Genomic DNA, 230,686 nt, shown 5'->3' on the forward strand with positions numbered 1-230,686 from the left:
CTGCTTTCAAGAGGACTAGGCGCTCCAATTCCATTCCAAACGTTTAGTCCGATGTGATGATGATAGCGCCCAGTTGAAATAAACAGTGCTTGATTATGGTAATTGCTAACAACCTCAAAACCTAATCCATTTCGATAAAAGTTTTCCGTTTGCTCTAATTCAGAAACGTGAAGGTGAATATGTCCCATTAAGGTAGCTGAAGGTAATCCTGTCCATGGTTTACCGTTTCCTTCAGATAATATCGCTTCTGCATCTAAAGGCTTTGTAGCCATTACTACTTCACTGTCATTCCATTCCCATGTACTTGACGGACGATCTCGATAAATCTCTATGCCGTTTCCATCTGGATCTGCCAAGTACAGCGCTTCGCTCACTAGATGATCAGACGCCCCTTGAAGCGGATAACCGCTATTTAACAAATGCTGAAGAACATTTCCTAAATCAGAACGAGTCGGCAACAATAGAGCAAAATGATATAAGCCTGTTGTACGAGGCTGTTTTGCTGTAACATTTTCCGGCTGTTCAATCGATAAAAGCGCCGTGCGTCCATCAGCTGTTAGCAAGGCTTTGTTCTCTTTTCTCCCTAAAAGTTTAAACCCGATTATTTGCTGATAAAAAGCAAGTGAACGCTCTACATTTTCTACTTTTAAATTTACTTTCCCAACAAATACATGGGGTGCACGGTGAAAGTTCATGATTATTTCTCCTTTTGAATATATCATTTTTTAATTAACTTACTTTATGTAACTTATTATATTTTTATAACTTAGTTTCGTAAAGTTATTTATTTTACTATCATAACTTAAAGCTTATATCACAGCACAACCAATTGAATAAGCCCGCCTGCTCATAATATAGTATGAACAGGCGGGCTTATTTACCATTATGCATAAACTATCAAAACAGTTCTCTGCTTTTGCGTTTGACATTTCCATTAACAAAATACTGTATTCTCTCTTTTTGCTCATTTGTTGGCTTCTTATACGTTTCACATTCAAACTGAAAACATGCTTTTTCTAAATCGACTTCATTTCCTACAATTTCTCCAATCGCACTCAATTGGTTTAAATCTCGCCAAAGTTCCTCAGAAGTTTCAGGGTCAAAATGAGATGAGAGATAATACTGCGTATCATATTTTTTAAGTTCTCTTTGAATCCGCTCAAAGTCTTCTTTATCATAGCTCCAGTCACCGCTATAAAGATCTGGGCATAGACAATCACCTAAAAACAGGACTTTTTCTTGGGGTATGTAGACAATGGACGAGTCCTGCGCGTGTACTCCTCCAATATGCTGAATGCAACAAGTTATTCCACCTAGGTCAACTTCCATATGATGATGAAACGTTACGTCCGGCTCCTGTAAAATTAACGTCTCTCGACTCGGCATTTCTTTCTTTATCATGTCCCGGCAAAATTCGATTTCTTCACCTTCCCGAACACGTTTATCCAAGGCATCATCGTCCCAGCGCAGTGTCTTTAAATAAGCCAGCTTTTTCTTTGTTAGATGATGGCTGATTGTATACTTGTTCATGGCATGAATGCCAAATGTATGATCCCAGTGCCAATGCGTAATCGCTACTCCTTTGATTGGAGGGACGCCCATTTTTCCAACTTCTTCTAAAAATAATGATGCATGCGCAGGAGAATTCCCGGCATCTACGATGAAACTATACTTCTCCCCGCATATAAGCCCGAGCACCGGCCGATCCGTTTCTTCAGAATGAGGAAAGTAATAAACATGGTCCGTTAGTTTTTTCAGCATATTTACACCCGCTTTATGTAGTTTAATAAAAGCCTCTTTATCAAATGGTAAATAATGATAAATAAACTGTATCATACTCGGTGCTGCTTGCCTATCCAATTAGCTGATATTGGACTTTTCTTGAAGAGCCATGACTTTTTCTGGCTCTTCTGCTTTGTACTTTAAGAAGATCATCACACTAATCATCACAATCATCCCTCCCACTAGCTGAGAAACAGTTGTCATTTCTCCAAGCAAGAAATAAGCTAGAATGATGGCACCAATTGGCTCTCCTAAAATAGCCATTGAGATCGTTGTAGCACCTACGTAATTTAAAAGCCAGTTGAATAAGGCATGACCAAAAATATTAGGAATAAGCGCTAAAAGTAAAAAGATCCACCAATCTTTTGGGTCATACTGAGTCAACGATACGTTTGTACAAATATTGTAGACAAATAGAACCAGGCCACCGATTAAAAAAACGGCGAAGCTATAGATGATTGAAGGCATTTTTCTGCATAATTCTTGCCCTGCCAGCATATGAACAGAAACAGCTACTGTACCTAAAATAGAAAGTAAGTCTCCGTAAAGAGCCGTTTTAGATACTCCGATATCTCCCGATGCAATAATTACCGAGCCGCTAACAGCAATTAAAATGCTGATGATTCCTACTTTGCTTGTTTTTTCTTTAAATAAAAAATAAGCTCCTATCACTACGAAGACCGGCTCAAGCGCAGTCAAAATCATAGCACTAGCAACTGTTGTATGTGAAAAAGACTCCATCCAAAACAGAAAGTGAAGCCCTAAAAACACGCCTGATACAGCTAGCATTAGCCATTCTTTTACCGTGCTGTTTTTAAAAAGAATTTTCATTTGCCTCCATGGTAAAAACGGTAAAAATAAAAGGACCGTAAACAGCAGTCTATACATTCCTAAAATAGAAGCAGGCGCGTCCGACCATTTAATTAAAACAGAAGAAAAAGAAACGGCTAATACACCGATTAAAAGAAAGACAGAAGGCGGTAAAGGAAGAGTTGATTTATTCATGCCATTACTCCTTTTAGAATCTCTTTTTTCATATTTACTACGGGAATATTCACTCCGTCTCTATGTACGATTTCTTTTTCCTCTATGTAAAAGCCGATTGATTCATACAAAGCTATATTACGAGAAACGCTCATTCTCACCTTGCATGATAAACTTTCCTTACCACACTCTTTGGCGTACGCTTCTAACCATTGAATAAGCTGCTTAGCCATTCCTTTTCCTTGAAAGGAGGGAATAACAGATAGACGGTAAAAATATAAACTCGCTTCTTCTAGCATAAAACGCGCCATCGCTACCGGCTTATTTTCGACGGATAAAATGACAGCTTCTTTTCCATGCTTTAACGATTGCATAATAGATTCTGTTGTTTCATCAAGAGCACTGGACGGTGGGACAGAATCACGATAGACGGAGAAGGCTTGTTGCATAAGATCGTGAACTGTAGCAGCGTCCTCCGGCTGTGCTAAACAGTACTTCATAAATTTTTACCCTCTTTCTATAAAAATTAAGTATATCGAATTATTATACAATACCACCTATTTTTTTCCTACACCTTTTATTGATTTTTTTTAAGGAGAATAACCTCTTTTTACGCTTTTACACCTCCTTAACTTTACTCCATTAATCTATTAATTCATTAGCACACACTCTTGAGAACTTTTTGTCGAAATGGTTAAAATTCTGTTGGGAGGGAATCATCATGACATTTTCTTGGCTTATACCTTACATAGCTGTGTCACTTATCATTGTCTTAATACCAGGACAAGACATGATTTTCGTAATGACACAAAGTATTGCTTCAGGCGTCAAAGCAGGCATCAAAACCGTATTGGGATCTATCACGGGAACATTTGTACATACTCTTTTAGCCGCAGTGGGGCTATCAATTATCTTTCAAAAATCAATTATTGCCTTTACGATTCTAAAGGTTGTAGGTGTTCTGTACCTGCTGTTTTTAGCCTACCAATCGTTTCGCGAGAAAAGCGGTCCGTTGGAATTAACAGAAAACGTTCAGCAGCACCATCACTTTAGAAAAGGATTTGTTAGCAACTTAACCAATCCAAAAGTAGCTATTTTCTTCATTACGTTCTTACCGCAGTTTGTTAATTCGTCTCTTGGACATGTAAGTTTGCAGATGATTTTATTTGGTATCATCTTTATCGCCGAAACGCTCATCATCTTTTCACTTATTGCGCTATTTGCTTCTGGCCTTGGGAAAAAAGTCAAAAAAAGCCGTATCTTTCAGCACACATTAAAATATGTAAAAGGAACGGTTTTTGGGGTACTCGGCCTAAAACTTTTATTTTCTAGCAACAATTAAGTAAAACAAAATGAAATTTCTTTCATCCCTGCTGTTATCGCCTTTTCATACCCGCTTCATTTGTCATATCACCCTATTTTTCCATGTGAGGTTAGTTGACAAAAGACCAAAATTATTATTTTATATATATATAAGGTTCAGATTTAGCAACAAGATTCGACAAGGATAATGAAGAAAAACAGCGGGGAAATAGGGAGATCTATCTAAATAGAGGGAAAATTCTATAAATTCACGTTTTTTATTATTATTCTACTATAATTCATGAAGAGGTGAAACTATGCAAGAAGTAGTTCAAGGTTTTGTTAGTTCAATCAACGAATTTCTTTGGTCCTACTTACTGATTGCGATGCTGATTGCATTTGGTTTGTTTTTTACATTCAGGTCAAAGTTTTTACAAATTCGGCTGTTAAAAGAAATGATTCGTGTATTAAAAGAAGGTGCAGATAGCTCTTCTAAAGACGGAATTTCGCCATTCCAAGCGTTTTGTATCAGTATGGCAGCCCGCGTTGGTACGGGGAACATTACAGGTATTGCGATTGCGATCGCTTTAGGGGGACCTGGTGCTGTATTTTGGATGTGGGTGCTTGCCGTTATTGGTTCAGCTTCAGCATTTATCGAGAGTACGTTAGCACAAATATACAAAGTAAAAGACAAAGACGGCGGCTTCCGAGGCGGACCGGCTTACTATATGGAAAAAGGGTTAAAAAAGCGCTGGATGGGCGGACTTTTTGCCATCTTAATCACTTTATCATTCGGCTTAATTTTTAATGCTGTACAATCAAACACGATTACCCTTGCGTTTGAAAATGCGTTCGGAACGAATCGTCTAGTGTTAGGAATTATTATGACAGTGGCTTTCGCTGCGATTATTTTTGGCGGAGTTAAGCGTATTGCAAAAATGTCAGAATACATTGTTGTGGTACTCGCTGTTGCTTATATTGGTGTAGCATTCTTCATTATTATCATGAACATTCAAGAAATGCCTTCTCTTATCGCTCAAATCGTTAAGAATGCATTTGGTTTTGAGCAAGTTGCCGGAGGTTCTCTTGGAGCAGCTCTTATGCAAGGAATTAAACGCGGATTATTCTCAAATGAAGCGGGTATGGGTAGCGCGCCAAACGCCGCAGCCGCTGCAACAACAAGCCACCCGGTAAAACAAGGGTTGATTCAAGCCTTTGGTGTATTAACGGATACGCTTATTATTTGTAGTAGTACTGCCTTTATCATTTTACTTTCAGGTGCTTACACAAATAAAAACTTAAGCGGTATTGAGTTAACACAGGCTGCTTTAAGCACTCATATTGGTTCTTGGGCAGCAGGCGCTCTTGCGATTATGATTTTCCTATTTGCTTTTAGTACGTTAATTGGTAACTACTACTACGGAGAAACAAATATTGAGTTCTTGAACACAAATAAAGCTTGGCTGATGACTTATCGTGTTGCTGTACTTGCAATGATTGTGTTCGGTTCTATTTCTCAAATTCAGCTTGTATGGGACTTAGCAGACCTGTTTATGGGCTTTATGGTAGTAGTCAACTTAATTGCCATTCTCTTGCTTTCGAAAGTGGCCTTTTCTGCACTTAAAGATTATCTTTCCCAAAAGAAAGCTGGAAAAGACCCTGTCTTCTATCAAGACAGTATTTCTGGACTTGATAATATTGATGCATGGGATCATTCAGAAGATAAATCTAGCTCAAAAAAAGCAATTTAACAAAAAAGCCGTGAATATTCACGGCTTTTTTTAATGCGCATATTTACTTCTTTTTCTTCCTTCTAATGAAGCAGTCTAAGATTCACCAAATACCTATAGTACAAATAAATCACGCTGTACGGAATCCAGTAGGAAAAAAATGTCCAGCCGAGATTCCATCCGTTTCCATATATCACTCTGTCCGTATACATATACGTTCCTTCTAAAAATGTTGTAAGCAGCGCAATAAGAAAAATAAAAAAATGAGGCTTTCCGATTCGCTGGATTAAAAAAATCATATAGCTGGCCAATACAGGATAGACACCTAAATTAAAAGGCAGCGCTTCTAATGCTTCATTTTCTAAAGAAGTCCGGAGTTTCCAAAAGCCATAATAGCTCCCTAATTCATTGATAACGATTGCTAAAATGCAAAAAGCAGTTCCTACTAAAGGCAGTAAACGACGATTTTTAGGATGTAAATAGAGGGTGCCGAAAACCCAAGGTAAAACAAACGCCAGCGCTATATTAATAAGCAAGAATATCCGACCTTTTTCTTTCTAGTATGTCACACCGTACCTTTTTCTAATCATCTCATTATATTGAACTGAGCAAGTGTAAAAGTACCTTATCTCTGATCGTTAAAGCAGAGTGCTTAATTTATGATTACTGTAGTTCGTCCCTTGCTTTTTCCATTTATTTTAACGAAACAAATTCAGCGTCTTTTTTCTCGTAATAGTTTTGAACTAAACGCCCTGATAAAGCAGCTAATACCTGCTGAAATAACATCCCTAGCACAACCGGTACAGCAACGGGAGCTGGAAAATAAGATACGGCTAACACGGCTCCGGCGCTAATATTTCTCATGCCTCCGCAAAACGTAAGCGTCACAACTTTTGCTCGGTCCCATCTTAGCCATTTGCCAATCATCCAGCTGAAGAAATAACCAGCTGAACTCATTAAAAAGACAATCACGATAATAAACAGCAGTTTTTTATCAATATGTTTTAAATAAGGTGCAATCACTCCCCCATTTATCATAACCATCACACTTAGCCCTATTTTCGAAACAGGTGCCAGCTTTGGTCCTAATGTCTGCTTAATTGTTCCTTTTGTATATTGATTTAAGCACATGCCTAACAAAGATGGAAGGACAATCATAAAACATAAATCTTTGACTAACTTCAGCGCTTCCAAATGCACGGTGTCTCCAACCACCAATAAAAGCGTATAAGGAACGATAAGCGGCGCCAAAAGAGTATCAATTAAAATAATGGATAGCGCAAGAGGAATGCTTCCTTTGTAAATCGAGACCCATATAAAACTAGTCACTCCTGTTGGAATAATCGCTGCTAGCAAAAGACCCGTGCTTGTAAATACATCATGTGGAAAAATCACTTGGCCAACGCTCCAAGCCCACGCTGGCATAAAAATATGTAAAACAAACAGGGCCATAATGATTGGAAATGGGCGGTGTATCGTGGCATTTAACTGGTGAAAGTTTGAATTCAAACTTCCGGCAAACGTCATTAATGCAAAAAGCCAGGGAATTAAGAAGGTATACTGACTTAAGGACGAACCGATAAGAACTCCTATGAGCAAGCTGACAGGCGTAATAAACGGCATCAATTTTTCTAGCATTCTATTTAATTGACTTAACAAAGCTTCTCCCTCCAACGCATGTTTTAAATAAATAATAAGATAAATTAACGTTTATAATATCACCTATTTATTATACAACTTATTTTCAGACTATTGCCTGTCTCTTTTGCTAAAAAGAGATATATTCATAATTATCACTTAAATAGATTTACAGGTATTTTTGTGCTATTTTAATAGGGAAGAAGCTTTTAAAAAGCATGAATTTAGGGTAAAGAACACTCTACATAGGAATGCTTTCAATCGACGGATATAAATGGACTGTAGCACAGTTTTGGTAACTAGGAGGATTGTATGGATTTTTTGAAGTCTCTGTCATCGTTAGATGATTGGAAAAAAATCGTGATTGCGATTGGGATCTTTTTGATCTTTTTAATTCTTCGCAAGCTTTTCACGACTTATTTGTTTAAGTTTATTATTGGTTTTGTCAAAAATAAAAAAATCAATTTAATTACGAGCGTTTTAGAAGCTTTTGAAAAGCCGCTGCGCTGGATCTTTGTGATTATGGGTTTTAAGCTTGCTCTTCCCTATCTTCCCTTTGATGTTTTAACAGCTGACACGGAAAGGCATTTAGTTCGTTCAGCTTCTGTTGGCCTTGCAGGATGGGGCTTGTATAATTTAGCTGCTTCTACCAATTTATTTTTTGCAACGTTTGCCAAAAATTTTGATATCCAAGTGGATCGAATCATTATTCCTTTTATTGAAAAGTTCATCCGCATCGTTGTTGTTATGCTTTCTATCTCCATCATCGCAGAAGAATGGGGTTTTAACGTAAACGGCTTTGTAGCTGGTCTTGGCTTAGGTGGTCTTGCTTTTGCCCTAGCCGCAAAAGACACCGTTAGTAATTTATTCGGCGGAATTGTAATTATTACCGAAAAGCCTTTTACCATTGGAGATTGGATTAAAACACCTAGTGTTGAAGGCGTTGTAGAAGATATTACGTTTCGAAGCACCAAAGTCCGAACGTTCGCTCAAGCAGTCGTAACGGTTCCAAATGCTACTCTTTCTAATGAACCTATTATTAACTGGGCTAAAATGGGGAAACGCCAAATTGCCTTTCATTTAAACTTGAATTATAATACACCAAAAGAAAAGTTAGAAACCGTGGTGGCAAGAATTAAAAAAATGCTGACTGAGCACGAAGAAATTCACAATGAAACGATTCTTGTAAATTTTGACGGCTTCTATGAATCTAGTCTAAATATCTATCTGTATTTCTTTACAAATACAACCGTTTTTGCTGATTATCTAGATGTAAAAGAAAATATAAACTTCGAAATTATGGACATTCTTGAAGAAGAAGGCGTAGAATTTGCCTTCCCGACGCGCACACTCATCGTTGAGCAGGACGGAAAGCTTTCTGGCAATCCAAAAGAATTTCTAGAAAGTGCTCGAAGCTAAAAAAAAGCTGACTTAGTAGTCAGCTTTTTTTCCTTTCTTTTTTAGTTTGAAATGAACATTTGAGTCCAGTAATGGCCGTAGCTTCCGCCTTTAGCGTAACCTACTCCGATTTCGGTAAATTGACTCGATAGTATGTTTTTACGGTGACCTTCGCTATTCATCCATGCGTTAACCACTTCTTTTGGAGTTGCTTGTCCAGCAGCAATATTTTCACCTGCTGTACTGTATGTAATGCCAAAGTTTTTCATCATGTCGAACGGACTTCCATATGTAGGTGATGTATGACTGAAATAATTTTTATCAATCATATCCTGCGATTTATAGCGAGCAACGCGAGCTACTTCCCAATTAGACTTTAAAGGCTTAAGTCCTGCTTTAGCACGTTCTTGATTCACTAGCTGAACCACTTGCTCTTCGTATGAACTTCCTGCTTTATCGGTTGGAATAGTAATTTTCTGTCCCGGATAGATCGAATTAGGATTTTTAATAGCAGAATTCGCTTCAATCAGCTCGGAAACGCCAACCTGATATTTTACTGCTATTTTCCACATCGTATCTCCCGATTGAACGGTATGTACGGTTGCTGCTTGCGCAGTGTTATTAAGACCAAAAGCTAGAGTGACAGACAACAATGTTACTAATAAAAGTTTTGATAGAGTTTTCATACTTTTATTAAAGCAAATTGATTTTAAGATTCATAGCGGTAATATTATCCCTTAGTTCCATCATATGACTTTGTCTCACTTTGTCATCTTCCCCGCACACTTTTCTATAACAAAAAGACGCACTGCTCTTTCGCAATGCGCCTTCTTATTATGAAGATAAAGCTTGTGACTGGTTCATGTCCGACACATTAACCGCTTCATCTGTGATTTGATGCACCTGACGTTTTTTGATCACATCAATATATTGAATGTGATGGCCTTCCATTTTCGTAACGGTAAAGTCATACTGTTCAAAGCTAAGGCTTTCTCCTTGCTTGACGTCATATTTCTCCGTCAAGACCCAGCCTCCAATTGTATCAACATCCGTATCATCAATTGTTGTGCCAAGCAGCTCATTAAGCTCACTTACCAATAATTTTCCATCTACAATATAATGATCAGGTTTGACTTTCTGAATTAATGGAAGTTCATCTGCATCAAATTCATCACGAATTTCACCGACAATTTCCTCTAAAATATCCTCTACTGTTACAATCCCTGCTGTTCCACCGTATTCATCAATTAAAATAGCCATATGGATGCGTTCACGCTGCATCTTAAGCAATAAATCATGAATAGGAATCGATTCAATTACTTCAATAACAGGACGGATATACTGTTTTAAATCTATTTTTTCCTTGCTGTTATTCATGACAATCTCGGTTAAAATCTCTTTCATATTGACCATTCCAATAATATGGTCTTTATCTCCATCAATGACCGGATAGCGGGTAAACCGCTCTTCTTGGACCATCTCAAGGATGTATTCGACCGTATCTTCTTGGTCAATCGAAACGACTTCCGTACGCGGCACCATAATCTCCTTGGCAACGCGATCATCAAAGTCAAAAATTTTACTTACATATTTAAACTCCGATTGATTGATTTCACCGCTTTTATAGCTTTCTGATAACAAGATGCGAAGCTCTTCTTCACTGTGTGCAAGCTCATTTTCTGAAGCAGGCTTTAGACCAAATAACCCTGTTATTAAACGAGAAGAACTGTTTAATAGCCAAATGAAAGGATAGGTTACTTTATAAAAGAGTATAAGCGGACGAACAAATAATAAAGTGACTTTCTCTGCTTTTTGAATTGCAAATGTTTTCGGAGCAAGCTCTCCGACCACAACATTTATAAATGTAACAATCGCAAAAGAAATCGCAACAGATAGTACTTTTGTTAAAGCTCCGCTTATCCCTAGTTGATCAAGTAATGGGGAGAGGAGATGCGAAAGTGTAGGCTCTCCTAACCAACCAATTCCCAGCGCAGTAATCGTAATACCAAGCTGACACGCAGATAAGTATTCATCTAAATTTGAAATAACTTGCTTCGCAGCTTTTGCATTGCTGCTCCCTTCTGCTATAAGCTGATCCACTTTGGAACTCCTCACGCGAATAATCGCAAACTCGGTAGCAACGAAAAAAGCAGTTAATGCAATCAGTACCGCTAGTAAAATCAAGTTAAATATGTCCAATCAAGTTCCTTAGCTCGTTTAAAAACGAGTAAGGACTCACCTCCTAAAAAATAAAAAATTTGGATAAAGAACTCTATCCCTGTACTGATCACTTGGAAAAGTGCCTATAAGGAGGAATCACATGATAAATGTATAAACATTTTTATATGGAGCAAAACTGCCAGTCTTTCTTCCTTATCTCACGTTTCACTCGTTAATGTAGCAGGTCATTCTTTATTCAGCTGTTCTAGATGTGAAGCAATGGCTCACATCGCTTCATTTCATGATGTTGCTTCAGCGCTGGTTCTCTCTTTCATTCATTTATAAAAAATTTAGTAGTTTCCAATCTTTATAAAGTTAAAGTCTGTTAACGTCTTAAAAGAGCGATTATGTGATAAAGAGCGATATGCGTGAAGCAAATGTTGGTTTGTATAATACTGTATTGTACGCTTTGACACTGGTGCATATAATGCTACTTCGCCAACGTGGTACACTGCCCCATCCAATCACCTCTATTTCCGTATATCTAAAAAGATTAAGGAATAATTATCCTATTTCTTTTTAAACTTATTGACTTTATTTTAAATGTTAAAAACTTTGCAGTCAAACGTTTTAGTTAGTCTCCTGCCCTTGCTATTTACTAGTGCGGCGATTTTTAGCAGGTAAATAAAAGCTTGCTGCTACACAAAAAAAACCAAAGACAAAACAGATAAGGGGGAGTTTCATACCTATTGCTTCAGCATAATATGCGAGACTCCTTCCGTGAATAGGGACGAGATTCATTTCAAAAATCAAAGTCAAAACAGATGTCACTTTGAGTGCAATACCAACAATGAAGAGACAAACTCTCAAGCCTCCACTCATATACGCAAACATCCCTTCTATCCATTAGCGAATGGATGATGTACTACACCATATGATACATCCCTACACTTTATCACTAAATGCTAAAAAAGCGCTATGTCCATGCATAGACGCTTATAAATTTGCGACCACTTGTCCAATGGAATCATAGATAACCAAATCAAACAAATAATCGTAATGCGTAGGTTCTTTATTAATCATCACCATGTTTGTACGATTGTACCGGCTCACAAGCAGCGGAATCTGATTAATCGGTGCTACTTCAAGTGATGAACCAAGCACGATGAATAAATCAGATGACAGCGCTGCTGTAACTGCTTCATCGAACTGATGAATGGCATCTCCAAAAAGAACAACATTTGGCTTTAAAAGGCGCTCACACGCTGTACATTGTGGGAGCGCTGACTGATTTAAATACGCTAAGTCATACTCTTGTTTACAGCTCGGACAATGAGCTCTCTTAATGGACCCATGAATTTCAAAAACGTTCGTGCTTCCTGCATCTTGATGCAAGCCATCAATATTTTGCGTAATTACATGCACGGTTTTGGCTTCTTCTAATTCAGCAATAAAGCGATGGCCCGTATTTGCTTTATACTGATGCAGCATTTTAATATGAAAAATTTCTTTAAACAGCGGCCAAAATTCATGAGGATACTGTTCATAGAAGTCAGCAGCTACTACGTCCACAAAGCTTTTGTTTTGGCGATATAAGCCATTTTGGGAGCGAAAGTCAGGTATACCCGACTCTGTGCTCATTCCTGCTCCCGTAAAAAAACAAATGTGTTTAGCATCATCAATAAGCTGTTTTAATTCTTTGTACTGTTTTACCATTGCATTTCTCTCCTATTTAACAATTAGCACAGGAATCGTTACTTGCTGTGCAATCTTAGAACTAACGCTTCCAAGCAGCATGCCTTTTACAGGGTTTAACCCTCTGCTTCCTATTACTACAAGGTCAAATGAATTTTGATTAGCAAATTGAATTACTGTTTTAGCCGCGTCTCCGTGCATAAACGTAATCTCATACTCCACGTTTCCTTGCTTTAAAATTTCATCTGTTGTATGTATCCGACTTTCCCGTTCCTCATCGCGGCTAAGTGATTTTAATCTTGAATCACCCTCTACTGCATAAATAACTTGAATAAAACTGTTTTCCGTCAGCTGAGCCAGCTGAACGGCTTTTTCTGTTGCTTTAGCTGCATGCTCTGAGCCATCTGAGGCAAGTAAAATTCGTTTAAACATCACGCTTCCTCTCCTCTTTTGTAAAATGGTCTTCTCTCTTTACTATATCACTCGCTGTTCAAATGTAATCATTTTTTTGATTATTTCTATAATTTTTAAAATTATTTGTCTACTTTTATGATAAACTGAAAGAAAACTTGTACAGAGGGGATGGAACGATGTTTGGTTTTGAATTAATTTGCACTTTTTGCAAAGGACTCGGAAAGCTAGCCGTTATTCCTGGTATCGGTTACATGAAAACATGCAAACACTGCGAAGGGACAGGGATGCAATCAAAAAAAGACGAAACTCCTTCCATATAAGAAGTTTCGCCTCAGCAACACTGTGATTAGATTGAAAGTTCTTTAGATAAACGGTACATATCAGCATTGATATGGTGAGGTTCACCTAAAATTTCCATAATATCATAATCTACAATTTCATTTTTACGGATACCGATTGCACGGCCGCCTTTACCTTCTAGCAAAAGCTCCACTGCACGACCGCCGAAACGGCTTCCTAGCACGCGATCTTGAGCAGTTGGGGAACCACCGCGCTGAATGTGTCCTAATACTGTTACACGCGTTTCAATACCTGCAGCTTCATGAAGCTGCTTCGCTACTTCATTACCATTGGCTACACCTTCAGCTACTACGATAATGCTGTGCTTTTTACCGCGCTCTTGTCCTTTTCTCAAACGATCAACCATTTCTTGGAACTCATCTTTTGCTTCTGGGATAAGGATTGTTTCCGCACCTCCAGCAAGACCTGACCAAAGAGCAATGTCTCCTGCATTACGACCCATAACTTCAATAATAAACGTACGTTCATGAGAAGTCGCCGTGTCACGGATTTTATCAATGGCATCGATAACCGTATGAAGAGCCGTATCAAATCCTAATGTAAAATCTGTTCCTGGAATGTCGTTATCAATTGTTCCTGGGATACCAATACAAGGGAAACCAAGCTCTGTTAGTTTTACAGCTCCCATGTATGATCCGTCTCCACCAATAACTACTAAGCCTTCAATACCATGCTTCTTAAGGTTTTCAATACCTTTTAAACGCCCTTCTTCTGTTTTGAATTCTGGACATCTTGCAGAATAAAGCATAGTTCCACCGCGTTGAATGATGTCACCAACATCTCCAACTTCTAGCTTTTTAATATTTCCTTCTATTAACCCTTGATATCCTTGGTAGATACCGTAAACTTCCATACCTTCATGAATTGCTTTACGCACAACAGCACGAACCGCAGGATTCATACCTGGAGAATCTCCGCCGCTTGTTAATACACCTATTCTTTTCATTACTTTCACCTCATCAAAGTCACATACATGACTACTATATTATAGTTCTACATTTTACCCGAGTTCGAACTTTTTGTGTAGTAATTCACAACATATTTCTTTGTTAAATTTTAAATGTACATACTTTTTCATATCTTTTAGTTATTTACCGTCAAATATTCAAAGTTTTTCTAGCGATATTGCACATCTAAAGAACCCTTTTAGTTACAGCTTTTATAAGACTATATTCACCTTTATATTTCATTTTTTTCATATATGTAATGAAATTGTAACATAGAACACTGTCGAAAGATGATATGATGAATTTACTCAAATCAGGAAAAATTTTCAGGGGGTACTAGTTTTATGAAAAAAGTAATAGCAGCTCTTACGCTTGCTGGCGTTATTGTTTCTACTAGCCCGATTGTCAGCCAAGCGGCTCTAGGCGACCAAACGCTTCGCAAAGGCATGAATCACCAAGATGTTAAACAACTACAACAAACGTTGAAAAATAAAGGTTATTTTAAAGGGAATACGACTACATACTTTGGGACTGTTACAACTTCTGCTGTAAAATCATTTCAGCGCAAAAATGGACTAGCAGCAGATGGTATTGTCGGAAAAGGAACGTATGCTAAACTAGGCGTTTCAGCAAAGGGCAAATCGCCTTCTAGCTCAGCGCGCTATAACCCTAACGCAGTGATTAACAAAGGAAAACAGTATATGGGCGTTCGATATCGCTGGGGCGGAACCACGCCAAGCGGCTTTGACTGCAGCGGTTTTATTGGCTATGCGTTCAAACATGGCGGCGGGGTTCAGCTTCCTCGAACAGTAGCTCAAATTTATCAAAAAGGAACGCGCGTCTCAAGTCCAAAAGCTGGAGATATTGTGTTCTTCCAAACTTATACAAAAGGGCCTTCTCATGCAGGAATTTATTTAGGAAATAACCAATTCCTTCACTGCTCTTCATCTAAAGGTGTGAGCATCTCTTCTCTAAAAGAGAGCTATTGGAGCAAACGCTATTTAGGTGCTAAAAGAATGTAGTTTCTATAAAAAGGGCAAGCTGTGCGATTTTGATGCGGCTTGCCCTTTTTCTGCATGTAAAAGATTTGGTATAGTAGAAGCAGCACATTACATTGCAAAACCAAGCGTGTAGATGAATACTGTAAAGGAAGTTGAATAAATGCACACCCTTTTAATTGACATGGATTCTGTCATTTGTGATCTTATGACGGATTGGCATAACCAATATAACAAAGATTATTGCGACAGCTTATCGGTTGAAAAGTTAAAATGCTGGGAATCAGAAAAGTATGTAAAGCCGGAATGTGGCACGAAAATTTATGACTACCTTGATCAGCCGGGGCTTTTTTTACATTTACAACCTCTCCCTCATGCTGTTGAGGTTCTTAAACGACTTTATGAAAGGTTTTCTATTTTAATTGTCACAAGCAGCCGTACCTATGCTTATACAGAAAAAGAGCAGTGGGTTGAGAAACACCTTCCGTTTATCGGAAAATACAATATCGTGTTTACACACCAAAAAGATAAAATATATGGAGACTTGCTATTTGATGATGCACCACATAATTTGAAGGCTTTTCAAGCTACAGGTCGCCATGCTGTTGCCATGAGCTACCCGTATAACGAAGAAGTAAATGTCCCTCGCGTGGACGATTGGCTTCAGTTTGAACAGTACGTAAATACTTATTTTAACGAATGTTGAGCTAAAAAACACGTGGACTTTGTCACCAGAGAATGAATGCAGTGCGTTTGTTAGCACAGCTACAAGCATAAAAAAACCGCCTTTTGGGCGGTTTTTGACGGATAGCCCCTAAGGGTTATCCGCTTTTTATTTAAAAAAGATATCGTTTTTCAGTACTTATCAGCTGATGAGAAAAAGTCCATAATGGCATGGATAATTTCAACAGACTGAAAAGAAAACAATGATATGGCTGTTAATGAAAAGAAACCAATCATGGCCATACGTACAAGTAACATAGACTAATCGCCTCCCTGTTTTGAACTAAATGAACGCACCCAAAACAATTCGCTATCTGTCTTTGTTTGTACGACGTTTTCGCCAAGCAAAGGCAGCTCATTCACTGCGTGTAATAATGACAATGAATCTTCATCTTTCTCTTAAAGACTAAGCGTATAGTTAGTATATCAAATGAAACTTTTTCTTCAAGGCTATACTAGCGGTAAAAAAGGAAATAGTATGAAACGATGCGTTTTATCTTTATTTCATACTATTTAGTACCCTAATATTTATTATATTAAACCTTTTAGGAAAATTGCTACTATTATATCTTTTTTTATAAAAAAAGATATTGAGACATAACTAAATCAATCCAACCTAACGATGAACAAGTGAGATAAATGATCTCGACTGCTTGTTGCATCGCTGTTGATTTCCGTGTAAGACTTCGTTTTCCGTCAGCGGCCGATGAGCCTCCTCGTCTACCTACACGAAACCTACGTCCACCCTACCAATGAAAAAATCCGAACGCGTTAAATTCTCAAGCAAGAATCAAACTCATTCGGATCTTCTTTCAATTAAAATAATTTTGTCTCTTCACTTTATTTATCGACACGTACTGTAATACTCATTGACAATGTCTAAAATAGTTGGGTATTCTTCCACCCATGTAAAATTTGTTTTTTCGTTTTCTTTTTTCACTGTTTCTTGTTCTGCACCGATCTTTTCCATTGTTCAATCTCTCCCTTTAACTGTTATATAACATTTATATTAACTAAAATTTGTTTTATAACAACTTTAAAAAGAAAGTTGGACAATGAGTATGAAAAAAAGTTATTGTAGGGATAAAATTTTCACATAATACGTACGAGTCCTTGGTCCATCAAACTCGCAAAAATAAATTCCTTGCCACGTTCCTAGCAGCAGCTGCCCATCGTGAATGATTATATGCTGAGAGGAGCCGACCGTGCTCGCTTTGAGATGCGCAGCTGTATTTCCTTCCATATGAAGATCTAACCTATGTTCCCAAGGATATACTTCATCGAAACGTCGGATCATATCGGTTTTTACATCCGGATCCGCATTTTCATTAATTGTTATACCAGCGGTTGTATGAGGACAGTAAACAACTACAGCCCCCTCTTTTAATCCTTCTGTTCTTATTAATGCTTGTACCTGACTCGTCACGTCAATCATTTCGTCACGCTTATTCGTTTTTAACGTAAATGAATGTAGCATACCATCACCTCTTTTCTTTACCATAACATATCTTTTCTATTCTTCCACATTTTTCGCATAACTCGTTTTTACATCGTAAACACTAAGCTCATTAACACAACAGGCGGTGAGTTTATTTATGCTCGATTCAAAATTTCAGCCCAATGCAGACTATACCGTTCAAACGTTTCTAGATTTGGTGGGTCAAAATACAGATGTTGGTTCCAAAAAATTATGGCTGTCTCCCACAAAATATATATGTATTATTTATCTCCAAGGATTAGTAGACGGAGAAAAACTTGATAATCTTACTCAGCATGTTGTTGAGACAAAAGCAAAAAGTGAAACGCAAACACTCGATGACATCGATTCGTTTATTTCTGTCATTAAAGACAAAGAAGTTTATACATACAAGCAAGCGATCTCGTGTTTTTTTAAAGGTCAGCCCTTGCTGTTCATTAGCGAAAGCACCACGGCATACTCGCTGAATATGTCTATGACCAAACAGCGCTCTTTAAGTGAACCTACAACAGAAAAAGTAGTACGAGGCCCTAAAATTGCTCTTATCGAAAACTTAGATGAAAACCTAGGTCTTTTAAGGCAGCGTTCTACCGAAGAAGAAATGGTTATTGAAGACATTTATATTGGAAATGCAAAGGAACATCGAACAAGCATCATTTTTCATAATAAACACTGTCAAACTCACATTGTGAATCAAGTCCGAGAGAAATTGTTAGACATTCCTTTAGATAACATTCAAGATTCAGGAATGATTGAAGAATTTTTAGAAGAAGCACCTTACTCACCGTTCCCTCAAGTACAAAATACAGAAAGACCAGATCGTGTTCTCGCTGCGGTGAATGAAGGGCGAGTAGCCATTTTAGTAGATGGTTCTCCTTTTGCTCTTTTAGTGCCTACAACTTTCGATATGATTATGAAATCACCCGATGATTATTACGAAAGATGGATAGCGGGTTCATTGCTAAGATTACTAAGGTACTTGTCTATTTTTATTACCCTATTCTTTTCGGCTATTTATATTTCACTCGTTTCATTTAACCAAGGTCTGCTTCCAACGGAGCTAGCTATTACTATTGCGGCCACACGAGAAAACGTTCCTTTTTCTCCTTTTATCGAAGCAGTGGTTATGGAAGTGACGCTTGAATTATTGCGTGAAGCCGGACTGCGTCTCCCTACTCCAGTTGGACAAACAGTTGGACTTGTAGGCGGAGTTGTTATTGGTCAAGCTGCGGTGGAAGCCCATATCGTTAGCTCCGTTATGATTATTGTTGTATCCGTATCGGCAATTGCGTCCTTCACCGTTCCACAGTACGGAATTGGCCTTTCGTTTCGAATTTTGCGTTTCGTATCTATGATGATTGCAGCAATCTTTGGATTATACGGAGTTACCATGTTTTTTCTTGTACTCGTCATTCATCTAACCAAACTCGAAAGTTTTGGTATGGCTTACTTCAAACCGTTTTTTGCGTTAAATAAAAAAGCGTGGAAAGACTCTTATGTTCGTCTTCCAAACAAAAGTCTAAAACAGTCTAAAAATAAATCTCAACAAAACTGACAAAAGGAGGACCATATGGAACAATCACAGTCGCAATCAAGCAAGCTTCTTTCAGACTTTTATGCCATTTCAATTATCTCTTCAACCATGCTGGGCGTCGGTTTATTAACACTGCCGAGCAGCATTACAAACCAGACAAACAATGCAGATGGATGGATTGTACTTATTATGGACGGCCTTTTGTTTATTGGAATTGTTCTTTTTTTAGTCTGGATGGTTAAGTATTTTAAGATTAGCTGTATGTTTGATTTCACGCAAGAAGTAACCGGCAAGCTGATTGGAAATATATTCAACTTTGCTATAGTCGTTTATTTCACATCTGTAGCAAGTTTCGAAGTAAGAGCTATGGCAGAAATGATTCATTTTTATTTACTGGAAACGATGCCCATTGAATTAATTATCCTTTCGTTTATTTTGACAGGCGTCTATTTAATCACTGGCGGTATCAATTCTATCGGAAAAGTAATGGCGCTATGTTTTCCTGTAACGGTCCTCATTCTTCTTATCTTATATCTTCTTAGTATCGGAATGGTGGATTTAAAAAACTTACAGCCTGTTTTAGCCGATGGATTCAGCCCGCTTCTTTCTGCTTTTACAACCGTCTCTGTTTCCTTTTTAGGGATTGAAACCATTGTATTTCTTCCAAAGCATATGAAAAACAAAAATCATTTACGAAAAGTTTCTATCATCGGATTTTCCATTCCTTTACTTTTGTATATTATCACTTACGTATTAGTTGTCGGCGCGTTATCCGTTCCGGAGGTAAAAACAACCGTTTGGCCTACAATTGAATTTGTTCAGACACATGAAGTAAAAGGAATTTTCTTTGAGAGGCTTGAATTATTTCTGCTTATTGTGTGGCTTCTTCAGTTTTTTTTAACCTTTGTAATGTATTTCTTTTTAGCTGTTTCAGGATTTAAAAAGATTTTCAAAAACAGATCAACTACTAATATTATCTTCCTTGTGCCCGTTTTATTTATGAGCTCTTTAGCGCCCAAAACAGCTAGCGACGTGTCGAATTATTCAACTGTTCTAGGATGGGCATTTTTAGTGACATTTTTAGTTATCCCTCTTTTCTTCAGCATGTTAATGAAAATAAAAAAGGTTGTGTTCAAATGACGAAAAAATGTCTTCCTGTCATAATGACCATTTTTTTATTGTGCGGCTGTACAAATCATCGAAACATTGAACAACTTGCTCTTGTTATAGGAGTGGCAATGGACATTACATCAAAAATCGAACCGAGAACAGGAAAAAATCAGCTGGTGCTGACTCATCAAACGTTAACCGAAACGGAATCCGGAAATATGTCTTCTTCCATTCCATACAAAAACATTACAACTGCTGGTCCTACCATTCATGAAATCACGCGAAATATTTCGCTGAAATCTGATCCTATATACAGCCAGCATCAGCGAGCGCTTTTAATAGGAGAAAAAGCGAGCAAAACGATCCCTCTTGATGCGCTTATTAATCAATTCGTTCGTGATAACGAGATACGGCGCAGCAGCCTTGCGTTTGTTACAAAAGGCGATGCTAAAAACGTTTTAACAATTCAAGGAATGTCTGTGCCGCCAGTCAACTTAATTTACGAGCTTGTTTACAATAAATTCAAAACGAATAAAATTCTAAACCCCCTAACAATGGGAGAGCTATCGGCTAAGTTAAAAACAGATCAAAGCTTTTTAATACAGCGGCTTTCTAAAATTAAAAATAGCGTTGAAATAGACGGTGCGGCAATCATAAAAAATAAAAAAGCAAAATTCATCTTAACTCAGCACCAAGTAGAGGATTTAACATGGTTAACGGGGAATATTAAAGGCGGAATTATTTACGGCAAACACGGGCCATATCCCTTTTCCTATGAAATTGGAGATGTTCAGCAAGATGTGAAGGCCCGTATTGATTCAAATCACTCCGTTCATTTTGACATCAACGTTCAAACAAGCGGCAGGCTATCAGAAGATTGGGAGACTTCAAAACAGGCTCTTGCCGCCTCTAATGTAAAGAACACCGAGAAAAAAATAGAAAAAATTATTCGAAAAGACGCAGAAAAAACACTTCGCTTATTACAAAATAATTACAAAGCGGATGTGATTGACCTGCATAATTACGTACGAATTCATCATCCTCATTTTTGGAAAAAACATCAGCATGAATGGGATGAAATATTTAGCCAGTCGACCATCGACTATCATGTCCATGTTCAAATTAAAGATTTTGGGACACAGGGCAGAGATTAGCTCTTATTACTCAACGCCAGCTTCAGTCAGCTCTTTTTTCTTTAATTCCATAATCGTGAACTTATCGGTATAGTTTTTGCTGACGAACAGCTGGCGTTCATTGTCGTTATTAAAATAAAACTTTTTATCATCTTGATATTGAAAATTCACTTTTTTCTTTTTCATTTGTTTAATAAACGTTAAGTAGTCATTTGAATGAATGAGATACCTCTTGGGCTTATCGGATATTTGAACAACATCTTCACCTGAAGACTTTAATTTCACAATACTCCATGCAATGGGAAGCGGATTACCTTCTTGAAAGATCGTTTTGTGAAAAATAAGCACAAAGAAAGCAGCTGTAACAATTGAAATAAGCACAAGCTGTTTTTTCACCGTATATCACCCTTTCTTCACGTCGTTACTACGTTAAGTAATACGACAGGCGTATGAAAAAACCTGTTCATCCGCAAAGGTTGTGTAAAGAAATAATGCAAAATCAACAAAATATAACAGTTTGGTTACCTTTTGATTAAATAACATTACTTCTTTACAAATTTAGCTAATCACATGATAGACTAAATTCAACATATTAAGTCAGGACTAAACTAAGTGAGGTGTTGCGTATGACCACAATGCGGCTTCAATCATACTTAACAACAATGTTTCCAAATGTTCAAATGAAAAGACCTCTTTTTTATAACGCGCCCGCAGGTATCCGTTTTACGCTTACCAATCAAAAAGGCGTGTGGGAACGAGAATACATGAAAAATGTGTACGCACGCGCTTACGAAATTTTTGAGACACTCCATGAAAAAAATGATGAGCTGTTACTTGTTTTCAAAGCGAATGCTGCACAGGATGATTTACTGTTAAAAAAGAAAAAAGAAACAGCTATTAAAAAATTCATTCGCTCTCGCCTGAAGAAACAAGAAGTTCAATCCGTAGCATTATTAAATAACGCTGAATATATTATTGCCTGTAAAACAAATGATGTGAAAGAAAAGCTTCTTTTGCAATCGATTGCTAACCGAGATCTTCATATTCATCCGGCTATTGAAGAAGAGTGTTACATTGTGAATTTGAATAAAGAAACCATCTTCCACTTATACGACGAGCGCGGACTGGACATTGTATCAAACAATCAGTCTTCTCTTCAACTTCTTCAGCAAAAGTTTCACGACTGGATTCTAGATATTGATGCAGCTTGTTCAAAAAAAGTACAATAAAAAAGCAATCATTCAGTAAAGGAATGATTGCTTTTTTATTAGGCTTGATGGACAGGAGACGCTTTTTTTAAAAACAGCCAGTTGATAAGAAAGAATAAGAAGCTTGTGATAACCATTGTTCCGAATGTAAGTAACAACGACCCGTTCGAAAAGCTTTTTATAAAATGAATAACCGGTTCTTTTGTCACTGGAATGGTAAATAGTAAAATTAAAACAGCACCGGTGATCATCCCTCCTGTTTGCCCGAATTTGTAAACGATGCTGCCGAGCAAACATGCTGCTGCTGTAATAAAAAAGATAAATACAGCGTCCGTTAAAAAGTGAATAGCGACAGTAGGGTCATGAAAGATAAAGTCACTCGCATAATAAAGCTGAACATTCATTAAATTCAAACTATTAATCACTTTTATTGAAATGCTCATGATGACAACATTGATAAGGGACATTACAGTTGCAAATAAAGCAAAAACACAGGTCATCGTTAAAAGATATGCTTTACGGGTAGCTCCTAACTTTAAGCAAAAGGAGAAACTTTTTCGAATGATAATAAAACTTACAATACCTGAAAAGATGTACTGCGGCATACTTGTTACTAATAGAAGATGCTCATTCACCTGACTGAACACTAAAATATCTACTACAACAAAAGCTAAGAGAATCGTCCAAAAGCGAATCATTAAATACTTTAGTTCAACGTAGAGCGAATAACTAATGGCGGCAAACTGTCCTTTCATTACGCTACACCTCCACGGTTTGCTGTAAGATAAATCATAATATCCTGTATGTGAACAGCTTCTACATGAAATGAACTGTCTATAAGCTCCTCAGCATAAATATCTTCGTTAAAGAGCACTATTTTTTTCTCTCCTCCGAATACTTGTTCATGGATTACTTGCTTTCCTTTTTCATATTCTTCAATTTGACTTTTAGGTCCTTTCACACTTACACAGCGCTGCTGCAAATTTTCTGCCGTATCCTGAAGAATCAGCTTTCCTTTTTGCATAATAAGTACTTCTTCAAATAAATTACTTACCTCATCAATTAAATGCGTTGAGATAATGAACGTACGTGGATATTCTTCATATTCATCCAATAAAAGCTCATAAAAACGCGCTCGCATCGCAGCATCAAGTCCAATATAAGGTTCATCAAAGATTGTGATGCTCGTTCGAGAAGATAGCCCAACAATAATTCCTAATGCTGATTCCATACCTTTAGATAATGCTTTCACTTTCATATTACCATCTAAATCGAACTCTTCCATCAGCCTCTCAGCAGCTTCTTGGCTCCAATAAGGATAAAAAAGTGACGCAATTTTTAGCACGTCTTTGACTTTTAATGTTTTTTTGAAATTTCCGCTTTCGTTAATTAAGCAGATATTTTGCAAAACAGAGCGGTTTTCAAATGGAGATTGATTTCCTACTTTTACCTCTCCTGTCGTAACTGGAATATGCCCGGCTACAATTTGCATCAGAGTCGTTTTGCCCGCTCCGTTTCTACCTAGCAACCCGTATATTTTATTTTGTGCTAGCGTAAGTGAAATGTCTTTTAACACTTGTTTAGATCCATAGCATTTATTTAATAGCTGCGCTTCTATATTCATTTTATTTCCCCCTTGTCTAACAGCTCTTTTAACTCGTTTACCGTAATTCCCAAATGCTGTGCTTCTTTTTTCATGGGAATGATAAAACGGTTATAAAATTCTTCTTTTCTTTGTGTAAGCAATACTTCTTTGGCGCCCGCACATACAAACATCCCTATCCCTCTCTTTTTATACAATATTCCGTGGTCAACTAGCTGATTAATTCCTTTAGCTGCTGTTGCAGGGTTAATGCGATACATTTTGGCAAATTCATTCGTAGACGGTACTCTTTCTTCTTCTGGAAAAGCATCATTCAAAATATTTTCTTCGATGGTTTCTTTGATTTGTTGAAAAATTGGTCGCTGATGATCTAATGATTGTTTCATTTTGACTACCTCACTTAAGTGGTTCATTACTCATGTAACTAACTATATAACTAACTGGTTATTTTTTCAAGTGTTATTTCCAAAAAAAAAGAAAAAAGTCCGTCAGTTAGTTACTGGCGGACTTTTTCATTTGACTGTTTAACCACTTGACCGTTCTTTTTACTAGCTCATCCTGCTGTTCTTTAGGGGAAATACTGGCTTTGTTGTCGCCTTTTTGTTTCCCGTACATTCCAAACTGTGCGTGATTAGCTCCTTTTACTTGAACCAGCTCCGTATTTTTTGAAAGTAAATGCTTGGTTTCTTTAATTTTTTCAGGCGTCGACAAACCATCTTTTCCACCGGTTAAAGACAAAATAGGATAAGTGGAAGTTGAAAAATTATTTTTATTCATCGGATACGATGCTAAAAGAACTAAGCCTTTTATTGAGTTTTGATGATCATACGCATAAGAGGCTGCACTCACTCCTCCAAGGGAATGCCCTCCGATAAACCATGCGGAAATCTTCGGATAGCTCTTCACAATATCCGTCGCTTTGTTTTGACTAAAAAAACTCATATTAAACGGAGAATCTACAACAGCAACAAGATATCCTTCATTTGCAATTTGCTGAGCATAATAGCCATATGCTAACGGTTCTACTTTAGCACCTTGATAAATAATATAGCCGGCTTTTATCTCTTTGTTCGTTTGAGGCTTGAATACGTAATAATTGTCTTTCTTCACTACTTTTTTCTCATCTACTAGTGAGTGAAGCTGCTTTGAAGGTTCATAATCAAAACCTGACCATATAACAAAAAAAGCCACGGTTACCGCCACAAGAACGGCAAGACCGACTCCTACTATTTTTAACGTTTTTTTCATGTCACTCCCTCTTTCTGTTTTTTACTATGTACTCTTTTTATATCTTTTAGACATTTTACAAGTTTGTTTTAAAGATATACAAGAAAAAAGAGAGGTTCGATATGCCCAAAGCAGGATGCAGCAGAAGTGACATAAACCATTCCATATACTCGAAACAAAAAGAGAAAATTAAAAAGGCTGCTGCATGTAATAACGGGACAGCCTCATTAGCAGACAACCTTCACTAATGAATATCTCGTTTCTTAAACCTCCCTCCTCTAACTTCAGCAATAGCTGCTACAGCAAAAAAAGCAGATGGATCTATCTCATCGATAATCGCTTTTAGCTTTGCTTCTTCAAGCCTGGTAATCACACAAAAAATGACTTTTTTATCATCTCCCGTATATGCCCCTTCCCCATTTAAATACGTGACGCCTCTCCCTAAACGAGCAAGAATTGCTTCGCCAATTTGTTCATATTGTTCGCTGATAATCCAAGCTGACTTAGACTCATCTAACCCTTGAATCACAATATCAATCGTTTTAAAAGCAATGAAGTAAGCCATTAAAGAATACATAGCGCGATCCCAGCCAAATACAAAACCGGCACTTCCCAAAATAAATAAATTAAAAAACATAATCGTCTCACCTACGGAGAAAGGCGTACGCTTATTAAATAAAATAGCTAATATCTCGGTGCCATCTAGCGAACCTCCGTACCGAATAACAATTCCTACTCCCACACCGAGAACAATTCCGCCAAACACAGTGGCTAAAAGAGGGTCACCTGTTAAGACCGGCAAGTCGTGAAAAATAGAGGTAGCAATGGATAGAATGATAACACCTAAAAGCGTAGATAGCGCAAATGTTTTTCCAATTTGCTTGTATCCAATAAAGAAGAATGGAAGATTTAATACGAAGATATAAAAGCCGATTTGAACATCCGTTAAATGGGATAAAATAATAGATATACCTACAATTCCACCGTCAATAACCTCATTAGGGACAAGAAAAAATTCTAGCCCGACGGCCATTAAAAGGGCTCCCACTAAAATAAACAGCATGCGCTTTACAATCATTTTAGCTGATAGCGAACGATGAACAACCTTTTTTATTTCATGATTCGTTTGCAGCACATAACTTCCCCTCCTTTTGTAATAGAGACATCAACTACTAACCAAACCCTTATTTTAATATTATCACAAAATTCAAACTATTTACCTGGCCTTTTACAAAAATTTCATCTAATGAAATAAATTGTGCATATATTGGATAAAATTGTAGATGATAACAAGTGAATAAATGCCCGAGTACGTTCAAAAGTGAATGAATGCCCACCACTTTTCATACGGGACTAACAGGACAAACTTAGATTAAAAGGAGAGTAAAACGTTATGAACCGTGTAAAGATTATTGCTGCTTCTTTACTCGCAGTTTTATTGCTAGCTTTTTCAGATAATTTCACTTCTGCAGCTGTGCAGGAGGCGATGATACGAGTTGTGCATGCATCACCTGATGCACCTGAAGTAGATATATATGTGGACAATCAAAGCATCGTAGTCGGCGCATCGTTTAAAGATGTGACAGATTACCTTAAAGTACCTGCGGGGTCTCATAAAATAGAGGTATATGCCATAGGTACAAAAGGAAAAGAAAAACCTGTCATTTCCACTAATGTAACCGTCGAAGCAAACAAGGCCTATACTCTTGCTGCTATTAACCAAGTTGCACACTTGGAATTAAAAGTAGCTCAAGATGATATGAACGTAGCTAAAGGAAAGAGTAAAATTCGAATTGCTCACTTTTCTCCAGATGCTCCCGCTGTTAATGTAGGTATTAATCACGGCCCTACTTTGTTTAAAGACACTGCTTTTAAACAAATAACAAATTATTCTGAAGTAGATGCCGGAACCTATGATCTAACCATTGCAACTAGTCAAGACAATAAAAAAGTACTGGACATTCCAAACCTTAATTTAGAAGCTAACACGGTCTACACGGTGCTCGCTATTAACAAAGCCGACAGTCTTGAAACGCTTTTATTAAAAGATAATACGGCTATGCCTTCCGAAATGCCAAAAACAGGTATGGGCGGTGCTTCACAGGATAATTATAATTCAATTGTGCCAGTTCTTACTTTATTAGGAATTGGAGCAGTCGCTATATTTGTTGTTCGTCGTCACAGAGGATACGAAAGCGAATGAAATGGATAGGAGGGGTTTTCACCTTTTCTTTGATACTATTCATGAGCACCTGGTTTGCCCAATCAGCAATTGCAAACGGCTCGACGGATTTTGTTGTGAAGATGGCTGAAACAAAATCAGCTCAATCCTTGCAATCTTCAGGAACTGCTTCTACGCCTCTTCCATCTCAGCTTATTATTCCGAAGCTTCATATTAAGGCTTTTATAAAAGGAATGGGCCTTACTAACCAAGGTGAAATGAGCGTTCCTGATAATGGTCATGATGTAGCTTGGTTTAAGCTTGGAGCAAGACCTGGAGAGGAAGGAAATGCGGTCATTGCAGGACATGTTGATGATCAAAAAGGACCCGCTATCTTCTATCATCTCGACAAGCTCACAAAAGGAGACGAAATTTTTGTAACCGATCAGCAAGGGGATCAGCTGACCTTCGTTGTTACGAATAAAGCTTCTTATCCCCGAGATTCTGCTCCTATCAGAGAGATTTTTGGTCCAACTTTTCAACACCAGCTTAATTTAATCACCTGTACAGGAACGTTTGATCATAAACAGAAAACTCATGAGCGCAGGCTCGTTATTTATACAAGCCTCCGTCCGGAAAAAACAGCCGATGTTTCTCACTAAACATCGGCGTTTATTACTTTTAATTACATACTGGTTCGTTTTATTTAAATATTTACACAGCCTTAATATGAACACAACATCTCACTAGTAAACTAATGCACGACCCCTCAATAAAAAGGAGTTTTGATATGAGACGAAAATGGTGGTTTGTAAGCTCACTCACTCTTTGTTTATGCGGCATTTTTATGTTTATACATACGCAGGCAGCTTCTACTCAAGCAGAAAACGTAGCCATTATTGCTCATCGAGGCGCATCAGGATACGAGCCAGAGCATACGATGCAATCTTATCTCGCGGCCGTCCAGCAAAAAGCGGATTACATTGAACTTGATCTTCACATGTCTAAAGATCAGCAGCTTGTAGCAATTCATGACTACAAAGTTGATCGAACGACAAATGAAACAGGATATGTAAAACAGTATACAGTGAAGCAGCTTCAGCGTTTGAACGCAGGAAAAGGTAATAAAAAAGCCGTCATTCCAACTTTAGAAGAAATATTCCGTACGTTTGGCAATCGAACAAACTATTATATTGAAACAAAATCTCCTCATGAATATCTAGGTATGGAAAAGGAATTGTTGACGTTGATGGCTAAGTACAACATTCATACCAATCACGTCATTGTACAATCATTTAGTCCTGAAAGCTTAAAAACCGTCCATCGATACCGACCTACGATGAAACTAATTCAACTGATTCGTTCTAAGCAAACCAATATGTTAACAGATCAGCAGTTCAGACAAATCAAAAAGTACGCGAACGGGATTGGTCCTAATGCAAACACGCTGACAAAGTCATATGTACAAAAAGCTCGCTCATATGATTTAGACGTTCATCCTTATACAGTAAATGATGAAAAGCAAATGAGAATGCTTATCGAGTGGGGCGTAACCGGCATGTTTACTAATTACCCGGATCGTCTTTATAACGTACTTCATAATAAATAAACACTTGCCGCGGCAAGTGTTTATTCTTTATACATCTCTTCTATTCGCTCTCCACAAATACAGGCTAATTAATACTATGGCATAAAGCAAAGCCCAGCCAAACACCAAAAATTTGTTTAATCCTTCGTTAATAAATTGAATGATTGCAGATACGGGCGGCAATACATACAGCAGCAGTCCCCCTCCTTGATACGGAAATGAAACGCCTGCCGCTGCAAGCGTAACGATTAAAATAAATAGAGGTCCAAACCACGATAAGCTGCCTTCTCTTACAACATCTCTTGTGAAAACAAGGCCTATGCTCATACCAAGCAAACTAAACGTCCAGTGAATAATAAACCCAAACACCATTTGCTTAGTGGATATATCCACTTCAAACATATCAAGCAGCACGGGATAAGCAATGGAAACCGCTGATAAAAACGTAAACAGCAGCATACAGCTAATAAGCTTGCTTATAAAGTACTTGTTCTTTTTCCCTACATGAAGTTTTGTAATAACTTCTTGACTGGAATCTTCCGCGTGAAACAGCGACATTGTAAACCAAGTGGTTAGAAAAAAGAGGAAAAGCGCCGTATTAAAAAAGCTATCAAGCACCGGGTTCGGTCTATATGTATAGTTCATACACAGCGAAATAATATAAAGTGCAAGCGGCGGAATATATCGATACGATTTAATATATGTAATAAAATGATAGCGAATCAATGCACCCATCTTAAATTTCTTCCCTTTCCATATGATATAACTTTACAACTTCACCTTGAACAGCAAGTAATTCTGCAAGAAACTCGTTTACATATTTTTTATCTATATAAAAAATCCAGTAGTTTCCGTGCTGTTCAATTTTCGTGCACTTTTCTTTTAATAAACGAAGTGGCTTATTAAGAATGACATTTGCTTCAATAACCGTTAAATGCTCAATGAGTTGAACGCGCTCATTTTTTAAAATGCGCTGTGAGCCAATGGTGATAACACGATCCGCTACAGCATGAATGAGCCTTTCTTCATGACACGTAAATACAATGGTCATCCCTCGTTCTTTGAGCTTTGTAAAAATTCGTTCTACTTCTAGCTGAGCACGAGCATCTAATCCTGATAGAGGTTCATCAAGCAATAGCAGCTTAGAAGAACTCAGCAGCGCTTGCATCATGTTGACTTTTTGCTTCATTCCTTTTGAAAAAGAAATGATCTCTTCATGTCTAAACTCTACCATTTCGAAAGTTTCGAGCAGCTCTTCAATTCGAGAGGTGCGCTTTTTCTTAGACAATCCTTGAATTCGTCCCATGTGCTGTAAATAACCTGCTAGCGTAAAACGCAGCTCCTGAGGAAATTGTTCCACCACAAATCCAGGCGTACCGGTTTCTTTATGAAGGTTAATTGTCCCTTTAGTCGGTTTCGATAATCCGCCAATTAGCTTTAAAAACGTACTTTTTCCCGCACCGTTTTTTCCAACAATCGCGACAGTCTCTCCTTTATAAAGGGTCGTATGAATGTTTTCTAATACGGTATGTTTTTTGTATACTTTTGCAACATTTTTTAATTCAATCAGTTTTTCCATCTGCTGCCTCGCCTCTCCATAATCCTATATGTTAAATCATAGCATATTTATGGGGAATGTGCTTCCATCTCTATACGTTTCAGCTAAATTTTCCCGTATAAAAAAGCCTTTAATCTGGTCAAAGGCTTCTTATAGACAATACCATATGCTCTTCATCGATAAATTCACCATCTACTTGAAGAGCTCTTTTTTCATACGCATAAGAAGTAAAACCGAGGCTTTTGTATAGGGCTTTTGCTCCTTCATTTTTAGCAGCAACGGCCAGGTAGATTTGCAATACCTCGGTTTGGGAAAAAGCTTGTTCAACAGCGGTTTTTAACAGCTTCTTTCCAAGACCTTTCCCCCTTGCTTCAGGGGCTACGTACATCCCCCAAATATCTCCTTTATGCTGAACTTTTAAAGGCTTTTGCTGCTGAAACCCCACGATCCCCACAAGCTGTTTTTCCATAAAAGCTCCTACTACAAATTCTGATTGGCTGCTTGGAAAATAATTTCGGATATCAGCAATTTCTTTTTCATATTCTTCTTCATAACTTAAAATAAAACTTTCGGGATGATCTTTTAAAGCACGAAGACGGAGTTCAAAGTACACGTCAGCGTCTTCTTTTACCAACAATCGTATATTCATTTTTTCACCTTAGTTTCTTATGTTTTAATTAGCTATTAAGGGCTGTACACGCTAAATACTTCATTCCACCGATACAGCTCATAATAATTTCCCGGTAGGTCTAAGCCTGAAATAAGTACCTTATCATTTTTCGTATCTTTTACGCGTGTTAAAAGATTTGCTTGTTTTCGATTTGTACGAATCCACATCGTTTGATTCGTTGCTTTATGATAAACAGGCGCATAATCTCCTAATCCTTTTTGTGGAAATGTGAACTGACTTTGCTTATTGGTCTTTACGTTCATGCTATACAAAAAAGGCAGTGGCCTCTTTTTTTCATCATTCGACCACCCTGCTTCGGGCACACGTGAAATGATGATGTTATCTTTTTCTGCCCAAGTAAAATCCCAATCTGCGAAGCCTTTTGGAGTAAACACATGTTCTTTAAAAACCGGCATCTCTTTTAAAGTAAACTTTTTATTTTCAGTGGCAAACCTTCCTTCTCCATTAATGAATGCCAGTACTTGCTCTTCATTGCTCCACTTAAACCAATTAGGCACATTAAGCATATCTCCCACTACTTGAAAAGCTTTTCCTTCTTTTGTAATGATGCACAGCTTATTTGCATCTGCAGACATTGAAGCCGTTGGAATAGCGATAAAACTAATCCATTGCCCGTTAGGAGACCATTTAAAGCTGCTTGTTGTATACGCAAAAAACGAATCATTTTCTGCTGGGAGCGTCGTAAAAGCCTCCACTTTTTTTACGTCTAACCCTGCATATTTGCTCACTGTATATAGCTTTACCGGTCCCCATCCCGTGGGCGCCAGCGCAGCAGCTGACGTAATTAAAAATCGATCTCCTTCTGGAAACCATGAAAATTGATCAACTCCTACGGCTACACGCTTCTTTTCGTGCGTTTTAACGTTGTAATATACTAAGATTCCATTCGAAATATACGCAAGTTCCTCAGCAACCGGTGACCATTGATAATGAGTCACATCATGTTCAACCAGTAGCGGTTTTCCTTTTAACGGTGCAATCATTAAAGAATCATTTTCTGCATAAGCAACTATATCTCCATGTGATGACCATTGAGGCATAGAGGCATGATGGGCATAGGATAACTGCCTTTCGGTACCGTTATCATATACCCATAGGTTTCCTTGCCGTATAAAACTGACCTTCACTGTATTGGCAGCATTTATTTGCATAGGGAACAACATAAGAAAAAGCAGACATAACGCTATTTTTTTCACCATGTTCACTCCTGTCTTTTTTTATAGCGTTACACAAATCTCCTCATCTCATCACATTTTTGAAAAAATAAAAAAGCGCAGCGAATAGCTGCGCTTTTTGTATATTATGATTTTGACTTAGATTTTGGTGATGGCTTTGTTTTAGCTTGTGCTGCATTATTAGCCGCATCTTTTTCTTTTAATAAATTCATACGTTTTTTCAAGTAGTAACCTTGTCCAATTCCGAATAAGTTACCGATTACCCAGTACAATGCAAGAGCAGATGGAAGTGAAATTCCCGCTACTAAGATGAAGATTGGCATAATGTTCATCATCATTTTCATTGGAGGTTGAATTTCATCCGTCATACTTACACGAATTTGTAAGAATGTCGTAATCGCTGCAACTACCGGTAAAATAAAGAAAGGATCTGGTTTTCCTAAACTAAACCATAAGAATGAATGCTGCGCAATTTCATGCGTTCTTGCAATGGCATTATAAAATGCGATAATAATAGGCATTTGAATAAAGATTGGCAAACATCCGCCAACCGGATTAATTTTATGCGTTTGGTAAAGCTGCATCATTTCTTTTTGCTGCTTTTGCTGTGTTTCTGGATCTTTTTTACCAGCATATTTCTTTTGAATCTTTTCCATTTCTGGACGAAGTGCTTGCATAGCCATGGTGCTCTTTTGCTGTTTTAAAATAAGCGGCAATAGAACTAAACGAATGATAACCGTCGCAATGATAATAGAAAGACCATAGCTTCCGCCTGCCCATTCAGCAATTTTCGTTAATGCCATAGATAAAGGGTAAACAAAATAATGATCCCAGAACCCGCCGCTTGTTGCGGTTACGGGTGTTTTTGTGCTGCTACAGCCGGCTAGAGCTAAAAGAAGCGCTCCCATTAAACCAAGCAATAATAATTTTTTATTTCTTTTCATATTCTTTCCTCCTAATAATGACTAAATGTATGAAGTGTTTTTCAGAAGGAAAGGATCTTCTTCATCATTATTCTTCTCTTTAACTGGTGTTTTTCTATACACATGTATAAATACATTTCGTCTTTTCCATATTGTTAATACTGAAGGATCAATCCCTGCATTCACATGGTCGGTGACAGGTTCCGCATGAAAAGCCGTAAACCTAGCTTCACGAAGCATATAATAACAAAGGATATATAAAACGAAAGCAGATAAATACGGCGCATATAGAAAAAGATCGTGATAAAATTCCATGTGCCAGCTCTCTTTCTGACTATAATAGTACAATCCAATATATGTAGTGTAGCATTTACGTTCCTGTTACACAACATCAACTTATCTCTTTAACTGTCCTACGTATTACTTTTTAAAAAGTTTCATATTTAAGACACAAAATTTGCTCACCATAAAATATGATGAGCAAATCTAATACCATTCTCTATTCTCGTATGCTTACCGCTGGTTCTCAGTCTTCTTTTAGTTTCATGAACCACGTAACACCAAATGCAACACCTACAGAAATAATCATGCCAATAATATAGTGAATTAAATTGCTCATACCAAGCGGTGCAGCAATGGCCATCATTGGAATGCCTGTGAGTCCGTAGGCGTTGGCTACTACGTGCATAAGTACCACGTAGCCTCCCCCGGCTGCTCCGCCTATAGCCGCAGCAATAAATGGCTTGCGAAGTCGTAAGTTGACGCCGAAAATAATCGGTTCTGTAATTCCTAAGAAGGAAGAAATAGCCGCTGGAATCGCAATTTTTTTCGTTTTGGCATTTTTCGTTTTAAAATAAACAGCCAGCCCTGCTCCTCCTTGCGCCACATTCGCACATGCCCAAATAGGAAGTAAGAAGTTAACGCCAATCTTCGGATTAGCAAGCAGTCCTGCTTCAATAGCATGAAAACTATGCTGCAAGCCTGTTAATACAATGGTTGAATATAAGCCACCAAACAAAATTCCTGCAAACACTCCGGCTACATCGTATAGAGACTGAAGGCTAATCGAAATTAAATCTCCAATATAGCGGCCGAAAGGACCAATAAACACAAGTGACACAAAGCCCGTGATAATAACAGTTAAAAAAGGCGTAACAAGTAAATCAACCGAATTCGGCACAATTTTCCGCAGTCCCTTTTCAATTTTACTCATCACATAAATAGCTAATAAAATTGGAACGACCGTACCTTGATAGCCAATCAGCGGAATACTTAAGCCAAACAAATCCATATATTCTGGCTTAGCATCTGCTAATGTCCATGGATTTAATAACATCGGATGCGTCAAAATCCCTCCGATAACCGCTCCAAGATAAGGGTTTGAACCAAATTCTTTTGCAGCTGAAAACCCGATTAAAATCGGTAAAATGATAAATGCTGCGCCTGAGAACATGTCCAATAAGACAAATAACGCACTATCTTCTGAGACCCAGTGGAACGCTTTCATCATCCCGAGCAATCCCATTAATAAACCGCTTGCTACAATGGCTGGAATAATCGGAACAAAAATATTTGAAAGCATGCGAGCAAAGCGAGCAAATGGGTTCATCTTCTTCTTCATTTCTTCTTGGTGATCTACTGGGGCAGCAGCCTCTTCAGCGCCTAATTCTTTAACAAAAGCAGCGTGAATTTTATTAACGAGACCGGTTCCAAAAATGATTTGAAACTGTCCTGAATTTGAAAAAGCCCCTTTTACATCTTCTATTTCATCCAAACCTTTTTGATCGATTTTGCTTTCATCTCGAATAACGAGGCGCAAACGCGTAGCACAGTGCTGCGCACTAGCAATATTTTCTTTTCCTCCTAAAAGCGGAACAAGTTTTTTAGCAATTTCTTTTACATCCATCTTACTTCCTCCTTTTTGTATGTCATAAAAAAAGCAAGACCTAAAATACACTTATAAAAGACATAGTTGTCCTTCATGCGCATTCTAGGTCTTGCCTGCTTTACCAGTCACAATCCCGATTATTCAATTAATACGCTTTCATTGTACTCAAAGCAGCAATATCCGTCAATGCTTTTTTCTACATTCTTTGCTCTATTCGGCAAATGTGAAGCGTGATGTAGCCTAACTCCGCTTCTGGAAAATTAATTTCGTACTCATCTTTGACAAATTGTTTTATCGTTTCAGCACATTGATACGATTTTTTATATTTGACTTTTAATACGTCGAGCATCTCTTCATCCATCTCATGAAAAGGTTCATTTTGCGCTAAACGATTTAACGCAAAGCGCAAGTGAGTCAGCAGACGCTGATAGGACATACTGTTTTCATCAATCTCCATATTCAGCTCTTTTTTTATAATCGTAACCATTTCATTAATAATCGTTGTATGCATCATGAGCTGCTGCATTCCCGGTGAATTCAGTTTCGCCGTATGAATATGAAGCGCAATATATCCCGCTTCATCAATCGGCATCGTGATGTCTAGCCTCTTTTTGATATGCTGAAGAGCCCACACTCCTATTGCATACTCAGGCTGATAGAGAGATTTAATTTCATTAAGCAATTTATTTTGGATGGAAATTCCACGGGCTATCCTTTCGACAGCAAAGGATAAATGATCGCTCAAAGCAATATGCACATGATGGCTTAGCGTAGCAGAAAGCTGCTGCTCCGCATACGAAATGATTTCTTCCGCCACTTGAATATGCTCTTCAGGAAGGTTTGTTAATAGTTCTTGAAACTTTTCCTGTTCTTCTTTCATGACAAAGACTTTCTCCACTTTCGCAGCATTAATAAGATCATTTTTACCTTTTTGAAAAGCGATGCCGGGACCCATCGCAATCTTTTCAACTCCGCCTTCCTTAAAGACAACGGCGTTGTTATTTAACACTTTTAAAATCTTCAAATGCGCTCTCCTTTCTTAAAGGAAAAGGCCTTGCTTATTACTTCATCGTTACTTTTGCACAAGCCGTTTCGCCTTTTTGAACCGTCCCTTGAGCCAAAATCTCGAAACTTTCACTTGCATCACTATTTGTAATAACAATTGGTGTGATAATGCTTTTCGCTTTTTCTTGAATAAGCGCTAAATCAAATGTGATAAGAGGTGTTCCTACACTTACTTTGTCACCTTGTGCCACGTGAGCTTCGAATCCTTCGCCTTCCATTGCAACTGTTTCAAGGCCGATATGTATTAATACTTCTGTACCGGCTTCTGTTTTTAAGCCTACCGCGTGTTTTGTATGGAAAAGCTGAACGACTTCCCCAGCAACAGGTGAAACAACTTGTCCTTCTGAAGGTTCGATTGCAAAACCGTCTCCCATCATCTTCTGTGCGAACACTGGATCTGGCACTTCGCTGATTGGCAGGATATTACCTGAAAGCGGAGCTAGAACGGTTGTTTCTTTTGATTTTGTCTTATTACCAAATAATTTTTTAAACATCTCAATCACCCTTTTTTAGATTGTACTTGTAGCATACCCCAATGATTCTGCAGAAAAACTTCCCCTGTCCCGTGTTACGTTAACATGGTCATTATTTAACCATGCTTTTTTTGTCTTGTAAATAAAAATATATGAGCGTTTTCATAAGAAGTGCGTTCTCTATGTCGCACTTCATGTAAACCTTTATACATCTTCTGAAGGGTGGATATTGAATTTTAAACCTAAAAAAGAGGTTGAGACATAAACAAATGAATCCAATCTAAAGATGAACAACTAGTATACATGAGCCGAACCGCTTTTGACACCGCAGTTGATTTCCGTGCAAGACTTCGCTTTCCGCGGGCGGATGCTGAGCCTCCTCGTCGCATACGCTCCTGTGGGGTCTCACCTATTCCGCTTTTCCCGCAGGAGTCTTCGGCTTGCCCTCCAATCAACTGCTAGAAAGACTTACAAACATGAAATCTACGTTCACCGTAACAAAAAAAACGAACCACTAATCAAATATCTTGATCAGTAGTTCGTTTTTCACTTCATCAAATCCTTTTGTCCCAGCCTTTTGAGATTAGAACGTTGACGCAACTTCTTTTGCTTTTTCAGATGCTTTTGCTAGAATATTGTCTGCTTCTGCTGGTGTGTAAGCCATGCCTTCTGCAACAACCAGTTGGAAATCTTGGACCCCAATGAAGCCCATCACTGTACGTAAATAGCTTTGAGTAAATTCTAGCTCTGCTGCAGGGCCTTCTGAATAAACGCCTCCACGAGCTTCTAGTAACACTACTTTTTTATCTGAAGCTAATCCTACTGGACCATTTTCAGTATATTTAAACGTTTTTCCTGCAATTAAAATGTTATCAATATATGCTTTCATTAGTGGAGGGAAGCTTAAGTTCCACATTGGAGCTGAGAAAATAACTTTGTCAGCTTGTAAAAACTGCTCTACTAATTCACCCATACGCGTTACTTTTTCTAATTCAACAGCTGATAATTCTTCACCAGCTCCAGCTTTTCCCCATGCTGCTAAAACATCTCCATCAATGAACGGAACTGTTTCTTTATACAGATCAAGCGTTGTCACTGTATCAGTAGGATTTGCTGTTTTATACTCATCTAAGAAAACCTGTGCTAAACGAGTTGAAAATGATGCTTCATCAACCTGCGGATTTACTTTTACATATAATACATTTGCCATAAATGTCATCTCCTAAAAAGTGTCTATTATTATTAATTCGAGATATTACTAAATAAATTATCTTTAATTCGAGATTTATTATATAACGTCATTTTTTATGCGTCAACCTTTTCCCACAAAAAAAACTCCGCAAGCGGAGTTTTATATACATTGAAATTCTCGAATTTGATTTACATCTACCCCAGCATACACCCAGAAAAATCCTGTCCAGCGATATCCTGCAACTGAGCGTCTGCCTACAAAGGTTGGGTAAAACCAGTAAGGTCGACCATTTCTCGGCCATATATAGGTATATCGGTATAAGCATCCTGAAATAGCGCCTGGGTCAACAGCATAAAGTGATGGACCTCCTGAACCTAGCTTTGGTGCAGGTGTAAAAGCTGGCGGTGGACTTGAAGGCGGCTGCGCTCCTCCCTGCGGCGGAAACCCTTGGCCCCCTCCTCCAGGTGGCGGCGGTGGAAATCCTTGACCTCCTCCTCCAGGTGGAAACGATGGAAACCCTTGGCCTCCTCCAGGTGGAAACAAATTTTGAAAACGTGGATCGTATTGATATGGATACATACGCACTCCCCCTTTATAATGCTTGCTACGTTACAATATGCATCATAATGAAGATAGGTGAATGTCTACTTTTACCTTCTATAGACTAATTGAACGATGTTAAACTTGGTAAACTTAAAGGGGAGTCTTATCGGAGGAAATAATAAATCCAACACGGAAACTACTTGCGTGTTGGATCTGCTTGCGGAAAATATTTTTCAATAAAATTATACAGCCAAAATACGGTAATCAAAATAGGAGCTATCACAAAAGGATGTTGAATCCACATTTTTACCAGTACCTTTTCAAATGACGGAATCGATTTTAACACTTGAAATAACGAGCTTCCGCTAAAAATAACGCTCGTTCCTATTAATAAAAAAGATAGCCAGTTAAATTGATCCATCCACATGCTCATAGAGATATAAAAACTAACACCCGTTCCTATGCCCCCCATTATTCCACTTAAAATACTTTTTACCGAAAAAGGAATCCCCACAAACCATCCGGCTCCTAGTCCTGCACATCCTGCTAAAATGCTAGAAAAAAGCAGCGGCTGCTCAAGCCAGAGACATGCATTCACTCCAACCACTAAGGTGACATGTATCCCTACGTGAAGGGAAATTCTTTTGCCAACAGGCTCTGAAACATAATGATAGTAGCGCCCGCTATAAAAAATTGTCCACCATAATAATAAAAATGCTGTCACACTTGCCCCTATAATCATAAACACACCTCTCTACGTTATGATTCTATTAATCTCTATCTATTATTTTCTTAATATCCTGTGTCTCTTATTCGGTAATTCATCCATATACCTTCCATACGTTCGTTCATCAGCAAGAAAGTAGAATATAACTATATTCTTGTCTCAACTGTTTACTTAGGATAGTGAAGTTGAATGTCTGCATGTAGAAAAAGATAGTGTAGAACACTTTCTCTTATCTTTACTATTATTCATATGTATAGCTTGCTAGATTTAGTCCTCGCAGTTTAGAATTTTTCAGTCGTTCATATGAAACTATTTGCCTTTTCTTTCGTTATATATATACACGTTTCTTTATCTTTTCACGTGCAAAAAAAGATAAATTCCTATAATATGTTTTCATATTAACCTTTAAGGAGATAAAGAAGATGAATTGAATAAGTCCCTCCAAATAGAGTTTTTAGAAAAAAGAAATTGTTATCATTTCTCCTATTTATGTTATAGAATAATTCATGTATAATAAAAGGCTGTATGGTAACGCAGCTTGCGACATATCTTTTCTTACTTTTAGCAAGTCTATATTCAAAGCAAAAACTGCAAAGTGGGGTTAGTGCGACTCTTCATTAATCGACTTTGCATTAAAAACCAGCATTTTTCTTTTATCATAAAGAAAGAATGAGATTTAATAGTGACAGGTGAATAATATGGGTGAAAATCAAAGAAATGTTAGTAGATTTGACTGGAACTTGGCTTTCCTAATCTTCCTATTGTTTTGCGTAAGCGTTGTGGCAATCCATAGTGCTGAAAAAATTGGGCAGTATGATAAGAACTTCGTAGCGCAACAAGTTGTTTTTTATATAATCGGAATGGTGATTATAGGGTTTGTCATGCGTTTTGACTCCGATCAGCTTCAAAAGCTAACGTGGGTTTTTTATGGATTTGGGAACTTTTTATTACTTCTTTTACTAGTGGCTCCGTCAAGCATTGCCAGAGAAATTAACGGGGCAAAAAGTTGGTTCACACTTCCCGGCTTTTCGTTACAGCCATCAGAGTTTATGAAAGTGTTTTTGATTATCACACTGAGTACGGTCATTGTGAAACACAATGAAAAATATCGTATCCGGACAGTAAGAGAAGACTTTTTACTGCTTGGTAAACTGGGTGCTGTACTTGCTTTACCTTTATTATTAATCATGCAGCAGCCTGACTTAGGTACCGCTCTTGTGTTCTTAGCAATCACGGTTGGACTTGTATTTGTTTCAGGCGTAAGCTGGAAAATCATCGCGCCTGCATTTTTAGGTATTACTGCGGTTGGTTCTGTCATTTTGGGACTTGTTGTTTATGCACCTAGCCTATTAGAAAAGTATCTAGGGGTTAAGCAATACCAATTTGGACGTATTTATTCTTGGCTTGATCCTGAGTCGTATAGTTCTGGAGAGGGTTATCATTTAAAGAAATCGTTAGATGCAATTGGATCAGGAATGGTAAACGGTAAAGGAATCGGTAATGGAGTTGTCTATTTGCCAGAGGGACAGACCGACTTTATTTTTGCCGTTATCGGAGAAGAGTTTGGCTTTATCGGCGCCAGCATTGTTATTAGTCTTTTCTTCGTACTAGTTTATTACTTGATCAAGCTAGGCCTTGAAACAAAAAATGAATTCAATTCTTACTTATGTGTAGGCGTTATTTCAATGCTTACGTTCCACGTATTTCAAAATATCGGTATGACCATTCAAGTCTTGCCTATCACCGGAATTCCACTTCCTTTTATTTCATATGGAGGTAGTTCACTGATGGGGAACATGTTTGCAATGGGTCTGATGTTTGGAATCTCATGGCACCACAAACGCTATATGTTTGGAAATGATTAAAGAGAGACGATGGTCTCTCTTTTTTCTTTTATCTCCCTATTAAGCATGCTACAATAAAGAAAACGCTTCCAAATCCTGTTTTAAAAGGAGTAGATATGCATGCTTGATTACCAATATCGGCGCAAAGCCTATGCTATTTTGTTAAAACAGACATCCGTATCTTCATCTACAACTTCTTTTTCCACCTGGCTCATACAGCTACTAAAACGAAACAAGTAAAAAAGGTGTGCTACTGCACACCTTTTATTTGTTCGACAGCGACGTTATGCCAATTTGCCTTACGATTTTTTTACTGTCTTCATTTAATCCTTTTACAATAACCTTTTTATTCAATCGCTCATACTTATCGATAATTTTTGAGATGCCGATTACGGCCGATTGATCCCATATATGAGAAGAACTAAAATCAATAATGATGGTATCCGGGTCTGTTTCATACTGAAATTCATCCATGAAGAAGCTGATGGTGGCAAAAAATAATTGCCCTGAAACCCTATATTGCTTCATATTCCCTTCTATTTGTGAAGTTGTTTTGATTTTAGCCATCTTCCAGCCAAATACAATCGTACTTAAAACAACACCTACCATTACGCCTAATGCTAAGTTATGTGTAAACAATACGATAACCACCGTAACAACCATTACAATGGCATCCGATAGTGGATATTTCGTTAAGTCTTTAAGGGACTGCCAATCAAATGTACCGGCGGCTACCATAAACATAACGCCTACAAGAGCAGCCATTGGAATTTGTTTAACAACATCGCCAAGCACCATAATTAAGAACAATAAAAAGACTCCGGCGACTAAGGTAGATAACCTTCCACGTCCCCCTGATTTTACATTAATCATAGATTGTCCAATCATGGCACAGCCAGCCATTCCTCCAAAGAAACCTGTTACAATATTAGCGATGCCTTGACCGCGCGCTTCTTTATTTTTATTCGAGGGCGTATCTGTAATTTCGTCCAGCACCGTTGCCGTTAGCATAGATTCAAGTAGGCCTACAATCGCTAAAGGAAGCGAATAAGGTAAAATGATAAGCAGTGTCTCCACTGATAAATCAACCTTTGGAAAGTGAAGAACCGGCAGTGAACGCGTAATATTCCCCATATCTCCTACCGTTTTTAAATCTAAATGAAAGACAATCGCTACAATCGTCATCAAGACAATGGCAACAAGCGGAGATGGTATTGCTTTGGTCATGAGCGGAAACAAATAGACGATGAGCAGCGTTCCGGCTACCATTGCGTACATCATCCAATTTGCTCCTTGAAAATGGGGAAGCTGTGCTGTGAAAATTAAAATACCTAGCGCATTTACAAAGCCAATCATAACTGTTTGAGGAAGAAATGATAAAAACCTTCCTACTTTCAAAACACCCAGTAAAATTTGAATCATTCCGGTTAAAACAGTAGCTGCAAATAAATACTCAATGCCGTGATCTTTGACTAAGTTAATCATCAATAAAGACATTGCTCCTGTTGCAGCTGAAATCATAGCTGGTCTTCCGCCTGTAAAAGCAATCACAATTGCCATACAAAAAGATGCATACAGGCCAACCATGGGATCGACACCGGCGATAATGGAAAAAGCAAGGGCTTCTGGAATAAGCGCAAGAGCAACTGTCATCCCAGACAAAATATCTGCTCGAACGTTTGAAAACCACTGCTGTTTAATACTTGCCATCATGATGGTTTATCACCTCTTATGAATTTTTTATACGATTTTCGACTTTCACGAAAATCAAAGCCGTTTTTAACGTATCAAATCGTACCATACAATTTCCCGTTTGGAAACAATTAATTTTCACAAATAAAAAGACGAGAAGCCTGATTGCTTCTCGTCTTTTTATTTGTTACGCCGCAGCATTTCGCTGCCATTCAGCAAATAAACGAAATGAAATTATATTCATTCATTAATTGCTGCTTCAAGCGCAACAACAATCATATCGTTAAACGTCGTTTGACGCTCTTCTGACGTTGTTTCTTCACCAGTGAAAATGTGATCACTTACTGTTAAAACAGATAAAGCATTACGTCCGTATTTAGCAGCTAGCGTATACAAAGCCGTTGTTTCCATTTCAACTGCCAATACGCCGTGAGCTGCCAATTTTTCTAGCTGGCCGTCTTCATTGTAGAATTGATCAGATGTAAATACACTTCCTACTTTTAACTGAAGGCCTTTTTCAACACCTGCATCGTAAGCGCGCTTTAATAAATCAAAGTTAGCTGTCGGTGCATAGTCAATAGGACCAAATTTAACGCGGTTCATTTGTGAATCACTTGACGAAGACATGGCTAAAATAACGTCGCGTACTTTTACATCTTTTTGAATTGCTCCGCATGTACCAACGCGAATTAGGTTTTGAACACCATATTCATTCATTAGTTCATTTACATAAATAGCAATTGATGGTACACCCATTCCTGTTCCTTGAACAGAAACGCGCTTTCCTTTATATGTTCCCGTAAATCCAAGCATACCGCGCACTTCGTTATAGCAAGTTACATCTTCTAAAAACGTTTCTGCAATGTATTTTGCACGAAGTGGATCACCTGGAAGTAAAATCGTTTCTGCAATATCACCTTGTTTTGCCCCAATATGTACGCTCATTTCGTACCTCCTATATGTAAAAAATCTTACGCTTTCACTATACCATATTGTATCCCTTGCTTGTCTATTTACTTCTAACATTATGCGACAAAAATAAAAAGACATACGGCCCAAAAAATGGCGTAGTATGTCTTTTTATATAAGGGTACGCTAATAGCGCAAGGGATTTACTAACGTTAGCTGAGGTGATATGTATGGGGAAAAAACATCGCAATCGAATAAATTCGCCTAAAAAGAATAATCATATTCCAAAGGAAGCAATTATAGCAGAACATGAAGCCCATGGAGATGAATATTCAGCAACAAACCGAAAAAATGGCCCTGGCCATCATACTCGTGATTACTAAGGGTCAACATATAAATAAAAAGCGGCCAGATAGGTCGCTTTTACCTTATGTTTAACGTACGTGCAGGCGATTCACTTTTTGCCAGCCGTCTGTCCATAGCTTGTAGTAATACTTCCCTCGAGTACCTTCATCAATTAATAAAATATCGCCTGTGCTGATAAACCTCGCATCACAATCTTTTGGCAAATTATCAGCAATATTAAACATCTGAAATACTTGTGTTGCTGCGTCTTGATGATCGAATGCTGTAATCGTTAGACGATGGACAGGCTTATATCCGCGCTTTTCGCCTTTTTCTTCTGTTTGCATAATGGTTACATCATATTCTGTGCTAATATTAAATTGTTTTTTTATTGTGGTCCACACACTCAACATTCTTCCCTCCACCCAAAAGCAAGTATTTACTCTTTTACGTCATGTATTCTTATATAATTAGTGATAAAATCCGAAAACCCTTTATCGAATCAAAACGTTTTTTGTCGAAATTACTAGTTTTTTCTTATTAAACATGTACATAAAATATTTGTTTCCCATTTTATCATTAGTTGTTTTTGAATGGATGAATCAATAGGCCTACTTAAACAAAATGAAATATTAACGAAAAAAATGTAACCATTGCTCCTATTTTTGGTTATATAGGCGCTTAGAAAGGAGGTAGACCCCTAAGGACCAAGCAAGTCCTAAACAATATCCTGCTAGTATATCCGTTAAAAAGTGTACACCTAAATACAAACGGCTAAATCCAATTAATAAAATAACAATAGCAATTACGCATGCAGCTGCCGTTTTGATAGACCTGCTTCTTGTATACATCCATATTAACAAAAGTACTCCGCTGTAAAACGCCATTGAGTTCATGGCATGTCCGCTCGGAAAACTATAGTGAGAGGCGGGAACGACTTGACTCCAATCAGGTCTTGGTCTTGCAAAAATCTCCTTCAATCCCCAATTTAAAGCGCGAACTCCCCAAAAAACAAGCGTGATATATAAAGCGAGCAACCCTTTTCGTTTATAAAGAAGAACTACTATAATCGCAAACCATATTGGCGCAGTAACATACCAAGATCCTACGGTTGTTATAAATATGATGATGGGTGTTAACGTGTCCGTCCTCCATCCTTCAATGGTATGAAGTACATTAAAGTCAAGCTGTTTCACCCAAGGTGTATTAAACGTAAATAAAATGAGTAAAAAGAAAGCTAAAAGCGATACAATAAATAGAGAATATTTTGTAGTGCGGTTTCCCATTTTTTATTTCCTCCAACCTATTAAAAGAAAAAGCATGTAACGTTCTACATGCTTTACTTATTCACACGTTTTGGCTGAATATAGTCTTCCGGCTTAGGAGCTTGATGAACGACAAATTCAGCCGAAAATTCCTCTTTTGCATTTATTTTTTTCGTTTGCTTTGATTGCGGCATATACCTCTCTCCTTTCTTTTTACTGTCTTTAATATACGAAAAAGAAAGGAGAGCTATGCACGTTAGCTATAGCGTGAAATAATACTGGTTAATATATTTTTTAACTGAGGAATTTCTTTTTCAGAAACATGAACATGAATGAGCGACTCATCTGCATCCAGCATTTCAGATAGAAAGCCGCCAAACCCTCTGGCACGTCGATCTACTTCTATAAATAAATCGTAATCATGTAAGCCGCTCGGCTGCACGATAATTTCAATTTCATCTACTTTCCCAGCGTAAACTCCACCGCTTGGAACAAATTCAAATTCTTGAACAAAAGGAAGTCTTTTTCTCATCCGGCGAGGGGCTTCTTCGCACTCAACTTGGCGCAAGCGAAAGCCAAGCTGTTCCATAGCTTCAATTGCGCTTGTTGCCATAAGGTTAGGAAGCACTTTTACATGATCAATATCTGACGGATCAACGGCATCTTTAATATCAAGACTGGTCGCCACCCAAACCCGGGTTCTACCTAATGTAACAGGCGTATCATCAGGCAGCTGAAAGGTAAAAGGAATAGACTTCGTTTCAGATGGTTGAATCGTGAACGGGTCGTTAATCTTAAACGTATTAAGCTCAATATCCTGCTTGTATTTTTTATCGTCTCTTTCTTTTACATAAGTTGTGAATAGACGCAGATAGATGCTGTCAATTTTCTGCTCAACATTGCCTCCGTATACTTCAACAATCCCTTCAATCTTTTCACCAGCACGAAATTCATCATTGACAAGCTTAGCATCCACTCGCGCTGCACCAATTCCAATGCGGGCTAACGCTTTATTAAATAGCGCCATACTTTCCCCTCCCTGAGCTCTTACTATTTATATAGTCATAAATATCTTTTTGTAAACTTTTAATGCTTTCATAAGATTCATCTGCTCTCAGCATTTTTTGAATGATGGCCTTAATAGGCGCCGACAAATGTAGCTCTTGTTCCCAGCTTCTTTCTTGTTTTTCCGTCGGCTCATAACCAGAGTATAATAAAAATAAAAGAAAATGACCAAGTGCATAGATATCGCTTGCAGCAGATGTTTGTCTCATAAACTGCTGTTCTTCTATAAGGGTGCTTGTTTCTTCATGGTCTCCTAAAAATCTAGCAAGACCAAAGTCAATAACATAGATGGTTCCGTTAACATCAATAATATTTGGAATACGAAGATCACGGTGAACCATTCCTTGCTCATGAATAGCAGAAACTACGTCTAGAATATTAAGTAAAATGTCAAGCGCTTGTTCTTCCGTATACACGCACTTCTCTTCAAAAATTAAATCTTCAAACGTTTTCCCTTGAATCAACTCCATCACTACGAAACAACCTTCATCTGTTTCGATAGCTTCATACAGTGAAGGAATTTGAGGATGATTTAATTGAGACAGCAATTTCGCTTCATAATGATAAGACTTCAGCCCCTGAGACGTGCGCTGCTTTGTTTTACGGAGTTGCTTTACGACTACCTTTTTTTGTTGCACAATGTCGTTAGCAACATATGTTATACCATAGCTTCCCATTCCCAGTATATCTATGATTTCATAGCGCCCGGAAATGACTTTTCCTTTTTTAAAAGGGCGGTCAACTAGCCAGCGATGAAGGTGTTTGAACATTCGATTTTTCATCATAAATCAACTTGAGAAAAAGCTTGAGAAGAAGCTTCCACTTTTACGTTTGCGCTTGTAATGGTGGTGGCCATATTTTGAATGACTGTGGCTGTCATAATATTTGCTTCGTTTATAATCGCTACTGCTGCTATGGTGATGAGGACGTCTGTAGTGATGATCACTGCTGCTGTAGTGACGAGGACGTCGATAGTGTCGATCGCTGCTGCTGTAGCGTCGACGTTTAGATCCAGTTAATGATTCAAAAATTTTTCTGAACATAAAGAAAACCTCTTTTCTTAACATTTGTTACCCTTTATACGTACGAAATGTTATAAAGGTTTCAAAAAGTCCCTTACCCTTTTTTTATATAGTTAAACGTTTCAAAGGAGGCTTAACATGACTTCTACTGACACAAATCCCCTGATTAGATTGGAGGATGTTCTTCGCCTGCAGCAGATGATGCAGCTCAAACCTCCTGCTACCCTCCCGCTGTCTTTTATCGGAGAAGACGTAAAATTGATTAAAGAGATTCGAAAAAAAGTAAAAAAAGCTAATCAAAACAATGTTACACGTACCCAAGCATATTTAGACTATTACCAAAAACACCCCGAAATTCACTGGGCTTTTTTAGCACACTTGGTTTCGCGAAACGGCGGCTATTACATGACAGATCTTTCGACTACCTTAATAAAATCCCTGCTTTCTCCAGAAAAACAGCACGCGTACTTCTTGTTTTTAGAACATTCCAATTCCGCCATTTTTCATGATGCTTACGCTCAGCTCTTACTCTATGAAAAAAGCAAAGAGCAAAACAGCAATCTGTTTCATTTACTTCCCGCTTTTCACATATCTTCTTTTATGAAAGCTGTTTGGAATGACTTTTGGCAGCATAGAAACAAAACGCTCTTATCAATAGCCCTGATTGTGAACGAACAGTATCATATCGAAAAAAATGTTCTCTTTAAAAAAGAGTTTCAGCGGGATGTTCTTCACTCTTGGCAGTTTCACACTCAAAACTTTCTCGGTATGACTCAAATCGTCTTTCCCTATTATTCAGGTAATAACATTGATTTAAGTGGAACAAAAGTGTATCATTTCGAGTCTGTCTTAAAGCGGATTGAAGTGGGAAAAACTTTATACGTTCTTCTTTTTTATTCAAACTTGCATGATTCTATCTATACATTTAGCCTCAAACACCCCCACACAGGGTCTCGAAGCGATTATAATTCGGATATATTTACAAAGAATCGAAATCATTCCAAAAAGCTGTATAGCCCGACGTTAAATATGAGCTGGGGAGACCGCGTACACCTTTTTTTAAGAAAAGATGAGTGGTTTGAAGACGAAAGCATATTTTCTCTCCTTGAGTCTATTCCCGCTTCTTCAGTAAAAAAAATTCCTCTTCAGCATCATATAAAAGTGCAATCTGCTATTAAAGCTGCTAACCCTTTTTCATAGCCACTGTCTCATAAACAAAACGACGAGTTCCCCCGTCGTTACAGATGTATCTATCTTTTTATTCTTCATCTTGCTCATCAATAATACATTTATCAATGAGATAATCAAAAGTTATATCCGCTAATTCGCCTAGCTCTTCTTCAGCGGGAACATAGCCTCGCTTGACTAGTTCATTGTAAAAGAACTCCGCAATTTCTTCCGTATCAATGACCACTTCGATTTCTTTCACAATATCACTCCTTATCCCGTTTGAACGGATTAGCGTACCTTATTTTTCTTAAAAATAGGTTCACTCCATCTTCTGCTTGAAGTTTTACCTTATACACATTTATGAACAATTTGGCAATAGTATGTCTAAAATTTCAGCAGTTTAAACAGAAAGGTAATTATACCCATTTTTTTCACTACCATCGCCGTATACACAATAAAAGATAGCTAAGAGAGATGTAATAATCTATCTCGGCTATCTTTTATTTATTAGGCATCTACCTGCTATTTTCCTTGTTCGGATTTTGCTATCTTTTTTAAATGTTTCAGCACTAAGTTCATGACTTCAGCGTATTCTTCATCTTCAAAAAGCTCATACAAAAATTTATAATCATTGTACACATCTAAAAGACCGTTTATAATCTCATGCTTTTCTTTAGTTAACCTCACTTCTTCTTTTTCAGAACCGTTTTGTTTTTTCATCTTTGGTAGCAACTCCGTCTTTTTAATTTCTTTACCTAAATACAACATATCAACACTTTGAGCGTAATTTTCTGTTTCCTCATGAGGAGTTACGAGAATGAGTTCTTCTTCACTAGCCTCAAGCCATTCTCCATCTGTTACACGTGACAATTCATAGACAATGTCTTCCCATGAATCCTCTTTATAACGCCATATTTCTGTTCGAATACCAATGATTTTAAATAACTCTTTTCCATAATTAAAAACCTGGACGATATCGCCGAAGAAAAATTTATATTCAAGCTCTACTCTTTCCTGTACTAATATTTGACCTTCATATTCTTCTAGAAGCTCAATTGTATCTTCTAAAAAAAGACCTTCACTATGGTTGATTTCGTATACAAAAATCCCATCCATCACTTTTATATCGGTAATAGTGCCAACGGTCCCGTATATTGTTACAACGACTGTTTCACCAATTCCGTATTTAGGTTTTTTCTTCCCTGCCATCGTCGCACCTCCTTAGTAAACATACACCTACTGAAAAGTTACAATATTATATGCAGTAACTAAAAAAGGGGAAGTATAACATCTTTAGAACCAAGCCTTTATTATCTATTGCTCTCTATCATTTTTACCTCTGCTTAGTACATGAGCTTAAGAAAATAAAAAAAGCAGGCTGATGGATATCCATCAGCCTGCTTTTTTATTTCTCACGCATTATTTTGATAAAGCTCCCATGCTTCATCAAATACGGTCATGCTTGATAAATAATGTCCGTTGAGCTCTAAATAAGAACTCAGTTCGTCATAATCTGTTGAAGATTTCGGGAAGCTGTGATCATCGTAAGCACTTCGCGCAAACTCTCCCATTCGATCATGTTTTTTATTTGATCGGAATTTCATTATATAGTGATAAAAGGATTTCATCGTACTCCCCCTCCAGCGGTATGTGTATCTTTTCTATCATTTTTTCAAGAAATCTACAACTTTCTTCTGCGATATGTAGATGTCGAACACTGCAATATAAGTGGTTTACCCGACAAAAAATATTAAATTCATGTTACAGTTACAAAACAAATTTCACTATTAGCGTAACGAATAAATATTGTTATATCAATATTTTTCTTTTTCCCAAAAGACATTTGTAACAAAAACACATCGTTTTTATAACAAAAGCATTGATTCGACAGGTTTCTCAAGCCTTTATGTAATTGCAAAAAAGAAGAATTCATGTTTTAATTCCGTAGTGAAAGGTTATTCTAACAATAATCGCCATTTAAATAAATCTTGTTGGTGGGAGGTTTACATCAGCATATGTTGAGGAAAAATAATACTATGAATACTCGAAATGCTTACTTTGATAACGCTAAATTCGTATTAATTTTTTTAGTTGTATTCGGACACATGATTTCTCCGTACCGAACAGATAGCAGCGGAATGCTGTCCATTTATCACTTTATCTTTATTTTCCATATGCCTGTCTTTATTTTACTAGCAGGTTATTTCTCGAAAAATTTTCATAAGAAAGGCTATTACAAAAAAATATTTACAAAGGTGGCTCTTCCTTATTTAGCTTTCCAAACTATCTATACCCTTTATTATAGTGTGCTTTATACAGATGAAACGTACACGCTTCAATATTTGGTTCCTAGATGGGCAATGTGGTTTCTACTGAGCTTAATTTTTTGGAAATTAATGCTTCCTTTCTTTGCGAAATTCCCGATGTGGATTAGCTTAACTGTCTCTATTTCGCTTGGACTTGCAATGGGATTCATTGATATTGACGGATTTGATAAAATTCTAAGCATTAGCCGAATGTTTGTCTTTTTCCCGTTTTTCCTTTTAGGCTACTATTTATCACAGCGACAAGAGCCTTTTACAAATCTTTTGACAGCGCGAAATCGAATCATTGCATCTATCGTATTATTAGTTACATTAATCGGAAGCTATTCTTTCTTAGACGACACGGCTTACACAGATATGCTGTATGGAACGAACACGTACGACAATGTGGCCGAATTTTTAATGCGCGTTTCTCACTATGGAATTGCCTTTCTTGTATCTTTTGCCTTTATGGCTTTAATTCCAACGCGCGGTTTTGCTTTAACAAGCATTGGACAGCGATCGCTATACGTGTATTTATTGCACGGCTTCATTTTAAAATGGTTCTTTACAACTGACTTCTCAAAAAGTCTAGAGCCAACGTCATGGGGTATTATCGTCTTAATCGCCCTGTCCATTTTAGTAACGATGCTTCTCGGCAGCCGTATTGTCGATTGGTTCATCACCGGTACCAAGCTCATCGTTCAGTTTGTTACACCTAAAAAAGCCCTTCAGAAATTTTCATTAGCATTCAAACGTACGTTTTCATAAAAGTCATACCCCTAAAGGAGTATGACTTTTTTCATTTTCTTCGAAGAAACCAAGTAAATAATTTCATTTTGCTGAATTTTATGTTAACGTTTTAATATCTAAAGGAAGGGAGTTTTTCAAGATGGAATTAGCATATTATGCTGGAGAGTTTAGAGATATTAAAGAGGCTGTTATTCCAATTGATGAACGCGGTCACCAGTTCGGAGACGGTGTTTATGAATTTATTCGCGTATACAAAGGGATTCCGTTTTCAATTGAACGTCACTTAGACCGCTTAGAAAGAAGTGCAAAAGCAATCTTTATCGAACTGCCGGTTTCAAGACAAGAGCTAAAGGACATCATTCACCAAGCAATGGAAAAATCAACGTTAAAAGACGCTGATATTTATATTCAAGTTACGCGCGGGATTGCTCCTCGAAATCATTTATTTCCCGATGTACCTGCACAATTAGCACTCACAATACGCCATCCTCGCCAAACACCTGAAGAAGCCTATGAAAAAGGCATTTCCACGCTTCTTTTGGAGGACGAACGATGGGCTAATTGCTATATCAAATCATTGAACCTACTTCCTAACCTTCTTGCCAAACAAGCTGCGGCTTCTAAAGGATGTAAAGAAGCTATTTTAGTAAAAGACGGATACATAACCGAAGGGTCGAGCAGCAATGTCTTTGCGATAAAAGACAACGTCTTGTTCACCACTCCTGCCACAAGAAAAATTCTATCGGGTATTACGCGCGCTAACGTACTGGAATGTGCTCAGGAACAAGCCATTCAAATTCGAGAACAAAATATGACTCCTTCCTTTTTAAAAGACGCTGATGAAGTTTTTATTACGAGCACATCTGTTGGTCTCTTGCCCGTTTCGAAAATAGACGAAGTCGAACTTCCAACTTTCCGTCCTGTTACAGTAGCTTTAAAACACGCCTACAGCCTGCGCACTGCTGGAACAAAGGCTTATCAATAAGCAAAGCCGCCCCTTACAAAATAAGGGGCGGCTTTTTAGAATTTAAAGTAGTTGCGCTTTAATAATCTTGGCACTTTTAATAGCTCATCATACCGAATTGATTCATCAAGTTTTTTTGTATCGACAAGAAGCAGCTGTGTTTCCACTTCTTCTATGATCTCTTCTTCTTGATATGACATCCCGCAACCTGAACAGCTGATACATGGCATATGAGTAATTTCAATACTTCTCGTTCCGTCTGGCAATTCCCAGTATGCGGTATTGGTTGTTTCTACTGCTTTTTCTTCTTCGCACCATGCGCATTGAACAGTCATATTACAGGACCTCCTTAAGATGATGGAGCATCGTCGCTTTTACCGTCTTTTTTCAATTGAGCTTTAAACTTTTTATCTTTTAATTCATCTCTTTTTTCACGTTTGTCTTTTAGGCTTTCGTGAGCACTGTCACTTTCATATGTTTTACGTCTTTTTACTCTCCCTAACCCTTCCGGTACAAGGTTGAATTGAGTATCATTCATAAGACCCGAGATGCCAATGGAAGAATCTTTAGCATCCGATGCTGGATAAACAGCTCGAAAATAATCATCTGCACGCCCAGGCACATAGCTTTCTGGCTCCGGATACGTCGTAATCACTCCTTCAAAGTTTCGCAGAACAACTTTACTTGCGCTTTGACTAATAATATAGTTTGGCTGAACCGCAATCTTTCCTCCTCCTCCTGGCGCATCAATAACAAACGTTGGAACAGCATAGCCAGACGTATGACCTCGCAGCCCTTCCATAATTTCAAGCCCTTTGGAAACAGGTGCGCGGAAATGCCCAATTCCTTCTGATAAATCACATTGATAAATATAGTAAGGACGAACGCGTATTTTCACTAAATCGTGCATAAGCTTTTTCATGATAGCTACGCTGTCATTAATCCCAGCTAAAATAACCGCTTGATTGCCAACTGGAACTCCTGCATCGACAAGCATTTCACATGCTTTTTTTGTCTCTTCCGTAATTTCAATGGATGTATTAAAGTGAGTATTTAACCATACTGGATGATATTTTCTTAAAATGGCACATAAATTTTCCGTTATTCGCTGCGGAAACACAACGGGGGCTCTTGTGCCAATTCGAATAATTTCCACATGGGGAATAGCTCGTAAATTCTTCAAAATATATTCTAAAATATTGTCATTAATCAGCAAGCCATCACCGCCTGAAATGAGTACATCTCGTACTTCAGGTGTTTTGGCAATATAAGCAATCGCAGCATCTAACTGCTTTTTTGGAACGCCCATTCCGATTTGTCCTGAAAACCTTCTTCGAGTACAGTACCTGCAGTACATGGAGCATTGATTGGTAACTAAGAACAAAACACGATCAGGATAGCGATGAGTCAACCCTGGCACTGGAGAATCTTCGTCTTCATCTAGGGGATCTTCTAGATCATATTTTGTTTTATGAAGTTCTTTGCCAACCGGAACAGACTGCATACGGATGGGGCAGCGGGGATCATCTGGATTCATTAAAGATGCATAGTAAGGCGTAATATTGAGCGGAATCGTTTTGGTTGAAATGCGTACTCCTTCTTCTTCTTCAGGAGTTAAGTTAATGACCTTTTTTAAATCATCTAACGTTCGAATTGTGTTTGTTAATTGCCAAATCCAGTCATTCCATTTTTCTTCAGGAACATCTTTCCATAACTCAATGTCTTTCCAATGTCGGGACGGCTTATATAAATCATATAACATACAATCGCTCCTTTATGAAGATTTACTATTGTTATATGTTACAGCCCATAAATTGGTTAATTATTTCTCACCCTTTACTTTTTGACAGATCCTTCACCCATACGTTCATATCTTCTAACGATTTATAAATGTAACAATTATTCGTTAACCGTCCCGTATAGGTATAGCCAAGCTGCTGAAAGGCGGCGTTCATCCCGAATGAAAGCGCTCTCGCTATTGTGTATACACAAAAAATATGCCGCTGTTTGAGCTCCGCCTCTAGTGCGCTTAATAAATGCTTCATGAATCCATACTTTCGGTAAGCAGGGAGAGTCGCACAATCCGTTAGTTCAGCATTGTGATAGACATAGTCAATTTCAGCAGAAGCAGCGCTAACGATATCGTTCTTGTCAACTATGATATAAAACAAGCTATCTTCTTGAAGCAAACTAGAGAGATACTCTTCTTCGTAGAGGGGAGTAGGATACACTGTGAAGATTTGACGGTAGAGCTGAGAAAGTTGTTTAGCGTCAGATGAAATCGCTCGGCGCATGATCAGTTGATTCGATAAAGGAGAATAATGAGATGTCGGCAAATTCAAAACATCTTGAAGCAGCTCTGTTTCTTTTAACGTCTCCCCGCTGTTTCGGCGGGATTGAGACGTATAGTAGCATAAAAGATACGCGTCGCTTCCGTTAAAATAGTAGGGAACAGTTGCTTCTAAAGAAAATCCCAAGCTCATCCAGTCCAACAGATATTCAGCACGTGCTTTTATAATCCACTTTTCGTACGTTGCCTTATCAATTTCTTTATATATATAGCTGTAAATATCATTCACATTTCCCCGGTAATCATCTATTCTCAGACGCTTGTTATATTCATCTAAAAAAAGAGTCATAGCAAAGGTTGGTTGACAAATATTTTCTTGTTTCGCCATTTGTTTGTATCCTCTCCCTTTTTAGCTTAGTCCGCAATACTGCACCAGTCTGCTACCGTGAGAGCAATAATTTCTGCTGCGTCAAGCATCGTTTGAATACAAATATACTCATTCGGAAAGTGGGCCACTTCTGTTACTCCCGGTCCAAACACCACTGTTGGAATATCCCCTACTTGTGACAGTATCCCTCCATCGGTTCCCCAAGGAGATGCTTCAATGATCGGCTGATTCTGTTTCACTTGATAAAAAGAGGACGAAAGAGAAGTCATAAGCGGATGCTCTAATTCAATTTCACCGGGAAGCCAGTGGGCCCCAAACCATTCCAAGTCGGCAGGATGCTCAGCAAACCACTCATCACACTGAGGCAGAAGTTCAAGCCAGGATTTCATTTCTGCTCTGACATTTTTCATTTTTTCATGCGGAGCAACTCCTATCCTGCCTTCTAATATTACTTGATCAGCGACTGAAGAAGGCCACGTTCCTCCTTGTATATTTCCGATATTAATCGGCACGGGAATGGGAATTTTATTATAGAGCGGATCGGTAATTCGACTGTTTCTCTCTTTTTCAAGATCCTCAATATGTTTAAGCACCACAGCTGCTTTTTCAATCGCACTCACGCCTTCATACCGAGTCCCTCCATGTGCTGCTACTCCATGCACGGTGACTCGAAACCACATGGAGCCTTGCTGCTTAGGGAAGATCTTCATGTTGGTTGGTTCTGGAATAATGGCACCATCTGCTTTGTACCCTCTAAGTACACAGGAAAGTGTTCCTGCACCTCCGCTTTCCTCTTCTACTACGCTTTGAAAAATAACATCTCCTTTTAGTGAAATATCTAGCTCTTTCAACGCTTGAATAGCTAAAAGTAATGACACATTTCCTCCTTTCATATCCGTTGCTCCGCGTCCATATAAGTTTCCATCTTTTACAACAGCCGTATAAGGGTCTTCCGTCCACTGTGAAAGATCTCCGGGTGGCACTACATCAATGTGCCCATTCAAAATGATGGATTTGCCTCCGCCTTTCCCTTTTAACACGCCTACCACATTCGGGCTGTCTCGAAAAGTAGAACGGTTGGAGGCAAAAGCTTCATGGCTGCGAAGTATTTTTTCGTCGGGTTCCCATATATCAATATCTAACTGCAGCTGTCGAAGGCGTTCAATGACAATTGCCTGCGCATGCTTTTCAGAACCCTGCACGCTTGCTTCTTCTACGAAACGCTTGAGTAAACGCACTGCACTTTGACGATGCTCTGTCATCCAGTTATGAATAGATTGCTGTATGTTCATGTAATGGTCCTCCTTATGGTATCGTAATCAATTGATCACTCAGGCGAACTGTCGCTTCTGTTGAACTCAAAATATCCTCTACGGTATAAGGAGACATTAACTCTGTTAGAAGAAGCGCATCTTTTTCTACTTTAAAAACCGCCCGATCTGTAATAACTAATCCCACGCAGCCCGAAGCAGTCAAAGGTAAAGAACACGTCTTAACCAGCTTCGGTTCTCCTGTCTTGCTCGTATGATTCATCAGCACAATGACTTTTTTCGCTTTTTGAGCTAATTCCATCGCTCCTCCCATCCCAGGAACTCGCTTACCTGGCACAATCCAATTAGCTAAATCCCCTTTTTCACTCACTTCTAACGCACCAAGAATGGTCATATCGACGTATCCTTTTCGAATCATCGCGAAGGCTGTAGCACTATCACAGTATGAAGCTCCTTGAACGGTAGTTGTTGGATAGCCTGCTGCATTGCAAACATTCTCATCTTCTTCACCTAAAGGAGGGGAAGATCCTAACCCTAAAATCCCGTTTTCAGCATGAAACATCACATGAACAGCGCTTGGTACATAATTAGGAATAAGAGAAGGAATGCCAATACCTAAATTAACAATCATGCCGTTTTTGATTTCAGCCGCAGCACGTTTTGCAATACGATGACGAATATCTATTCCCAAACCCATTTCCAATTCACTCCTTTAGAAGGGACAATATAATCCACAAATACACCTGACGTCATCACGTTCTCTGGGTCAATGTCGCCAAGAGGAACAATTTCATCCACTTCAGCAATAGTGATACGACCTGCCATAGCCATTAATGGATTAGTGTTTCGAGCGCTTTTATCATAAAGCAAGTTGCCGAATGGATCTGCTTTTTTTGCATATACAAAAGCCACATCGGCTGTCAGTGGTTTTTCAACTAAAAATGTCTTGCCGTCCACTTCCACTTTTTCTTTTCCAAATTGAATAATGTCATTTTCAATTCCTACATCAATCAGTACTCCTCCGATTCCAACTCCTCCCGCTCGAATCCGTTCAGCAAGCGTTCCTTGAGGAGAAAACTCAACTTTTAGCTTTTCTTCCGTCATCAGCGTTCCAGCCACTGGGTTCGATCCAATATGAGAAGCGATCAGCTTTTGAATTCTTCCTTGGCTTACCAATTTTCCCGCACCAATATGAGGAAAGCCTGAATCATTACATATCAATGTAAAATTTGATTTTCCGCTTTCAATCAGACCATCAATGAGAGAAGGTGGGCTGCCTACTCCTCCAAATCCTCCTATCATCAGCGTAGCCGCATGATCTACGTATTCAATCGCTTGTTCCACAGTTGTCATCTTTTGAAATGAGTTTTCGACCTTTGTCACTCATTTCACCTCATTTCTCTGTTTTTCATTTTGCACTTCATGCAATGTTTTCGAAAGCAGATCGACCGCTTCATCAAGCTGACGATGAGTAATCGTAAATGGTGGCGCAATAATAACACCGTCTCCTTCGACTCCGTCTGTTCCTGCTTGTGAAGGATAAAGGAGAAGACCATTTTTTTGGGCTTTACTTATTACGCGCGCCGTCATATTTTCCGAAGATGAAAAAGGCTCCTTCGTCTTTGGATTTTGCACAAGCTCAAGACCAACTAGTAAGCCTTTGCCACGTATATCACCAATGATAGGGTAAAGAAGTTGAAGCTTCTTCAATTCCCCTACTAAATAGTCTCCTTTCAGCGCTACTTCTTGAACAAGATCATGCTTTTCAATATAGGTTAAAACAGCTATTCCTACAGCGGATGACAGCGGATTAGCGCTTAGCGTATGTCCGCTCATAATTAATTTGGATCCGTTCATGATAGGTTCAATCGTTTTGCTGCTAGCCAACGTAACGGCTATTGGTGTATATCCTGCTCCCACTCCTTTTCCAAGCGTCATGATGTCTGGTTTAACTCCCCAGTGCTCATACGCAAACATCACGCCTGTACGCCCAACTCCAGTCATGACTTCATCCGCAATCCATAACACATCATATTTATCGCAAATTTCTCTTATCACTTCATAATAACCGGGAGGAGGTGTAAGCGCTGCTCCGGCTGCTCCTACAATGGGCTCTGTAATAAAAGCAGCAATATGTTCAGGGCCGGTTCGTTTGATAACTGTTTCCAATTCGTGTGCACAAGCAAGATTACAGGATGGATAGGTTTGATGAAACGGACATCGATAGCAATAAGGAGGTGAAACCGAAGGATAATCTTCAAGCAACGACGAGAAGCGTTTTCGTCTTCCAACGTGCCCTGACATAGACAGAGCTCCTATTGTAATACCGTGATAGCTCATCCAGCGTGACAAAACCTTTGTTTTGGTTGGCTTTCCTTGCTCTTGAAAATGCTGAATTGCCGTTTTCATAGCCGTTTCAGTCGCTTCTGTCCCGCTGTTAACAAAAAAGCTCCACTGGAAATGATTGCTGCTTAATTCACATAGTTTCTTAGCTAAGGCTTCTGTTGGATCACTTGTAAACTGCGACCGATATACAAACGCAACTTTCTGTGCCTGATCGGTCATCGCATCAATGATTTCTTTTACGCCGTGTCCGATACTTGCTGTAACTGCCCCCGACGAAGCATCTATGTACCTTTTTCCATCTTGGTCGTACAAATAAATTCCTTTTCCATATGAAATAACTGGGTAGTCGTCGTCGAGCAGCGGCTTTATTACATGAGTTTTATTCATTTCCGCACTCTCCTTTCAAACATACACTCTTATTAAACTGTATGCTGAAACGAAGAGTTTCTTGCCAATAAAAAAAGCCCTAGCATATAGCTAGAGCTTTTACGCTTATTAAGCTGATTGCGTTACAGATTTATCGATACGCTTTGCTTCTGACTCAGCCACAATAACGGCACACGCAGCGTCTCCCGTAATATTTACAGATGTACGAAGCATGTCAAGCAAGCGATCAATTCCAATAATCAATCCGATACCTGCTACAGGCAAGCCAACCGAACTCAATACCATTGCTAGCATAATGAGACCAACTCCCGGCACACCTGCTGTACCAATACTAGCAAGCACCGCTGTCAATACAACCGTCACAAGAGCACCCAGCGACAGGTCAACGCCGTATACTTGTGCAATAAAAATAGTCGCTACACCTTGCATAATTGCCGTCCCATCCATGTTAATGGTAGCACCTAACGGCTGAACAAAACTGCTGATGGACTCTGGGACACGAAGGTTTTTTTGAGCCACATTCATTGAAATCGGAAGCGTTGCATTACTGCTTGATGTACTGAATCCAACTGTCATCGCAGGAGCAAAACCTTTAAAAAATTCAATAGGGTTACGTCTGGCCATAAGAGCGACTGATCCCCCATATGTTACGATCGAATGGATAAACAGTGCGAGCACGACTACAATCATGTACAGCCCCATCGCTTTAATTGCCTCCCAGCCTTGACTTCCAACCGCGGTTGCAAGAAGCCCAAACGTTCCGTAAGGAGCAAACTTCATCACTAGATTTACAAGATACATCATCAATTCATTGCCTTGCTCGAGTAAATTGTAAAGCCCTTTTGTTTTACTTCCAAGCATCGTAATACCAAAACCGATAAAGATAGAGAAAACGATAAGTTGAAGCATATTCCCTTCAGCCATCGCTTGAATTGGGTTGACTGGAATCATATTTAAGAATGTCTCTCCAACAGGCGGTGCTTTTTCGGCTTCAAAAGAAGCGTTTTTTGTATCAAAAGATCCAAACGTACCCGGTTTAATTGCATACGCTAAAATTAAACCAATAATAATAGCAACGGTTGTTGTAACTAGGAAGTAGGAAACTGTTTTAGCCCCGATTCTTCCTAGTTTTTTAGGATCTCCTAAACCTGCTACACCTAACGTGATAGAGAAAAACACAATTGGTACAACAAGCATTTTAATTAAGCTTAAGAAAATTTGGCCAAGCGGTGTAAACAAGTACTTGTCCAGCGGAGCAAAAGCACTTGGAGCAAAAGCATTGATCAACACTCCTACAACAGCACCAGCAATTAGCGCGATAATAATCTTTGTCGATAGCTTCATAGATTTACCTCCCGTAAATAAATTATATTAGAATGATTCTAACTACCATACTTATTTTACCATGCATTGAGAACGATAACACTCAAAATATACAATATATTAAAAATTTTCAGATTAATAGTTTAGGAATATTTTTATCTATACAAAAAACCATGAGAATATCATGGTTTCATAGACCTGTTATTCCCTCACTGAATGCTGACGGAGTTAGCTGTCGGATTCGGGTACGTGAGTTACCCTACTTGATTCATTCAAGATTCACCCCAAGTACACTACGCACAAATATGGGTCCCCCGTTCTCTTATAAAACAAAAGAGATTAAGCAAATAATTTTCTTTAATATTTTTGCATGATAATAATTCTTACTTTAATTAAAATTCATTTTATATGTTTCTGTCAAGTTTTTATTCAAAAATAATGCATGATTTTATCATAAAAAGTTGAGAATTGTTATATTTTAAAATATTTACATCATATTTTAATAAACCACAAATAGTTATTTAACAAGACTTAAAATCTAATGGATAAAAAATTAATTCAAAAAATAGTTTGTAAAGTGAACTTTCTTCTCATTAAATTATATTCATAAACTTGCATAATTATTCTAACATCCACGTACTTTACTGCTTTCATAAATATTTTACTCATCAAAAAATAACTCTTTCCAACTGTTGATTTTATTCTTGTATTGCTTGATATAAATTCTCTAAAATTTCACTGAATTTGTTGATAGAAATAAATGGACATTGTCAATTCGCCTTATTCTATTTAATTCTGCTCACGATAGAAATATGGATCCCGTAATACCTTTTAAAAAAGGAGCGGGTAATTATCATATAAAACTATCGGATTTGGAGCGGTACAAGTTCTTTACTTTTTACTTATTCCCTCTCGTTATTTAACACATATAAAAAAAGAGGCCGTGACGGCCTCTTTTTCTTATACAGTAACAGGTTCAGAACTTGCTTTGCAATTCTTTAATTTTTCAACAATGTCACGCGCTACCCACACACCGCACGCACTTGCCTGCGCGAGTCCTCGCGTAATACCAGCTCCGTCTCCTCCCACGTATAAACCGGAAATTTCAGTTTCAAACTTATCATTTAACTTCGGGCGGGCTGAGTAAAATTTCGCTTCCACACCGTAAAACAGCGTATGTTCAGATGCTAACCCAGGCGTTACATGATCCAGTGCTTCTGTCATTTCAATTAAGCTTTTCATCGTATTGTAAGGAAGCACTAAGCCTAAGTCACCCGGTACAGCTTCTTTTAACGTTGGTTCTAAAAAGCCCTCTTTAATTCGAGTCGCTGTTGAACGACGGCCCTTTAAAATATCTCCATACTTTTGAACAACTAAGCCCCCGTTTGACAGCATATTAGCTAATCTTGATACTTCGTGCGCATATTCGTTCGGCTGATCAAATGGATCCGAAAATTTATGAGAAACAAGCAGCGCAAAGTTCGTATTTTGACTTCCAAGCTTCGGATCTTTGTATGCGTGTCCATTTGCTAACATAATACCTGAATGATTCTCTACTACCACATGTCCTGAAGGATTGCTGCAAAACGTTCTGACTCTTGTACCTACGGACGTATTGTAAATGAATTTCCCTTCGTACAAGTGCTTGTTGATTTCTTCCATAACAACGTTGGATGTTTCTACTCGAACGCCGATGTCCACTTGATTGTTAATCATTTTCAAACGACGTTTTTTTAGTAAGTCGCTCATCCACTTCGAGCCGTCTCGACCTGGTGAAACCACCACTTTATCAGCCGTAATTCTTTCACCATTTTTCAATTCAATACCGCGCACGATATGCTGACCATCTTCTTTTTCTGTTATTAAATCGGCTACTTCCGTTTTATACTGCATATCAATTTTTTCTTTTAAGTATTCATAAATGCTTTTTAAAATTTCTAAATTTTGCTCTGTTCCTAAATGACGCACCTGGGCACGCAATAGCTTTAATCCTGCTGCGTATCCGCGTTTTTCAATTTCACGAACTTTATCAGTTAACGGATCCGTAATCGTATCGGTTGCTCCGTGTTTTAAATTAATTTCATCCACATATTTAATTAAATCTACCACCTGTGATTCAGACAGATAATCCGTCATCCAGCCTCCAAATTCACTTGTGATATTAAATTTCCCGTCTGAATATGCGCCGGCTCCACCGAAACCATTTGTGATAGAACAAGCAGGCAAACAGCCAGCAAACTCTTTTTTGCCAACCGCAGGCGGACATTTTTCAATTTTTTTCTGAAGAATCGGACAATTACGTCGATAGATATCGTGTCCTTTATCGATTAATAAAATAGTTGCTTCCGGTAATTTTAACGTTAACTCATAGCAAGTAAAAATCCCAGCGGGTCCTGCCCCTACCACAATAACATCATAATTTGAGTTCATTGTACATTCTCCCATCATCTTTTTTCTTTGGGTAAAAGATAAAAGTTATTGACCGAATTTTCTTTTTTATTATCATTCGGTTATTTTCTAGCCATTTGATAATATATCAAAAACAAACCCTTTAGTCAACAATATACACGAACATTAAAATAAAAAAATACAAAAATATTCGTTTTTATTCCAATCAAATAAAAACCAGTGAACGAATAGCAAGCGCTATGAAATGTTCACTGGTTCTTTAATATACGGAAGAGCAATTTCTACTTTTGTTCCTACTCCTACTTTGCTCGCAAATGAAATATGCCCTTGATGCTGTTCGATTATCCGGTAGCTAATCATTAACCCTAGCCCCGTTCCTGTTTGTTTCGTAGAATAAAACGGTTCACCTAGCCGCGCTAAAGATTGCTCATCAATTCCGCAGCCTTCATCCTCGATAATGACCACGCCGTATTCATTTCTTTTCTCAGCGGTGACTTTAACTGTACCTTTGCTCATTGACTCAAGCGCATTTTGAATCAAATTAATAAAAACTTGTTTAAGCGCATTTTCCTCACAAAAGATTGTAATCTCATCACTAATTTCATTAATAATACGACAGTTTTTATAATTGGCGTGTGTATCTAATAGTAATGTCACGTGACGGATGATTTGATTGAGACTTTTTGGGTGGTATGAATTTTCAATTTTAGGCTTGGCAAGCGTTAAAAATTCTTGAATAATGGATTCGACGCGATTCAATTCTTCAAGCATAATATCATTGTATTCTTCATTATACTGTTTTGATGCTTTTAACAGCTGAATAAACCCTTTAATCGCCGTCATTGGATTACGAATTTCATGTGCTACTCCTGCCGCTAACTTGCTCACCATTGTAAGCTTTTCAGATTTGCTTGCCATTTCATCATATTTTTTTCGATCGGTTACGTCGCGAATAATATACTGAATGGCATCCTGTCCTTCAAACTTAATTTTGGTTGCCGAAGATTCAATAATGACGACTCCTTTTTTAGTCAATAGTTTCACATCAACACGCGGCCTCACTGACATTCCGTTCATTAGCTGAACCATTCGTTCTTTTACGATTTCTAAATGTTCGGGATGAATAAAATGAAGCCAAGGATGCCCGATATACTCTTCTTTTTTCTCGCCGCCAAGAAGTTTAACACCAGCGGGATTCAAATATTGAATTCTGCCTTCTCTTGTTACAATAAATGCATCTTGGCTTTGCTGGACAAACTGCTTATATTGCTTCATTTTCCGAATGACTTCCTCTTGCTTTTCAATACTTGAGGAAAACTCTTTCCACTGAACAACTAAGAGTGGAATATCCCCTTCCGTGCGCTGAATATGGATGTGCATCGGAAACTGCTGATCTACTTTTTTCTTAAGTAAAACAACTTCTTCCTCTTGCTTTCTTAACGGTCCCACTTCATGCTTTTCAATAAAAAAGCGATTTGGCTCTTCAAATACATTACAGGAAAGAAGTCGTTCCTCCGTCGTTTTAAAAAGGTGGCAGCACGCTTCATTTAAAATTTGGATATCTCCATCCATATTCATTACGAGCATTGGTGTAAATGACATTGAAAATAGCTGTTGAAATACTTTTTCCTTTTCCATATATTCACCTTCGCTTATTGAGTTACTAGCTATAGTATAATATGGTAAATGTTGATTTGGCAAAATTTTTTTATTATTTAAACAATTTATATGTAAGTTTGTCCTTTTCCATCTGTTATAAAAAGCTCGCACCTGCGAGCAAATGAGGCCTAATCAGCAAAAACAAGTACAGCCAATGATGATTAATAAAATAAATAGCACAACAATTAATGCAAATGACTGGCCCGATCCACAATGATGATAACCGCCAATTGGATAATGGCAAGTATCATATAAGTGGTGATAGCCTCCGTGATGGCATGGGTCGTAACAATCGTAGTTATACATAGCAATCTCTCCTCTTGTTTTTTTTCATTTCGTACACTGTACTTTATATGCGTTAGTTGATTGTCCTGTATGTGTATTCGCCCATTTTTCACTTTCTCTTACGCCATATTCGCCTTTTAGGCTGCAGCGTATACGAAAACAACAAAAGTAAAATACTTCCCATCACCAGTAACGTAGTAAAACTTTTCATAAACTCAATAATGACCCCTATATACGGGAGATGGTATGCGTAGCTTCCAATCACTTTAAAAGAAGCAGGCAAAGAATCTCTTTGAGCTGTAACCAGTACATCAAGCTCTTGATTATGGGCCAGTACAAGTTCATTTTTTGAAGAAGATGATTCGTCTCTAAAGACAACTATATCTCCGCGATGCAGGTGGTGATAATCCGTTTCTTGAACGGTCACGGTGAAACCAAATAGGCTTGGAACTGTACTAACAAATACAAATGTAAAGCAAATTGCATAAAGAACAAGTACATATCGAAACGCGGAAAACATACATTTATTGATCATAGGTAATCAGCTCAATTCGCTCGGTTACTTTATTTAGCACGGGGGTAATGTGATTAAATGAAGTAGAGCGCTCTGTAAATTGAATTAAAAGTAGCAGCAGTAAAAAACTTAACATAATTAACCGTAGCACCCGAGCATAAAAATCGCGCATGCTCTCACTCCTTTTTCCTATACTAAATTCGGTCGTACAATAAGCCTTCAGTCAATAATTTGATTCAGTATATGCACATAGAGGGCATTTGGCTCATTGTTTCTTCTTGGAGGTCTCGGGAGTGATCAGTGATCGGCATAAATTATGAGTTTTAGCATATGTTTGGTTACGTATGGAAATATTTTTATACTCCGACAATAAGGGAGCTGAACATATGGCTAATTATTCCTTTGATCAATATATTAAAAAAGCAATGAAATACGATTTTCTAGCTAACTACTATAAGTATAGTGATCCATCTAAGCATATTCATTATTATCAAAAGCATTTGTACTATATCCAGCAGGCCATCTTAACTTCTTCTGAAAATACGAATCTGCGCGTAAACCCGCCGCAAATTCGTATACTTCACGCTTCTCCAGATTCTCCATCTGTAGATATTTATATTAACAACAAACGAGTGATTCGCAATTTAACTTATAAACAAGAAACAGATTATATTGAATTACAAGAACCTGGAAGATATACAATTTCTATTTATCCCGCTGGAGAAACGGGAAGACCTGTTTTAACGGAATCATTTACATTTGAAAGAAACCGAAATTACACGGTAGCGGCGGTAGATGAGCTAAACAAGCTTGATTTATTATTTATCTATGACAATACGGATGTGCCAAGTGGAGAAACAAAGCTTCGATTTGTGCATCTTTCTCCTGATGCTCCTGCTGTGGATATTGCGGCTAGAGGCGGAGACGTCATTTTTTCTGGCGTGCAGTTTAAAGAAGTCACAAAATATTTGCCTTTGTCCCCCATGCATGTTCAACTTAGTGTGCGCATAGCAGGAACCAAAAATGTAGTACTCGAAATCCCGGCACTGAACCTTCGTCCGAATCGAACATATACGGTATATGCCGTCGGATTTACTAAGAACCGTCCTGCATTAGAAGCGCTAATTTCCCAAGATCGTTAACGAAAAAAACCTTCCAAATTGGAAGGTTTTTTTATTCACTGCGCGAAATTAAACGTACGCGAATATCATCATTTTTTAAATCAAATTTTTGTACTTTTACAGCAAAATCACTCTCTAACTTCATCTGCTGTAACGCTACGTATACTGATTCATTCTTTGGATCGATCGTTACCCATTCTGGTAGCGCAAAGTTATTATTTACGTATCGAAGCACTGTGCGGACAGGAAGCTGCAGCTTTCCAACAGAAAGCGACTGCTGTTCAAGCACAATATCTCCATTTTTTTGTACGATTGGATCAAATGTCATTCGAATATTAATATCATCGCCGAATACTTGAATCGTACCGTCTACTCTTACTACATCCGTAAGAGTAATTTTGTAGTTAAGCGGCTGATTCTTAAATTCTTTTTTTAAATATTTATCAATCAGTACATTTAAGTCCGCTTTTTTAGCCAAAATTGTTAGTTCTGCGTCTCCTTCTACTTTTTCAGAGGGAGTTGGATTGGCCTTATCAACCGGTTGAAAAATAAACGCAATAATAAGGATAGCCCCTAGAACATTAATCCCTAATAACGCGATAAATAGGGTTTTCCACTTCTTCATATAACAATCTCCTTACTCGTTCCCACTCTCTTTCGTGTTTTTCTCTTTTTCATCAGATGTAACTTCTTCTGCTGTTTCCTTTTTCTGGTCTCCAACGAGAGGATCTTCTTCCTCCATTGATTTACTAATGCGTTCAGCCATTAGTTTGTACCCTTTTTTATTAGGGTGAAACTCGTCTTTCCCTAATAAATTTACGTCAGAATCATAAAAAATATCATCAATTTTTACATAACTTACATTATCATATTGAGAAGCAATTTTCTCGCTTGCCGCATTCCATTCATTAATAACAACATTAATTTCTTTCACATCACTTAACGATTTAAAGAATGGATTATAAAAACCAATTAAATAAATATGAGCATTAGGGTTCAGCTTACGTATACGTGAAAACACGTCATTTAGACGTTTTTCATATTTTGACTGCTGTGATTCAAACGTCTTAATTGAGATATTGTAAAAGTAATCTCTTACCACTTTCATCACGTCATTGCCGCCAATCGTCAAGAAAACAATGTCTGCTCTTGATACTTCAGCTGCTACTCCCGGCTGATTTAACCTCGCTAATAGCTGATCCGTCCGATTTCCTCTTTTGCCTAGATTCTCTGTTCGTACATTTTGCACTTCATTTTGTTTAGAAAGGTATTTAGTTAAGTATGGTACATAACCGCCTTTTTTAGACTCATCTCCTACTCCTTCTGTTAATGAGTCACCAATGGCTACGATATCTAAATCTACAGGAAAAAACCCTTTCGGAATATGCTTTTTAGGTGTTAAATCCACTTCTTTCTGAACGGCTTCTTCTTTATTGTCCGTTGGCAAAAAAGTCGTCGTCGAACAGCTTGCTAACACCACCGCACTCATACTGCTTATTACTATACTTTTCCATTTTCTCATCATAACACCTACTAACTATGCTGTATTCTCGCTGTCACAAGCAATACTGCTTACCGCTCTGAATAACTATATCTTTATATCTTATCATACTATGTCAAGTTGATATTTTACTACGTTTCTTATATATAGTATATGTAAAAAAAAGGATAAGCATGTTTCTTTCATAAAAATATCCGCTAACACATCACTATAAAGATAGCTGTGTTTGACGGATAGTTTTGACGGATTTATAGCTCTTACTGAAGGGTTTTGATATCTTTTAACATATCTTCATAAGGAGGGTCAGTCACTCCCTGATAAGATTTTTGAACGACTCCATCTTTGTCAATTAGAAAAAAATCTGTACCGTGAATAACCTGCGGATTTTCTTGCGGCTTTTTCACAATCGTTTTAAATTGGTCCAGCGCAAACTTCTCAATTTCCGCTTGTTTATACCCCGTTAAGAAATCCCAATTCGAAAAATCAGCGCCAAATTTAGTCGCATAGTCCTTCATTTTTGGTGGAGTATCCACTTCAGGGTCTACGCTAAATGAAACAAAGCGAACGTCCAGCCCTTCATCCTTGGCCATTTTTTGTAATTTAGCCATATGAGCCGTCATTGGGGGACATACGGTTTCGCAGCTTGTGAAGATAAAGTTAGCTATCCAAACGTTCCCTTTCAGCTGACTTAGCCCTACTTTCTTTTGATCTTGGTTAACATAAGAAAAAGAGTTCATCTTCCAATTAAGCGGATTTTCTATTTTGGAACCACAGGCTGCTAACATCATACAACTAATGAGCAGTAAAAAAAACAATTTATAAGACCAGCTTTTCATATGTTCCTCCTGCACGGTTAAAGTTTAGTCATAGCTAGGGAAAATCAAGGTAAACGTTGAACCTTTTCCTGGTATGCTTTCCACTTCAATTCTTCCATTCATTTGTTCGACCAGCTGATAAGAAACCATTAGACCAATCCCTGTTCCTTTTTCTTTTAAAGAATAAAACGCTGTTCCCAGCCGGTTCACTTGTTCACTGGTCATGCCTATACCAGTATCTTCAATTTGAATATGTACATGCCCTTGTCGCTTGTAAAGTCCTACTCGAAGCGTTCCTCCAGCTCTCATAGCTTCAATTCCATTTTTCATAATATTAAGCAGAACTTGATTCAATTCGTTTCGGCTGCCGCGAACATACATCTCTTCTTTTGCGTCTAATTCTATGAGTATATTGTTTGTTAACAAAGCATAAGAAGATAATAAGTCTACTAAGCTTGTAACACACTCTAAGCAGTTAATAAAACGATGCTGATGAACATCCGGCTTGGCTAAAGATAAATAGTCATGAATAATCGCTTCTGCTCTGTCCATTTCGTTAATCATAAGATGAAGGTAACTTAATTCAGTGTTTGAAAGCTTTGTGTTATCTTGAAACAGCTGCAAAAACCCTTTTACCACCGTCATAGGATTTCGAATTTCATGCGCTACAGAAGCAGCTAATTGACCAATTGCATTCATTTTCTCTGCTCGCTGCAATTCCTTTTGCATCCTCGTTTTTTCCATAATAACTTCTAATTCATCAATCGCTTTAGCAATTCCATCTTTTGAATGACTGAAATTCGTTTCTACGTTCAGCTGTTCTTTTGTTGCTGACACTTGTTGAAAAAGCTGCTGAAGCCGCTCGGTCATTTCATTAAATCTTGTGTGTACATTCCCTAACTCAGAATCATTTTCATGTGTCAGCTTCACATCAAACTTCCCTTGACTTACTGCTTGAATTCCTTCTATTAATTCCCCTAGGGGGGACATTAATCGCCTTAGTCCCCAGTCTTGAATAACAATAATGAAGGTAAACAAAATCGTAAACGCAACGATCAAAGCCACAATTAAACGTTTTTGGTAGATATAGATAGCGCTTGCATCTATATCTACACCAAGAATAGCGACAACTTTTCCAGAGCTGTTTGTAATAGGCGATAAAACGGTTATCCACGTCCCGAATTCGTCTTTGTATGTAGATGTTACGATATTCTTCTTTTCTTGTTCTGCTTGCTTAAATGATTTGTAAAATTCTTCTCCACCATAGTAAATCATGGACGGCTCTAGTGATTGCTTAATTTTCTTATTCGCTGTTACGATAATCTTATTTCCATGCGACTTGAATCTTTCGGTCGTCATAATATATCCCTGCAAGTACGACGGATGCAATTCATAAATCTTTCTAAACTGCTTTTCTAGCTCGTCTGTTTCAGGAGTCGTCCCGTTCCTTGAATCCACTGCTGCTATTACGTCTTGTTTAGATAAAGACTCCCTCCATAAATCAGCCATAATTAACGCGTGCTGCGTTAGTGTCTCTTTTGCCATCTTTTTTTGAACTTGATAGCTAATAGCTAAAGAAATGACTCCAAGGGCAACTACAATTAAAGTAGAAAATAAAACCGTTTTGTTAAACACACTCAAATTTCGAATATATTTTTTCATCGGTATACTCCGGATTCAAAAGAATAGTAACCAGCACAGCATTCGCTGGTAGAAAGTTGATTCTATTATATCATACGTTCGTCCACTTCTCTTTCCCCTTTTTCCAAAAAAGAGAAAGCCAAAAAAGTGACTTGCAAAAAGCAACCCACTTTATTCAGCAAAATACATAAAACCAATTGCACCAATACCTGTATGCGTCGAGATAATAGGCGTCGTATCTTCAATTGAAAATTGCGTATAGCCCCTTGCCTTCACAATTGATTCTTTTAATTTAGAGGCGAGTCCAAATCCATCTGCATGTACAAGCCCTACTCCTTTAATACTTTTTCCTTCTGTATGCTCTTCGAACTGTTTCGTTAAAAACTTAACAACTTGAGAATGGCTGCGCACTTTAGCAACAGGAGTATATACTCCGTCAGCTAGAGAAGCAATCGGCTTAATATTTAAAAGAGAACCGATCAATCCTTTTCCTCGTCCAATACGTCCACCTTTAACCAAATTTTCAAGCGTATCAACTACGACAAAAAGATTCGTATTTTGACGCACCTCTTCCAAGCGCGTGATAATTTCTTCTACTGTATGCCCATCTTCAATCATTTTCACCGCTTCAAAGACTTGAAACGAAAGAGCTTTTGTAATGTACATAGAATCAACAACGGTGATGTTTCCTTCTACCATTTGAGCCGCGCTTTCAGCTGCTCGAACAGTTCCGCTCATTCCCCCAGTCATATGAATCGAAATGACGTCATACCCTTCACTAACTAATCGTTCATATACTTCAACAAAAGAACCAATAGCTGGCTGAGAGCTTTTTGGTAATTCTTTTGAATTTTTCATTTTTTCAATAAAATCTGTCGGCGTTAATTCCACGCGATCTAAATACGTTTTATTATCAATGTTAATACATAAAGGTATCATCTCAATACCGTACTTTTCAGCTTCTTCCAACGTTAAATCAATTGTTGAATCCGTTACCACTTTAATTTTCGCCATGTGTTCACCCCTATAAGATGCATTGCAGACTAGTATAACATGAACGCTTTCAACAATATAGTTATAATAGAATGCAAGTTTTGCTAATTCGTAAAACGCAAGTTCAACCTTTTATATCAACAAAAAAAAGTTGACTCTGCTGAAATATTCAGAAAAGTCAACTTTTACGTTTATGCATTATGTTTTAATACATGAGACTTAAAGAGCTGTTCGTAATCTTTCCATTTCAACACGCGTTTTAAATATTCTTGAAACGAGTAGGTTTGCTTCGGCACTGATTCGTTCGTGATTTGTCTAATAAATAAATCAAGTTTTGCAGATAACATGAACCGAAACGTGCTATTTTCCTCTAAAACTGGAATTTCAGTAATTTTTACTCTTTGACCACTGACATGTTTAAATTCAAGGCTTTTTAATAGCAAGGCGATCAACCCTCTTTTTACCCGTTTATTTTATTATAATGCTTGAGGCACTTTCTGTCTTGATAAAATAAAAAGAAAATACAACTATTTTTTAAAATAAAAATGCTTCATCAACTTATTCGACAGTTGATGAAGCATTCCTTTTTAAAATGACCTTCTATTTAAATAAATAAGTGAAATAAGTTGCTTTCTTTATTAATTTCCGTATAAGGGAATCCTTTTTTATCCATACGATTAATCAATGGATAATAATCTTCTTTATGCTTAAGCTCGATTCCTACAAGTGCTGGTCCGCTGTCTTTGTTATTCTTTTTCGTATACTCAAAGCGCGAAATATCGTCTGTCGGTCCAAGCACTTCGTCAAGAAATTCACGAAGAGCTCCTGCGCGCTGAGGAAAATTAACGATAAAATAATGCTGTAATCCTTCATAAATCATCGAACGTTCTTTGATTTCTTGCATACGTCCAATGTCATTGTTTCCTCCGCTGATGACGCAAACAACCGTTTTCCCTTTAATTTGCTCACGGTATGAGTCAAGAGCAGCAATCGAAAGAGCGCCTGCTGGTTCTGCTACAATCGCATTTTCATTGTATAGAGATAAAATGGTTGTACAAACCTTGCCTTCAGGAACAACTACAATATCGTCCACAAGTTCTTTACTGATGTCATACGGAAGCGTTCCAACTGTTTTAACAGCTGCTCCGTCTACAAATGGATCGATTGCCGGTAGCGTCACTACATTTCCATTTGCTAAAGATGTCTGCATGCCAGGCGCGCCTGCTGGTTCTACCCCAATCACAGCTGTTTGAGGCGAGATGCTTTTTACGTATGTGCCGACACCGGAAATTAATCCGCCCCCGCCGATACCCGCAAATACGTAGTCAATTTCATCTTCACAGTCATTGAACATTTCAACGGCTACTGTACCCTGCCCTGCAATAACGTCTACATCATTAAATGGGTGAATAAATGTTCGATGTTCCTCTTCACTGCATGCAATAGCTTGTTCATAAGAATCATCAAACGTATCTCCGATTAGTACGACCTTTACGTTATCTTTGCCTAAAAATTTCACTTGATTAATTTTTTGGCGCGGTGTTGTGCTCGGCATGAAGATTTTACCATCGATATTTAAATGACGGCACGCATATGCTACACCTTGTGCGTGGTTTCCTGCACTTGCACAGGCAATTCCATTTTCTAATTCTTCTGGGGATAACTTTTTGATTCGATTGTAGGCACCGCGAATTTTAAATGAGCGCACCACCTGTAAATCCTCACGTTTTAAATAGATATTACATTCATATCGTTCAGACAAAACGTCATTACGCTGTAGTGGTGTATGCACAACAACATCTTTAATCAATTGATTTGCAATCATGATGTCCTCTAAATGTACGTGTTTTGTTCGATTATCTACTTGTTGTTTCATAACCAACTTCCTTCCTCTTCTACCATTATTAATTTGTACATTATATCACAAAAAATTTAGAAAAATCATTATTTTTTATTAATAATAACTAAAAAAACTTTTCCAACTATTTTACTGTCCACATACTTTACATATGTTTGGCAAACGCTAAATAGACTTGCAAAATTGCCCATACTTTCTACATGCAGCTGCGGCGATAACAGGTATAAATTAAGAAAGGTTGTGGAATAAATGGAGTTTTCTCTTCAAAGTCATGAAAGTGCCGTTCCGTGCGAAATAGTTGCAGATGAAGAAAACGGTAGATACATGCTTCGCAAAGCAGATACGAGCGGAGAAGTTTTTAATACACCAAGCGAACTGATTGAATGGATTGAAGCTAACTGGAGACCTGAACAGTTTGTGAGCCCAACGGCTTTTCACGAAATGATGAAGCAATTAAAATCAATATAAAAAGAGATTGAAACATAACGAAATCAACCTAAAGGCGAATAAATGGCATATAAGAGCTAGCTAGTAGGGGGCGCTTGTTACACCGCAGTTGATTTCCATACGAGACTTCGCTTCCCGCGGGCGGCCCGTGAGCCTCCAGTCACCTGCTAAGAGCACCTGCATACATAAAATCTACCTTCACCCTCATAATGAAAAGATCCGAACGATTCAACGTTCGGATTTTTCTTCAACTAACATACTTTTGTACCAGACTCGCGTTTTTTACAAACAAAAGAGATCAGCTTCGCTCGTATACGGTAAAATAATACGTGTAGGGATTTTTTTCATCTTTAATTCCTTGCTGCTTCGAAATAACTTTCCATTCGCTTAAATCAATCGCAGGAAAATGTGTATCTCCTTCAAAGGATTCTTCAATATGCGTAATATAAAGTCGGTTTGCAACGTCTAATGTTTGCTCATACAGAGTAGCTCCGCCAATCACGAAGAGCTCGTCTTCTTTTTCAGCATCTAATGCTTCTAGTTCCTCAACTGAATGAATAACGGTTGTTCCTTCTTGTTGATAATCTTTTTGACGCGTAAGAACCACATTTTCGCGATTAGGAAGCGGGCGTCCAATTGATTCAAATGTTTTTCTTCCCATTACAATCGTATGACTCGTTGTGATGCGCTTGAAATACTTTAAATCTTCCGGAAGACGCCATGGCAAATCATTTTCTTTACCGATCAGCCTGTTTTGATCCATTGCGACAATGAGGGAAATCATACGCTCACAGCTCCTTTGATGTGAGGATGCGCATTATAGTCTACTAACTCAAAGTCTTCAAATTTAAAGTCAAAAATTGACTTTACGTCTGGATTGATTTTCATTTTTGGCAAAGCATGAGGCTCACGCGTTAACTGCAGGTTTACTTGTTCAATGTGATTGCTGTAAATATGCGCATCGCCAAACGTATGAACAAAATCACCTGGCTCTAAATCACACACTTGTGCCACCATCATTGTAAGCAGCGCATATGAAGCAATATTAAACGGTACGCCTAGGAAAATATCAGCTGAGCGCTGATACAATTGACAAGACAATTTGCCGTCCGCTACGTAAAACTGAAATAAGCAGTGACACGGCGGTAAAGCCATATTGTCTACATCAGACACATTCCAGGCGCTTACCATTAAGCGGCGAGAATCAGGGTTGTTTTTAATCTGATTGATAACATTTGTAATTTGATCAATTTTTTCTCCGTCCGGAGTTGGCCATGAACGCCACTGATGACCATACACAGGGCCAAGTTCCCCGTTTTCATCCGCCCATTCATTCCAAATGCGCACGCCGTTATCCTGTAAATACTTAACGTTTGTATCTCCTTGTAAAAACCAAAGCAGTTCATGAATAATTGATTTCAAATGAAGTTTTTTTGTCGTTAATACCGGGAAACCTTCTTGTAAATTAAAACGCATTTGATAGCCAAATGTGCTAATTGTACCTGTTCCTGTCCGATCTTCTTTTTTTGTTCCATTTGCTAACACATGCTCGCAAAGTTCAAGATATTGTTTCACTTCCGACACTTCCTTTATTAAAAAGTCCTTTTCTATTGTATAAGTGTTCACGAGCTAAGTAAACAACTAAATCTCAGCTCATGCAGAAAAGTTTTTTATCATTTAGATACGCGATTTCCCCGGAAAAAACGAGAATGAGACCTAACAAAATCAATTAAATAATCGCGTATGAATCGCTTATGACACCGCGGTTGATCTCCGTGCAAGGCTGGCGGCCGATGAGCCTCCTCTTCGCTTACACTTGGGGGCACTTGGGGGGTCTCTCATCTGTTCCGCTTTTCTCGCAGGAGTCCCTCCAATCAAACGCTAGAAGCAACTAAACAGATGAAATCTACGTTTACCATGACCATAAAAAAATCCGAACGAATTTCATTCTCTCTCAAGAATCTCGATTCATCGTTCGGATCTTCCTTCGGCTAAACTACTTTTTAATAGCTTAGTCTTTGTTAATTAAATACAATTGTGCGGTTTTCATGCACTAAAATGCGGTCTTCTAAATGCCATTTCACAGCACGTGCGAGCACCGTACGTTCAATTAAGCGGCCTTTTTTCTTTAAGTCATCCGCATCATCACGGTGGTTCACGCGTTCAATATCTTGTTCAATAATTGGACCTTCATCCAAGTCGTCCGTTACATAGTGAGACGTAGCACCAATTAATTTTACACCTCGTTGATATGCGCGTTCATATGGACGTGCTCCAATGAATGCCGGTAAGAATGAATGGTGAATATTAATGATACGATACGGATTTTCCGCCACAAAAGTTGGCGTTAAAATTTGCATATAACGCGCCAAAATAATCACGTCAATATTATAATCTTTTAATACCTGCAGCTGTTTGGCTTCTGCTTCTTGGCGAATGTCTTTTGTCGCCGGTATATGTTTAAACGGTATACCGAATGATTCAACCACTTCGCGCGCATCTTCGTGATTGCTCACAACGACAGCGATGTCTGTCATCAAATCTCCGCTTTCCCATGCCCACAGCAGTTCTAGTAGACAATGAGGCTCTTTTGACACAAAAATAGCTGTTTTTTTCAAATTATGAGCATATGTAAACTGCCAGTTCATTGAAAATGTATCGGCAATTTTTTTGAAGCTTTCTTCTAGTTTTGTTCCTTTAGCTAATAAATCCTCACATTCAAATTCGAAACGGATAAAAAACATACCCCCTTCATGGTTCGTTGAATGTTGACTTGATTCTACAATATTTGCACCGTGCTCATGTAAAAACGTAGACACAGCGGCTACAATACCCGGTTTGTCCGGACAGCTAATTAGCAGCCGACCTCGATTTTTATATTTCTCTTTATATGAAGTTAAATGTTTTTGAATATGCGATTTCATGTAATTCCCTCTCTTTTTTTAAATATACAGACAATTGTACCATTATCCTTGTAGCGATGCGACATTGAAATAGTGCTTTGACAAAAGAAAGCCGAAACGTTTGCATCGGCTTGTGTATTTGTTGTTCTAACATCTACTACATCAAATCGTTCATTTACTCACCTTTACATTCTACACATACATAAAATGAGTGTTTCCTAAAGTGCTGCAGCTCATCCCCTTCGCTTCCTGCTTTTGAATTAACCATAAAAAAGCCGCCAGCACAACACCAGCGACTTTTCCTTATTATTGCACAGCTTTTTCACTCACTTCATGCAGAGCATTTTGTACCTTGCCATATTCGCTTGCGTGAGGACGATCTCCGTCATCTTCGTATCCGTAATCAAACATTCGATTTCGATTTAACGTTAATTTCGTAATGGTTGGACGTAATAAATTAAATAGTTCAAATCGTTTTTTTAAATGTGGAAATGATGCTTGATAATGTAAAATTTCTGCTCGTACACTTTTCCAAAAGTCCGCTTCTTCTACGCCTTCATGCTCTTCTAAAATAGTTGCTAAATAGCGGAAGTGACAAACAAATAACCCTGTTAAAATAAACTGCGTCAGTCCTTCCGGCTCTTCGCTGCGCAGCACTTCTTTCAATTCAAAAGATAGCTGCTGCAGTTCTTCAAACGGCTGATCGCTAATATTCACGTCATCTACAAAATCTTTCATAATAATTCGAACGGGCTTGTTATGTTTAAGCACCAATACCGTATTTTGACCGTGCGGGGAAAATACAGTACCGTATTGGTACAAGTAATGAAGAAGCGGGGGCAACACAGCGCTGGTTAACGCATCGATCCACCCGGCAGGAGTTAAGCCCGACTTTTCTATATACGACGAAACTAAAGCTTTCCCTTTACTGTCAACATGTAAAAGCGCAGCTAGCGTAATCGCATGCTCTCCTTCTTCTAACTCTTGATAGATGCTTTCACGCCAAACGACTCCCAGCATTTCTAAATACTGATAAGGCGCGTCTTTAATAGAAGCAAACGTCGGCTGAGTTACGTTTAACGTAGCCACTTCACCTAAAAGTCCTACTTTGCACGTATCTTTTAAAAACGCATCGCGATCTCGTATGCCTTTTATGTGCTGAGTTACTTGAGGAGCAATTACCGTCCGCTCACTTGGAAGACCTCTGTACACAAGCGTATTTAATATACTCATAGGAAGCTTTACATGATATTTATCTCGATTTGTTGTATTCACAAATGTACGAATCGACTGCTGAGGCAAGTATTGATCTTCACCTTCTCCTAACGGAACAATTAAATCATTTGCAATGTATTCAGCGAATAAAGGAACAATCACGTTCATCCACTGCCATTCATGAACGGGAATATAGTAATAGTCCGCCGCTAAAAGGTCTTGGCTTGTTAATTCTTTTTCAAATTCAGCTAGCCTCTCACTGCTTAGCTCCTGTTTCATAACATCGTCAAAGCCGAGGGTATCTAATGAATGAAAAGAAGCAATTTGCTTCGCTACAGCAATCCATGAAAGCTGAATTTTTTGTTTTTGCTCAGGTGCAAACCGCAGATAATCATCATAGCCAAATCCGATGCGGCCTTTGTTGTATGTAATCCAAGGATGTCCCGCCATTTCACCTTCTAGCTCCGCATAATCCATATCTGCTAATTCATCAGCTGATTTTCGATTTTGCAAATGCACGTCTGCTATTAACGTATGAAAATATTCTTTTGCTAAGTGACCTGCGGTTGAGCTAGACATTCCTTTGTCTTCAGATAGGCTAATTAACAGCTGCAATGCCTCAGAAAATGTAGGGATTGACGTTTTAGATGTCAGCTTAATACTTTCTGGCAGTACAGAAAAACTGTCAAACAATCGCTGTTTCGCTTGATATGTATACGTAACGCCCCGGTCGTCTTCCCACTGGTAGGTGGAAATCTCACCCTGCTTTTGCAGTTCCTTCGGTGCAATAATATGTTCATACATAAATTCCTGCAGCATTTTAGCTAAAAGCTGTCGATTTGCTTTTTCCCATGATTGCTTATTAAATACGGAAAGATTCGTTTCTTTGATTTTCATCCTTCATTCTCCTTTACTTGTCTTAGAATAGGGATCGTTTTATTACGCAGCGGCATTACAGCGCTAGCAGCTAGCAAAGCAGCGGCACCAGCTGCTAAAGGAAGCGCTAAATTTACTTTGCTGATTTCTAGTGCTAAAAGCGGTGCAATCAGCAGGGCAATGTTTTGAACAGCAATAAGCCAGCTGTAATAGTAAGCAGCTCCTTCTTTGCTTTTTTGAAATAAATAGATATCAAGTATAACCATGCTGAGATAAAACCCGGCTCCATATAAAATTCGACTTATAATAAACATGCTGAGATGATCGGCATATGCTTGCAAACATAGCAGTAAAGCACTAGTACCAGTTACGCCATAAAAAAGCGGTATAACTTTGCCATTAAATAGCTTTGTAGGTACCGTAAGCTTTAAGATGATCGCCATAATGCTCGGCATCACATATAACAAAGCGCTGCCTTGACTGCTCATGCCATATGTGTCACTTGTAAACAATGTAAAATAAGGGCGAATGACATTGTGTCCAAGGTGAAAAAAGAAAATAGCCAGCAAATAGAAAAAAATAGGCTCGTTTATACTTTGAATGTATGCTGATGTTTTTTCTTTTTTTAAAGATGAAGCTTTTCTTGTTATGAGCCATACGGCTAGTACCATATCAGCTAAAGCAAAGTACTGATATACTTTAAGCGGCATTTCCCATGCAATAATCGTACTTCCAAACAAGCTAGCGACAATAATAGCCGTATGAACAATAAATACATAGGTTGTTGCGGCACTTGCCTTTTTCTGTCCATTTTTTATGCCGCCTACTAAATATGGGTACAAAAGATATAAACTGCTTTGAAACACAAGTAATACTAACGAAGTGGCTAAAAATCCATAAAAAGTAGAAACTTCGCTCAGAATGACTTTAATTAAGGCTGTCATTAGAAGTGACGCTACGATTATATGTTTTATTTTCCACTTTTTAAGCAGCATTCCCCATAAAGGAGTCATAACAATGACCACAATCCGGCAGCAAATAATAAAAAAAGACGTCATTGCGACTCCATCTACATGGAAAGCATTTGTAAAATACTGTGGATAAAATGGTGATAATAATACCTCTGACGTCATGGTCATAAACAAACAGATAAAAACAAAGCGCGGAGAAATCATTTCTTAAAATCCAAACTTTTGGAAGACAGTATTTCCATATATTTTGTACACGTTTTTACCTGCAATTTGATTAATCAAAACAGCATTTCGATAAGCGCCTAAACCTAAGTCTGGTGCTCCAACCCCGTGTGTATGAAGCTCTCCGTTTTGAACAAATAGCGGAGCGCCTTTTTTCTTCATCTCAACTTGATAGAATTCGCTAATTTTCAGCTGTCCTTTTTCATCAAACAGCAAATGTTCTTTTAAACCTTCCATAAAAGCAGGCTCTTTTGCATGATAGCCAGTAGCCATAATGACAATTTCACTTTCTTCTTTTTCAAACGAGTCCTGCTCGTATTGGTGAAGAGTAAGAAGATGTGTATCGTTTGTCTTTTCAACGCCTGCAAGTTCCGTAAGCGCGCGCATTGTTAGCGGCACTTCTTTCCCGCCAATCGTTCGTTCGTAAATCAACTCATAAATATCACCGATCGTTTCAAAGCTTATTCCTTTGTATAAAAGAGCTTGATTTCGTAAAACGCTCTCTTTTTTCTCTTCGGGCAATCTGTAAAAATAGCGGGTATAATCCGGTGAAAAATGTTCAAGGCCAAGCTTTGAATACTCCATCGGATAAAACCCTTTTGAGCGCGTATACCAATTCAGCTTATAGTCAAATTCAGGCTGCTGTTGAAGTAAATCGCAGACAATTTCAGCTGCGCTTTGTCCAGAGCCAATTACGGTTATACTTTTAGCCTTCAGCGTTTGTTCACGATTCATTTTGTACTGAGCGGAGTGATAGAACGTATCGCTGGCTACTGATTGAAAGTCTCTTGGCACTACGGGCTGAGTACCTACTCCGGTTACAAGATGATAGCTGTAAAAGGTATGAAGCCTCCCTTCTTTTTCAACTATTACTTCGTAGTAAGGTTTAGCATCTTCATGCATTTTTACTTCTTTTACTGTGCTGTTAAATTCAAGCCCGCTCAGCTGGCTTGCTACCCAGCGGCAATAATGATTGTATTCATTTCTCGGAATGTGAAACTTCTCAAAGAAATAAAACTGATACAAACGCTCATGCTCATGCAAATAATTTAAGAACGTGTACGGACTCTTCGGATCCACCATCGTGACCACGTCTGCCATAAACGGGACTTGAAGAGTGGTCCCTTCTAAAAGCATTCCTGGATGCCAATTAAACTCATTTTTTTGTTCAAAACATTTATATGTACAATCTGCTTTATCAATTAAAGCTGCTAATCCTAAATTAAATGGACCAACTCCTACTCCAATTACGTCTAAAATGTCCCGTTGTTCCATTCGCTCCACCTTCTTTCAAATACTTTTCTTTCACATTTCAGCAGTACACCTGTTTTATCAGGCAGCGACACTTCTTTCATAAATTGAAAGCCGCATTTTTTAAATACTGCAATCATCTTTTCATTTCGTATATCTGGTTCCGCTATTACTTTAGCAGTATCTGCTACCTCGAACTTGTGCTTTAGTAAACCAAGAAGGAGCGGATAAATATAGCCTTTTCCTAAAAAAGCAGGTTCTCCAATTAATAAATGAATCCCTTGATCTCCTTTTTCGTAAGGGTAATAGTTACTGATAATATCGCCGTCAACCGTATAAGATTCCCAATAGCTCATAGGTACACCGTCAATTTCTCCAATTAACAGTTTTTGATGGGAATCAGCTAGAAATGTTTTTAAATGCTGCTCATACGCCTGTCTTGAAATATTTAAATTCCAATACGGAATAACATGCGGTTCATGCATCCACTTGTACAGCCGTTCGAAATCTTTTGCAAAAGAAACAGAGCGAAAGGTGATGCTCTGCTCCTTTTGCTGAATCATAAATGGATACTGCGTTTGTAATCCCGATTTCATACCCGTACACCTGCAGATTCGTACAGAGGATTTTCAACATTTACATAAACAGACTGCGTTTCAAGAGAGCCTACCAGCTCATCCATATCATGAACGCGCGTTAAGAAATTGGCTTTGCAAGGAAGCACTTGCTCTTCTAACATCGATGAAACAAGCCTCGTATGATCTTTTTCTTTGTACATCTCTATTTCTTGTCGCAGAATCAATAGCAGATCTGACTCTTGAACGAGGCCAGCTGCACCAAAAGCATTAACTAATCCTAAAATATGATTAAAAAATACGTAATAACGAAATCTTTCTTCTGCTACAGCGTCATCACATACCGTATCGCTTTCCCCGTTTAAGGAAGGAAGCAGCTTGCGAAGCTCTTGTTCCTTTGATTTCATAAAGTAATAGCCTTGGTTGTCACGGTAGTAAAACACCGATGGATATCCGTTCTCATCAAGTTTAATAACGGAATTTTGCTGATGAGCTTCCAGGGCAATTCCTTTTTGAGTGTAAAGCCACATCATAGGATGAAAAGAGACATTTAAATAGCGTTTAAACCAGCGCTTGCTTATGTCTTCATTCGTGCTATTTTCACTTGAAACAATATGATTAATAATATTTTCAATTTGAGATGCTTCTCCAAACACATGATCTTGACACAAACTTGCTAGGAGTGTTGTACGGTTCCCTTGCTCACCTTGAAAAGGGTTGCTTCGAATCATGACTTCAAACCCAAGCTCCTTTTTTCCGAGCGTGATGTAAGCAGGATCTTCAATCACTTGAAAAGCCGGATGATTTTCTTGAAGCTCGGCCTGCAATCCTTCTTGCAATAAACGACTCACTTCTACACCTCTGCTTAATTCTTTGCGTTTATTCACTCTCAGTGAATTCGTAATCTTCACCGGAATAGAAAATTTGTACATCACATCTGCATCTTCACTGTATACAGTTCGAACAGACGAAGTCGGATAAAACGGCTGACCGTGTGGCCCTAGATAAGCAAGCCGGCCTTTTTGAATCCATTCACACACTTCTTCTTTTCCTAAAAGATAACGAGCTTGCAGCGGATGCATAGGTATAAGTGAATAATCGTCCGCTTGGCAATGCAACTGTACGAATTCTTCAGAAACCTTCTTATCTTTTTTCAACTGCTCTTTAATAAGCTGTGAAGCGGTTTGACTCTCGGCGGACTGTTCTGCAACAAGCGATTTATGTGCTCTAAAATAATGAAGCTGAAATTTGCCGTTCACTTCAGGAGCAAACACCTCTTCTTCTTCAGGTAATATCCCTTGACGGCTTTTAGGTGTCGGATGCAGCTGGTGACCAATAAGCAAGGACTGCTCAGATTCTAAGAACGTTTTGTCCCATTTATAGCACGTTTCTAATTCTTTCTGTCTTTTTTCAATGAACAATTTCATATTTTCGTAGCTTAATAGCACACGTACAATTAGCTCATTTACCTGTAGTAAATGATCTGTTACTTCTTTTAAAAGAAAGACTAAAAGAGTGACGACATCTAACTCCTTGAGCTCCTCTTTCTGAATGCGATAATAAAAGACCGGAAAGAACAAGTGACGTCCGGTAGCTGAACGGTACTTTACTGGAAAGTAAAGAGTTACCGGCTGTTTTTCTAGCCTAAGAACGAGCGTTTCTTCGCTTTTCATTTCTGAAATGGACTGCCATACTCCCTTACCTGTTTCTCGAATATAGCAATTAATAATATTTTGCATCGTAATAAAATTAGCCGATAACTGAGCGTTCACGTAATCGCTCCTCCTTTTTCTCCAACTCTTTTCCTAAAGCCACGACTTCCTCTAACTGAGTGGCAACAGAATCAACTGTAATCATAGGATTTAACATCGTTAGCTTTAAATAAGCTTGCTCTTTATGCTTTGTTTTTGCCATGATAAAATTGCCTTTTTCATATAAATGCTGCTGAATACGCTGATTTAACTTATTTTCATAATGCTGCTGTTTTTGACAATCACTATATAAAGTATCTGGCATATAGCGAAATACAACCGCGTTCATATAAGGATCATTTAACACCGTAATATTCCTTTGCTTTCGTAAATGTTCAGCTGTCTGCTTAGCCGTTTCAATCGTATGATCAACCATTTTCCCATACTCATTTGTACCTACTGCACGGAAAGTCAGCCATAGCTTCAAGGCGTCAAATCGTTTGGTCGTTTGAATACTGCGATCTACCAAATGTACATGCTCATCTTCTTCAGGATTTAAATAATCTGCATGAAGCTGAATGTGTTTGAACATAGCTGAATTCTTCAATAGAAATGCCCCGCAGCTTACCGGCTGATAAAACCACTTATGAAAATCCATCGTAATAGAATCTGCCCGTTTAAGGGCTTTTAAGCGTTCACGATATTTATGTGAAAATAGCAGCGCTCCTCCATAAGCGGCGTCAGCATGAAGCCAAAGTCCTTCTTTTTTAGCTAGCTCACTTATTTCAAAAAGAGGATCTACGCTTCCAAAATCCGTCGTGCCTGCCGTTGCTACAATAGCAAAAGGAAGGTTTCCCTGTGCTTTGACTTCCCGTATGGCTTCTTCTAAATTTTCTATATCCATCTCGTGCCTTTCATTGCACTTTACACTCACCACCGCATTCATGCCCAGTCCAAGCTGAGCTGCAGATTGCTGTACCGTAAAGTGGGCTTTTTCGGAGCAGAAAATTCGCAGTTTTTTAGCTTGAAGCGGTAAACCTTCTTCACTAACATCAATGGAAAATGCAGCATGACAATACTCATTACGAGCAAGCAGAAGTCCCATATAATTCGACTGAGTCCCTCCGCTTGTAAAAACGCCGGAAGAAGAGCTTGGATAACCAATTTGTTGTGTTAACTCATCAATCACTTGATCTTCTATATACGTAGCTGCCGGACTTTGATCCCACGAGTCCATAGATTGATTCAAAGCAGAAATCATCACTTCTGCAGCAAGGGCCGGTATGATGGGAGGACAATGCAAGTGCGCCATTGCCCCCGGATGCGAAATATGAAGCGAATGATCCAGCACTACGGCTTGTACGTCATCAAACAAATCTTCTAGCGGCTGTTCGTGTTCGCTAAAATAGACCGAACGATTGACTAAGTTCGATAGTTCGTCAACGTCTATGTGAGTATAAGGGGATTTTAGTGTATGGTAGTGACGTTTAATCATCTCTGTCACTCCGCCTATCATCGCTTCATAATTCTCGAGGCTTTCTTTGGATGATGATAAAAACCACTTTTCAAACGGCGCCATTTTATTTATTCACCCACTTCTCTTCTGCTGCTTTTATCGCTTCTTCAAATCTTGTTAACACTTCATCGGTTTGTTGTTTCGTTAAAATTAATGGAGGAAGCAGACGAATAACAGCACCATGTCTTCCGCCCACTTCTAAAATGACGCCTCTGTCGAAACATTCTTTTTGAATCAGCTTAGCTAACTCACCGTTTGCAGGATGACTGCCGATTTTATTAGCCGGCTTTGTTGCGTCTATGATTTCAACGCCCAGCATTAAACCTCTTCCGCGTACATCACCAATTGAGAATACTTGCTTTTGGATATGTTTTAGCTGACTCTGAATATAAGCTCCTAATTCATGAGCATGTGCAGGTAAGTTTTCTTGTTTTATAAATTGCAGAGTGGCTTGTCCTGTAGCCATCGCAAGCTGATTTCCTCTAAAGGTGCCGATATGTGCACCCGCTTCCCATTGATCCAGCCTTTTATCATACAGAACAACGGATAAAGGCAGGCTACCTCCAATTGCTTTAGATAGTACTAATACATCCGGTTCGATATCAGCGTGTTCGAATGCATACAGCTTTCCTGTTCGTCCAATTCCAGTTTGAACTTCATCTACAATAAGCGGAATATTTCGTTCTTTTGTGATTCGGCGAAGCTCTTTTAACCATGGAATCGGCGCTGGAACAGAACCTCCTTCTCCTTGTACGATTTCTACTACAACACCCGCTGGAGTCACAATTCCGCTTTCCGGGTCATCCAGCATATTTTCAATATATGTACTAATGTACGTGTGGCCTTCCGAACCTACGCCAAACGGGCAGCGGTATTCATATGGATAAGGTAAAAAATGTGTATCAGGTACTAGTGCATGAATGTGCTTTTTGGGACTCGTTGTACCGCTGATGCTTAACGTTCCGTGCGTGGAGCCGTGATATCCCCCTTGAAAAGATAAAATCGTTCGGTTGCCTGTTGCTGTTTTTACAAGCTTCAAAGCCGCTTCAATCGCGTCTCCTCCAGTTGGACCGCAAAATTGGATTTTCGCTTTATTTGCAAAGTTTTCTGGTAAACTAGCGAATACTTCATCAACAAAAGCTTCTTTCACAGGCGTTGTTAAATCTAATGTATGTAAAGGAATAGATTTTGCTAAAACGTCTTGAATTGCTTCATGAACTACGTAATGGTTATGACCTAGAGCAAGCGTACCGGCTCCGGCTAAACAATCAATATACTCTTTTCCATCCATATCCGTGATCACGGCGCCTTTTGCTTGCTTAATTGCAATAGGAAGGCGTCTCGGATAAGACCTTGCATTGGATTCTCGTTCATTTTGCATAGCAAGCAGCATTTCATTTGATGTAAGTTGTTTCGTTGACGTTGACATATCATATCCTCCTGTTTATTCAATTGATAATGATTTTCATTAACAATTACAACAATAAATGATAATGATTATCACTGTCAATGATTATTCTGAAAATATGAAATTATTCCTATTCCACTCTAGACGCTTAAAAATTTAGCATTCTTATACGTATCAAGGGTTTAATAGGCTTTGTGATGTTTTCCAATTGGGGAAAACTATGTCATAAGTCCTTTTTTATTTGCAAATAAAAAAGTGCTACAATTTCTTGTAGCACTTCTGTTACTTTTGTTTATTCATCGTCTCTTTTGCAGCTTTTACACTCCTTGGGTCAAGCGGTTTCGTATATTGACAATTCACTCGAACTCCTGAACCAATACGAATTTCTTTCACGGGAGTAACGGATAAGAACGCTTGAAGATTTTCAGGTTTCAGCCCTTTTGTCCCGATTAAAATAATATCTTTATCTTTCATTCTTCTTAACAGTTTTTTAATATGAGGAATACCGTTTAGTGCACTTTTATCCGCTCCTGAAGTCATGACACGCTGAATTTGCTTATAGCTTAAAAGCGTTTCAAGCGCCTTTTCTTGATCACTGATTTCATCAAATGCTAAGTGGAACGTTACATTCATTTCTCCTGCCGCATCCAGCAGTCGCTTTAAAGCTTGCTCATCAATAATTTTGTCTTCTGTTAAACAGCCCATTTCAATTCCATCAATGCCAATTTCTCTTGCATAGTGAATATCTTCAATCATTGTTTGCAAGTCATCTTCATCATATTGAAAAGATTGATTATGCGGACGAATCATCACAAATATTGGGATATGTATCGTTTCTTTCACTTTTTTCATCAAACCGTAGCTTGGGGTTAAGCCGCCTTCACCGATTCCAGTTACAAGGCTTATACGATCGGCACCATGTTCCTGGGCAACTTTAGCATCATGTAAGGTTGCAGCTGTGACTTCTAATATCATTCTAAAAACACCCTTTCCCCTTTAATATAGAGCTTTTGCCTTCTTTTCCCTGTATTTATACTTAAAAAACTCTACCAAACTCTCTTATGTAAGAAAACACCCAAAAGATGTGATTAATATTTTCAAAAAATTGAATGTCATGGAAAAAGAGTAAGAACTATTCTTTTTCTCATGACGTTTCAATTAATAAAATTCTATATTTATACTAAAGATTCAAAAATACATCCCTTTTATCTAGGGTAAAGGGTTTATTAAAAAGAACGTGGATTTGTTTGTTGCATGAACATCCAATCATTTAAAGAATGAGGCTGCTGATGATCAACTGGTGCTGATAAATCGCGGCATCCGCAATCATGCATCGGCATCTGACCCATTCCTCCGTGCATTGGCGGCATTCCACCTTGCATCGGCATTTGGCCCATTCCTCCGTGCATTGGCGGCATTCCACCTTGCATCGGCATTTGACCCATTCCTCCGTGCATTGGCGGCATTCCACCTTGCATCGGCATTTGACCCATTCCTTCGTGCATTGGCGGCATTCCACCTTGCATCGGCATTTGACCCATTCCTCCGTGCATTGGCATTCCGTCTTGCATCGACATTTGACCCATTCCTTCATGCATTGGCGGTAGCTCTCCGTACATTGGCATTTGATTCATTTCTTTTTGCATCGGCGGCATTTCTCCATGCATTGGCATTTGATTTGCGCCTTCTTGCATCGGCATTACCTGCATTTCTTTTGCAGAAGGCATAGGCGGCATTTTAGCAGGTTTAGGTGCTGCTTGCATATATGGATTGGATATCGGTTGTCCGGTTTGTTTCATTCCATACGAATTTCTCATTTTTAAGGGCTCCTTCCCATTCTCTTACTCTGTTTACGTTATTCTTTTTACCATCAATCTGAAATTCGTCCATAAGAAAATAGGCCTTCTACACATTCAAAATTGTAGAACGTATAAGAAAAAAGCTATAATCGAGGCAAATTGCAGATAGAAAGGTGGCACATGATGAATAAAACCATTATCGTATGGATTCGAAAAGATTTTCGGCTGGTTGATAACCCAGCTCTATTTCACGCAGCTAAAGAAGGAATAGTTGTACCTATTTATATCCATGACGACTATGAAGAAAGCTCAATGGGAAGTGCAAGTAAATGGTGGCTTCACCATGCGCTGAATGACTTTAAAACCTCGATTGAAAAAATAGAAGGAACGCTGATTGTACAAAAAGGAAACCCTAAAGATGTGTTGCAAAAATTACTCCATGAAACGAATGCACAAGATATTTATTGGAATAGATGCTATGAACCACATGCGCTAAAAAGAGATAAAGAGCTTCAAGCTTTTTTTTCAGAGCAACAAATAAATATTCGCACATTTGAGGGATTTCTCCTTCATGAACCTTGGAAAATCACAAAAGAAAATGGAGACCCTTATAAAGTATTTACAGCTTATTATAAAGCTTCTCAAAAACATTCCGTATCTTCTGCTGTAAAAAAAGTTACTTCCATACAGGCTTCCTCTAAACCTGTTGAGTCTCTTTCAGTCTCCGATCTCGATTTGCTTCCAAGCATACCGTGGGATGAAACGATTAGGTCAACGTGGGAAGCTACGGAAAAAGGCGCTGTGGATGTCTTCAAAACGTTTTTAAAGAATAAGCTGCTTCATTATGAAAAAGGACGGGATTTTCCTGCTGAAGCATTAAATTCGTTTCTATCTCCTTATTTTGCCACAGGACAGCTCTCAGCTCGAGTCCTTTATCATTATTTGAGAACTAAAGCTGAAAAAGTACGTTCTGATGCTTTTGAACAGCAAGCTGAAATGTTTATTCGTCAACTTATATGGAGAGATTTTGCTTATCAGCTGCTTTATCATTTCCCGCACACTACAACTGAACCGCTTAATGAAAAATTTAAGCAATTTCAGTGGGCTGACGGCAATGAAGAGCTTCAAGCTTGGAAAAATGGAAAAACCGGCTATCCCCTTGTCGATGCCGGAATGCGAGAGCTGTGGGAAACAGGTTTTATGCACAATCGAGTTCGAATGGTAGCTGCTTCCTTTTTAGTAAAGCACCTTTTAATTCATTGGAAACACGGAGCAAATTGGTTTTTTGATACCTTAGTAGACGCAGATTTAGCTAATAACACAATGGGCTGGCAGTGGGTTGCAGGCTCGGGTGCAGACGCCGCGCCATATTTTCGTATTTTTAATCCAATTACTCAATCAGAAAAATTTGATAAAGAAGGAGAATATATTAAAAAGTGGCTTCCAGAGCTTAAGGATATTCCTTCTTCTTATATTCATAAACCTTGGGAGGCCCCAGCAGACGTATTAGAAAAAGCAAACGTTACACTTAATAAAACATACCCGGCTCCAATTGTCGATCATAAAGCAGCTAGAGAGCGCGCGCTAGAGCATTATCAGCATATCAAATAAGAGGTAAATCACGCCTCTTATTTGATATGCTGAATTTTTTAAACGTGTAAAAAATTCCCTTTCTTATCTATTTGCAACTAAAAACATGTATTTGAAATCTCTATATAGGGTTTTCAAGCCCTATTCCCCTCCCTATAGCACATTTGATTTTTCATATTTTTTCCTATAATTTGAATATATAATAATGATTATATATGCTTGAGAACTCTCTCATTGCATAGATCTGATTGGAGTGATTCGATGTCCGTTTGTCCTTCTTGTAACTATAAGGAAGATTATAATTTTTGTAGAATGTGCGGCACTCAAGTTCGGCACACCTTCACCAACCAAGAAGATCAGCTTTTTTATCCATTAAAAGATCGAATCATTACAGATGACAATGAACCAAAGCATCAAGCTATTTTATCTCATACCCATGATTTAGTATGTGCTATTACTGAAGATGGGATTTATGAATACGCTTCTCCTTCTTACGCTAAAACGTTAGGCGTTTATCCCGATGAACTTATTGGACAACATGTGCTTATCAATGCGTATCCCGAAGACAAACACATAATCTCCACTATTTTAGCTAACATGAGCAAAACAAAAGAGGCCTCCACATTTGAATACCGAAAGTTTCATGTGAACGGCACCATCGTTTTATTAGAATGTAAAGGCGCTCCAATTATCACATCTACGGGAGAAATCGAAGGGTTTGTATTTGTCTCACGAGACGTAACAGAAAAAAGACAAGCAGAGAAAAAGATCCGAAATTCAGAAAAACTTTCTGTCATTGGTCACCTTGCTGCAAGTATCGCACACGAGGTTAGAAATCCTTTAACAACCATTAAAGGGTTTATACAACTGTTCAGTGAGACACAGCAACCGAAAAAAACAATGATTTATCGAGATCTCATTCAGCATGAACTTTCACAAATTGAACATATTATCACAGAGTTTATGAGTTTAGCTAAACAAGAGTACGTATATACAGACAACCTTGTTATTACCGACTTGTTAGATGAGGTATTAAAGCAATTTGAACCGGCTACTGGAGTCAAAAACATCCACATCATTCGCCATTATCCAAAAGAACATCCCCTGCTCATTAGTGGACAAAAAACACAGCTAACCCAAGTATTTATTCATGTTATACAAAATGCCATTGATTCGATGGAAAGCGGCGGCAAGCTGGCAGTATCAATTGAAAAATCAGCTAGAGAAACGCTGTGCATTGTGATAAAAGACAATGGATGTGGAATTGATTCAAAGCGTATCCCTCATATAGGAGAGCCTTTTTATACAACAAAAGAACGAGGAATAGGCCTAGGACTAACAATTTGCAACAAAATTATTAACGAACATAATGGTTTTTTTCATGTAGCCAGTGAAAAAAATGACGGCACAAGTATTACCATTACCCTTCCTATGAAAACGACTGAACTTTACGTAGTGGAAGCCTAAAAGAGAGATTGAGACATAACTAAATCACTTCCATTTAAAGACGAACAAATGAGATCGCACGGCTCGCTCGCTTATGACACTGCTGTTGATATCAGTACAAGGCTTCGCTTTCCGCGGGCGGCCGATGAGCCTTCTCGTCGCTAGGCTCCTTCGGGGTCGTATCTAGTCTTAGTCTACTTTTCCCGCAGGAGTCTTCGCTTTGCCCTCCAGTCAACCACTAGAAGCAACAAAACAGATAACACCCACGTTTACCATTCCAATAAAAAACGAACCACCGATCAAATATTTTGATCAATGGTTCGTCATTCACCTCAGCTAACATACTGTTGTCCCAGCCTCTTCTTCCTTTAAAACAGCTGAGTGTACAGCTGATACTTATAAAGCATATAAAAACTTCCTATCACTGCCAGGTAAAAGATGAGAGTCTCTGCTCCACCACCTGTTTCATATGTTAAAGGAGGCTTAAACTTCTTCTTGCTAAGAGGAGAGAAAAAAGGTACCCCTCGTTTAGAAAAGAAATCTCCAAGAATATGAAAAGCGTATCCATAGGCTATCCCTAATGTAAAATCGTTGTTATACATCGTATGTAAATAAAAAATAAGTCCACTTGCAAGAATAGAATGCGTAATACCTCGGTGTCCAAAAATAGATTTAATGACTTTTGCGAGACCAAGAGATCTTCTACCAATATATGAATTTGGTTCATCAATATCAGGAAGCAGCGCTCCAATCGCAATGCCTACAACATAAGGAAATGTAAACGAAGCGTCTCCTGTTATAGCCACACCGGCACCGGCAGCAATCGATGTTGCAATATGTGTGTGATATCTCAAATATGCCACCTTCTTTCTTTTTCAACTTAAGGCAAGCACTGTGAACAAAATCACACATATGTTCGCCCAACGTTAACTATAAGTGAAGGTGGTAAAAATGTCAAAATAATCTATGATTACGTAAGCTGCAGACCGACTAACCCAATAAGCATCACAAGAAAACTAATAAGAGTACCCTTTCCATTTTTCTTTGCTCTTCCATCTTTTTTGACAATAGAATAAATCCACGTACTCGAATACACAGCGAATCCAAGAAAACCAAATAACGTGATATATGTAAACATACCGAAACTCCTTTGCTTGTCATTACTATTAACTATACGAGATTTTATAAAAAAAACAAAGTAGTATGACGGCTTGTTTAATATCTCTTTCTTTTTCTTATACTAGGAAGAGGAGGGATGGCTATGCAACAGAAGCAGTTGGAAGATATATTCGACTTCTATGGGTTAAGTGAGGTTTATCGCGGCAATTTTGAGGATGTTGAACACCACTGGTTATTTAAAGACGTGGAGGCAACTATACTTGAAGATTTTTTTAACTCTCACGATTGCGAAGATCTTGAATGCTGTACTCTAGAAGAATTTTGTTTTTTATTCATGAATTTTCAATCAATCCATGCACAAATTCCCCACGTGTACTATTACTAAAAAAAGTGATTTCGCAGGAAAGCGAAATCACTTTTTGTTAAAAGCCTAAAGAAATATATTTTACTTCTAAGTATTCTTCAATTCCGTAATGTCCGCCTTCACGTCCAAGTCCACTTTCTTTAAAGCCGCCAAACGGCGCTTGTGGTGTAGAAGGTAGTCCATCATTTAGTCCTACAATACCATATTCTAAAGCTTCAGCAATACGAATAGCTTCTGAAATATTTTCAGTGAACACATAAGCTGCTAATCCGTAAGGCGAGTTATTTGCACGGCGAATAACTTCTTCTTCTGTTTGATACGTCGCAATTGGAGCAATTGGCCCGAATGTTTCTTCGTACATACAAAGCATATCGTCTGTTGCACCATTTACAACCGTAGGCTCAACAAAAAGTCCGCTTCCTTCTTCGCGTACAGCCCCTCCAGTTAAGACGTTTCCGCCTTTTGCTACAACATCATCTAAGTGGCGCTTTACTTTTTCTAACGCTTTTTCATCGATCAGAGGTCCGATATCCGTACCTTCTTCTAAGCCGTTTCCGACTTTCAGCTGACTAACAGCCGCTGCAAACTGCTCTGCGAACGGTTTAGCAACAGATTCGTGCACGTAGATGCGGTTTGTACATACGCATGTTTGACCAGCGTTACGGAATTTAGAAGCAATTGCATTTGTTACTGCTTTATCTAAATCAGCATTTGCTGTTACGATAAACGGAGCGTGTCCGCCTAATTCTAAAGACACTTTTTTAACCGTATCAGCTGCTCCGCGCATTAGCAGTTTACCTACTTCTGTAGAGCCCGTAAACGATAGTTTACGTACGCGTCCATCTTGAAGCCACGCTTCTCCAATCGCTTTTGCATCTCCCGTAACTACATTAATTACGCCTTTTGGAATACCCGCTTCTTGTGCCAGCTCTGCTAGTCGAAGAGCCGTTAGTGGCGTTTGTTCTGCCGGTTTAATAACCGCTGTACATCCAGCTGCTAAAGCTGGCGCTACTTTACGCGTAATCATAGCTGCCGGGAAGTTCCAAGGTGTAATAGCTGCCATGACTCCCACAGGCTGCTTATGAGCAAATAATCGTTTATTAGGAGAAGAAGCTGGGATTGTTTCTCCGTAAATGCGTTTTCCTTCTTCTGCGTACCATGAAACGAATCCGTTGGCATAGCCAATTTCACCTTTTGCTTCTTTAAGAGGCTTGCCTTGTTCGACTGTCATTATTTCAGCAAGTTCATCGGTATGTTCTTCAATCAGCTGATGCCATTTAAATAATAATTTACCGCGCTCTTCTGCTGTTTTTTTAGACCATGTTTGAAACGCTTCATAAGCAGCATCTGCTGCTAGCTTCGCTTCTTTTTCTCCACCTTTTGCAACAGTAGCCACTACTTCATTTGTTGCTGGATTTACCACTTCGTATGTATCATTTGCTGAAACAAATTCTCCGTTAATATATAAGTTTGCTTGCTTCATATTTCTTCACTCCCTGCTTAAATTTATCTACTCACTGTTCTGTGCTGTCCGAAACGTACTTTCGAATTTTACGACTCGCTTGTGATTGGCTAATACCAAGCTGTTCCGCTACTTTGTAAGACGACCTATGCTGTTCAAACGCCTTTATGACCATCTCTTTTTCCACATGTTCAATCATTTCAGGAAGCGTATGGACAGGTGGATCGACAGCAAACTCTTTTGCAAAAGGCAAATCTTTAAGCGTAATCATTTCTTCACCTGTAACAACCAGACGCTCAATGATATTTTCCACTTCACGAACGTTTCCTTTCCATTCTTGTCCTAAGAACGCATCTAACGCCTTTGGTGATAAACGTACATTACGTTCGTATACTGTATTAAAATGGTGAAGAAACTGATAGACAAGCGGCAGAATATCTTCTTTTCGCTCTCGTAAAGGAGGTATGATAATCGGCACTACGTTTAGCCGATAGTACAAATCACGTCTAAACTTTCCTTCTTCCACCATTTGTTCTAGATTTTGATTCGTAGCAGCAATGATTCGTACGTCTATTGATACTGCTCTTGTTGAGCCCACGGGACGAATGGTACGGTCTTGCAGCACGTGGAGCAACTTACTTTGTGCCGAAAGAGAAAGTTCACCAATCTCATCTAGAAAAAGCGTGCCTTCGTTGGAAAGCTCAATGATCCCTTTTTTCCCTTCTCGAAATGCTCCAGTGAACGTACCGCCTTCATAGCCAAATAGCTCTGATTCAATAAGCTGTTCGGGTAGCGCTGCACAGTTAAGTTCATGATACGGCTGCTGTTTTCTTGTACTAAGCTGGTGAAGCAGTTTTGCTACTCTGCTTTTTCCTACTCCTGTTTCTCCAAGTAAAAGAACGGTTGTATTTACAGAAGCAACTCGTTGAATGGTTGAAAAAACTTTTTTCATCGCTTCGCTTTTTGTCACGATGCCTTCTAAATCGACGGCTTCGTTTAACTCTTTTTTATAGTTTTCAAGCTGTTCTTCCATCTCTTCTACTTTTCGTTTTAATTCCATCAAGTCTGTGAGATCTCGTGAATAGCTAATAACGCTTTTTAAATGACCGTCGTTTGTAAATACCGGCCTTGTCCGCACATGAAGATACCTGCCGGAGTTTGTTTTTTGAACCAATTCAATCGCTTGATTGGATTCAATCACTTTTAACGTGGCCGAAGGATAAAAAATACCCATTTCCTGCAGTTCTTTTACGTGCTTTCCAATAAAATCTTCCACTTTCAAAGCATAGTTTTTTTCACACTCTGAATTTACAACTAACACATATCCATTCGCATCAGTTACAAAGATTTCATCAAATGATGACTCAAATATATCGTAAAGTTCGTCGTTAATTTGCTGAATATGCTTTTTATGAATGGTCATTTGAATCACCTTTTCGTCAAAAAATAATTATTATTTTATTTTATCAGAAAATGAAAAATCTATAAATAGAGTGTCCAAACATACCCATCCTTTGTGATTCATGAAGAATGAGTGAAGAGCCCTCTCTTCACTCATGCCTCAGTTTCTCTTATACTTGAACCGTTTGCTGCACGCTTGCTTCTAGTGCTGCTTCAAAAATAGCTAAGCCTTCCTCCAGCTGCTCATCCGTAATAACAATTGGCATTAAGATACGAAGAACGTTTCCAAATACTCCTGCGCTAAGCAGTAATAATCCACGCTTGTTTGCTTCTTTTACGATACGCTGTGTAAGCTCCTTGTCCGCTTCTTTTGTTTCACGATCTTTTACAAGCTCGATAGCAGACATCGCTCCTAATCCGCGAATATCACCGATACAGTCATATTTTTCTGCTAGTTTTTCAAATCGTGATGTTACTACTTTTCCAAGGTACTCACCGCGTTCGTTTAGCTTTTCTTCTTCAATGATATCAAGTACAGCTAAGGCTGCTTCACATCCAAGAGGACTTCCGCAGTACGTTCCACCAAGCTCACCAGGATTAGATTCATCCATGATTTCAGCATGGCCAATGACACCGCTGATTGGTACGCCAGCTCCTAGTGATTTTGATACCGTAATTAAATCAGGCGCCACGTCAAAATGTTCAATACCGAAGTAGCGGCCCGTACGTGCAAATCCTGCTTGAATTTCATCTGATACAAATAAAATTCCGTGCTCTTTACATAATTGATACACTTCTTGCACAAAACGTTTACCTGGAACGATGAAGCCACCTTCACCTTGAATCGGCTCCATTACAACAGCTGCAATCGTTTCCGGTGCTACTTCTGTATTTAAGAAGTTTTTAAATTCTGTAATCATGAAATCTTCGTATGCTTCAACTGATAATCCTTGTGGACGGCGATACTCATAAGGATATGGAGCTTTGTATACTTCAGGAGCAAACGGTCCAAATTCATATTTATATGGTTTTACTTTACTTGTCATTGTCATTGTCATTAATGTACGGCCATGGAAACCGCGGTTAAAGGAAATAATTCCTTGACGCTTTGTATATTTACGAGCAATTTTCACTGCGTTTTCTACAGCTTCTGCTCCGCTATTTAAAAGTAATACTTTCTTGTCAAATTCACCAGGGGCAATTGCTGCTAATCTTTCTGCAAGCTCTACGTATGACTCATACATCATTACGTTAAATCCTGTGTGAATAAAACGGTCTACTTGTTTGTGAAGCGCTTCTTTTACTTTTGGATGACTGTGTCCTACATTGATTGTGCCAATTGCGCCTACGAAATCAATAAACGTATTGCCATCGACATCTTTAACGATCGCCCCTTCAGCCGTATCAGCAAATGTCGGAATGCCATAACTTACACCTTTCGGAATGGCACGGTGTCTTCTATCTAATAATTGCTTTGCATTTTCTCCCGGTAAATTTGTTGCTACTTTGCTAAAAGTTTGACTCATTTTTATCTTCCTCTCATATTAAATAATTCTTCAATTAGTTTATATGCAAAAAACGTGCCAACTTTTAAAAAGCTGAAAAATAAGCATTTTTAGACAATTCTAACGATAATTCACTCATTAATGAGTCTATATAAACTTATCGATGAGTCAAAAAAGACTTCCCTCTCGCACAAAGTACAGGAATTTTATATTGCCATAAAAGGAACAAGGCTTTTATAATAAATGTATAAATATAGTAATATTAGGAGTGACCTCTTTATAAAGGAGTGAAAAATATGCTAGAGGGCTGGTTTTTATGGGTTATTTTATTTTGGGTAGTCTTTTTAATGAGCATGTTTGCTATCGGCGGATTTTTTATGTTCAGGAAGTTTTTAAAGCGCTTACCAAAAGAAGACGGCATGTCTGAGCTTGATTGGCAAGATCACTATCTTTCCAAAACCGTCCACCTTTGGTCAGCTGATCAAAAGCAGCTATTAAACGTTCTTGTTGAACCAGTACCTGAACTGTTTCGCGATGTAGCCAAACAAAAAATCGCGGGGAAAATTGGGGAACTCGCAATTGAAGAACAAGCAGCCTCTATAACGGAAGACTTAATCGTACGTGGATACATTTTAGCTACGCCTAAACGTGATCATAAATTTTTATTAAAAACATTAAAAAAACAAAAAATAGATGCCGTCCCCTATCAGCATTTATTTTAAATCAAAAAAGGTGGCTGCGTAGCCACCTTTTTTAGTTTAATATTGTTGTATTAGCAAGACGATCATTATGCAGCTTTCGTTCGAGCTTTTTGTACGATGTGTACATCGCAATGCGCCAAGGTACAATCATACCAAATGCTAAAATCCAGAACATACCGCCAAGCTGGCCAACATCAATTGAAGAACTTAAATATATTTTCATTGCAATTCGAATAATAAGCAAACCAATAATAATGAATGCAAAAGCTTTTGAACGCTTCAAGTAAATATGATCGTCACGAATTTCAAATTTAGACGTTTTAATTAACAGGATTGAGAAAATCATGCCTGCTATTAACGCCTCAAGCAGTTCTGCACCCGTTACTCGAAACATTGGGAAAATAAACATTAACGCTCCCGTACTCATAAAAAAAGGCGGAAGTATAATTTTTTTTGCATTCGTTGGTTTATCAGCAGCTTTCATTCGAACAACTAATATGAAAGAAGCCATAAAAATTGCGACAAGTGTTGAAGCAATAACCAATGAAATCCTTCCTTTACTATAGTTTAGTGTTTACTTATATTATAATCCAAAAAACATCAGAAGTAAAAGTGCAACAAAAAACCAGAAGAGGATCTCTTCTGGTTTTATTTAGTAGAGGTGATATCTGCTTTTGCTTTTTGCTTTTGTTTTTGCTTTTTCATTGCTTTTAGTAAGAACCCGCCTTTAAATTTACGCGGCTCGTATGAAATAATGAAAGCACGAGGCTCATATTCTTCAATGAATGCTAATAGCTCTTCTTCTCTACTTCTTTTTGTTAAAATGTCTAATCTATAGCGTGCACTGTCTCTTCCTTCTCCTTGGTAAACAGTAACACCAAAACCTTCCTGTCGAAGGCGGTTAATCAACTCTTCATTTTTGGTCATAAGGTTAACTAAGAATGTTGTATATCCGATAGCAAGCCTAGATTCGATATAACTTCCAAGGATAATTCCCACTCCAAACCCAACTGCATATACAACCATAGCAAGCGTGCTTTGATCTCCTGAAAATACAAGAGATAAGCCGAATACATAAATTAACGCTTCAACAAATCCAAAAACTGAGGCATACATACTCATACCTTTGACTAAAAAAATTGTGCGCAGCGTCAAGATCGGTACATAGATCAGTTGCAAAAGCAAGATTAACAAAATATCTTTCAATTTACACACCTCTTTTTAACAATTAAAAATATGACGATTTCATTGTATCACTCCGTATTTATAGAAGATATAGTAAAAATAAATTTTTTCTATATATTTTTTTACCCCATATTCTTGTATATTTCCTAAGAGCGAAAGTAACTATTTTGTCTTTTGAAAAATAAAAAGAATCTGTCAATTATCAGATTCTTTTTTGTATCATTTTCCCTTTTTAAAAGCCCGTAAACCCTCCAAATACGCTCGTTGTATAAATAATAATTTTTGTCATCCAGTCAAAATACAAAATAAATCCCATGCCAATCATTGCGTATCCGCCAACTTTCATCATAGAATCCATATGTTTTTTTAACCAGTTCATTTTCCCAATAAAAAACGTCATGATAAAAAATGGAATAGAAAATCCAAGTGAATAAGCTATCATATACAAAAGGCCAGAGCCTGGGTTTGTCGCTGCAAGCGCCATAACCGATACTAAAATAGGGCCCGTGCACGGAGTCCAACCCGCAGCAAACGCCATGCCTATGAAAGAAGAACCTAAGAGACCAGCCGGCTTATTTGCGAATCTAAGCTTATGTTCTTGCATAAGAATGCGAGGCTTAAAAATCCCTAGTACAACTAGACCAAAGAAAATAATAAGAATAGCGCCAATCTGCCGGATTAAATCCTTATAGTTAAAAAACCACTGACCAATAAAAGACGTCGCAAAACCAATCATAATAAAAATGACAGAAAACCCAAGCAAAAAGAAAGCTGTGTGAATAAAAGCTTTTCGCTGATGCGACTTAGCGCCTTCCTTTAGCTCCCTAACTGATACTCCCGTTATGTACGATAAAAAAGCTGGGTATAAAGGCAAACAGCAAGGTGAAATAAACGATAAAAAACCTGCGCCAAATGCCAAAAACAAATTTAAATCTCCCACATTTCACACTTCCCTTTTTTGTTCTTTTTGTTCTTTTTCGTTACCATTTTGTAACCAAATTGTCTTATCTCACTTCTTTCAAATAGTACCATTATCTTGTATAATTAGGTAAACGACTTGTTAGAAGGGATACATAGCATTGGCCAAAAAAGATATTCTATTAGCGATTGAAAAGAAACGAGAAGAACTCATCCGCATAGTCCGAGTAAGTGGATTAAACTCTCCACCTGCTATTAAACATAGTCAAGAATTAGATCATTTATTAAACGTTTACAATGAATTCCCTGCTCAAACGACAGAAACAACCTCTCCATGAAGGTTGTTTCTTTTTTTGCCTTCACTCTATCAATTCTGTATAAGTCTCTTTTACTCCTGTTTCTTTGCTGAAATTCTCCTCTTTTTCACTGTGCTGAAGCTGATACATATTATAGTACAAACCGCCTTTGTTTAGCAGTTCAGTATGTGTGCCTTTTTCGACGATTTTTCCTTTATGCAGTACTAAAATACAGTCGGCGTGTTGAATAGTGGATAAACGATGGGCAATCGCAATTGTTGTACGGCCTTTTCCCATATCTCTTAACACTTCTTGAATCGCTTCTTCTGTTTCTGTATCAATGTGTGCTGTTGCTTCATCAAGAATAAGGATTTTAGGATTCCGGATGACCGTTCTTGCAAATGCTAAGAGCTGACGCTGGCCGCTTGATAAAGTGGAACCTCTTTCGACTAGCACTTCATTATACTTATTAGGAAGAGCTTCGATAAATGCGTGAGCTTGCACAAATTCCGCCGCTGCTTTTACTTGTTCATCAGAAAAATGGTCTTCGTGCAGCGTAATATTTCGTTTTACGGTATCTGCAAATAAAAAGGCATCTTGAAGCACTAGCCCTACCTCATCTCGAAGCTGTTTATTTGAAAAAGACGATAGCGGTTTATTATCGATCAAAATGTCTCCTTTTTGCTGCTCATAAAAACGCATTAATAAATTAATGATGGAGCTTTTCCCGCTTCCCGTATGGCCTACTAAAGCCACTGTTTCTCCTTCATTTACCGTAAACGATATATCAGAAAGTACATCTCGAACACCATCATAGGAAAACGTTACGTTTCTGAATGCTACCGTTCCTTTTTGTACCCCCTGCTTTTGTTCTCCTGCCATGACTGGATTTTTTTCTTTTTCATCCATCAAGTCAAATACCCGAGAGGCTGATACCATCGCTTGCTGATACATAGAAAGACGCTGCATCATTTCATTAACAGGCTCAAAAAAACGATCCAAGTAGTTGATAAACGCGTAAAGAACACCAATTTTAACAGGACTGTCAGCTACGGAAATACCAAAATAACTGAGCACAAGAATAACGGCTAAAATGTAAAGAATTTCGACTGCCGGCCTTAGCAGCAAACCATCCAACTTAATATTGCGCATCCCCGCTTTGTAATGTTCATCATTGATTTCTTCAAATTCCGAGCGCAGCCGCTTTTCTTGACGAAATAACTGAATAATAGACATGCCTTGCAAAGACTCATGAAGCTTGGCATTTAACTGGCTTAGTTTCTCTCGAAGCTGTCCGTAGTAAATAGCGCTGTAACGCTGATAAAGCTTCATAAGTCCCCAAATGAACGGGAGAAGAACTAAACAATAAAAAGCCAGCTTCACATCTAGCATAAACATGGCTATAAAAATACCGACTAAAAACACCCCATTTTGAATAAAAACCGCGATGACTTCCACAAACATTTCTTTCATGGCTTCCGTGTCATTTGTAATTCGAGATACCAGGCTTCCTGTGGGGGTGTTGTCAAAAAAGCGAAGAGCCAGGCGATGAACATGAGAAAAAACGTCAATTCGAATCTGCTGAATAATTTGAAGCGAAATTTTTTGGAACTGCAGCAGCTGAAAGTATTGAACGACAATTTTTAAAAGCTGTAAAAGCAAATAACTGCTTGCAAGCCACACAAGAGGCTGAAGAGGCAAATACTTAGGAGTTAAATAATCGTCAATGAAAATTTTAATCAAAATGGGCCCTAATAAATCCGCAGCCGTAGCAATTAATAATAGTGTGAACGCTAAAAAAAATGATTTTTTATGCGGAATTGTATAGCGAAACAGACGTTTATGTACCGAAGAATGCTCAATTTTCATTTTTCGTCTCTCCTTCTTCTACCGCACGTTCAAGCTGCTGTCTATCGTACATATCCTGGTACCAGCCGCTCACGCTAAGCAGCTCCTCATGAGTTCCTCGCTGAATAATTTTCCCTTTATCAAGTACAAGAATCAGGTCTGCATGAGTAACCGAGCTCAGCCGATGTGCTGTAATAATCGTTGTTCGATTTTGACGTTTCTGCTTCAGCGCTTGTAAAATACCCGCTTCCGTTTTTCCATCTACCGCTGATAGCGAGTCGTCTAAAATTAAAAGCTCAGGATCTAATAGAAGAGCTCTTGCAATCGAGATACGCTGTTTTTGTCCACCCGATAACGAAACGCCTTTTTCGCCTACTATTGTTTGATAGCCATCTGTAAAATCAAGGATGTCTCTATGTACATTGGCAACTTTAGCCGCTTCTTTAATCTCTTGATTGCTTGCTTCTCTTTTTCCAAAAGCGATATTATCAGCAACTGTTGTTGAAAACAAAAAGTGATCTTGAGGAACATATCCAAGGCTTTTGTACAATGAATCAAAAGCATAGTCTTTAATATCTTTTCCTCCCCATAAAACAGCTCCGTCTCTTACATCAAATTCACGAAGCAGCAGCTTCAAAAGCGTGGTCTTCCCAGCACCCGTCTTTCCGACAATACCTAACGTTTGACCGCGAGAAAGTGTAAAGTAAATGTCGTTTAACGTATATTCGTCTTCTTTACCATACGAAAACCTATGAATAACAGCTTCAATATTTCCTGTTGGCATTTCAACACTAGGATGCGCTGCTTCTTCAATCGAATTTTCTTCTTTTAATAAAGAAAATACCCTGTCATATGATGCTCTTCCACGTTCCACAATGTTAAATAGCCAGCCAAACGCGAGCATCGGCCAAATAAGAAGACCCAAATAAGTTGTAAAGGTAACAAGCTGCCCCAGTGTTAACTCTTCACTAATAACCATCTTGCTGCCAAAAATAAGAGCAAGTAAAAAAGAAAGTGCTACAATAATCGAAATGGTCGGATCAAACAATGCATCTACTCGGGCTACTTTCATGTTCTTTTGGACAACATCTGCAGACTTGATGCGAAATTCTTCGACATCAGCTGCTTCTTCCCCAAACGTCTTAATGACTTTAATTCCGCTAATGCTTTCTTGAACCTTATCATTTAAAGTAGAAAATGCTGCTTGTGCGTGATGAAACCGCGCATGAAGCAATGTACCATAGTAACTTGTTAAAACGGCCATAAGCGGCATAGGAATAAGGCAAATAAGCGTTAATTTCCAGCTGATTGTGAGGGCCATTGTGCATAGAACAAGCCCTCCTGTAACAATGGAATCCACGAGTGTCAAAACGCCCGAACCTGCAGTTTGTTGAATGGCTTGAATATCGTTTGTTGCATGGGCCATCAAATCCCCAATTCGCCGGCGTTGATAAAAGGCCTGATTCATCTTGGTAAAATGAGTGTAGAGGGTATTTCTCAGCTGCTTGGCTAGTTTAACAGATGAACCAAATATCATAATACGCCATATGTATCTCGTGAAATAGGCCACAACAGCAGCTCCTAGCAAAATGCAAACCATCTGCATTAAACGCTTTCCATTCAGCGTCCCTTCTTTAATGCCATCTACCGTTAAACCAATAATTTTAGGCGGGAGAAGTTCTAATGCTGCCACGATCATGAGCAGCGCTACCCCCGTTATGTAAGACTTTTTTTCCTGTTTGAAAAACCACCATAACTCTCGAAAAATTTTCATTGTATCCCCCTAGCCCCACAACCATTTTCTTATCTCTATCATAAAACAAAAGACACCCTTCTGAATAGAGAGTGTCTGTCCAATTAACCATTATTTAATTTGGCCGTTCATTGCTTTCATCATTTGGTTAATTTTTTTCTGCGATGGTTTCATGCCCATTTGCATCATCATCATTTTTAACATTTGTTCATTAATTGGTGGATTTTTCTTCAGATAGCTCATCATATACTTACGAGCAATGAAAAATCCTAGCGCTATCCCAACAATTAATGCTAGAACACCAACTAGAATATACATTCCCATGGTATTACTTCCTCCTTCGTGTTGTCTAACTTACAGTGTACTAGACCATACGCTATTATACAATATTTCCGTTCCAATTTCCTTAAATAATTACACAAATTTTCTTGTTTTCACAGGCCTCAGCCAGCCGTATTCATCCGTTCCATAATTCACTGCTAAAAAACAAGGATCTAGCTTGCGTAATACTTCAAAAAAAGCTGTCTCAGCATCAACATTGCCATCTCCTTCAATTGTTATACAGCGATTCGTTAATTTTATAGATGCTCGACTTTTTTTATGAGGATATTCCAGCACAAACGTCTCTTGATGAGTAAAAAAATGAGGATAATGAGAAAACGCCTGAAGCAATTCTCGTTGAATAAATGAAATGGGCAGTTGGCGAGTAATGTAATGAACTTGTTTTTGTAAGTGCGTTTCCTGCAAGTGACGTTTCATTCTATATTCAATCAGCAGCTGATAAATGAGCTTTTCTCTTCGAAAATAGGATGATGCAACTTCTTCCTCCATTAAATATACTTCATACGTTCTCACGATTCATCCTCCCTTTCGGCTCGTTCTTTTTTGTACCATTATACCGAATGGTGTACGCAATGCTTGTCTATCGATGAAAAAATTCCTTTGTTTTTTTGTCGAAAAAAAAGAGCAGACCACAGGAGTCTGCTCTTTCTTATGAAAAAGAATTATGCATTAAGCAAGCTTTTCACTTTTGCTACTACATTTTCAACTGTAAAACCAAATTCTTTCATGATTGTTTCACCAGGAGCAGATGCACCAAAGTGATTAATACCAAGAACTTGTCCTTCGTCTCCAACATAACGTTCCCAGCCAAGTGTAGAAGCCATTTCAATACCTAAACGTTTTTTCACTGATTTAGGGATAACACTTTCTTTGTACTCAGCAGATTGCTCTTCGAAACGATCCCATGCAGGCATACTTACTACAGATACGTCAATGCCTTCCGCAGCTAATGCTTTTTGTGCTTCTACTGCTAGGCTTACTTCAGAGCCTGTTGCAAGTATTAATGCATCCGCTTGGTCTTTACCAGCTTTAGATACAACATATGCACCTTTAGACACGCCTTCGTATGCATTTTCTTTTGTACCTTCAAGCGTTGGCAAGTTTTGACGAGTCAATACAAGCGCCGTTGGGCGGTCAGTTGACTCTAATGCTAAGCGCCATGCAGCAGCTGTTTCATTTGCATCTGCAGGACGAACCACTGAAAGACCTGGCATTGCACGAAGTGATGGCAATTGTTCAATTGGCTCATGTGTTGGGCCGTCTTCTCCAACTGCGATACTGTCATGTGTGAATACATATGTTACAGGAAGCTTCATTAAAGCTGCTAAGCGAATTGCTGGGCGAAGATAATCAGAGAATACAAAGAATGTTCCTCCGAATACTTTTACACCGCCGTGTAGAGCCATACCGTTTAATGCAGCTCCCATTGCAAATTCACGTACACCGAACCAGATATTACGTCCGCTGTAATCAGCTGCAGTGAAGTCTTCTGAACCTTTAATCATTGTTTTATTTGAGCCAGCCAAGTCAGCTGAACCGCCGAAGAATTGAGGTACAGCTTGTGCTACTGCGTTTAATACTTCTCCAGAAGAAGCACGGCTAGCTAAGCTTGAACCCGTTTCGTATGCTGGAAGCGTTTCTTCCCAGCCTTCCGGTAACTTTCCTTCTACTGCTAGTTCAAATTGACGACCTAGTTCAGGATATTTTTCTTTATACTGTGCAAATACATCGTTCCATTCGTTTTCTTTCTTTTGGCCATCTTCAGCAATTGTAGCTTTGAAGTGAGCATACACTTCTTCTGGCACATAGAAATCTTCTTCAAATGTCCATGCATAAGCTTCTTTTGTTAATTTTGTTTCATCGGAACCTAATGGAGAACCGTGCACGCCAGAAGTACCCGCGTGGTTTGGAGAACCAAATCCGATTGTTGTTTTTACTTCAATTAGCGTTGGGCGTGTTAAATCGCCTTTTGCTTCTTCAATTGCGTTTGCAATCGCTGTCAAGTCATTGCCGTCTTCAACGCGGATTACTTGCCATCCGTAAGCTTTGAAACGATCTTCTACGTTCTCAGAGAACGAGCGATCTAAATCTCCGTCTAAAGAAATATCATTTGAATCGTATAAAACAACTAAACGTCCTAATTTTAAGTGTGCCGCTAATGAAGCTGCTTCAGCAGATACACCTTCCATTAAGTCTCCGTCACCACAAATACCATACGTAAAGTGGTCTACAATTTCTAAACCTTCTTTGTTGTATGTTTCAGCTAAATGACGTTCTGCCATTGCTTTACCAACAGCCATTGCAATACCTTGTCCTAGTGGACCAGTTGTTGCATCAACACCTGCTGTATGACCGAACTCTGGATGACCTGGTGTTTTACTTCCCCATTGACGGAAGTTTTTAAGGTCTTCAATTGATAAGTCATATCCAGCTAAATGAAGCAAGCTGTATAATAGTGCCGATCCGTGTCCTGCTGATAATACAAAGCGGTCACGGTTGAACCAGTTTGGATTCTTTGGATTGATGTTCATGAATTTTGTCCACAATGTATATGCCATTGGAGCAGCTCCCATTGGCATACCTGGGTGACCTGAATTTGCTTTTTCAATCGCATCGATTGATAAAGTACGAATTGTTGCAATCGAAAGATCTTCAATACGTTGTGTCATACTCTTCATTCCTTTCAAAACTATGTACATATGTTATCATACTAATGATTTGCTTATTTGTACAATACTTGAACCAAAAAAATTTCCACTTTTACAGTTTTTGTGCCCCTTATTAAAAATATACAAAAAACTAGAGGGAACACTCCCTCTAGTTTTACTAGAACGTCTTAGTGAAGACGCTTCTTTTTACTCTCTTTTAACTTCTTAGGCGTAACATCTTTACCTTCTTCGTCCACAACTTTAATCGTATGAAGGTGATTTGTCATAGATTGTCGGAAAACTTTTAAATATTCCTGACGTAGCTCTTGCTGTTCTTTCGCTTCAGATTCTGTCAGCCCTTCAGCCTTTGCCTTTTTTGAAAGAGCATTAATACGAGCAAGTTTATCTTTTGATAGCATATAAAACCTATCTCCTTATAATCAATAATTAAAATTACCGAACCGCTCCGGCAACATGTAGTCATCTTACTAAATCTCTTTCGTTTTATCAAGAGATTGAGCACTCTCTTGGTACTCTTGATAGCGGCGATGTACCGTCGCTTTTGAAATATTATAACCAAAACCTTTTAGCGTAACTGAAATTTCAGCAAAGGTTAAGCCGTTATGACGAAGGCGGACAATTTCTTCAATCGGCGCTTCTTTTTTTTCTCTTCCCGAGTTAACTCCTTGATTTTTTAAATTTTTCTGCGGACGATAACCGTTTTCTACGGCTCTTTTCATTCCTCTTTTAATTTTAGCATTATGTAATTTCCGCTGATGCTCTTCCACTAAGCTAATAATATCTAACACCATTGAATCAGATTCTGAAAGCTGAAGCTGACCTTGATGACTAATCGTATAGATGGTAGCATTTTCTTTATGAAAAGCATGAAGCAGCGCAATTCGGGCATTTCCTCTGCCTAATCGTGTTTCGTCTTGAATGAGCAGCACGGATATTTTCTCTTCTTTCATTGTATGAAGAACATCTAAAATACCCTCTCTGTCTACATCATATCCGCTTGCTTTTTCCATCACGACTTTTTTCACCTCTAGATGGTGAAGATCAGCAAGCTTTTTTAATTCTTCTTGCTGGCGCTGTAAAGATGTTTCTTGGGTTTTTTTATCCGTACTGACACGGCAATAAATAATGGCGTCCACTTTTATCACGACCTTTTCGGCTTCTAACAATATTCAGGAACGGCCGTTACACACTACTGTTCAATTGCCACTTGATTATGTAACTCTTTTTTTAAAACAGGAATATATAATTTATCTCCAGGAGATAAAGACTGGGCATTATCTGAGTTTAAATCATTAACGTCTTCAACCCATTTGACAAATTCATTGGTGGTCAAATGATGGTGATTATGATACTTGTTGGACAAGTCCCAAAGCGTATCTCCTTTTGTAATAGTAACCGTTGAATATTTGTCTAAATCTACTTTATCCGCTCCTAAAACCAGCGTCAATACATATGTAAGTGCAGCGATAACTGCAAAAAAAATAGCGTAATGTTTCATAGAATGTAAGAATTGTTGCATATTATGATCCCCCTATCAGAATATATGTTCTTATTTTATTGAGAACATTTGTTTCTGTCAATGGAATTCTTCGAACTTATGTTTGTATATTGACACATCACGTGGTATAATTCACCTAAAGAATAGCTAAAATCGAGGTGAAAAATATGAAGCTATCAAAACGTCAACAAGACATACTAGATTTTATTAAGCACGAAGTAAAATTAAAAGGCTATCCGCCTTCTGTTCGCGAGATTGGGGAAGCAGTAGGATTAGCCTCTAGCTCCACTGTACACGGGCATTTAGCTCGTTTAGAAAGCAAAGGGTTAATTCGCAGAGATCCAACAAAACCAAGAGCAATCGAAGTTCTTCAACTAGATGAAGTAAACATCCCTAAAAGCAATGTCATTAATGTTCCTGTTATCGGTAAAGTAACAGCGGGTCTTCCTATAACAGCCGTTGAAAATGTGGAAGAATATTTCCCTCTTCCAGATAAATTCGTTTCTCCAGATGATCATGTATTTATGCTTGAGATTATGGGAGAAAGTATGATTGAAGCAGGTATTCTAGATGGCGATATGGTAATCGTACGTCAGCAGCAAACGGCTAATAATGGAGATATTGTGGTCGCCATGACCGAGGACAACGAAGCAACGGTAAAACGTTTCTTTAAAGAAGAAAATTTCGTTCGTTTACAGCCTGAAAATTCAACGATGGCGCCTATTATTCTTCGCCACGTAACGATTTTAGGAAAAGTAACTGGTGTATATCGCACGATTCACTAATCAGACACTGTATGTAAAACCAACTAATCATGATGTTAGTTGGTTTTTTTTACGTTTGTTTTCTAAAAAAATTGGCATATTATAAATGATACGTTGAATCACCGCAGGCAGGTAGAACGGTTTTTGTAAAGCTTGTTTCACCTTTTACTTTCTATCTGCATTTCCGCGACTCTTACAAGGAAATACAACCGACCATAAGAAGGATGTAATTTATGACCAATACACCAAGGAAAACAGAACCATTTCAAACCATTGTACCTACCAAAGCAATGAACATGTTTCTTTTTCCTTTTTCCTTTGATCGAAAAAATAAAGAGCAGCTTGTTCATGCACTGAAAGAAAATTTGTTCGATTTTTTTTCCATTCAAAACAAACATTTAGAAAAAGAATACTACGGAGAACAGTATTACGTATCTCATGATAGCCTGGATCAATATTTTCTTCCTTACATTGAATGTATTCTATTCCCTGACTCGTGCGAAAAAGAAGGGCTGCTTCGATTTTCAAAAAAAATAGACCATACCATTACGTTACACACTTCCTCCACCACCGTGTCTAGCAACGTGCTGTCTGTGGATGTTTTTTTATGTCCTTTTGAAATTGGCGTCATGACCATTCGCACTGAGATGAGCCATAATCATTACACCTATGATGATATTTTAGAATTCATGAATCATTTTCGTGTATTAGAACCGAAGCTTGCTGAAGAGCACGGATCCACCATTACCTATGAACATCATCGCTATAGCAAAGTGCAAGATTATATTTTTTCACAGCTTGCGCCATTTTTGAACGAACACATCAAGAAAGAAGCCACGCGTGAACAGCACGTTGGGAGCCTTCCTTATTTTATCGATGAACGGATGTTTGTGTTAAGTTATGTAACGGTAAATCAAGAGCAAGAAATTAATTCCACAACTTTATTTCGTACTGGGCAGCTAAATAGCTATACGCCTGACGGGAAAGCGTTTATTTCTGCACACAATCATGAGTATATTAAAACGTATAATACTAAACACGTGTATGAAAGGTGGGCTCCTGAAACCTATTACGTCATAACAGACCATGTGTTTTCATGTATTTCTAAATCGACAGACTCTAAAACGGATCAGCTTTTGATGAATCATCTATTTGGCCAGCATTACTATAATTTATTTTTACATTTTTTCTATAAAATCGTGTTGCTAAAACTATCTTATGAGTATTCTCAGCTCACGTTTCATAAAAATTCAGAGGGCATTGAACGACTAATCCGCTCTATTACCGTATTTTCAGGTAAATATTTATTTTTAGAAATTAGCTCGCGCACAGAAGGTCAAGAGTTTTCTGAGCTTTTTAAAAAAATCTTTCACATCAATTCTCTTTATCAAGAAGTCAAAGAAACCCTTGGCACTTTGTACCAAAATCAAGAGAAAATCGCAGCCAAACGTCACAATTACTTATTATTAATTTTAACGATTTATACGGTTCTTTCCGGTATTTACGGAATGAATTTAGTTATTAGCAAACTAAAGGGAAACATCAATTGGGATAGCATGAAGCAGTTTTCTATCTTTGAATATATCGCTTTAATAGTAGCTCTATCAGGAATTCTGATCAGCATTAGTCTCGGAGTGAGTTCCCTATGGAATTTATTAAAAGATCGGTTTAAAACATAAAAGCTGTTCGCATCAGAAAACACATGATAAAAAAGAAGAGATTGAGACATAACTAAATCAAGCGAATCTATAGGAGAACAAATGGAATAAATAAGCTAGTAGGGATTGCTTGTTACACCGCAGTTGATTTCCGTGCAAGACTTCGCTTTCCGCGGGCGGCCGATGAGCCTCCTCGTCGCTTACGCTCCTGCGGGGTCTCACCTGTTCCGCTTTTCCCGCAGGAGTCTTCGTCTTGCCCTCCAATCAACTGCTGGAAGGAACTAAACAAATGAAACTACGTTCACCATAACGAACCACTAATCAAACATGGTGATTAATGGTTCGTTTTTCACTTCGACTAAAATCCTTTTTTCTCAACCTCTTTTATCTATTACTAAATCACTGCCTACTCCGCTTACCCTTTTATCAAACGTTATGCCGCTGTTGTAATTTCAGAACAATCTAATATTATACTCTATAAGAAAAATATATACAAAATAATAAAATATGGTATCATAGGGTAGGAATTTTGTACCTTATCTTTGAAATAATTTGCAGGAGGTAATATGCTTAACTCATTTTTATCCAAAAGCCTGATCTTTTTATGTGTCATTATTCTCACGTGGTCTCTATGGGGCAGTTACAGTGCGATGACAAATTCATTGGAATTAAAGGGCTTGGCTTTAAGTAATTCATTTATTATTGAAGGAATATTTATCACTTTCCTTGTCATTTTTCTAATAGCTATTGCAAGTAGATACATGAACAAAACTGTTTTTTTTATTTCACTGATCGTTTTGACCTTAGGTATTCGACTAGCATGGATGCTTTCTGTTCAAACGCCTGTAAAATCTGACTTTCTTGTCATGTTAGATGCCGCGCGTAATATCGCAAAAGGAAATTATGACTTTAACCAAAGCGTTTATTTTACTACATGGGTATATCAGCTAGGCTTTTCATTCTATGAATCTGTTATTATTCGCTGTTTTGGAGATAATATTTTTATATTAAAATTGTTAAATATTTTTTATTCCACTGGCACCGTTATTTTTATTTATTTAATTGGCGCAAAAGTATTTAATGAACTTGCTGGGAGAATGGCAGCTTTTCTATATGCGTTCTACATTCCGAACATTCTTTATAGCTCAGTGTTAACTAACCAGCATTTAGCTACTTTTTTATTTTATGCAGCTTTTTACCTTATTATAAAAAGATTTGCTCATAACAAGTTTAGCTGGCTTTATATTGGCCTTCTATTGTCGTTAGGAAATTTAATGCGCCCTCTAGGACCCATTATTATCGTCGCTGTTTTCATTTATTTCATCTTGCAAATTCTTCAACCTTACATTAAAACGAAGAATGCTGCTGAGTTAAAAGCTCGTCGAAAGAAAATAGGAAAAAACCTCGTAGGCATACTGGCTACTTTTTTTATTGCAAATGCGCTGATCAACTATTCTTTTGTAGCTAGCGGTATTTCTAAATATCCTTTAAGTAACAGAGATCCTTTATGGAAGTTCGTCATTGGCTTTAATTACGAAACAAGCGGTTCTTATTCTTCAGAGGATGCTAGTCGTTTTATGGGTATGCCAATTGGAGAAAAACGAGCTGAAGCAGAAAAAGAGGTAATTAAAGAACGGGTAGCAGATAAAGAGCAGCTTTTAGATCTCTTTCACATTAAATTCCTAAATATGTGGGGCGGAACGGATGCATCTACATTTTGGAGCATTTCATTAACTCCTCAAGAAGATGTACCTTTTAATAAAGAGAAATTAATTAGTGCTGCTCAAAGTTATGAAAGAATCATTTATGTTTCAACTACTATTCTTTCCATTATTGGCCTTATATGTTTATTCCTGAGGAAGCAGGATAAATATCCGTATACACTGTTTTTATTACTAATCATAGGATACGTTCTTATTCACTTGCTTATTGAAATTCAAACTCGCTATCGATTCTTTATTTTTCCAAGCTTTATGCTGCTCGAAGGATTTGGTATTTCAGTGATTCTATCCTATTTAATAGTACGATTTACTAAAAATGAACCCAAGACAAAATGTGAAGAGATAAATTAAATGGAAGGGATTATACAACCGTGATAAAATTCCTGAAATTCGGATTTGTAGGGATAATGAATACCCTGCTCACTATTATCAGTTACTTAGCACTCATTCATTTTGATATGAATTATATATTGGCTAACGTGCTATCTTATTTCATTGGCGTCATAAACAGCTACTATTGGAACAAATCGTGGGTGTTTCAAGCAACTGTACATAAATGGATGTTAGCTCAATTTTTCATCGTAAACCTTATTACTTTAGCAATTAATACAAGCTGCTTATTCCTTCTTGTACACTATACACCTGCTAATCCAATAATTGGACAACTGTTGTCTACTTGTATAGGAATGTTTATCAATTTTTTCCTTAATAAAATATGGACGTTTAAGCACACAAACCATCACTCGCTAGGAGGTAAAGCATGAGAGAACTAATTTCAATTGTGGTACCTATGTATTTTGAAGAAGAAGTAGCTAATGAATGCTACAATCGCTTGCTTTCCGTCATGCATAAAAATCATATTAACTATGAATTCATTTTCGTCAATGACGGCAGCACCGACCGAACAATTGAAATCTTGAAAGACGTAGCGGCTATGGATTCTAACGTAAAAGTTATTGATTTTGCTCGTAATTTCGGGCACCAAACTGCCGTAACAGCAGGCATTGATTATGCTCAAGGTGATGCTATCGTTATTATTGATGCGGACTTACAAGATCCGCCAGAAATGATTCCCGAATTAATTGCTAAATGGCAGCAAGGCTATGAAATTGTATATGCAAAGCGCAAGAAACGAAGCGGAGAGACCTTTTTTAAATTAGCCACGGCTAAGTATTTTTATCGCTTTTTAAATTATATGTCTGATATCGAAATCCCTAAAGACACGGGAGATTTTCGTATTATCGACCGAAAAGTAGCGGATGTATTCAAAAAAATGACTGAACGCAATCGTTTTGTACGAGGAATGATGTCTTGGATTGGCTTCAGGCAAACATATGTAGAATATGAGCGTGATGAACGCTTTGCTGGTGAAACAAAATATCCTTTAAAAAAGATGATCAAGTTTGCTTCAGATGGAATTATTGGGTTTTCAACGAAGCCTTTGCGTTTAGTAATGGTTATTGGCTTATTATCGGTTTTTGTATCACTTTTAGTTTTAAGTTATTCGATTGTTGTTTGGCTGATAGGGAAAAATATTCAGCCTGGCTGGACTTCCATTATGGTAGCTATCACCTTCTTTAGCGGTATTCAGCTACTTGGTTTAGGTCTAGTCGGACAATACATCGCAAGAATTTACGATGAAAGTAAAAATAGACCTATTTACGTTGTACGTGAAACCATTAACTTTTCGAAAGCTTCAACAGATTCTCCAAACGTACGTGAAAAAGTATATAGCTAAAAACAAGGAAGAAAACAGTTGTTTTCTTCCTTGTTTTTATTCTTTTTGAAGCTGTAAATCACTTGGCGCCCAGTCCGGAATTCCATCATCTTCATCAAATTCAATAATAACATCCGTTACTCCTTTTTCCTGTAAAATACGATTTTCCAGACGATCTTTAATATCATCAGCTTCGGCCACCGTTAAAGAAGGATCAATTTCTACTTTTAATTCAACGTGAAGCTCTTCTCCTTCTTTCATCACCATTAACGTTTGAATATCCCGCACTTGTACATCTTGCATGACAATCGCGGCAATTTTTATTTCCATTTCTTTATCTGCTTCACCAAGGGCTCCAGCAGCATTATCTAAAAATACTCGTCCTACTACGAAAAACATCATAAGCCCAATTAAAATAGAAGCAATTCCTTCAGCTTGGTGAAAAGGTGTAAACCGTGAAATGAAAACGGCTATTAACGCCAATACGCCTCCTCCAGTAGCTACCAGATCTTCCATAAAGACCAGCTTGGTTGCTGGCTTTGCTTTCTTTAAATGAACAAAGCTTTGCGTAAAAACATTGACCTCTGCGGTATTCATTCCGACATCGTGCAAAATTTCTTTCATTGCCTTAAATAAGACAAACATCTCAAGCAATACCGAGATGCCAAGTACTGTAATATTTAAAATAAAGCCTGAAGACTTCGTTGGATGAAGAATATGGTGATATCCTTCTTTAATCGTTTCAAACGCCATAATCCCTACTACAAGAACCGCTCCTAATAGAACAAGATTAACCAATCGGCCGAAACCATTTGGAAAGCGTTTGGTCGGGGCTTTTTTACTTAATGCCGAACCTATAAAGACAAAAAACTGATTAGCTGCATCTCCTAAGCTGTGCATCGTTTCAGCAAACATCGCTACATTCCCTGTTAAAGCGAAAGCAATTCCTTTAATAATGGAAATAATGGTATTCACTATAGCGGCCATCATGGCCGATTTATTTCCTTTTCGCAACAATTTAATTAATTCACTCATACAATCCCTCCGTTTGCGCCTTTGATGAGATTCGATTACGGTTAGTGTATGTGAATTTAAAAATTAAAAACCTCCAACATACAAGTTGGAGGTTTTTAGTCATGTTTCATTATTTTTTAAAACGGTACGGTACAGTTGTAACAATTACATTTTTACGGTAAAGCAAATGTGCTTTTAACAACAGACTGGACTGATTGTGAAGGATATTTTGCCAGCTTTTTTTCGTAATGAATTGCGGAATAACGACCGTAATGGCCATATTGTTTTCCCGCGCTTTTTCCTCGGCCATATCGATGAATCGAAACAGCGGCCGCACTAAGCTGCGGTATTGAGAATGAAACGTAACAATACGAATATCAGGCTGCCACTTCTCCCACTTCTCTTCCATTCTCTTTTCGCTTTCTCGATCAAAGGCCACGTGCACTGCAATAACGGTATCGCCAATCGTTCGTGCATAATTTAATGAATTTTCTACTACCTTTGTCATTCCTGCTACAGGAACAATGACCACATTTCCTTCAAGCTTTCCAATCTTTTCTCCTTGCTTAATGCGAAGCTGCTCTCCTACCGCTTCATAATGCGTATGAATGCGATGAAAAATATAGACAATAACCGGCAAGAAAATGAGCACGGACCATACTTGTGAAAACTTCGTTGTAAACAAAATGATTAGCACCGTTAAGGTAATGAGGGCCCCAATTAAGTTAATAGCTAGCTTCCCTTGCCAGCCGGCGGGCTTTTCTCTAACCCATTTGACAATCATCCCTGTTTGAGAAAGCGTAAATGGAATAAACACCCCGACTGCATAAAGAGGAATTAATTGTTCAGTCGCTCCTTTAAAAGCTACAATTAAGACAATAGAAGCAATTCCAAGGGTCACAATTCCATTTGAATAGCCTAATCGATCGCCACGAATTTGAAACATTCTTGGCATGTATTTATCAGACGATAAGTTGACAGCCAGCAAAGGGAAAGCTGAAAACCCCGTATTCGCCGCTAGCACTAGAATTAGAGCTGTTGTGCCTTGAATAAAATAATAAAATCCATTTCGTCCAAACACACTCGATGCAATTTGTGATACAACCGTTTCATCTGCTTTTGGAGAAATGCCAAGCCAATAAGCTAAAAACGTGATGCCAGAAAATAAAACGGCTAAAATACCGCCCATCAGCATTAATGTATGAACAGCATTTTTTGCACCTGGCTCTTTAAAGTTAGGCACTGCATTTGAAATGGCTTCTACACCTGTCAATGCCGAACAGCCTGACGAAAAAGCTTTTAATAATAAAAACAAACTAATACCTGGCACTACTGTACCGAGAGAGGGATGCAGCTCAGGTGAAACTTGACCTGTCGCTATTTTAAACAAGCCTACCGCTATTAACAAAATAAGAGCAATAACAAATAAATAAACCGGATAAGCTAATACAGAAGCGGATTCTGTTACACCACGTAAGTTTAAGACGGTAATAAAAATCACCAGCAAACACGCAATTACTACATTGTAATGATGCAGCGTTGGAAAAGCCGAAGTTAAAGCATCGGTTCCTGCTGAAACACTCACAGCAACTGTTAAAATATAATCTACCAACAGTGATCCCCCAGCGATAAGCCCGGGATTTTCTCCTAAATTGGTTTTGGAAACAATATAAGCTCCTCCGCCTTGCGGATACGCATAAATAATTTGACGGTATGAAAGAATTAAAGCCGTCAGCAGCACCAATACCCCAATCGCAATTGGAATCGAATACCAATAGGCAAGAACGCCGACTGTTGCAAGTACAATCAAAATTTGTTCTGTTCCATAAGCCACTGAAGATAAGGCATCTGATGATAAAATAGCCAGTGCTTTAAGCTTACTAAGCTTTTGATCGCCTAACTCTTTTGTTTTGAGCGGCTTTCCAATCAATAATCTTTTGAGAACTGAATAGTTCACGTAATTTCCCTCCGATGATCGCTTAGCTACTATTTACTGTCCATTGCTAAGCGCCGTTACAAGTTCATGAATAAGTGCTATTATTCCTAAAAAATACCTTTTTATGTTAAAAAAGCGCACAAAAAAAACACTAAGGGTTCTCAGCGTTTTTACACAGCTTAAACCTCCTCTCCAAAACGCTTATGGGGTTAGCTGTCGGATTCGGGCTATGAGAGTAGCCCTACCTTTAAAAAAGGATTCACCCCAAGTGACAATGCACAAATTTGGGTCCCCCACTTCTGACGAATTAAGCGATAACAGGTCAATATAATTTTCGGTTAAAGGGTATGATCAATAACATGTTTCTTTCATAACTATCCTTTGTTCTTAGATAATATACTCCCGTACAAATGGTTTGTAAAGCATTATTTTACGTAAACCATAAAATAGTACTTAAGGCGCTTTTAACAGCAAAACAAAAGGCCTTCTGCCCGCTTTCAGAAGACCTTTTTGCTTTAACTTTTTGCTTTTAAAACGGCTGCTAGCTTGTTTTTTGTTTGAGGACCATAAATGCCATCCACATCATAAGGAAGATACACAAGCTGAAAACGCCTTACTGCATCTTTCGTTTGAACTCCATATATTCCGTCTACTGATCCTACTTTAAAATTCACCGCGTTTAATGCTTTTTGGAGCTGCTTCACAGCTTCTCCAGAATCACCTTGTTTTAAAATTCCATTTGGAAGCGGATATTGTTCCGAAGGTGGAGTTGGTGACGGTGTTGGAGATGGGTTTGGTGAAGTCCCTGAAGGAATAACAATTGTTTTTCCAACCTGTAGTGTGAGAGGATCAGAAAGCCCTGTATTGGCTTCTTGAAGCGCTTGCACTGTTATGCTGTACTTCTGTGCAATACTGTAAAGCGTATCTCCTTGCTTGATCGTATACGTTTTTGTACCCGGTTCAGAAGGCGATGGATTCGGTGTTGGTGTTGGATTTGGGTTTGGAACTGCACGACGAGGTAAATTCAAATAGACGGCAATTCCTTTTGCATACGATTCACCCATACTTTTTAAAAAAGCTTCATTTTGAAGAAGTGCTGCATCTGTGCGGTTATCAATAAAGGCTATTTCAGTGAGTACTGCCGGCATATTTGTTAAGCGAAGCACCGCATAATTGGCTGATTTCCGACCGCGATTCGGATGATTATACGCCAGCAGCGCTGGCTGTACTTGGCCGTGGACAATCGATTGAAACGTTTTGCTGGCATTGCTAGCGCTTCTATAAACATAATCTTCGTACCCCGTTCCTCCACCAGCATTTACGTGAATAGACATAAATGCATCTGCGCCCCACGAATTAGCTTGAGAAGCGCGCTGAGATAACGATAAAAAAACATCTGTGGTACGAGTGGTTTTAATCGTAAAATCACTGTACGTGCTATTTAAATAGCTTATTAAATATTGTTGAATTTTTAAAACTAAGTTTTTTTCATACAGTCCGTTCGCTCCAACTGCTCCTGCATCTGCCCCACCATGTCCTGCGTCAAGATAGATTTTTTTCATATTACTTGTCCCTCCTTATTGCTAACATATGCATGAGGTCAATAAGTGCTACGTATACTAGCCTACTAAGTAGAAAATTACTAAAAAAAAGAACCGCTACTCAAAGGCAGCGGTTTATTCTGCGTTGTAGACAGAATATTAAATAAATAGGGATAGCTCTCAAGGAGTGACAGCTATATGCAGAGTGTTGATTCGTTGATTAAATGATAATAATTATCATTTTCATTTGAAGTATACACTAAAAGGAAAGTTTTGTCTATTCTATTATGAGAACGGGCCTATTTAAAAAGCAGAACGCCTATAACAATGAGAATAATCCAAATTGGAATGCTTATTAATATGCCTATTACTAAACCTTTAAAAAAATTTCCTTCTTGCATTTTCATTCCATTCCTCTCCAACAGTATTTTCTAATGACACTACGACTGGCTGAAAATTCTCTGAAGTTATACTGAAGTGCAGAGTGAACACATAAACAATCTCTCTATCTGTTATACACTACTTTTACATATAGATTCAATGAGACAAAAAGCTTATCCTTTTTAATTCATATAACCAAATTCTTTCCTGTATATAACAAAACAACAAAAAGCCTTCCGTAAATTGTACGACAGGCAGCTATACTTATTTTATGAACAGTTTAGTTCAATATTTAATATGCGCAATGTTATTCATTTTGAAAACAAAAAAGTCCGAGAGAACGTATAAACGATCTCTCGGACCTTTAAGAATTAATATTGGCTCATGTATTGGTCACGTTCCCAAGGATGAACTTGTGTACGGAACATATCCCATTCGATTTCTTTCGCTTCAACGAAGTGCTCTGCTAAGTGTTCACCTAATGCAGAAACCATAACTTCGTTTGATTGGAAGCTATCTAAAGCTTGAGCTAATGTTGCAGGTAAATCTACGATACCTTCTTCAACACGCTCTTCTTTTGTCATTACATAGATATTACGATCGATAGGTTTTGGAGCTTCAAGGTTGTTCTTGATTCCATCTAAACCAGCTTTTAATAGAACAGCCATTGCTAAATATGGATTAGCAGCTGGGTCTACGCTACGTACTTCAACACGAGTTCCTACGCCGCGAGAAGCTGGGATACGGATTAATGGGCTACGGTTACGAGCAGACCATGCAACATAACAAGGAGCCTCATATCCAGGCACTAGACGCTTATAAGAGTTTACAGTAGGATTTGTTACTGCTGTAAAGCTGTGTGCGTGCTTGATGATACCTGCGATAAATTGACGAGCAGTATCACTTAGCTCTAGATTACCGTTTTCATCATAAAATGCGTTTTGACCATCTTTAAATAATGAAACGTTACAGTGCATACCTGAACCATTCACACCAAATAATGGTTTTGGCATAAATGTAGCATGTAAGCCATGTTTACGTGCAATTGTTTTTACAACAAGTTTGAACGTTTGGATATCATCACAAGCTTTTAATGCAGCAGCATATTTGAAGTCAATCTCGTGTTGTCCAGGAGCTACCTCATGGTGAGATGCTTCAATTTCAAAGCCCATTTCTTCAAGCTCTAATACGATGTCACGACGGCAGTTTTCACCAAGGTCAGTTGGCGCTAAGTCGAAGTAGCCACCTTTATCATTTAATTCTAATGTAGGTTCGCCTTTTTCGTCTAATTTGAATAAGAAGAACTCTGGCTCAGGTCCAAGGTTAAAATCAGTAAATCCTAACTCTTCCATCTCTTTTAACACACGTTTTAAGTTATTACGTGGATCGCCATCAAACGGAGTTCTATCTGCATTGTAGATGTCACAAATAAAACGTGCTACTTTACCTTTTTCAGATGTCCAAGGGAAAATAACAAATGTATCAATGTCCGGGAATAGGTACATATCTGATTCTTCAATACGTACAAACCCTTCAATAGAAGAACCGTCAAACATCATTTTGTTGTCTAACGCTTTTTCTAATTGACTTACTGGAATTTCAACGTTTTTAATTGTTCCTAAAATGTCAGTGAACTGAAGACGAATATATTTTACATTCTCTTCTTGAACTTTGCGGAAAATATCTTCTTTTGTGTACTTTGCCATCGTGTGATCCTCCCCTAAATCTCTATATAATATTTATAATCTATACCCCTCATATACGAACGGCATAAATATTGATAACTTTATTAATGAAAGAACCTGGACATATCTCCTTGATTTAAAGTTGCTCGATTAAAACGGCCTGCTTGCATAAGTTCTGCACGAAGCATTTTTCGCAATTCATCATCCGTTAATTCTGGCTTTGCTGTTGCTGCCACAACTTTTTCTTCTTGCTTATGCCCTTTTTGCTCCTTTTGAAGATGAAACAGCTGTTTTACACCTGCTAAGTTTACACCTTGTTCAATAAGATCACGGATTTCAAGCAGCTTATCAACATCGTTAAATGAGAATAATCGTCGATTTCCCTCTGTTCTTACTGGTGCAACTAATTCATGTTCTTCATAGTAGCGAATTTGGCGAGCCGACAACTCAGTTAACTGCATCACAATTCCAATTGGGAAAAGTGGCGTATTTCTTCGAATGTTGTCACTCATTTCAGTTCCTCCTTTGGATTAACTATTTACATTGTATGCTATGTTAGTTCACCTGTCAACCGAATGTTAGTAATTCTAACATAAATTTTTCTGAACATTTCTTCTATACAAATAAATAGCACTTGGTTTATTTTTATAAGCCTATCTTTTCTTTCTTAGCGGGGAGAAAATAGTCTTTCTATCTTATATTTTATGAAAGTTCTTTCGTCAGCATTTGATCTACTGCCATACATATTGCTACTTTTACGTGAGCATATGTTAACCCGCCCTGCACGTAAGCGACATAAGGGGGCCTGATAGGTCCATCTGCCGTCAGCTCGAGGCTTGCTCCTTGTATAAACGTTCCAGCTGCCATAATCACATCATCTTCGTACCCTGGCATATAAGCAGGATAGGCCGTTACGTGTGAATTAATTGGCGAGGCGAATTGAATAGCCTGACAAAAAGAAACCATTTTATCACGGTCATCGAACTGCACGGATTGAATTAAATCCGTTCGTTCACTGTTCCACTTCGGCTCACTTTGCATCCCTAGCTCTTCGAACATAGCGGATGAGAAAACCGCTCCTTTTAATGCTTGACCGACTACGTGCGGCGCCAAGAAGAACCCTTGATACATTTCTTGTAAGCTATACAGCGTCGCTCCAGCTTCTGCACCGATTCCAGGAGTTGTCATTCGGTATGAACAAGCTTCCACTAGGTCTTTTCGTCCTGCAATATAACCGCCGATTTTAGCAAGGCCTCCACCGGGGTTCTTAATAAGCGACCCTGCCATCAAATCTGCTCCTACATGCGTTGGCTCGATTGTTTCTACAAATTCACCGTAGCAGTTATCGACAAATACTATAACGTCAGGCTTAATACTCTTTACAAAAGAAATCATTTCTTTTATTTGCGCGACTGTAAAAGAAGGGCGAATGCCGTAACCTTTTGAGCGCTGAATGCCTATCATCTTTGTGTGCTCATGAATAGACGCTTTCACTTCTTCAAAATCCACTTGACCTTGCGCTGTTAAATCTACTGATTTATAGCTAATATTATATTCTTTTAAAGAGCCTACGCCGCTTCCTCGTATACCAACAATTTCTTCAAGAGTGTCATAAGGCTTTCCAGTTATATATAATAGTTCATCTCCAGGACGCAGTACGCCAAACAGCGAAATGCCAATTGCGTGCGTACCTGAAATAATTTGCGGACGCACCAGGCAAGCTTCTGTTCCAAAAACATCCGCGTATACTTTCTCCAACGTATCGCGGCCTAGATCGTCATATCCATACCCCGTTGTCGGATTAAAATGTGAATCACTCACTCGATTTTGCTGAAAGCTTTGCAGCACCCGAAATTGATTTGCTTCAATGCGCTCGTCAATTTTCTCATGTACGGGCTTAATTTGTTTTTCTACTTTTGCAGCAAGTTCCCGAATGCGTGCCCCGTTTTTTAACTGATCAAACATCATTTCTTTGTTCCTCAACTTTCTTCAAGCGTTTGTAGCTTTTTGTAAAGGGGATGCTCTTTTGCAATATACCCTTTGCACTGATACTTCTCAGTTTCTTCATTGAATTTTAACGACTCAAGAATAGAGACCGTTTTGAGTTCAGCGAGCATTTTTCCTTCATAAGCCGGCAGCAGCACATGAAAAAATGCCATTTCTTTTTTCATTTCTTCTTGAATTCTTTCCCCAAGCTTCACTAAATCAGTAGCTTTAAAAGCGCTCATTGATAAAGATGTCGAAGCGGATGGGACAAATAGTTCATGCTGCATATCTTCTTTATTGTAAACTGTCAGCATCGGAATGTCCGTTACGTTCAGCTCTTCTAGTAAGCGATGCACTGTTTTTTCGTGGTTGTTGTAATCTGGATTAGATGAATCTACCACGTGCAGAACAAGGTCAGCTTCGGTTACTTCTTCAAGTGTTGAACGGAACGCGGCTACTAACGTTGTTGGAAGATCTTGAATAAATCCAACCGTATCCGTTAACAGAGCGGTTAGTCCTGACGGAAGCGTATACTGTCTTGTCGTTGGATCAAGAGTTGCAAACAGCTGATTTTCTTCAAAAATACCCGCCTCTGTTAAGCGGTTAAAGATCGTCGATTTACCAGCGTTCGTATAGCCCACAATTGCAATTTGATAGACATGATTACGCTTACGTCTTTCTCGATAACGTTCGCGGTGACTTACCACTGTCTTTAACTGACGCTTAATTTCATCAATTTTACGGCGAATATGTCTGCGGTCACTTTCAAGTTTCGTTTCACCAGGACCTCTTGTTCCAATTCCGCCTCCAAGACGTGACAAAGCGGTACCTTGTCCTACTAACCTAGGCAGCAGATAATTTAATTGAGCAAGTTCCACCTGCATTTTTCCTTCTCGCGTTTGAGCACGCTGTGCGAAGATATCCAAAATCAGCTGCGTACGGTCAATAACACGCGCAGATAACCCTGCTGACAAATTGCGGATTTGACTCGGTGACAATTCATCATTAAATACAATTAAATCAGGCTCTAACTCTTCTTCAAGAGCCACAAGTTCTTCTACTTTCCCTTTTCCAATATAAGTAGCTGGATGAATGCGATCGCGCTTTTGCGTTAACCTTACCAGTACTTCGCCTTTTGCAGTCTCAGTTAAAGATGCTAGCTCATCCATTGAATATTCAAAACGTTCGTCATCGTCATGAAGCTGACATCCGACTAAAATTACGCGTTCAAGTTCAGTATTCATTTCTGCTGTCAAAGATTTTTCCTTCCCTTACTATTAAATTGACAAATCATTCATATCATATCAAAAAAATGTCCATTTCTCCATCTTTGCAAAAGAGACAGAATACATTGTCTTTTACTAGTTTAACACCCTTTTTAAAATCTATAAAACGATGATTAAAAAAACATTGAAATATCACGAAATTCTGTATACAATTTGAATTGGTTTACTTATCGAAATTTGAATCAGGCTGCCTGATTTTAAAATACTAGTCGCTACTTGGTGAAAACAGAATAAAGGGGATAGCATCATGACTTGGGACGTACTTAGCATTATTGGAACGATTGCTTTTGCAATCAGCGGAGCTTTCATTGCCATGGAAGAGGAATATGATATTTTAGGCGTTTACATATTGGGAATCGTAACGGCTTTTGGCGGAGGAGCCATTCGAAACCTGCTTATCGGTGTACCCGTGTCTGCCCTTTGGGAACAAGGACTCTTTTTTCAGATTGCTTTATTATCTATTACTGCCACTTTTTTATTTCCAAACAATATCTTAAAACATTGGAAGCGATGGGGAAACTTTTCGGACGCCATCGGCCTTGCAGCATTCGCGATTCAAGGAGCGCTTTATGCCACTCATATGAACCATCCGCTTAGCGCGGTTATTGTAGCTGCGGTCTTAACAGGAAGCGGCGGCGGGATTATCCGAGATTTATTAGCACGCCGAAAGCCTACTGTTCTTAAAGATGAAATTTATGCGGTATGGGCGATTATCGCAGGATTTAGCGTAGGGCTACATATTACAAATACGCCTATAGAACTTTATACGTTATTTATCTTACTTGTAGGTCTTCGGATGTGTTCATATATTTACAAATGGCGCCTGCCGATCAAAACGATTCGACAACCAAATATGTAGAAAAAAAGCCTTTCGTGACGAAAGGCTTTTTTTCTACAGCTGAATATCGCTTGACGTTAAAGTTAGAAGCTCGTTGCGCTCAAAGCTTTCTTCTTCTAAAAGCCTCATGGATTGAGTACGTATGGAACGTTCGATAATGTTTCGCACATATCGACCGTTACTAAAATCCCTAGGCGTCTGATTGTACTTCACGTCCATGAAATGATCTTTTAGCTTTTTATAGGCCTCTGTACTAAACTGATACTGCCTGTCATTCATCATGTGACCGGCAATGTCCATCAGTTCATTTACATCATAATCCGGAAAATCAAAAATAAACGGAAACCTAGAGCGCAGCCCTGGATTAAGACTTAAAAAATTTTCCATTTCTCTTGGATAACCAGCTAAAATCAATACAAACTTATCATTTGAATCTTCCATATGTTTGACCAATGTATCAATCGCTTCTTTGCCAAAATCTTTTTCTCCCCCTCTTGCAAGAGAATAAGCCTCATCAATAAATAAAATACCTCCAAGCGCTTTTTTTACAAGATCTCTCGTTTTCTGAGCGGTATGGCCAATGTATTCTCCAACTAAATCTGCCCGCTCTGCTTCAATTAAATGTCCTTTAGACAAGATGTTCATATTCAAAAATAATTTACCTAACAGGCGGGCTACCGTCGTTTTCCCTGTTCCTGGATTTCCTTTAAACATCATATGCAGCGCCTGCTTTCCCGCTTTTAAGCCCTGTTCCTCTCTTTTTTTGTTAATATATAACCACGCATATATTTCTTTTATCATTTTTTTCAATTCTTCCATTCCAACCAGTCCGCTCATTTCTCGTTCAATTTCCCGAAGCGGCTCATGATTTATGACAGCTTTTTTGGCAGGACGCGGAATTGATGTCGTGTACGATTTTTCCTTTTTTGTTTCATTATTTAAAATGATATTAATTTGCCCATTATTTTTAAGAGTTATCGGCTGCTCCACCATGTTCACCTCTCGTTTCATCCCACTTCTCTGTATCGCATAGCTGCATGCGATGAACGATACGAAGACAATGATCTCTTATTACCGAAGAAATAATCGTCTATTATAAGGTTTATGTTCGATGAGTAAAAACAATGTTAAGAAACTTTTTTAAGCCTTTATTTGCATAAAAAAAGCATCCGAATATGCGGATGCTTCTCTTTAATCTCTATTCAAGTTCTACTGTAATATTTTTATTTGGTACAAATGTCGAAATCGCATGTTTATAAATCAGCTGCTGTTTTCCCTCAGATTCAATTAAGACAGTAAAGTTATCAAATCCTTTAATTAGTCCTCTTAATTGAAAACCATTTAAAAGAAATACCGTCACATAGATATTTTCTTTACGTAATTGATTTAAAAATTGGTCTTGAATATTAACTGATTGTTTCATTATTCGGCCTCCTCGTTTCTCTATCTGTTTACTTAATTCGCTTCTTTCTTCAGCTTTCCTGCAATATATGTAAAAATTTCAGCAAACTTTTCGGGAAATTTGTCAACTTCCATCTCTATCCATTTTACAGGCATTTTATTTCGAAACCACGTTAACTGACGCTTGGCATATCTGCGTGAATTTTGTTTCAACTGTTCAACGGCTTCTTCGAGCGTGCAGCGTCCTTCAAAATAAGCATACAGCTCTTTATAGCCGATAGCTTGAATTGATTGTACATCATGCAGACCACTTTCGTACAATGATTTGACTTCATCAAGCAGTCCAGCCTGCATCATCATATCGACTCGGTGATTAATTCTCTCATATAATACGTCTCTATCCATTGTAAGTCCAATAATGCTTACGTCATATAATAACTCTTGCGACTGTTCTTTTGTATAGTCACTGAATTTTTTGCCGGTTACTTCATAAACTTCAAGCGCTCTGATTACACGGCGATGGTTGTTTTTATGGATAGCAGCTGCACTGTCTGGGTCAATTTCTTTTAGCTTTTCATACAGGGGATCAATGCCATGAGCTTTAATAAATACTTCCATTCGTTCACGAACTTTTTCATCACTAGGAGTTTCTGTGAACTGATAATCATAAATAACGGATTGAATATAAAGACCCGTCCCTCCAACAATCATCGGCATTTTTCCTCTAGCGTGAATATCATCGATTTGTTTTCTTACAATCTCTTGAAATTCTGCCACAGAAAACGATTCATCCGGCTCCTTAATATCGATCAGGTAATGGGGAATACCCTGCATCTCTTCTTCTGATACCTTTGCTGTTCCGATATCCATCCCTTTATAAATTTGCATGGAATCACCTGAAATAATTTCTCCGTCTAACTGTTTGGCAAGTTCAATGCTCAATTTTGTTTTACCAACCGCAGTTGGTCCAATAATGACAATAAGTTTTGGTTTCTCTCCCGTCATAACAACACTACTTTCATCTATAGGCATTCACATCATTCCATTTTATCCAAATGGTCATGATTTATTCAACAAAACGGCTAGCTGCAGCTAGCCGCATTGCCTACATCACTCGCTTAAACATTTTTTCCATTTCATACGTCGAATGATGGATAATAATTGGTCGTCCGTGCGGACACGTAAATGGATCTGTTGTTTTTCTCAACGTTTCAAGTAAAGCAAAAATCTCATCGTTTCGCAAATGATGATTCGCTTTAATCGATCCTTTACAGCTCATCATAATAGCCGCTTCTTCTCGTAACTTTTCGATATTGACTCGTTTCATCGTAAAGATTTGCTGAATCATTTCTTCAATGGTTTCCTGTTCCTCTCCTTTTGGAAACCACTGCGGATGCGAACGAACTATATAGGAGTTTTGTCCAAACGGTTCTAAAAAGACTCCTACTTCAGCAAGCATATCTTTGTACTCGTCTAAAATCAAGGCTTCATTTCCCGAGAACTCTAGCGTAAGCGGCATAAGCAGTTCTTGAACTTCTGAATCTACTTCTCCAAGCTTTCGCTTAAAATATTCGTACTTAATTCTCTCCTGTGCCGCGTGCTGATCAATAATAAATAATCCTTTTTCATTTTGTGCCAAAATATACGTTCCGTGCATTTGGCCAATTGGGTACATCGCAGGAACACGGGGTTCTGGCTGCTCTTTGGCTGAATGGTTTGGTTCTGGAATAGGGGCGTTTTCTCCCACCGATTCTTCATATTGTTCTATTTCTCGAAACGTTGGTTCAAGTTCTTCATCTTGACGTATGACCTCTGTTTTAACAGGCGGCATGATCTCGTCTACACGAGCAGGAGCCTCCTTAAAGCTAGGCTCGCGAACCGTATTAGACGGCTGATAGCCAGACGGTTTAGACTGATGATCAAATGTAAAGGTCTGCTGCTCAGTTGGCTGCACAGCTGCTTTTGACTTAGTTGGCACTACAGCATCTGGAATTAACTGCTGCTTTTTAAAAGCAGCTTTCACTCCTTGTTCAATAAGCTCAAACAGCTCCGCTTCTTTACTTAACCGTACTTCTAATTTTGCTGGATGAACATTCACGTCCACTAATAAAGGGTCCATTGTAATGGTTAAAAACACAATCGGAAAACGACCGATAGGTAAAAGCGTATGATAGCCCTGCTGTACCGCTTTTAACAACCCGTAGTTTTTAACAAACCGACCGTTAATAATGGTGGACATATAGTTGCGAGAAGCTCTTGTGATTTCAGGAAGAGCGACGTAACCATTCACTTCATAATCAAGTGACTGAACGTTAATCGGAATCATTTTTTTGGCTACTGCCATTCCATAAATAGCGGCAAGCACTTGGCGCACATCTCCGCTTCCGTTCGTATACAGAAGCTGTCTTCCTTGATGCATCAGCCTAATTGAAACTTCAGGATGAGACATTGCAAGACGATTGACGACATCCGTTACGTTACCAAGCTCCGTGTTTACCGTCTTCATATATTTTAAACGTGCAGGTGTGTTGAAAAATAAGTTTTCAATAACAAGTTCGGTACCTTTTCGGCTTGACGTTAATTCGTGATGAACGATTTCTCCGCCTCTAAGTTTAAGATGAGTGCCGGCTTCTTCTCCCGTACTCGTTTTGAGTTCAAGCATTGAAACCGAAGCAATACTTGGCAAAGCTTCACCGCGAAATCCTAACGTTCGAATTCGAAATAAATCTTGTTCTGTTTTGATCTTACTTGTCGCATGTCTTTTAAAAGCGGTCAAGCAGTCTTCAGAAGCAATGCCGTCTCCATTATCCAATATACGAATTTTTGAAAGCCCAGCTTCTTCTAGCTCAATTTCAATAACTGTACTGTTTGCATCAATAGCATTTTCGACTAGTTCTTTCACCACCGAAGCAGGTCGTTCAACAACCTCTCCGGCAGCAATTTTATTTGAAAGTTCGTCTGAAAGCTGCACAATTTTACCCACAGACTCACTCCTCTCACTCTATTTCTTCTTTAATGATTTTTGCAGTTCATACATCGCATTCATTGCGTCTAAAGGCGTCATTTCTAAAATATCCAGCTCTTTTAAACGATCTATAATTGCTTTTTCACGTTTCGAAAGCGCAGGCTTTTCTTTTTTCTTTTCTATTTCAAAGAACGAAAGCTGATTGGCTTCATCTGCTTTTTTACTATCTGCACGTTCTTCTTGAACCAAAGAAGCACCTTCTTGTGGAACTTGCTGTGTCATCTCTTCTCTTTTTGGAGCCTGACGTACAGGTTCACGCTCAGAAGATTGTTCTAAGTCATGTAAGATGACGCGAGCTCGCTCTAGAAGCGGATCTGGAAGTTCCGCTAGTTCCGCTACGTGAATACCATAACTTTTATCTGCGGCACCATCTTTGATTTTGTGTAAAAAGACGACTTTTCCATTTTTTTCAACCGCGCTTACATGAACATTTTTAAGCGCAGGAAGCGACTCATCGAGGACGGTTAATTCATGATAATGAGTAGAAAATAGGGTCTTACAGCCAATATGTTCATGAACGTATTCAATAATTGCTTGAGCAAGAGCCATTCCGTCATACGTAGACGTACCTCGTCCAATTTCATCTAACAGAATTAGACTCGACTGAGTGGCATTTGTCACTGCATTTTTCGTTTCTAGCATCTCGACCATAAACGTACTTTGCCCTGAAATTAAGTCATCGGCTGCTCCGATACGTGTAAACACTTGATCAAAAATCGGCAGAACCGCTTCGTCCGCTGGCACAAAACAGCCAATTTGAGCTAGTATCGCCGTTAAAGCAACCTGACGCATATACGTACTTTTACCAGACATATTGGGTCCTGTAATCAGTAAAATTGAACTATCATCCTTCATTTGACAGTCGTTTGGCACATATTCCTGTGAATTCATTACTTTTTCTACTACGGGATGGCGTCCATTTTGAATCGAAATATCTTCACTTGAAAAAATAGGCTTCGTGTAATGACGTTCTTCACTGATTTTTGCAAAGCACTGCAGTACGTCAAGCTCACTTACTTTTTTAGCGAGTTCTTGCAGCCTTGGGATATATGCTTTTACTTCCTCACGAATTTGTAAAAACAATTCATATTCCAGCTCTACAATTTTCTCTTCCGCTTCTAAAATCAGCGCTTCTTTTTCTTTCAGCTCAGGCGTAATAAAACGTTCTGCATTGGTTAACGTCTGCTTTCGTTCATACATTCCTTCAGGCAAAAGATGCAGATTTGCCCGCGTTACTTCTATATAATAGCCGAACACGCGATTATAACCAATTTTCAGTGAGCGGATCCCTGTTTTCTCACGCTCTTGCTGTTCAAGTGACGCAATCCACGTTTTTCCGTTTCGGCTTGCATCTCGGTATTGATCAAGCTGTTCATGATAGCCGTCATTAATAATGTCTCCTTCTTTAATTGACAAAGGAGGGTGCTCTTTTAATCCTCTTTCAAGAAGATTAGCTAATCGCTCACAAGGATCAATGTCTTCAACAAGCTTTGTCGCATAAGGATGATTCAAACGATTCACAACCTCTTGGATATGAGGCACATTTTGCAATGATTTTTTTAATTGAATTAAATCACGAGCATTTACATTACCAAAAGCGACTCGACCAGCTAAGCGTTCTAAATCATATACGTCTTTTAGCAACTCACGCAGTTCTTCTCGTTCAAAAAACTGTTTCATTAAGACATCTACCATATTCAAACGATTATCAATATCCGCTTGTTTTAAAAGCGGACGGTCAATCCAATTTTTTAATAAACGGCCGCCCATTGCCGTAACGGTCTGGTCTAATAACCATAGAAGCGAGCCTTTCTTTCCTTTTGAACGTATCGTTTCGGTTAACTCTAAGTTTCGCTTAGAGAACAAATCAATTTTCATATATTCATTGATTTGATAAAACTGCACGGGCTGTAAGTGTTCAAGCGAACGCTTCTGCGTGCGAGTTAAATACTGAAGAATACGCGCAAACGTTGCGATAAGCTTTTGCTGCTGAAGCGACTCTACTAAATAATCTAGTCCTTCTACTTGCTCTGTACTATTCTCATAAGAAATGGTAATCGTCATGCGCTCTTTTAGTGTTTGTAATAAGTCAGCAGGAAACTCAGAGCTTACAACGACTTCTTTTGCTTCTTTTGCATAAATCTCTGAGACTATATCGTGGAACGAACTAACAAGCGTTACGCTGTTTTCTCCTGTAGACAAATCAGAAAGAGCAAGACCAAACGTTTGATCCTCGAACGCAGTAACAGAACAAATATAGTTATTTTCCTTTTCATGCAGTCCGCGTTCGTTCATCAGTGTTCCGGGTGAAATCACCTGCACCACTTCTCGCTTTACAACACCTTTTGCATGCTTAGGGTCTTCTACTTGTTCACAAATAGCTACTTTAAATCCCTTTTCAATTAAACGCTCGATATACGTAGGAGCAGAGTGATACGGAACCCCGCACATCGGAATTCTCTCTTGTCCTCCTCCGTCTCGGCTTGTTAATGTTATTTCAAGTTCTTGAGAAGCTGTCGTAGCATCTTCGAAGAACATTTCATAAAAATCACCTAATCTAAAAAATAAAAAGGCATCTTGATACTCTGCCTTAATTCTCAAATATTGCTGTATCATTGGCGTATACGCTGCCATACTATTCCTCCATACCACATCTAGTTGTGCGTTTTTGCTACACGTATTATAACATAAGTCTTTCTTAAACTTAATTTATTCAAATAGAACAATCTTCAATTTCTTTTTATAAAACAAATAAAAAAGCTTCGGACGAAGGAAGAAGCTTGTCCGAAGCTTTTCATTATTTACTGCTGTTCAAATGACTATGCTTACGTCCGTATAAGAAGTAAACCACTAGCCCTAGTACAAGCCAAATTACGAAACTAATCCATGTTAATTTTGGAAGCTGAAGTGCTAAGTATAAACAGAACACAAAAGCTAAAATTGGAATCACCGGCACGAACGGTACGCGGAAACCAGTGGATTCTGAAGTTTGTTTTGATTTACGTAAATATAAAATTCCAATTGATACGGTCATGAAAGCAAAAAGAGTACCAATGTTTGTTAACTCTGCTAATCTTCCTAATGGTACTAAACCAGAGAAGATGGATACTAGTAAACATGTAATCCACGTATTTACTACTGGTGTTTGTTTTTTCTCACTGATTTTTGAAAAAGGCTTCGGCAATAGACCATCTCGACTGATCGCATAAAATAAACGAGTTTGTCCATACATCATAACGAGTAATACTGTTGTAATACCCACAATTGCGCCTAATGAAATAAAGCCTGCTACCCAATCTTGGTTAATGTAGCTTAAAGCAAATGCTACAGGGTTTTTAACATTTAATTCTGTATAAGGTACGATTCCTGTTAAGATAAGCGATACGACGATATAAAGAACTGTACAAATCGCAAGAGATGCAATGATTCCGATTGGCATATCCCGCTGAGGCTTGCGTACTTCCTCGGCCGCTGTTGCTACAGCATCAAAACCAATGTAGGCGAAGAATACAGTTGCTGCTCCTGTCGCTACTCCCGAGAAACCAAACGGCATAAACGGCGTCCAGTTTTCTGGTTTAACATAGCTAACTCCTACCCCGATAAACAGAAGTACAACAGCCAGTTTAATAATAACCATGATAGCATTAAAACGTGAAGATTTTTTTACTCCTTGCGTTAAAAGCAATGTGATTAAAAACACGATCATAATTGCTGGAATATCAATATACGTGCCGTTTGCAGGATTGTATGCACTTGTTAAAGCTTTTGGAAAATGTATGCCAAACCCTGCTAACAATCCTTGGAAATACCCGGACCATCCGCTGGCTACAGCAGAAGATGCAAGACCGTATTCCAAGATAAGATCCCACCCTAAAATCCAAGCGATTAATTCACCAAATGTTGCATAACTGTAAGTGTATGCGCTTCCTGAAACAGGAACTGTTGAGGCAAACTCTGCATAACAAAGAGCTGCAAACACACACGCAAGTCCTGACATGATGAAAGATATAACTAAAGCTGGACCGGCATGTTCAGCGGCGGCTACGCCCGTCAATACAAAAATTCCGGTTCCGATAATGGCACCAATTCCTAACATCGTTAAATCGAAAGCGCCTAAATCCTTTTTTAATTTAACACCTTTAGAGTTGGTTTCACTAATTAACGTTTGAATTGATTTTTTACGAAATAAGCTCATAGTAAACCCCCAAAAATACTTATCTGATATAACTAAATTTTCTGAAAATTAATGCATTATTTTCTTTAGATTTACTATACACTGCGCATTCGACAAAAAGCAATATATTTTTTTATTTTTATAAGAATTTTCTTAAAATAGTAAAAATAAAAAAACTAGGAAGAACTTCTTCCTAGTTACTCATCGTCCCCTAATATAAAATCAGGATCCAAATCCTCAAATTCATCGTCATCTACGTCTAAATCAAACTCGTCTTCATCATCGCAGCCTTTCGGATTTACTGCAACACAAACCTTGGTTTCGCCAATCACTTCCGCCAACAATTCTCTCTCTACTTGAACAATCGTTTTATTGCCATTTGGTGAAATTGTGCACTCTAGACAATTTGGCTGCTGCAGCACGCGAACAATTACTTCGTAATCGTCTCCAATCGAATCTTCGTCTTTATAGCGCAGCTTAATATTATCTTTGTATGATACGGTTTCCGTCCAAACTTCGGTTTTTGTATTATTATTGTACGAATACCAGATGTTAATATCATATCTTCCGTCAACTTCTACATTGCTGCCGCTTTTCTTTGCTTTGTACTCATGGTTAATCACCCAGCACCCTAAGATGCTTGTTGGTCGATTTTTCGGTGCAAGCGTATGAGACGATTGTGTAAACTTGCGACCTTTACCTACGACTGCTTTTGTAATAATTTCTCTATAGTGTTGTGACATGTGAGCATACCCTCCTCAAACTATCTTCATTTCATCCTATGCAGGCTCATTCACTTGTTTGCACATTATTTTTAAGAAACTAGGTTTAAGGCATAAAAAACCTATGTTCCATTGTATGCAAGGATATAGAAAAACGTGACAATTATTAGAGAGAAAATCTGCCCAATTTTCATGCCACGGGATGCACAAAAAAATGCCTCAGCAAATTGCTGAGGCATTTTTTCTTTATGAGCAGCTAGATCCAGGGCTGTTCCGCACCTGTGAACCTGTTTCACCGCGCAGTAAATCACCATCTGTTGACACAATAATTTCATCCGTTACTGTGTTTGAAATAGTGTTAGCAACAAGTTGAAGCATATCATTCACGTTTATTTGAGACTCTTGAAACTGCTGAATAATCGGCAGTTCATCCAGCTCTTCCTGTAAACGATCGATTTTTGCCTCCACTTGTTTTAACGCTTCTGTTTTACCATAATGTTGGAAATTAACAGCTTGTTTTTGCAAACTTTTAATGCTTGCAATGGTTTCACGCACTTTTTGATTTTCGTTAAGCTGAGCTTCGGCACGCTTGAAGAAATCTACTTCTTCCGTTTCAGCAATCATTTTTGCCAGCTCTTGAGCACGTTTAATTACGTCACTCTTGTTATACTGCGCCATATTACTTCACCTCTGCTGTTTCTTCTACCATTTCCCCGTTTAGCGTCCATGTTTTGGCTTTTGTAACTTTTACTTTTACAAGTTGCCCAATCACTGACTTAGGTGCTTTGAAGTTTACAAGCTTACTTTTTTCCGTGTAGCCTGCTAATACTTCCGAATTATTTTTACTTTCACCTTCTACTAATACTTCGACAACTTTACCTTCATATTCCTTCAATTTCTTTGCAGAAATTTCATTTACAAGAGCATTTAAGCGCTGAAGGCGCTCTTTTTTCACTTCCATTGGTACATTGTCTTGCATCTTAGCAGCTGGCGTACCTTCACGAGGTGAATAGATAAATGTATAAGCACTATCGAATTCAACCTCACGATATAGTGACATTGTTTCTTCAAACTGCTCATCCGTTTCATTTGGGAAACCAACAATAATATCAGTTGTTAATGATGCTGTTGGAATGGCTTCTTTAATTTTACGAACAAGCTCTAAATAATGTTCACGAGAATATTTTCGTGCCATAATTTTTAAGATATCGCTGCTTCCTGATTGAACAGGCAAGTGAATGTGGTCGACAAGATTTCCGCCTTTAGCAAGAACTTCAATTAAACGGTCATCAAAGTCACGAGGATGACTTGTTGTAAAACGGATACGAGCAACGTCAATTTTACGGATTTCGTCCATTAAGTCGCCTAAGCCGTACGTGATGTCTTCAAAATCTTTTCCGTACGCATTAACATTTTGACCTAAAAGCGTAATTTCTTTGTAGCCTTGAGCAGCTAAATGACGTACTTCTTGGATAATGTCTTCTGGACGGCGGCTTCGTTCTTTTCCTCGCGTATACGGAACGATACAGTACGTACAGAACTTGTCACAGCCGTACATGATGTTAACCCATGCTTTGACGCTGCCTTTACGTGCTCTTGGAAGGTTTTCAATAACGTCCCCTTCTTTAGACCATACTTCAATCACCATTTCTTTTGCTAAGTATGCTTCGTTTAAAATGTGAGGCAAACGGTGAATGTTGTGTGTACCAAAAATCATATCCACGTGCTGATGTTTTTGTAAAATTTTATTTACAACTGACTCTTCTTGAGACATACATCCGCAGACGCCGATCAATAGCTCAGGGCGCTCGCGCTTTAAGGCCTTCAAGTGTCCTAATTCACCAAACACTTTATTTTCCGCATTTTCACGGATCGCACACGTATTCAATAAAATAACATGAGCATCTTCAACAGAGTCAGTTGGCTCGTAGCCAAGGCCTAGAAAAATACCAGCCATTACTTCTGTATCGTGCTCATTCATTTGACAGCCGTACGTACGGATATAAAACTTGCGTCCCTGTCCCATTCCGTGAAACTGTTCATCGATTGCAAAATCATTGTGATAGGAAACTTCTTCTTTTCCTCGTTTTTTCGCATCTTTTAAAGAAGGTGGCATGTATACTGTTTGAAAATATTTGCTGTAATCCTTTTCGGATTTTTTGTCCGCTGGATTAACTTGGTTGCTTTCTAAACGTTGTTTTTCGTTCATAAAAAAATCTCCTTTCGCCATGACAATTGTCACGTTGCACCTGTAAATCGCAAAAAAATGTGACAGCTTTATGCTTATGCATAAAACTCATCACATTAACATAGTATATAACTTTCAAGTAGCGAACACAATCATATACCTATTTTCTATACCTGTTTCGTTAAAATTTCATTCGACTTTCGAAACATTTATTAAATCACAAAAAGAGATTGATACATAACTCAATTAATCTATTTTAGAGACGAACAAATGGTATAAAAGAGTTCATGTAAATCGCTCATTCCACCCCTGTTGATTTCCGTGCAAGCCTTCGCTTTCCGCGAGCAGCCGATGAGCTTCCTTGTCGCTCCCGCGAGTTCTCACCTATTTCCCTTTTCCCGCAAGGGCCTTCACCTTACTCTCCACTCAACAGCCAGAAGCCACCACCTATATGAAACCTACGTTCGCTATTACTATGAAAAAATCCGAACGAGTTGGATTCTCCATCAAGAATCTCAGTTCACCGTTCGGATTTTCCCTCTACTAAACTGCTTTTATTGCAGCCTCTTTTACATAAATTCAGCTACTAGCTCATCAAATTTTTCCTCAGTCATACCTAAGTCTGCTTTTGACAGCGGCTCTTCACTATAACCATGAACAAGCTGCTGATACGACGGCTGATGCGCATTTTGATAAATAAGCCCTGTTACTAACCCGTTATGCTCCATTAACGTCTGCATAGCTTGCATACGATTGTTTGCATCATAACCTTCAATTGTGCTAAGACTAGTTAGGTTTTCTTTAAACCAATCATACGTGTTCACTTTGTTATACGTTACGCACGGGCTAAATACGTTAATTAAAGAAAAACCTTTATGCTGGATGCCTTGTTCAATTAAGCTTGTTAACTCTTTTAAATTCGTTGAAAAGCTTTGCGCCACAAACGTTGCTCCAGAAGTTAACGCAAGCTCCATAACAGATAAAGACGACTCGATTGATCCTTCAGGCGTACTTTTTGTCTTGAATCCTACTTCACTGCGAGGAGATGTTTGTCCTTTTGTTAAACCGTAGATTTGGTTATCCATTACGATATACGTTACATCGATGTTTCGGCGAATCGCATGTACCGTGTGTCCCATACCGATAGCAAACCCATCTCCATCACCGCCAGATGCGATAACGGTTAAGTCACGATTAGCCATTTTTACACCTTGAGCGATTGGAAGCGCACGTCCGTGAATACCGTGAAAACCATATGAATTAATATAACCAGAGATACGTCCAGAACATCCAATACCTGAAATAACAGCAAGCTCATGAGGTTCTAAACCTACGTTAGCAGATGCGCGTTGAATAGCTGCTTGTACGGAGAAATCTCCACACCCCGGACACCAGTTAGGTTTTACACTGTTACGAAAATCTTTAAACGTTGCCATTTAACACAAACATCTCCTTACTTTTTGCGTATACTTCTTGCGGAAGAAATGGATTTCCATCATACTTCAATACGCTTTGAATTTTATCATGACTTGCAATATTCATTTTTAAAATATTAGCAAGCTGTCCAGTAGCATTGTTTTCAACGACGACTACTTTTTTAGCTCCTTGCACGTAAGGAAGCAGTTCGTCAGCTGGGAAAGGATGAATCAAACGAATGTGAGCGTGATTTACTTTTATACCGTCCTGCTCCAAACGTTCCATTGCCTCTTCAATGACTCCACGCGTCGAATTAAATCCAACAAATAAAATATCAGACTCTTTTTCATGAGAGTGAACATGAATTGGCGTATTAAAACGAATTCCTTTTGTTTTACGAAGACGCTTATTCATTTGATCATCGCGGTTCACCGGAGATTCAGATGGCTTTCCTGTCTCATCATGTTCTACTCCCGTCACGTGATGAATACCATGCTTCATTCCTGGAATGACGCGTGGTGATACGCCGTCTTCTGTTACGCGGTAGCGCTTGTAATATTGTTTTTCTTCCAGCTCTTCTAGCTCTTCTTGCTGAAGCTTACCGCGGCGGATTTCAACGCGGTTATAGTCAAGCGGTTCTACTGATTGCTTCCCAAGTGAAAGCTGTAAATCCGTTAGCATAATAACTGGACACTGATATTCTTCTGCTAAGTTAAACGCTTCAATCGTATCGTAGAATGCTTCTTCAACCGTACTTGGCGCCATGACAATCTTCGGAATTTCACCGTGCGTACCGTAAATCATGGCCATTAAATCAGACTGTTCTTGCTTAGTTGGAAGCCCTGTACTTGGACCGCCGCGCTGCGTATCGATAATCACAACAGGCTGCTCAGTGATGCCCGCTAATCCAATCGACTCCATCATTAATGATAGGCCAGGTCCAGCTGATGCTGTCAGCGCACGTACGCCTGCATAGTTAGCTCCGATAGCCATCGTACATGCTGCGATTTCATCTTCTGTTTGAATAACGGTTCCACCGAATTGAGGAAGCTTTTTAATTAAGTATTCCATGATTTCCGAAGCAGGGGTAATTGGATATGCTGGCATAAAACGAGCCCCACCGGCTAAAGCGCCTAGCGCAATCGCATCGTTTCCAATCATAAACATACGTTTTTTACCATCCGCTGGATTTAGTTTCATGGTTTCTAACTGTTCGCCTAGCTGTTCACGAATGTAATCTGCACCTTTTTTAATAGCTTCCATGTTTTTTTGTACAACTTTTTGGCCCTTTTTACCGAAGATTTCAAGCACTACTTCTTCAAATACTTCTGTGTCAATATGAAGCACAGCACTTGAAGCGCCTACAGCAACCATGTTCTTCATTAGCGACGTTCCTAATTCCGTTGCAATTTCCGTAAACGGAACAGCATATAGCGTAGCAGTTGTACATGTTTCGGGCAGACTTGGGTTGAATTTCGCATCTGCAATTACAACGCCTCCTACGCGCAGCTCATGGACGTTTACATCGATTGTTTCCTGATCGAACGCAACTAAAATATCCAAATCATCTGACACAGATCGAACCTGAGTTGTACTCACTCGAATCTTATTATTTGTATGTCCACCTTTGATACGAGAAGAAAAATGACGATAGCCGTATAAGTAATAACCTAATCGATTTAAAGCGGTTGAAAAGATTTCTCCCGTACTTTCGATTCCCTCACCCTGCTGTCCGCCAACTTTCCATGAAAGTTGCTGTACCATAAATCAACGCCACTCCTTTAATTGCTCATAATATAGAAATCTATTTTATTGATAAAAACTGAAAAAAGTAAATTAGCAAACGATTTCATTTGCTTCTGCATTTCACCAACCAAAATCATCTGCAAAACTCCCACAGCACCTTGTCGCTGTGCAGGATACGTTTCTGCTTGAGCAGCTCCATAATCCGTTTTCAATTTTATTCCGATTGCCAGAAAAATGCAACCCTTTCCATTGAATTCTCAATCGTTTTAATTATATTTATATTTAATGAATAAGATGAAGTTTTTTAATGATCTTTTCTGCCTTCACATGAGGCATTATTATATAAATAATTTCTATAAAAAAGAGCTTTTCCAAGAAGAAAAAGCTCTTTTTTTATTAGCTGCATACACGATCAGCAAAGTTTTGAAACAGAAAGCGTTTTACCTGCTCTTCAGTGTAATGCTTAAGGAGTTCTTCGATTAAATTCGTATACTGTTCATATCTTCCGAGACGATGAACCGTTTTGTCAATGCCATCAAAGTCCGAACCAAAACCAACGGCGTATTCGCCTCCCCTTTCACACATGTAATCAAGATGACGAATCACATCCGTTATTTGTGCTTTGGCAGAACTCGTTAAAAATTCAGGCACAAACGTAATGCCAATCACGCCGTTTCGCTTTATTAAAGCATGAATTTGATCGTCTCTTAAATTCCGGGGATGAGAACACAATACGTGCGAATTGGAATGAGTAGCCACTACATATTGCGCTAGCTCAATCACATCCCAAAAACCTCTTACCGATAAATGAGAGACATCCGTCCACACTTTATGTTCATTATTCAATTCAACAACTTCTCTTCCAAAAGAAGATAACCCCGCGCCTCGAGGTTCTAAAATCCCGTCACACACGGCATTGCTGTAATTCCATGTCAAACCTACTGAGCGCACACCCAGTGAAAAAAGCGTCTTTAAGCGAACTAAACTTGTATCAATGGCATCGCAGCCTTCAAGCGTCAGCATTGCTCCTATTTCACCTTTTTTCAAGCTATCTATATCGCGTTTTGAACGAACCCATTTCACATCGGGAAGCGATAAAATATGACTCTGAAACAGCTGGATCATTTCTAACGCAACATCAAAGCGCTGAGCTGCGGGAACCGCTTCTGGAATATAAATAGCGAATAGCTGAACTTTCCCTTTTGCTTTCTTTATTCCTTCTAACGTCACATGCAGCGCTGAATCATATGTAAAAGATAAACGTTTATTTAACCAGAGTTTCATCAATACATCACAATGAGCATCAAATACCACAACCCACACCCCTTTAACTCTATACAAAAAGGACCTGTTTGGCTTCTATGCTTTACAGGTCCGTGGTTTTTATAATTATCGCGGCTCTACAATTAATTTAATGGCTGTTCGCTCTTCTCCATCAATTTGAATATCTGTAAAAGCTGGGATGCAGATTAAATCAACCCCACTTGGTGCAACGAACCCTCTTGCGATTGCTACAGCTTTTACTGCTTGATTAAGCGCCCCGGCCCCAATGGCTTGAATTTCTGCTGCGCCGCGTTCGCGCAGTACGCCTGCTAAGGCACCAGCAACTGAATTTGGATTAGACTTTGCTGAAACTTTTAATATTTCCATATCTAGCTCCTCCTTATTCTTTACAATGTATGATGAGAGATCATTAGACCAATGACTTAATTGATTTCAATGTTACTATATTCACGATATGTCAAACGTATTCCTGCTTGTTTTTCCTAAATATTCAAAAACTTATATTTCTACACCTTTCTTTTTTCTTTTTACGTTTTTGACAAAATAAAAAAGCCAACGTATCGTCTTTCGACACATTGACTTTTTCCCTTTATTCAAAAAACGGATGGTCTTCGTTAATTAAAATCCGCTCTGTTTTTGTTGCTTTCCCCGTCTTTTGATCAATATCAATAACGATTCCACTAAGCTGCGTTCTTCCTTCTTTTGGCACTTCAAATCGAACAGGAAGAGACGTTAAAAAACGCTTAATAACAGCTTCGCGCTCCATCCCTAAAATGCCGTCATATGGTCCCGTCATTCCTACGTCAGAGATGTAAGCTGTTCCTTTTGGCAATATACGATTGTCAGCTGTTTGAACGTGCGTGTGAGTGCCGACAACAGCGCTGACACGACCGTCCACATACCAGCTAATCGCTTGCTTTTCACTTGTTGTTTCAGCATGAAAATCAATAAAAATAAGCGAAGTGCGCTGACGTGCTTCTTCAATCAGTTCATCTGCTTTTTGAAATGGACAATCAAGCGGGGCCATAAACGTGCGCCCTTGTAAATTAATCACGGCTACCTCAAGCTGATTATACGTAAAATACGTAATTCCCTTGCCCGGTGTACCTTCAGGAAAATTAGCAGGACGAACAAGATTTTTTGCATCGTCAATAAAATCAAAAATTTCACGTTTGTCCCACGCGTGGTTACCAAGGGTAATAATGTTAGCCCCTGCTTGCAAGAACTGACGATAAATCTTTTCAGTAATGCCTTTTCCTGAAGCTGCATTTTCTCCATTCACAATTGTAAGTCCCGGAGAGTATTTTCTTTTTAATCTTGGTAAATATTCTTCAACCATTTCACGGCCTGGAGAACCAACTACGTCTCCAATAAATAAAATTCTCATGTAAAAGCTCCTATACTTCATTCTTAATCTGCATCTTCATCTCTACGAAAAAAAATAAAGTGGCGAAACGCCACTTCATTTTTATTTTGCATACTCTACTGCTCTTGTTTCACGAATAACGGTTACTTTGATGTGGCCAGGATAATCCAGCTCATCTTCAATTCGTTTTCGGATATCTCGAGCAAGTCGATGCGCTTCTAGATCACCAATCGTATCTGGTTTCACCATAATACGAACTTCACGCCCTGCTTGAATCGCAAATGATTTTTCAACGCCTTCATAAGACTCTGAAATTTCTTCTAACTTTTCAAGACGACGAATGTAGTTTTCTAACGTCTCACTACGAGCACCTGGTCTTGCAGCAGATAATGCATCCGCTGCTGCAACTAGTACAGCAATGATTGATGTTGGTTCTGTATCTCCATGGTGAGAAGCAATCGCGTTAATAACAACCGGATGTTCTTTATACTTTGTAGCTAATTCAACACCGATTTCTACGTGACTTCCTTCTACCTCATGATCAATCGCTTTACCAATATCATGTAACAATCCTGCTCGTTTGGCTAACGTTTCATCTTCACCTAATTCAGCAGCCATAAGTCCTGATAAATGCGCTACTTCCATCGAATGTTTCAGCACATTTTGACCATAGCTTGTTCTGAATTTTAAGCGACCAAGAATTTTCATCAAGTCTGGGTGCAACCCGTGAACACCGACTTCAAACGTCGTTTGTTCACCAACTTCACGAATATATTCGTCCACTTCACGGCGAGATTTTTCAACCATTTCTTCAATACGCGCGGGATGGATACGACCATCTTGAACGAGTTTATCAAGTGCAATTCTTGCTGTCTCACGACGAATTGGGTCAAATCCTGATAAAATAACTGCTTCTGGCGTATCATCAATAATAAGATCAATTCCTGTCAAAGTTTCAAGCGTACGGATGTTTCGACCTTCTCGACCGATAATTCGGCCTTTCATTTCGTCATTTGGCAAGTTAACAACTGAGACAGTCGTTTCAGCAACATGATCTGCTGCGCAACGCTGAATAGCAAGTGAAAGAATTTCTTTCGCCTTTTTATCGGCGTCTTCTTTTGCACGGTTTTCTGTTTCTTTTACCATTATTGCAATGTCGTGGGAAAGTTCATTTTCAACACGATCTAAAATAATCGCTCTTGCATCTTCTCTTGTTAAGCTTGAAATGCGCTCTAGCTCTGTTTGCTGTGCACGTACTACTTCTTCAACTTTGCTTTCCATCTCTTCAATATGCTGTTGTTTAACAGTAAGAGAATCATCTTTCTTTTCAAGTAACGCTTCACGTTTATCAAGTGATTCGTCTTTACGATCAAGATTTTCCTCTTTTTGCATTAATCGATTTTCTTGTTTTTGAAGTTCTGCTCGACGATCACGAATATCTTGTTCTGCCTCTGTACGAAGCTGATGGATTTCATCCTTCGCTTCTAGTAAAGCTTCTTTTTTCAAAGCTTCCGCCTCGCGGGTTCCTTCATCAATAATTTGTTCTGCACTAGACTTTGCTCCCGCAATTTTAGCTTCAGCAATCGATTTACAAACAAAAAAGCCAACAACTGCACCGACGATTAGGCCAAGCAAAGCGAAGATGATTGTATTAGTATCCATCATTTCACCTCCCCTTGCTATAAACTTGTAAGTTTTAAATTTCATGTCGGCATGTACATCGTATTCACCTTTCAATATACACACAAAGGCTTTTAAACGCTAAAATGTTTTAAAAAGGGAAAATATACATCTTAATTGTAAATCTGTGCATTTTTATTGTCAAGCCTGCCTCTACAGTATATATTGAAATTTCGTATGTTACTTTTCTAGCATTAACAATTTTTACAAAAAAAAGACCCCTTCTTTGAAATAGAGGAGTCTTTTTTTATCTCGCAGCAAATTAAATATTTAAATCGCCTTGATCGTCATCCTCAGGAGCTGGCTCTCCATCTTGATCTAAACCATGATGTTCACGCACTTGTCCGGCAATTTCCTGACGAATATCAGTATTTTCTTTTAAGAATTGTTTTGCATTTTCACGACCTTGACCTAGACGCTCGTCATTATATGAATACCAAGATCCACTTTTTTGAACAATATCTAGTTCAGAAGCGATATCCAAAATTTCGCCCTCTTTTGAAATACCTTCTCCGTACATAATGTCTACTTCAGCAGCACGGAAAGGCGGAGCTACTTTGTTTTTCACAACTTTAATTCTTGTTTTGTTACCTACAATATCGTTTCCTTGCTTTAACTGCTCTGCACGACGCACTTCTAGACGCACTGAAGAATAGAATTTAAGCGCACGTCCACCAGGAGTTGTTTCAGGGTTACCAAACATAACGCCGACTTTTTCACGAATTTGGTTAATAAAGATAGCGATTGTTTTAGACTTGTTGATAGCTCCAGATAGTTTACGCAATGCTTGAGACATTAAACGAGCTTGTAGACCCACGTGAGAGTCTCCCATTTCTCCTTCAATTTCCGCTTTTGGCACTAATGCTGCTACTGAGTCAACAACAATAATATCTACTGCACCGCTTCGAACTAAAGCTTCAGCGATTTCTAAAGCTTGTTCTCCCGTATCAGGCTGAGATAATAATAGCTCATCAATATTCACACCTAATTTTTGAGCATATACAGGATCTAACGCGTGCTCCGCATCGATAAATGCAGCCTGTCCGCCCTGCTGTTGAACTTCTGCAATCGCATGAAGAGCAACTGTTGTTTTACCTGAGCTTTCTGGACCGTATACTTCAACTACACGTCCACGTGGATATCCACCTACACCTAAAGCTATATCTAACGCTAATGAACCACTTGGAATCGTAGAAATTCTTTTTTCCGTTTGTTCACCTAGTTTCATAATTGAACCTTTACCAAATTGCTTTTCAATTTGTTTTAAAGCCATATCAAGGGCTGCTTGACGATCGTTCACTCAATTTCCTCCTCTATCTCTTTGAAATCATCTATAAACTGCAAACTTACTACGATGTAGTAGCAATGTCGAATTAACAACTTTCTATAACTTACTATACTAGTTTTTGAGTCGTTTGACAAGCAAAAAGCGAATAAATGTTCGTTTATTATTTTATAAAAAAAAGGCTGTTTTGGAAAAACCAAACAGCCTTTTTTCTTTATTTCTTTATCATCTTTAATACGTAATGACAGCCATAATTAACCGTTCGTGAACGAATCCCCTGGCGGCTTCCGGATAGCTGCAGGCTGTAAACTTGAGGAGCTTGATCTTTATAGGCTACCCCTATATATACTGTTCCTACAGGATGTCCTTCTTGTTTGGAGGGCCCAGCTACACCTGTAAACCCGATGCCAATATCCGTTTTGTATAACTGTTGAATACGCTGAGCCATTTCAGCCGCGCACTGCTCGCTAACGGCTCCGTACTGATTCAACGTGTGTTCGCTCACTCCGAGAATATTTTGCTTGATTTCATAATGATAGGCGACCAGGCTGCCTTTTACAACTTCTCCAGCACCTGAAACAGTTGTTAAACGTTCGCTGAATAAACCGCCGGTTAAACTTTCGGCTGAAGCAATCGTTAATCCTTGTGCCGTTAATTCTTTTACCAATTCATTATGTAAAGAAGTTGCCTCGTATCCATATAAATACTCGCCTACGCGCTCTGAAATGGTTTTTTCCACTTCGTCTAACATGCGCTGTGCTTCAGCAGCATCAGCGTGCTTAGCAGTTAAGCGAAGCGTCACTTCCCCATCTCCTGCTAGCGGCGCAATCGTCGGGTTGGTTTGTGCATCAAGCAAATCTTCAATTTCCGTCTCAAGCTGCGATTCTCCTATTCCGAAAAAGCGAAGAACGCGTGATTCAATACTTTCTTTTAATTCAAGCTTTTGAGCTAAAAATTCTTGGCCATACGATTCATACATTGGATAAAGCTCTTTTGGAGGCCCTGGAAATAGCATATAGTGTTTTCCCTCTACTGTAAGCCCCATACCTGGAGCCATTCCGTAATCGTTTGGGAGCACTGCCGAACCTTCTAGCACAATTGCCTGTTTTTTATTGTTAGGTGTCATGATACGATTTGACTGTTTGAAATAGGCTTCAATGCTTTCAAGCGCTTCTGCATTTGTTGTCAGCTCTACTCCTAGCACACTCGCAATTGTTTCTTTTGTTAAATCATCTTTTGTAGGACCAAGCCCGCCTGTGAAAATAATTAACTCCGCACGCGTTTGAGCTGTAGCAATCACTTCTTTTAAGCGCTGTGCATTATCTCCTACTACCGTATGATAGTAAACATTAATTCCAAGTTCGGCTAATTTTTTCGATAAATACTGAGCGTTTGTATTGGCAATTTGTCCAAGCAGCAGCTCAGAGCCGACTCCAATAATTTCAGCGTTCATCATATCATCTCCATCTTACTTATTTTGAGTTAACAAAAGCCTGTTTGTTTTTAGCAAAGTAGTCCCAGCCTGAAATAACCGTAAAAATCACTGAGATCCAAAGCATTACGCTAGCAAATGGAATGGAAACCCATTCAAAAGGCAAGTTATACAACAGAATAGCTGAGATAGCTAAAATTTGAGTCCATGTTTTAATTTTACCTAACATATTTGCTGCTACAACTTCCCCTTCCCCTGCTAGTACAAGTCTTAAACCTGTGATAGCAAATTCACGGCTAATAATGATGATAGCAGCCCATCCTGCACCTGCAATTAAATCTAAGTCAACAATAGCTACAAGCGCAGCTGAAACCAATAGCTTGTCTGCTAGTGGATCTAAAAATTTGCCCAAGTTCGTGACTAAATCGTACTTTCGAGCATAGTATCCGTCTATCCAGTCTGTTGTAGATGCAATAATAAATAATGCTGCCCCTAATAGGTGAGCGATTGGAATTTCTTTTCCTGCTGCCTCCACTGTACCGAATGGTAGCGGCACCATCATAAAAATGAGGAATACGGGAATTAGAAAAATTCGCGAAATGGTAATCTTGTTTGGTAAATTCACTTCTTCTGCCTCCAATTACTGTTACAAACTGAAAGCGTGCAAACGAAGTTGTTTGCACGGCTTTGGTTTTATTATAGCGTGAATGAGTAATTAATTCACATATTATCTTTATTTACACCCTGATCACTTTTTAAAACAGGCTGTTTACTGTGCTTCTGCCGGCTGATATTGAATCGTTACAACTTGTCGAACTTGCTTGGATGAATCAAACGGCAAGTCAACCGCTTTTCCATTTACTTTTAACTCTACTCCAGGTGAATAACCGATGTTGACACGTGCTTCAGTTTCTTTCGTCAAATCAAATTCTTTTGTTTCACCTTTTTTTAGAATGGAGCTAAAGAAAGCATTTCCTTTTCCATTTTTCACATCTAACCAAGTATCTGCTTGAGTGGATGTTACTTCTAGATTAAATGCATCTGTACCGGAAAGAGCATACGTAGCACTTCTGCCTGTTTTTTGAACTTCCTTGTATTCTTGTTTACCGCTGTCTTTCTTTTCTTTTTCCGCTTTTTCTTTTGCGGCTTTTTCTTTTTCAGCTTTTTCTTTTTCTTTTTCTTGTTCTTTCTTATCAGCAGCACTTTGTTCATCTTCTGACTTGCTATTGTCATTTTTTGCAGTAGTTTCATTCGTTTCTTCCTGCGTGTTAGACTGCTGAACTTCGCTGTTTGGAGCTTCTTGGTTAGCCTGCTCCTTGTTTTTATCCGAGACGATATTTTGAGCGATTACCCAAATAATAATCCCAACAACTACAACTCCCGCCACCACTAGAACAGTTGGAAGGTAGTCATATGCTTTTGAAACTCCTTTTGTATGCTGAGGAATTTCTTTGCGGCTGCGAACGCGCGAAAGCTGCTGCGGCATGTCTTCTGTTTGAGTTGAAGGAATGTCTGATTTGTATTCTTCAAAAATAGCATCTGTGTCCAACCCAATTGCTTCGCAGTATTGCTTAATAAACGCTCGTACGTAAAATTTCCCAGGCATAACCTCATAATTGCCTTCTTCAATGCCAAGTAAATAGCGTTTTTGAATTTTCGTTAGTTTTTGTAAATCCTCTAACGACAATCCTTTGCTTTCTCGTTCTTGTCTTAACCTTTGTCCTAACTCTGTCAATGCTAACACCTACCAATTATGCTAAAAATCAAACATCGATAATCCACCGTCTTGAAACATTTGAGGACCTTCCATTATTTCATATGTAATTTTCTCATTGGGGTCGTTTCTTATTTCAATAATGTAGGCAAAATCATCTAACGAATACTCGGTATTTTGTACAAATACATCCGGATGCTCCACAATTTTTGTCGCGGGTACATTCATTACTTCTCGAACAAGCTGCCAGTGCTTTTCATTCGCTCGTTTTGTCGATACAATCCCGTCAATAATAAAAATATTATCAGCGTTGTATTCGTCAGCAATAAGCTGACTGCGAATCGTTTGTTTTAAGAGTGTAGAAGACACAAAAAGCCACCTTTTGTTCGCGCATACGCTAGCTGCTACAATGGATTCGGTTTTGCCTACTCGCGGCATACCTCGAATGCCGATAAGCTTATGACCGTCTTGTTTAAACAGTTCCGCCATAAAATCTACGAGCAAACCTAATTCATCTCTTACGAAACGGAACGTCTTTTTATCATCTGCGTCCCGCTGAATATAGCGACCGTGACGCACTGCTAACTTATCACGCAATTTAGGCGGTCTCATTTTTGTCACAATGATATTATCCATTGTTTTCAAAATAGATTCAAGCCTGTCTATTTGCTCATGTGAATCACAGCGCAGCAATAACCCACGGCGAATATCATCCACTCCATTAATTGTGACAATGTTAATTGACAACATTCCAAGAAGCGATGAAATATCACCTAAAAGACCCGGACGATTTTTTTGTATTTGATATTCTAAATACCACTCAATTTTCTCCATCAAACCCCTCCCATTTCTTGGCTGGCCTTCGAGAGGTGCCCCCTTTTTTTCACCTAGTTTAACTATAAATGATTTCCATTATATTATAAACCCTAAAGACAAGTAGTTCTACATTTGTTATGTATGTAAGCGCTTATTTATTTGTACTATTTAATTCTAAGAAAAAAGGAGCTTTCACACGCGGTGAATTAGCTCCTTTTTAGAAACGATAACTTATTTTACTGATCCGTTATTTTGAACTAATTTCACCATGCTGCTCGCAATCGCATGCTGCTCTTCTTTAGAAGCAACGCTCCAAAGGTCTGCTAAAATTCGCTCTTGATCATTTTTTGCATCAACTTGGTTTGCTAAATATCCACCAATTTGATAAGCAAGATCATGAATAACTTCCTCTTGCATTCCTTCGTTTTGCGCATGATGTAAACGGTCGCCTAAAAAATCTTTCCAGCTATCCCAGTTTTCTAATACTGACATGAGTAGCCCTCCTTAAGGTTTATTCATATCATAGTTTGTACCGTGTTTTTGATTTTATGCACACTTTATATGTACCAACCGCCATTAACCGATAATATTTGTCCCGTTATGTAGGAAGCTCGTGAAGATATTAAATATGAAACGGCATCTGCCACTTCTTTTGGATATCCTATTCTTCCTAAAGGGATCTCTTCAGCCAGCTCTTTAACCTCTTCTTTTGAATAGCTAGCCATCATATCCGTTTCAATCGCTCCGGGCGCAACTCCATTTACTCGAATCCCACTTAGTGCAACCTCTTTTGCCAAAGCTTTTACAAACGTATTTTGTGCACCTTTTACCATGGAATAAAGGACTTCAAATGAAGCTCCTGTAAGTCCCCAAATGGAAGAAATCATGATGATTTGTCCGCTTTTAGCACTAATCATTTTAGGTAATAAAGCTTTGGTAATAACAAAGGGCGCCGTGATGTGAAGATAGATCATTTCTTCAGTTTCTTTTGCCGGAGTATCTGTCATTAACCCGCTAACGCTTCGTCCGCTGTTATGAATAATAACCTCTACCGGAACAATAATTTCCTCTAAAAACTTCTCCACTCCCTCTTTGCATGATAAATCCGCTTGTACCGTAAACACGGTTTTTACCTTTTCCGCAAGCTCATGTGCAAGCGCCTCTATTCTGTCTCTTCGTTGATGGTAATGCAAAATAAGCGAATATCCTTCCTCAGCCAATTGCTTAGCAATCGCTGTGCCAATTCCTCCGCTTGCACCTGTCACAAGGGCAAATTTCTCCATAACCTTCTCTCCTTTACATGCAAAAAAGCTGATGAACATCAGCTTTTTTGGCAACAATCATCTTTATTTAGGTACTACTTCACAAACCGTAAAGTTCTTTTCATCAATAATCTCGTTTAGCACATCTTTTATTTCGTTCACCTTCAGTTTTTCCAGCGTTTCAACAATATCAAATAAATTCATATCATTAAATGCATAGCGTGTAAACTGATTAGCAATAAACTCAGGTGAGTTTAATGAACGTAAAAATCCGCCGATTTTCTTTTTACGGATACGCTCAAGCTCTTCTTCTGTTAGTGATTTTGTTTTCATTTCAAGTAAAATTTGTTTAACTCGATCATACAGCTGTTCGGGTTGGTCCGTATCTCCTCCGATAAGAGCAAAACCAAATCCTCTTTCCTCCGTATAATCATAAGCAAATGTTTCATCAATGAGCCCGTCTGCATATAACTCCTCATAGTACGAAGAACTTTTTCCAAATGCGTAATCTAAAATAATATTCATTGCTAACTCATATTTAAGCATTTCTCCACCTGAACGCTGCGGATTTTTCGCTTTTAGACCCACCATACATTTAGAAGACTGCACCGGCATTTTTAGTACTTGTTTTTCTTGATCCACCGTTTCAGGCTCTTCGTCAAAATGACGCTGTATGTCAGAGATTTCTTTATAATCTTTTTTCTGCTGATTGTCTCGAACTTGCTTCATTACCTTTTCCGCATCAACAGGACCTACAATGAACAACAGCATGTTGCTTGGATGGTAGAACGTTTCATAGCATGTATACAGCAAATCTTTATTAATATGTGAAATCGATTCAATCGTGCCGGCAATATCAATTTTAACAGGGTGGTTTTTGTACATATTTTGAATGGTGCCAAAATACAAGCGCCAGTCCGGATTGTCGTCATACATTGTAATTTCTTGACCGATAATGCCTTTTTCTTTTTCGACCGTTTTTTCTGAGAAGTACGGCTCTTGTACAAAATCCACTAATGTTTCAAGATTTTCTTCAAAATTTGACGTACAGCTGAATAAATAAGCTGTGCGCGTAAAAGAAGTAAATGCATTGGCCGAAGCACCTTGTTTACTAAACTGCTGAAAGACATCCCCGTCTTCTTTTTCAAATAATTTATGCTCTAAAAAGTGTGCGATTCCGTCCGGAACTTTTGTCATTTCATTTTCATTTAGCGGTACGAATTGATTGTCAATCGATCCATAGTTCGTTGTAAAGGTAGCAAACGTTTTGTTAAACTCCGGCTTTGGCAAAATATATACCTGCAGCCCATTGTCCATTTTTTCATGATACAGCTGTTCCTGAAGCTGCGAGAATTCAATTTTCTCCATTTTCTTCACCGCCCGTTCCTGTTAAGAAATAAATTGTATCCATTTCAATTTTCTCAGCCACTTTAATAATTTCCTGCTTAGATACCGCATCAATATGCTTTAAGTATTCGTCAATTGAAATGTCTTTGCCTGTTAATTCATTATGATACATAACCTCTACTAGTCCCCGTGGAGTATCCACCGTTTCAAGCAGCTGATTGTGAATGACGGCTTTTGTTTGAGCGATTTCGCCGTCTGTGAACGACCCTTGCTTCATCTCCTGCATTTGTTCTTTAATAATGGTAACGGCTTGGTCGTAATTTTTAGCATCAATACCCGACATGACCATCAGTAATCCCTTATGACTTTCTACCCTTGAAGCGGCATAATAGGCTAAGCTTGCTTTTTCACGCACATTGATAAATAGCTTAGAATGTGAGAAACCTCCGAATATACCGTTAAATACTTGCAGAGCAAAATACTGTCTATCTCCGTATACAACATTTGTGCGGTAGCCAATATTTAATTTCCCTTGTTTTACTTCTTGTTTTTCCACTACTTCATTTACTTTTGAGATATCTTTAGAGGTAATAGAATCTTCAATGTCTTTTTGCTCGCGCTTTGGTAAAGTAAATGTTTCTTTTACTGTTTGTAAAACCTCTTCGACTTGCAAATCTCCAATAGCATAAAGGTGAATGGCATCTTCTTTTAACACCTGCTGATAATAGGCGTACAAACTTTCACCTGTAATTTCTTCCACGTCGTCAATTTGACCGTTTACATGTAAAGAGTAAGGTTCTTCCTTACACATTTCTTCGACTAGTCTTAAATTAGCATAGCGCATTTTATCATCAAATACGGCTTGAATTCTCTGACGAAGCGAACGCTTTTCTTTTGTCATAATATCCTTTAAAAAAGAGTCCCCTTCAACTGCTGGCTTTAATAAAATATCGCCAAGAAGCGCTAACGCTTTTTGCAAAAGCGGAGTTGAATCTTTCAAATATTTTTCATTCGCTATATCAATGCGAACCGTAATATCGTGGTTATCACCTTTTTTTGTTAAGTCTACTTGTAAAGTAGCACCATAAAGCTCATCTAAATATGTACGAAGCTTTGTCGTAGACGGCAGCGACTCGGTAGCGCTTTGAAGCACATAAGGTAAAAGGGCACGCATTGTCACCGTTTTCTTATCTAAAGGGGCATTTAGTTTTAAAATGAACGTGTTTGTTTTGTACTTAGCTGTTTGAATGGTATGAACAGTCAATCCTTCTAGTTCATGTTTTTGTTCAGTCAATAATTTCATATATAAACCTCCTTTTAAATTTTGATGTATTAACTAGACAATACTTCTATTTTGAATCTTTAACGCTAATTTTAGTCTTATAACCACTATATCGAATTCAAGGAAACATTTTCAAGTAACTTGCCGCGCGCTTCCTCATTTCTTTTCATATTCTTTCTCTCAATGAAAAAAAGGCGGAGAAAAGAATATGATTTCTTTGTCTCCACCTTCTATATTTATCCAACTTTAGTCATTGTTAGACCTCGTATAGAGGATTTATTAGCGGCGGCCTTTTTCATAAGGAACGCCTAGCGCTTTAGGAGCCTCGGCACGTCCTACAAAACCAGTGAGTGCTAAGATTGTTAATACGTACGGTGCAATGGTTAAAAGGACGGATGGGATATCTTGAATAACCGGAATCTGAGCTCCCGTGATACTCAAAGACTGTGCTAATCCGAAAAACATCGCTGCACCTAAAGCACCAATAGGATGCCATTTTCCAAAAATCATAGCTGCAATAGCAAGGAACCCTTGTCCAGCAATCGTTCCCGCTGCAAAGTTTGTAGCGATAGACGTAGCATACACCGCTCCGCCGATTCCAGCGAACATGCCGGAAATCATAACGCCAACGTACCGCATTCTCACAACTTTGATCCCCATCGTGTCTGCTGCCATTGGGTGTTCACCAACTGAACGAAGACGAAGACCAAACGGCGTTTTATAAATGATGTACCATACAGCAAAAGCTAGCGCAATTGCAATATAAGACGTAATAGGAACATTCGAAAACAAAATTTTGCCGATTACTGGAATGTCTGATAGACCTGGAATACTTACTTTATCGATACGGAATTGGATAAAATCTGTTTGTCCTTTCCCAAAAATCTTTTTGATTAAAAAGATTGAAAGACCCGCAGCTAGAAAATTCAGCGCTACACCACTTACAGTTTGATCTGCTTTTAATGTAATACTTGCAACAGCATGAATCAGCGAAAACACAGCGCAAACAACAGCCGCAATTACTATCGCTACCCACGGGGCCCAAGCACCTAATGAATCCTGAAGTAAAAGGGTTGAAACAATACCTGTGAACGCGCCAAACATCATCAGCCCTTCTAATCCGATGTTCACGACCCCGGAACGTTCACTAAATATCCCTCCGAGCGCGGTAAAGATAAGCGGTGCAGCTGAATAAAGCGCCGCTGGAATAATAATGGCTAACACCTCTAAGAAGTTCATTTTGCTCCCCCCTTGCCTGCACGGCCAAGCACCCAGCGAATTAAATAACTAGATGCAACAAAAAAGATAATAAGCGCAATGACAATTTGAATTAATTCAGACGGTACACCTGTCATAAAGTTCATTTGAGGAGCCGCCGTTTGCATTCCTCCGAAAAAGAATGAAGCTAATAAAATTCCAATTGCGCTGTTAGCTCCTAAAAGGGCTACGGCGATACCGTCAAACCCCGTACCCGTAAACGCAGTGAATGTGCCCATATACTGAAATGTTCCAAGCCCTTCCATTGCCCCGGCAAGCCCGGCAAAAGCGCCTGAAATCGCCATGGATAAAACAATGTTTCGGCCTACATTCATTCCTGCATACTGTGAAGCATGTTGATTAAAACCAACAGCTCTTAGCTCGAAGCCCTTAGCTGTTTTATTCAAAATAAACCACATTACGACGGCTGCAGCGATGGTAATAAGAATGCCGTAATGAAGGCGAGAGTTATTGGTTAACTGTGCTAAAAAGCTTGATGCTAAAGATGCCGATTCTTTAATATCATACGATTTTTCATTACCCGCATATAAATACGTACGGATTAAGCTGCTCGTTGTATAAAGAGCAATATAGTTCATCATAATGGAAACAATTACTTCATGAACATGAAATTTTGCTTTCAAAAATCCTGGAATAAACGCCCAAACTGCTCCAGCTGCAGCTGCTGCTAATACAGCTAAAGGAATATGAATGACTGCTGGTAAATCAAACGCATACCCAACCCATACTGAAGCCAACCAGCCAACTAAAAGCTGTCCTTCTACTCCAATGTTAAAGAGACCGGTTTTATAAGCAAACGCAACCGCAATACCAGCCAGAGCAAGAGGAGTCATGGCACGAATCGTTTCGCCAATGGCTTTTGGCGTTCCAAACATCCCGTCAAAAAGAGATTGATAGCCAAGCATTGGATCATAGCCGCCTAGTAACATAATAACCGCTCCGGCAATGAGTCCTAATATGGCCGATACAACAGGGATCAAAATCATCATTACACGTTCATTTTTCACAAGTTTATTCATGCTGTTCCACCCGCTTTCTCACGCGTACCGCCTGCCATTAATAAGCCTAACTCTTGTTCATTCGTTTCTTTTGAATCTACAATGTCAACTATTTTCCCTTCATAAATAACCGCAATGCGATCGCTTAAATTTATTACTTCATCCAGTTCTAGCGAAACGAGCAGCACTGCCCGTCCTTTATCTCGTTCTTCAATCAGCTTTTTATGAATAAATTCAATGGCTCCTACATCCAGCCCCCTCGTTGGCTGAGCTGCAATTAATAGTTCCGGACTGCGGTCTACTTCACGGGCAATAATGGCTTTTTGCTGATTTCCGCCCGATAGCGATCGCGCTTGCGTATATTCACTAGGCGTTCGCACATCATATTCTGCAATTAACTCTTTTGCCTTTTTATACATCTCTTTATAATTCAAAATACCTGATTTAGACATCGGCTTTTGATAATACGTTTGAAGACCGATATTTTCACCAATTGTATAATCTAATACCAGTCCGTGCTTATGACGATCCTGCGGAATATGTCCTATTCCTGACTCCGTAATTTTACGAGTGGATAACGTAGACAGTTCTTGATGTTTTAATGTGATCGAACCCGACTTTATTTTTCTCAGACCCGTAATTGCCTCAATCAGCTCTGTTTGACCATTCCCATCTACACCCGCGATGCCTACAATTTCGCCTGCTCGAACGCTTAGATTAAGTGAACTTACAGCCTCTACTCCTCGGCTGTCTTCTACTACTAATTCCTTTATTGTTAACACAGCTTCTTTTGGAGTCGCTGTTTTCTTTTCAGTTTTAAAATGAACTTCTCTTCCTACCATTAAAGCAGCAAGTTCATCAGGGTTCGTTTCTTGCACATTTACCGTGCCAACTCCGACACCTTTTCGAATAATTGTACAGCGGTCGCACACTGACATAATTTCTTTTAATTTATGCGTAATTAAAATAATTGACTTTCCTTCTTGAATTAATTTTTTCATAATTTGAATTAATTCCGTAATTTCTTGAGGTGTTAAGGCAGCAGTAGGTTCATCAAAAATAAGAATATCGGCTCCTCTGTAAAGCGTCTTTAAAATTTCCACTCGTTGCTGCATGCCAACTGAGATATCTTGAATCTTCGCATATGGATCTACCGATAATCCATATTGATTTGAAAGCTCTTGAATATCTTGAGCTGCTTTTTTAATGTTGATTTTCCCCGTTCGCGTCGGTTCGTTCCCAAGAATAATATTTTCTGTTACTGTAAAGTTTTGAACGAGCATAAAATGCTGATGAACCATCCCAATCCCTAAGTCGTTCGCTACGTTAGGGTCCGTGATTTTGACTTCTTGGCCGTTTACACGAATCTGCCCTTTTTCAGGCTGATAAAGTCCAAATAAAACGTTCATCAGCGTTGACTTACCCGCACCATTTTCTCCTAACAAAGCATGAATTTCTCCCTTTTTCACTTGGAGTGTAATATTGTCATTAGCGACAATACCGGGAAACTCTTTGCGAATATCTAGCATTTCAATAACATATTCCACTGCTTTCACTCCCTATTCCTGCCTGTTACAGGATTCTGTCTTCGGTTTTTTGGCTATGAAAAAGGCTAGTTTTCACTAGCCTTTTATACTCATATAATCATTGCTTAACAGACGTCAGCTTATTTTTTAAGCGTTTTTTCAAACTCTTTAAATTCTTTATCCGTTTGAGGCACTGTAATGTCACCGTCTAGAATTTTTTGCTTATACTCATCAACTGCTTTTAACGCATCTTTGCTTACATTATCTTGTGATGGAGCAATTCCTACTCCGTCTTCTTTTAAGCCAAACACAACTTCTTTACCACCTGGGAATTTGTCGTCCATTGCTTTTTTAGCAACATCTTCTACAGCCAAGTCAACGCGTTTAACCATCGAAGTTAACGTTACGTTTTCAGGCATACCTTCTTCATGCTGATCGCGGTCAACTCCAATTACCCAAACCTTTTTGTCTTTCCCGCCTTTTGAACGGTTTTTAGCTTCTGTAAATACGCCGTTTCCAGTACCGCCAGCCGCTTGATAAATAATATCAGCGCCTTTGCTGTAAATAGTAGAAGCAATAGCCGAACCTTTTTCTGGAGAGTTAAAACTTTCTGCGTATTGAGAGATAACTTCAGCATCTGGGTTTACAGATTTAACACCTGCTTTAAATCCGTTTTCAAACTTCTTGATTAATGGAGATTCAACGCCTCCGATAAAGCCGATTTTGTTTGTTTTCGTTTGTTTAGCTGCCACTACACCTACTAAGAAAGAGCCTTGCTCTTCTTTAAATAGAATGCTTGCCACGTTATCTAAGTTCTCTGACTTTAGCGTATCGTCTACTAATGCAAAGTTAGCGGCTGGATACTGCTTTGCTGCTTTTTTAATATCTTCTTTTAACAAAAAGCCAATTCCATACGTCAAGTTGTAGCCACTCTCAGCAAATTTAGAAAGATTGCTCTCGTATTCAGACGCTTTTGTAGACTGCAAATACTTATATCCAGTCCCTTCATCAAGTCCGTTATCTTTCCCAAACTTTGTCAGACCTTCCCAAGCAGATTGGTTAAACGATTTATCATCTACCCCGCCCGTATCTGTTACCATTCCCACTTTAAAATCCGCCGCTTTTTTATCTCCGCCGCTCTTACCTGCGTCGTCTGAGCCACACGCACTTAAAAGTGTTCCTGCCGCTAATACTAGTGATAATGCAAGTCCCGTTTTACGTTTTAACATGTTTTAACCCCCTGAATAGTTTTAAAAGTATAAAGCCAATTTTCTATTTCGTCCTTGTGACCTACATTTGACACCTCCTTAAAAGGACAATGTTAAACAGTTGGAAATTTTCTGACATTTAACTACAAAAAAACTAGACGCGTTTACGCAGTACTTGGAAACTGAATTGATCTGCTTTAAAATAATTGATGGAATATAAAATGGGTTCATCATGCTGGTCATAATGCATTTGTTTCAGTACAAGCAAAGCGGTTTCTGGCTCGCATTGTAAAATAGGAGAAACTTTTTCATGATAGCCAAGAGGCTCAATGTTTGCCACGGCGTATGCAATGTGCTTTCCTGCTTGTTTTTCAAGAATTTCTAGCAAAGACTCTTGTTTATATTCGAAATTTTCAGGCAATATTCTTTGAGGAACCTTGTCCATGCAATATACAACCGGCTCTCCGTTTGCCGTTCTCACCCGTTCAACAAATAAAATCTGTTCGTCTTCCCCGCATGCAAAACGTGCTAAATCATTTTCAGACAACTCTTGTATTTGAGAAGATAAGAAGATTGTTCCAGCCTTCATACCGGCTTGTTCGATCATATGTGTTATACTATTTAATTGTTCAATCCCTGACAAAAAAGTAGGCTTCGTGTTGACAAATGTTCCCACGCCGTGTCTGCGAACAATAATATTCTCTTCTTCTAATATGCGAAGTGCCTCACGTAGCGTTGCGCGGCTAACCCCTAGCTGCTTTGATAAATCAAACTCTGAAGGGAGTCTTTCCTTTTCTTTAAAAATTCCTTTTTCTATATTTTGTTTAATTTTATCAATCACTTGTAAATACAAGTGCCGATTATCCGCACGTATAGACATCACTCTTCCTCCATATTAAAAAGTCATCAGACCTCTGATGTTCGACTACTTAATCGAAAATAATATATCATTTTTCGACAGATAAATAAATAGGTTATATTAATTTTTTATTAAAATTTTTAATATTTTTTTAAAAAAATGAATTTTTGTTATTTTTTAATGTCAGCATACCTAACAACCTGCTTTTCTTCTAATATTAGATAAAAACCAAACATTTTAGTCATTAAATTTTTTAATATTCGTTTTTATTTCATTTATTTAGCATGACATATTTTTGTATGATACTATTATTCCTCTCTTTCGTTTCATAAAAAAGATGACTTGCACATACGCAAGTCATCTTTTCTAGTAACATTATTAAGATCCAACATCCTCATTTTGCTGAGAAATCAGGACGGAACGCGGCTTACTTCCTTCATAAGGTCCCACCACTCCACGCTCTTCCATTGCATCGATTAAGCGTGCAGCCCGGTTATAGCCAATTCGAAAGCGTCGCTGCAGCATAGAAACAGAAGCTGTTTGCATTTCTGCTACAAGCTGTACCGCTTCGTCATATAGCTCATCTGCAAAATCATCAACTTGTTCAGGAGCATCGGTTGGAATCATTTCTTCTTGATACTGCGCTTTTTGCTGTGCAATTACAAAATCAACAATCTCTTCTACTTCTTCATCTGATAAAAAGGCACCTTGCACACGTACAGGTTTTGAAGCTCCAACAGGCATGAACAGCATATCTCCTCTTCCTAGAAGCTTTTCAGCTCCTCCCATATCTAAGATCGTACGAGAGTCAGTTTGTGAAGATACACTAAAAGCGATTCGGGAAGGAATGTTAGCTTTAATAACTCCCGTAATAACATCTACTGATGGTCGCTGTGTAGCAATAATCAAATGAATGCCGGCAGCACGAGCCATTTGAGCAAGACGTGTGATCGAATCTTCGACATCAGATGAAGCAACCATCATCAAGTCAGCCAACTCATCGACAATCACCACAATATAAGGAAGAGTCGGCTGTTTTGCATCCGCGTCTCCATCGTCATTCATACGTTTTACTAAATCGTTATATCCTTCAATGTTTCTCGTTCCGCTGTGTGAAAACAGCTCATAACGTCGCTCCATTTCATTTACAACTTTCTTTAAGGCTTGAGAAGCTTTTTTCGGATCCGTTACAACAGGAGCCAATAAATGCGGAATACCATTGTACATATTGAGCTCAACCATTTTAGGGTCGATCATCATTAATTTTACTTCATGAGGCTTTGTTCTCATTAAAATACTAATAATAATACCGTTGATACACACACTTTTTCCGCTTCCTGTTGCCCCTGCTACAAGCATATGAGGCATTTTATTAAGCTCTGCTAGCACCGCTTCGCCTGAAATATCTCTTCCTAAACCAACTAATAGCTTTTTATCCGGTCGGTTATTTTCAGTTGCTTCAAGTACTTCTCTAAGTGAAACCATCGCTACTTCTTCATTCGGCACTTCAATTCCTACCGCTGATTTCCCGGGAATTGGAGCTTCAATCCGAATATCTTTGGCAGCTAATGCAAGTGCTAGATCATCACTTAAATTAACAATCTTACTTACTTTTACTCCTACATCAGGATATACTTCATATTTTGTAACAGCTGGTCCAAGGTGAACTTTTGCCACTTTTGCTTTTACGCCGAAACTTTGAAACGTTTTTTCAAGTTTTTCGGCATTTTTATAAATGTTTTTATGCTCTTTTGCCTGGTTGCTTTTCTTTGGCATCGTTAATAGCTTGATAGGAGGAAGCTCATACTCTTTATTTTCCGTTTCAGTAAATGTAATCATAGGAGCTTTTTCTTCTTCCTGTTCCTTTTGCGGCCTTGGCTGTTGCGGTGCAGCAGCTACAGGCTTCGCTTCCACAACCGGCGGCACTGGAGTCATAGGAGCAGCAGGAGGTTGACTAGACTCTTCCTCTCCGTAGTCAAAGTGTTCAATAATTGGAGGCGAAGGTGCTTCTACTTCTATGTCCATGCTTTCTTCAGGTTCTTGAACAGCTTTTTCTTGGCGTCTCTTTTTTGTTGTTTTGGAAGCTTTTTTCTTTTTATGTTTCCACGTCTGAATATCTTGCCAACCTTCTTTTAACTCCGTTGTTAAAAAATTCACTAGAGGTGACAAAAGTTTTAATACCGTTTCGTGAAGCGAACGTCCGGTAATAAGCAGTACCCCAATCACAATAAGCAAGGCAGCGATAAGTTCTGTTCCTAAGCTATCAAATAGATAGTAGAACATAGCAAACATAATAGCTCCTATCATCCCTCCGCCTAAATCACTGTGATTCGATTGGCCCGTTGCTTCGAGCATATACAAATCCCACGTGTTCATAATGACAGACGGATCTGTAAACGTTCCGTTTTTTGATAAATTTTCAAATAACGTAACATGACTAAACAGTAAAATAGATAAAATAATGAGATATGTACCAATAAGCTGCCGCGTCACTAAAGGAGGCATTTCTCTTTTCCAAATAATATAAACAGATAGAATAGCCATTCCGATTAAACACAGCATATACCATTCGCCAATAAATAAGCGGACCACTAGTACAAGGGCCTGTCCTACAGCACCAAGTCCTGCCATGGCAATTAGTGTTAATGCTAATAAAAATAAGCCAATAAGCTCAAAGCGCAATATGCGTTTCCATTCATCCTTTTTTATTTGACCTCTTCGTTTTTTCTTTGCCATTTTTCCACTCCAATCAACGTCCAACACTCTATGTTGATTTTGTTTCTTTTATCAGTTGAATAAAAAAGCAGCCAATACAGCGGCTGCCTTCTTCATCATATTCATTATACCATATTCACCATAATTATACTGAAATCCTTACGACAAAATTTGACCAGGATAATAATTTTCATTCAAATAATCTTGAGGATTCGTACTTAAAATCCTCACAATTTGCTGTTGCTTTTGTTCATTTTCTTCAACAATAACCGGGATTCCATTATGGCTAATAAGCTTTGGCTGAGATTGTTCTTGTTGATAAGACTGCTGAAAGATTAGTTCTTGCGGCATCATTGTATACAAAATCATTGCAGCAGCTGCTCCTCATTCTGACGTCCTTGCTCAATCAATTCATTCAACTTTTTGATCGCTTGAGCAACTCCGCCTACTTCGTTAATTAACCCGTATGAAACAGCATCTCCGCCAACTACATTTGTCCCGATATCACGCGTTAAGTTCCCTTTTGAAAACATAAGTTCTTTAAACTTTTCTTCTGAAATATGAGAGTGTTCTCTCACAAAGTTAATCACGCGCTCTTGCATTTTATCTAAGTATTCAAATGTTTGCGGTACACCAATAACAAGACCCGTTAAGCGAATAGGATGAATGGTCATGGTCGCTGTACCGGCAATATACGAATAATCAGTTGAAACTGCAATTGGAACACCGATTGAATGTCCGCCCCCTAACACAATGGACACAGAGGGCTTGGATAATGAAGCAATCATTTCAGCAATTGCAAGACCGGCTTCTACATCTCCACCTACTGTATTCAAGATAATAAGCAATCCTTCAATTTTTGGATTTTGTTCGATCGCCACAATTTGCGGGATGACATGCTCATATTTTGTCGTTTTGTTTTGAGGAGGCAGCTGCATGTGCCCTTCGATTTGTCCTACAATCGTTAAACAGTGAATATTAGAATCCTGAGGAAGCTGAGCCACGTTGGTCTGTCCTAATTGTTGAATTTTATCTAATATTCCGCCCTTGCTTTCTTCATTTTTATTAGGCTGCTGAGGCGCTTCATCAGAATGTAATCTTTCGTTATTTTCAAACATATTCTAGCTCCTTTCACTTATTGATAGTAGTAGTATGAACTTCTCATAGTTATTACATCCGCATCAGTTGCAAATAAAAAGCCTTCCCAGCGGGAAGGCTTCACATTAGATTTCCATGATAATCGGTAAAATCATCGGTTTACGACGGGTTTTTTCATATAAAAATTGATTTAAACTTTCTCTCATTTTTAATTTTAATGAAGACCACTCGATCACTTTGTCTTCCATACACTTTTCTAAAATTTGCTGAACAATCTTCGTTGCTTCTTCTAAAAGCTTTTCTGATTCTCTTACATAGACGAATCCGCGGGAGATGATTTCTGGCCCCGCTACTACCGTTTTTTGGCGTTTATTAATCGTAACTACTACCGTTAAGATTCCGTCCTGTGACAGCAGCCTGCGATCTCTCAGAACGATATTTCCAATATCACCGACGCCTAGTCCATCAATGAGCGTATTTCCCGCTTGAATAGAACCGCTAGGGTACATGCGAGCATCTTTAAACTCAACTCGCTCACCTTTTTCAAGCAAACAAATATGATCTTCTGATATTCCTAATTGACCGGCCAGCTTTGCATAAGCTTTTTGTTTTCGATACTCTCCATTCACAGGCATGACATATTTCGGCTTTGTTAAGTTAATCATAAATTTTAATTCTTCTTGACTGCCGTGTCCGGAAGCCTGCACTTTCTTCTGAGCAAACACTACGCTTGCTCCTAAACGAAAGATGACGTCAATTGTTTTTGAAAAGGTCGTTTCATGCCCCGCCACAGGTGTAGCAGCCAGCAGGACCGTATCATTTTGTTTGATTTGAATCAATTTATGGGACTGTTTAGCCATTCGAGTAAGACCTAAAATCGGCTCTCCGTGATGACCTGTTGTTAAAATAACCGTTTCATGTTCTGAAAGATCTTTTAGCTTTTGCACAGGAACAATTAAATCCTCAGGCAGCTGTAAATGTCCAAGTTTTGCTGCAATATCAATGATTTTCAGCATACTTTTTTCCATAACGATCAGGTTACGGCCGTGCTGATATGCGGCATGAATGATTTGCTGAATGCGGTGCAGATTGGAACTGTATGCAGCCACAATGATTCGACCTTTGCTTTTATAAAAAGCGTCGGTAATATTTTGTCCGATAACCGCTTCGGAAACTGTATAGCCCGGCTTATCCGCATTTGTACTGTCTGAAAGCAAACACAGGACGCCTTTTTCCCCAATGGCAGCCATTTTTCCAATATCCGCGCTTTGAATGCTGACTGAATTTTGATCAAATTTAAAATCACCTGTATATACAATCGCACCTTGATTTGTTTGTAAACAAATGCCGACTGAATCTTGTATGCTGTGCTGCGTTCTGAAAAATGAAATATCCACTCCTTCAAACGATAAAACCGTTGACGAAGTGATAGGATGTAAAGCGTCATATTTTTTAATTCCATACTCTTTTAACTTTTCTTTGATGAGTGCTAGCGTTAATTCTGTACCATATACAGGCACATCCAATTTTTGAAGTATAAAGGGAATAGCGCCAATTTGCTCTTCGTGTCCATGAGTAACAAATATGCCTTTTACGTTCTGCTGATTTTCTACTAAATATGTAATGTCCGGAATGACAATATCAATCCCCAACATTTCTTCTCCCGGAAACTTTGATCCTGCATCTAACACATATATGTTTCCGTTTATTTCCACAACATACATGTTTTTTCCAATCTCTCCGACTCCACCCAAGGCTGAAATTTTAATATTTTCTGTCTTTTCTAGTACCATAAGCTCCTCCTACTTACTTTCACCCGTACAATTTCATTTGCTTACATTATAACTGAAGTAAGAATTGGAATACAAGAAATTTCATTCGTCTATTTCCGTCATCTGCTCTTCTATTATCTTATAAGAAAAAAACGTCTCTTCATCGACTCGTATATACGGTCAATGAAGAGACGTTTAAAAAACATACTTATAGAGCTTATATCGTATTTAATGTGCTGACTAACGTTTGGCGTTCTTCTTCCGTTAACGGAACTAAAGGTAATCGTACAGATCCTACGTCTAACCCTTTTAGCTGTAAAGCCGTTTTAACAGGCGTTGGACTTGGAGCTGCAAAAAGAGATTTCATAACGGGTACAATACGCTGATGAATTTTTGCTGCTTCTTTCGGATTTCCCGACTCATACAGCTTAACCATCTCTTGCATTTCATTTCCAATAACGTGAGAGGCAACAGAAATAATGCCAGTTCCTCCAATTGCTAATACCGGTAGTGTTAAGCCATCATCACCGCTGTATAAAGCAAAATCATCGCTTGTTTGTGCGATAATAGCTGTCATTGCGTCAAGGTCTCCGCTTGCATCTTTTAACGCTACAACATTTGGCAGTTCAGCTAGGCGTACAATTGTATCAACAGACATATTGATCACAGATCGCCCTGGAATATTGTATAACATGACAGGAAGCTCTGTACTTTCAGCAATTGTTTTAAAGTGCTGATATAAGCCTTCCTGATTCGGCTTGTTGTAATAAGGTGCTACAATCATAATCGCATCTACGCCGATTTCTTCTGCCTTTTTTGTTAATTCAATTGATGCATACGTATTGTTGCTTCCTGTACCAGCAACAACAGGTACACGGCCATCTACTACCTTTACTGAGTGGCGGAACAGCGCCAGCTTTTCTTCTGTTGAAAGCGTAGGAGATTCACCCGTTGTTCCTGCAATAACCAACGCATCCGAACCGTTGCTGATTAAATAGTTAATAAGCTGCGTTGTTTTTTCAAAATCAATATTTCCTTTATGATCAAAAGGCGTTACCATCGCTGTTGCGACTTTCCCAAAATCAATCATGTTTTCACTCCTTGAAATTGCATTATCCCTATTCATGTAATGAACCGTTAGCTTATAGCTAACGGAACATGTAGTTTATCTCTTTTGCGGTGCTTTTGACAAGTCAAAGGCACCATGAAGAGCATTAACGGCTTTCTTTAAATCCTCTTCTTTTACAAGCACCCAAATCGTCGTATGGCTATCAGCAGATTGTAAAATCTGAATACCTTCGCCAGAAAGGGCTGTAACAATTTTAGATGTAACACCAGGCACCCCTGCAATGCCTGCTCCAACCGTTGACACTTTGGCACAGTTGCGAATAACAGCCGGCTCATACCCTAGCGCATGAAGCACATCAATCGCTTTGTCAGTTGCTTCATCTGTTACCGTATATACAACACCCTTCGGTGAAATATTGATAAAATCTACGCTGATTTTTTCTTGTGCCATTGCTTTGAATACTTCTGCTTGCGTATCATAATGGCCTTCTTTACTAAAAACTTTAATTTGAGTGACGTTGGATACGTGCGCGATACCTGTTACAAGGCGTTCTTGCACATCGCTTCCACGCTGCTGTGCTTCACCTTGAGATGTAACGAGCGTACCTGTTGAATCAGCATACGTGGAACGGACGCGCATCGGCACTTTTGCTTGCATGGCAATTTCTACGGCACGTGGGTGAACTACTTTTGCACCTTGATAAGCCATGTTGCATATTTCGTTATATGTGACAACGGATAGCGGTCTTGCATCTTCTACAATACGCGGGTCCGCTGTCATCACACCTTCTACATCTGTGAAAATGTCAATGTAATCAGCCATAAGGGCTGCACCTAAAGCTGAAGCAGATGTATCGCTGCCTCCGCGTCCAAGCGTTGTTGTATCACCTTCAGTAGTTGCACCTTGAAAGCCTGTTACAACAACGACATCATATTCTTCTAATTCTTTTAACAAACGATCGCATTTCATTTCTAGTATCTTGGCATTGGTAAAATCATCATTCGTCACAAACCCGGCCTGTGCACCGTTTAACGCTGTAGCTTTAATACCATTTTCGTTTAATAAATTCGTAAACACAACCGATGAAATTAATTCTCCGCATGCCATAAGCATATCAAGCTCACGTTTATTAAGAGACGCTTTATTTCCATCAACAAGTGAAAGCAATGTATCCGTTGCATACGGCTCACCTTTTCGTCCCATTGCCGATACAACAACGACTACTTTGTAACCCTCACTTAATGCATTATTTAAATGATAGATTGCTCTCGCTCTTCCTTCTTCGTTACGAACGGAAGTTCCTCCAAATTTTTGGACGATTATTTTCATACTTACACCTCATCATGTTCCGAGACACTCTGGTTGCGCTTATTTTACTAAGCTAAGCTTAATAAGTGATTCTGCAATTTGTACAGAATTCCAAGCTGCACCTTTTAACAAGTTATCAGAAACGATCCACATATGGAAACCGTTATCGCGATCTAAATCTTTACGAATACGGCCGACAAACACATCTCGTTTACCTACACAATCTGCTGGCATTGGATATACTTGATTTTCTGGATCATCTTGCAATACGATACCAGGTGCATCAGCCAATAAATTTTTCACATCAGCTACCGTTACACCGTCTTTTTCAATTTCAATGTACACTGACTCTGAATGACCTGTTACAACCGGTAGACGAACACAAGTAGCAGCTACTGGCAATTCAGGCATGCTCATAATTTTCTTCGTTTCATTAATCATTTTCATTTCTTCAAATGTAAAACCGTTATCTTGAAATTTATCAATTTGCGGAATGGCATTAAAAGCAATTTGATAATGTTTTTTATCTCCACCAACCGGTAAAATTTCCGGTGTAAACTCTTTTTCTTCTAAAATAGCTTTAGCTTGTTCTTTTAATTCATTAATTGCAGCAGCGCCTGCTCCAGAAACGGCTTGATACGTTGATACTAGTACTTTAGATAAGCCGTATGTTTCGCGCAACGGCTGTAATGCTGCAACCATTTGAATTGTAGAGCAGTTTGGATTAGCAATGATTCCGTTATGTGCGTGTAATGCGTCTTCATTCACTTCCGGCACAACTAACGGGACATTTTCATCCATTCGATAAGCGCTTGTGTTGTCTACAACGATTGCTCCGCGTTTTACTGCCTCTGGTGCAAGTGCTTTTGAAATACTCCCGCCTGCACTGAATAAAGCAATATCTACGCCTTCAAAGCTATCAGGAGTTGCTTCTTGCACAACAACTTCTTCTCCGTTAAACAACACTTTTTTACCAGCTGAACGAGCTGAAGATAATAACGTTAATTTACCAACTGGAAAATTACGCTCCTGTAGGGTTTTAATCATTTGTTGTCCTACTGCACCTGTTGCTCCTACTACTGCTACATGTAATTCTCTTGTCATTTTAATACCGCCTCCAACAATTTTCAACTACTCAACATTTATCTGCATATACTGACTATTTTAACATATTATTATGCTTCATTGCGTCAAAGAAGAGAAGATTTTTAAAATCTTCTCTTCTTTGAGATTGAGAGTTCTCTTACAGCCGCAGTATTGAATAGATTCATGCAACAGCAAGAGGCATATATGTCCTATGACTCTTGACCGTCGCGGAACCTTTCGACAATAACAGGCTGAATCTGTTTATCTTCAAGCGCTGCGTACACCGTGTCTGATAACATCGTCATACGCGCTACCATTGAATTTGGCTTAAGCACCGGGTCATCTTGACCAAATGGAATAAAATAAATATTTTTAGTAGCCATTAGCCTCATTAAGTTTACACCATTTAGCCCTAGTGCGTCATTAGTCGAAATTCCCAGTACCACCGGCTTATTATTACGAAGCGTTGCTTTAGCTGCCATGAGTACCGGAGATTCAGTCATTGCATTTGCAAACTTACTCATCGTATTCCCAGTGATTGGAGCAACCACCATACAATCAAGCGGAATTTTCGGTCCTAAAGGCTCTGCTTTTACAATTGTATTGATGACGGCGTGGCCCGTTAATTCCTCAATTTTTTTCACCCAGTCTTCTCCATCTCCAAAACGAGTATTTGTGGATTGTACGGTGTAAGAAACGACCGGTAACACTTCTGCTCCCAAATTAACAAGCTTTTCAATTTCCGGCATAACCGCATCATACGTACAGTGAGATCCGGTCAAGCCGAATCCTATTCTTTTACCTTTTAATGACATTATTTTTTCTCCTCTCTCGCATCCGCAGCGTCTTTTAATAAATTCACTAATACATTAGCGACAATCTGACCTGCTGTTTTTGGAGCCACAATTCCTGGAAGACCTGGTGCTAAAATAGCTTTAATTCCTCGTTTTTCTGCATAGCGGAAATCGGTTCCTCCAGGCTTTGAAGCTAAATCAATAATAAGTGCATGGGTCGGGACATTAGATAATGTCTTAGCCGTTAAGATGGGGTATGGAATGGTGTTAATACATATATCACTATCAGCAATTTCTTTATCGAGTGCAGAAAGATAGAAAGGTTGCAAACCCATTTCAGCAATACGTGCTAAATGTTCAGATTTTCTAGCTCCTACTTTTACATTGGCACCAAGTGCAGCAAAGGACCTCGCCACGCTCATTCCTACTCTTCCTAAACCTAGAACAGAAATATTTGAACCGTGAATGGTAAAATCCGTATGTTGAATAACAAGCATGATGGTACCTTCAACTGTAGGAATAGAGTTATAAATTGCTACATCATCACGCTCAAATAGCTGAACGAGTTTACGGTTTGTCGTTTTGACTAATTCGTTTAAATACCCATTGCTAATACCAGAATAAATAATGCAGTGCTCAGGCGTTTTTTTAAGTATTTCTTCAGTCAGCACTACTTTTTCATTTGAAAAAATAGTATCTACTTGCCCTTCGTGATTTGTTCCAGGCACTGGAAGGATGATGGCGTCAACATCTGAAAAATCCAGCTCCTCTATCTGATATTTCGTCGCACCTGTAAAACCATGATCTAGCTGATCAAAACCAATAAGAGAGGTTTTTGCATCTAATTGAATTAATTTTCGAATGACTTCAAGCTGCCTAGCATCACCGCCAATTACAGCTATGTGCAAATCCGTTAACATGTTTCATTTTCACCTTCTTTAACATTAAATAGATGTATCTTTCGCTTAAACCATCGAGATGTAAAGTGCTATCATTACGCCCTAGAATGCCTATTGCTTTTCTTCAACATACTATGTAAACACACAGGAATCGGTGAATCTTTATCCCTGAAAATAAAAGAAACGAGATGCAGGAAGCATCTCGTTTCTTATTTTGTTGACTGATTGTTTATGTCTTCTAGCTGCTGGACATTTACAATCACCATATCTGTACCAATTTTTTCGATATTCCCCCACGGCACTCGCACTTCATCTCCTTGCTTTCGAAACCCAAACCACTTCACAGATGGAATAATCAGCGCATTAATTTGTCCCGTATGTTCATTAATTTCAAGATCCGTTTGCCCTAAAATACCCAAACGCTCTGCTCGCTTAACATCCACAATTTCTTTTCCACTCAGTTCGCTTAATCTCATAGTATCCCTCCTTTTCTCTAATTTATTGAACAACCATACAAAAAATGACAAAAAAATAAGGCTGGCTCAATTATTTTAGCCAACCTTACTTTTACTGTTTACTTTCCTTTAAAACCTTTAGGCAAATCTCCACTCGGGCTTATTAATGAAAGAGCAAATTCATCTTTGAAAATATCTCGCGCAAGACCATTTACACTATCTTTAGTCACGGCATTAACAAGGTCTAGAATCTCATCTAATGAACGATGATAGCCTAGCATTAACTCATTTTTTCCGTTTCTGCTCATACGGCTATTTGTACTTTCAAGACTCAGCATTAAGTTTCCTTTCAGCTGCTCTTTGCTGTTAGCAAGTTCTTTATCTGTAATACCTTTGTCTTTCAGATCATAAAGCGTTTCTTGAACCGTATCATATAATACGTCGAGCTGATGGCTTCCCGTCCCCCCATAAATCGTTACAAGACCGCTGTCTCGATAAGAAGAATGATAAGAGAAAACAGAATAAGCCAAGCCGCGCTGTTCGCGGACTTCTTGGAACAAACGACTGCTCATACTTCCGCCAAGCACGTTATTTAATACAATTAAGCTATATACATCTTCTCCGCCGATTGGCAAACCTTTAAAGCCAAGGCAAAGATGAGCTTGTTCTGTTTCCTTTTTGCGCGCAATATGATTTGTATGGAACTCTGGCTGAACATATTGATGCGCGGAATGACTTGACGTATATGTACCAAAATAGTTTTCCACCTGCTGAATAAAACTTTCATCAATGTTTCCAGCTACTGAAATAACGATGTTTTCGGGAATATACATTTGCTCCATATACTGACGAAGCGAATCACCGTTAAATGTTTTTAACGTATCTTCCGTTCCTAAAATTGGATAGCCTAATGGATGATTGCCATATACGGCTTTGCCTAATAAATCGTGTACAATATCATCAGGTGTATCTTCATACATTTTAATTTCTTCATATACAACATTTTTTTCACGAGCTAATTCCTCTTCATCAAATGAAGAATTAAAGAACATATCCGCCAGCACATCTAGTGCTTGATCTGCGTGTTCGTCTAATACTTTTGCATAGTAGCACGTGTATTCTTTAGAAGTGAATGCATTTACTTGTCCGCCAATGCGGTCGAAGCTTTCTGCAATTTCACGAGCAGATCTTGTTTTTGTTCCTTTAAAAAACATATGTTCAAGAAAATGTGATACACCATTAATTTCAGGGTGTTCACTTCGAGAACCCGTTCCGATCCAAACCCCAATGGCCACAGATCGAACAGTTGGGATATTTTCCAATACAATTCTTACACCATTTTTGCACGTATATCGTTTTATCAAGCTAGTGCCTCCCTTTTGCTTATCTCACTTACTTCTTAGTAGAAGAAGGTATTTTCATCATTCGTTCTTCATCTAGCATTGTTGACACATCGCTAACTTTCAGGCCTTTGTGTTCAATATCGGTTAACAATTGGTCAAGCGATTCGGCCGTTGATTCAGTCGGGTGCATCAGTACAATAGCCCCTGGGTGAATCTTTTTCATTACTCGATTAATTAACACTTCTGAACTTGGCTTTTGCCAATCGATTGTATCAACTGTCCACATGATGGTACTCATTTTTAACTGAGAAGCAAGCGTTACTACTTCGGGGCGAAAACTGCCGCTCGGCGGAGCAAACCATTTTACTTTTTGTCCCGTAGTAGACGTAATAATATCATTCGTTTTTTTTAGCTGCTGATTGATTTGACTAGCCGATAAAGTGGCCATATCAGGATGAGAATAAGAGTGGTTTCCGACTTCATGCCCTGCGTCTACAATCATTTTTGCCATATCTGGATTATTTTTAACCCATTTTCCTTCTAAAAAGAAAGTTGCTTTAGCATGGTGCTTTTTTAGCACTTCTAACATTTTAGGCAAATACTCGTTCCCCCATGCTACGTTCACTGTAAACGATACCATAGGCTTTTCATCGTGTCCACGGTAGATAGGTTCCTGTGGTAAATCACTCAAGTGAACCTTTGGTCTAACCTGTTTGTACACTAGTTTTTTTTCATCAAATTTACCCGCAGGTTTCATATTTTTATAAGAAGCAGCAAGATCAACTTTTATGCCGTTATAGCCAGGAACCCGTTTCCAAACGGGATCGATTCGTGCATTCGCTGCCGGCTTTTCATAATCTTTTGCTTTTTCTTCAATCTTTTGATATAACGCATCATGCTGAGCTGATACAAGTTGTACATCGGATTTAAGTGCTTCTATATATGCTTCAGCAAAAGGATTATAAATAGATTTATATGTAATTGCCAGTAAAAATAGAAATGCTGTAAATTGCACAATGGTTCTCTTCACTTATCCTTCCCCCTTTACCATTTAAAATATGTATAAAGAGGACAAGGTAGAACAAACATCTACAAACGATAAAATCGCCCTACACATGGATTTTCTTCATGTATGGACGATTTCACAATATCTATATAGTAGTAAAAGAAGATTATTTTGTTTCTTTTGCTTTTTCTTCTTTTTCTTTTTGTTCTTTTAAAATTGCTTTACGAGATAAGTTAACGCGACCTTGTTTATCAATTTCCATGACTTTAACTAAAAGCTCGTCACCAATCGCTACAACGTCTTCTACTTTTCCAATACGCTCTTCTGCAAGCTCAGAAATGTGAACAAGCCCATCTTTTCCGCTGAAGATTTCTACAAATGCACCGAATTTTTCAATTCGTTTTACTTTTCCTAAGTACATTTGGCCCACTTCGACTTCGCGTACAAGATCTTCAATGATTTTCTTCGCTTTTTCATTCATCGGCTGATCAATAGAAGAAATGAAGATTGTACCATCTTGTTCGATATCAATTTTAACGCCTGTTTCTTCGATGATTTTATTTATTTGCTTGCCGCTTGGTCCAATAACATCACGAATTTTATCAGGGTTAATAGCCATTGTAAGGATCTTAGGCGCATATTGAGAAAGCTCTTGACGGGGCGTAGCAATCGTTGACATCATATGATTTAAGATCTGCATACGGCCTTTTTTCGCTTGTTGAAGGGCTTCGTCTAAAATTTCACGAGATAACCCGTCAATTTTAATATCCATTTGAAGCGCAGTTACGCCATTTTCCGTACCTGCTACTTTAAAGTCCATGTCTCCTAGGTGATCTTCCATTCCTTGAATGTCCGTTAGAATCGAGTAGTGTTCACCTGATTTGATCAGACCCATGGCAATCCCTGCTACAGGTGCTTTAATTGGAACCCCAGCATCCATCATTGCAAGCGTACTTGCACAAATACTTGCTTGTGAAGTAGAACCGTTTGATTCTAATACTTCAGATACAAGACGAATTGTATATGGGAAATCTTTTTCATTTGGAATAACCGGCTCAAGTGCACGTTCGCCTAGCGCACCATGTCCAATTTCACGACGACCCGGTCCGCGCATCGGTCTAGTTTCACCAACACTAAATGAAGGGAAGTTATAGTGATGCATGAAGCGTTTAGATTCTTCTACACTTAAACCATCTAAAATTTGCACATCGCCAAGTGCACCTAATGTACAGATGCTAAGCGCTTGAGTTTGTCCACGCGTAAATAATCCAGATCCGTGTGTACGCGGAAGCAAGTTTGTTTCAGAAGAAAGTGGACGAATTTCGTCAATACTACGGCCATCAGGACGCACTTTTTCTTCCGTGATCAAGCGACGCACTTCACTTTTAACAAGCTTCGACAAAATTTCATTCACTTGATTTAGTACTTCTTCTTCTACATCTTGCTCTTCAAATTTTGCAGCTACTGCGCTTTTCACTTCTTTAATCGCATTTTCGCGCGCATGCTTTTCTTGAACTTGAACAGCACGGTTCATGTCACCTTCTGCAATTTCGCGAACTTGACGCTCAAGGTCAGCATCAACAGTATAAAGCGCAACTTCTACTTTTTCTTTGCCTACTGCTGCTACAATTTCTTCTTGGAACGCAATTAATTTTTTAATTTGCTCGTGTCCAAACATAATTGCTTCTAACATTACTTCTTCCGGTACTTCATCAGCGCCTGCTTCAACCATGTTGATCGCGTCTTTTGTACCAGCAACCGTCAGATGAATATCGCTTTTTTCAAGCTCATCTACCGTTGGGTTTGCAACAAATTCATTGTCTACACGGCCTACGATTACGCCTGCAATAGGACCTTCAAATGGAATATCAGATACTGATAATGCTAATGAAGAACCAAACATTGCTGCGATTTCTGAAGAACAGTTTTGATCTACGCTCATTACAACGCTGACAACTTGAACTTCGTTTCGGAAACCATCTGCGAATAAAGGACGAATCGGACGGTCGATTAAACGGCTAGCCAAGATTGCTTTTTCACTTGGTCTGCCTTCACGCTTAATGAATCCACCTGGGATTTTACCGACTGCATATAAACGCTCTTCATAGTTTACTGTTAACGGGAAGAAATCTACATTTTTAGGCTCTTTTGAAGCCGTTGCTGTACTTAATACAACTGTGTCTCCATAGCGGATTAATGCTGCGCCATTTGCTTGTTTTGCCAACTGGCCAACTTCAACTTCTAGCTTTCGTCCAGCTAGATCTACGGAGAACACTCGTTTTTCTTGTTCCATATCGACGAGTACCCCTCTCTACATATAAAATATGTATGTAATCAAATGTGATAGTTTTATTATAAACGAAATATCCAAAAACAATAGCTTTTTTCACATTATGTAGCATCTTTAATGTTTCTTAAATGTACATACTAAAAAAGCGGGAATGCTCCCGCTTTCTTCTTATTATCGACGTAAACCAAGTTTGTTGATTAACTCACGATAACGAGTAACGTCTTTGTTACGTAGGTAGTTAAGTAAGTTACGACGTCGACCTACCATTTTTAAAAGACCACGACGTGAATGATGATCCTTTTTATGAGTACGTAAGTGACCGTTTAGATTGTTAATTTGCTCTGTTAGGACAGCGATTTGAACTTCTGGAGAACCAGTGTCGTTCGCATGAGTTTTGTACTCACTAATAATTTCATTTTTACGCTCTTGTGTGATAGCCATCCTATTCACCTCCTTATTATTAAACCCCAGTTACCGAGCAAAACGTTGGTGAATCGTAATGCCAAGCAATGGTTGTTTTACATACAAGTGTTATGTTACTACTTATTGAAGCAAAAAGCAAGTCGTAGCAGCTATTTATATATATTTTTTTATTTCTTATGCTTTTGAATTCCTTCAAAATAAGCAACGGCTTCTTCCTTGTCCTTTGAGATCTGACCGACAAGCTCTTCGATGCCGCTGAACTTTTTTTCTGAACGAATCATTCGGTGCCATTTCACCGTTACGTGCTGATCGTAGATTTGCTCGTCAAATGATAATAAGTGGACTTCGATTGTTGGCTTTTCTAAATTATCGTGAAAAGTCGGCTTGTAGCCCACGTTGCATACTCCTGCATACCACTTGCCGTGGAGCTGAAGCTCAACAGCATATACACCGATGCGCGGAAGTAAATACTCATCATCTAAAGCGATGTTAGCGGTTGGAAAACCTATTTGCCTGCCTCGCTTTTCTCCATGAGTTACTGTACCTGACACTTCATAATAGCGGCCGAGCAGCTCTTTTACTCGATGCATGTCTCCATTTGCTAAACTTTCGCGAATAAGCGTTGAACTAATTTTTTCTTCGCCATTTGTTAACTTATCAATTGTTGTTTGCGTGAATTTTGATCGAGAATGAAATGGTAGTATTTCCATTGTTCCTTTACCTAACTTTCCATACGTATAGTCAAATCCAGCTACCACATGCTGCACATTCAGGCCAATAATATACTGATCAACAAACTCTTGAGGCAATAGTGCTGCAAACTGTTTATCAAAATGAACGATATATAAAAAGTCAATTCCCATTTCCTCAATGAGTTTCTTTTTTTCTTGAAGTGGTGTGATCATATCAATGTGCTGCACGTTGCGCCCGAGCACCACAGAAGGGTGAGGAGTAAACGTCATCACAGCACTAGCTATGCCTTTTTCATCGGCTAACTGTTTTGCTGAATTTATCACTTGCTGATGCCCTAAATGCACACCATCAAAATAACCAAGCGCTAACACTGATTGTTGAACAGCTTCTCGTTGAAAGTGGTGTGGATGTCGAATTTCAATCGTTTCCAAAACACAGTTCACCTTTTCCCTAACCGGTCTAGTCGATTGCCAACACTTTAACCGGCTTCATTAAATGTTTTTTTGTTGGGTGCTGAGCATAAATCGCTAAGCACTTGCCTGCAGAATTTATCATTAAAAAGAATGGTTCTTTTTTTAACTCTTCATCTTCCGTACACGGCAATACCGCGCCGTTTTTCACTTTCTCTGCTAATGTATCACTAATTTGAAGTTTCGGCAAATGATTAAGAGCTTCTTCGATGGAATGCAGTTTCTCATTGATCGTTTCTTCTTCGACCGCTCGTTCAATATCTTCAAATGTCATACAATCTTCCAGTGAAAACTGCCCGGAACCCGTTCGCTGCAAATAAGACATATGAGACGGATAGCCCAGAGCTTCTCCAATCATCACAGCAAGCGTTCGCACATATGTACCTTTGCTGCACGTTACGCGGAATTTGAAGGAAATTTGTTCTCCCTCAAATGTAGCGCGATTATCCAGCAGTTCAAAGCTATAAATATGAATGGTTCTAACAGGGCGCTCTACTTCGATTCCTTGCCTTGCATATTCATATAGCTTTTTACCTTTGACTTTTACCGCGGAGTACATTGGAGGCACTTGCTGAAGTTCTCCCGTCATCGAAGACAGCACTTCTTCGATTTGAGCACGCGAAAAAGAATCTGCTACTTTCTTTTCTTCTACAACCTCTCCCGAAGAATCTTCTGTTGTTGTAGAAAATCCGAGTGTCACTTCTCCTTCATAGGTTTTAGTAGCTCCTGTTAGATACTCTACAATTTTGGTAGCTCTACCGATACAAATAGGTAATACCCCTGTAACGTCTGGGTCTAATGTGCCTGTATGCCCTACTTTTTTAGTGCGAAGCAGCTTTCGGACTTTAAACACACAGTCGTGCGAAGTCAGGCCAGCTGGTTTATGTAAAACTAAAACACCGTCCACTCATTCTTCATCTCCTTTTCATTTAAAAAAGGGTGTCTCAGAAGCAAAAACCACTTTTGAGACACCCTTTTTTGTTTCTACATTCACTGATCTTATTCGTTCTCTTGATGGTCATCGCTTTCTTTTTTAATTTCATGAAGCAATGATTCAATTCGATTACCATAATCAATTGATTCATCAAACTCAAACGTAATTTCAGGTGTTTTACGTAAGCGAATGCGCTGACCGATTTCTGAGCGGATAAATCCTTTTGCTTTCGCAAGGCCTTTTAACGTATTCTCACGCTGTTCAGCATCTCCTAAAACAGAGATATAAACTTTCGCTTGCTGTAAATCGCCTGATACTTGAACATCTGTTACAGTCACAAAACCGATGCGCGGATCCTTGATTTTACGATTTAAAATCTCGCCCATCTCTTTTTTCATTTGTTCTCCGACTCTAGTTGCTCTTATGTTCATCTGTGTCACCCCTTTTATAACCAATCAAAAGTTGTAATGGTACGTTCAATCTCTGGAAAAGAATCAATTAAGCTTAGCGCTTTTTGCAGTTCTTGTTCCGTTGTGACACGGCTAGATGAGACTGCGACAATGCTAATTTTTGTTCGTTGCCACACATCTTGAAAATCAGTTTCTGAAACTGATACGTTAAACCGCTGCTTCAAGCGCATCAAGATGCGCTGAAGCACGGCACGTTTTTCTTTAAGAGAAGCAGCATCGTAAATTAAGCATTCACACTCCACTAGTCCAATCATTTAGGATCAATTTGCTCCATTACATATGCTTCAATAATATCTCCTTCTTTAATATCATTGAAGTTTTTAATTGTAATACCACACTCATATCCTTGAGCAACTTCTTTTGCATCGTCTTTAAAGCGTTTTAGCACATCTACTTCACCTTCAAAGATAACAATTCCGTCACGGATTAAACGAATTCCACTATTACGCGTAATTTTACCGTCTGTTACGTAACTTCCTGCGATTGTACCAACTTTTGATACTTTGAATGTTTGACGTACTTCCACTTGACCGATGATTTTTTCAGCAAACTCAGGATCAAGCATTCCTTTCATCGCAGATTCAATTTCTTCAATTACTTTATAAATAATGCGGTGAAGACGAATATCTACGTTTTCTACGTCAGCTGTACGTTTTGCTCCAGCATCTGGACGCACGTTAAAGCCGATAACGATTGCGTTAGAAGCCGTTGCAAGAATGATATCAGATTCTGTAATCGCACCTACACCCGTATGGATAATACGAACATTTACACCCTCTACATCAATCTTTTGAAGAGCAGCAGCCAATGCTTCTACAGAACCTTGTACGTCTGCTTTTACGATAAGATTTAAGTCTTTCATTTCACCTTGTTTAATTTTTTCAAATAAATCATCTAAGCTTACGCGAGATTTTTCACCGCGCTGTTGTTCAAGCTGCTTTTGAGCACGAGCTTCTCCGATTTGACGAGCTGTTTTCTCATCTTCAAACACTAAGAAACGATCTCCAGCTAACGGAACTTCGTTTAAGCCAGTAATCTCAACCGGAGTAGATGGTCCTACTTCCTTCACACGGCGGCCGATATCATTTACCATTGCGCGAACGCGGCCAAACGTATTTCCGACTACGATTGGATCACCTACGCGTAGTGTACCAGTTTGAACAAGAAGCGTTGCTACAGACCCACGGCCTTTATCTAACTGTGCTTCTACAACTGTACCTGCTGCACGACGGTTCGGATTTGCTTTTAACTCTTCTACTTCACTTACAAGTAAAATCATTTCAAGCAATTGATCGATCCCTTCACCCGAAATGGCTGAAAGCTTACAGAAGATTGTTTCTCCGCCCCACTCTTCAGCTACAAGGCCGTGCTCCATTAGTTCTTGCATCACGCGATCTGGATTTGCTGCTTCTTTATCCATTTTGTTAACCGCAACAATAATTGGCACTTCTGCCGCTTTTGCATGGTTAATCGCTTCAATTGTTTGAGGCATTACACCATCGTCTGCTGCAACAACAAGGATTGTAATATCCGTTACTTGCGCACCGCGAGCACGCATCGTTGTAAATGCAGCATGCCCTGGTGTATCAAGGAATGTAATTTTCTTTTCATCAACCACAACTTGATAAGCACCGATATGCTGCGTGATACCGCCTGCTTCTGCAGCCGTTACTTTTGTGTTACGGATAGAGTCAAGAAGCGTCGTTTTACCGTGGTCAACGTGACCCATGATTGTAACAACTGGAGGACGCACTTGAAGATCTTTTTCGTCATCAATGATTTCTAATGAGTCAAAAGCAGTGTCATCTACCACTACTTCTTCTTCAACTTCTACACCGTATTCTCCGGCAATTAGTTCGATAGAATCTTTATCTAACTCTTGGTTAATTGTTGCCATTACACCAAGCATAAATAGTTTTTTAATAATTTCAGAAGGCTCTTTGCCTAATTCTTTTGCTAACTCAGAAACCGTTAAGCTTCCGACAAACGTTACTTTTTCCGGTAACTCTTTTGCAGCTGCTGGAGCTGGTCTACCTTTTGGTGCCTGTGACTTTTGTCCCTGCGGCTTTTTGTTACCTTTATTGTTTCCTTTGTTAGCTGTTGATTTTGTATTTTTATTCAATACTTTCACCCCCATAAAATTAACCGAGCATCGTTGCTAGCTTTTTAGCAAATCCCTCGTCCATCACGGCTACTACAACTCGAGCATCTTTACCGATCGCTTGACCTAGCGTGTAGCGATCGGGAACGATTTTAACCGAAACGTTGTAGTAAGAACATTTATCCGTTACTTTTTTCTTTGTGTTTTCAGACGCATCGCTTGCTAAAAGTACTAACTTTGCTTTTTGTTTCCGAACTTCTCTAACCACAAGTTCTTCTCCAGAAATCAATTTGCGTGCACGGTTTGCAAGCCCTAAAAAGGAGATCCATTGTTCATTCATTAGCGTGACTGTTTCTCCTTTTCTACAAGCGCTAGCAACTCTTCATAAACCGCTTCATCTATTGACGCGCCTAAATGTGTCGAAAGCACATTTTTCTTTTTTGCCAATAAAATTGCTTCTTTATCCTTGCTTACATAAGCTCCGCGCCCGGACTTTTTACCCGTTACATCAACTGAAACGTCGCCTTCTTTTGAGCGTACAACGCGTACTAGCTCTTTTTTAGGCTTCATTTCTCCAGTGGCCACACATTTTCGCATCGGGACTTTTTTACGATTGTTCACCTTGGCTCACCTCTTATTCCATATCTTCATCTGAATCAAATGCATGTTGACTTACTAGCATATCATCGCTGTTTTTTACAACCATACCTTCTTGTTCAGCTTCTGATTGACTTTTAATATCAATTTTCCAGCCTGTCAGCTTAGCAGCTAGACGTGCATTTTGTCCACGTTTACCAATTGCAAGTGACAGCTGATAGTCAGGAACGATAACAGTTGTTGCTTTTTCATTTTCATCTACAATCACATCTACTACCTTAGATGGACTTAGGGCATTGGCAACAAATTCAACTGGGTCATTTGACCAGCGAACGATGTCAATTTTTTCACCTTTTAGTTCATTTACAACAGCCTGTACGCGCTGACCTTTTGGCCCTACACAAGAACCGACAGGATCTACTTCAGCATACTCAGAATGAACAGAGATTTTTGAACGGTCTCCAGCTTCGCGAGCTACTGATTTTAATTCAACTGTACCGTCATAGATTTCCGGTACTTCTTTTTCGAAAAGACGTTTTAAAAGACCTGGGTGCGTACGTGAAACATAGATTTGTGGGCCTTTTGTTGTTTTTTCTACTTTCGTAATATACACTTTAATACGATCATGAGGTTTATACTGCTCATTTGGCATTTGCTCGCTTTGAGGAAGCAATGCTTCAATTTTGCCAAGGCTCACATAGATGAAGCGAGAATCTTGACGCTGAACAATACCTGTCATAATATCTTCTTCGCGATCGCTGAACTCTGAATAGATAACGCCTCGTTCCGCCTCACGAACACGCTGTGTAACAACTTGTTTTGCCGTTTGAGCCGCGATGCGTCCAAAGTCTTTTGGCGTTACTTCGATTTCAACCACATCGTCTAGCTGAAAGTTAGGGTTGATTGTTTGTGCTTCTTCAACCGAAATTTCCAGGCGTGGATCATATACTTCATCAACCACATCTTTGCGAGCAAACACGCGCATTGAACCTCTTTCTAAATTTAAATCAACGCGTACGTTTTGCGCTTGGTTAAAGTTGCGTTTGTAAGCAGAAATTAGCGCTGCTTCAATTGCTTCAATAATTACATCTTTGCTAATGCCTTTCTCTTTTTCAAGAATGACTAAGGCATCAAATAACTCACTGCTCATCGTTGGATAATCCCCCTTTAATATTGGCCCCTACACATTAAAATACAATCGCTAATCGAGCAAAAGCGACTTTGTCATATGGTAAAACCACCGTTTTTGTGCGTGTTTTGATACGAATAGATAATGTGACAGTTTCTCCGTCAAATGATTGTAATTCGCCTTCAAATTCTTTTGCGCCTTCAATTGGTTCATATGTTTTTATGTATACATGCTTACCAATTGCACGTTCAAAATCTTTATCTTTTTTTAATGGGCGTTCCGCACCAGGCGATGATACTTCTAAAAAATAGTTATGAGGGATTGGATCTACTGCATCCATTTTCTCACTCAATTTTTCACTTACTGCTCCGCAGTCTTCGATATCCACGCCGGTATCAGAGTCGATAAACACACGTAAAAACCAATCTTTTCCTTCTTTTACGTATTCAATTTCAACAAGCTCTAAATTCATTTCCTCTAAGATAGGGGAAACCATTTCTTCCACTGTTTGTTTTACATTTTTACTCATTCTAATCCTCCCTTCGAGACATTGCATGGTATGTTTAGGTTACGCGTTTTTTATGTCTCTTATATCAAAAAAGAGTGGTTTATTTGCTATTTTTATTTTGCACTCTATAAGAGGTCTAACCTACTAGAGTGGAAATGTTGTCATTTGTATTGCAGGATTTTAAACGTCGCATAATAAATCAATCATGGTGATTGAAAATCTACAGAAAAAACGAATCATGCTAGAAGCCGATTCGTTCTCCATACTACTTACTATGTCAGTAAGTTCATATCAATAAGAAAGAGCGGGTTTCCCCACTCTTTCTCGTCCGTATCCTTAGCATTTCCACAATTACTATATCATAACCGCTTATTTTATGCAAATGTTAGAAAAGAGAAAGCTGGTTCTGATCAGGTAATGATTCAAGGCATCCATGGTTGTCTAGATACTCTAAAATCGTCTTCGATACTTTGCCTCGCTGCTGCAAGTCTTCTTTCGATAAAAACTCTCCTGTTTCACGAGCTTTTACAATGTTCAGCGCTGCATTTGTCCCAAGACCGGGAATGGCATTAAACGGTGGAACTAAAGACGTGCCGTCAATTAAAAATTCGTCTGCGCTAGATTCATATAAATCTACTTTTTTAAATGAATAGCCTCGTTCGCACATTTCTAAAGAAAGCTCAAGCACCGTTAATAAGTTTTTCTCTTTAGGAGATGCATCTAAACCTTTGGCATTGATTTCTTCCATCTTCGCTCGAATAGCAGTTGAGCCTTTGATCATCGTATCAATATCAAAGTCATCTGCACGAACCGTAAAGTATGCTGCGTAATAAAGAAGCGCATGGTGCACTTTGAAATAAGCAATACGCACGGCCATCAATACATAAGCAGCCGCATGGGCTTTAGGGAACATATACTTAATCTTTTTACAAGAATCAATATACCAGTCCGGAACACCATTTTTGATCATTTCTTCTTCAAATTCAGGTGTTAGCCCTTTTCCTTTACGTACAGACTCCATAATTTTAAAGGCAAGTGAAGGTTCAAGACCTTGATAAATCAGATAAACCATGATGTCATCACGACAGCCGATTACTTCACTTAAGTTGCAAATATCATTGCGAATTAGCTCCTGTGCATTACCAAGCCATACGTCCGTCCCGTGCGACAGTCCCGAGATTTGAACAAGCTCTGAAAACGTCGTTGGCTTCGTATCTTCTAACATTTGACGCACAAAGCGCGTTCCAAATTCAGGTATGCCAAGCGTTCCTGTTTTACACATAATTTGCTCTTCTGTTACGCCAAGTGATTCCGTTCCGCTGAAAATTTTCATCACTTCAGGATCATCCGTCGGAATCGTTTTTGGATCAATTCCACTTAAATCTTGAAGCATGCGAATCACGGTCGGATCATCGTGTCCGAGTATATCAAGTTTTAATAAATTATCATGAATCGAATGGAAGTCAAAATGAGTTGTTCTCCATTCGGAATTACGGTCATCAGCTGGAAACTGGATCGGTGAAAAATCGAAGATATCCATATAGTCCGGCACAACGATAATCCCCCCTGGATGCTGACCAGTTGTACGTTTTACGCCCGTACATCCTGCTACTAAACGATCCACTTCTGCGTTTCGCAAATGTAAATCACGGTCACCGGCATAGCCTTTTACATAGCCATAAGCTGTTTTTTCGGCTACTGTACCGATTGTTCCCGCGCGGTATACATTATCTTCTCCAAACAGTACTTTTGTATAGTTGTGAGCTCGCGGCTGATACTCTCCGGAGAAGTTCAAATCGATATCGGGAACTTTGTCTCCTTTGAATCCTAAGAACGTTTCAAACGGAATATCGTGTCCATCTTTAATAAATGGTACGCCACAATCGTCGCAGCTTTTGTCCGGCAAGTCGAATCCGGAACCAACGGAACCGTCATTAAAAAACTCGGATTTCTTACATTTTGGACAAACATAATGCGGCGGCAGTGGGTTTACTTCTGTAATTTCCGTCATCGTGGCAACGAATGAAGACCCTACGGAACCACGTGAACCAACTAAGTAACCATCATTCAAGGATTTTTTAACGAGTTTATGCGAGATCAAGTAAATAACGGCAAACCCGTGGCCGATAATACTTTTCAACTCTTTCTCTAGACGAGCTTCTACTACTTCAGGCAGCTCTTCACCGTAGATGCTGCGTGCCATCGCATAGCTCATTTCACGCATTTCTTCGTCTGCACCTTCAATTTTTGGCGTATATAAATCATCTTTAATTGGTTTAATATCGTCAATCATATCCGCTATTTTTTGCGTATTATGAACAACAATTTCTTTCGCTTTGTCCCCGTCTAAAAATGAAAAACAATTCAGCATCTCATCCGTTGATCTAAAATGAACATCCGGCAGCTGATGACGGTTTAACGGGTTAGCCCCGCCTTGTGAACCAATTAAAATTTTTCGGTAAATTTTGTCTTCCGGATTGAGATAGTGAACATTTCCTGTTGCTACAACCGGCTTTCCAATCTTTTCACCGAGCTTCACAATATTGCTGATAATATCTTTTAAAGCTTTCTCATCTCGCACTAAATCCAGTTCAATTAAGTGCTTGTAGTTGTCAGGAGGCTGTACTTCGATGTAATCATAAAATTCAGCTGCTCCTTCTACTTCATCGATTCCTTTTTGCATCATGCCTTCGAATACTTCGCCTCGGTCACATGCGGTTCCAATCAAGATGCCTTCCCGATATTTGTCGAGCTGAGATCTTGGAATTCGCGGAACTCGATAAAAGTAATTTAAATGAGAAATCGAAACGAGTTTAAATAGATTTTTTAAACCTACGTTGTTTTGTGCTAAAAGCGTCGCATGATAAGGACGGGCCCGCTGATATGCATTACCTTCTCCCATATAATCATTTAAGCGATCGTGCATTGTAATTTCGCGTTCAAATGCATCTTTCAACATTTTATTTAACAAATAGCCGGTTGTTTCCGCATCATAAATCGCGCGGTGATGCTGCACAAGTTCAATATCAAACTTTTTAGCAAGAGTATTTAAACGATGGTTTTTCATATGCGGATACAAAAATCTTCCGAGTTCAAGCGTATCAATAACGCCGTTAGCTGCTTTTTCTAATCCGATTTTTTGCAGTCCCATATTTAAAAATCCCATATCAAAGCTTGCATTATGAGCAACTAAAATACTGTCGCCCATCCACTCATGAAAATCACGAAGTACTTCTGAGATTTCAGGCGCATTTTGGACCATATCATCTGTAATACCCGTCAGTTCAATTGTTGTTGCAGACAGAGGATGATGAGGATTTGCAAACCGTTCAAACCGATCGATGATTTCGCCTTCTTTCATCTTCACGGCAGCAAGTTCAATAATCGTATCGTATACAGCTGACAAACCGGTTGTTTCGACGTCAAATACTACGTAAGTTGCTTCTGTCAAATCCACATGCTGCGGGTTATAGGCAATTGGCACGCCGTCGTCTACTAAATTGACTTCCACTCCGTACAGTATTTTAATGCCGTTCTTCTTCCCGGCTCCATACGCTTCAGGAAACGACTGTGCAACCGCGTGATCAGTTATCGCTACAGCTGGATGTCCCCATTTTTTGGCTTGTCCGACTAAAGCTCCAACAGATGAAACAGCATCCATTTGACTCATTGGCGTATGCAAGTGAAGTTCCACACGCTTTTCATCTTCAGGCGCTGTATCCTGTCTAGCGGGACCGGTAATCTCGTTAACATCATTTCCAATCATAACTAGATCACGGACAAATGTATCGTTTTGTACACTTCCGCGAACCTTCACCCACATTCCTTTTTTAATCGCTTGAAGTAAAGGAATATCTTCTTTGTCACGCGAAAACATTTTAACCATAATAGAGTTTGTATAATCTGTCACTTTAAAAATAAGAAGCGTACGTCCGCTTCGTAATTCTCTCGTTTCTGCATCAAATACGTATCCTTCAACGGCAATTCGCTTTTCTTCATCCACAATGGAATCCAGGCGAACCGTCTCGTCTTTAATCGTATATCCAATTGTAAGCGGACCTTTTGGTAGGTCTGGCCCATCACTTTTTTCATTTTCTTTATTTTGCATTTCTGTGATGGCTTGTAATACTTTTTCTGTATCTTCTTGTTTTCGTTGCTCTACAAACTGCTGAAATGCTTCTTCTGAATGTACAACTTCCGTCATTAGCTGAAGGTTCGGAAACCCATAGGACGCATACTGATCAGCAATTAACTGACTATACTTTTTACGTAAAGCCGTTCCTTCTGCATCATGTCGTGCGTTCACAATCAATTTGGCACCGTTCAATCTCGGCATTTGATCTTGTAAAAGCGACTGTAAAAGGGGAGATATGCCCTGCATTTCTCCAATACAATGCTTCCAATATGACTGTACATGCTCTTCCGTACATTGTTTATTAACGGTTTGAATAGAAAAAGAAACACTCGCAATATGAGAAAAAGCTGAAGACATGCGAGCATGGAATAACTCATAAATCTCAAAAGGTAATAACCCTTCTAAAGAAAAATGGAAATGCCATTTTTTTTGTTCTTTCTGAATGACGAGCTTTTCAATCGCTGCGTTTTCAAAGTAAGGAACAATTTGATCACTCGTCAGCTCTAACTGCTGCAGCAGCAACTTAAAACGCTCTTTTTTTCCTAGCGTTTGTGCTTCCAAGTTTTCTGCCTCCTTTTATAAATGAGTGCAATCTATTTTAACATAAATGACTTCTATTCTGTCATATGTTCTGTTTATAAACATAAAAACAGCAGGGATACAAATCCCCGCTGCTTCATTACTTCGCTAGCAGTTCTTTCACTGTTGAAACAAGATTGTCAACTGACACTTCTAATGACTCCCCAGTTTTGCGTACTTTTACTTCTACAATTCCTTCAGATGCACGTTTACCAACTGTTACTCGAACAGGAAGACCAATTAGATCTGAATCTGCAAATTTTACTCCTGCACGCTCTTGGCGGTCATCTAACAGCACTTCAAAGCGATTATCTAATAACTCATTATATAATTTCTCACCTAGTTCACGCTGTTCATCATTTTTCACGTTAACTGGAATAACGTGCACTTGATAAGGCGTAACAGCTTCTGGCCATAGAAGACCGTTTTCATCATTAAATTGTTCTGCAATCGCAGCTACTGTACGAGAAACACCGATACCATAGCAGCCCATAATCATTGGCTGGCTGCGTCCGTTCTCATCTAGATACGTTGCTCCCATCGCTTCACTGTAGCGAGTTCCTAGTTTAAAGACGTGGCCCACTTCAATACCTTTAGCGAACTTGATAACGCCTTGTCCATCCGGTGACTGATCCCCTTCTTGGATGAAGCGGAAATCTTCGTAAGTTGCATTAAAGTTACGTTCATTCACATTTGTGTAGTGATAACCTTCTTCATTTGCTCCGCATACACCGTTAGCAATTGCTTTTACCGCATGATCAGCTACCACTTCTACTGAATCACTTACACCAATCGGTCCTACTGAACCAACTGCGCATTTTAATACTTCTTTTGTTTCTTCTGGAGTTGCCAGTTCAACAACGGAAGCTTCAAAATAATTTTTCACTTTAATATCGTTTACTTCGTGGTCCCCGCGAACAAGTACAAGCACAAAACGATCATCTACTTTAAATAAAAGTGACTTGATACAAGAAGTCGCTTCAACATTTAAGAAAGCAGCTACGTCTTCAATGCTATGCTGATTTGGTGTTTCCACTTTTATTAATTCTTTTTCAGCTTCACCTGATTTTTCATACGTATTTACAACCGGTGCCATTTCAACATTTGCTGCATAAGAAGATGTATCTGAATAAGCAATTGTATCTTCCCCGATTTCAGAAAGAACCATAAATTCATGCGTATCTTTTCCGCCCATTGCACCTGAATCAGCGATAACCGCACGGAAATTCAATCCGCAGCGCTCAAAGATGCGGCTGTAGGCAGCAAACATTTTGTCATATACTTCATCTAAACTTTCTTGAGAAGCATGGAACGAATATGCATCTTTCATAATAAATTCACGACCGCGTAATAAGCCAAAGCGTGGACGTTTTTCATCGCGGAACTTCGTTTGAATTTGATATAAATTTAGCGGTAAACGTTTGTATGACTTCACTTCGTCACGAAGCAAGCTTGTGATAACTTCTTCGTGTGTTGCTCCCAAAGCAAATTCACGGCCGTGACGATCTTTCATACGCATTAACTCAGGTCCGTATGAATACCAGCGGCCAGACTCTTGCCACAATTCAGCTTGTTGTAAAGCAGGCATTAATAATTCGACAGAACCTGCACGGTCCATCTCTTCACGAACAATTTGTTCAACTTTTTGCAATACGCGCTTACCAAGCGGTAAAAAGCTGTACACACCGCTTGCATTTTGGCGCATGTAACCTGCGCGCAATAGAAGCTGATGGCTTTTTATATCCGCATCAGCTGGCACTTCTCTTAATGTAGGAATCAATGTAGAACTTTGTCTCATAACCTCGCACCTCTTTGCTTACTTCTCTATCTTATTTTTTAAGGCGGACCATGCCGCAATTTTCATATAATCAGCGAGGGAATATCCCTCGCTGAGCGTATGTCTTATAAAAAGAACTTTTGAATATCGTTCCACGTTACAACGAGCATCAGCAGCATTAATAAAGCAAAACCGATAAAATGAACAATACCTTCTTTTTGACGATCAATTGGCTTACCGCGAATTCCTTCTACAGCGAAGAACAATAGTCGTCCTCCATCTAAAGCAGGAAGTGGAAGCAAATTGACAATCCCTAAGTTAATACTTAAAACGGCTGCCCATTTCATTAGATAATAAATGCCTGACTGTGCTACTTGATCGGTTGCTGCGTAAATACCTACAGGACCAGAAAGCATATCCAGTTTGAACTGTCCTGTCACAAGCTTCCCTAGACCCGTTAAGATTTCTTTCATCCACGTATATGTTTCAGTAGCCCCGTGCGTGATCGAACCAATGAATGACTTTTCAACCGGTGCATATACGCCAATTAGTCCAATTGTCTGTTCCCCAACTTTGCGACTTTCAGGTGTAATCGGAATATCTAGCGTTTTGCTGCCGCGCTGAACCGTGAATGTAATTTGCTGTTCAGGATGTTTTTGAATTACTTTTACGACATCATCCCACGTTGAAACACTTTGTCCATCAATTGCTTGAACTTTATCTCCTTGTTTAAGTCCCGCATCAACGGCTACTCCATCTGATGTTAATTTGCCCATCACGGGTTTGTCAACAACATATCCTTGAGAAATCCCAAGAACGATAAAAATAACAAAGGCTAATATAAAGTTCATTAGCGGACCAGCGAAAATGGCTAGCGCACGCTGACCAAGAGTTTTGGAAGCAAACTGACGGCTGTAAGGTGCAATTTGAATTTCTTCTCCGTCCATAACGAAGTAAGATTCTTCTGCTACCTCGAATTTTTGCAGACGTTCATCTTCACCTTCTTCATAACCTGAAATAAATAGATTATGCTCTAAGTCTGCTTGCTCTACCTCAATAACTTTTGCATTTGGATGCTGTTCCTTGTTATTAATAATGACTTTATTTACTTTGCCTTCCTTATCAAACATGAGGCCCACCATTTGACCAGGCTTTACTTCGATCATTTCTGGATCTTCTCCAGCCATTCGAACAAATCCACCTAGAGGCAGCAAGCGAATGGTATAAACTGTTTCATTTCGTTTAAATGAAAAGATTTTGGGACCAAACCCAATGGCAAACTCACGGCATAAGATGCCTGCACGCTTTGCAAAAACTAAATGACCAAGCTCATGAAAGAATACAAGAGCTCCAAAAATGACGACAAACGCAATGACTGTGTTCAATGGGTATTACCCCCTTCATGTAATAGAGTCAAACCTCCACCCACCAGAAATAAGTGGGTGGCTTCTCTCGCACGCACATTATCGAGAGATGGCGGATCTAACAAACTCTCTTGCTTCTAAATCTACTTCTTTAATAGTAGATAAACAAGGTTTCTGTATTACAGTATGTTCATTCATTGCTTTTTCAATCACATCTTCAATTTGCAAAAATGTAATGTGACCATCTAAAAAGGCTTGAACAGCTTCTTCATTAGCTGCATTTAAAACAGTCGGAAGTGTTCCACCCGCTTTGCCAGCCTCAAATGCAAAAGCTAAACAGCGAAAACGCTCTTCATCCATTTTAGCAAAGTGAAGCTGACCAATATCCGCCAAACTTAAACGCTTGGTGTTAGGTAAAGACATGCGTTTTGGATACGTTAACGCGTATTGAATTGGCACGCGCATATCAGGCGTTCCAAGCTGAGCAATAACGCTTGTATCAGAATACTCTACCATAGAATGAATGATGCTTTCTTTATGTAACAATACATCAATTTTCTCATAGGGAAGATCAAAAAGCCAATGTGCTTCAATCACTTCTAGTCCCTTATTCATCATCGTTGCCGAATCAATTGTAATTTTAGCTCCCATCGACCAGTTTGGATGATTTAATGCATCTTCAACCGTTACTCCCTGTAGTTCTGCTCTCGTTTTATCTCGAAAGCTCCCTCCAGAAGCCGTTAAAATTAAACGGTCTATTGCTTTTTGATCTTGCCCTTGCAAACTTTGAAAAATAGCTGAGTGCTCACTGTCTACCGGTAAAATATCAGCGCCATATTCCTTGGCTGCTTCCATGACAAGGTGACCAGCGGTAACAAGTGTCTCCTTATTTGCAATAGCAATCGTTTTTCTCATTTTGATTGCTTCTAGCGTAGGAGTCAACCCTACACTTCCAAGAACAGCATTTACTAAAACTTCTGTGGATGGATGAGTTGCCACTTCCACAAGCCCTTCTTCTCCATAAACAAATCGAATAGAAGGGAATTCTGCTTGCAGTGACAGACAATCTTCTTTCTTCATCACAGAAACAAGGGCTGGCTTACACTGCTGAATAATCTTTCTTGCTTCATTAATATTTCGACCTACAGAGATTGCTGAGAGCTCAAAATGCTCCGGATGCGCTCGAACAATATCAACGGTTTGAGTACCGATTGAACCTGTAGCTCCTAACAAGGAAATTTTCTTCAAGTATATTCACTCCTATTAAAACAAAGACATCTTTTTTATAGAGATAATAAAAAAGCTAAAATTGGCATGATGAACATCAAACTGTCAAAACGGTCTAAAACCCCACCATGACCCGGTAAAATCTTTCCTGAATCTTTTACGCCATAGTGACGTTTGAACGCTGATTGTACAAGATCACCCATCTGTCCAAATAACGATACAATAATACCAATTACGAGTAGTTCAATCATAGTTTGATCAATATTTGCTAACAGCTTAAATACAATGGCTACTACGATAGCGCATACGACGCCACCAACAAAACCTTCAATTGTTTTATTGGGACTGATTTCCGGCCATAGCTTTCGTTTCCCCATTGCTCGTCCAATAAAATAAGCTCCGGAATCCGTCGCCCAAATAATAAGAAAAGCAAAGAACAAATAAGCTAACCCAAACTCTTGACGAACCTCGATAAAATAATGAAAGCCAAAGCCAACATATACTGTCGTTAATAAAATAAACCCAACGTCATCGAAGGTAAATTTATTTTTAACTACAACCGTGTACATTAATAAAAGAAGGACAGCAGCAAGCGCTACTTCTATCTTATGTTCACTTAAGAATTGAAATGCAACATCTCTTCCATTTGGTAGTAAAAACACCCAGGTTACCAATAAACTAATGATACTTGGAAAAGACATTGCTTTCAAATGTTTCATTTTTAAAAGCTCAATTACACCAACTGTTCCGATTACATACATAATAAGGGTAAAAGGTAACCCTCCAATTAAAACAATCGGCACAAATACCGCAAGTGCTACAATCGCGGTGATAATGCGCTGTTTCATCTTGTTTTCCACACCTTCTTATACACCACCAAAGCGGCGACCGCGCTTTTGAAACGCCTCGACTGCTTCGATTAAATGATTTTCTTTAAAATCTGGCCATAATACTTCTGTAAACCAAAACTCTGTGTAAGCTAGCTGCCAAAGCATAAAATTACTTAAGCGAAGCTCACCGCTTGTACGAATAAGCAAATCCGGATCTGGAAGGCTTTTGCTCATTAAATAGGAAGAAAATAAATTTTCTGAAATAGAAGAGGAAGCTACTTTTCCCTGTTCTACATCTTCTACCAATGACTGAATAGCGCCCATGATTTCGTGACGGCTACCGTAATTGAGCGCGAAGTTTAAAATCAGCCCTGTGTTATGCTTTGTTTTTTCAATTGCGTTATCCACGGCTCGAATCGTATGGGCAGGGAGCTCACTTTTATCCCCCATAATACGAACTTGCACATTTTTTTCAATTAGCTCAGGCAGAAAGGTTGTTAAAAATTCCTCTGGCAGTTTCATTAAAAACTCGACTTCAATTTTGGGGCGCTTCCAATTTTCAGTGGAAAATGCATATAAAGTTAATACTTTAACACCTAATTCATTGGCCGATCTGGTCACATGACGCACTACCTTCATTCCTTCATGATGGCCCATCATGCGAGGAAGAGCTCGTTTTTGCGCCCAACGACCGTTCCCATCCATAATAATTGCAATATGTTCAGGAACAGGGTGCTGTTTCACTTGATCTTTTCGTTCTGACAAAGACAGTGTATTTAAATCTTGACTTTTCTTCCATGCTTGAAATTTTCTTAACATGCAAAGGTCCCCCGTTGTACGCTCTCACATAAACGTGTGGCTTATGTGAGTTTTTTCTTACTACACATTATTAACAAAAAAACCCCCTGTAAACAATAGAGGGTCTTTTACAATATATTTTACCTTGAAATGACTTAAACTGCCATAATTTCTTCTTCTTTATCTTTCGCCACTTTATCCACTTTTACGATATGATCATCCGTTAGTTTTTGAATGTCATCACTGTAGCCGCGTAAATCGTCTTCAGTAATTTCACCTTTTTTCTCTAACTTTTTGAAATCATCGTTTGCATCACGGCGTACGTTACGAACCGCAACTTTTGCTTCTTCAGCATATTTTTTCACCATTTTCACTAACTCACGACGACGCTCTTCCGTTAAAGCAGGAATCGATAAACGGATAATAGTTCCATCGCTTGTAGGTGTTAACCCTAAGTCAGATTTTAAAATAGCTTTTTCAACTTCACCAATTTGTGATTTGTCATAAGGCTGAATAACAAGCATACGAGCTTCAGGCACGCTTACTTGCGCCAATTGGTTAATTGGTGTTGGTGCACCGTAGTATTCTACCGTTACGCGGTCAAGAAGTGACGCGCTTGCACGTCCAGCACGAATTGATGCTAGTTCGCGGCTAAATGATTGAATTGCTTTTTCCATTCTTTCTTTTGCGTTTTGCAACACTTGTTTTGGCATGTTTATTTCCCCTTTACAATTGTTCCAATGTTTTCGCCTGTAACGGCACGTTTAATATTGCCTTCTTCCGTAATTGAAAAAACAATTAGCGGAATATCATTGTCCATACATAATGAAGAAGCTGTAGAATCCATAACAGCTAGTCCATCTTTTAAAACATCAATATACGTTAATGTTTCGTATTTTACAGCATCAGGTACAAGCTTAGGATCTGCATTATAAACGCCATCTACGTTGTTTTTAGCCATTAAGATCACGTCAGCTTCGATTTCAGCTGCACGCAAAGCTGCTGTTGTATCTGTAGAGAAATAAGGGTTTCCTGTACCCGCGGCGAAAATAACAACGCGTTTTTTCTCAAGATGACGAACAGCTTTTCTTCTAATATAAGGCTCTGCTACTTGTCTCATCTCGATAGAAGTCTGAACTCGTGTTTGCACACCGATGTTCTCTAAGCTATCTTGAAGAGCCAAAGAGTTCATTACTGTTGCTAGCATTCCCATATAATCAGCAGCGGCACGATCCATACCCATTTCACTGCCAATTTTACCACGCCAAATGTTTCCACCACCAACGACTACAGCAATTTCCACACCTAATTCATAAACGGCTTTTACTTGTTCAGCAACAGATTTGATGATGGATGGGTTAATACCAAAACCCTCTTCACCAGCTAATGCTTCTCCACTTAACTTTAATACAATACGATTATATTTTGCTTGACTCATGCTTACCTCCATCGTTAACGGTGAGATCTCTTTTGTAAAAAAGGGAACACACAGTGTTCCCTATACGGTCAAACCCTTACTTTTTAACTTGGTTCATTACTTCTTCAGCGAAGTTGTCTTGACGTTTCTCAATACCTTCTCCTACTTCAAAACGAACGAAGCTTTCAACAGTAGCGCCTTTGCTCTCAACGAACTGACGTACTTTTTGATCAGGATTTTTAACAAATGTTTGATCTAGTAAGCAAATATCTTCGAAGAATTTGCCAAGGCGACCTTCAACCATTTTTGCAACGATTTTTTCTGGTTTGCCTTCGTTTAATGCTTGTTGAGTTAATACTTCGCGCTCACGCTCAGTTTCTTCAGCAGAAACTTGGTCACGAGAGATGTATTTAGGGTTGATTGCAGCGATGTGCATAGCAACGTCTTTTGCAACAGCTTCTTCAGTTGTACCAGATAATACTGTTAACACACCGATACGTCCGCCAGCATGTAGGTAAGCACCGAATGCATCAGCATCAGTTTTTGTTGCTACAGCGAAACGACGTAGAGATAATTTTTCTCCGATTGTAGCGATTGCAGAGTTGATGTGTTCTTCAACAGTTGCACCGTTTTCCATTTTTTGAGTAGCAGCTTCAGCAGCGTCAGCTGGTTTGTTAGCTAAGATGTGAGCAGCTAATTCTTTTGTTAATTTTTGGAAACCTTCGTTTTTCGCAACGAAATCAGTTTCAGAGTTAACTTCTAAGATAACAGCTTCGTTACCTTGAGTTTCGATGTAAGTTAGACCTTCAGCAGCAATACGGTCTGATTTTTTAGCAGCTTTTGCAATACCTTTTTCACGTAAGAAATCGATTGCTTGCTCCATATCACCGTTAGTTTCAGTTAACGCTTTTTTACAATCCATCATACCAGCGCCAGTTTTTTCACGTAATTCTTTTACCATTTGAGCAGTAATTGCCATAATGTGTAGCCTCCTTGTTTGGGTATGTAATTAATGTATATAAATGGGTTAAATCTTTTCAAAAAAAGGTGATAAAAGGCTATTCCCTCTTATCACCTTTCACGGAATTAAGCAGTAGTTGTTTCAGTTTCAACTGCTGTTTCTTCACCTTGTTTAGCTTCTAGAATAGCATCAGCAACTTTAGAAGTTAAAAGTTTAACAGCACGAATTGCATCATCGTTTGCAGGGATTACATAGTCAATTTCGTCTGGATCACAGTTAGTGTCTACGATACCAACGATTGGAATGTGTAATTTTTTAGCTTCCGCTACTGCAATACGCTCTTTACGAGGATCAATGATGAATAATGCATCTGGAAGTTGTTTCATATCTTTAATGCCGCCTAAGAATTTTTCAAGACGCTCTAACTCTTTTTTAAGTTGAACTACTTCTTTCTTAGGTAGTACTTCGAAAGTACCGTCTTCTTGCATTTTTTCGATATCTTTTAAACGTTTGATACGTTTTTGGATAGTTGAGAAGTTAGTTAATGTACCACCTAACCAACGTTGGTTAACAAAGTACATACCAGCGCGAGCTGCTTCTTCTTTAACAGAATCTTGAGCTTGTTTTTTCGTACCTACGAATAAAACAGTACCGCCGTCTGCAGCTAATTCTTTAACGAATTTGTACGCTTCTTCTACTTTCTTAACTGTTTTTTGAAGATCGATAATGTAGATGCCGTTACGCTCAGTGAAGATGTATTTCTTCATCTTTGGGTTCCAACGGCGAGTTTGGTGACCGAAATGTACACCAGCTTCTAGTAATTGTTTCATTGAAATTACTGACATGTGTTTTTCCTCCTAATGGTTTTAAGTCTCCTCCGCTCATTTCATCTTCAGCCGAAACTACAAAAAGTAGCACCATCAACCGAATCAACAAGCGTGTGTAATAACACCAAAAACAAATATAGCACACTCCTTTTTCACAAGCAAGCGTTTCATTAAGTTTATTGATGAAATTTCAATAATAATTCAATTTCAGTTTTCCCTCTGTGTAAATGTTTTGCAATTTCTTCGATTGTTAAACCTTTTTCCTTTAAATAAACGGAAAATTCTTTTATCTCTTCACCTGACAAATCTTGAATTTGGTCTGTAGTTAATTCATCAAAAGGTGTGCGTATATGCTTCTGATTTTCTTCTATAGAAAGAAGTTCATGCAGCGACTGGGAAGGCTCACTTTTTAGATCCACCCTTTGAACAGGCACGTCTTCTTCATCTACCAAAGGTGATTTTACGCTGCTTTTTTCCACTTCCGAAGAAAGCGAAGTGGAACGCTCTCGAAGCTGCCTTAAAAACTGCTCGTTTTGTTCCTGAAATTCAGCAAGATACGAACTCATTGCAGCTTCCATTTTATTTATATTTTGCTGGTGCAAGCGTTCAATCCTTTTCACTTTGGTCACTTGCATATATAAAAGAATAATGCAAAACAGTGATAGACCATGAATTAAAAAACTAACTGTGAGTAAAAACCCCATCCTTCTACCTCTTCACTAAATTATTTTGCTTAAACTCGTACGCATTTTAAACAGCGCTTTCGAATGAATTTGAGAAATACGTGAAGTAGATAGCCCTAACAGCTGTGCGATTTCTGTAAAAGTCAGCTCTTCTTTATAGAATAATGAAACAACGAGCTGCTCTTTTTCATTTAGCTGCTCGATAACTTCAGCAAGCTCTTGATATCGTTCGTCGTTAATTAGCTCCTCTTCAGGAGAGAGCGTTTTTTCATCTTTAATCGTATATTTTTGCTCTCCATCTTCATACTCTTTCGGCTGTTCTTCCATTGATAACACGTTAGCTAAAAAGCCTTCGTTCATTGTATGAACAACGTCTGCTTCTGTCATGCCTACTTCTTTTGCAACCTCACTTGGTGCAACTCTGCGCAAGTATCTTTGTTCAAGTGCTTCTGTTGCTTGCTCAATCCTTTTCGTCTTTTCCCTTGCGCTTCTTGATAACCAATCTTCTTTGCGAAGCCCGTCTATTATCGCCCCTCGAATTCGAAAAGACGCATATGTATCAAACTTTAAGTCTCTACCGTAATCAAACTTTTCCAAAGCATCGTAAAGGCCGATTAACCCTAAACTACGAAGCTCTTCTTTATGAATATTCTTCGGCAGCCCCACGCTAATCCGCTGAACGTGATAGTTAACGAGCGGCATGTACTTTTTAACAAGCATGTTTCCTGCATGTGAGTCTCTCGTCTCTATCCATTCCTGCCAAATTTTATGTTCTTCAACTTCTTGTATACTTTTCAAGGGTCTTTCAACTCCTTTTTATAGCGCTATTAAACCGTCAGAGCGCGCTTTATATCGTTTTTATCCCTTCGTTAATCGTACGAACCTTTAAAATAGCCGTTTGAGGATCAAATTCAATTGTGCGTCCATTGTGTCCTCCTGTAGCTTTTGCTGCAATGTCTACACTGTTTCTATGCAGCTCTCTCTCTACTGCTTGAACATTTCGAAGGCCAATTCGCATGACATCATTTCTTGGTTCAAATTGAAACATCTGCGCGCCTCCTGCTATTTTTGCTTTCAACAATTTTCTATGTGCGCCTTGTTTAATCAACATATTTATCAAATCAAAAATGGCTGTATCTGCATATTTAGCTCTATTAAAAGGACATTTAGCCCCGCTTGAATCCGGAAGCATCACATGAGCGAGCCCAGCTACTGAGTGAACAGAGTCATAAACGACAACTCCTACACATGATCCTAATCCCGCTGTTCGAAGCACTGCAGGTGCATGTGTAACATTCATTTCGGCAATTCCTACCTTAATCACTTGTTTATCATCTCTCACGATTCTTCAACTCCTAGAACCTTCAGCGTGATATCCATTATTCGTTTGGCTCACTGGAGGTGGTCTTCTAAAGAGAGCACTTTAGGTAAATTTAGAAGAACAATTAAACGACTATCTACTTTAACGACTCCGTTTAAATATTCTACAGCTGTTCCTTCAACTGTTTCAGGCACTGAAGCAATTGTTTTTTCATCAATATCCACTACATCATTTGCCGCATCGACAATCAAACCTGCTTCTACATCATTAAGACGAACCATAATAATACGTGTCAGCTCATGGTTAAGCTGTTCTTGCAAGTTAAAACGAGTGCGCAAATCAATAATCGGTGTAATAACGCCGCGAAGATTAATAACACCTTTTACGTATTCTTTCACTCCAGGAACGCGTGTTATGTGCTGAATCTTTTCAATCGACTGCACTTCTTCTACTGAGATTCCGTACTCCTCGTCTCCCAATTGAAACACAATAATTTTCATGCCTTTCTCCCTTTCTTTTTACAGCATTTGTTATTTGATCAAAGCGTTGCAATCAATGATAAGTGCTACTTGTCCATCGCCTAAAATCGTGGCTCCTGAAATAGCAAACACACCCGGCAGATAATGCCCTAAAGATTTTAAAACAATTTCCTGCTGACCGATAAAAGAATCAACAATTAGCCCGGCAGTCTTTTCTCCTTTTTTCACGATGACTACTGAATAATGATCGCCTTGTACTGAGTTAGGCACAGTGAATAGTTCTTTTAAATCAATAAGAGGAATAATGGCTCCTCGAAAGTCAATAACCTTTTGACCGTTTACATGCATGACCTCTTTCGGCTGAACAATAGCTGTTTCAATAATCGAAGAAAGCGGCAAGGCATAGCGCTCTTCACTCATTTGCACGAGTAAAGCAGAAATGATAGAAAGAGTGAGCGGCAGTTGAATAGAAAAACGCGAACCGTATCCTTCGTTAGAATCGATCGTTACAGAACCCCCTAACGATTCAATCGTGTTTTTCACAACATCTAAACCTACTCCTCGTCCGGAAACATCTGAAATTTGCTCAGCCGTCGAAAAGCCTGAAGCGAAAATGAGCTCATACACTTGTTTATCCGTCAGCGTTTCAGCTGTTTTTCCATCAATAATTCCTCTATCTAACGCTTTTTGCAGTACCTTTTCACGATTGATGCCCGCCCCGTCATCTTCTAAATCAATAAAGACATGATCTCCGCTATGATAAGCTTTAAGGCGAATCGTTCCCTTTTCATTCTTTCCGTTCTCTAAGCGTGCTTGAGGCATTTCAATTCCGTGGTCAATGGCATTTCTTAATAAGTGAACAAGCGGATCTCCAATTTCATCAATGACGGTCCGGTCCAGCTCTGTATCAGCTCCGACAATTTGAAGTTCAATTTGTTTCCCTAAATCTTTTGAAAGCTGTCTCACCATACGGGGAAAACGATTAAAAACGGTTTCTACAGGCACCATACGCATATTTAAAATAATGGTTTGCAAATCTCCAGAAATACGGGACATCCGCTCGACCGTTTCATCTAATTCGCTATTATTCAATTCTTTTGATATTTGTTCTAACCTGCCTCTATCAATAACTAGTTCTTCAAACAAGTTCATAAGACTGTCCAAACGGTCAATATTAACTCGAATCGTCTTGTTATTTGATGGCTGTCTTTTCTCTTCAACAGGCGATTTAGAAGGTGCTGACACGGTAACTTCCTGTATGGCTGCTGCTACTTCTGCTGAAACAAGCTCCTCCATTTCTGTCTCCTTTTTTACGGGGACCGCAGCAATTTTCACACTTTCTACTTCAGAGACTTCCATAATGCTCGCCTGCAGCTTTTCTTGTGATTCATTTGTTACTAATATAACGATAAAAGATGATTCGAATTTTTCTTGTTCGATATCTTGAACAGTTGGCGCTGACTTAATAACGTCTCCTGCTTGCTCTAACACATCAAACACCATATACGCGCGTGCAGCTTTTAATAAGCAGGTGCGTTCAAGCTGTACGGTTATTTCAAACGCGTTAAATCCTTGGTCTGCCGTTTGGCTGAGCAGCGTTTGTACTAATTCATCGTACTCAATGGAAGAAGCTGCATGCTGTGCTACGGGTTCCTCTGCTACAATACGCTGCAGCTTTTGAACAAGCAATTTGACATCAAGCTGACCATCGCCGCCTTCAGAAATAGATTGAACCATTATTTCTAGCGCATCGACTGATTCAAACAAAGCATCAAGAACTTCCGTATGAACGTCGAGTTGGTGATTTCGAACAGCATCTAACACGTTTTCCATTTTGTGAGTTAATTGTGCTAAATCATCAAATCCCATTGTTGCAGACATACCTTTTAACGTATGAGCAGATCGAAAAATTTCGTTTACATAGCCAAGATCATCGGTATTTTTTTCAAAACGCATTAGCTGGTCATTAACGTTTTGAAGATGTTCCCTGCTTTCTTCAATAAACACTTCTAGATATTGATTCATATCCATCGTAACTTTCCCTCCTATTTCTGTGCGTAGCGAGAAATAAAGCTTCCAACGTTTCGCAGCGGTTCAATATAATCAACAAGTTTTGTAGAAACGGCTGATTTGGGCATCCCATAAATGACAGCTGTTTCTTCAGATTCAGCTAATATAAGCGCGTCTTTATTTTTCTTTAAATCAATAACACCTTCCGTCCCATCCGCCCCCATTCCTGTCAACACAATAGCAAGTTTTTGATAACCTGAAATTTTACTAATCGACTGAAACAAACGATCCACTGAGGGGCGATGTCCCTTTACAGGTGAAGAAGTGTCTAAACAAATGCTGAGCTGTCCTTTTTTCTCTACAACCGTCATGTGAAAACCTCCAGGCGCAATATAAGCACATCCTGAGCGAACGATTTCATTGTCTTTTGCTTCTTTCACTTCAATATCAGCTAGCTGATTTAGCCTAACCGCTAATGATTTTGTGAAATTTGGAGGCATATGCTGCACAATAAAAATAGGTGCGTTTATGTCTTTTGAAACAGTTGATAATACTTCTTGCAGCGCACGCGGTCCTCCAGTAGAAGTACCAATACAAATCATTTTGTTCACTTTCGTCCCCATCGGGAGGTTATATACACTGCTGTTTTGCACGTGCTGATGACTGCTTGAAAATATGTTGGCTTTACTAGCAAGCAAAAGTTTAGAGATAAGCTCGTCTTTCACTTTATGTAGGTCCAGCGAAATAGCTCCCGAAGGTTTAGCAACAAAATCAACTGCGCCGTACTGCATAGCGGTCAGCGTATTTTCAGCACCTTTTATTGTTGTACTCGATAACATGACAACAGGAAGGGGCTTCACATGCATGAGCTGTTTTAACATATCTAAGCCATTCATTTTGGGCATTTCGATATCCAGTGTCACAATATCTGGCGACAGCTCGAGCGCTTTTTTCAACCCTTCTTCACCGTTACGCGCGGTACCCACAACGTGAAAACGACTGTCACATGCTAAAAAATCGCCGATTAGCTTTCGCATAAATGCAGAATCATCTACAATAAGCACCTTTATTTCATTCACTCTAATTTCCTACCTTTCAAGAAAAAATCGTTTGAGGCGCCGAATAAACATTCCCTCGTTTTTAGCCGTTACCCTATTGTCTTGAGGAATAAGAATACTCACCATTTCTATTAGTGATATACTCGCTTTAGATGCTGGATTTTGAAGCAAAAAAGGCATTTGGCGATTGACCGCTTTCTGAACAGCTTGATCGTTTGGGACAATACCTAATAGAGAAATAGATATGTTCAAAAACTGCTGAACAGCTCGGTTAAATCGTTCATACGTCTCATTTCCTTCTTTGTCAGAAAGCGTTTTGTTAATAATAAGACGAACCGGTGCTGATACAGAATAGGAAGCTGCTAGCTTAATAGCAGCGTAAGCATCTGTTATAGATGTAGGTTCTGGTGTTGTGACCACGATCATTTCATCTACAGCTTTTAAAAACTTAAGCACACTCTCTGACATGCCGGCTCCCATATCAAAAATCATATAATCATATTGATTTGTTAACGAATTCAATTCTTGTATTAAATGAGCAAGGTCTGATGGAGACCATTCAAATACAGAGGAAATTCCTGTTCCACCAGCCACATAAGCTAAATTCTGAGGACCTTTTTTAATAATTTGCTGGATGGAAAGCTTTTTTTCTAGCAAATCGACCATCGTATATGAAGCAGTTTGCCCAATCAAAATATCAATATTTCCCATCCCTATATCCATGTCAAAAAGAAGAACTCTTTGCTTTTGCTTCGTTAACGCAAGAGATAAGTTTAACGATAGATTTGACTTTCCAACCCCTCCTTTTCCGCTTAAAACGGCTATTGTTTTGCAATCTTTTAAAGAGTTTTGATTCTTTTTTAACACTTTTTCTCTTAAAACTGCTGCTTGATCATTCATCTTTCCAATCTCCAAACACATCGTCGATAAACTCTTTTATTTTAAATGCCGAAACATCTTCTGGTACATCCTGCCCATTTGTTGTAAAAGCAGCTCGCTGGCCGTAATGATATAACATATTTAAAAGTGAGCCTTTGCGGGTGGTTTCATCTTGCTTCGTAAAAATCAAGTGATCAACAGGCAGACTAGCAAAACGTTCGTAAACAGCTTTCATATCTGATGCTTTTGACGTTAGGGCTAAAACAAGAAACGTTTGCAAATCTTCTTGAAACGTAATAATTTTCTTTAAATCATTTACATATTGCTGTTCCAAAAAGTTACGGCCTGCTGTGTCAATAAAAATCACATCGTATGCTTCTGTTTCTAGCAAAGCTTTTTTAAAATCTGCTCCGTTATAACAAATCGTTAAAGGCGCATTCAAGATCGAAGCGTATGTCTTGAGCTGCTCAATCGCTGAAATTCTATACGTGTCAGTTGTAATAAATGCTATTTTTTGATTGTGTTCCAGGACACATTTTGCAGCCAATTTAGCAAGAGTTGTTGTTTTACCGACACCTGTTGGTCCTACTACACTTACATATTTTTTGAAAGGACCGCTCCATTCACTTGCTTTAAACTGATTGACAAACCAGCTCTTCGTCCACTCCATAAGTTGGTTTGAGTTTGGGCGATGTAAGTAGTAGTACTCCAGCATAGGAGCCTCTATGCTTTTTAAAATAGCTTCGTCTATTTCTTGCAAACGCAAATAGGCAAACACATCCTCCACTGCTTTTGGATATGAACCTGAAGAAACCTTTGGCATTTGATTCATTTGTGAGACAAGAGTATTTAACTCACTGAGCTGCTGCTTCATAAAAGATTGATTATCTTCCATACTGGGTTCTGGCGGCGACGAATTCTTCTTTACGCTCAGCTTTTCTACGGAATCGACAGCTGCCAATACTTCTATTTTTGCCTTAGTAAATAAGCCAAGAAACCCTCCTGTTCGAATTTGTTTTGAATGTAAAATAACCGCTTCCTCACCTAAATCTGAACGAATGGCTTTCATAGCTTGCGGCATAGATGCTACTACGTATTTTTTTACTTTCATCAGATATCCACCACTCCAACACTTTGAACTTCAACATTTGCTTCTAGCTCGTTATATGATAAAACTGCCATATGGGAAAAATACCGCTCAGTGATTTGGCGCACGTACATCCTCACCGCAGGAGAACATAACACAATTGGAGACTGTTCTTGAAAAGAAAGTGTTTCTGTTTGCTTGGCTATACTTTCTACGATAGCTTGTGAAACGTTAGGGTCTAGTGATAAATAATTCCCATGCTCTGTTTGTTGAACAGCTTCCGCCATCGTTTTTTCAACTTTTCCTGAAAGGGTAAGAACTCGAAGCAGACCTTCTTGGACCGTATATTGACTGGTAATTTGTCTTGCGAGCCCTTGCCGGACATATTCAGTTAACAAATCGGTGTCTGACGTCATTTTTCCGTAGTCGGCCAGCACCTCAAAAATAATGGGTAAATTTCGAATTGAGACGCTTTCTTTTAAAAGCTTTGCCAGTACCCTTTGAATGTCTCCAACGGAAAGAGGATTAGGCGTTACTTCCTCAATTAAAATAGGATAAGTTTCTTTTGTGTGATCGATTAGTTGCTTTGTCTCCTGCCTTCCAATCAGCTCATGTGCATACGATTTTATAACTTCTGTTATGTGCGTAGACACAACCGAGGGTGGGTCAACAACGGTATACCCGAACATCTCAGCCTGCTCCTTCACCGACTCACTAATCCATTTTGCAGGCATCTTAAAAGCTGGCTCTAACGTATCAATTCCTTCAATCAAATCATCATCCATTCCCGGACTGATTGCTAAATAGTGATCGAGCAGCAGCTCCCCTTTTGCCACTTCATTGCCCTTTATTTTAAGACAGTATTCGTTGGGCTGAAGCTGAATGTTATCTCTGATGCGAACAACCGGAATGACTAATCCTAGCTCAAGTGCCAGCTGTCGCCTAATCATCACAATTCGATCGAGCAGATCGCCTCCTTGATTCGTATCAGCAAGCGGAATTAATGCATACCCAAATTCAAATTCAATTGGATCAACGCTTAATAGATTGACAACACTCTCCGGACTTTTCATTTCATTGTCTTCCATCTCTTCTTCAGTAGGCGCCATTTCTTCACGAACCGCCTGATGCTTAGCCCGAGACAAATAATAGCCTCCCACTCCTAACAAAATAGCAATAGGCATTGTAATAACATCATTAATTGGCGTAATTAAACCAAGAGCCGCAATCGTTCCTCCGGTTACATAAAGCATAACTGGAAAAGCAAACAGCTGCTGTGTAATATCTTCGCTCAAATTACCTGTTGAAGCAGCTCTAGTGACGATAATACCTGTCGCTGTTGAAATCATAAGGGCTGGAATTTGACTCACTAACCCATCGCCTACTGTTAACAAAGTAAAGGTTTGGGATGCTTCAGTGATGGACATTCCCATTTGCAGCATGCCGATAATAATCCCAAATAAGATATTAATAAGGGTGATGACAATCCCTGCAATGGCGTCACCTTTGACGAATTTACTGGCTCCATCCATTGCTCCATAAAAATCTGCTTCGCGCTGAATTTTTTCACGGCGGTCAATTGCTTGCTTTTCTGAAATCATACCTGCATTTAAATCTGCATCAATACTCATTTGTTTACCCGGCATCGCATCCAAGGTAAAGCGGGCGGCTACTTCAGAAACACGCTCCGCTCCTTTTGTAATAACGAGAAACTGAATGATAATTAAAATAATGAAGACAACAAAGCCCACTAAAGGATTGCCTCCAATAACGAAGTGGCCAAATGTTTCCACCACTCCGCCTGCTTCTCCTGTTCCTAAGATTGAACGTGTCGTCGATACATTCAAACCTAATCGAAACAGCGTAAGAACCAGCAGCAAAGACGGAAATACCGATAGCTCTAAAGGTTCTTTCATATTCATGGAAACGAGCAGTACAAGCAGCGCAAGAGAAATGTTAATCATGATTAAAATACTTAATAACCATGAAGGCAACGGAATAACAAGCATAACGATAATGAGTACAACACCTATAACAACTGGCAGTTCTCTTGCAGACATTAATTTTTCTCTCCTTACAATAGCGTAACGTTACATTTTATTTTGAATGCGGTATACGTAAGCTAATATTTCAGCGACCGCTTTAAAAAATTCTTCCGGCACCGCATCTCCTACTTTGGTTTGATCAAAAAGTGCTCTTGCTAGCGGGCGATTTTCTACCATGATGATTTCATGGCTTTTGGCAATTCCTTTAATCTTCTGAGCAATAAAATCTACGCCGCTGGCTACAACATAGGGAGCATCCATTTTTTCTTCATCATATTTTAAAGCAATGGCATAATGAGTGGGGTTTGTAATGATGACATCCGCTTTTGGAACTTCTTGCATCATTCGAGACATTGCCATTTCCCGCTGCTTTTGCTTTATTTTTGATTTGATTAGAGGATCCCCTTCAATGTTTTTATGCTCATCTTTGATATCTTGCTTTGACATTCGAATATTTTTCTCGAAATCAAACTTTTGGTACAAATAATCAAGCAGCGATAAAAATAAAAGCATAAGCGAGGCTGCAAGTCCCATTTGAAAAACAAGTTTAGACAGAACAATCAGCGAGTCCCCTATACTTTTTTGAGATAAATTTAATACATCTTCTATGTGAATCCATAAGATAAAAAACGTGACGGCTCCGATACACATAATTTTCAGCGTTGACTTGATTAGTTCTACCAGCGCTCTCATGGCAAAAATCCGTTTGGCTCCGCTAATAGGGTTAATCTTTTCTAACTTAGGCTGAAGAGCCTCCGTGGAAAAAAGAATACCAACCTGCATATAATTTGCTCCGAGCGCAGCAATAAAAGCTGCGAGCATAACAGGACCTGCTGCAAGAGCTATTGAAGGAAGAAGGTGCTTAAACATCGCAAATACGCGCTCTGCCGTCACTTCCTCAAGCATATACGTTTGAAAAGCTTCTCTTAACAACTTCATCATTTGCTGTAAAAACTGTTTGGCTCCAAACAAAAAATAAAGAAAAACCATTAAAAGGATGAGCGCAGTTGTAACGTCTTGACTTTTAGCTACCTGTCCTTTTTTTCTAGAGTCTTGCTTTTTTTTAGGTGTAGCTTTTTCCGTTTTTTCTCCCGCGAAAAATTGCAAATCAACTTTTACTAAAAACAAAGCTACACCCCTCCTAATATGCGAATCATCGCGCGCATCGCTTCTATCATTTGTTCAAATATGATTTGCATCATATAAAACATGCTCCCCATCACGACAATCAGCAAAATAAAGGCAACAATAATTTTTACCGGAAACCCCACTACGAAAATATTTAACTGCGGAACGGTTCTCGCGACAATTCCAAGCGCGATATCGACTAAAAATAATGAACCTACCAAAGGCAAAGACATTTGAACAGCTACTAAAAACATCGATGAAAAAACAGTTATGATGTGTGTAGCAAATGCTTGGCTTCCCACAGGGAAAGCTACTTTGTCTAACGGAATAATTAAATAACTATTATAGATGCCGTCTATTAATAAATGATGTCCATTGGTCGATAATAAAAATAGGAGAGCAAATACATATAAATATTGACCTAGTATAGGACTTTGCGCCCCTGTCTGCGGATCTATTACGTTGGCAATCGCAAATCCAACTTGAAAATCGATGAGACCTCCGGCAATTTGAATAGCCATAATAAATACATACGCAGTCAAACCAATAAACAACCCAACAGCACATTCTTTTACTACTAAAAGTACAAACTGTGCATCTAACGAAACGACGGGTAAATCAATCGTTGTCGCAATGATAACGGATAGCGAGGCAGACAAACCTACCTTATGAACTGTGGGAATCGTTTTGTATGAAAATAGCGGAACCGTGATAAAAAAAGACGTTACCCGCACTAGCACTAGTAAAAACGCGGGATAGGATAAGATCAACTGACTCATAGCTACCCTACGTACCGATACAGATTTGAAAAAATTTCATATGTAAATGAAATCATTTTTGATAACATCCACGGACCAAAAAATACAATCCCTACTAAGACCGCTACAATCTTAGGAACAAAAGCAAGAGTTTGCTCCTGAATTTGGGTAGTTGCTTGAAAAATACTAATAATGAGCCCAACTACAAGGGCCAGCAGCAATAAAGGGCCAGATACAATTAGGATTGTATACACGCCTTTTTCTGCTAACGAAATGACAAATTCTCCATTCATTGTCTATCACCTATTGAAAACTTATTAATAATGATTTAACAACTAAATTCCAGCCGTCAACCAGTACAAATAGTAAAATTTTAAACGGGAGCGAAATCATAACGGGAGGAAGCATCATCATTCCCATAGACATCAGCACGCTTGCTATAATCATATCGATAATGAGAAAAGGAATAAAAATCATAAATCCAATTTGAAATGCTGTCTTTAGCTCACTGATTGCATAAGCCGGAACGAGCGCAGTTAAGGGAATATCTTGAACAGAGGATGGTTTATCTATATCCGCATATTCTAAAAAAAGAGCTAAATCTTTTTGTCTTGTATGAGCACTCATAAATTCTTTCATTGGTTCAGCTGCTTTTTCATAGGCTTGATTCAGCGTGATTTTTTCTTTTAAAAGCGGCTGAAGCGCCTGTTCATTTACCTGAGAAAAAGTTGGCGCCATAATAAAAAACGTTAAAAACAGCGATAAACCAACTAATATTTGATTAGGAGGCATTTGCTGTGTCCCGAGCGATGTACGTACAAATGACAGCACAATGACAATGCGTGTAAAGCAGGTCATCATAATTAAAATTCCAGGAGCTACCGAAAACACCGTCAGCAGCAACAAGAGCTGAACAGACGTGGAAATATTTGTAGGACTGCTCGAGTTAAAGAGGTTCATCACTTCATTCATCGTTCTTTTTGTTCCTTTCTAACTCTTTTAGTACGTTTTGCCTTTTTATTTTCATTTCATTCATTTCTCGCTGAAAAAGCTGTTGAAAAGAATGACTGGATTTCTCTTCTTTTTTAGAAGTCAATTTTTCTAAAAAAGAAGGTAGTACGACTTTATATTCGCTCTCGTTTTTCTGTTGTTCCTCGTACTGCGTGAGCAGCTGCTGTTTCTCTTGCCCCGTAATTTCTGAAAGAAGCTGCACATTTTCACCGACTCCAATGATTAAAAGCTGATCTCCAACTTTGACTACTTGTACAGATTTGCTGCTTCCAACATTTGTCCCCCCCAGGTTTTGTACTATTTTATTTTTTTGTAGCAGCCTTCCTTTTTTATTGACAAATTTTAAGAGTGCAAAAAGCAGCCCAATTACAAGTAAAAACGCGAATATCATCTTCATAATATCTCCAGCTGAGAGCGTAGGCGTCCCCTGGAGTGCAGTTTTTTCTTTTGAATCAGCACTCTCACTTTCTAAACACTTCTCCGTTTTTTCCAAACATTCTTTTACCGATGCAGATCCACTTTCTGCATAGACGATTTGATTTGATCCTGCTAATACGCTTATTAACAGCGCAGCAATTACGAACTTTCGCAGCAATGCCTGCCACCTCTTACTTCAACATAGTGTAAGATTAGCGGGAAAGACCCGCCAATCTGTTGTTTATCCAATTGCTTTTGAAATTGCCTCTAATACACGATCTGCTTGAAAAGGCTTAACGATAAAATCTTTTGCCCCTGCTTGAATCGCATCAATCACCATTGCCTGCTGGCCCATAGCTGAACACATAATCACCTTAGCATCACTTTTTATGCTTTTAATTTCTTTTAAGGCCGTAATTCCATCCATTTCAGGCATCGTAATATCCATTGTGACAAGATCTGGTGCATGCTCTTTAAATAACTCCACAGCCTGCTGGCCGTCTGCCGCTTCCGCTACTACTTCATATCCATTTTTCGTTAAAATATCTTTGATCATCATGCGCATGAATGCAGCATCATCTACAATTAAAATTCGGTTTCCCATCTCTACTCCTCCTAAAAATCATTACTTTAGTTTGTTAATACGGTCTCTTTGACTAATAATATCGGTTACGCGAACGCCAAAATTCTCGTCAATGACGACCACTTCACCTTTTGCAATTAATTTGCTATTAATCAAGATATCTACTGGTTCGCCTGCTAGTTTATCAAGTTCAATGATTGCACCAGAAGATAATGCTAAAATCTCTTGAACCGTTCGCTTAGTCCTTCCAAGCTCCACGGTAACTTGAAGCGGGATATCAAGCAGCATGTCTAAATTTCGTGAATCCCCTTGAGGAGAAGACACGTGCTCGAACTCTGAAAACGATGCGGGCTGAATATCAACTGGTACATGAACAGATTCTGCCTGCTGTGTTTCTTCATTCTGTATGTATTCAGCTGCCGGCGGTTCTGTTTGCTTTTCGTTAAGATCTGATTCTTTTTCAATAGAAGCTGCCGTATCTTCTGCGCTTGGAACTAAGAGCTCTTCCACCAAGCTTTTGGCAAAAGATATCGATAAAAGTTGCATAATATTCGAATCGATTAATGTGCCTACCTTCAAATTAAAAGAGACCTTTACAAAGACGTCATCTTGGGGAATCAACTCTGTGCCTTCCCCTTTTTGAATATTTAAAATATCTAAGCTCGGCGGAGAGATATCAATTTTCTTTTGAAATACCGTAGACATAGACGTCGCTGCAGAACCCATCATTTGATTCATCGCTTCCTGCACTGCACTCAGCTTAATTTCATCCATGATTTCCATCGGATTCTCACCCGTTCCACCAAGCATCAAATCTGAAATAACAGCTGCATCTTCATGTTTAATAACTAACAAATTCGTACCAGAAAAGCCTTCTGTATACTGAACTTGCACAGCGACATGAGGATTTGGAAATTCATCCGTCAGCTCTTCTTTATATACGAGCGATACAAACGGTGTGGTAATATCGACTTTTTGATTCAATAAAGCCGATAGCGCTGTTGCTGAACTGCCAAACGAAATATTTCCAATTTCGCCAAGCGCGTCTTTTTCCATTTCCGTAAAGTAATCATCTACTTGACTTGACTTATTCGGCTCTGAAAACCCGTCAAGTGAAGAAGTTCCTTTTAACAACGCATCAATTTCATCTTGCGAAAGCATGTCATCGTTCATTCCTTTCGTTCCTCCTCTTAACATCATCTAGAATTTGCACAGCGACTTTCCGACTGACTTTTCCAGGCTGTGCAATAAATTTAGGTTGTTCTCCGACGTAAATAGTTAACGGATTATGAACGCTTGTTTGCAGTCGAATAACATCTCCCGCATCTAATGCTAGGAAATCTTCAATTGAAATATCCGCTTTTCCTAGCTCGGCTACAACCTGCAATTCCGCATCATTGATTTGTTCCTTTAGCTGCTCAACCTCTTGTACGTTAGGTTCTTTTTTCGAAGATTGCATCCAGTAATGAACGGACAGTTTGGACACAATCGGCTCAAGCGTCACGTGCGGAATACATAGATTGATCATGCCCGTTTCATCTCCAATTTGTACGTTTAATGAAATGACGATGACAATTTCATTTGGTGAAATGACCTGCAAAAACTGAGGATTCACTTCAAACTCTGATGTTTCAGGTTCAATTTCCGCAATAGAACTCCAAGCTTCTCTCATACTGTCTAACGTTTTCTCTAACAAGTTTCGAACCAAGCTCGTTTCAATCTCCGTTAAGTTACTAATTTTTCCACCGCTCTCGCCTTGTCCCCCGAGCAAGCGGTCAAGCATCGCATAGGCAATGTTCGGATTGACTTCCATAATGATATGCCCTTCTAAAGGAGGGACGGCTATCACGTTTAAGATGGTTACTTTCGGAACAGAGCGAATGAACTCCTCATACGGAATTTGATCCACTGATACAACGGACACTTGTACAACGTTACGAAGCTGCGCCGAAAAGACGTTGATTAACATGCGCGCATAATTTTCATGAATTCGCGTCAAACTGCGAATCTGATCTTTTGAAAAACGCAGGGCGCGTTTAAAATCATATGTACGAATACGCTGTTTTTTATTTTCCTTTTTTAGCTCATCCGCATCCATCTCTCCGGTTGATAACGCGGATAATAGGGCGTCAATTTCATTTTGTGATAATACATCCCCTGCCACTAGCTTCCCTCCCTTTTTCTTTACTGCAACACTTTAGACGTTGTATAAATTTTAACAACATGTCCGTTTTCCATTAATTGATCAATTTGCTTTGCAATATCTGTTTCTAACGTGCTGAGTCCTTGCGTTCCTTCAAAATCTTGAGCACTCATATCTGAGAGCCTTTTGATAATAATGTCCCTTACTTGAAAATCTCTTTTTTGAAGCTCTGCCGCTGCTTTTTTACTATCCATTTGAATTTTAAAAGAGATGCTGATGTAGTTATTGCTTTTTAAATTTGTTTTAATATCCGTTACATCCACAGAAGCTTTAATCACATCGTCAATAGATGGACCTTTTTCAGTACTTGCCTGCTCTGTATACTTTAACGTCACGATAACAGCAACGCTTCCTATTAACGTAAAAGAAAGCAGAATAATAATCATCTTACTAACTAGCTTATTTTTAAACACACTTTATTCCTCCGTCGTTTGCTGCAGCCCTAACACGTTAATTCGCTGATAATAACTCGTCACTTTCTCATTCACTTCTTCAACTGAATCCTTTACCACCAGCTTTTTGTTATTCGTTAGCGTAATGGTCGTATCAGGAAATGCCTCAAGCTGCTCGATGTAGAGCGCATTTAACGTAAATGTTTTGCCGTTTAGCCTCGTTAAAGTGATCATAATTAACCGGAGTAATACCTACTCCTTCCTCCCGCCTATCGTTTTAGATTCACTAGCTCTTGCAGTATTTCATCGGATGTTGTAATAATTCTTGTGTTCGCCTGAAATCCGCGCTGTGCAACAATCATATCCGTGAATTCTTCCGATAAATCAACGTTGGACATTTCAAGGGCGCTTGAGACGAGCGTTCCTGTACCACTGTTTCCGGGAGTAATGTTTGCAGGAGTTGTAACCAGCCCCGCATTTGGAGTGTCTGCAAACAAGTTTCCTCCTACTTTTTGAAGTCCTTCATTGTTAGCAAACTTCGCAAGTTTAATAGTACCTGCAACCCTCGATACACCAGTATTGTCTATATAATTCACTGAGCCATCCGAGCCAATGCCATAGCTTTGACTATTTGGAGGAATAACGATTTTCTGATTGGTGGAACTTTGCAAATAAAGGCCACTTCCTGTTACCAAGGCTCCATTTCTATCTAAATAAAAGTTTCCCGCCCTCGTATACATGGGGTTTGTGACCGTTCCATTGTTTTGTGTACCACTATTTCCGACAATAAAATATCCATCCCCAGAAATAGCTAAATCAAGCGGCCGTCCCGTTGACTGAATACTCCCTGCTGTTTGAACTGTATCAACCGTACCAATTTGTGAACCTAACCCGACCTGTTTAGCATTGACTCCTCCACGGTTAGCTCCAGGTGCTGTTGCTCCTGCTACCTGCTGACTTACTAAATCTTGAAACGTTGTACGTCCTTTTTTATAGCCGTATGTATTAACATTGGCAATGTTATTTCCTAGGACATCTAATTTGGTTTGAAAATTTTTCATGCCGCTGATTCCTGAATACATCGAACGTAACATAAAATCACTCCTTAAATTTTGGTTGGTTAACTGCTTACTTCTAAGATATCGTTTAGCGAAAGTACCGTATGATTTTCATCGTTGATCGTAAACGATATCTCATTGTTTTTGACGGATGCTATTGAAATGACTCCTTGCTTTTTATTTCCTTCTTCATCTAACCATGCAGCGGTTTTACCAATTAATTCGCTTCCTTTTAAAATAGGAGAAGCCTGAGACTGCGTTACAAACGTATTGAGCGATGTGCTCATATTTGTCATTTGTTCAAGAGATGAAAACTGAGCCATTTGTGCAATAAAGTCTTTGTCTTCCATTGGATTCATTGGATCTTGATTTTGAAGCTGAGCAATCAAAAGCTTCAAAAAATCATCTTTGCCAAGCGAGCTGTTTCCCGTTTGCTTCACTTGTGTGTCTCTATTGCTTAAATACAAGTCAGACGTAATTTCATTTGTCATTGTTATCACCTATACGTTGTAGTTAATGAGCGCTGATTCAAAAGAAGATAGAAAGGAAGCCGATTCTTCCAGTTGTTGTGAATCTTGATCTTCTTCTTCTTTTTTAAACGCTTCTTTTTCCTGTCTTTCTTTTTGCTGGTCATTTTCATTGTTATACGACATCGCTTGTTCCGACAGTAGCACATCGATTTTATCAATTGATACATGCTGAGACGCGAGACCGTGCCGCAAAGTTGAAAGATTGGAGTCCAATAACTCTTTTGTTTTTGCTGACGATACGACAATTCGCGCAACCGTTTCGCTGTCTTTCTGAAGCATTTCAATTGAAATCGCACCTAGCTGTTTTGGAAATAACTTAATGAGAAGCCTGGGTGTTCCCTCTTCGGTACTAAACGAAGCTTTACTCCATATTTTTTGCAGCTCGTTTACCAAATTGCTAGACTGTTGATAGTCAGGTTTTGCTTGCCCTAGATAAATAGACAACTGCTGAAGCTTAGGCATTTCTCCACTTCCAAAGGATGATGGCTGATTCTCTACTGGCGCCCCGATTGTGTGTGTACCTGCCGGACTTTCGCTATTTTTCAAAAAGCTATTGGTATCTATACTTCCGCCGGGTACAACCACATCTTTTTTCCATGGAAGCTGATTAAAAAACGGTACTTTTTCTTCTTTAGGAAAAGCAGTCATATTTTTCACAGAACTTTCTGAAGCTGTATGAACAGCGTCCACACCAATTTGATCAACGGATACATGGTGAGACGTGAGAGCTTGCCGTAATCTAAAAAGGCTGGCGTCTAACAGCTCTTTTGTTTTCGCTGACGATACAACTACTTGCGCAGTCGTTTTATTGTCTTGTTGAAGCATTTCAATTGAAATCGTACCTAGCTGCTTTGGAAATAACGTAACGAAAAGCTTGGATGCTCCCTCTTTAATACTGAACGAAGCTTTACTCCATATTTTTTGCAGCTCGTTTACCAGATCGCTAGACTGTTGATGATCTAATTTCACTTGCCTTAAATCAATAGAAAACTGCGGCACTTTTTCTTCTTTAGCAAAAGCGTTCATATCTTTTACAGAACTTTCTAGAGCTGCTTGAACAGCAACCACATCGACTTGATCAACCGATACATGCTGAGACGTGAGAGCTTGTCGTAATCTAAAAAGGTTGGCGTCTAACAGCTCTTTTGTTTTCGCTGACGATACAACCACTTGCGCAGTCGTTTTATTGTCTTGTTGACGCACTTCAATTGAAATTGTCCCTAGCTGGTCTGGCCATAACTTAATAGAAAGATTAGATGTTCCCTCTTCAGCACTGAGCGAAGCTTTACTCCATATTTTTTGCAGCTCATTTAACAGATTGTCAGACTGTTGATGATCAGATTTTACTTGCCCTAGATCAATAGAAAATTCTTGGATCTTAGGTACTTCTTTAGATTTAAAAGATGATGGATTATTTTCTAACGTCCCCCCGGCCGTGTTAGCAGTGAAAGAAATTTCACTATCCTTTTTTGAACTATTCCTATTCATACTTTCGTTACGTAAAACCACATCTCTTTTCCAAGAAAGCTGATTCAAAAGCGGCCCTTTTTCCTCTTTATGAACAGCTTCCATATCTCTTACAGAACTTTTTGGAGCCGCATGAACAGCGGCGAAGAAACCAGCAGAGCGCTTTTCATGTAAGGTATCGGTTAATACACGTGGTTGTTTATGAATTTTCTCTATTTTTTCAGCAGCAGTTTTCCGCAAACCCTCAAGCTGCGAATTCGAAAGGGTCACTGACTGCAGCCGCGGTTTTTGTAGGTCTTCCATCAGCTGAGCGAACTCTGTTTGAAACGCAGATGATGTATTTTTACAAATGGTCAACAAGGTAGAAATAGAAGACAAATATTGTTCTTGACTGTCTGTTTCAGATGAAACAGGTGCCCGCTGCATGTCTGTTAACACGTGCTGCAGCTTTAGAAGCGGCTGTTCCAAATCTAGACTACTTGGAATACTACTGATCATCTCGGCTAGATGTTTGTACAAGACAGACGATTCATCTTCTTCATCTTCTGCTTCGCTTAACTGAATCGCCATTAACCCGACCGCCTTGAAGACGTCTTGATCTATCGCTTGTTCATCCGATAATTTCTCGCCGCGCGTTAAAGACTGCACATCTAGCTGCTTAAGCTGCTGAACAATTTCTTCAAAAAAACCCTGAGTCTGACTAGCAGCTGCTTTTTCATCGCAGTTTACCTTTGATACAGCTGCTGGACGTAGTGAAATTTCCACTGTTTTCACCTCTGCTTTTATTCATCAATCTGATCTGTTAACAATGTCGTATAGCGTGCAGCTACTTTCGGATCCATTTTTTCTAAGATTGCCGTTCTTGTACTCGCTTTGAACTGCTTAAGCATCGCGACTGCTTTGTCTTCTTTTAATTCGGCAAAGATGAGCGCTGCATTTTTAGGAGACATGTTTTCATAGGTAGCAATGACATCTTTTTTTGCCAGCTGATTGTTTTTTTGTTTTTTCGCTTCATCGTCGGCTTTTTCTTCCATATCGCGCATTTCGATTTTTAGTTCATCCATTTGACGGTCTTTTGTAGTGATCGTTTTCTCGTAAGCTGCGATTTGCTTTTCTTTTGCGCTCAGCTTCTTTTGAAGACTTTCAACCTGCTTTTGTATCTCTTCATTGCTTTGTTGAATATTTTCATTTTTTTGCGACTGTTCACTTGATACAAACGGAATGGCGTGTGTAATAGCTGAAACTTTATCATTTACATTAACGCCTAAAAGCGTCAGAACAATATAAGCCGCCAAGATAAGGAACACTGCTGGAATAAAGATTAAAAATAAAAACACTTGGCTTTTACTGTAAGACTTTTCTTCTTCGTACTCTTCTCTTAACTCTTTTTGATTAGCCATGTTTTCCACCTAATTCCTATGCAGCATATACTGCTGTAGCGACAGCTCATCCATTTGCTTCGCTTCTAACTGTTTTTCCGCGGTTATATAAGAATCGTAGTCTCTCTTTTTTAACTTTTCATACTTCTTTACTTCTATGTTCTTTTCTTCTAGCTTCAGTTTCTTTAAGTTCATTTGCTGTCTTGCAAACATGACCTCTTGTTGCAGCCTTTCAATCACTCGTTCGGCACTTGTTAAAAACTGCTGAAACGATGTAATTTCTAAAATAGAAAGCCCTTGCTTCATTTTGCCCGTATGCTGTTCAATCAGCGTTTCTTTTTCTTTTAGCTTTTTATAAAGCTTTTCACCCGCTGTTTCAAACTGCTGCAAGGATTGATTATATTGAGATAGCAGTTCATCCTTTTCATTTGACTTGATTGCCATTATTTTAGATAACCTAAATTCATATGCCATATTTACTCACCTTTCACAAACAGTTCACAGAGCTTTGTTACACTTGTTTCAAATGATGGATGTTCGTTCGTTTTTTGCTTTAAAAATGCATCAATGACAGGATGATAGTGGATGGCCTCATCAATGTAAGCAGAAGATCCTCTTTTGTAGGCACCTATGTTAATTAAGTCTTCAGAATTAGCATAGGTAGCCATTAATGAACGCAGTTTTTCAGCTGCTTCTTTATGCCGTTCACTTACGATATGGTTCATCACGCGACTAACGCTTTTTAAGACATTGATGGCCGGATATTGACCTTTATTGGCCAGCTCCCGGTCTAGTACAATATGTCCGTCTATAATGCCTCGCACCGTATCCGAAATAGGTTCGTTCATATCATCACCATCTACTAATACAGTATAAAAAGCAGTAATAGATCCATGTTGATTAGTTCCTGTACGTTCAAGCAGCCTTGGCAAGCTAGCAAAAACAGATGGTGTATAACCTTTAGTAGTCGGAGGTTCACCTACGGCTAATCCAATTTCTCTTTGAGCCATTGCTACACGGGTAACAGAATCCATCATCATCATGACGCTCAGCCCCTCATCTCGAAAGTACTCAGCAATAGAAGTAGCTGTATATGCTGCTTTCATTCGAAGGAGAGCAGGCTGATCCGAGGTAGCAACTACTACAACGGAGCGCTTTAACCCTTCCTCTCCAAGATCTCGTTCAATAAACTCTCTAACTTCTCTTCCTCGCTCGCCTACAAGGGCAATGACATTGATATCTGCTTTTGTATTGCGTGCAATCATCCCAAGCAGCGTACTTTTCCCAACACCGCTTCCTGCAAAAATACCTATGCGCTGCCCTTTACCTACTGTTAGCAAACTATCAATCGTTCGTACCCCTACTTCAATCGGCTGTTCAATAGGCGGACGTTCTAAGGGATTAGGGGGGTCTTGATCGGTTAAAACAAACGGCAAATATTGAGAAAGTTCAGACCCGTCTAAAGGGTTCCCTAACGAATCAAGCACTTGACCTATTAACTCTTTCCCCACGCTTACCTGCAGAGGTTTTTCTGTCGTTTCCACTAGGCAGCCAGGTCCGATATATCGAACAGACGTATAAGGCATTAAAACGACGTGCTCACCGTTAAAACCAACAACTTCTGCACGAATTTTATCTCCTCGTTCACTAAGATGAATAAAGCAAACATCTCCTATTGACGTTCTAGGTCCTTTAGATTCAATCATCATTCCTACTACTCGGCTGACTTTCCCGTACCGTTTAAAAGAAGATGTGCGCGGGATTTCATGAATGAGTTGTGCGACTTTCATGTTTACTCTCCTTTAACAAACGTTCTTTTAATTTTTTCTTCATTTCCGTTAACTGGCTATCAAAAGACGCAACAAGACGCCCATAAGAGGAATCGATGACACAATCCATTTCCTGAAGATTTTCATCCGCATAAATAAATAGCCCGGTTTCTCCGTTTAATAAATCGAACAGTTCTCGTTTATGTTCACATACATATGCATATTTTTTCGGGGAAACAAAAAGCTGGATTTCTTTATGTTCTCTAACTTCTTTTAAAGACCTTGCAACAAGTGGTAAAAATGATTCATCTCTTTGAAGCTGCTCATTTAAAATCGTTTCAGCTAGGGTGAAACCTAATTCAAAGATGACTTCTTCAGATTGATTTATATATTCGTAGTACTGATTCTTTGTTTCGTCAACAATGTTTCGCGACATGGCTAATACATGCTCATACTCTTGTTTTCCTTGAAGCAGCCCTTCTTCGTATCCTTCTTCATAGCCTCGCTTTTGTTCTTGTTGAACCAGCAGCACCTTCTCTTCTTCCCACTGCTTTTTCAAACGTTCAATTTCGTTTTGAGCTTGTTTTCGGTAAGCGTCTGCCTCGGCCTTTATTATTTCAGCTTCACTGTGCGCTTGTTCAATAACGTGCTGTGCGTTTTCTTGCTGAAGATGTTCTTCTGTGGGCTCATCTTGTATCGGAAAACCAAATGGAATGACTTGAATGTGCTTCGCATTTTCGTCTGAAAGTTTATTCGTATAAGTTGATTTAATGATATTAGACAATAATATCGTCTCCTCCACCTCGAGCTAGTACAATTTCACCAGCATCTTCTAAACGTCTAATTGCAGCAACGATACGTGACTGAGCTTCCTCTACATCTTTCAAACGCACAGGACCCATAAATTCCATTTCTTCTTTAAACGTTTCCACCATACGACTAGACATATTTTTAAAAATAATAGATTTCACTTCTTCACTTGCTACTTTTAAGCTCAACAATAAATCATCATTTTCTACATCTCGTATCACACGCTGAATAGAACGGTTATCGAGCGTTACGATATCCTCAAATACAAACATTCGCTGTTTGATTTCTTCTGCTAATGCCGGATCTTGAATTTCAAGCGTATCAATAATAATTTTTTCAGTTGCTCGGTCTACTCCATTTAATACTTCAACTACTGCTTCTAAACCACCTGTTTGGGTATAGTCTTGGGTAACAGTAGCAGAAAGCTTTCTCTCTAAAATTTGCTCAACTTCATTAATGACTTCCGGAGACGTACTTCCCATCGTTGCAATCCGTCTTGCAATATCCGCTTGCCTTTCCTGAGGCAGTGATGATAAGATTTGTCCTGCCTGAGGCGGCTCTAAGTAAGATAAAATAAGGGCAATCGTCTGAGGATGCTCATGCTGAATGAAATTTAACAGCTGCATAGGATCAGCTTTTCTGGCAAAGTCAAACGGACGAACTTGCAAAGAAGAAGTTAATCGATTGATAATCATCATAGCCTGCTCTGGTCCAAGTGCTTTTTCTAACACTTGTTTCGCATAGCTTACTCCTCCTTTTTCAAGGTAGTTTTGGGCAAGCGTTATTTGTTCAAACTCATGAAGAACAGCTTCTTTTAGAGACGGCTCTATTTTTCTCACTGAAGAAATTTCAAGCGTTAGTTGCTCAATTTCATCTTCACTGAGATGTTTATAGATAGAAGCTGATACATCGGGACCGAGAGAAATTAACAAAATTGCTGCTTTTTGCTTTCCAGTTAACTCATTTTTTTGCATAGCCTTTACCATTAGCTTTCCTCCTAATCCTCACTAATCCATGTTCGCAGCAGTTTTGCAAACTCTTCCGGGTCTTGCTTCGCTAACGTTTCAAGATTGCTTTTTGTTTGCTGTTCAGCACTTAAAACAGGGGCTTTTTGTGCCGCTTCATATGCTTCAAAAGTTTCATCATACTCTTCATCATATTCCTCTTCATCTAAGTCTTGACGTCTTTTCCTAACCAACAGCACAATAAGAACAACAATAATAAGCAGCAGTGCACCTCCGATTATATACATCCACAATGGAATTGAACTTGCTGTGTTGTCAGCTGTTTCTTGTCCATTAAACGGCTGAACGGAAACGGTAATCTTATCGCTGACCGCGTTATCCGAGAGAGCTTTCGTATTTGCATCTTTTGAAATAGAAGTACGGACAATTGTACCTAACATTTTTTGAACATCTGACTCAAGCGTATCGGAAACTTGTGATTTCCCTTTTGCATTGGACGGATCTATCATTACTTGAATGCCAAGGTCTTGAATTTTGTATGGACTTTCGACGATTTCTTTATGAATTCGGTTCACTTCATAATTAATTCGTTCTTCGTTTTTTTCGTAGTCTCCGTCTCCACTTGTTGTACTGGATGAGTAATTTGTTGTATCTTCTTCTCCTGTTCCAGCAACGCCTCCATCTTGAGCATTTTTACCAGAAAATGTTTCATTGATTTTTTCAGCGCTAACGGCAATTCCTTGCATATTATCTTTATCAACAGGCTCTACTAGCTTTTCTTCGCGATTTTGCTGTGTAAAATCAAGATCTGCTGTAACAGAGACCATTACTTTGTCTTGACCGACCAGTCTTCCTAGCATTTGCTGTACTTGACGCTGAATATCTCGCTCAACTTCTTTTTTCGCTTCGTTCTGCGAAGCAAATGAGCTAGAAGCTGAATTCGTTTCGTTACCTTTTAAATCAAAGTACTCAAAATATTGGTTCATGATGACGATATTATCTGTAGGAAGGTTTGGCACACTTTTGGATACTAAATGATAAAGAGATTTAATTTGCTGATCATCAAATTTATAACCAGCCTTTGTATTAAGCACAATCGATGCTGATGCTTCTCCCTGCTTTTCATTCGCCCATACGCTTTCATTTGGAAGGGTAACCATCACTTTTGCATCGTTGACTCCTTGAATGTTTTTCATTAAGTTAGCCAATTCAGTTTGCATCGCATCGAGTTTTAACACATCAAATTCATTATCTGTCATACCAAAGCTCGCATTTTTCCCAAAAAATGAATAGTCGATACTTCCGCTATCAGGAATTCCTTGTGCAGCTAAATCAACTTTTAGCGAGTCAACGCTTTGTTCAGGCACCGAAATGGTTGTTCCGTTATCAGAGATTTCTGAAGGAACGCTTCTAGCATCAAGCTCTGCTTTGATTTGTCCTGTTTCCTGAGCCGATAGATTGCTATAAAGAGGGACAAATTTATCCTTGTTTAAAAAAACAGATGCTAAACTAATGACTAGAATAGCCGCAAGAGGAGCAGCGATAAGGGCTATTTTCTGTCCTTTTTTGCGGTTATTCCAAAAGACTTTCATCTTATCTCGATAAAGAGCTATTCTTTCATTCATGGTATTCCTCCGGTTATTACTATTTTCATTTTGTTTAATAACCGCTCAATTACATTTGCATTCTCATCATTTCCTGATAGGCTTCAACAGCTTTATTGCGTATTTCAAGAGCCGTTTGCATCGTAATACTTGCTTTTTGAGCAGTAATCATTACATCTTGGAGTTCGACGTTTTCTCCTTTAGCAAGCTTTTCAGTCGCTATATCCGAAGCGCGTTGAGTATTGTTTAACTCATTGATTGAGTCTTTTAAAAACGTTGAAAACTGTTGAGTTGTTTGTCCAGTGCTAGTAGAAGCTGCTGTTTTTGCCATTGCTATTTGATTGCTGATACCATTAATCATTTTATCGCTCCTTTATTTCCCAATTTCTAACGTCTTTGTTAATATACTTTTGTTTGTATTAAAGACCGTCACGTTTGCTTCGTAAGATCGAGTAGCACTAATTAAATCCGTCATTTCCTTTAAAGGATCTACGTTCGGCATCTGCACGTACCCTTGGTCATTCGCATCTGGATGCGTCGGGTTATATACTAAATTAAAAGGAGTATTATCTTCTGCGATATCTGTGACTTTTACACCATTGTTTTGACTTTTATTGATTTCGGAGTGTAAGAGGGACGAAAAAGAAGGCGAACGATCAGACTGCATGACAACCATTTTTCTTTTGTAAGGCTGCCACTCACCATTAACGTACGTCCCTCTTGTCGTTTCAGCATTCGCCATATTAGATGAAACAACGTCCATCCTTAAACGATTGGCAGTTAAAGCTGAAGATGTAATATTCATATTTTGAAAAATAGTCAAACTTATTTACCTCCTCTAATGACTGTTTGAAGAGAATTAAATTTTCCATTTAAACGATCTACTAGCGCCTCATAGTAAATTTGATTTTCAGCCATATCCGCCATCTCTTTATCCATATCCACATTGTTTCCGTTTGCTTGATAGGAAGTGTTTCGCTGCTGGGTAATCACTCGCTGGGATGAACCGGAAAATGGGATATGTTTTGAATCAGTCTGATATGCTTCTAACTCGTTATGTAATAAATCTCGAAATTCACTCGTACGCGATACTGTTTTCGATTTATAATTTGGGGTATCAACGTTTGCGATATTTTGTGCAATCGTCTGCTGCTTTTGTGACGCGTAGCTAATTCCATTTTCAATTGTTTGAAAAGTAGTTGAAAACAAACTCAATTCTTACACCTGCTTATCTATTCTATTTTTCTCAAAAATGAGACAAATTTCGACTTTAGTACCATAGAACTTATTGTAAGAAAAACTTCATGCAATGTCTATCCTTTTTTAAGAACTTTTGGACTATAAACCAAAATTTTCATTCGTTTTCCCAACATATTTTAACATCAACCCTATACTTTAGCTCTATTTTTTAAGTTCAAAATCAAAATTTGTATCATAAGTCCTGAACAATATGTAATAAAAGTAACGATTTGTAATCAACTAGTATCTTTTTACTATTTAAAAATTCTATAATATAATTTTTAGATTTTTATATGAAGTTTGTTAAAGATTTATAAAAATAGTGAACGAATCCTCTTAACCCAGAGCGAATCTTTTCGTACTGAGAGCATATAAAAAAAGCACACGGGCAAAGCCCGTGTGCTTTTTGGTTCATAAACTTAGTTAGATTTTAATTTTTCAAGCTCTACTAAGAATTTGTTGTTAAGAACTTTAATGTAAGTTCCTTTCATTCCTAAAGAACGTGATTCGATAACGCCAGCACTTTCTAATTTACGTAGCGCATTTACGATTACTGAACGTGTAATTCCAACGCGGTCAGCAATTTTACTTGCGACTAATAGTCCTTCATTTCCATTTAACTCTTCAAAGATATGCTCAATAGCTTCTAACTCACTATATGATAATGAGCTAATTGCCATTTGTACAACAGCTTTGCTACGCGCTTCTTCTTCAATCTCTTCTGCTTTTTCACGAAGAATTTCCATACCTACTACCGTTGCACCGTATTCAGCAAGGATTAAATCATCGTCTTCGAACTGACGGTCTAAACGAGATAGTACAAGCGTACCTAGACGCTCTCCGCCTCCGATAATTGGAACGATTGTTGTTAGTCCTGCATCAAATAAGTCTTTATTTTCAACTGGGAAAGCTGTATATTGACTTTCAATGTTTAAGTTAGAAGATGTTTCTTGAATGTTAAATAGGCTTTGAGTATATTCTTCTGGAAACTGGCGTGCTTCTAACATATCTTTCATACGCGCATTCTCAATTTGCTGCTTAACAGCGATTCCTAATAATTTACCGCGACGGCTTACTACGAATACGTTTGATTCGATCACTTCGCAAAGTGTTTCAGCCATTTCTTTAAAGTTTACTGGTTTACCAGCTGCTTTTTGTAGCATTGCATTAATCTTTCTAGTTTTCCCTAATAAATCCATTAGTACTCTTCCTCCTGCGATTTCAGTTCTATAAAATAAATTGACTCAAATCTTTGTTTTTAGCGATTTTTTCTAATTTTTCTTCCACGTACTGCGGAGTAATCACAATTTTCTCTAATGTTACTTCCGGTGCTTCAAACGATAAATCCTCTAGCAAACGTTCTAAAATCGTATGAAGCCTTCTTGCACCAATATTATCTGTATCTTGATTTACCTGATATGCAATTTCTGCAATCTTACGTATAGCATCGTCAGAAAATTCAATTTGTATACCTTCAGTTTCCAATAATGCCGCATATTGCTTTAATAACGCATTATCTGGCTCTACTAAAATGTTTATAAAATCTTCAACGGTTAGCTTCGTTAATTCAACGCGAATTGGGAATCGCCCCTGCAATTCTGGAATTAAATCCGACGGTTTTGATACATGGAAAGCACCGGCTGCTACAAATAAAACATGATCAGTTTTGACTGCGCCATATTTTGTAACAATCGTTGACCCTTCTACAATTGGTAAAATATCTCGCTGCACGCCTTCACGTGAAACATCAGCGGAAGATGAATTACCACTTTTCTGAGCAATTTTATCAATTTCGTCAATGAAAATAATTCCGTATTGTTCTGCACGATTCACAGCTTCTTGCGTCACTTCATCCATATCAATCAATTTTTGCGCTTCTTCATTTGTTAATACTTTTCGTGCATCTTTAACAGTAAGTTTGCGCTTTTTTTGTTTTTTAGGCATAAAATTGCTTAAGGCATCCTGCATGTTCATGCCCATTTGTTCCATACCCGAACCTTGTAACATATCAAACATAGAAGGCTGTTGCTCTTCTACTTCAATTGTGACATAATGATTTTCAAGCTCTCCTAGAGCAAGTTGATGAGCAATCTGCTTGCGCTTCGTCGCAATATTCGTTTCCTCATCTTGATCAGGATCCGCATCGCTTGACTGTGTACCGTTTGAAAAAATCATTTCAAACGGATTTTTAAACGATTGCTGCTTCTTTTTGCTTGGAACAAGAAGCTCCACTATCCGCTTGTTTGCATTTTCTTCTGCGCGATCACGCACGTCGTTCATTTTTTCTTCTTTCACAAGTCGAACTGACGTTTCAACTAAATCACGAACCATTGATTCTACATCGCGTCCTACATATCCAACTTCCGTAAATTTTGTTGCCTCAACCTTAATGAAAGGTGCACCGACAAGCTTAGCTAAGCGGCGTGCAATCTCGGTTTTACCCACACCTGTAGGACCAATCATTAAAATGTTTTTCGGCACAACTTCATCACGTAAAGATTCGTCTAGCAGACCGCGTCGATAGCGATTTCGCAGCGCCACAGCGACCGCTTTCTTTGCCTTCGTTTGACCAATAATATACTGATCGAGCTTTTCTACAATTTGTCGAGGTGTTAAATGAGAATTCATAAAAAAATCCCCTTTCCTACAGTTCTTCTACAATAATATGATCATTTGTATAAACACATATCTCACTTGCTACATCTAAAGCTGCTTTTGCAATTTCTTTAGCTGTTAAATGTTCGCCTGCATGTTGTTTTAATGCACGTCCCGCTGATAAAGCATAATTTCCGCCTGATCCAATTGCTAAAATGCCGTCGTCCGGTTCAATAACTTCACCCGTTCCTGATACTAACAGTAAGTTATCTTTGTTCATAACAATAAGCATTGCTTCTAACTTTCGCAATACTTTGTCACTTCTCCATTGTTTAGCAAGCTCAACGGCTGCACGCTGAAGATTTCCGTTATACTCTTCAAGCTTCGTTTCAAATAATTCAAAAAGAGTGAATGCATCAGCTACTGAACCTGCAAAGCCGGCAAGAACTTGCCCTTGAAATAGACGTCTTACTTTTCGAGCAGTATGTTTCATCACAACAGCATTACCGAACGTTACTTGTCCGTCTCCAGACATGGCACATTGACCGTTATGCTGAACCGCAAAAATCGTAGTAGCATGGAAAGTAGACAAATTAACTCCTCCTTTTATGCGCGAGGATGGTGATTCATATAAACTGCCTTTAAACGATCCTTCGTCACATGTGTGTATATTTGAGTGGTTGATAAATGTTCATGACCTAGCATTTCTTGAACTGTACGTAAATCTGCCCCTTCATTTAACATATGAGTCGCAAAAGTATGCCGCAAAACGTGTGGACTAATATGTATATTCTCAGCGGTCTTCTTTACTAACTGATCAATGACTAAGCGTATGCCTCGGTCTGTCAACGGTGTCCCCTTATAATTTAAAAAGAGCGAATGAGTATCAGAAGGAGCCTTTTTTAAAAGAAGCTTTCTTCCATTATCTATATATACTCTAAGAGCGTCCTTGGCATAACAGCCAAATGGCACGTACCGTTGTTTTTTTCCTTTGCCATATACGAGCAAAGTTTGAAGTGAAAAATCTATATCGCTAAGCTTAATAGATGCACATTCACTCACTCGTATTCCGGTGGCATACAGCAATTCTAATAGAGACTGATTACGCTGCCCTAACGGAGTTGTTAAGTCATTCATTTGAAATAATTTCACAATCTCCTCTTCATACAGGAAGCGCGGATTTCGCTCTTCCTTTTTAGGAAGGGTAACGAGCGCAAATGGATTATCTTCTACTAATTCTTCTCTATTTAAGTAACGATAAAACGTTCTCAAACAAGAAATTTTGCGTGACATCGATCTTTTTGAATACTGCTTTTCATATAGGCGTGTTAAAAACAGCCTTGCATCAGCATATGTAACACTTTGTAGGTTTTGTATTTGCTCTTCCTGCATAAAAGACATAAAGATAAAGATGTCTTTTTCATAGCAGTCAACTGTATATTTTGAATAATTTTTCTCAATTTGTAAATATTCTAGAAAGGAATTTAATACATCTTTAACAAATTCCAATGTTATCACCTCACAAGGGCTACTAAATATTATCACAATTAAGTAGCCCTTGCAAACAATTTTGATTATTTTGTTGTAAAATTCTGAATAGTTTCCAATGCTCGTTTAGCAAGCGTTTCATTTCGTTCTTGTTTGTTTTTGATTCGCACTTCCAATTCTTTGAATAAGCCAAAGTTGGCATTCATCGGCTGGAAATTTTTTGCGTTTGTATGTGTGATATAGTGAGCCATACTGCCAATCGCTGTTTCCTGCGGCAATACAACCAATTCTTCACCAAGTACAAGTCGAGCCGCGTTCATTCCTGCCATTAGTCCGCTCGCCGCTGATTCTACATATCCTTCTACTCCCGTCATTTGTCCAGCAAAGAATAAGTCATCACGCTCACGATATTGATACGTAGGCTTTAACAATTTAGGAGAATTAATAAACGTATTTCTATGCATAACTCCGTAGCGTACTACTTCTGCATTTTCTAAACCTGGGATTAAGCTCAATACTTCTTTTTGTGCTCCCCATTTTAAATGTGTTTGGAAACCTACGATATTATATAGTGTACCTGCTGCATCATCTTGACGAAGCTGAACAACTGCATAAGGTCGCTTTCCTGTTTTCGGATCTTCTAACCCAACTGGTTTCATTGGTCCAAAGAGCATTGTTTTTTCTCCGCGTGAAGCCATTACTTCAATTGGCATACATCCTTCAAAATAAATTTCTTTCTCAAATTCTTTTAAAGGAACCGTCTCTGCATTGATTAATGCTTCATGAAAACGCTGGAATTCTTCTTTTGTCATCGGACAGTTTAAATAGGCAGCTTCCCCTTTGTCATAGCGAGATTTCAGATATACTTTATCCATATCAATGCTGTCTTTTTCAATAATAGGTGCAGCCGCATCATAAAAATATAAATAATCTTCACTTGTTAACGCGCGCAGCTGTTCCGATAAATCTTTGGACGTTAACGGACCTGTTGCAATAACAGTTGGTCCTTGTGGAATTTCTGTAATCTCTTCATTAACAACTGTTACGTTTGGATGGTTTTTAACACTTTCCGTCACACGAGCGGCAAATTCGTGACGATCAACAGCCAGTGCTCCACCTGCTGGAACCGCACATTCGTCTGCTGAACGAATAATTACAGAGTCTAATAATCGCATTTCTTCTTTTAAAACACCCACTGCATTTGTTAATGTATTCGCACGCAGTGAATTACTACATACTAATTCAGCAAATTTGTCCGTATGATGAGCAGGTGTTTGCTTCACTGGTCTCATCTCATAAAGACGGACTTTCAAACCGCGCTTTGCGATTTGCCAAGCTGCTTCACTTCCAGCAAGACCTGCTCCGATAACATTAATTACTTGTTCATTCATTGTAAATCCTCCAACTTCATTTCTATCTTTTCTATCATTTTCCTTATTCATTCACTGGTTTGTTCCTTTTTTAACGGGACAAAGAAAATGCGACATTACTCAATGTCGCTAATAACGTTTCCATTTTAGCACATGAAGCAATGTCGCCGCATCTTATATAACTGCTATTTTTAAATTTAAAGTGTGGGAATTCATCCCATTCTCTTTTACTGCTGAGCTTCCTCTTTATAATCACAACTTGTACAGACGACTTGAGTTCCTTTTTTCTGTTTCTTCTCCACAAGCAGATTTTCACATTTCGGACATTTTCTTGCAATCGGCTTATCCCAAGATACGAAGTCACAGCCCGGGAATCGATCACAGCCATAAAATGTACGCTTTTTCTTCGATTTTCGCTCAACGATATTTCCTTCTTCACATTTCGGACACTTTACGCCAATCTCTTTTACAATTGGCTTTGTGTTGCGGCAGTCAGGGAAATTAGAGCATGCCATAAATTTTCCGTAGCGTCCCATTTTGTATACCATAGGTGAACCGCATTCCCCGCAATCTTCTCCGGCAGGTTCATCTTTAATCTCCACTTCGCGCATTTCTTTTTCAGCATGTTCTAAGCGTTTTTCAAAATCACTGTAAAATTCGTCAATAACACGCACCCATTGAACATTACCATCTTCCACTTCATCCAAATCGTTTTCCATTTTAGCTGTAAACTCTACATCTAAAATTTCCGGGAAAAACTCCAATACAAGCTCTAGTACAATTTCTCCAAGTTCTGTTGGAACAAAACGCTTGTTATCGAGCGCTACGTACCCGCGCTTTTGAATCGTGTCAAGTGTTGGAGCATATGTAGACGGTCGGCCAATGCCTAGCTCTTCTAATGTCTTGACTAAACGAGCTTCAGTATATCTTGGCGGCGGCTGTGTGAAGTGCTGCTTTTCATCGATGTCTTTAGAATAAGCTACTTCTCCTTCTTCTAAGTCTGGAAGAAGATTTTCTTTTTCCTCCACTTGATCATCATTGCCTTCAACATACACTTTCATAAAGCCTGGAAATTTAACTTTGGAGCCGTTTGCTCTAAATGTTACGTCTCCATTTTTCAAATCTACAGCCATTGTATCCATAATTGCAGGTGCCATTTGACTAGCAACGAAGCGCTCCCATACTAGCTTATACAGTCGATACTGATCACGCGATAAGAACTCTTTTACCTCTCCTGGTTTACGAAGAGCTGAAGTTGGACGAATCGCTTCGTGGGCATCTTGCGCGTTCGAATTTTTCTTTTCTTTACGCTTTTCCGTTGCCACAAACTGATTTCCGTATGCGTTCGTAATGTAATCTCTAGCTTCCGTTTGAGCTGTTTCTGAAATACGAGTAGAATCGGTACGCATATACGTGATAAGACCTACTGTGCCTTCTTTTCCTAAATCAATTCCTTCATATAATTGCTGCGCAATCATCATTGTTTTTTTCGCTCGGAAGTTCAGTTTCCGCGCTGCCTCTTGCTGTAATGAAGACGTGGTAAAAGAAGGAGCCGCATTACGCTTTCGCTCACGTTTTGTTACTTTAGAAATTGAAAATTCATTTCCATCTAATTGTTTAACAATGTTGGTTACATCATTTTCATTCGATAGCTCTACTTTTTTTCCTTGATATTCGATCAACTGGCCTTCAAATTGGTCGTTCCCTTTTTGAAAAGTTGCTTTTACCGTCCAGTATTCTTCTGGGATAAACTTTGCAATTTCTTTTTCACGATCAATAATTAAACGCACTGCAATTGATTGAACCCTTCCGGCACTTAATCCTTTTTTTACTTTTTTCCACAGCAATGGACTGATGTTGTAGCCAACCAGCCTGTCAAGAATACGGCGTGCTTGTTGAGCATCTACTAAATCCATATTAATTGCTCGTGGATGTTTAAAAGATTCTTTAATCGCTTCTTTTGTAATCTCATTAAATACTACGCGACAGTCCGATGCAATGTCTACATCCAAACTGTGCGCCAAGTGCCATGCAATCGCTTCTCCTTCACGGTCTGGATCGGCTGCTAGGTAAATCTTTTTTGCTTTTTTAGCCGCTGTTTTTAGTTCTTTTAAAACCGGGCCTTTCCCGCGAATTGTAATATATTTCGGATTGTAATCCTGTTCAATATCAATTCCCATTTGACTTTTAGGTAAATCGCGAACATGTCCCATCGATGCTTTTACTTTATATTTCT

Annotated in this window: 230 protein-coding genes and 2 riboswitches (2 of these 232 only partly in view); of the genes, 31 read left to right on the plus strand and 199 right to left on the minus strand. The window is 38.8% G+C overall.

Annotated elements, in window-relative coordinates:
- The 4 genes from LJC66_RS20200 to LJC66_RS20215 all read right to left on the minus strand — a co-directional run.
- Positions 1 to 695, minus strand: the 5' portion of a protein-coding gene (locus LJC66_RS20200; RefSeq protein ID WP_195696080.1) for a VOC family protein. The gene continues 157 nt to the left of window position 1, outside the view; only the first 695 of its 852 coding nucleotides appear in the window; it begins with the start codon at positions 693 to 695; the stop codon falls past the left edge of the window.
- Positions 696 to 897: 202 nt separating this feature from the next.
- Complete coding sequence (locus LJC66_RS20205; protein ID WP_230933440.1) at positions 898 to 1,836, minus strand: MBL fold metallo-hydrolase; 939 nt, start codon at positions 1,834 to 1,836, stop codon at positions 898 to 900.
- Positions 1,837 to 1,860: 24 nt separating this feature from the next.
- Positions 1,861 to 2,787 (minus strand): DMT family transporter, encoded by a 927-nt coding sequence (locus LJC66_RS20210; RefSeq protein WP_195696078.1) that lies wholly within the window; start codon positions 2,785 to 2,787, stop codon positions 1,861 to 1,863.
- Positions 2,784 to 3,266 carry a GNAT family N-acetyltransferase gene (locus LJC66_RS20215; protein ID WP_195696077.1) on the minus strand — a complete coding sequence of 161 codons (483 nt, stop codon included), beginning with the start codon at positions 3,264 to 3,266 and terminating at the stop codon, positions 2,784 to 2,786. The genes LJC66_RS20210 and LJC66_RS20215 overlap by 4 nt, the downstream gene beginning before the upstream one ends.
- Before the next feature lie 221 nt (positions 3,267 to 3,487).
- Here LJC66_RS20215 and LJC66_RS20220 point away from each other — a divergent pair, with 221 nt between their 5' ends.
- Together LJC66_RS20220 and LJC66_RS20225 are read left to right on the plus strand one after the other, a co-directional pair.
- Positions 3,488 to 4,108 carry a LysE family translocator gene (locus LJC66_RS20220; RefSeq protein WP_013058667.1) on the plus strand — a complete coding sequence of 207 codons (621 nt, stop codon included), beginning with the start codon at positions 3,488 to 3,490 and terminating at the stop codon, positions 4,106 to 4,108.
- Positions 4,109 to 4,385: 277 nt separating this feature from the next.
- The gene (locus LJC66_RS20225; RefSeq protein ID WP_230933441.1) at positions 4,386 to 5,819 is read left to right on the plus strand and encodes an alanine/glycine:cation symporter family protein; all 1,434 of its coding nucleotides are present in this window, start codon (positions 4,386 to 4,388) and stop codon (positions 5,817 to 5,819) included.
- 62 nt (positions 5,820 to 5,881) lie between these two features.
- Here the strand turns inward: LJC66_RS20225 and LJC66_RS20230 are convergent, their stop codons facing one another.
- Both LJC66_RS20230 and LJC66_RS20235 read right to left on the minus strand, forming a co-directional pair.
- Complete coding sequence (locus LJC66_RS20230; protein ID WP_014458594.1) at positions 5,882 to 6,334, minus strand: CBO0543 family protein; 453 nt, start codon at positions 6,332 to 6,334, stop codon at positions 5,882 to 5,884.
- A 157-nt stretch (positions 6,335 to 6,491) separates the two neighbouring features.
- Positions 6,492 to 7,457 carry a bile acid:sodium symporter family protein gene (locus LJC66_RS20235; protein WP_028410933.1) on the minus strand — a complete coding sequence of 322 codons (966 nt, stop codon included), beginning with the start codon at positions 7,455 to 7,457 and terminating at the stop codon, positions 6,492 to 6,494.
- 291 nt (positions 7,458 to 7,748) lie between these two features.
- Between LJC66_RS20235 and LJC66_RS20240 the strand changes: the two genes are divergently transcribed.
- Positions 7,749 to 8,855 (plus strand): mechanosensitive ion channel family protein, encoded by a 1,107-nt coding sequence (locus LJC66_RS20240; protein WP_230933442.1) that lies wholly within the window; start codon positions 7,749 to 7,751, stop codon positions 8,853 to 8,855.
- A gap of 41 nt (positions 8,856 to 8,896) precedes the next feature.
- On the opposite strand, the gene safA is transcribed toward LJC66_RS20240, so the two are convergent.
- From safA to LJC66_RS20265, 5 genes are all read right to left on the minus strand, one after another.
- Positions 8,897 to 9,520 carry a SafA/ExsA family spore coat assembly protein gene (safA, locus tag LJC66_RS20245; RefSeq protein WP_082178423.1) on the minus strand — a complete coding sequence of 208 codons (624 nt, stop codon included), beginning with the start codon at positions 9,518 to 9,520 and terminating at the stop codon, positions 8,897 to 8,899.
- Positions 9,521 to 9,668: 148 nt separating this feature from the next.
- Positions 9,669 to 11,033: a hemolysin family protein gene (locus LJC66_RS20250; RefSeq protein WP_195696075.1), complete on the minus strand. Its 1,365-nt coding sequence runs from the start codon at positions 11,031 to 11,033 to the stop codon at positions 9,669 to 9,671.
- A gap of 612 nt (positions 11,034 to 11,645) precedes the next feature.
- Entirely contained in the window at positions 11,646 to 11,876 is a 231-nt protein-coding gene (locus LJC66_RS20255) for a YuzI family membrane protein (RefSeq protein WP_195697142.1), read from the minus strand.
- 114 nt (positions 11,877 to 11,990) lie between these two features.
- Positions 11,991 to 12,710 (minus strand): NAD-dependent protein deacylase, encoded by a 720-nt coding sequence (locus LJC66_RS20260; protein WP_195696074.1) that lies wholly within the window; start codon positions 12,708 to 12,710, stop codon positions 11,991 to 11,993.
- A gap of 12 nt (positions 12,711 to 12,722) precedes the next feature.
- Positions 12,723 to 13,121: a universal stress protein gene (locus tag LJC66_RS20265; RefSeq protein WP_013058676.1), complete on the minus strand. Its 399-nt coding sequence runs from the start codon at positions 13,119 to 13,121 to the stop codon at positions 12,723 to 12,725.
- A 158-nt stretch (positions 13,122 to 13,279) separates the two neighbouring features.
- Here LJC66_RS20265 and LJC66_RS20270 point away from each other — a divergent pair, with 158 nt between their 5' ends.
- Positions 13,280 to 13,423 (plus strand): hypothetical protein, encoded by a 144-nt coding sequence (locus LJC66_RS20270; RefSeq protein WP_013058677.1) that lies wholly within the window; start codon positions 13,280 to 13,282, stop codon positions 13,421 to 13,423.
- A gap of 26 nt (positions 13,424 to 13,449) precedes the next feature.
- Here the strand turns inward: LJC66_RS20270 and pfkA are convergent, their stop codons facing one another.
- Positions 13,450 to 14,409: a 6-phosphofructokinase gene (pfkA, locus tag LJC66_RS20275; protein ID WP_013058678.1), complete on the minus strand. Its 960-nt coding sequence runs from the start codon at positions 14,407 to 14,409 to the stop codon at positions 13,450 to 13,452.
- 345 nt (positions 14,410 to 14,754) lie between these two features.
- On the opposite strand from pfkA, the gene LJC66_RS20280 reads away from it, so the two are divergent.
- Both LJC66_RS20280 and LJC66_RS20285 read left to right on the plus strand, forming a co-directional pair.
- Complete coding sequence (locus tag LJC66_RS20280) at positions 14,755 to 15,432, plus strand: C40 family peptidase (protein WP_057242964.1); 678 nt, start codon at positions 14,755 to 14,757, stop codon at positions 15,430 to 15,432.
- Positions 15,433 to 15,571: 139 nt separating this feature from the next.
- Complete coding sequence (locus LJC66_RS20285; protein ID WP_028415087.1) at positions 15,572 to 16,114, plus strand: 5' nucleotidase, NT5C type; 543 nt, start codon at positions 15,572 to 15,574, stop codon at positions 16,112 to 16,114.
- A gap of 149 nt (positions 16,115 to 16,263) precedes the next feature.
- On the opposite strand, the gene LJC66_RS27860 is transcribed toward LJC66_RS20285, so the two are convergent.
- The 3 genes from LJC66_RS27860 to LJC66_RS20290 form a co-directional block, all read right to left on the minus strand.
- The gene (locus LJC66_RS27860) at positions 16,264 to 16,389 is read right to left on the minus strand and encodes a hypothetical protein (protein WP_013058681.1); all 126 of its coding nucleotides are present in this window, start codon (positions 16,387 to 16,389) and stop codon (positions 16,264 to 16,266) included.
- Positions 16,390 to 16,975: 586 nt separating this feature from the next.
- Entirely contained in the window at positions 16,976 to 17,101 is a 126-nt protein-coding gene (locus LJC66_RS27865) for a hypothetical protein (protein WP_016765283.1), read from the minus strand.
- Positions 17,102 to 17,203: 102 nt separating this feature from the next.
- Positions 17,204 to 17,608 carry a secondary thiamine-phosphate synthase enzyme YjbQ gene (locus LJC66_RS20290; protein WP_050688335.1) on the minus strand — a complete coding sequence of 135 codons (405 nt, stop codon included), beginning with the start codon at positions 17,606 to 17,608 and terminating at the stop codon, positions 17,204 to 17,206.
- Positions 17,609 to 17,726: 118 nt separating this feature from the next.
- On the opposite strand from LJC66_RS20290, the gene LJC66_RS20295 reads away from it, so the two are divergent.
- Genes LJC66_RS20295 through LJC66_RS20305 form a run of 3 tightly spaced genes read left to right on the plus strand, consistent with a single transcriptional unit; the run spans position 17,727 to position 21,406 of the window.
- A complete protein-coding gene (locus LJC66_RS20295; protein ID WP_050688336.1) occupies positions 17,727 to 19,163 on the plus strand; it encodes a spore germination protein in 1,437 nt (478 codons plus the stop codon).
- Positions 19,164 to 19,178: 15 nt separating this feature from the next.
- Positions 19,179 to 20,282, plus strand: coding sequence for a GerAB/ArcD/ProY family transporter (locus LJC66_RS20300; protein WP_050688337.1), 1,104 nt, complete (start codon positions 19,179 to 19,181; stop codon positions 20,280 to 20,282).
- Positions 20,279 to 21,406 carry a Ger(x)C family spore germination protein gene (locus LJC66_RS20305; RefSeq protein WP_195696071.1) on the plus strand — a complete coding sequence of 376 codons (1,128 nt, stop codon included), beginning with the start codon at positions 20,279 to 20,281 and terminating at the stop codon, positions 21,404 to 21,406. The genes LJC66_RS20300 and LJC66_RS20305 overlap by 4 nt, the downstream gene beginning before the upstream one ends.
- Positions 21,407 to 21,412: 6 nt before the next feature.
- Here the strand turns inward: LJC66_RS20305 and LJC66_RS20310 are convergent, their stop codons facing one another.
- Positions 21,413 to 21,781 (minus strand): hypothetical protein, encoded by a 369-nt coding sequence (locus LJC66_RS20310; protein ID WP_050688339.1) that lies wholly within the window; start codon positions 21,779 to 21,781, stop codon positions 21,413 to 21,415.
- A 230-nt stretch (positions 21,782 to 22,011) separates the two neighbouring features.
- Between LJC66_RS20310 and LJC66_RS20315 the strand changes: the two genes are divergently transcribed.
- Positions 22,012 to 22,614, plus strand: a complete 603-nt coding sequence (locus LJC66_RS20315) for a DUF3885 domain-containing protein (RefSeq protein ID WP_013058688.1) — start codon at positions 22,012 to 22,014, stop codon at positions 22,612 to 22,614.
- Positions 22,615 to 22,652: 38 nt separating this feature from the next.
- Here the strand turns inward: LJC66_RS20315 and LJC66_RS20320 are convergent, their stop codons facing one another.
- From LJC66_RS20320 to LJC66_RS20340, 5 genes are all read right to left on the minus strand, one after another.
- A complete protein-coding gene (locus LJC66_RS20320) occupies positions 22,653 to 23,348 on the minus strand; it encodes a hypothetical protein (RefSeq protein WP_230933443.1) in 696 nt (231 codons plus the stop codon).
- The gene (locus LJC66_RS20325) at positions 23,348 to 24,217 is read right to left on the minus strand and encodes an ABC transporter ATP-binding protein (RefSeq protein ID WP_230933444.1); all 870 of its coding nucleotides are present in this window, start codon (positions 24,215 to 24,217) and stop codon (positions 23,348 to 23,350) included. Before LJC66_RS20325 ends, LJC66_RS20320 begins: the two co-directional genes overlap by 1 nt.
- Entirely contained in the window at positions 24,214 to 24,582 is a 369-nt protein-coding gene (locus LJC66_RS20330) for a GntR family transcriptional regulator (protein WP_195696069.1), read from the minus strand. Before LJC66_RS20330 ends, LJC66_RS20325 begins: the two co-directional genes overlap by 4 nt.
- 106 nt (positions 24,583 to 24,688) lie before the next feature.
- The gene (locus LJC66_RS20335; RefSeq protein WP_230933445.1) at positions 24,689 to 25,444 is read right to left on the minus strand and encodes an alpha/beta hydrolase; all 756 of its coding nucleotides are present in this window, start codon (positions 25,442 to 25,444) and stop codon (positions 24,689 to 24,691) included.
- A gap of 223 nt (positions 25,445 to 25,667) precedes the next feature.
- Complete coding sequence (locus LJC66_RS20340) at positions 25,668 to 26,558, minus strand: YitT family protein (protein ID WP_013058693.1); 891 nt, start codon at positions 26,556 to 26,558, stop codon at positions 25,668 to 25,670.
- A 258-nt stretch (positions 26,559 to 26,816) separates the two neighbouring features.
- Between LJC66_RS20340 and LJC66_RS20345 the strand changes: the two genes are divergently transcribed.
- From LJC66_RS20345 to LJC66_RS20355, 3 genes are all read left to right on the plus strand, one after another.
- The gene (locus tag LJC66_RS20345; protein WP_050688342.1) at positions 26,817 to 27,626 is read left to right on the plus strand and encodes a DUF4397 domain-containing protein; all 810 of its coding nucleotides are present in this window, start codon (positions 26,817 to 26,819) and stop codon (positions 27,624 to 27,626) included.
- Positions 27,623 to 28,246 carry a class F sortase gene (locus LJC66_RS20350; RefSeq protein WP_230933446.1) on the plus strand — a complete coding sequence of 208 codons (624 nt, stop codon included), beginning with the start codon at positions 27,623 to 27,625 and terminating at the stop codon, positions 28,244 to 28,246. The genes LJC66_RS20345 and LJC66_RS20350 overlap by 4 nt, the downstream gene beginning before the upstream one ends.
- A gap of 128 nt (positions 28,247 to 28,374) precedes the next feature.
- Positions 28,375 to 29,193: a glycerophosphodiester phosphodiesterase family protein gene (locus tag LJC66_RS20355; protein ID WP_195696065.1), complete on the plus strand. Its 819-nt coding sequence runs from the start codon at positions 28,375 to 28,377 to the stop codon at positions 29,191 to 29,193.
- 27 nt (positions 29,194 to 29,220) lie between these two features.
- On the opposite strand, the gene LJC66_RS20360 is transcribed toward LJC66_RS20355, so the two are convergent.
- The 12 genes from LJC66_RS20360 to LJC66_RS20415 all read right to left on the minus strand — a co-directional run bounded on the left by LJC66_RS20360 (position 29,221) and on the right by LJC66_RS20415 (position 39,422).
- On the minus strand, positions 29,221 to 29,907 hold the full coding sequence (locus LJC66_RS20360; protein WP_195696064.1) for an ABC transporter permease: 687 nt from the start codon (positions 29,905 to 29,907) through the stop codon (positions 29,221 to 29,223).
- A gap of 1 nt (position 29,908) precedes the next feature.
- A complete protein-coding gene (locus LJC66_RS20365; protein WP_195696063.1) occupies positions 29,909 to 30,751 on the minus strand; it encodes an ATP-binding cassette domain-containing protein in 843 nt (280 codons plus the stop codon).
- A gap of 118 nt (positions 30,752 to 30,869) precedes the next feature.
- Positions 30,870 to 31,379, minus strand: coding sequence for a GNAT family N-acetyltransferase (locus LJC66_RS20370; protein ID WP_195696062.1), 510 nt, complete (start codon positions 31,377 to 31,379; stop codon positions 30,870 to 30,872).
- 35 nt (positions 31,380 to 31,414) lie between these two features.
- Complete coding sequence (locus tag LJC66_RS20375) at positions 31,415 to 32,620, minus strand: TolB family protein (RefSeq protein WP_195696061.1); 1,206 nt, start codon at positions 32,618 to 32,620, stop codon at positions 31,415 to 31,417.
- A 101-nt stretch (positions 32,621 to 32,721) separates the two neighbouring features.
- Complete coding sequence (gene yidC, locus LJC66_RS20380; RefSeq protein ID WP_195696060.1) at positions 32,722 to 33,540, minus strand: membrane protein insertase YidC; 819 nt, start codon at positions 33,538 to 33,540, stop codon at positions 32,722 to 32,724.
- A gap of 505 nt (positions 33,541 to 34,045) precedes the next feature.
- Positions 34,046 to 35,425: a sucrose-specific PTS transporter subunit IIBC gene (locus tag LJC66_RS20385; protein ID WP_028415103.1), complete on the minus strand. Its 1,380-nt coding sequence runs from the start codon at positions 35,423 to 35,425 to the stop codon at positions 34,046 to 34,048.
- A gap of 178 nt (positions 35,426 to 35,603) precedes the next feature.
- Positions 35,604 to 36,431, minus strand: a complete 828-nt coding sequence (locus LJC66_RS20390; protein ID WP_195696059.1) for a PRD domain-containing protein — start codon at positions 36,429 to 36,431, stop codon at positions 35,604 to 35,606.
- Positions 36,432 to 36,468: 37 nt separating this feature from the next.
- Complete coding sequence (locus LJC66_RS20395) at positions 36,469 to 36,966, minus strand: PTS sugar transporter subunit IIA (protein ID WP_013084668.1); 498 nt, start codon at positions 36,964 to 36,966, stop codon at positions 36,469 to 36,471.
- 221 nt (positions 36,967 to 37,187) lie between these two features.
- On the minus strand, positions 37,188 to 37,400 hold the full coding sequence (locus LJC66_RS20400; RefSeq protein WP_195696058.1) for a hypothetical protein: 213 nt from the start codon (positions 37,398 to 37,400) through the stop codon (positions 37,188 to 37,190).
- A gap of 128 nt (positions 37,401 to 37,528) precedes the next feature.
- Entirely contained in the window at positions 37,529 to 38,155 is a 627-nt protein-coding gene (locus LJC66_RS20405; RefSeq protein ID WP_014458563.1) for an FMN-dependent NADH-azoreductase, read from the minus strand.
- Between the two features lie 141 nt (positions 38,156 to 38,296).
- The gene (locus LJC66_RS20410; RefSeq protein ID WP_230933447.1) at positions 38,297 to 38,716 is read right to left on the minus strand and encodes a transporter; all 420 of its coding nucleotides are present in this window, start codon (positions 38,714 to 38,716) and stop codon (positions 38,297 to 38,299) included.
- A gap of 160 nt (positions 38,717 to 38,876) precedes the next feature.
- On the minus strand, positions 38,877 to 39,422 hold the full coding sequence (locus tag LJC66_RS20415) for a hypothetical protein (protein ID WP_195696056.1): 546 nt from the start codon (positions 39,420 to 39,422) through the stop codon (positions 38,877 to 38,879).
- A 683-nt stretch (positions 39,423 to 40,105) separates the two neighbouring features.
- Here LJC66_RS20415 and LJC66_RS20420 point away from each other — a divergent pair.
- Positions 40,106 to 41,272, plus strand: a complete 1,167-nt coding sequence (locus LJC66_RS20420; RefSeq protein ID WP_013084672.1) for an FtsW/RodA/SpoVE family cell cycle protein — start codon at positions 40,106 to 40,108, stop codon at positions 41,270 to 41,272.
- 243 nt (positions 41,273 to 41,515) lie between these two features.
- Here the strand turns inward: LJC66_RS20420 and LJC66_RS20425 are convergent, their stop codons facing one another.
- Together LJC66_RS20425 and deoD are read right to left on the minus strand one after the other, a co-directional pair.
- Entirely contained in the window at positions 41,516 to 42,964 is a 1,449-nt protein-coding gene (locus tag LJC66_RS20425; RefSeq protein ID WP_230933448.1) for a SulP family inorganic anion transporter, read from the minus strand.
- A 219-nt stretch (positions 42,965 to 43,183) separates the two neighbouring features.
- Entirely contained in the window at positions 43,184 to 43,888 is a 705-nt protein-coding gene (gene deoD, locus LJC66_RS20430; protein ID WP_013058711.1) for a purine-nucleoside phosphorylase, read from the minus strand.
- 194 nt (positions 43,889 to 44,082) lie between these two features.
- Between deoD and LJC66_RS20435 the strand changes: the two genes are divergently transcribed.
- On the plus strand, positions 44,083 to 44,235 hold the full coding sequence (locus LJC66_RS20435; protein ID WP_013058712.1) for a hypothetical protein: 153 nt from the start codon (positions 44,083 to 44,085) through the stop codon (positions 44,233 to 44,235).
- A gap of 51 nt (positions 44,236 to 44,286) precedes the next feature.
- Here the strand turns inward: LJC66_RS20435 and LJC66_RS20440 are convergent, their stop codons facing one another.
- The 5 genes from LJC66_RS20440 to LJC66_RS20460 all read right to left on the minus strand — a co-directional run bounded on the left by LJC66_RS20440 (position 44,287) and on the right by LJC66_RS20460 (position 47,570).
- Positions 44,287 to 44,610 (minus strand): hypothetical protein, encoded by a 324-nt coding sequence (locus LJC66_RS20440; protein WP_013058713.1) that lies wholly within the window; start codon positions 44,608 to 44,610, stop codon positions 44,287 to 44,289.
- 246 nt (positions 44,611 to 44,856) lie between these two features.
- On the minus strand, positions 44,857 to 45,483 hold the full coding sequence (locus tag LJC66_RS20445) for a phosphatase PAP2 family protein (RefSeq protein ID WP_195696054.1): 627 nt from the start codon (positions 45,481 to 45,483) through the stop codon (positions 44,857 to 44,859).
- Between the two features lie 235 nt (positions 45,484 to 45,718).
- Positions 45,719 to 46,489, minus strand: a complete 771-nt coding sequence (locus LJC66_RS20450) for a sporulation protein (protein ID WP_230933449.1) — start codon at positions 46,487 to 46,489, stop codon at positions 45,719 to 45,721.
- On the minus strand, positions 46,476 to 47,312 hold the full coding sequence (locus LJC66_RS20455; protein WP_230933450.1) for a serine/threonine protein kinase: 837 nt from the start codon (positions 47,310 to 47,312) through the stop codon (positions 46,476 to 46,478). Before LJC66_RS20455 ends, LJC66_RS20450 begins: the two co-directional genes overlap by 14 nt.
- A gap of 3 nt (positions 47,313 to 47,315) precedes the next feature.
- Positions 47,316 to 47,570 (minus strand): hypothetical protein, encoded by a 255-nt coding sequence (locus tag LJC66_RS20460; protein WP_195696051.1) that lies wholly within the window; start codon positions 47,568 to 47,570, stop codon positions 47,316 to 47,318.
- A 117-nt stretch (positions 47,571 to 47,687) separates the two neighbouring features.
- Between LJC66_RS20460 and LJC66_RS20465 the strand changes: the two genes are divergently transcribed.
- The gene (locus LJC66_RS20465) at positions 47,688 to 48,749 is read left to right on the plus strand and encodes a DUF2515 family protein (RefSeq protein ID WP_230933451.1); all 1,062 of its coding nucleotides are present in this window, start codon (positions 47,688 to 47,690) and stop codon (positions 48,747 to 48,749) included.
- 58 nt (positions 48,750 to 48,807) lie between these two features.
- Here LJC66_RS20465 and LJC66_RS20470 read toward each other — a convergent pair whose 3' ends face one another.
- The 3 genes from LJC66_RS20470 to LJC66_RS20480 all read right to left on the minus strand — a co-directional run bounded on the left by LJC66_RS20470 (position 48,808) and on the right by LJC66_RS20480 (position 50,347).
- On the minus strand, positions 48,808 to 48,978 hold the full coding sequence (locus LJC66_RS20470) for a YozD family protein (RefSeq protein WP_013058720.1): 171 nt from the start codon (positions 48,976 to 48,978) through the stop codon (positions 48,808 to 48,810).
- 263 nt (positions 48,979 to 49,241) lie between these two features.
- Positions 49,242 to 49,928 carry a hypothetical protein gene (locus tag LJC66_RS20475; RefSeq protein ID WP_013058721.1) on the minus strand — a complete coding sequence of 229 codons (687 nt, stop codon included), beginning with the start codon at positions 49,926 to 49,928 and terminating at the stop codon, positions 49,242 to 49,244.
- A gap of 203 nt (positions 49,929 to 50,131) precedes the next feature.
- Positions 50,132 to 50,347, minus strand: a complete 216-nt coding sequence (locus LJC66_RS20480; RefSeq protein ID WP_013058722.1) for a YozE family protein — start codon at positions 50,345 to 50,347, stop codon at positions 50,132 to 50,134.
- 408 nt (positions 50,348 to 50,755) lie between these two features.
- Between LJC66_RS20480 and LJC66_RS20485 the strand changes: the two genes are divergently transcribed.
- Complete coding sequence (locus LJC66_RS20485) at positions 50,756 to 51,793, plus strand: acyltransferase family protein (RefSeq protein WP_195696049.1); 1,038 nt, start codon at positions 50,756 to 50,758, stop codon at positions 51,791 to 51,793.
- A gap of 121 nt (positions 51,794 to 51,914) precedes the next feature.
- Positions 51,915 to 52,760, plus strand: coding sequence for a D-amino-acid transaminase (gene dat, locus LJC66_RS20490; protein ID WP_195696048.1), 846 nt, complete (start codon positions 51,915 to 51,917; stop codon positions 52,758 to 52,760).
- A 35-nt stretch (positions 52,761 to 52,795) separates the two neighbouring features.
- Here the strand turns inward: dat and LJC66_RS20495 are convergent, their stop codons facing one another.
- The 13 genes from LJC66_RS20495 to LJC66_RS20555 all read right to left on the minus strand — a co-directional run bounded on the left by LJC66_RS20495 (position 52,796) and on the right by LJC66_RS20555 (position 65,783).
- Positions 52,796 to 53,074 carry a YokU family protein gene (locus LJC66_RS20495; RefSeq protein ID WP_013058725.1) on the minus strand — a complete coding sequence of 93 codons (279 nt, stop codon included), beginning with the start codon at positions 53,072 to 53,074 and terminating at the stop codon, positions 52,796 to 52,798.
- 14 nt (positions 53,075 to 53,088) lie between these two features.
- Positions 53,089 to 54,501, minus strand: coding sequence for a lysine 2,3-aminomutase (gene kamA, locus LJC66_RS20500; protein WP_230933452.1), 1,413 nt, complete (start codon positions 54,499 to 54,501; stop codon positions 53,089 to 53,091).
- A 67-nt stretch (positions 54,502 to 54,568) separates the two neighbouring features.
- Positions 54,569 to 55,417, minus strand: coding sequence for a putative beta-lysine N-acetyltransferase (gene ablB / locus LJC66_RS20505; protein ID WP_230933453.1), 849 nt, complete (start codon positions 55,415 to 55,417; stop codon positions 54,569 to 54,571).
- 26 nt (positions 55,418 to 55,443) lie between these two features.
- Complete coding sequence (locus LJC66_RS20510; protein WP_050691576.1) at positions 55,444 to 56,709, minus strand: peptidase; 1,266 nt, start codon at positions 56,707 to 56,709, stop codon at positions 55,444 to 55,446.
- Positions 56,710 to 56,722: 13 nt separating this feature from the next.
- Positions 56,723 to 57,385, minus strand: coding sequence for a 3-oxoacid CoA-transferase subunit B (locus tag LJC66_RS20515; RefSeq protein ID WP_016765314.1), 663 nt, complete (start codon positions 57,383 to 57,385; stop codon positions 56,723 to 56,725).
- On the minus strand, positions 57,370 to 58,071 hold the full coding sequence (locus LJC66_RS20520; protein WP_230933454.1) for a CoA transferase subunit A: 702 nt from the start codon (positions 58,069 to 58,071) through the stop codon (positions 57,370 to 57,372). Before LJC66_RS20520 ends, LJC66_RS20515 begins: the two co-directional genes overlap by 16 nt.
- Entirely contained in the window at positions 58,072 to 59,421 is a 1,350-nt protein-coding gene (locus LJC66_RS20525) for an aspartate aminotransferase family protein (protein WP_230933455.1), read from the minus strand.
- 108 nt (positions 59,422 to 59,529) lie between these two features.
- Positions 59,530 to 60,765, minus strand: a complete 1,236-nt coding sequence (locus LJC66_RS20530; protein ID WP_014458546.1) for a dicarboxylate/amino acid:cation symporter — start codon at positions 60,763 to 60,765, stop codon at positions 59,530 to 59,532.
- A 180-nt stretch (positions 60,766 to 60,945) separates the two neighbouring features.
- Positions 60,946 to 61,100: riboswitch (cyclic di-AMP (ydaO/yuaA leader) on the minus strand.
- Positions 61,101 to 61,704: 604 nt separating this feature from the next.
- Positions 61,705 to 63,174: an NAD(P)/FAD-dependent oxidoreductase gene (locus LJC66_RS20535; protein ID WP_230933456.1), complete on the minus strand. Its 1,470-nt coding sequence runs from the start codon at positions 63,172 to 63,174 to the stop codon at positions 61,705 to 61,707.
- A gap of 216 nt (positions 63,175 to 63,390) precedes the next feature.
- Complete coding sequence (locus LJC66_RS20540; RefSeq protein WP_230933457.1) at positions 63,391 to 64,791, minus strand: ATP-binding protein; 1,401 nt, start codon at positions 64,789 to 64,791, stop codon at positions 63,391 to 63,393.
- A gap of 153 nt (positions 64,792 to 64,944) precedes the next feature.
- The gene (locus LJC66_RS20545; protein ID WP_195696041.1) at positions 64,945 to 65,118 is read right to left on the minus strand and encodes a YjcZ family sporulation protein; all 174 of its coding nucleotides are present in this window, start codon (positions 65,116 to 65,118) and stop codon (positions 64,945 to 64,947) included.
- Between the two features lie 88 nt (positions 65,119 to 65,206).
- On the minus strand, positions 65,207 to 65,632 hold the full coding sequence (locus LJC66_RS20550) for a hypothetical protein (protein WP_230933458.1): 426 nt from the start codon (positions 65,630 to 65,632) through the stop codon (positions 65,207 to 65,209).
- On the minus strand, positions 65,622 to 65,783 hold the full coding sequence (locus tag LJC66_RS20555; protein ID WP_230933459.1) for a hypothetical protein: 162 nt from the start codon (positions 65,781 to 65,783) through the stop codon (positions 65,622 to 65,624). Before LJC66_RS20555 ends, LJC66_RS20550 begins: the two co-directional genes overlap by 11 nt.
- Before the next feature lie 214 nt (positions 65,784 to 65,997).
- Between LJC66_RS20555 and LJC66_RS20560 the strand changes: the two genes are divergently transcribed.
- Entirely contained in the window at positions 65,998 to 66,753 is a 756-nt protein-coding gene (locus LJC66_RS20560) for a DUF4397 domain-containing protein (RefSeq protein WP_230933460.1), read from the plus strand.
- Between the two features lie 31 nt (positions 66,754 to 66,784).
- Here the strand turns inward: LJC66_RS20560 and LJC66_RS20565 are convergent, their stop codons facing one another.
- The 7 genes from LJC66_RS20565 to ilvA form a co-directional block, all read right to left on the minus strand.
- Complete coding sequence (locus LJC66_RS20565) at positions 66,785 to 67,357, minus strand: YpmS family protein (RefSeq protein WP_013058738.1); 573 nt, start codon at positions 67,355 to 67,357, stop codon at positions 66,785 to 66,787.
- 12 nt (positions 67,358 to 67,369) lie between these two features.
- The gene (locus LJC66_RS20570) at positions 67,370 to 68,257 is read right to left on the minus strand and encodes an SGNH/GDSL hydrolase family protein (RefSeq protein WP_230933461.1); all 888 of its coding nucleotides are present in this window, start codon (positions 68,255 to 68,257) and stop codon (positions 67,370 to 67,372) included.
- Positions 68,258 to 68,490: 233 nt separating this feature from the next.
- Positions 68,491 to 69,069, minus strand: coding sequence for an SCO family protein (locus LJC66_RS20575; protein ID WP_276510996.1), 579 nt, complete (start codon positions 69,067 to 69,069; stop codon positions 68,491 to 68,493).
- Positions 69,070 to 69,093: 24 nt separating this feature from the next.
- The gene (locus LJC66_RS20580; RefSeq protein WP_230933462.1) at positions 69,094 to 70,710 is read right to left on the minus strand and encodes an ATP-binding protein; all 1,617 of its coding nucleotides are present in this window, start codon (positions 70,708 to 70,710) and stop codon (positions 69,094 to 69,096) included.
- A 150-nt stretch (positions 70,711 to 70,860) separates the two neighbouring features.
- Entirely contained in the window at positions 70,861 to 71,703 is an 843-nt protein-coding gene (locus LJC66_RS20585; protein WP_195696038.1) for a DegV family protein, read from the minus strand.
- Between the two features lie 170 nt (positions 71,704 to 71,873).
- Positions 71,874 to 72,125, minus strand: a complete 252-nt coding sequence (locus LJC66_RS20590; protein ID WP_195696037.1) for a DUF2535 family protein — start codon at positions 72,123 to 72,125, stop codon at positions 71,874 to 71,876.
- A 161-nt stretch (positions 72,126 to 72,286) separates the two neighbouring features.
- Positions 72,287 to 73,558, minus strand: a complete 1,272-nt coding sequence (gene ilvA, locus LJC66_RS20595) for a threonine ammonia-lyase IlvA (RefSeq protein WP_013084697.1) — start codon at positions 73,556 to 73,558, stop codon at positions 72,287 to 72,289.
- Between the two features lie 231 nt (positions 73,559 to 73,789).
- Between ilvA and LJC66_RS20600 the strand changes: the two genes are divergently transcribed.
- Entirely contained in the window at positions 73,790 to 74,008 is a 219-nt protein-coding gene (locus LJC66_RS20600) for a hypothetical protein (protein ID WP_195696036.1), read from the plus strand.
- 277 nt (positions 74,009 to 74,285) lie between these two features.
- On the opposite strand, the gene LJC66_RS20605 is transcribed toward LJC66_RS20600, so the two are convergent.
- The 12 genes from LJC66_RS20605 to LJC66_RS20660 form a co-directional block, all read right to left on the minus strand.
- The gene (locus tag LJC66_RS20605; RefSeq protein ID WP_050691566.1) at positions 74,286 to 74,771 is read right to left on the minus strand and encodes a dihydrofolate reductase; all 486 of its coding nucleotides are present in this window, start codon (positions 74,769 to 74,771) and stop codon (positions 74,286 to 74,288) included.
- Positions 74,768 to 75,562, minus strand: coding sequence for a thymidylate synthase (locus tag LJC66_RS20610; RefSeq protein ID WP_013058746.1), 795 nt, complete (start codon positions 75,560 to 75,562; stop codon positions 74,768 to 74,770). Before LJC66_RS20610 ends, LJC66_RS20605 begins: the two co-directional genes overlap by 4 nt.
- 446 nt (positions 75,563 to 76,008) lie before the next feature.
- Positions 76,009 to 76,911, minus strand: a complete 903-nt coding sequence (gene purU / locus LJC66_RS20615; RefSeq protein ID WP_230933463.1) for a formyltetrahydrofolate deformylase — start codon at positions 76,909 to 76,911, stop codon at positions 76,009 to 76,011.
- Between the two features lie 285 nt (positions 76,912 to 77,196).
- Positions 77,197 to 79,002, minus strand: coding sequence for an IucA/IucC family protein (locus LJC66_RS20620; RefSeq protein ID WP_230933464.1), 1,806 nt, complete (start codon positions 79,000 to 79,002; stop codon positions 77,197 to 77,199).
- Complete coding sequence (locus LJC66_RS20625) at positions 78,999 to 80,156, minus strand: MFS transporter (protein ID WP_195696033.1); 1,158 nt, start codon at positions 80,154 to 80,156, stop codon at positions 78,999 to 79,001. The genes LJC66_RS20620 and LJC66_RS20625 overlap by 4 nt, the downstream gene beginning before the upstream one ends.
- A gap of 3 nt (positions 80,157 to 80,159) precedes the next feature.
- Entirely contained in the window at positions 80,160 to 81,449 is a 1,290-nt protein-coding gene (locus LJC66_RS20630) for a lysine N(6)-hydroxylase/L-ornithine N(5)-oxygenase family protein (protein ID WP_230933465.1), read from the minus strand.
- On the minus strand, positions 81,428 to 82,021 hold the full coding sequence (locus LJC66_RS20635; RefSeq protein ID WP_195696031.1) for a GNAT family N-acetyltransferase: 594 nt from the start codon (positions 82,019 to 82,021) through the stop codon (positions 81,428 to 81,430). Before LJC66_RS20635 ends, LJC66_RS20630 begins: the two co-directional genes overlap by 22 nt.
- Entirely contained in the window at positions 82,018 to 83,772 is a 1,755-nt protein-coding gene (locus tag LJC66_RS20640; protein WP_195696030.1) for an IucA/IucC family protein, read from the minus strand. The genes LJC66_RS20635 and LJC66_RS20640 overlap by 4 nt, the downstream gene beginning before the upstream one ends.
- Complete coding sequence (locus LJC66_RS20645; RefSeq protein WP_230933466.1) at positions 83,750 to 85,270, minus strand: pyridoxal phosphate-dependent decarboxylase family protein; 1,521 nt, start codon at positions 85,268 to 85,270, stop codon at positions 83,750 to 83,752. Before LJC66_RS20645 ends, LJC66_RS20640 begins: the two co-directional genes overlap by 23 nt.
- A 1-nt stretch (position 85,271) precedes the next feature.
- The gene (locus LJC66_RS20650) at positions 85,272 to 86,636 is read right to left on the minus strand and encodes an aspartate aminotransferase family protein (protein ID WP_195696028.1); all 1,365 of its coding nucleotides are present in this window, start codon (positions 86,634 to 86,636) and stop codon (positions 85,272 to 85,274) included.
- A 261-nt stretch (positions 86,637 to 86,897) separates the two neighbouring features.
- On the minus strand, positions 86,898 to 87,590 hold the full coding sequence (locus tag LJC66_RS20655) for a copper homeostasis protein CutC (protein WP_195696027.1): 693 nt from the start codon (positions 87,588 to 87,590) through the stop codon (positions 86,898 to 86,900).
- Positions 87,591 to 87,841: 251 nt separating this feature from the next.
- Positions 87,842 to 88,432: a polyadenylate binding domain-containing protein gene (locus LJC66_RS20660; RefSeq protein ID WP_230933467.1), complete on the minus strand. Its 591-nt coding sequence runs from the start codon at positions 88,430 to 88,432 to the stop codon at positions 87,842 to 87,844.
- Positions 88,433 to 88,597: 165 nt separating this feature from the next.
- On the opposite strand from LJC66_RS20660, the gene LJC66_RS20665 reads away from it, so the two are divergent.
- On the plus strand, positions 88,598 to 90,025 hold the full coding sequence (locus tag LJC66_RS20665) for a cryptochrome/photolyase family protein (RefSeq protein WP_374199238.1): 1,428 nt from the start codon (positions 88,598 to 88,600) through the stop codon (positions 90,023 to 90,025).
- 240 nt (positions 90,026 to 90,265) lie between these two features.
- Entirely contained in the window at positions 90,266 to 91,471 is a 1,206-nt protein-coding gene (locus LJC66_RS20670) for an ATP-binding protein (protein ID WP_230933469.1), read from the plus strand.
- 347 nt (positions 91,472 to 91,818) lie between these two features.
- Here LJC66_RS20670 and LJC66_RS20675 read toward each other — a convergent pair whose 3' ends face one another.
- Together LJC66_RS20675 and LJC66_RS20680 are read right to left on the minus strand one after the other, a co-directional pair.
- On the minus strand, positions 91,819 to 92,304 hold the full coding sequence (locus LJC66_RS20675) for a metal-dependent hydrolase (protein WP_013084711.1): 486 nt from the start codon (positions 92,302 to 92,304) through the stop codon (positions 91,819 to 91,821).
- A gap of 116 nt (positions 92,305 to 92,420) precedes the next feature.
- Positions 92,421 to 92,588 carry a hypothetical protein gene (locus tag LJC66_RS20680; RefSeq protein WP_014458527.1) on the minus strand — a complete coding sequence of 56 codons (168 nt, stop codon included), beginning with the start codon at positions 92,586 to 92,588 and terminating at the stop codon, positions 92,421 to 92,423.
- Positions 92,589 to 92,711: 123 nt separating this feature from the next.
- On the opposite strand from LJC66_RS20680, the gene LJC66_RS20685 reads away from it, so the two are divergent.
- The gene (locus LJC66_RS20685; RefSeq protein ID WP_028410878.1) at positions 92,712 to 92,954 is read left to right on the plus strand and encodes a hypothetical protein; all 243 of its coding nucleotides are present in this window, start codon (positions 92,712 to 92,714) and stop codon (positions 92,952 to 92,954) included.
- Between the two features lie 37 nt (positions 92,955 to 92,991).
- On the opposite strand, the gene LJC66_RS20690 is transcribed toward LJC66_RS20685, so the two are convergent.
- The 3 genes from LJC66_RS20690 to gabT all read right to left on the minus strand — a co-directional run bounded on the left by LJC66_RS20690 (position 92,992) and on the right by gabT (position 97,322).
- Positions 92,992 to 94,416, minus strand: coding sequence for an NAD-dependent succinate-semialdehyde dehydrogenase (locus LJC66_RS20690; RefSeq protein ID WP_230933470.1), 1,425 nt, complete (start codon positions 94,414 to 94,416; stop codon positions 92,992 to 92,994).
- A 31-nt stretch (positions 94,417 to 94,447) separates the two neighbouring features.
- Positions 94,448 to 95,818 (minus strand): sigma-54 interaction domain-containing protein, encoded by a 1,371-nt coding sequence (locus LJC66_RS20695; RefSeq protein WP_230933471.1) that lies wholly within the window; start codon positions 95,816 to 95,818, stop codon positions 94,448 to 94,450.
- 148 nt (positions 95,819 to 95,966) lie between these two features.
- Positions 95,967 to 97,322: a 4-aminobutyrate--2-oxoglutarate transaminase gene (gabT, locus tag LJC66_RS20700; RefSeq protein WP_230933472.1), complete on the minus strand. Its 1,356-nt coding sequence runs from the start codon at positions 97,320 to 97,322 to the stop codon at positions 95,967 to 95,969.
- A 275-nt stretch (positions 97,323 to 97,597) separates the two neighbouring features.
- Here gabT and LJC66_RS20705 point away from each other — a divergent pair, with 275 nt between their 5' ends.
- Positions 97,598 to 98,023 (plus strand): DUF2621 domain-containing protein, encoded by a 426-nt coding sequence (locus tag LJC66_RS20705; protein ID WP_013058765.1) that lies wholly within the window; start codon positions 97,598 to 97,600, stop codon positions 98,021 to 98,023.
- A gap of 31 nt (positions 98,024 to 98,054) precedes the next feature.
- Here LJC66_RS20705 and LJC66_RS20710 read toward each other — a convergent pair whose 3' ends face one another.
- The 3 genes from LJC66_RS20710 to LJC66_RS20720 form a co-directional block, all read right to left on the minus strand.
- Positions 98,055 to 98,546 carry a CcdC family protein gene (locus tag LJC66_RS20710; protein WP_013058766.1) on the minus strand — a complete coding sequence of 164 codons (492 nt, stop codon included), beginning with the start codon at positions 98,544 to 98,546 and terminating at the stop codon, positions 98,055 to 98,057.
- Between the two features lie 104 nt (positions 98,547 to 98,650).
- Positions 98,651 to 99,208, minus strand: coding sequence for a DUF2179 domain-containing protein (locus LJC66_RS20715; protein ID WP_013058767.1), 558 nt, complete (start codon positions 99,206 to 99,208; stop codon positions 98,651 to 98,653).
- Between the two features lie 211 nt (positions 99,209 to 99,419).
- Entirely contained in the window at positions 99,420 to 100,127 is a 708-nt protein-coding gene (locus LJC66_RS20720; protein WP_230933473.1) for a cytochrome c biogenesis CcdA family protein, read from the minus strand.
- 139 nt (positions 100,128 to 100,266) lie between these two features.
- On the opposite strand from LJC66_RS20720, the gene LJC66_RS20725 reads away from it, so the two are divergent.
- Positions 100,267 to 100,443 (plus strand): aspartyl-phosphate phosphatase Spo0E family protein, encoded by a 177-nt coding sequence (locus tag LJC66_RS20725; protein WP_014458520.1) that lies wholly within the window; start codon positions 100,267 to 100,269, stop codon positions 100,441 to 100,443.
- Between the two features lie 21 nt (positions 100,444 to 100,464).
- Here LJC66_RS20725 and LJC66_RS20730 read toward each other — a convergent pair whose 3' ends face one another.
- The 8 genes from LJC66_RS20730 to yneA all read right to left on the minus strand — a co-directional run bounded on the left by LJC66_RS20730 (position 100,465) and on the right by yneA (position 108,532).
- The gene (locus LJC66_RS20730; RefSeq protein WP_230933474.1) at positions 100,465 to 102,270 is read right to left on the minus strand and encodes an ABC transporter ATP-binding protein; all 1,806 of its coding nucleotides are present in this window, start codon (positions 102,268 to 102,270) and stop codon (positions 100,465 to 100,467) included.
- On the minus strand, positions 102,260 to 104,023 hold the full coding sequence (locus LJC66_RS20735; protein ID WP_195696019.1) for an ABC transporter transmembrane domain-containing protein: 1,764 nt from the start codon (positions 104,021 to 104,023) through the stop codon (positions 102,260 to 102,262). The genes LJC66_RS20730 and LJC66_RS20735 overlap by 11 nt, the downstream gene beginning before the upstream one ends.
- Positions 104,024 to 104,113: 90 nt before the next feature.
- Positions 104,114 to 104,326 carry a YneF family protein gene (locus LJC66_RS20740; RefSeq protein ID WP_013058772.1) on the minus strand — a complete coding sequence of 71 codons (213 nt, stop codon included), beginning with the start codon at positions 104,324 to 104,326 and terminating at the stop codon, positions 104,114 to 104,116.
- Positions 104,327 to 104,416: 90 nt separating this feature from the next.
- Positions 104,417 to 104,857, minus strand: coding sequence for a sporulation inhibitor of replication protein SirA (sirA, locus tag LJC66_RS20745; RefSeq protein ID WP_013084721.1), 441 nt, complete (start codon positions 104,855 to 104,857; stop codon positions 104,417 to 104,419).
- 149 nt (positions 104,858 to 105,006) lie between these two features.
- Positions 105,007 to 107,013: a transketolase gene (gene tkt / locus LJC66_RS20750; protein WP_013058774.1), complete on the minus strand. Its 2,007-nt coding sequence runs from the start codon at positions 107,011 to 107,013 to the stop codon at positions 105,007 to 105,009.
- A gap of 167 nt (positions 107,014 to 107,180) precedes the next feature.
- Positions 107,181 to 107,411, minus strand: coding sequence for a DUF896 domain-containing protein (locus LJC66_RS20755; protein WP_013058775.1), 231 nt, complete (start codon positions 107,409 to 107,411; stop codon positions 107,181 to 107,183).
- Positions 107,412 to 107,480: 69 nt separating this feature from the next.
- Positions 107,481 to 108,149 carry a YneB family resolvase-like protein gene (locus tag LJC66_RS20760; protein ID WP_230933475.1) on the minus strand — a complete coding sequence of 223 codons (669 nt, stop codon included), beginning with the start codon at positions 108,147 to 108,149 and terminating at the stop codon, positions 107,481 to 107,483.
- A 53-nt stretch (positions 108,150 to 108,202) separates the two neighbouring features.
- Positions 108,203 to 108,532 (minus strand): cell division suppressor protein YneA, encoded by a 330-nt coding sequence (gene yneA / locus LJC66_RS20765; RefSeq protein ID WP_195696017.1) that lies wholly within the window; start codon positions 108,530 to 108,532, stop codon positions 108,203 to 108,205.
- Positions 108,533 to 108,678: 146 nt separating this feature from the next.
- Between yneA and lexA the strand changes: the two genes are divergently transcribed.
- Together lexA and LJC66_RS20775 are read left to right on the plus strand one after the other, a co-directional pair.
- Positions 108,679 to 109,296 carry a transcriptional repressor LexA gene (gene lexA, locus LJC66_RS20770; protein ID WP_013058778.1) on the plus strand — a complete coding sequence of 206 codons (618 nt, stop codon included), beginning with the start codon at positions 108,679 to 108,681 and terminating at the stop codon, positions 109,294 to 109,296.
- Positions 109,297 to 109,508: 212 nt separating this feature from the next.
- On the plus strand, positions 109,509 to 110,954 hold the full coding sequence (locus tag LJC66_RS20775; RefSeq protein WP_230933476.1) for a magnesium transporter CorA family protein: 1,446 nt from the start codon (positions 109,509 to 109,511) through the stop codon (positions 110,952 to 110,954).
- 112 nt (positions 110,955 to 111,066) lie between these two features.
- On the opposite strand, the gene LJC66_RS20780 is transcribed toward LJC66_RS20775, so the two are convergent.
- Positions 111,067 to 111,222 (minus strand): hypothetical protein, encoded by a 156-nt coding sequence (locus LJC66_RS20780; RefSeq protein ID WP_165592289.1) that lies wholly within the window; start codon positions 111,220 to 111,222, stop codon positions 111,067 to 111,069.
- Positions 111,223 to 111,499: 277 nt separating this feature from the next.
- On the opposite strand from LJC66_RS20780, the gene LJC66_RS20785 reads away from it, so the two are divergent.
- From LJC66_RS20785 to LJC66_RS20795, 3 genes are read left to right on the plus strand one after another with little or no spacing between them, the layout of a single operon-like run.
- On the plus strand, positions 111,500 to 113,005 hold the full coding sequence (locus LJC66_RS20785; RefSeq protein ID WP_230933477.1) for a glycosyltransferase family 39 protein: 1,506 nt from the start codon (positions 111,500 to 111,502) through the stop codon (positions 113,003 to 113,005).
- 20 nt (positions 113,006 to 113,025) lie between these two features.
- Complete coding sequence (locus LJC66_RS20790) at positions 113,026 to 113,418, plus strand: GtrA family protein (RefSeq protein ID WP_195696014.1); 393 nt, start codon at positions 113,026 to 113,028, stop codon at positions 113,416 to 113,418.
- A complete protein-coding gene (locus LJC66_RS20795) occupies positions 113,415 to 114,392 on the plus strand; it encodes a glycosyltransferase family 2 protein (protein WP_098901231.1) in 978 nt (325 codons plus the stop codon). Before LJC66_RS20790 ends, LJC66_RS20795 begins: the two co-directional genes overlap by 4 nt.
- A gap of 36 nt (positions 114,393 to 114,428) precedes the next feature.
- On the opposite strand, the gene LJC66_RS20800 is transcribed toward LJC66_RS20795, so the two are convergent.
- From LJC66_RS20800 to hflX, 7 genes are all read right to left on the minus strand, one after another.
- Entirely contained in the window at positions 114,429 to 115,406 is a 978-nt protein-coding gene (locus LJC66_RS20800; protein WP_195696013.1) for a cation diffusion facilitator family transporter, read from the minus strand.
- Between the two features lie 109 nt (positions 115,407 to 115,515).
- Complete coding sequence (locus LJC66_RS20805) at positions 115,516 to 117,342, minus strand: APC family permease (RefSeq protein ID WP_230933478.1); 1,827 nt, start codon at positions 117,340 to 117,342, stop codon at positions 115,516 to 115,518.
- Positions 117,343 to 117,504: 162 nt separating this feature from the next.
- Positions 117,505 to 117,645: riboswitch (cyclic di-AMP (ydaO/yuaA leader) on the minus strand.
- 191 nt (positions 117,646 to 117,836) lie between these two features.
- Positions 117,837 to 118,883 (minus strand): N-acetylmuramoyl-L-alanine amidase, encoded by a 1,047-nt coding sequence (locus LJC66_RS20810; protein WP_195696011.1) that lies wholly within the window; start codon positions 118,881 to 118,883, stop codon positions 117,837 to 117,839.
- Positions 118,884 to 119,614: 731 nt separating this feature from the next.
- Positions 119,615 to 120,949: a type I glutamate--ammonia ligase gene (glnA, locus tag LJC66_RS20815; RefSeq protein ID WP_013084732.1), complete on the minus strand. Its 1,335-nt coding sequence runs from the start codon at positions 120,947 to 120,949 to the stop codon at positions 119,615 to 119,617.
- A gap of 83 nt (positions 120,950 to 121,032) precedes the next feature.
- Positions 121,033 to 121,440: a MerR family transcriptional regulator gene (locus tag LJC66_RS20820; RefSeq protein ID WP_013058786.1), complete on the minus strand. Its 408-nt coding sequence runs from the start codon at positions 121,438 to 121,440 to the stop codon at positions 121,033 to 121,035.
- Positions 121,441 to 121,630: 190 nt separating this feature from the next.
- Positions 121,631 to 122,893, minus strand: coding sequence for a methionine gamma-lyase family protein (locus LJC66_RS20825; RefSeq protein ID WP_230933736.1), 1,263 nt, complete (start codon positions 122,891 to 122,893; stop codon positions 121,631 to 121,633).
- Positions 122,894 to 122,907: 14 nt separating this feature from the next.
- Positions 122,908 to 124,170, minus strand: coding sequence for a GTPase HflX (gene hflX, locus LJC66_RS20830; RefSeq protein WP_016765352.1), 1,263 nt, complete (start codon positions 124,168 to 124,170; stop codon positions 122,908 to 122,910).
- A 277-nt stretch (positions 124,171 to 124,447) separates the two neighbouring features.
- On the opposite strand from hflX, the gene LJC66_RS20835 reads away from it, so the two are divergent.
- Positions 124,448 to 125,059 carry a trimeric intracellular cation channel family protein gene (locus LJC66_RS20835; RefSeq protein WP_013084735.1) on the plus strand — a complete coding sequence of 204 codons (612 nt, stop codon included), beginning with the start codon at positions 124,448 to 124,450 and terminating at the stop codon, positions 125,057 to 125,059.
- 33 nt (positions 125,060 to 125,092) lie between these two features.
- Here the strand turns inward: LJC66_RS20835 and spoVK are convergent, their stop codons facing one another.
- The 100 genes from spoVK to topA form a co-directional block, all read right to left on the minus strand.
- Positions 125,093 to 126,049 (minus strand): stage V sporulation protein K, encoded by a 957-nt coding sequence (gene spoVK / locus LJC66_RS20840; protein WP_016765353.1) that lies wholly within the window; start codon positions 126,047 to 126,049, stop codon positions 125,093 to 125,095.
- 187 nt (positions 126,050 to 126,236) lie between these two features.
- Positions 126,237 to 126,461: an RNA chaperone Hfq gene (gene hfq / locus LJC66_RS20845; RefSeq protein WP_013058791.1), complete on the minus strand. Its 225-nt coding sequence runs from the start codon at positions 126,459 to 126,461 to the stop codon at positions 126,237 to 126,239.
- Between the two features lie 32 nt (positions 126,462 to 126,493).
- Positions 126,494 to 127,444 carry a tRNA (adenosine(37)-N6)-dimethylallyltransferase MiaA gene (gene miaA / locus LJC66_RS20850; RefSeq protein ID WP_050689712.1) on the minus strand — a complete coding sequence of 317 codons (951 nt, stop codon included), beginning with the start codon at positions 127,442 to 127,444 and terminating at the stop codon, positions 126,494 to 126,496.
- A 100-nt stretch (positions 127,445 to 127,544) separates the two neighbouring features.
- Positions 127,545 to 129,422: a DNA mismatch repair endonuclease MutL gene (mutL, locus tag LJC66_RS20855; RefSeq protein ID WP_050689607.1), complete on the minus strand. Its 1,878-nt coding sequence runs from the start codon at positions 129,420 to 129,422 to the stop codon at positions 127,545 to 127,547.
- 18 nt (positions 129,423 to 129,440) lie between these two features.
- Positions 129,441 to 132,098, minus strand: coding sequence for a DNA mismatch repair protein MutS (gene mutS, locus LJC66_RS20860; protein ID WP_230933479.1), 2,658 nt, complete (start codon positions 132,096 to 132,098; stop codon positions 129,441 to 129,443).
- 163 nt (positions 132,099 to 132,261) lie between these two features.
- Positions 132,262 to 133,659 carry a branched-chain amino acid transporter BcaP gene (bcaP, locus tag LJC66_RS20865; RefSeq protein WP_013084740.1) on the minus strand — a complete coding sequence of 466 codons (1,398 nt, stop codon included), beginning with the start codon at positions 133,657 to 133,659 and terminating at the stop codon, positions 132,262 to 132,264.
- Positions 133,660 to 133,835: 176 nt separating this feature from the next.
- Complete coding sequence (locus LJC66_RS20870) at positions 133,836 to 134,381, minus strand: outer spore coat protein CotE (protein WP_013058796.1); 546 nt, start codon at positions 134,379 to 134,381, stop codon at positions 133,836 to 133,838.
- A gap of 225 nt (positions 134,382 to 134,606) precedes the next feature.
- Entirely contained in the window at positions 134,607 to 135,038 is a 432-nt protein-coding gene (locus LJC66_RS20875; protein WP_230933480.1) for a YlbF/YmcA family competence regulator, read from the minus strand.
- A 1-nt stretch (position 135,039) separates the two neighbouring features.
- On the minus strand, positions 135,040 to 136,569 hold the full coding sequence (gene miaB, locus LJC66_RS20880) for a tRNA (N6-isopentenyl adenosine(37)-C2)-methylthiotransferase MiaB (protein ID WP_230933481.1): 1,530 nt from the start codon (positions 136,567 to 136,569) through the stop codon (positions 135,040 to 135,042).
- Positions 136,570 to 137,117: 548 nt separating this feature from the next.
- Entirely contained in the window at positions 137,118 to 137,984 is an 867-nt protein-coding gene (locus LJC66_RS20885) for a 2-oxoacid:ferredoxin oxidoreductase subunit beta (RefSeq protein WP_013058799.1), read from the minus strand.
- Positions 137,971 to 139,728, minus strand: a complete 1,758-nt coding sequence (locus tag LJC66_RS20890) for a 2-oxoacid:acceptor oxidoreductase subunit alpha (RefSeq protein ID WP_195696009.1) — start codon at positions 139,726 to 139,728, stop codon at positions 137,971 to 137,973. Before LJC66_RS20890 ends, LJC66_RS20885 begins: the two co-directional genes overlap by 14 nt.
- A 17-nt stretch (positions 139,729 to 139,745) precedes the next feature.
- Entirely contained in the window at positions 139,746 to 139,922 is a 177-nt protein-coding gene (locus LJC66_RS20895) for a hypothetical protein (protein ID WP_155660653.1), read from the minus strand.
- 184 nt (positions 139,923 to 140,106) lie between these two features.
- A complete protein-coding gene (locus LJC66_RS20900) occupies positions 140,107 to 141,024 on the minus strand; it encodes a dipeptidase (protein WP_195696008.1) in 918 nt (305 codons plus the stop codon).
- Between the two features lie 75 nt (positions 141,025 to 141,099).
- The gene (gene spoVS, locus LJC66_RS20905) at positions 141,100 to 141,360 is read right to left on the minus strand and encodes a stage V sporulation protein SpoVS (RefSeq protein ID WP_003181955.1); all 261 of its coding nucleotides are present in this window, start codon (positions 141,358 to 141,360) and stop codon (positions 141,100 to 141,102) included.
- A gap of 223 nt (positions 141,361 to 141,583) precedes the next feature.
- On the minus strand, positions 141,584 to 142,381 hold the full coding sequence (locus LJC66_RS20910) for a TIGR00282 family metallophosphoesterase (protein WP_025750269.1): 798 nt from the start codon (positions 142,379 to 142,381) through the stop codon (positions 141,584 to 141,586).
- Between the two features lie 81 nt (positions 142,382 to 142,462).
- Positions 142,463 to 144,022, minus strand: coding sequence for a ribonuclease Y (rny, locus tag LJC66_RS20915; RefSeq protein WP_013058803.1), 1,560 nt, complete (start codon positions 144,020 to 144,022; stop codon positions 142,463 to 142,465).
- Positions 144,023 to 144,302: 280 nt separating this feature from the next.
- A complete protein-coding gene (recA, locus tag LJC66_RS20920; RefSeq protein ID WP_013058804.1) occupies positions 144,303 to 145,340 on the minus strand; it encodes a recombinase RecA in 1,038 nt (345 codons plus the stop codon).
- Positions 145,341 to 145,539: 199 nt separating this feature from the next.
- Complete coding sequence (locus LJC66_RS20925) at positions 145,540 to 146,781, minus strand: competence/damage-inducible protein A (protein ID WP_028410856.1); 1,242 nt, start codon at positions 146,779 to 146,781, stop codon at positions 145,540 to 145,542.
- A 16-nt stretch (positions 146,782 to 146,797) separates the two neighbouring features.
- Positions 146,798 to 147,382, minus strand: coding sequence for a CDP-diacylglycerol--glycerol-3-phosphate 3-phosphatidyltransferase (pgsA, locus tag LJC66_RS20930; RefSeq protein WP_013058806.1), 585 nt, complete (start codon positions 147,380 to 147,382; stop codon positions 146,798 to 146,800).
- 144 nt (positions 147,383 to 147,526) lie between these two features.
- A complete protein-coding gene (locus LJC66_RS20935) occupies positions 147,527 to 148,501 on the minus strand; it encodes a helix-turn-helix domain-containing protein (protein ID WP_230933482.1) in 975 nt (324 codons plus the stop codon).
- A gap of 12 nt (positions 148,502 to 148,513) precedes the next feature.
- A complete protein-coding gene (locus LJC66_RS20940) occupies positions 148,514 to 149,305 on the minus strand; it encodes a DUF3388 domain-containing protein (RefSeq protein WP_013058808.1) in 792 nt (263 codons plus the stop codon).
- Between the two features lie 213 nt (positions 149,306 to 149,518).
- Positions 149,519 to 149,779 carry a DUF3243 domain-containing protein gene (locus LJC66_RS20945; protein ID WP_013058809.1) on the minus strand — a complete coding sequence of 87 codons (261 nt, stop codon included), beginning with the start codon at positions 149,777 to 149,779 and terminating at the stop codon, positions 149,519 to 149,521.
- A gap of 65 nt (positions 149,780 to 149,844) precedes the next feature.
- A complete protein-coding gene (gene ymfI, locus LJC66_RS20950) occupies positions 149,845 to 150,570 on the minus strand; it encodes an elongation factor P 5-aminopentanone reductase (protein ID WP_195696004.1) in 726 nt (241 codons plus the stop codon).
- Positions 150,571 to 150,633: 63 nt separating this feature from the next.
- A complete protein-coding gene (gene yfmH / locus LJC66_RS20955) occupies positions 150,634 to 151,917 on the minus strand; it encodes an EF-P 5-aminopentanol modification-associated protein YfmH (protein ID WP_025750276.1) in 1,284 nt (427 codons plus the stop codon).
- Positions 151,904 to 153,199 carry an EF-P 5-aminopentanol modification-associated protein YfmF gene (yfmF, locus tag LJC66_RS20960; RefSeq protein ID WP_195696003.1) on the minus strand — a complete coding sequence of 432 codons (1,296 nt, stop codon included), beginning with the start codon at positions 153,197 to 153,199 and terminating at the stop codon, positions 151,904 to 151,906. Before yfmF ends, yfmH begins: the two co-directional genes overlap by 14 nt.
- 258 nt (positions 153,200 to 153,457) lie before the next feature.
- Positions 153,458 to 154,417, minus strand: a complete 960-nt coding sequence (locus LJC66_RS20965) for an ABC transporter permease (RefSeq protein ID WP_013084750.1) — start codon at positions 154,415 to 154,417, stop codon at positions 153,458 to 153,460.
- Positions 154,414 to 155,475, minus strand: coding sequence for an ABC transporter permease (locus LJC66_RS20970; RefSeq protein ID WP_195696002.1), 1,062 nt, complete (start codon positions 155,473 to 155,475; stop codon positions 154,414 to 154,416). The genes LJC66_RS20965 and LJC66_RS20970 overlap by 4 nt, the downstream gene beginning before the upstream one ends.
- Complete coding sequence (locus LJC66_RS20975; RefSeq protein ID WP_195696001.1) at positions 155,472 to 157,001, minus strand: ABC transporter ATP-binding protein; 1,530 nt, start codon at positions 156,999 to 157,001, stop codon at positions 155,472 to 155,474. Before LJC66_RS20975 ends, LJC66_RS20970 begins: the two co-directional genes overlap by 4 nt.
- Before the next feature lie 119 nt (positions 157,002 to 157,120).
- Positions 157,121 to 158,209: a BMP family lipoprotein gene (locus LJC66_RS20980; RefSeq protein ID WP_230933483.1), complete on the minus strand. Its 1,089-nt coding sequence runs from the start codon at positions 158,207 to 158,209 to the stop codon at positions 157,121 to 157,123.
- Between the two features lie 133 nt (positions 158,210 to 158,342).
- Positions 158,343 to 159,068: a GntR family transcriptional regulator gene (locus LJC66_RS20985; RefSeq protein WP_230933484.1), complete on the minus strand. Its 726-nt coding sequence runs from the start codon at positions 159,066 to 159,068 to the stop codon at positions 158,343 to 158,345.
- Between the two features lie 357 nt (positions 159,069 to 159,425).
- Positions 159,426 to 161,783, minus strand: a complete 2,358-nt coding sequence (locus LJC66_RS20990) for an FtsK/SpoIIIE family DNA translocase (protein WP_230933485.1) — start codon at positions 161,781 to 161,783, stop codon at positions 159,426 to 159,428.
- A gap of 138 nt (positions 161,784 to 161,921) precedes the next feature.
- Positions 161,922 to 162,131 carry a YlzJ-like family protein gene (locus tag LJC66_RS20995; RefSeq protein WP_025750284.1) on the minus strand — a complete coding sequence of 70 codons (210 nt, stop codon included), beginning with the start codon at positions 162,129 to 162,131 and terminating at the stop codon, positions 161,922 to 161,924.
- Positions 162,128 to 162,880, minus strand: coding sequence for a ClpP family protease (locus LJC66_RS21000; protein WP_013058820.1), 753 nt, complete (start codon positions 162,878 to 162,880; stop codon positions 162,128 to 162,130). The genes LJC66_RS20995 and LJC66_RS21000 overlap by 4 nt, the downstream gene beginning before the upstream one ends.
- 105 nt (positions 162,881 to 162,985) lie before the next feature.
- Positions 162,986 to 164,653: a ribonuclease J gene (locus LJC66_RS21005; RefSeq protein ID WP_230933486.1), complete on the minus strand. Its 1,668-nt coding sequence runs from the start codon at positions 164,651 to 164,653 to the stop codon at positions 162,986 to 162,988.
- A gap of 196 nt (positions 164,654 to 164,849) precedes the next feature.
- Positions 164,850 to 165,722 carry a 4-hydroxy-tetrahydrodipicolinate synthase gene (dapA, locus tag LJC66_RS21010; RefSeq protein WP_098579288.1) on the minus strand — a complete coding sequence of 291 codons (873 nt, stop codon included), beginning with the start codon at positions 165,720 to 165,722 and terminating at the stop codon, positions 164,850 to 164,852.
- 75 nt (positions 165,723 to 165,797) lie between these two features.
- Entirely contained in the window at positions 165,798 to 167,030 is a 1,233-nt protein-coding gene (dapG, locus tag LJC66_RS21015) for an aspartate kinase (protein ID WP_013084757.1), read from the minus strand.
- Positions 167,031 to 167,069: 39 nt separating this feature from the next.
- Entirely contained in the window at positions 167,070 to 168,113 is a 1,044-nt protein-coding gene (asd, locus tag LJC66_RS21020; RefSeq protein ID WP_013058824.1) for an aspartate-semialdehyde dehydrogenase, read from the minus strand.
- 191 nt (positions 168,114 to 168,304) lie between these two features.
- Positions 168,305 to 168,910 carry a dipicolinate synthase subunit B gene (locus LJC66_RS21025; protein ID WP_013058825.1) on the minus strand — a complete coding sequence of 202 codons (606 nt, stop codon included), beginning with the start codon at positions 168,908 to 168,910 and terminating at the stop codon, positions 168,305 to 168,307.
- A complete protein-coding gene (gene dpaA, locus LJC66_RS21030) occupies positions 168,910 to 169,809 on the minus strand; it encodes a dipicolinic acid synthetase subunit A (protein ID WP_230933487.1) in 900 nt (299 codons plus the stop codon). The genes LJC66_RS21025 and dpaA overlap by 1 nt, the downstream gene beginning before the upstream one ends.
- A gap of 188 nt (positions 169,810 to 169,997) precedes the next feature.
- Positions 169,998 to 170,264: a YlmC/YmxH family sporulation protein gene (locus LJC66_RS21035; RefSeq protein ID WP_016765372.1), complete on the minus strand. Its 267-nt coding sequence runs from the start codon at positions 170,262 to 170,264 to the stop codon at positions 169,998 to 170,000.
- A 98-nt stretch (positions 170,265 to 170,362) separates the two neighbouring features.
- Positions 170,363 to 171,607: a M16 family metallopeptidase gene (locus LJC66_RS21040; protein ID WP_230933488.1), complete on the minus strand. Its 1,245-nt coding sequence runs from the start codon at positions 171,605 to 171,607 to the stop codon at positions 170,363 to 170,365.
- Between the two features lie 28 nt (positions 171,608 to 171,635).
- Positions 171,636 to 172,616 carry a polysaccharide deacetylase family protein gene (locus LJC66_RS21045; RefSeq protein ID WP_230933489.1) on the minus strand — a complete coding sequence of 327 codons (981 nt, stop codon included), beginning with the start codon at positions 172,614 to 172,616 and terminating at the stop codon, positions 171,636 to 171,638.
- A gap of 142 nt (positions 172,617 to 172,758) precedes the next feature.
- On the minus strand, positions 172,759 to 174,885 hold the full coding sequence (pnp, locus tag LJC66_RS21050; protein ID WP_230933490.1) for a polyribonucleotide nucleotidyltransferase: 2,127 nt from the start codon (positions 174,883 to 174,885) through the stop codon (positions 172,759 to 172,761).
- Positions 174,886 to 175,053: 168 nt separating this feature from the next.
- Positions 175,054 to 175,323 (minus strand): 30S ribosomal protein S15, encoded by a 270-nt coding sequence (gene rpsO / locus LJC66_RS21055; RefSeq protein WP_013058831.1) that lies wholly within the window; start codon positions 175,321 to 175,323, stop codon positions 175,054 to 175,056.
- Between the two features lie 149 nt (positions 175,324 to 175,472).
- A complete protein-coding gene (gene ribF / locus LJC66_RS21060) occupies positions 175,473 to 176,429 on the minus strand; it encodes a bifunctional riboflavin kinase/FAD synthetase (RefSeq protein ID WP_230933491.1) in 957 nt (318 codons plus the stop codon).
- 28 nt (positions 176,430 to 176,457) lie between these two features.
- Positions 176,458 to 177,375, minus strand: a complete 918-nt coding sequence (gene truB / locus LJC66_RS21065) for a tRNA pseudouridine(55) synthase TruB (RefSeq protein ID WP_230933492.1) — start codon at positions 177,373 to 177,375, stop codon at positions 176,458 to 176,460.
- A 92-nt stretch (positions 177,376 to 177,467) separates the two neighbouring features.
- Entirely contained in the window at positions 177,468 to 177,833 is a 366-nt protein-coding gene (gene rbfA, locus LJC66_RS21070) for a 30S ribosome-binding factor RbfA (protein WP_013058834.1), read from the minus strand.
- A gap of 14 nt (positions 177,834 to 177,847) precedes the next feature.
- Positions 177,848 to 178,126: a DUF503 domain-containing protein gene (locus LJC66_RS21075; RefSeq protein ID WP_013058835.1), complete on the minus strand. Its 279-nt coding sequence runs from the start codon at positions 178,124 to 178,126 to the stop codon at positions 177,848 to 177,850.
- A complete protein-coding gene (gene infB, locus LJC66_RS21080) occupies positions 178,123 to 179,994 on the minus strand; it encodes a translation initiation factor IF-2 (RefSeq protein WP_050689623.1) in 1,872 nt (623 codons plus the stop codon). Before infB ends, LJC66_RS21075 begins: the two co-directional genes overlap by 4 nt.
- Before the next feature lie 19 nt (positions 179,995 to 180,013).
- On the minus strand, positions 180,014 to 180,313 hold the full coding sequence (locus LJC66_RS21085; RefSeq protein ID WP_013058837.1) for a YlxQ family RNA-binding protein: 300 nt from the start codon (positions 180,311 to 180,313) through the stop codon (positions 180,014 to 180,016).
- A complete protein-coding gene (gene rnpM / locus LJC66_RS21090; RefSeq protein ID WP_013058838.1) occupies positions 180,313 to 180,594 on the minus strand; it encodes an RNase P modulator RnpM in 282 nt (93 codons plus the stop codon). Before rnpM ends, LJC66_RS21085 begins: the two co-directional genes overlap by 1 nt.
- A gap of 13 nt (positions 180,595 to 180,607) precedes the next feature.
- Positions 180,608 to 181,720, minus strand: a complete 1,113-nt coding sequence (nusA, locus tag LJC66_RS21095; RefSeq protein WP_013058839.1) for a transcription termination factor NusA — start codon at positions 181,718 to 181,720, stop codon at positions 180,608 to 180,610.
- Positions 181,721 to 181,757: 37 nt separating this feature from the next.
- Positions 181,758 to 182,228: a ribosome maturation factor RimP gene (rimP, locus tag LJC66_RS21100; protein WP_013084764.1), complete on the minus strand. Its 471-nt coding sequence runs from the start codon at positions 182,226 to 182,228 to the stop codon at positions 181,758 to 181,760.
- Positions 182,229 to 182,592: 364 nt separating this feature from the next.
- On the minus strand, positions 182,593 to 186,903 hold the full coding sequence (locus LJC66_RS21105; protein WP_230933493.1) for a PolC-type DNA polymerase III: 4,311 nt from the start codon (positions 186,901 to 186,903) through the stop codon (positions 182,593 to 182,595).
- 118 nt (positions 186,904 to 187,021) lie between these two features.
- The gene (locus LJC66_RS21110) at positions 187,022 to 188,719 is read right to left on the minus strand and encodes a proline--tRNA ligase (RefSeq protein ID WP_230933494.1); all 1,698 of its coding nucleotides are present in this window, start codon (positions 188,717 to 188,719) and stop codon (positions 187,022 to 187,024) included.
- Positions 188,720 to 188,823: 104 nt separating this feature from the next.
- Positions 188,824 to 190,083, minus strand: coding sequence for an RIP metalloprotease RseP (gene rseP / locus LJC66_RS21115; protein ID WP_230933495.1), 1,260 nt, complete (start codon positions 190,081 to 190,083; stop codon positions 188,824 to 188,826).
- Between the two features lie 78 nt (positions 190,084 to 190,161).
- A complete protein-coding gene (dxr, locus tag LJC66_RS21120; RefSeq protein ID WP_013058844.1) occupies positions 190,162 to 191,310 on the minus strand; it encodes a 1-deoxy-D-xylulose-5-phosphate reductoisomerase in 1,149 nt (382 codons plus the stop codon).
- A 35-nt stretch (positions 191,311 to 191,345) separates the two neighbouring features.
- Positions 191,346 to 192,137: a phosphatidate cytidylyltransferase gene (locus LJC66_RS21125; protein WP_230933496.1), complete on the minus strand. Its 792-nt coding sequence runs from the start codon at positions 192,135 to 192,137 to the stop codon at positions 191,346 to 191,348.
- A gap of 18 nt (positions 192,138 to 192,155) precedes the next feature.
- The gene (locus LJC66_RS21130; RefSeq protein WP_013084770.1) at positions 192,156 to 192,938 is read right to left on the minus strand and encodes an undecaprenyl pyrophosphate synthase; all 783 of its coding nucleotides are present in this window, start codon (positions 192,936 to 192,938) and stop codon (positions 192,156 to 192,158) included.
- A 134-nt stretch (positions 192,939 to 193,072) separates the two neighbouring features.
- Positions 193,073 to 193,630: a ribosome recycling factor gene (frr, locus tag LJC66_RS21135; protein WP_013058847.1), complete on the minus strand. Its 558-nt coding sequence runs from the start codon at positions 193,628 to 193,630 to the stop codon at positions 193,073 to 193,075.
- Between the two features lie 2 nt (positions 193,631 to 193,632).
- The gene (pyrH, locus tag LJC66_RS21140) at positions 193,633 to 194,355 is read right to left on the minus strand and encodes a UMP kinase (RefSeq protein ID WP_013058848.1); all 723 of its coding nucleotides are present in this window, start codon (positions 194,353 to 194,355) and stop codon (positions 193,633 to 193,635) included.
- A gap of 76 nt (positions 194,356 to 194,431) precedes the next feature.
- Entirely contained in the window at positions 194,432 to 195,313 is an 882-nt protein-coding gene (tsf, locus tag LJC66_RS21145) for a translation elongation factor Ts (protein ID WP_013058849.1), read from the minus strand.
- Positions 195,314 to 195,420: 107 nt separating this feature from the next.
- Complete coding sequence (rpsB, locus tag LJC66_RS21150; RefSeq protein WP_013058850.1) at positions 195,421 to 196,140, minus strand: 30S ribosomal protein S2; 720 nt, start codon at positions 196,138 to 196,140, stop codon at positions 195,421 to 195,423.
- 158 nt (positions 196,141 to 196,298) lie between these two features.
- Positions 196,299 to 196,826 carry a hypothetical protein gene (locus tag LJC66_RS21155; protein ID WP_195695995.1) on the minus strand — a complete coding sequence of 176 codons (528 nt, stop codon included), beginning with the start codon at positions 196,824 to 196,826 and terminating at the stop codon, positions 196,299 to 196,301.
- Between the two features lie 15 nt (positions 196,827 to 196,841).
- Positions 196,842 to 197,603 carry a FliA/WhiG family RNA polymerase sigma factor gene (locus LJC66_RS21160; RefSeq protein ID WP_025750299.1) on the minus strand — a complete coding sequence of 254 codons (762 nt, stop codon included), beginning with the start codon at positions 197,601 to 197,603 and terminating at the stop codon, positions 196,842 to 196,844.
- Between the two features lie 49 nt (positions 197,604 to 197,652).
- Positions 197,653 to 198,147, minus strand: a complete 495-nt coding sequence (locus LJC66_RS21165; RefSeq protein ID WP_025750300.1) for a chemotaxis protein CheD — start codon at positions 198,145 to 198,147, stop codon at positions 197,653 to 197,655.
- A 50-nt stretch (positions 198,148 to 198,197) separates the two neighbouring features.
- Positions 198,198 to 198,626, minus strand: coding sequence for a chemotaxis protein CheW (locus LJC66_RS21170; protein WP_014458457.1), 429 nt, complete (start codon positions 198,624 to 198,626; stop codon positions 198,198 to 198,200).
- Between the two features lie 30 nt (positions 198,627 to 198,656).
- Entirely contained in the window at positions 198,657 to 200,636 is a 1,980-nt protein-coding gene (locus tag LJC66_RS21175; protein WP_230933497.1) for a chemotaxis protein CheA, read from the minus strand.
- Between the two features lie 14 nt (positions 200,637 to 200,650).
- Positions 200,651 to 201,694 carry a protein-glutamate methylesterase/protein-glutamine glutaminase gene (locus LJC66_RS21180; protein WP_195695992.1) on the minus strand — a complete coding sequence of 348 codons (1,044 nt, stop codon included), beginning with the start codon at positions 201,692 to 201,694 and terminating at the stop codon, positions 200,651 to 200,653.
- A gap of 9 nt (positions 201,695 to 201,703) precedes the next feature.
- On the minus strand, positions 201,704 to 202,573 hold the full coding sequence (locus LJC66_RS21185; RefSeq protein WP_230933498.1) for a MinD/ParA family protein: 870 nt from the start codon (positions 202,571 to 202,573) through the stop codon (positions 201,704 to 201,706).
- Positions 202,566 to 203,663 carry a flagellar biosynthesis GTPase FlhF gene (flhF, locus tag LJC66_RS21190; protein WP_230933499.1) on the minus strand — a complete coding sequence of 366 codons (1,098 nt, stop codon included), beginning with the start codon at positions 203,661 to 203,663 and terminating at the stop codon, positions 202,566 to 202,568. The genes LJC66_RS21185 and flhF overlap by 8 nt, the downstream gene beginning before the upstream one ends.
- Complete coding sequence (gene flhA, locus LJC66_RS21195; protein ID WP_195695990.1) at positions 203,663 to 205,699, minus strand: flagellar biosynthesis protein FlhA; 2,037 nt, start codon at positions 205,697 to 205,699, stop codon at positions 203,663 to 203,665. The genes flhF and flhA overlap by 1 nt, the downstream gene beginning before the upstream one ends.
- A gap of 30 nt (positions 205,700 to 205,729) precedes the next feature.
- Positions 205,730 to 206,812: a flagellar biosynthesis protein FlhB gene (gene flhB, locus LJC66_RS21200; RefSeq protein WP_050689634.1), complete on the minus strand. Its 1,083-nt coding sequence runs from the start codon at positions 206,810 to 206,812 to the stop codon at positions 205,730 to 205,732.
- Between the two features lie 2 nt (positions 206,813 to 206,814).
- Positions 206,815 to 207,591: a flagellar biosynthetic protein FliR gene (fliR, locus tag LJC66_RS21205; protein ID WP_098433302.1), complete on the minus strand. Its 777-nt coding sequence runs from the start codon at positions 207,589 to 207,591 to the stop codon at positions 206,815 to 206,817.
- Positions 207,592 to 207,593: 2 nt separating this feature from the next.
- Entirely contained in the window at positions 207,594 to 207,863 is a 270-nt protein-coding gene (fliQ, locus tag LJC66_RS21210; protein ID WP_016765390.1) for a flagellar biosynthesis protein FliQ, read from the minus strand.
- A gap of 10 nt (positions 207,864 to 207,873) precedes the next feature.
- Positions 207,874 to 208,542, minus strand: a complete 669-nt coding sequence (gene fliP / locus LJC66_RS21215) for a flagellar type III secretion system pore protein FliP (RefSeq protein WP_013084783.1) — start codon at positions 208,540 to 208,542, stop codon at positions 207,874 to 207,876.
- On the minus strand, positions 208,535 to 209,176 hold the full coding sequence (locus LJC66_RS21220; RefSeq protein ID WP_230933500.1) for a flagellar biosynthetic protein FliO: 642 nt from the start codon (positions 209,174 to 209,176) through the stop codon (positions 208,535 to 208,537). The genes fliP and LJC66_RS21220 overlap by 8 nt, the downstream gene beginning before the upstream one ends.
- Before the next feature lie 63 nt (positions 209,177 to 209,239).
- Positions 209,240 to 209,602, minus strand: coding sequence for a response regulator (locus LJC66_RS21225; RefSeq protein WP_028410821.1), 363 nt, complete (start codon positions 209,600 to 209,602; stop codon positions 209,240 to 209,242).
- A 21-nt stretch (positions 209,603 to 209,623) separates the two neighbouring features.
- On the minus strand, positions 209,624 to 210,754 hold the full coding sequence (fliY, locus tag LJC66_RS21230; protein ID WP_269067679.1) for a flagellar motor switch phosphatase FliY: 1,131 nt from the start codon (positions 210,752 to 210,754) through the stop codon (positions 209,624 to 209,626).
- Positions 210,744 to 211,745, minus strand: coding sequence for a flagellar motor switch protein FliM (fliM, locus tag LJC66_RS21235; protein ID WP_028410819.1), 1,002 nt, complete (start codon positions 211,743 to 211,745; stop codon positions 210,744 to 210,746). The genes fliY and fliM overlap by 11 nt, the downstream gene beginning before the upstream one ends.
- A 20-nt stretch (positions 211,746 to 211,765) precedes the next feature.
- On the minus strand, positions 211,766 to 212,197 hold the full coding sequence (gene fliL / locus LJC66_RS21240) for a flagellar basal body-associated protein FliL (protein ID WP_028410818.1): 432 nt from the start codon (positions 212,195 to 212,197) through the stop codon (positions 211,766 to 211,768).
- Positions 212,198 to 212,200: 3 nt separating this feature from the next.
- Positions 212,201 to 212,410, minus strand: a complete 210-nt coding sequence (locus tag LJC66_RS21245) for a flagellar FlbD family protein (protein ID WP_050689639.1) — start codon at positions 212,408 to 212,410, stop codon at positions 212,201 to 212,203.
- 35 nt (positions 212,411 to 212,445) lie between these two features.
- On the minus strand, positions 212,446 to 213,270 hold the full coding sequence (flgG, locus tag LJC66_RS21250) for a flagellar basal body rod protein FlgG (RefSeq protein ID WP_014458441.1): 825 nt from the start codon (positions 213,268 to 213,270) through the stop codon (positions 212,446 to 212,448).
- 26 nt (positions 213,271 to 213,296) lie between these two features.
- Entirely contained in the window at positions 213,297 to 213,725 is a 429-nt protein-coding gene (gene flgD, locus LJC66_RS21255; protein WP_195695985.1) for a flagellar hook assembly protein FlgD, read from the minus strand.
- Positions 213,726 to 213,734: 9 nt separating this feature from the next.
- Positions 213,735 to 215,996 carry a flagellar hook-length control protein FliK gene (locus tag LJC66_RS21260; RefSeq protein ID WP_230933502.1) on the minus strand — a complete coding sequence of 754 codons (2,262 nt, stop codon included), beginning with the start codon at positions 215,994 to 215,996 and terminating at the stop codon, positions 213,735 to 213,737.
- Between the two features lie 17 nt (positions 215,997 to 216,013).
- Positions 216,014 to 216,631, minus strand: coding sequence for a MotE family protein (locus LJC66_RS21265; RefSeq protein ID WP_195695983.1), 618 nt, complete (start codon positions 216,629 to 216,631; stop codon positions 216,014 to 216,016).
- 9 nt (positions 216,632 to 216,640) lie between these two features.
- Complete coding sequence (gene fliJ / locus LJC66_RS21270; protein WP_013058874.1) at positions 216,641 to 217,084, minus strand: flagellar export protein FliJ; 444 nt, start codon at positions 217,082 to 217,084, stop codon at positions 216,641 to 216,643.
- Between the two features lie 2 nt (positions 217,085 to 217,086).
- Positions 217,087 to 218,400 (minus strand): flagellar protein export ATPase FliI, encoded by a 1,314-nt coding sequence (fliI, locus tag LJC66_RS21275; protein WP_230933503.1) that lies wholly within the window; start codon positions 218,398 to 218,400, stop codon positions 217,087 to 217,089.
- Positions 218,375 to 219,163 (minus strand): flagellar assembly protein FliH, encoded by a 789-nt coding sequence (fliH, locus tag LJC66_RS21280; RefSeq protein ID WP_230933504.1) that lies wholly within the window; start codon positions 219,161 to 219,163, stop codon positions 218,375 to 218,377. Before fliH ends, fliI begins: the two co-directional genes overlap by 26 nt.
- A complete protein-coding gene (gene fliG, locus LJC66_RS21285; RefSeq protein ID WP_057273955.1) occupies positions 219,156 to 220,175 on the minus strand; it encodes a flagellar motor switch protein FliG in 1,020 nt (339 codons plus the stop codon). Before fliG ends, fliH begins: the two co-directional genes overlap by 8 nt.
- 11 nt (positions 220,176 to 220,186) lie before the next feature.
- On the minus strand, positions 220,187 to 221,779 hold the full coding sequence (gene fliF, locus LJC66_RS21290; RefSeq protein WP_230933505.1) for a flagellar basal-body MS-ring/collar protein FliF: 1,593 nt from the start codon (positions 221,777 to 221,779) through the stop codon (positions 220,187 to 220,189).
- Between the two features lie 49 nt (positions 221,780 to 221,828).
- A complete protein-coding gene (gene fliE, locus LJC66_RS21295; RefSeq protein ID WP_050689647.1) occupies positions 221,829 to 222,119 on the minus strand; it encodes a flagellar hook-basal body complex protein FliE in 291 nt (96 codons plus the stop codon).
- A 12-nt stretch (positions 222,120 to 222,131) separates the two neighbouring features.
- Complete coding sequence (gene flgC, locus LJC66_RS21300; RefSeq protein WP_028410808.1) at positions 222,132 to 222,581, minus strand: flagellar basal body rod protein FlgC; 450 nt, start codon at positions 222,579 to 222,581, stop codon at positions 222,132 to 222,134.
- 2 nt (positions 222,582 to 222,583) lie between these two features.
- The gene (gene flgB, locus LJC66_RS21305; RefSeq protein ID WP_028410807.1) at positions 222,584 to 222,973 is read right to left on the minus strand and encodes a flagellar basal body rod protein FlgB; all 390 of its coding nucleotides are present in this window, start codon (positions 222,971 to 222,973) and stop codon (positions 222,584 to 222,586) included.
- A gap of 443 nt (positions 222,974 to 223,416) precedes the next feature.
- Positions 223,417 to 224,196 carry a GTP-sensing pleiotropic transcriptional regulator CodY gene (gene codY, locus LJC66_RS21310; protein ID WP_013058882.1) on the minus strand — a complete coding sequence of 260 codons (780 nt, stop codon included), beginning with the start codon at positions 224,194 to 224,196 and terminating at the stop codon, positions 223,417 to 223,419.
- 28 nt (positions 224,197 to 224,224) lie between these two features.
- Complete coding sequence (hslU, locus tag LJC66_RS21315; RefSeq protein WP_050689649.1) at positions 224,225 to 225,625, minus strand: ATP-dependent protease ATPase subunit HslU; 1,401 nt, start codon at positions 225,623 to 225,625, stop codon at positions 224,225 to 224,227.
- Between the two features lie 16 nt (positions 225,626 to 225,641).
- A complete protein-coding gene (gene hslV / locus LJC66_RS21320; RefSeq protein WP_013058884.1) occupies positions 225,642 to 226,184 on the minus strand; it encodes an ATP-dependent protease subunit HslV in 543 nt (180 codons plus the stop codon).
- A 14-nt stretch (positions 226,185 to 226,198) separates the two neighbouring features.
- On the minus strand, positions 226,199 to 227,101 hold the full coding sequence (gene xerC / locus LJC66_RS21325; protein WP_230933506.1) for a tyrosine recombinase XerC: 903 nt from the start codon (positions 227,099 to 227,101) through the stop codon (positions 226,199 to 226,201).
- A 65-nt stretch (positions 227,102 to 227,166) separates the two neighbouring features.
- The gene (gene trmFO, locus LJC66_RS21330; RefSeq protein ID WP_028410805.1) at positions 227,167 to 228,471 is read right to left on the minus strand and encodes an FADH(2)-oxidizing methylenetetrahydrofolate--tRNA-(uracil(54)-C(5))-methyltransferase TrmFO; all 1,305 of its coding nucleotides are present in this window, start codon (positions 228,469 to 228,471) and stop codon (positions 227,167 to 227,169) included.
- Between the two features lie 206 nt (positions 228,472 to 228,677).
- Positions 228,678 to 230,686, minus strand: partial view of a type I DNA topoisomerase gene (gene topA, locus LJC66_RS21335; RefSeq protein WP_028410804.1) — the 3' portion only. 67 nt of this gene lie beyond the right edge of the window; only the last 2,009 of its 2,076 coding nucleotides appear in the window; the start codon falls outside the window, past its right edge; its stop codon occupies positions 228,678 to 228,680.

It is taken from the genome of Priestia sp. TSO9 (assembly GCF_021029645.1).
GTDB lineage: Bacteria > Bacillota > Bacilli > Bacillales > Bacillaceae_H > Priestia > Priestia megaterium_E.

Excerpts from the sequence above, each read along its gene's own strand:
- LJC66_RS20205 (WP_230933440.1), bottom strand. The coding sequence starts at position 1,836 with ATGATACAGTTTATTTATCATTATTTACCATTTGATAAAGAGGCTTTT.
- LJC66_RS20210 (WP_195696078.1), bottom strand. The coding sequence starts at position 2,787 with ATGAATAAATCAACTCTTCCTTTACCGCCTTCTGTCTTTCTTTTAATC.
- LJC66_RS20215 (WP_195696077.1), bottom strand. The coding sequence starts at position 3,266 with ATGAAGTACTGTTTAGCACAGCCGGAGGACGCTGCTACAGTTCACGAT.
- LJC66_RS20220 (WP_013058667.1), top strand. The coding sequence starts at position 3,488 with ATGACATTTTCTTGGCTTATACCTTACATAGCTGTGTCACTTATCATT.
- LJC66_RS20225 (WP_230933441.1), top strand. The coding sequence starts at position 4,386 with ATGCAAGAAGTAGTTCAAGGTTTTGTTAGTTCAATCAACGAATTTCTT.
- LJC66_RS20240 (WP_230933442.1), top strand. The coding sequence starts at position 7,749 with ATGGATTTTTTGAAGTCTCTGTCATCGTTAGATGATTGGAAAAAAATC.
- safA (WP_082178423.1), bottom strand. The coding sequence starts at position 9,520 with ATGAAAACTCTATCAAAACTTTTATTAGTAACATTGTTGTCTGTCACT.
- LJC66_RS20255 (WP_195697142.1), bottom strand. The coding sequence starts at position 11,876 with ATGAGTGGAGGCTTGAGAGTTTGTCTCTTCATTGTTGGTATTGCACTC.
- LJC66_RS20260 (WP_195696074.1), bottom strand. The coding sequence starts at position 12,710 with ATGGTAAAACAGTACAAAGAATTAAAACAGCTTATTGATGATGCTAAA.
- LJC66_RS20265 (WP_013058676.1), bottom strand. The coding sequence starts at position 13,121 with ATGTTTAAACGAATTTTACTTGCCTCAGATGGCTCAGAGCATGCAGCT.
- LJC66_RS20270 (WP_013058677.1), top strand. The coding sequence starts at position 13,280 with ATGTTTGGTTTTGAATTAATTTGCACTTTTTGCAAAGGACTCGGAAAG.
- pfkA (WP_013058678.1), bottom strand. The coding sequence starts at position 14,409 with ATGAAAAGAATAGGTGTATTAACAAGCGGCGGAGATTCTCCAGGTATG.
- LJC66_RS20280 (WP_057242964.1), top strand. The coding sequence starts at position 14,755 with ATGAAAAAAGTAATAGCAGCTCTTACGCTTGCTGGCGTTATTGTTTCT.
- LJC66_RS20285 (WP_028415087.1), top strand. The coding sequence starts at position 15,572 with ATGCACACCCTTTTAATTGACATGGATTCTGTCATTTGTGATCTTATG.
- LJC66_RS27860 (WP_013058681.1), bottom strand. The coding sequence starts at position 16,389 with ATGTTACTTGTACGTATGGCCATGATTGGTTTCTTTTCATTAACAGCC.
- LJC66_RS27865 (WP_016765283.1), bottom strand. The coding sequence starts at position 17,101 with ATGGAAAAGATCGGTGCAGAACAAGAAACAGTGAAAAAAGAAAACGAA.
- LJC66_RS20290 (WP_050688335.1), bottom strand. The coding sequence starts at position 17,608 with ATGCTACATTCATTTACGTTAAAAACGAATAAGCGTGACGAAATGATT.
- LJC66_RS20295 (WP_050688336.1), top strand. The coding sequence starts at position 17,727 with ATGCTCGATTCAAAATTTCAGCCCAATGCAGACTATACCGTTCAAACG.
- LJC66_RS20300 (WP_050688337.1), top strand. The coding sequence starts at position 19,179 with ATGGAACAATCACAGTCGCAATCAAGCAAGCTTCTTTCAGACTTTTAT.
- LJC66_RS20305 (WP_195696071.1), top strand. The coding sequence starts at position 20,279 with ATGACGAAAAAATGTCTTCCTGTCATAATGACCATTTTTTTATTGTGC.
- LJC66_RS20315 (WP_013058688.1), top strand. The coding sequence starts at position 22,012 with ATGACCACAATGCGGCTTCAATCATACTTAACAACAATGTTTCCAAAT.
- LJC66_RS20320 (WP_230933443.1), bottom strand. The coding sequence starts at position 23,348 with ATGAAAGGACAGTTTGCCGCCATTAGTTATTCGCTCTACGTTGAACTA.
- LJC66_RS20325 (WP_230933444.1), bottom strand. The coding sequence starts at position 24,217 with ATGAATATAGAAGCGCAGCTATTAAATAAATGCTATGGATCTAAACAA.
- LJC66_RS20330 (WP_195696069.1), bottom strand. The coding sequence starts at position 24,582 with ATGAAACAATCATTAGATCATCAGCGACCAATTTTTCAACAAATCAAA.
- LJC66_RS20335 (WP_230933445.1), bottom strand. The coding sequence starts at position 25,444 with ATGAAAAAAACGTTAAAAATAGTAGGAGTCGGTCTTGCCGTTCTTGTG.
- LJC66_RS20345 (WP_050688342.1), top strand. The coding sequence starts at position 26,817 with ATGAACCGTGTAAAGATTATTGCTGCTTCTTTACTCGCAGTTTTATTG.
- LJC66_RS20350 (WP_230933446.1), top strand. The coding sequence starts at position 27,623 with ATGAAATGGATAGGAGGGGTTTTCACCTTTTCTTTGATACTATTCATG.
- LJC66_RS20355 (WP_195696065.1), top strand. The coding sequence starts at position 28,375 with ATGAGACGAAAATGGTGGTTTGTAAGCTCACTCACTCTTTGTTTATGC.
- LJC66_RS20360 (WP_195696064.1), bottom strand. The coding sequence starts at position 29,907 with ATGGGTGCATTGATTCGCTATCATTTTATTACATATATTAAATCGTAT.
- LJC66_RS20365 (WP_195696063.1), bottom strand. The coding sequence starts at position 30,751 with ATGGAAAAACTGATTGAATTAAAAAATGTTGCAAAAGTATACAAAAAA.
- LJC66_RS20370 (WP_195696062.1), bottom strand. The coding sequence starts at position 31,379 with ATGAATATACGATTGTTGGTAAAAGAAGACGCTGACGTGTACTTTGAA.
- LJC66_RS20375 (WP_195696061.1), bottom strand. The coding sequence starts at position 32,620 with ATGGTGAAAAAAATAGCGTTATGTCTGCTTTTTCTTATGTTGTTCCCT.
- yidC (WP_195696060.1), bottom strand. The coding sequence starts at position 33,540 with ATGAAAAGAAATAAAAAATTATTATTGCTTGGTTTAATGGGAGCGCTT.
- LJC66_RS20385 (WP_028415103.1), bottom strand. The coding sequence starts at position 35,425 with ATGGATGTAAAAGAAATTGCTAAAAAACTTGTTCCGCTTTTAGGAGGA.
- LJC66_RS20395 (WP_013084668.1), bottom strand. The coding sequence starts at position 36,966 with ATGTTTAAAAAATTATTTGGTAATAAGACAAAATCAAAAGAAACAACC.
- LJC66_RS20405 (WP_014458563.1), bottom strand. The coding sequence starts at position 38,155 with ATGGCAAATGTATTATATGTAAAAGTAAATCCGCAGGTTGATGAAGCA.
- LJC66_RS20410 (WP_230933447.1), bottom strand. The coding sequence starts at position 38,716 with ATGTATCCATATCAATACGATCCACGTTTTCAAAATTTGTTTCCACCT.
- LJC66_RS20415 (WP_195696056.1), bottom strand. The coding sequence starts at position 39,422 with ATGATTATAGGGGCAAGTGTGACAGCATTTTTATTATTATGGTGGACA.
- LJC66_RS20420 (WP_013084672.1), top strand. The coding sequence starts at position 40,106 with ATGGGTGAAAATCAAAGAAATGTTAGTAGATTTGACTGGAACTTGGCT.
- LJC66_RS20425 (WP_230933448.1), bottom strand. The coding sequence starts at position 42,964 with ATGATGGCAAGTATTAAACAGCAGTGGTTTTCAAACGTTCGAGCAGAT.
- deoD (WP_013058711.1), bottom strand. The coding sequence starts at position 43,888 with ATGAGCGTACATATTGGGGCAAAACAAGGTGATATTGCAGAAACGATT.
- LJC66_RS20435 (WP_013058712.1), top strand. The coding sequence starts at position 44,083 with ATGGGGAAAAAACATCGCAATCGAATAAATTCGCCTAAAAAGAATAAT.
- LJC66_RS20440 (WP_013058713.1), bottom strand. The coding sequence starts at position 44,610 with ATGTTGAGTGTGTGGACCACAATAAAAAAACAATTTAATATTAGCACA.
- LJC66_RS20445 (WP_195696054.1), bottom strand. The coding sequence starts at position 45,483 with ATGGGAAACCGCACTACAAAATATTCTCTATTTATTGTATCGCTTTTA.
- LJC66_RS20450 (WP_230933449.1), bottom strand. The coding sequence starts at position 46,489 with ATGGCGCTATTTAATAAAGCGTTAGCCCGCATTGGAATTGGTGCAGCG.
- LJC66_RS20455 (WP_230933450.1), bottom strand. The coding sequence starts at position 47,312 with ATGATGAAAAATCGAATGTTCAAACACCTTCATCGCTGGCTAGTTGAC.
- LJC66_RS20460 (WP_195696051.1), bottom strand. The coding sequence starts at position 47,570 with ATGTTCAGAAAAATTTTTGAATCATTAACTGGATCTAAACGTCGACGC.
- LJC66_RS20465 (WP_230933451.1), top strand. The coding sequence starts at position 47,688 with ATGACTTCTACTGACACAAATCCCCTGATTAGATTGGAGGATGTTCTT.
- LJC66_RS20475 (WP_013058721.1), bottom strand. The coding sequence starts at position 49,928 with ATGGCAGGGAAGAAAAAACCTAAATACGGAATTGGTGAAACAGTCGTT.
- LJC66_RS20480 (WP_013058722.1), bottom strand. The coding sequence starts at position 50,347 with ATGAAATCCTTTTATCACTATATAATGAAATTCCGATCAAATAAAAAA.
- LJC66_RS20485 (WP_195696049.1), top strand. The coding sequence starts at position 50,756 with ATGAATACTCGAAATGCTTACTTTGATAACGCTAAATTCGTATTAATT.
- dat (WP_195696048.1), top strand. The coding sequence starts at position 51,915 with ATGGAATTAGCATATTATGCTGGAGAGTTTAGAGATATTAAAGAGGCT.
- LJC66_RS20495 (WP_013058725.1), bottom strand. The coding sequence starts at position 53,074 with ATGACTGTTCAATGCGCATGGTGCGAAGAAGAAAAAGCAGTAGAAACA.
- kamA (WP_230933452.1), bottom strand. The coding sequence starts at position 54,501 with ATGTTATATGATTTATATAAGCCGTCCCGACATTGGAAAGACATTGAG.
- ablB (WP_230933453.1), bottom strand. The coding sequence starts at position 55,417 with ATGGCGAAACAAGAAAATATTTGTCAACCAACCTTTGCTATGACTCTT.
- LJC66_RS20510 (WP_050691576.1), bottom strand. The coding sequence starts at position 56,709 with ATGAACATACAGCAATCTATTCATAACTGGATGACAGAGCATCGTCAA.
- LJC66_RS20515 (WP_016765314.1), bottom strand. The coding sequence starts at position 57,385 with ATGGGTTTGGGAATAGATATTCGTCATCGTATTGCAAAACGTGCTGCG.
- LJC66_RS20525 (WP_230933455.1), bottom strand. The coding sequence starts at position 59,421 with ATGAATAAAACTCATGTAATAAAGCCGCTGCTCGACGACGACTACCCA.
- LJC66_RS20530 (WP_014458546.1), bottom strand. The coding sequence starts at position 60,765 with ATGAAGCTATCGACAAAGATTATTATCGCGCTAATTGCTGGTGCTGTT.
- LJC66_RS20535 (WP_230933456.1), bottom strand. The coding sequence starts at position 63,174 with ATGAACTCAAATTATGATGTTATTGTGGTAGGGGCAGGACCCGCTGGG.
- LJC66_RS20540 (WP_230933457.1), bottom strand. The coding sequence starts at position 64,791 with ATGGAAAAGGAAAAAGTATTTCAACAGCTATTTTCAATGTCATTTACA.
- LJC66_RS20545 (WP_195696041.1), bottom strand. The coding sequence starts at position 65,118 with ATGTATAACTACGATTGTTACGACCCATGCCATCACGGAGGCTATCAC.
- LJC66_RS20550 (WP_230933458.1), bottom strand. The coding sequence starts at position 65,632 with ATGATCAATAAATGTATGTTTTCCGCGTTTCGATATGTACTTGTTCTT.
- LJC66_RS20555 (WP_230933459.1), bottom strand. The coding sequence starts at position 65,783 with ATGCGCGATTTTTATGCTCGGGTGCTACGGTTAATTATGTTAAGTTTT.
- LJC66_RS20560 (WP_230933460.1), top strand. The coding sequence starts at position 65,998 with ATGGCTAATTATTCCTTTGATCAATATATTAAAAAAGCAATGAAATAC.
- LJC66_RS20565 (WP_013058738.1), bottom strand. The coding sequence starts at position 67,357 with ATGAAGAAGTGGAAAACCCTATTTATCGCGTTATTAGGGATTAATGTT.
- LJC66_RS20570 (WP_230933461.1), bottom strand. The coding sequence starts at position 68,257 with ATGATGAGAAAATGGAAAAGTATAGTAATAAGCAGTATGAGTGCGGTG.
- LJC66_RS20575 (WP_276510996.1), bottom strand. The coding sequence starts at position 69,069 with ATGAAAAGCTGGTCTTATAAATTGTTTTTTTTACTGCTCATTAGTTGT.
- LJC66_RS20580 (WP_230933462.1), bottom strand. The coding sequence starts at position 70,710 with ATGAAAAAATATATTCGAAATTTGAGTGTGTTTAACAAAACGGTTTTA.
- LJC66_RS20585 (WP_195696038.1), bottom strand. The coding sequence starts at position 71,703 with ATGGCGAAAATTAAAGTGGTAACGGATTCAACAATTGATTTAACGTTG.
- ilvA (WP_013084697.1), bottom strand. The coding sequence starts at position 73,558 with ATGAAACAACAAGTAGATAATCGAACAAAACACGTACATTTAGAGGAC.
- LJC66_RS20600 (WP_195696036.1), top strand. The coding sequence starts at position 73,790 with ATGGAGTTTTCTCTTCAAAGTCATGAAAGTGCCGTTCCGTGCGAAATA.
- LJC66_RS20605 (WP_050691566.1), bottom strand. The coding sequence starts at position 74,771 with ATGATTTCCCTCATTGTCGCAATGGATCAAAACAGGCTGATCGGTAAA.
- purU (WP_230933463.1), bottom strand. The coding sequence starts at position 76,911 with ATGAAATCGCATATTCAAAAACATTTAACTTCATATAAAGAGAAATAT.
- LJC66_RS20620 (WP_230933464.1), bottom strand. The coding sequence starts at position 79,002 with ATGAAAATCAAAGAAACGAATCTTTCCGTATTTAATAAGCAATCATGG.
- LJC66_RS20625 (WP_195696033.1), bottom strand. The coding sequence starts at position 80,156 with ATGATTTCTCCGCGCTTTGTTTTTATCTGTTTGTTTATGACCATGACG.
- LJC66_RS20630 (WP_230933465.1), bottom strand. The coding sequence starts at position 81,449 with ATGGAACAACGGGACATTTTAGACGTAATTGGAGTAGGAGTTGGTCCA.
- LJC66_RS20635 (WP_195696031.1), bottom strand. The coding sequence starts at position 82,021 with ATGAAATCGGGATTACAAACGCAGTATCCATTTATGATTCAGCAAAAG.
- LJC66_RS20645 (WP_230933466.1), bottom strand. The coding sequence starts at position 85,270 with ATGGCGCCGTTTGAAAAGTGGTTTTTATCATCATCCAAAGAAAGCCTC.
- LJC66_RS20650 (WP_195696028.1), bottom strand. The coding sequence starts at position 86,636 with ATGTCAACGTCAACGAAACAACTTACATCAAATGAAATGCTGCTTGCT.
- LJC66_RS20655 (WP_195696027.1), bottom strand. The coding sequence starts at position 87,590 with ATGATATTAGAAGTCACAGCTGCAACCTTACATGATGCTAAAGTTGCC.
- LJC66_RS20660 (WP_230933467.1), bottom strand. The coding sequence starts at position 88,432 with ATGAGAAATTCGTATGGAATGAAACAAACCGGACAACCGATATCCAAT.
- LJC66_RS20665 (WP_374199238.1), top strand. The coding sequence starts at position 88,598 with ATGAATAAAACCATTATCGTATGGATTCGAAAAGATTTTCGGCTGGTT.
- LJC66_RS20670 (WP_230933469.1), top strand. The coding sequence starts at position 90,266 with ATGTCCGTTTGTCCTTCTTGTAACTATAAGGAAGATTATAATTTTTGT.
- LJC66_RS20680 (WP_014458527.1), bottom strand. The coding sequence starts at position 92,588 with ATGTTTACATATATCACGTTATTTGGTTTTCTTGGATTCGCTGTGTAT.
- LJC66_RS20685 (WP_028410878.1), top strand. The coding sequence starts at position 92,712 with ATGCAACAGAAGCAGTTGGAAGATATATTCGACTTCTATGGGTTAAGT.
- LJC66_RS20690 (WP_230933470.1), bottom strand. The coding sequence starts at position 94,416 with ATGAAGCAAGCAAACTTATATATTAACGGAGAATTTGTTTCAGCAAAT.
- LJC66_RS20695 (WP_230933471.1), bottom strand. The coding sequence starts at position 95,818 with ATGACCATTCATAAAAAGCATATTCAGCAAATTAACGACGAACTTTAC.
- gabT (WP_230933472.1), bottom strand. The coding sequence starts at position 97,322 with ATGAGTCAAACTTTTAGCAAAGTAGCAACAAATTTACCGGGAGAAAAT.
- LJC66_RS20705 (WP_013058765.1), top strand. The coding sequence starts at position 97,598 with ATGCTAGAGGGCTGGTTTTTATGGGTTATTTTATTTTGGGTAGTCTTT.
- LJC66_RS20730 (WP_230933474.1), bottom strand. The coding sequence starts at position 102,270 with ATGAAAATTGAGCATTCTTCGGTACATAAACGTCTGTTTCGCTATACA.
- LJC66_RS20735 (WP_195696019.1), bottom strand. The coding sequence starts at position 104,023 with ATGAAAATTTTTCGAGAGTTATGGTGGTTTTTCAAACAGGAAAAAAAG.
- LJC66_RS20740 (WP_013058772.1), bottom strand. The coding sequence starts at position 104,326 with ATGGGAATGTATATTCTAGTTGGTGTTCTAGCATTAATTGTTGGGATA.
- tkt (WP_013058774.1), bottom strand. The coding sequence starts at position 107,013 with ATGACACAACGTATTGAAGATCTTTCGATTGCAACAATTCGTACTTTA.
- LJC66_RS20755 (WP_013058775.1), bottom strand. The coding sequence starts at position 107,411 with ATGCTATCAAAAGATAAACTTGCTCGTATTAATGCTCTTTCAAAAAAG.
- yneA (WP_195696017.1), bottom strand. The coding sequence starts at position 108,532 with ATGCAACAATTCTTACATTCTATGAAACATTACGCTATTTTTTTTGCA.
- lexA (WP_013058778.1), top strand. The coding sequence starts at position 108,679 with ATGAAGCTATCAAAACGTCAACAAGACATACTAGATTTTATTAAGCAC.
- LJC66_RS20775 (WP_230933476.1), top strand. The coding sequence starts at position 109,509 with ATGACCAATACACCAAGGAAAACAGAACCATTTCAAACCATTGTACCT.
- LJC66_RS20785 (WP_230933477.1), top strand. The coding sequence starts at position 111,500 with ATGCTTAACTCATTTTTATCCAAAAGCCTGATCTTTTTATGTGTCATT.
- LJC66_RS20795 (WP_098901231.1), top strand. The coding sequence starts at position 113,415 with ATGAGAGAACTAATTTCAATTGTGGTACCTATGTATTTTGAAGAAGAA.
- LJC66_RS20800 (WP_195696013.1), bottom strand. The coding sequence starts at position 115,406 with ATGAGTGAATTAATTAAATTGTTGCGAAAAGGAAATAAATCGGCCATG.
- LJC66_RS20810 (WP_195696011.1), bottom strand. The coding sequence starts at position 118,883 with ATGAAAAAAATCTATCTTGACGCAGGACATGGTGGGGCAGATGCAGGA.
- glnA (WP_013084732.1), bottom strand. The coding sequence starts at position 120,949 with ATGGCAAAGTACACAAAAGAAGATATTTTCCGCAAAGTTCAAGAAGAG.
- LJC66_RS20820 (WP_013058786.1), bottom strand. The coding sequence starts at position 121,440 with ATGAGTGACAACATTCGAAGAAATACGCCACTTTTCCCAATTGGAATT.
- LJC66_RS20825 (WP_230933736.1), bottom strand. The coding sequence starts at position 122,893 with ATGTTTGATCAGTTAAAAAACGGGGCACGCATTCGGGAACTTGCTGCA.
- LJC66_RS20835 (WP_013084735.1), top strand. The coding sequence starts at position 124,448 with ATGACTTGGGACGTACTTAGCATTATTGGAACGATTGCTTTTGCAATC.
- spoVK (WP_016765353.1), bottom strand. The coding sequence starts at position 126,049 with ATGAAACGAGAGGTGAACATGGTGGAGCAGCCGATAACTCTTAAAAAT.
- hfq (WP_013058791.1), bottom strand. The coding sequence starts at position 126,461 with ATGAAACAATCAGTTAATATTCAAGACCAATTTTTAAATCAATTACGT.
- miaA (WP_050689712.1), bottom strand. The coding sequence starts at position 127,444 with ATGACGGGAGAGAAACCAAAACTTATTGTCATTATTGGACCAACTGCG.
- mutS (WP_230933479.1), bottom strand. The coding sequence starts at position 132,098 with ATGGCAGCGTATACGCCAATGATACAGCAATATTTGAGAATTAAGGCA.
- bcaP (WP_013084740.1), bottom strand. The coding sequence starts at position 133,659 with ATGAGCTTATTTCGTAAAAAATCAATTCAAACGTTAATTAGTGAAACC.
- LJC66_RS20870 (WP_013058796.1), bottom strand. The coding sequence starts at position 134,381 with ATGTCACAACACTATAGAGAAATTATTACAAAAGCAGTCGTAGGTAAA.
- LJC66_RS20875 (WP_230933480.1), bottom strand. The coding sequence starts at position 135,038 with ATGGCGCAGTATAACAAGAGTGACGTAATTAAACGTGCTCAAGAGCTG.
- miaB (WP_230933481.1), bottom strand. The coding sequence starts at position 136,569 with ATGAACGAAAAACAACGTTTAGAAAGCAACCAAGTTAATCCAGCGGAC.
- LJC66_RS20885 (WP_013058799.1), bottom strand. The coding sequence starts at position 137,984 with ATGGCAACGTTTAAAGATTTTCGTAACAGTGTAAAACCTAACTGGTGT.
- LJC66_RS20890 (WP_195696009.1), bottom strand. The coding sequence starts at position 139,728 with ATGGTACAGCAACTTTCATGGAAAGTTGGCGGACAGCAGGGTGAGGGA.
- spoVS (WP_003181955.1), bottom strand. The coding sequence starts at position 141,360 with ATGGAAATATTAAAAGTTTCAGCAAAGTCTAATCCAAATTCAGTTGCT.
- LJC66_RS20910 (WP_025750269.1), bottom strand. The coding sequence starts at position 142,381 with ATGAGAATTTTATTTATTGGAGACGTAGTTGGTTCTCCAGGCCGTGAA.
- rny (WP_013058803.1), bottom strand. The coding sequence starts at position 144,022 with ATGGATACTAATACAATCATCTTCGCTTTGCTTGGCCTAATCGTCGGT.
- LJC66_RS20925 (WP_028410856.1), bottom strand. The coding sequence starts at position 146,781 with ATGATGAACGCTGAAATTATTGGAGTCGGCTCTGAGCTGCTGCTTGGA.
- LJC66_RS20940 (WP_013058808.1), bottom strand. The coding sequence starts at position 149,305 with ATGGAGAAAATTGAGTGGTATTTAGAATATCAAATACAAAAAAATCGT.
- LJC66_RS20945 (WP_013058809.1), bottom strand. The coding sequence starts at position 149,779 with ATGTCAGTATTAGAAAACTGGGATAGCTGGAAAGATTTTTTAGGCGAC.
- ymfI (WP_195696004.1), bottom strand. The coding sequence starts at position 150,570 with ATGGAGAAATTTGCCCTTGTGACAGGTGCAAGCGGAGGAATTGGCACA.
- yfmH (WP_025750276.1), bottom strand. The coding sequence starts at position 151,917 with ATGGAGAAAATTGAATTCTCGCAGCTTCAGGAACAGCTGTATCATGAA.
- yfmF (WP_195696003.1), bottom strand. The coding sequence starts at position 153,199 with ATGAAATTATTGACTGAACAAAAACATGAACTAGAAGGATTGACTGTT.
- LJC66_RS20965 (WP_013084750.1), bottom strand. The coding sequence starts at position 154,417 with ATGAACTTCTTAGAGGTGTTAGCCATTATTATTCCAGCGGCGCTTTAT.
- LJC66_RS20970 (WP_195696002.1), bottom strand. The coding sequence starts at position 155,475 with ATGAATAAACTTGTGAAAAATGAACGTGTAATGATGATTTTGATCCCT.
- LJC66_RS20980 (WP_230933483.1), bottom strand. The coding sequence starts at position 158,209 with ATGTTAAAACGTAAAACGGGACTTGCATTATCACTAGTATTAGCGGCA.
- LJC66_RS20985 (WP_230933484.1), bottom strand. The coding sequence starts at position 159,068 with ATGTCTATACGTGCGGATAATCGGCACTTGTATTTACAAGTGATTGAT.
- LJC66_RS20990 (WP_230933485.1), bottom strand. The coding sequence starts at position 161,783 with ATGGCAAAGAAAAAACGAAGAGGTCAAATAAAAAAGGATGAATGGAAA.
- LJC66_RS20995 (WP_025750284.1), bottom strand. The coding sequence starts at position 162,131 with ATGATTTTGTATACAATGATGCCGCAAGAACTAATCTTTCAGCAGTCT.
- LJC66_RS21000 (WP_013058820.1), bottom strand. The coding sequence starts at position 162,880 with ATGTTTGAAAATAACGAAAGATTACATTCTGATGAAGCGCCTCAGCAG.
- LJC66_RS21005 (WP_230933486.1), bottom strand. The coding sequence starts at position 164,653 with ATGGTACTAGAAAAGACAGAAAATATTAAAATTTCAGCCTTGGGTGGA.
- dapA (WP_098579288.1), bottom strand. The coding sequence starts at position 165,722 with ATGATTGATTTTGGGAAAGTCGCAACAGCGATGGTAACGCCTTTTGAT.
- dapG (WP_013084757.1), bottom strand. The coding sequence starts at position 167,030 with ATGAAAATAATCGTCCAAAAATTTGGAGGAACTTCCGTTCGTAACGAA.
- asd (WP_013058824.1), bottom strand. The coding sequence starts at position 168,113 with ATGACAAGAGAATTACATGTAGCAGTAGTAGGAGCAACAGGTGCAGTA.
- LJC66_RS21025 (WP_013058825.1), bottom strand. The coding sequence starts at position 168,910 with ATGTCATTAAAAGGTAAAAGAATAGGATTCGGCTTGACCGGATCTCAC.
- dpaA (WP_230933487.1), bottom strand. The coding sequence starts at position 169,809 with ATGTTAACGGATTTGCACATAGCTGTAATTGGCGGTGATGCTAGGCAG.
- LJC66_RS21035 (WP_016765372.1), bottom strand. The coding sequence starts at position 170,264 with ATGAGATTAAGCGAACTGAGTGGAAAAGAAATTGTGGATGTTAAGCGA.
- pnp (WP_230933490.1), bottom strand. The coding sequence starts at position 174,885 with ATGGAACAAGAAAAACGAGTGTTCTCCGTAGATCTAGCTGGACGAAAG.
- rpsO (WP_013058831.1), bottom strand. The coding sequence starts at position 175,323 with ATGGCTATCACACAAGAGCGTAAAAATGAAATTATTAGTGAGTACAAA.
- rbfA (WP_013058834.1), bottom strand. The coding sequence starts at position 177,833 with ATGAACATAAGAGCAACTAGAGTCGGAGAACAAATGAAAAAAGAGATG.
- LJC66_RS21075 (WP_013058835.1), bottom strand. The coding sequence starts at position 178,126 with ATGATTGGACTAGTGGAGTGTGAATGCTTAATTTACGATGCTGCTTCT.
- LJC66_RS21085 (WP_013058837.1), bottom strand. The coding sequence starts at position 180,313 with ATGAATGAACAATGGATCTCCTTTTTAGGGCTTGCAAACCGTGCACGC.
- nusA (WP_013058839.1), bottom strand. The coding sequence starts at position 181,720 with ATGAGCAGTGAGTTATTTGATGCCTTAGTCATTCTTGAAAAAGAGAAA.
- rimP (WP_013084764.1), bottom strand. The coding sequence starts at position 182,228 with ATGAGTAAAAATGTAAAACAAACAGTGGAAGAAATGGTTTCCCCTATC.
- LJC66_RS21110 (WP_230933494.1), bottom strand. The coding sequence starts at position 188,719 with ATGAGACAAAGTTCTACATTGATTCCTACATTAAGAGAAGTGCCAGCT.
- LJC66_RS21125 (WP_230933496.1), bottom strand. The coding sequence starts at position 192,137 with ATGAAACAGCGCATTATCACCGCGATTGTAGCACTTGCGGTATTTGTG.
- LJC66_RS21130 (WP_013084770.1), bottom strand. The coding sequence starts at position 192,938 with ATGTTAAGAAAATTTCAAGCATGGAAGAAAAGTCAAGATTTAAATACA.
- frr (WP_013058847.1), bottom strand. The coding sequence starts at position 193,630 with ATGCCAAAACAAGTGTTGCAAAACGCAAAAGAAAGAATGGAAAAAGCA.
- pyrH (WP_013058848.1), bottom strand. The coding sequence starts at position 194,355 with ATGAGTCAAGCAAAATATAATCGTATTGTATTAAAGTTAAGTGGAGAA.
- tsf (WP_013058849.1), bottom strand. The coding sequence starts at position 195,313 with ATGGCAATTACTGCTCAAATGGTAAAAGAATTACGTGAAAAAACTGGC.
- rpsB (WP_013058850.1), bottom strand. The coding sequence starts at position 196,140 with ATGTCAGTAATTTCAATGAAACAATTACTAGAAGCTGGTGTACATTTC.
- LJC66_RS21155 (WP_195695995.1), bottom strand. The coding sequence starts at position 196,826 with ATGGGGTTTTTACTCACAGTTAGTTTTTTAATTCATGGTCTATCACTG.
- LJC66_RS21170 (WP_014458457.1), bottom strand. The coding sequence starts at position 198,626 with ATGAAAATTATTGTGTTTCAATTGGGAGACGAGGAGTACGGAATCTCA.
- LJC66_RS21175 (WP_230933497.1), bottom strand. The coding sequence starts at position 200,636 with ATGGATATGAATCAATATCTAGAAGTGTTTATTGAAGAAAGCAGGGAA.
- LJC66_RS21185 (WP_230933498.1), bottom strand. The coding sequence starts at position 202,573 with ATGAATGATCAAGCAGCAGTTTTAAGAGAAAAAGTGTTAAAAAAGAAT.
- flhF (WP_230933499.1), bottom strand. The coding sequence starts at position 203,663 with ATGAAAGTAAAAAAATACGTAGTAGCATCTATGCCGCAAGCTATGAAA.
- flhA (WP_195695990.1), bottom strand. The coding sequence starts at position 205,699 with ATGTCTGCAAGAGAACTGCCAGTTGTTATAGGTGTTGTACTCATTATC.
- fliR (WP_098433302.1), bottom strand. The coding sequence starts at position 207,591 with ATGAGTCAGTTGATCTTATCCTATCCCGCGTTTTTACTAGTGCTAGTG.
- fliQ (WP_016765390.1), bottom strand. The coding sequence starts at position 207,863 with ATGAATGGAGAATTTGTCATTTCGTTAGCAGAAAAAGGCGTGTATACA.
- fliP (WP_013084783.1), bottom strand. The coding sequence starts at position 208,542 with ATGAATGAAGTGATGAACCTCTTTAACTCGAGCAGTCCTACAAATATT.
- LJC66_RS21225 (WP_028410821.1), bottom strand. The coding sequence starts at position 209,602 with ATGGGAAACCGAATTTTAATTGTAGATGATGCTGCATTCATGCGCATG.
- fliY (WP_269067679.1), bottom strand. The coding sequence starts at position 210,754 with ATGAACGATGACATGCTTTCGCAAGATGAAATTGATGCGTTGTTAAAA.
- LJC66_RS21245 (WP_050689639.1), bottom strand. The coding sequence starts at position 212,410 with ATGATCACTTTAACGAGGCTAAACGGCAAAACATTTACGTTAAATGCG.
- flgG (WP_014458441.1), bottom strand. The coding sequence starts at position 213,270 with ATGTTACGTTCGATGTATTCAGGAATCAGCGGCATGAAAAATTTTCAA.
- flgD (WP_195695985.1), bottom strand. The coding sequence starts at position 213,725 with ATGACAAATGAAATTACGTCTGACTTGTATTTAAGCAATAGAGACACA.
- LJC66_RS21265 (WP_195695983.1), bottom strand. The coding sequence starts at position 216,631 with ATGGCTAATCAAAAAGAGTTAAGAGAAGAGTACGAAGAAGAAAAGTCT.
- fliJ (WP_013058874.1), bottom strand. The coding sequence starts at position 217,084 with ATGGCATATGAATTTAGGTTATCTAAAATAATGGCAATCAAGTCAAAT.
- fliI (WP_230933503.1), bottom strand. The coding sequence starts at position 218,400 with ATGAAAGTCGCACAACTCATTCATGAAATCCCGCGCACATCTTCTTTT.
- fliG (WP_057273955.1), bottom strand. The coding sequence starts at position 220,175 with ATGGTAAAGGCTATGCAAAAAAATGAGTTAACTGGAAAGCAAAAAGCA.
- fliF (WP_230933505.1), bottom strand. The coding sequence starts at position 221,779 with ATGAATGAAAGAATAGCTCTTTATCGAGATAAGATGAAAGTCTTTTGG.
- fliE (WP_050689647.1), bottom strand. The coding sequence starts at position 222,119 with ATGATTAATGGTATCAGCAATCAAATAGCAATGGCAAAAACAGCAGCT.
- codY (WP_013058882.1), bottom strand. The coding sequence starts at position 224,196 with ATGGATTTATTAGGGAAAACTAGAAAGATTAATGCAATGCTACAAAAA.
- hslU (WP_050689649.1), bottom strand. The coding sequence starts at position 225,625 with ATGAATTCTCATTTAACACCTCGACAAATTGTAGAAAAGCTCGATCAG.
- trmFO (WP_028410805.1), bottom strand. The coding sequence starts at position 228,471 with ATGAATGAACAAGTAATTAATGTTATCGGAGCAGGTCTTGCTGGAAGT.